The sequence below is a fragment of the uncultured Aliiroseovarius sp. genome, assembly GCF_947492455.1.
Lineage (GTDB): Bacteria > Pseudomonadota > Alphaproteobacteria > Rhodobacterales > Rhodobacteraceae > Aliiroseovarius.
In genome coordinates this window covers 279222-509907 of sequence record NZ_CANLNB010000004.1, presented here as the reverse complement: position 1 = coordinate 509907, position 230686 = coordinate 279222, and the positions used below count along the sequence as shown (strand labels likewise).

At 60.3% G+C, this 230686-nt stretch carries 213 protein-coding genes, 3 tRNA genes and 1 riboswitch (2 of these 217 only partly in view); of the genes, 99 read left to right on the top strand and 117 right to left on the bottom strand.

All coding sequences use genetic code 11. The annotated features are described in order from the left end of the window. The 6 genes from Q0677_RS12375 to Q0677_RS12350 form a co-directional block, all read right to left on the bottom strand. Positions 1-477, bottom strand: partial view of an AAA family ATPase gene (locus Q0677_RS12375; protein WP_298910213.1) — the 5' end (the start) only. It extends 1062 nt beyond the left edge of the window; the window shows 477 of its 1539 coding nt (coding positions 1-477); the start codon lies at positions 475-477; its stop codon lies beyond the left edge, outside the window. Positions 478-552: 75 nt separating this feature from the next. Next, entirely contained in the window at positions 553-1203 is a 651-nt protein-coding gene (locus tag Q0677_RS12370; RefSeq protein ID WP_298910211.1) for an acyl-homoserine-lactone synthase, read from the bottom strand. Positions 1204-1291: 88 nt separating this feature from the next. Continuing rightward, a complete protein-coding gene (locus tag Q0677_RS12365; protein WP_298910210.1) occupies positions 1292-2005 on the bottom strand; it encodes a LuxR family transcriptional regulator in 714 nt (237 codons plus the stop codon). Beyond that, positions 1950-2207 carry a hypothetical protein gene (locus Q0677_RS12360; RefSeq protein ID WP_298910209.1) on the bottom strand — a complete coding sequence of 86 codons (258 nt, stop codon included), beginning with the start codon at positions 2205-2207 and terminating at the stop codon, positions 1950-1952. The genes Q0677_RS12365 and Q0677_RS12360 overlap by 56 nt, the downstream gene beginning before the upstream one ends. A gap of 193 nt (positions 2208-2400) precedes the next feature. Beyond that, positions 2401-3690, bottom strand: coding sequence for a crotonyl-CoA carboxylase/reductase (gene ccrA / locus Q0677_RS12355; protein ID WP_133489448.1), 1290 nt, complete (start codon positions 3688-3690; stop codon positions 2401-2403). A 173-nt stretch (positions 3691-3863) separates the two neighbouring features. After that, positions 3864-5306 (bottom strand): 1-acyl-sn-glycerol-3-phosphate acyltransferase, encoded by a 1443-nt coding sequence (locus Q0677_RS12350; RefSeq protein ID WP_298910206.1) that lies wholly within the window; start codon positions 5304-5306, stop codon positions 3864-3866. 196 nt (positions 5307-5502) lie between these two features. Between Q0677_RS12350 and Q0677_RS12345 the strand changes: the two genes are divergently transcribed. Beyond that, the gene (locus tag Q0677_RS12345; protein ID WP_282182811.1) at positions 5503-7467 is read left to right on the top strand and encodes a protein meaA; all 1965 of its coding nucleotides are present in this window, start codon (positions 5503-5505) and stop codon (positions 7465-7467) included. Between the two features lie 128 nt (positions 7468-7595). Continuing rightward, a complete protein-coding gene (locus Q0677_RS12340; protein WP_298910204.1) occupies positions 7596-8228 on the top strand; it encodes a hypothetical protein in 633 nt (210 codons plus the stop codon). A gap of 42 nt (positions 8229-8270) precedes the next feature. On the opposite strand, the gene Q0677_RS12335 is transcribed toward Q0677_RS12340, so the two are convergent. After that, positions 8271-8795, bottom strand: a complete 525-nt coding sequence (locus Q0677_RS12335) for a DUF4329 domain-containing protein (protein ID WP_298910203.1) — start codon at positions 8793-8795, stop codon at positions 8271-8273. Between the two features lie 46 nt (positions 8796-8841). Between Q0677_RS12335 and deoD the strand changes: the two genes are divergently transcribed. Beyond that, on the top strand, positions 8842-9546 hold the full coding sequence (gene deoD / locus Q0677_RS12330) for a purine-nucleoside phosphorylase (protein ID WP_298910202.1): 705 nt from the start codon (positions 8842-8844) through the stop codon (positions 9544-9546). 51 nt (positions 9547-9597) lie between these two features. Here deoD and creD read toward each other — a convergent pair whose 3' ends face one another. Continuing rightward, a complete protein-coding gene (gene creD / locus Q0677_RS12325; RefSeq protein ID WP_298910200.1) occupies positions 9598-11031 on the bottom strand; it encodes a cell envelope integrity protein CreD in 1434 nt (477 codons plus the stop codon). Positions 11032-11099: 68 nt separating this feature from the next. Beyond that, positions 11100-11963, bottom strand: coding sequence for a DUF1989 domain-containing protein (locus tag Q0677_RS12320; protein ID WP_298910198.1), 864 nt, complete (start codon positions 11961-11963; stop codon positions 11100-11102). Positions 11964-12059: 96 nt separating this feature from the next. Between Q0677_RS12320 and Q0677_RS12315 the strand changes: the two genes are divergently transcribed. Both Q0677_RS12315 and Q0677_RS12310 read left to right on the top strand, forming a co-directional pair. Further along, complete coding sequence (locus tag Q0677_RS12315) at positions 12060-12566, top strand: DUF2478 domain-containing protein (protein WP_298910197.1); 507 nt, start codon at positions 12060-12062, stop codon at positions 12564-12566. Positions 12567-12685: 119 nt separating this feature from the next. Next, entirely contained in the window at positions 12686-13903 is a 1218-nt protein-coding gene (locus tag Q0677_RS12310) for an FAD-binding oxidoreductase (protein ID WP_298910195.1), read from the top strand. On the opposite strand, the gene trpA is transcribed toward Q0677_RS12310, so the two are convergent. Then, the gene (gene trpA / locus Q0677_RS12305; RefSeq protein WP_298910193.1) at positions 13904-14695 is read right to left on the bottom strand and encodes a tryptophan synthase subunit alpha; all 792 of its coding nucleotides are present in this window, start codon (positions 14693-14695) and stop codon (positions 13904-13906) included. Positions 14696-14754: 59 nt separating this feature from the next. Further along, positions 14755-15171: a VOC family protein gene (locus Q0677_RS12300; protein ID WP_298910192.1), complete on the bottom strand. Its 417-nt coding sequence runs from the start codon at positions 15169-15171 to the stop codon at positions 14755-14757. A 100-nt stretch (positions 15172-15271) separates the two neighbouring features. On the opposite strand from Q0677_RS12300, the gene ychF reads away from it, so the two are divergent. The 4 genes from ychF (at position 15272) to Q0677_RS12280 (ending at position 20111) form a co-directional block, all read left to right on the top strand. Further along, the gene (gene ychF, locus Q0677_RS12295; RefSeq protein WP_298910191.1) at positions 15272-16369 is read left to right on the top strand and encodes a redox-regulated ATPase YchF; all 1098 of its coding nucleotides are present in this window, start codon (positions 15272-15274) and stop codon (positions 16367-16369) included. Between the two features lie 199 nt (positions 16370-16568). Further along, a complete protein-coding gene (locus tag Q0677_RS12290; protein ID WP_298910189.1) occupies positions 16569-17909 on the top strand; it encodes an NAD(P)-dependent oxidoreductase in 1341 nt (446 codons plus the stop codon). Beyond that, positions 17909-19213 (top strand): NAD-dependent dihydropyrimidine dehydrogenase subunit PreA, encoded by a 1305-nt coding sequence (gene preA, locus Q0677_RS12285; RefSeq protein ID WP_298910187.1) that lies wholly within the window; start codon positions 17909-17911, stop codon positions 19211-19213. The genes Q0677_RS12290 and preA overlap by 1 nt, the downstream gene beginning before the upstream one ends. Then, entirely contained in the window at positions 19161-20111 is a 951-nt protein-coding gene (locus Q0677_RS12280; protein WP_298910185.1) for a DMT family transporter, read from the top strand. Before preA ends, Q0677_RS12280 begins: the two co-directional genes overlap by 53 nt. Here the strand turns inward: Q0677_RS12280 and Q0677_RS12275 are convergent. Both Q0677_RS12275 and Q0677_RS12270 read right to left on the bottom strand, forming a co-directional pair. Continuing rightward, the gene (locus Q0677_RS12275; protein ID WP_298910184.1) at positions 20092-20718 is read right to left on the bottom strand and encodes a TetR family transcriptional regulator C-terminal domain-containing protein; all 627 of its coding nucleotides are present in this window, start codon (positions 20716-20718) and stop codon (positions 20092-20094) included. The genes Q0677_RS12280 and Q0677_RS12275 overlap by 20 nt on opposite strands. Beyond that, a complete protein-coding gene (locus tag Q0677_RS12270) occupies positions 20718-21350 on the bottom strand; it encodes a TetR family transcriptional regulator C-terminal domain-containing protein (protein ID WP_298910182.1) in 633 nt (210 codons plus the stop codon). Before Q0677_RS12270 ends, Q0677_RS12275 begins: the two co-directional genes overlap by 1 nt. A gap of 205 nt (positions 21351-21555) precedes the next feature. On the opposite strand from Q0677_RS12270, the gene Q0677_RS12265 reads away from it, so the two are divergent. From Q0677_RS12265 to Q0677_RS12240, 6 genes are all read left to right on the top strand, one after another. Next, the gene (locus tag Q0677_RS12265) at positions 21556-22803 is read left to right on the top strand and encodes a Zn-dependent hydrolase (protein ID WP_298910180.1); all 1248 of its coding nucleotides are present in this window, start codon (positions 21556-21558) and stop codon (positions 22801-22803) included. Between the two features lie 62 nt (positions 22804-22865). After that, positions 22866-24320, top strand: a complete 1455-nt coding sequence (gene hydA, locus Q0677_RS12260) for a dihydropyrimidinase (RefSeq protein ID WP_298910178.1) — start codon at positions 22866-22868, stop codon at positions 24318-24320. A gap of 1 nt (position 24321) precedes the next feature. Beyond that, positions 24322-25104: an ABC transporter ATP-binding protein gene (locus Q0677_RS12255; RefSeq protein ID WP_298910176.1), complete on the top strand. Its 783-nt coding sequence runs from the start codon at positions 24322-24324 to the stop codon at positions 25102-25104. Continuing rightward, positions 25097-26032 carry an ABC transporter permease gene (locus Q0677_RS12250; protein WP_298910174.1) on the top strand — a complete coding sequence of 312 codons (936 nt, stop codon included), beginning with the start codon at positions 25097-25099 and terminating at the stop codon, positions 26030-26032. Before Q0677_RS12255 ends, Q0677_RS12250 begins: the two co-directional genes overlap by 8 nt. Next, positions 26029-26874 (top strand): ABC transporter permease, encoded by an 846-nt coding sequence (locus Q0677_RS12245; RefSeq protein WP_298910172.1) that lies wholly within the window; start codon positions 26029-26031, stop codon positions 26872-26874. The genes Q0677_RS12250 and Q0677_RS12245 overlap by 4 nt, the downstream gene beginning before the upstream one ends. A gap of 52 nt (positions 26875-26926) precedes the next feature. Next, a complete protein-coding gene (locus tag Q0677_RS12240; protein ID WP_298910170.1) occupies positions 26927-27916 on the top strand; it encodes an ABC transporter substrate-binding protein in 990 nt (329 codons plus the stop codon). A gap of 73 nt (positions 27917-27989) precedes the next feature. Here Q0677_RS12240 and Q0677_RS12235 read toward each other — a convergent pair. Continuing rightward, a tRNA-Leu gene (locus Q0677_RS12235) sits at positions 27990-28076 on the bottom strand. A gap of 47 nt (positions 28077-28123) precedes the next feature. Then, positions 28124-28597: an Lrp/AsnC family transcriptional regulator gene (locus tag Q0677_RS12230; RefSeq protein ID WP_298910169.1), complete on the bottom strand. Its 474-nt coding sequence runs from the start codon at positions 28595-28597 to the stop codon at positions 28124-28126. Positions 28598-28702: 105 nt separating this feature from the next. On the opposite strand from Q0677_RS12230, the gene putA reads away from it, so the two are divergent. Together putA and Q0677_RS12220 are read left to right on the top strand one after the other, a co-directional pair. Next, the gene (gene putA, locus Q0677_RS12225; protein ID WP_298910167.1) at positions 28703-32146 is read left to right on the top strand and encodes a bifunctional proline dehydrogenase/L-glutamate gamma-semialdehyde dehydrogenase PutA; all 3444 of its coding nucleotides are present in this window, start codon (positions 28703-28705) and stop codon (positions 32144-32146) included. Between the two features lie 47 nt (positions 32147-32193). Then, positions 32194-32943, top strand: coding sequence for a rhomboid family intramembrane serine protease (locus tag Q0677_RS12220; protein ID WP_298910165.1), 750 nt, complete (start codon positions 32194-32196; stop codon positions 32941-32943). Between the two features lie 75 nt (positions 32944-33018). On the opposite strand, the gene Q0677_RS12215 is transcribed toward Q0677_RS12220, so the two are convergent. The 3 genes from Q0677_RS12215 to Q0677_RS12205 all read right to left on the bottom strand — a co-directional run bounded on the left by Q0677_RS12215 (position 33019) and on the right by Q0677_RS12205 (position 35060). Next, positions 33019-33216 carry a hypothetical protein gene (locus Q0677_RS12215; RefSeq protein WP_298910162.1) on the bottom strand — a complete coding sequence of 66 codons (198 nt, stop codon included), beginning with the start codon at positions 33214-33216 and terminating at the stop codon, positions 33019-33021. An 81-nt stretch (positions 33217-33297) separates the two neighbouring features. Then, a complete protein-coding gene (locus Q0677_RS12210; protein WP_298910159.1) occupies positions 33298-34083 on the bottom strand; it encodes an inositol monophosphatase family protein in 786 nt (261 codons plus the stop codon). Between the two features lie 71 nt (positions 34084-34154). Then, positions 34155-35060, bottom strand: coding sequence for a LysR family transcriptional regulator (locus Q0677_RS12205; protein ID WP_298910157.1), 906 nt, complete (start codon positions 35058-35060; stop codon positions 34155-34157). A 98-nt stretch (positions 35061-35158) separates the two neighbouring features. Here Q0677_RS12205 and metF point away from each other — a divergent pair, with 98 nt between their 5' ends. Both metF and Q0677_RS12195 read left to right on the top strand, forming a co-directional pair. Beyond that, on the top strand, positions 35159-36025 hold the full coding sequence (gene metF / locus Q0677_RS12200) for a methylenetetrahydrofolate reductase [NAD(P)H] (RefSeq protein ID WP_298910155.1): 867 nt from the start codon (positions 35159-35161) through the stop codon (positions 36023-36025). 106 nt (positions 36026-36131) lie between these two features. Then, positions 36132-36611 (top strand): PaaI family thioesterase, encoded by a 480-nt coding sequence (locus Q0677_RS12195; RefSeq protein ID WP_298910152.1) that lies wholly within the window; start codon positions 36132-36134, stop codon positions 36609-36611. Here the strand turns inward: Q0677_RS12195 and Q0677_RS12190 are convergent. Beyond that, entirely contained in the window at positions 36608-37747 is a 1140-nt protein-coding gene (locus Q0677_RS12190) for a type III PLP-dependent enzyme (protein ID WP_298910149.1), read from the bottom strand. The two genes, Q0677_RS12195 and Q0677_RS12190, sit on opposite strands and share 4 nt — an antisense overlap. A gap of 123 nt (positions 37748-37870) precedes the next feature. Here Q0677_RS12190 and Q0677_RS12185 point away from each other — a divergent pair, with 123 nt between their 5' ends. Continuing rightward, complete coding sequence (locus Q0677_RS12185) at positions 37871-38302, top strand: Lrp/AsnC family transcriptional regulator (RefSeq protein WP_133489416.1); 432 nt, start codon at positions 37871-37873, stop codon at positions 38300-38302. A 43-nt stretch (positions 38303-38345) separates the two neighbouring features. After that, positions 38346-39992: an alpha-D-glucose phosphate-specific phosphoglucomutase gene (locus Q0677_RS12180; RefSeq protein WP_298910142.1), complete on the top strand. Its 1647-nt coding sequence runs from the start codon at positions 38346-38348 to the stop codon at positions 39990-39992. A 75-nt stretch (positions 39993-40067) separates the two neighbouring features. Here the strand turns inward: Q0677_RS12180 and Q0677_RS12175 are convergent, their stop codons facing one another. Continuing rightward, positions 40068-40406, bottom strand: a complete 339-nt coding sequence (locus Q0677_RS12175; protein ID WP_133489414.1) for a hypothetical protein — start codon at positions 40404-40406, stop codon at positions 40068-40070. 268 nt (positions 40407-40674) lie between these two features. Here Q0677_RS12175 and Q0677_RS12170 point away from each other — a divergent pair, with 268 nt between their 5' ends. Continuing rightward, positions 40675-43800 carry a valine--tRNA ligase gene (locus tag Q0677_RS12170; protein WP_298910473.1) on the top strand — a complete coding sequence of 1042 codons (3126 nt, stop codon included), beginning with the start codon at positions 40675-40677 and terminating at the stop codon, positions 43798-43800. Between the two features lie 85 nt (positions 43801-43885). Then, a complete protein-coding gene (locus Q0677_RS12165) occupies positions 43886-44998 on the top strand; it encodes a pyridoxal phosphate-dependent aminotransferase (protein ID WP_298910138.1) in 1113 nt (370 codons plus the stop codon). A gap of 143 nt (positions 44999-45141) precedes the next feature. Here Q0677_RS12165 and Q0677_RS12160 read toward each other — a convergent pair whose 3' ends face one another. Then, a complete protein-coding gene (locus tag Q0677_RS12160; protein WP_298910135.1) occupies positions 45142-46341 on the bottom strand; it encodes an aminotransferase class V-fold PLP-dependent enzyme in 1200 nt (399 codons plus the stop codon). 156 nt (positions 46342-46497) lie between these two features. On the opposite strand from Q0677_RS12160, the gene Q0677_RS12155 reads away from it, so the two are divergent. From Q0677_RS12155 to Q0677_RS12145, 3 genes are read left to right on the top strand one after another with little or no spacing between them, the layout of a single operon-like run. After that, complete coding sequence (locus Q0677_RS12155; RefSeq protein WP_298910133.1) at positions 46498-47181, top strand: tyrosine-protein phosphatase; 684 nt, start codon at positions 46498-46500, stop codon at positions 47179-47181. Continuing rightward, entirely contained in the window at positions 47181-49070 is a 1890-nt protein-coding gene (locus tag Q0677_RS12150; RefSeq protein WP_298910130.1) for an ABC transporter ATP-binding protein, read from the top strand. Before Q0677_RS12155 ends, Q0677_RS12150 begins: the two co-directional genes overlap by 1 nt. Positions 49071-49094: 24 nt before the next feature. Beyond that, positions 49095-49829, top strand: coding sequence for a folate-binding protein (locus tag Q0677_RS12145; RefSeq protein WP_298910128.1), 735 nt, complete (start codon positions 49095-49097; stop codon positions 49827-49829). A gap of 73 nt (positions 49830-49902) precedes the next feature. On the opposite strand, the gene Q0677_RS12140 is transcribed toward Q0677_RS12145, so the two are convergent. Continuing rightward, positions 49903-50448: a pseudouridine synthase gene (locus Q0677_RS12140; protein ID WP_298910126.1), complete on the bottom strand. Its 546-nt coding sequence runs from the start codon at positions 50446-50448 to the stop codon at positions 49903-49905. A gap of 63 nt (positions 50449-50511) precedes the next feature. After that, on the bottom strand, positions 50512-51075 hold the full coding sequence (gene efp, locus Q0677_RS12135) for an elongation factor P (RefSeq protein WP_298910124.1): 564 nt from the start codon (positions 51073-51075) through the stop codon (positions 50512-50514). Positions 51076-51288: 213 nt separating this feature from the next. On the opposite strand from efp, the gene Q0677_RS12130 reads away from it, so the two are divergent. Both Q0677_RS12130 and Q0677_RS12125 read left to right on the top strand, forming a co-directional pair. Then, positions 51289-51606, top strand: a complete 318-nt coding sequence (locus Q0677_RS12130; protein WP_108856960.1) for a DUF6280 family protein — start codon at positions 51289-51291, stop codon at positions 51604-51606. A gap of 120 nt (positions 51607-51726) precedes the next feature. After that, positions 51727-53172 carry a cobyric acid synthase gene (locus tag Q0677_RS12125; RefSeq protein WP_298910121.1) on the top strand — a complete coding sequence of 482 codons (1446 nt, stop codon included), beginning with the start codon at positions 51727-51729 and terminating at the stop codon, positions 53170-53172. Positions 53173-53277: 105 nt separating this feature from the next. On the opposite strand, the gene Q0677_RS12120 is transcribed toward Q0677_RS12125, so the two are convergent. The 3 genes from Q0677_RS12120 to Q0677_RS12110 all read right to left on the bottom strand — a co-directional run bounded on the left by Q0677_RS12120 (position 53278) and on the right by Q0677_RS12110 (position 56635). Continuing rightward, positions 53278-54384: a hypothetical protein gene (locus tag Q0677_RS12120; protein WP_298910118.1), complete on the bottom strand. Its 1107-nt coding sequence runs from the start codon at positions 54382-54384 to the stop codon at positions 53278-53280. A gap of 152 nt (positions 54385-54536) precedes the next feature. Continuing rightward, complete coding sequence (locus Q0677_RS12115; protein WP_298910115.1) at positions 54537-55937, bottom strand: TolC family outer membrane protein; 1401 nt, start codon at positions 55935-55937, stop codon at positions 54537-54539. A gap of 44 nt (positions 55938-55981) precedes the next feature. After that, the gene (locus Q0677_RS12110) at positions 55982-56635 is read right to left on the bottom strand and encodes a protein-L-isoaspartate O-methyltransferase (RefSeq protein WP_282182775.1); all 654 of its coding nucleotides are present in this window, start codon (positions 56633-56635) and stop codon (positions 55982-55984) included. Between the two features lie 200 nt (positions 56636-56835). Here Q0677_RS12110 and Q0677_RS12105 point away from each other — a divergent pair. From Q0677_RS12105 to Q0677_RS12075, 7 genes are all read left to right on the top strand, one after another. Further along, positions 56836-56909 (top strand) — tRNA-Cys (locus tag Q0677_RS12105). 555 nt (positions 56910-57464) lie between these two features. Further along, positions 57465-58643 carry a site-specific integrase gene (locus Q0677_RS12100; RefSeq protein WP_298910110.1) on the top strand — a complete coding sequence of 393 codons (1179 nt, stop codon included), beginning with the start codon at positions 57465-57467 and terminating at the stop codon, positions 58641-58643. Further along, positions 58640-59257, top strand: coding sequence for a hypothetical protein (locus tag Q0677_RS12095; RefSeq protein WP_298910107.1), 618 nt, complete (start codon positions 58640-58642; stop codon positions 59255-59257). Before Q0677_RS12100 ends, Q0677_RS12095 begins: the two co-directional genes overlap by 4 nt. A 77-nt stretch (positions 59258-59334) precedes the next feature. Continuing rightward, positions 59335-59526, top strand: a complete 192-nt coding sequence (locus tag Q0677_RS12090; protein WP_298910104.1) for an AlpA family transcriptional regulator — start codon at positions 59335-59337, stop codon at positions 59524-59526. A gap of 97 nt (positions 59527-59623) precedes the next feature. Then, positions 59624-59995, top strand: a complete 372-nt coding sequence (locus Q0677_RS12085) for a hypothetical protein (RefSeq protein ID WP_298910101.1) — start codon at positions 59624-59626, stop codon at positions 59993-59995. 128 nt (positions 59996-60123) lie between these two features. Further along, entirely contained in the window at positions 60124-61494 is a 1371-nt protein-coding gene (locus Q0677_RS12080; protein WP_298910098.1) for a hypothetical protein, read from the top strand. A 1009-nt stretch (positions 61495-62503) separates the two neighbouring features. After that, the gene (locus Q0677_RS12075; RefSeq protein ID WP_298910095.1) at positions 62504-63607 is read left to right on the top strand and encodes a hypothetical protein; all 1104 of its coding nucleotides are present in this window, start codon (positions 62504-62506) and stop codon (positions 63605-63607) included. Positions 63608-63865: 258 nt separating this feature from the next. On the opposite strand, the gene Q0677_RS12070 is transcribed toward Q0677_RS12075, so the two are convergent. From Q0677_RS12070 to Q0677_RS12055, 4 genes are all read right to left on the bottom strand, one after another. Beyond that, a complete protein-coding gene (locus tag Q0677_RS12070; RefSeq protein ID WP_298910092.1) occupies positions 63866-64777 on the bottom strand; it encodes a hypothetical protein in 912 nt (303 codons plus the stop codon). Between the two features lie 6 nt (positions 64778-64783). Further along, positions 64784-65896 (bottom strand): DNA cytosine methyltransferase, encoded by a 1113-nt coding sequence (locus Q0677_RS12065; RefSeq protein WP_298910089.1) that lies wholly within the window; start codon positions 65894-65896, stop codon positions 64784-64786. Next, positions 65893-66345: a hypothetical protein gene (locus Q0677_RS12060; RefSeq protein ID WP_298910086.1), complete on the bottom strand. Its 453-nt coding sequence runs from the start codon at positions 66343-66345 to the stop codon at positions 65893-65895. The genes Q0677_RS12065 and Q0677_RS12060 overlap by 4 nt, the downstream gene beginning before the upstream one ends. Before the next feature lie 543 nt (positions 66346-66888). Then, positions 66889-66975: transfer RNA gene (locus Q0677_RS12055), tRNA-Leu, on the bottom strand. Between the two features lie 124 nt (positions 66976-67099). On the opposite strand from Q0677_RS12055, the gene lipB reads away from it, so the two are divergent. From lipB to Q0677_RS12040, 3 genes are all read left to right on the top strand, one after another. Continuing rightward, positions 67100-67783 (top strand): lipoyl(octanoyl) transferase LipB, encoded by a 684-nt coding sequence (lipB, locus tag Q0677_RS12050; RefSeq protein WP_298910083.1) that lies wholly within the window; start codon positions 67100-67102, stop codon positions 67781-67783. Positions 67784-67897: 114 nt separating this feature from the next. Next, a complete protein-coding gene (locus tag Q0677_RS12045; protein ID WP_298910080.1) occupies positions 67898-68377 on the top strand; it encodes a cytochrome C in 480 nt (159 codons plus the stop codon). Positions 68378-68572: 195 nt separating this feature from the next. Further along, positions 68573-70246, top strand: coding sequence for a cytochrome c oxidase subunit 1 (locus tag Q0677_RS12040; protein ID WP_298910077.1), 1674 nt, complete (start codon positions 68573-68575; stop codon positions 70244-70246). 61 nt (positions 70247-70307) lie between these two features. Here Q0677_RS12040 and Q0677_RS12035 read toward each other — a convergent pair whose 3' ends face one another. Further along, positions 70308-70658, bottom strand: a complete 351-nt coding sequence (locus Q0677_RS12035; protein ID WP_298910074.1) for a hypothetical protein — start codon at positions 70656-70658, stop codon at positions 70308-70310. A gap of 139 nt (positions 70659-70797) precedes the next feature. Between Q0677_RS12035 and Q0677_RS12030 the strand changes: the two genes are divergently transcribed. Beyond that, a complete protein-coding gene (locus tag Q0677_RS12030; protein ID WP_282181419.1) occupies positions 70798-71301 on the top strand; it encodes a DUF2244 domain-containing protein in 504 nt (167 codons plus the stop codon). Between the two features lie 50 nt (positions 71302-71351). Here Q0677_RS12030 and Q0677_RS12025 read toward each other — a convergent pair whose 3' ends face one another. Then, positions 71352-71810, bottom strand: coding sequence for a GatB/YqeY domain-containing protein (locus Q0677_RS12025; RefSeq protein ID WP_298910470.1), 459 nt, complete (start codon positions 71808-71810; stop codon positions 71352-71354). 188 nt (positions 71811-71998) lie between these two features. Here Q0677_RS12025 and carA point away from each other — a divergent pair, with 188 nt between their 5' ends. Further along, the gene (gene carA / locus Q0677_RS12020) at positions 71999-73171 is read left to right on the top strand and encodes a glutamine-hydrolyzing carbamoyl-phosphate synthase small subunit (RefSeq protein ID WP_298910069.1); all 1173 of its coding nucleotides are present in this window, start codon (positions 71999-72001) and stop codon (positions 73169-73171) included. Positions 73172-73299: 128 nt separating this feature from the next. Then, a complete protein-coding gene (locus Q0677_RS12015) occupies positions 73300-75297 on the top strand; it encodes a glycosyltransferase family 2 protein (RefSeq protein WP_298910066.1) in 1998 nt (665 codons plus the stop codon). Here the strand turns inward: Q0677_RS12015 and Q0677_RS12010 are convergent. Then, positions 75269-75913 carry a GntR family transcriptional regulator gene (locus Q0677_RS12010; RefSeq protein WP_298910064.1) on the bottom strand — a complete coding sequence of 215 codons (645 nt, stop codon included), beginning with the start codon at positions 75911-75913 and terminating at the stop codon, positions 75269-75271. The two genes, Q0677_RS12015 and Q0677_RS12010, sit on opposite strands and share 29 nt — an antisense overlap. Positions 75914-76062: 149 nt before the next feature. Here Q0677_RS12010 and Q0677_RS12005 point away from each other — a divergent pair, with 149 nt between their 5' ends. From Q0677_RS12005 to Q0677_RS11995, 3 genes are all read left to right on the top strand, one after another. Continuing rightward, positions 76063-76710 (top strand): pyrimidine 5'-nucleotidase, encoded by a 648-nt coding sequence (locus Q0677_RS12005; protein WP_298910063.1) that lies wholly within the window; start codon positions 76063-76065, stop codon positions 76708-76710. 14 nt (positions 76711-76724) lie between these two features. Next, on the top strand, positions 76725-77924 hold the full coding sequence (locus tag Q0677_RS12000; protein ID WP_298910060.1) for an FAD-dependent monooxygenase: 1200 nt from the start codon (positions 76725-76727) through the stop codon (positions 77922-77924). Between the two features lie 98 nt (positions 77925-78022). Next, positions 78023-78223 carry a hypothetical protein gene (locus Q0677_RS11995; RefSeq protein ID WP_298910057.1) on the top strand — a complete coding sequence of 67 codons (201 nt, stop codon included), beginning with the start codon at positions 78023-78025 and terminating at the stop codon, positions 78221-78223. A 61-nt stretch (positions 78224-78284) separates the two neighbouring features. Here the strand turns inward: Q0677_RS11995 and Q0677_RS11990 are convergent, their stop codons facing one another. From Q0677_RS11990 to Q0677_RS11980, 3 genes are read right to left on the bottom strand one after another with little or no spacing between them, the layout of a single operon-like run. Continuing rightward, the gene (locus tag Q0677_RS11990) at positions 78285-79412 is read right to left on the bottom strand and encodes an aminotransferase class V-fold PLP-dependent enzyme (RefSeq protein WP_298910054.1); all 1128 of its coding nucleotides are present in this window, start codon (positions 79410-79412) and stop codon (positions 78285-78287) included. Positions 79413-79472: 60 nt separating this feature from the next. Continuing rightward, a complete protein-coding gene (locus Q0677_RS11985; RefSeq protein WP_298910052.1) occupies positions 79473-79928 on the bottom strand; it encodes an Lrp/AsnC family transcriptional regulator in 456 nt (151 codons plus the stop codon). Further along, positions 79925-80380, bottom strand: a complete 456-nt coding sequence (locus Q0677_RS11980; protein WP_298910049.1) for an Lrp/AsnC family transcriptional regulator — start codon at positions 80378-80380, stop codon at positions 79925-79927. Before Q0677_RS11980 ends, Q0677_RS11985 begins: the two co-directional genes overlap by 4 nt. 139 nt (positions 80381-80519) lie before the next feature. On the opposite strand from Q0677_RS11980, the gene ilvC reads away from it, so the two are divergent. The 3 genes from ilvC to Q0677_RS11965 all read left to right on the top strand — a co-directional run bounded on the left by ilvC (position 80520) and on the right by Q0677_RS11965 (position 83157). After that, on the top strand, positions 80520-81542 hold the full coding sequence (ilvC, locus tag Q0677_RS11975; RefSeq protein ID WP_298910047.1) for a ketol-acid reductoisomerase: 1023 nt from the start codon (positions 80520-80522) through the stop codon (positions 81540-81542). Positions 81543-81649: 107 nt separating this feature from the next. Then, complete coding sequence (locus Q0677_RS11970; RefSeq protein ID WP_298910044.1) at positions 81650-82552, top strand: DMT family transporter; 903 nt, start codon at positions 81650-81652, stop codon at positions 82550-82552. Positions 82553-82614: 62 nt separating this feature from the next. Then, positions 82615-83157 (top strand): hypothetical protein, encoded by a 543-nt coding sequence (locus tag Q0677_RS11965; protein ID WP_298910041.1) that lies wholly within the window; start codon positions 82615-82617, stop codon positions 83155-83157. A gap of 9 nt (positions 83158-83166) precedes the next feature. Here Q0677_RS11965 and glmM read toward each other — a convergent pair whose 3' ends face one another. The 8 genes from glmM to Q0677_RS11925 form a co-directional block, all read right to left on the bottom strand. Beyond that, complete coding sequence (gene glmM, locus Q0677_RS11960; RefSeq protein ID WP_298910038.1) at positions 83167-84510, bottom strand: phosphoglucosamine mutase; 1344 nt, start codon at positions 84508-84510, stop codon at positions 83167-83169. Between the two features lie 15 nt (positions 84511-84525). Continuing rightward, entirely contained in the window at positions 84526-85530 is a 1005-nt protein-coding gene (gene folP, locus Q0677_RS11955; protein ID WP_298910035.1) for a dihydropteroate synthase, read from the bottom strand. After that, complete coding sequence (locus Q0677_RS11950; RefSeq protein ID WP_298910032.1) at positions 85527-86426, bottom strand: dihydroneopterin aldolase; 900 nt, start codon at positions 86424-86426, stop codon at positions 85527-85529. The genes folP and Q0677_RS11950 overlap by 4 nt, the downstream gene beginning before the upstream one ends. Before the next feature lie 90 nt (positions 86427-86516). Then, a complete protein-coding gene (locus Q0677_RS11945; protein ID WP_298910030.1) occupies positions 86517-87167 on the bottom strand; it encodes a cell wall hydrolase in 651 nt (216 codons plus the stop codon). 73 nt (positions 87168-87240) lie between these two features. Next, a complete protein-coding gene (locus tag Q0677_RS11940) occupies positions 87241-89799 on the bottom strand; it encodes a putative PEP-binding protein (RefSeq protein WP_298910028.1) in 2559 nt (852 codons plus the stop codon). Positions 89800-89896: 97 nt separating this feature from the next. Next, positions 89897-92122: a glycine--tRNA ligase subunit beta gene (gene glyS / locus Q0677_RS11935; protein WP_298910026.1), complete on the bottom strand. Its 2226-nt coding sequence runs from the start codon at positions 92120-92122 to the stop codon at positions 89897-89899. A gap of 5 nt (positions 92123-92127) precedes the next feature. Beyond that, on the bottom strand, positions 92128-92595 hold the full coding sequence (locus tag Q0677_RS11930; RefSeq protein WP_282181435.1) for a DUF6446 family protein: 468 nt from the start codon (positions 92593-92595) through the stop codon (positions 92128-92130). After that, positions 92592-93536: a glycine--tRNA ligase subunit alpha gene (locus tag Q0677_RS11925; RefSeq protein WP_133485901.1), complete on the bottom strand. Its 945-nt coding sequence runs from the start codon at positions 93534-93536 to the stop codon at positions 92592-92594. Before Q0677_RS11925 ends, Q0677_RS11930 begins: the two co-directional genes overlap by 4 nt. 214 nt (positions 93537-93750) lie before the next feature. Here Q0677_RS11925 and Q0677_RS11920 point away from each other — a divergent pair, with 214 nt between their 5' ends. Continuing rightward, entirely contained in the window at positions 93751-95583 is a 1833-nt protein-coding gene (locus Q0677_RS11920) for a serine protease (RefSeq protein WP_298910023.1), read from the top strand. Between the two features lie 67 nt (positions 95584-95650). On the opposite strand, the gene Q0677_RS11915 is transcribed toward Q0677_RS11920, so the two are convergent. The 4 genes from Q0677_RS11915 to metZ form a co-directional block, all read right to left on the bottom strand. Next, a complete protein-coding gene (locus tag Q0677_RS11915) occupies positions 95651-97099 on the bottom strand; it encodes a TrkH family potassium uptake protein (RefSeq protein ID WP_298910020.1) in 1449 nt (482 codons plus the stop codon). Positions 97100-97157: 58 nt separating this feature from the next. After that, on the bottom strand, positions 97158-97385 hold the full coding sequence (locus tag Q0677_RS11910; protein ID WP_298910017.1) for a DUF1127 domain-containing protein: 228 nt from the start codon (positions 97383-97385) through the stop codon (positions 97158-97160). A 105-nt stretch (positions 97386-97490) separates the two neighbouring features. Beyond that, positions 97491-98597, bottom strand: a complete 1107-nt coding sequence (folE2, locus tag Q0677_RS11905) for a GTP cyclohydrolase FolE2 (protein ID WP_298910015.1) — start codon at positions 98595-98597, stop codon at positions 97491-97493. Between the two features lie 85 nt (positions 98598-98682). Continuing rightward, complete coding sequence (gene metZ / locus Q0677_RS11900) at positions 98683-99861, bottom strand: O-succinylhomoserine sulfhydrylase (protein WP_298910014.1); 1179 nt, start codon at positions 99859-99861, stop codon at positions 98683-98685. Between the two features lie 65 nt (positions 99862-99926). Continuing rightward, positions 99927-100005: riboswitch (SAM riboswitch) on the bottom strand. Positions 100006-100127: 122 nt separating this feature from the next. Between metZ and Q0677_RS11895 the strand changes: the two genes are divergently transcribed. After that, positions 100128-100829 (top strand): glutathione S-transferase N-terminal domain-containing protein, encoded by a 702-nt coding sequence (locus Q0677_RS11895; RefSeq protein ID WP_298910012.1) that lies wholly within the window; start codon positions 100128-100130, stop codon positions 100827-100829. 18 nt (positions 100830-100847) lie between these two features. On the opposite strand, the gene Q0677_RS11890 is transcribed toward Q0677_RS11895, so the two are convergent. The 5 genes from Q0677_RS11890 to Q0677_RS11870 all read right to left on the bottom strand — a co-directional run bounded on the left by Q0677_RS11890 (position 100848) and on the right by Q0677_RS11870 (position 106100). After that, entirely contained in the window at positions 100848-101450 is a 603-nt protein-coding gene (locus tag Q0677_RS11890) for an inner membrane-spanning protein YciB (protein ID WP_298910010.1), read from the bottom strand. 10 nt (positions 101451-101460) lie between these two features. Beyond that, entirely contained in the window at positions 101461-102363 is a 903-nt protein-coding gene (locus tag Q0677_RS11885) for an EamA family transporter (protein ID WP_298910007.1), read from the bottom strand. Positions 102364-102369: 6 nt separating this feature from the next. Next, the gene (ftsY, locus tag Q0677_RS11880) at positions 102370-103575 is read right to left on the bottom strand and encodes a signal recognition particle-docking protein FtsY (protein WP_298910005.1); all 1206 of its coding nucleotides are present in this window, start codon (positions 103573-103575) and stop codon (positions 102370-102372) included. A gap of 66 nt (positions 103576-103641) precedes the next feature. Further along, the gene (locus Q0677_RS11875) at positions 103642-104289 is read right to left on the bottom strand and encodes a lysoplasmalogenase (RefSeq protein ID WP_298910003.1); all 648 of its coding nucleotides are present in this window, start codon (positions 104287-104289) and stop codon (positions 103642-103644) included. 125 nt (positions 104290-104414) lie between these two features. Continuing rightward, entirely contained in the window at positions 104415-106100 is a 1686-nt protein-coding gene (locus Q0677_RS11870; RefSeq protein WP_298910000.1) for an NAD(P)H-dependent oxidoreductase subunit E, read from the bottom strand. 275 nt (positions 106101-106375) lie between these two features. Between Q0677_RS11870 and Q0677_RS11865 the strand changes: the two genes are divergently transcribed. From Q0677_RS11865 to dtd, 9 genes are read left to right on the top strand one after another with little or no spacing between them, the layout of a single operon-like run. Next, positions 106376-106552 carry a hypothetical protein gene (locus tag Q0677_RS11865; protein WP_298909999.1) on the top strand — a complete coding sequence of 59 codons (177 nt, stop codon included), beginning with the start codon at positions 106376-106378 and terminating at the stop codon, positions 106550-106552. Then, the gene (locus Q0677_RS11860) at positions 106552-107436 is read left to right on the top strand and encodes a 5-bromo-4-chloroindolyl phosphate hydrolysis family protein (protein ID WP_298909997.1); all 885 of its coding nucleotides are present in this window, start codon (positions 106552-106554) and stop codon (positions 107434-107436) included. The genes Q0677_RS11865 and Q0677_RS11860 overlap by 1 nt, the downstream gene beginning before the upstream one ends. A 17-nt stretch (positions 107437-107453) precedes the next feature. After that, positions 107454-108647, top strand: coding sequence for a toxic anion resistance protein (locus tag Q0677_RS11855; RefSeq protein WP_298909995.1), 1194 nt, complete (start codon positions 107454-107456; stop codon positions 108645-108647). A gap of 28 nt (positions 108648-108675) precedes the next feature. After that, positions 108676-109641, top strand: coding sequence for a DUF2927 domain-containing protein (locus tag Q0677_RS11850; RefSeq protein WP_298909993.1), 966 nt, complete (start codon positions 108676-108678; stop codon positions 109639-109641). Between the two features lie 28 nt (positions 109642-109669). Next, positions 109670-110785: an SPFH domain-containing protein gene (locus Q0677_RS11845; protein WP_298909990.1), complete on the top strand. Its 1116-nt coding sequence runs from the start codon at positions 109670-109672 to the stop codon at positions 110783-110785. Positions 110786-110788: 3 nt separating this feature from the next. Continuing rightward, positions 110789-111316, top strand: a complete 528-nt coding sequence (locus Q0677_RS11840; protein WP_298909987.1) for a cytochrome b/b6 domain-containing protein — start codon at positions 110789-110791, stop codon at positions 111314-111316. A gap of 9 nt (positions 111317-111325) precedes the next feature. Continuing rightward, positions 111326-112441, top strand: a complete 1116-nt coding sequence (locus Q0677_RS11835; RefSeq protein ID WP_298909984.1) for a TFIIB-type zinc finger domain-containing protein — start codon at positions 111326-111328, stop codon at positions 112439-112441. A gap of 10 nt (positions 112442-112451) precedes the next feature. After that, complete coding sequence (locus tag Q0677_RS11830; protein ID WP_298909981.1) at positions 112452-113132, top strand: nitroreductase; 681 nt, start codon at positions 112452-112454, stop codon at positions 113130-113132. Continuing rightward, the gene (gene dtd, locus Q0677_RS11825) at positions 113129-113566 is read left to right on the top strand and encodes a D-aminoacyl-tRNA deacylase (RefSeq protein WP_298909979.1); all 438 of its coding nucleotides are present in this window, start codon (positions 113129-113131) and stop codon (positions 113564-113566) included. Before Q0677_RS11830 ends, dtd begins: the two co-directional genes overlap by 4 nt. Positions 113567-113660: 94 nt before the next feature. Here dtd and Q0677_RS11820 read toward each other — a convergent pair whose 3' ends face one another. From Q0677_RS11820 to Q0677_RS11785, 8 genes are all read right to left on the bottom strand, one after another. Continuing rightward, positions 113661-114593 carry a glyoxylate/hydroxypyruvate reductase A gene (locus Q0677_RS11820; protein ID WP_298909977.1) on the bottom strand — a complete coding sequence of 311 codons (933 nt, stop codon included), beginning with the start codon at positions 114591-114593 and terminating at the stop codon, positions 113661-113663. Then, entirely contained in the window at positions 114593-115738 is a 1146-nt protein-coding gene (rodA, locus tag Q0677_RS11815) for a rod shape-determining protein RodA (protein WP_298909974.1), read from the bottom strand. The genes Q0677_RS11820 and rodA overlap by 1 nt, the downstream gene beginning before the upstream one ends. Beyond that, a complete protein-coding gene (gene mrdA, locus Q0677_RS11810; protein ID WP_298909972.1) occupies positions 115735-117690 on the bottom strand; it encodes a penicillin-binding protein 2 in 1956 nt (651 codons plus the stop codon). The genes rodA and mrdA overlap by 4 nt, the downstream gene beginning before the upstream one ends. After that, positions 117687-118226 (bottom strand): rod shape-determining protein MreD, encoded by a 540-nt coding sequence (locus Q0677_RS11805; protein WP_298909971.1) that lies wholly within the window; start codon positions 118224-118226, stop codon positions 117687-117689. The genes mrdA and Q0677_RS11805 overlap by 4 nt, the downstream gene beginning before the upstream one ends. Next, positions 118223-119140 (bottom strand): rod shape-determining protein MreC, encoded by a 918-nt coding sequence (gene mreC / locus Q0677_RS11800; RefSeq protein WP_298909970.1) that lies wholly within the window; start codon positions 119138-119140, stop codon positions 118223-118225. The genes Q0677_RS11805 and mreC overlap by 4 nt, the downstream gene beginning before the upstream one ends. A gap of 51 nt (positions 119141-119191) precedes the next feature. Continuing rightward, positions 119192-120229 carry a rod shape-determining protein gene (locus Q0677_RS11795; protein ID WP_298909968.1) on the bottom strand — a complete coding sequence of 346 codons (1038 nt, stop codon included), beginning with the start codon at positions 120227-120229 and terminating at the stop codon, positions 119192-119194. Positions 120230-120476: 247 nt separating this feature from the next. Continuing rightward, positions 120477-122015, bottom strand: a complete 1539-nt coding sequence (locus Q0677_RS11790) for a 2-isopropylmalate synthase (protein WP_298909966.1) — start codon at positions 122013-122015, stop codon at positions 120477-120479. Between the two features lie 261 nt (positions 122016-122276). Continuing rightward, entirely contained in the window at positions 122277-123767 is a 1491-nt protein-coding gene (locus Q0677_RS11785; RefSeq protein WP_298909963.1) for a 2-isopropylmalate synthase, read from the bottom strand. Between the two features lie 183 nt (positions 123768-123950). Here Q0677_RS11785 and Q0677_RS11780 point away from each other — a divergent pair, with 183 nt between their 5' ends. Further along, positions 123951-125612: an NAD+ synthase gene (locus Q0677_RS11780; protein WP_298909960.1), complete on the top strand. Its 1662-nt coding sequence runs from the start codon at positions 123951-123953 to the stop codon at positions 125610-125612. Between the two features lie 19 nt (positions 125613-125631). Here the strand turns inward: Q0677_RS11780 and Q0677_RS11775 are convergent, their stop codons facing one another. Next, positions 125632-126564 (bottom strand): MBL fold metallo-hydrolase, encoded by a 933-nt coding sequence (locus Q0677_RS11775; RefSeq protein ID WP_298909957.1) that lies wholly within the window; start codon positions 126562-126564, stop codon positions 125632-125634. Between the two features lie 91 nt (positions 126565-126655). Between Q0677_RS11775 and Q0677_RS11770 the strand changes: the two genes are divergently transcribed. Beyond that, positions 126656-127084 carry a DUF1801 domain-containing protein gene (locus Q0677_RS11770; protein WP_298909954.1) on the top strand — a complete coding sequence of 143 codons (429 nt, stop codon included), beginning with the start codon at positions 126656-126658 and terminating at the stop codon, positions 127082-127084. 5 nt (positions 127085-127089) lie between these two features. Here the strand turns inward: Q0677_RS11770 and Q0677_RS11765 are convergent, their stop codons facing one another. Then, entirely contained in the window at positions 127090-127485 is a 396-nt protein-coding gene (locus tag Q0677_RS11765) for a metallopeptidase family protein (RefSeq protein ID WP_298909952.1), read from the bottom strand. A gap of 60 nt (positions 127486-127545) precedes the next feature. On the opposite strand from Q0677_RS11765, the gene gltX reads away from it, so the two are divergent. The 3 genes from gltX to Q0677_RS11750 all read left to right on the top strand — a co-directional run bounded on the left by gltX (position 127546) and on the right by Q0677_RS11750 (position 131062). Continuing rightward, positions 127546-128871 (top strand): glutamate--tRNA ligase, encoded by a 1326-nt coding sequence (gene gltX, locus Q0677_RS11760; protein ID WP_298909950.1) that lies wholly within the window; start codon positions 127546-127548, stop codon positions 128869-128871. Positions 128872-128908: 37 nt separating this feature from the next. After that, complete coding sequence (locus tag Q0677_RS11755) at positions 128909-129559, top strand: DUF4386 family protein (protein WP_298909947.1); 651 nt, start codon at positions 128909-128911, stop codon at positions 129557-129559. A 102-nt stretch (positions 129560-129661) separates the two neighbouring features. Then, positions 129662-131062, top strand: coding sequence for an MATE family efflux transporter (locus Q0677_RS11750; protein ID WP_298909944.1), 1401 nt, complete (start codon positions 129662-129664; stop codon positions 131060-131062). Here the strand turns inward: Q0677_RS11750 and Q0677_RS11745 are convergent. After that, positions 130991-131611, bottom strand: coding sequence for a gamma-glutamylcyclotransferase family protein (locus tag Q0677_RS11745; protein WP_298909941.1), 621 nt, complete (start codon positions 131609-131611; stop codon positions 130991-130993). The two genes, Q0677_RS11750 and Q0677_RS11745, sit on opposite strands and share 72 nt — an antisense overlap. Before the next feature lie 95 nt (positions 131612-131706). Between Q0677_RS11745 and gcvH the strand changes: the two genes are divergently transcribed. Continuing rightward, a complete protein-coding gene (gene gcvH / locus Q0677_RS11740) occupies positions 131707-132066 on the top strand; it encodes a glycine cleavage system protein GcvH (protein WP_282181467.1) in 360 nt (119 codons plus the stop codon). Positions 132067-132126: 60 nt separating this feature from the next. Here gcvH and Q0677_RS11735 read toward each other — a convergent pair whose 3' ends face one another. Genes Q0677_RS11735 through ctlX form a run of 3 tightly spaced genes read right to left on the bottom strand, consistent with a single transcriptional unit; the run spans position 132127 to position 135067 of the window. Further along, entirely contained in the window at positions 132127-133176 is a 1050-nt protein-coding gene (locus tag Q0677_RS11735) for an ornithine cyclodeaminase (protein ID WP_298909936.1), read from the bottom strand. Positions 133177-133184: 8 nt separating this feature from the next. Further along, entirely contained in the window at positions 133185-134114 is a 930-nt protein-coding gene (rocF, locus tag Q0677_RS11730) for an arginase (protein ID WP_298909933.1), read from the bottom strand. Next, entirely contained in the window at positions 134111-135067 is a 957-nt protein-coding gene (gene ctlX, locus Q0677_RS11725; protein ID WP_298909930.1) for a citrulline utilization hydrolase CtlX, read from the bottom strand. The genes rocF and ctlX overlap by 4 nt, the downstream gene beginning before the upstream one ends. A 127-nt stretch (positions 135068-135194) precedes the next feature. On the opposite strand from ctlX, the gene Q0677_RS11720 reads away from it, so the two are divergent. Next, positions 135195-135620 carry an Lrp/AsnC family transcriptional regulator gene (locus Q0677_RS11720; RefSeq protein ID WP_298909928.1) on the top strand — a complete coding sequence of 142 codons (426 nt, stop codon included), beginning with the start codon at positions 135195-135197 and terminating at the stop codon, positions 135618-135620. 60 nt (positions 135621-135680) lie between these two features. Continuing rightward, positions 135681-136121 carry a thioredoxin TrxC gene (gene trxC / locus Q0677_RS11715; RefSeq protein WP_298909926.1) on the top strand — a complete coding sequence of 147 codons (441 nt, stop codon included), beginning with the start codon at positions 135681-135683 and terminating at the stop codon, positions 136119-136121. Positions 136122-136235: 114 nt separating this feature from the next. Here the strand turns inward: trxC and Q0677_RS11710 are convergent, their stop codons facing one another. The 4 genes from Q0677_RS11710 to Q0677_RS11695 all read right to left on the bottom strand — a co-directional run bounded on the left by Q0677_RS11710 (position 136236) and on the right by Q0677_RS11695 (position 141527). Further along, the gene (locus tag Q0677_RS11710; RefSeq protein WP_298909924.1) at positions 136236-138740 is read right to left on the bottom strand and encodes an FAD-dependent oxidoreductase; all 2505 of its coding nucleotides are present in this window, start codon (positions 138738-138740) and stop codon (positions 136236-136238) included. A 109-nt stretch (positions 138741-138849) separates the two neighbouring features. Next, the gene (locus Q0677_RS11705; RefSeq protein WP_298909922.1) at positions 138850-139506 is read right to left on the bottom strand and encodes a hypothetical protein; all 657 of its coding nucleotides are present in this window, start codon (positions 139504-139506) and stop codon (positions 138850-138852) included. A gap of 1 nt (position 139507) precedes the next feature. After that, positions 139508-140080, bottom strand: a complete 573-nt coding sequence (locus tag Q0677_RS11700) for a hypothetical protein (RefSeq protein ID WP_298909919.1) — start codon at positions 140078-140080, stop codon at positions 139508-139510. A gap of 460 nt (positions 140081-140540) precedes the next feature. After that, positions 140541-141527, bottom strand: a complete 987-nt coding sequence (locus tag Q0677_RS11695) for a D-glycerate dehydrogenase (protein ID WP_298909916.1) — start codon at positions 141525-141527, stop codon at positions 140541-140543. 185 nt (positions 141528-141712) lie between these two features. On the opposite strand from Q0677_RS11695, the gene Q0677_RS11690 reads away from it, so the two are divergent. Both Q0677_RS11690 and Q0677_RS11685 read left to right on the top strand, forming a co-directional pair. Beyond that, the gene (locus tag Q0677_RS11690; RefSeq protein WP_298910467.1) at positions 141713-142195 is read left to right on the top strand and encodes an SH3 domain-containing protein; all 483 of its coding nucleotides are present in this window, start codon (positions 141713-141715) and stop codon (positions 142193-142195) included. A gap of 45 nt (positions 142196-142240) precedes the next feature. Beyond that, entirely contained in the window at positions 142241-143152 is a 912-nt protein-coding gene (locus Q0677_RS11685; RefSeq protein ID WP_298909913.1) for a cation diffusion facilitator family transporter, read from the top strand. On the opposite strand, the gene Q0677_RS11680 is transcribed toward Q0677_RS11685, so the two are convergent. The 6 genes from Q0677_RS11680 to Q0677_RS11655 all read right to left on the bottom strand — a co-directional run bounded on the left by Q0677_RS11680 (position 143149) and on the right by Q0677_RS11655 (position 149368). Next, on the bottom strand, positions 143149-145167 hold the full coding sequence (locus tag Q0677_RS11680) for a M3 family metallopeptidase (protein WP_298909910.1): 2019 nt from the start codon (positions 145165-145167) through the stop codon (positions 143149-143151). The genes Q0677_RS11685 and Q0677_RS11680 overlap by 4 nt on opposite strands. Positions 145168-145220: 53 nt before the next feature. Further along, positions 145221-145730, bottom strand: coding sequence for a hypothetical protein (locus tag Q0677_RS11675; protein ID WP_298909907.1), 510 nt, complete (start codon positions 145728-145730; stop codon positions 145221-145223). Positions 145731-145781: 51 nt separating this feature from the next. Then, on the bottom strand, positions 145782-146813 hold the full coding sequence (gene moeB / locus Q0677_RS11670; protein WP_298909906.1) for a molybdopterin-synthase adenylyltransferase MoeB: 1032 nt from the start codon (positions 146811-146813) through the stop codon (positions 145782-145784). Position 146814: 1 nt separating this feature from the next. Continuing rightward, complete coding sequence (gene dut, locus Q0677_RS11665; RefSeq protein WP_298909903.1) at positions 146815-147279, bottom strand: dUTP diphosphatase; 465 nt, start codon at positions 147277-147279, stop codon at positions 146815-146817. A 49-nt stretch (positions 147280-147328) separates the two neighbouring features. Continuing rightward, complete coding sequence (gene coaBC / locus Q0677_RS11660) at positions 147329-148528, bottom strand: bifunctional phosphopantothenoylcysteine decarboxylase/phosphopantothenate--cysteine ligase CoaBC (RefSeq protein ID WP_298909901.1); 1200 nt, start codon at positions 148526-148528, stop codon at positions 147329-147331. Between the two features lie 66 nt (positions 148529-148594). Continuing rightward, positions 148595-149368: a ChaN family lipoprotein gene (locus Q0677_RS11655; protein WP_298909899.1), complete on the bottom strand. Its 774-nt coding sequence runs from the start codon at positions 149366-149368 to the stop codon at positions 148595-148597. Positions 149369-149450: 82 nt separating this feature from the next. Between Q0677_RS11655 and cobU the strand changes: the two genes are divergently transcribed. The 4 genes from cobU to Q0677_RS11635 all read left to right on the top strand — a co-directional run bounded on the left by cobU (position 149451) and on the right by Q0677_RS11635 (position 153095). Continuing rightward, a complete protein-coding gene (gene cobU, locus Q0677_RS11650; RefSeq protein WP_298909897.1) occupies positions 149451-149993 on the top strand; it encodes a bifunctional adenosylcobinamide kinase/adenosylcobinamide-phosphate guanylyltransferase in 543 nt (180 codons plus the stop codon). Beyond that, a complete protein-coding gene (locus tag Q0677_RS11645) occupies positions 149990-150574 on the top strand; it encodes a histidine phosphatase family protein (protein ID WP_298909896.1) in 585 nt (194 codons plus the stop codon). The genes cobU and Q0677_RS11645 overlap by 4 nt, the downstream gene beginning before the upstream one ends. 57 nt (positions 150575-150631) lie before the next feature. Beyond that, positions 150632-151510 carry a glutathione S-transferase gene (locus Q0677_RS11640; protein WP_298909894.1) on the top strand — a complete coding sequence of 293 codons (879 nt, stop codon included), beginning with the start codon at positions 150632-150634 and terminating at the stop codon, positions 151508-151510. A gap of 73 nt (positions 151511-151583) precedes the next feature. Then, entirely contained in the window at positions 151584-153095 is a 1512-nt protein-coding gene (locus Q0677_RS11635) for a YifB family Mg chelatase-like AAA ATPase (protein WP_298909891.1), read from the top strand. On the opposite strand, the gene Q0677_RS11630 is transcribed toward Q0677_RS11635, so the two are convergent. The 4 genes from Q0677_RS11630 to rsmI form a co-directional block, all read right to left on the bottom strand. Beyond that, positions 153083-153997, bottom strand: coding sequence for an alpha/beta hydrolase (locus Q0677_RS11630; protein ID WP_298909889.1), 915 nt, complete (start codon positions 153995-153997; stop codon positions 153083-153085). The two genes, Q0677_RS11635 and Q0677_RS11630, sit on opposite strands and share 13 nt — an antisense overlap. Continuing rightward, positions 153994-154935: a glutathione synthase gene (gene gshB, locus Q0677_RS11625; protein WP_298909886.1), complete on the bottom strand. Its 942-nt coding sequence runs from the start codon at positions 154933-154935 to the stop codon at positions 153994-153996. The genes Q0677_RS11630 and gshB overlap by 4 nt, the downstream gene beginning before the upstream one ends. Positions 154936-155011: 76 nt before the next feature. Continuing rightward, positions 155012-155365 (bottom strand): YraN family protein, encoded by a 354-nt coding sequence (locus Q0677_RS11620; RefSeq protein WP_298909883.1) that lies wholly within the window; start codon positions 155363-155365, stop codon positions 155012-155014. Beyond that, positions 155362-156177 carry a 16S rRNA (cytidine(1402)-2'-O)-methyltransferase gene (rsmI, locus tag Q0677_RS11615; protein WP_298909881.1) on the bottom strand — a complete coding sequence of 272 codons (816 nt, stop codon included), beginning with the start codon at positions 156175-156177 and terminating at the stop codon, positions 155362-155364. Before rsmI ends, Q0677_RS11620 begins: the two co-directional genes overlap by 4 nt. 121 nt (positions 156178-156298) lie before the next feature. Between rsmI and Q0677_RS11610 the strand changes: the two genes are divergently transcribed. Genes Q0677_RS11610 through murJ form a run of 3 tightly spaced genes read left to right on the top strand, consistent with a single transcriptional unit; the run spans position 156299 to position 161791 of the window. Then, positions 156299-157471 (top strand): penicillin-binding protein activator, encoded by a 1173-nt coding sequence (locus tag Q0677_RS11610; RefSeq protein WP_298909879.1) that lies wholly within the window; start codon positions 156299-156301, stop codon positions 157469-157471. A 25-nt stretch (positions 157472-157496) separates the two neighbouring features. Continuing rightward, positions 157497-160241: a [protein-PII] uridylyltransferase gene (locus tag Q0677_RS11605; protein ID WP_298910465.1), complete on the top strand. Its 2745-nt coding sequence runs from the start codon at positions 157497-157499 to the stop codon at positions 160239-160241. Further along, positions 160241-161791: a murein biosynthesis integral membrane protein MurJ gene (gene murJ / locus Q0677_RS11600; protein ID WP_298909877.1), complete on the top strand. Its 1551-nt coding sequence runs from the start codon at positions 160241-160243 to the stop codon at positions 161789-161791. Before Q0677_RS11605 ends, murJ begins: the two co-directional genes overlap by 1 nt. 62 nt (positions 161792-161853) lie before the next feature. On the opposite strand, the gene Q0677_RS11595 is transcribed toward murJ, so the two are convergent. Continuing rightward, positions 161854-162540: a rhomboid family intramembrane serine protease gene (locus tag Q0677_RS11595; protein WP_298909875.1), complete on the bottom strand. Its 687-nt coding sequence runs from the start codon at positions 162538-162540 to the stop codon at positions 161854-161856. A gap of 98 nt (positions 162541-162638) precedes the next feature. On the opposite strand from Q0677_RS11595, the gene trpS reads away from it, so the two are divergent. From trpS to Q0677_RS11580, 3 genes are all read left to right on the top strand, one after another. Continuing rightward, positions 162639-163664, top strand: coding sequence for a tryptophan--tRNA ligase (gene trpS, locus Q0677_RS11590; protein WP_133485768.1), 1026 nt, complete (start codon positions 162639-162641; stop codon positions 163662-163664). Positions 163665-163846: 182 nt separating this feature from the next. Beyond that, positions 163847-164491 (top strand): CDGSH iron-sulfur domain-containing protein, encoded by a 645-nt coding sequence (locus Q0677_RS11585; protein ID WP_298909873.1) that lies wholly within the window; start codon positions 163847-163849, stop codon positions 164489-164491. Beyond that, positions 164488-165141 carry a TIGR02453 family protein gene (locus Q0677_RS11580; protein ID WP_298909871.1) on the top strand — a complete coding sequence of 218 codons (654 nt, stop codon included), beginning with the start codon at positions 164488-164490 and terminating at the stop codon, positions 165139-165141. Before Q0677_RS11585 ends, Q0677_RS11580 begins: the two co-directional genes overlap by 4 nt. On the opposite strand, the gene hisG is transcribed toward Q0677_RS11580, so the two are convergent. Genes hisG through hisS form a run of 3 tightly spaced genes read right to left on the bottom strand, consistent with a single transcriptional unit; the run spans position 165138 to position 168410 of the window. Next, positions 165138-165836, bottom strand: coding sequence for an ATP phosphoribosyltransferase (gene hisG, locus Q0677_RS11575; protein WP_298909869.1), 699 nt, complete (start codon positions 165834-165836; stop codon positions 165138-165140). The genes Q0677_RS11580 and hisG overlap by 4 nt on opposite strands. Continuing rightward, complete coding sequence (locus Q0677_RS11570; protein ID WP_298909867.1) at positions 165833-166930, bottom strand: ATP phosphoribosyltransferase regulatory subunit; 1098 nt, start codon at positions 166928-166930, stop codon at positions 165833-165835. Before Q0677_RS11570 ends, hisG begins: the two co-directional genes overlap by 4 nt. Then, positions 166923-168410 carry a histidine--tRNA ligase gene (hisS, locus tag Q0677_RS11565; protein WP_298909865.1) on the bottom strand — a complete coding sequence of 496 codons (1488 nt, stop codon included), beginning with the start codon at positions 168408-168410 and terminating at the stop codon, positions 166923-166925. Before hisS ends, Q0677_RS11570 begins: the two co-directional genes overlap by 8 nt. Before the next feature lie 159 nt (positions 168411-168569). Here hisS and Q0677_RS11560 point away from each other — a divergent pair, with 159 nt between their 5' ends. Continuing rightward, complete coding sequence (locus Q0677_RS11560; RefSeq protein WP_298910462.1) at positions 168570-168764, top strand: SlyX family protein; 195 nt, start codon at positions 168570-168572, stop codon at positions 168762-168764. Between the two features lie 230 nt (positions 168765-168994). Here the strand turns inward: Q0677_RS11560 and dnaE are convergent, their stop codons facing one another. Beyond that, the gene (gene dnaE / locus Q0677_RS11555) at positions 168995-172510 is read right to left on the bottom strand and encodes a DNA polymerase III subunit alpha (RefSeq protein ID WP_298909863.1); all 3516 of its coding nucleotides are present in this window, start codon (positions 172508-172510) and stop codon (positions 168995-168997) included. Between the two features lie 197 nt (positions 172511-172707). Between dnaE and xdhA the strand changes: the two genes are divergently transcribed. The 11 genes from xdhA (at position 172708) to Q0677_RS11500 (ending at position 185476) form a co-directional block, all read left to right on the top strand. Beyond that, complete coding sequence (gene xdhA / locus Q0677_RS11550; protein ID WP_298909861.1) at positions 172708-174069, top strand: xanthine dehydrogenase small subunit; 1362 nt, start codon at positions 172708-172710, stop codon at positions 174067-174069. Then, positions 174066-176342 carry a xanthine dehydrogenase molybdopterin binding subunit gene (gene xdhB, locus Q0677_RS11545; RefSeq protein WP_298909859.1) on the top strand — a complete coding sequence of 759 codons (2277 nt, stop codon included), beginning with the start codon at positions 174066-174068 and terminating at the stop codon, positions 176340-176342. The genes xdhA and xdhB overlap by 4 nt, the downstream gene beginning before the upstream one ends. Continuing rightward, positions 176332-177306, top strand: coding sequence for a xanthine dehydrogenase accessory protein XdhC (xdhC, locus tag Q0677_RS11540; RefSeq protein ID WP_298909857.1), 975 nt, complete (start codon positions 176332-176334; stop codon positions 177304-177306). Before xdhB ends, xdhC begins: the two co-directional genes overlap by 11 nt. A 7-nt stretch (positions 177307-177313) precedes the next feature. Then, complete coding sequence (locus tag Q0677_RS11535; RefSeq protein WP_298909854.1) at positions 177314-178813, top strand: ABC transporter ATP-binding protein; 1500 nt, start codon at positions 177314-177316, stop codon at positions 178811-178813. Further along, positions 178810-179910, top strand: coding sequence for an ABC transporter permease (locus Q0677_RS11530; protein WP_298909852.1), 1101 nt, complete (start codon positions 178810-178812; stop codon positions 179908-179910). The genes Q0677_RS11535 and Q0677_RS11530 overlap by 4 nt, the downstream gene beginning before the upstream one ends. Continuing rightward, positions 179910-180833: an ABC transporter permease gene (locus tag Q0677_RS11525; protein WP_298909850.1), complete on the top strand. Its 924-nt coding sequence runs from the start codon at positions 179910-179912 to the stop codon at positions 180831-180833. Before Q0677_RS11530 ends, Q0677_RS11525 begins: the two co-directional genes overlap by 1 nt. 15 nt (positions 180834-180848) lie before the next feature. Continuing rightward, positions 180849-181628, top strand: coding sequence for an ion transporter (locus Q0677_RS11520; RefSeq protein ID WP_298909848.1), 780 nt, complete (start codon positions 180849-180851; stop codon positions 181626-181628). Position 181629: 1 nt separating this feature from the next. Continuing rightward, a complete protein-coding gene (locus Q0677_RS11515) occupies positions 181630-182715 on the top strand; it encodes a BMP family ABC transporter substrate-binding protein (protein ID WP_298909845.1) in 1086 nt (361 codons plus the stop codon). Between the two features lie 123 nt (positions 182716-182838). Continuing rightward, the gene (locus tag Q0677_RS11510; protein WP_298909842.1) at positions 182839-183375 is read left to right on the top strand and encodes an EF-hand domain-containing protein; all 537 of its coding nucleotides are present in this window, start codon (positions 182839-182841) and stop codon (positions 183373-183375) included. Between the two features lie 99 nt (positions 183376-183474). Further along, entirely contained in the window at positions 183475-184410 is a 936-nt protein-coding gene (locus tag Q0677_RS11505) for an aldo/keto reductase (RefSeq protein ID WP_298909841.1), read from the top strand. After that, positions 184403-185476, top strand: coding sequence for an FAD-binding oxidoreductase (locus Q0677_RS11500; protein ID WP_298909840.1), 1074 nt, complete (start codon positions 184403-184405; stop codon positions 185474-185476). The genes Q0677_RS11505 and Q0677_RS11500 overlap by 8 nt, the downstream gene beginning before the upstream one ends. A gap of 82 nt (positions 185477-185558) precedes the next feature. Here Q0677_RS11500 and Q0677_RS11495 read toward each other — a convergent pair whose 3' ends face one another. The 4 genes from Q0677_RS11495 to Q0677_RS11480 form a co-directional block, all read right to left on the bottom strand. Then, positions 185559-186482: a histone deacetylase family protein gene (locus Q0677_RS11495; RefSeq protein WP_282181513.1), complete on the bottom strand. Its 924-nt coding sequence runs from the start codon at positions 186480-186482 to the stop codon at positions 185559-185561. Positions 186483-186506: 24 nt separating this feature from the next. Further along, complete coding sequence (locus tag Q0677_RS11490; protein ID WP_298909838.1) at positions 186507-189188, bottom strand: bifunctional acetate--CoA ligase family protein/GNAT family N-acetyltransferase; 2682 nt, start codon at positions 189186-189188, stop codon at positions 186507-186509. Between the two features lie 90 nt (positions 189189-189278). Beyond that, positions 189279-189680 (bottom strand): Cu(I)-responsive transcriptional regulator, encoded by a 402-nt coding sequence (gene cueR / locus Q0677_RS11485; protein ID WP_298909837.1) that lies wholly within the window; start codon positions 189678-189680, stop codon positions 189279-189281. Continuing rightward, positions 189677-192139, bottom strand: coding sequence for a heavy metal translocating P-type ATPase (locus Q0677_RS11480; protein ID WP_298909835.1), 2463 nt, complete (start codon positions 192137-192139; stop codon positions 189677-189679). Before Q0677_RS11480 ends, cueR begins: the two co-directional genes overlap by 4 nt. A 133-nt stretch (positions 192140-192272) precedes the next feature. On the opposite strand from Q0677_RS11480, the gene Q0677_RS11475 reads away from it, so the two are divergent. Then, entirely contained in the window at positions 192273-192464 is a 192-nt protein-coding gene (locus tag Q0677_RS11475; RefSeq protein WP_298909834.1) for a heavy-metal-associated domain-containing protein, read from the top strand. A gap of 28 nt (positions 192465-192492) precedes the next feature. Here the strand turns inward: Q0677_RS11475 and oppF are convergent, their stop codons facing one another. The 5 genes from oppF to Q0677_RS11450 form a co-directional block, all read right to left on the bottom strand. Further along, complete coding sequence (gene oppF, locus Q0677_RS11470) at positions 192493-193473, bottom strand: murein tripeptide/oligopeptide ABC transporter ATP binding protein OppF (RefSeq protein WP_298910459.1); 981 nt, start codon at positions 193471-193473, stop codon at positions 192493-192495. Positions 193474-193475: 2 nt separating this feature from the next. After that, the gene (locus tag Q0677_RS11465; RefSeq protein WP_298909833.1) at positions 193476-194450 is read right to left on the bottom strand and encodes an oligopeptide/dipeptide ABC transporter ATP-binding protein; all 975 of its coding nucleotides are present in this window, start codon (positions 194448-194450) and stop codon (positions 193476-193478) included. Between the two features lie 14 nt (positions 194451-194464). Then, positions 194465-195346: an ABC transporter permease subunit gene (locus Q0677_RS11460; RefSeq protein ID WP_282181783.1), complete on the bottom strand. Its 882-nt coding sequence runs from the start codon at positions 195344-195346 to the stop codon at positions 194465-194467. 70 nt (positions 195347-195416) lie between these two features. Beyond that, on the bottom strand, positions 195417-196340 hold the full coding sequence (gene oppB / locus Q0677_RS11455) for an oligopeptide ABC transporter permease OppB (RefSeq protein WP_282181518.1): 924 nt from the start codon (positions 196338-196340) through the stop codon (positions 195417-195419). A 187-nt stretch (positions 196341-196527) separates the two neighbouring features. After that, entirely contained in the window at positions 196528-198153 is a 1626-nt protein-coding gene (locus tag Q0677_RS11450) for a peptide ABC transporter substrate-binding protein (RefSeq protein ID WP_298909831.1), read from the bottom strand. A 303-nt stretch (positions 198154-198456) separates the two neighbouring features. Here Q0677_RS11450 and deoC point away from each other — a divergent pair, with 303 nt between their 5' ends. Next, positions 198457-199509: a deoxyribose-phosphate aldolase gene (gene deoC / locus Q0677_RS11445; RefSeq protein WP_298909829.1), complete on the top strand. Its 1053-nt coding sequence runs from the start codon at positions 198457-198459 to the stop codon at positions 199507-199509. A 10-nt stretch (positions 199510-199519) separates the two neighbouring features. After that, positions 199520-201871: an aldehyde dehydrogenase family protein gene (locus tag Q0677_RS11440; protein ID WP_298909827.1), complete on the top strand. Its 2352-nt coding sequence runs from the start codon at positions 199520-199522 to the stop codon at positions 201869-201871. 72 nt (positions 201872-201943) lie between these two features. On the opposite strand, the gene Q0677_RS11435 is transcribed toward Q0677_RS11440, so the two are convergent. The 7 genes from Q0677_RS11435 to Q0677_RS11405 all read right to left on the bottom strand — a co-directional run bounded on the left by Q0677_RS11435 (position 201944) and on the right by Q0677_RS11405 (position 209199). After that, complete coding sequence (locus Q0677_RS11435) at positions 201944-202624, bottom strand: DUF1523 family protein (protein WP_298909825.1); 681 nt, start codon at positions 202622-202624, stop codon at positions 201944-201946. An 8-nt stretch (positions 202625-202632) separates the two neighbouring features. Further along, positions 202633-202899, bottom strand: coding sequence for a hypothetical protein (locus tag Q0677_RS11430; protein WP_298909823.1), 267 nt, complete (start codon positions 202897-202899; stop codon positions 202633-202635). A 2-nt stretch (positions 202900-202901) separates the two neighbouring features. After that, entirely contained in the window at positions 202902-204263 is a 1362-nt protein-coding gene (locus tag Q0677_RS11425) for a DUF6638 family protein (protein WP_298909822.1), read from the bottom strand. After that, positions 204260-204898: a hypothetical protein gene (locus Q0677_RS11420; protein ID WP_298909821.1), complete on the bottom strand. Its 639-nt coding sequence runs from the start codon at positions 204896-204898 to the stop codon at positions 204260-204262. The genes Q0677_RS11425 and Q0677_RS11420 overlap by 4 nt, the downstream gene beginning before the upstream one ends. Continuing rightward, positions 204899-206830 carry an ATP-binding protein gene (locus Q0677_RS11415; protein ID WP_298909819.1) on the bottom strand — a complete coding sequence of 644 codons (1932 nt, stop codon included), beginning with the start codon at positions 206828-206830 and terminating at the stop codon, positions 204899-204901. Positions 206831-206844: 14 nt separating this feature from the next. Beyond that, the gene (locus tag Q0677_RS11410) at positions 206845-208014 is read right to left on the bottom strand and encodes a hypothetical protein (protein ID WP_298909817.1); all 1170 of its coding nucleotides are present in this window, start codon (positions 208012-208014) and stop codon (positions 206845-206847) included. Positions 208015-208122: 108 nt separating this feature from the next. Next, positions 208123-209199, bottom strand: coding sequence for a hypothetical protein (locus Q0677_RS11405; RefSeq protein ID WP_298909816.1), 1077 nt, complete (start codon positions 209197-209199; stop codon positions 208123-208125). 202 nt (positions 209200-209401) lie between these two features. Here Q0677_RS11405 and Q0677_RS11400 point away from each other — a divergent pair, with 202 nt between their 5' ends. Beyond that, positions 209402-210682 (top strand): acetylornithine deacetylase/succinyl-diaminopimelate desuccinylase family protein, encoded by a 1281-nt coding sequence (locus tag Q0677_RS11400; RefSeq protein WP_298909814.1) that lies wholly within the window; start codon positions 209402-209404, stop codon positions 210680-210682. 77 nt (positions 210683-210759) lie between these two features. On the opposite strand, the gene Q0677_RS11395 is transcribed toward Q0677_RS11400, so the two are convergent. Then, on the bottom strand, positions 210760-213282 hold the full coding sequence (locus Q0677_RS11395; protein WP_298909812.1) for an FtsX-like permease family protein: 2523 nt from the start codon (positions 213280-213282) through the stop codon (positions 210760-210762). Next, a complete protein-coding gene (locus Q0677_RS11390; RefSeq protein WP_298909810.1) occupies positions 213279-213947 on the bottom strand; it encodes an ABC transporter ATP-binding protein in 669 nt (222 codons plus the stop codon). The genes Q0677_RS11395 and Q0677_RS11390 overlap by 4 nt, the downstream gene beginning before the upstream one ends. 78 nt (positions 213948-214025) lie before the next feature. On the opposite strand from Q0677_RS11390, the gene Q0677_RS11385 reads away from it, so the two are divergent. Then, positions 214026-214628: an arylesterase gene (locus Q0677_RS11385; RefSeq protein WP_298909809.1), complete on the top strand. Its 603-nt coding sequence runs from the start codon at positions 214026-214028 to the stop codon at positions 214626-214628. 174 nt (positions 214629-214802) lie between these two features. Next, positions 214803-215408 (top strand): response regulator transcription factor, encoded by a 606-nt coding sequence (locus Q0677_RS11380; RefSeq protein ID WP_298909807.1) that lies wholly within the window; start codon positions 214803-214805, stop codon positions 215406-215408. Between the two features lie 5 nt (positions 215409-215413). Here Q0677_RS11380 and ccoS read toward each other — a convergent pair whose 3' ends face one another. The 8 genes from ccoS to ccoN all read right to left on the bottom strand — a co-directional run bounded on the left by ccoS (position 215414) and on the right by ccoN (position 223515). After that, the gene (gene ccoS / locus Q0677_RS11375; protein ID WP_298909805.1) at positions 215414-215575 is read right to left on the bottom strand and encodes a cbb3-type cytochrome oxidase assembly protein CcoS; all 162 of its coding nucleotides are present in this window, start codon (positions 215573-215575) and stop codon (positions 215414-215416) included. A 4-nt stretch (positions 215576-215579) separates the two neighbouring features. Further along, complete coding sequence (locus tag Q0677_RS11370; RefSeq protein ID WP_298909804.1) at positions 215580-217775, bottom strand: heavy metal translocating P-type ATPase; 2196 nt, start codon at positions 217773-217775, stop codon at positions 215580-215582. 33 nt (positions 217776-217808) lie between these two features. After that, positions 217809-218294, bottom strand: a complete 486-nt coding sequence (locus Q0677_RS11365; protein WP_298909802.1) for a FixH family protein — start codon at positions 218292-218294, stop codon at positions 217809-217811. A 3-nt stretch (positions 218295-218297) separates the two neighbouring features. After that, on the bottom strand, positions 218298-219710 hold the full coding sequence (gene ccoG / locus Q0677_RS11360) for a cytochrome c oxidase accessory protein CcoG (RefSeq protein WP_298909801.1): 1413 nt from the start codon (positions 219708-219710) through the stop codon (positions 218298-218300). A gap of 357 nt (positions 219711-220067) precedes the next feature. Then, a complete protein-coding gene (gene ccoP, locus Q0677_RS11355; protein ID WP_298909800.1) occupies positions 220068-220940 on the bottom strand; it encodes a cytochrome-c oxidase, cbb3-type subunit III in 873 nt (290 codons plus the stop codon). A 35-nt stretch (positions 220941-220975) separates the two neighbouring features. Further along, the gene (locus tag Q0677_RS11350; RefSeq protein WP_133485681.1) at positions 220976-221152 is read right to left on the bottom strand and encodes a cbb3-type cytochrome c oxidase subunit 3; all 177 of its coding nucleotides are present in this window, start codon (positions 221150-221152) and stop codon (positions 220976-220978) included. A 12-nt stretch (positions 221153-221164) separates the two neighbouring features. Further along, positions 221165-221899, bottom strand: coding sequence for a cytochrome-c oxidase, cbb3-type subunit II (ccoO, locus tag Q0677_RS11345; protein WP_133485679.1), 735 nt, complete (start codon positions 221897-221899; stop codon positions 221165-221167). 14 nt (positions 221900-221913) lie between these two features. Beyond that, positions 221914-223515: a cytochrome-c oxidase, cbb3-type subunit I gene (gene ccoN, locus Q0677_RS11340; RefSeq protein ID WP_298909795.1), complete on the bottom strand. Its 1602-nt coding sequence runs from the start codon at positions 223513-223515 to the stop codon at positions 221914-221916. 213 nt (positions 223516-223728) lie between these two features. On the opposite strand from ccoN, the gene Q0677_RS11335 reads away from it, so the two are divergent. Further along, positions 223729-224568: a universal stress protein gene (locus tag Q0677_RS11335; RefSeq protein WP_298909793.1), complete on the top strand. Its 840-nt coding sequence runs from the start codon at positions 223729-223731 to the stop codon at positions 224566-224568. Positions 224569-224585: 17 nt separating this feature from the next. On the opposite strand, the gene fnrL is transcribed toward Q0677_RS11335, so the two are convergent. Continuing rightward, positions 224586-225326: a transcriptional regulator FnrL gene (gene fnrL, locus Q0677_RS11330; protein ID WP_133485672.1), complete on the bottom strand. Its 741-nt coding sequence runs from the start codon at positions 225324-225326 to the stop codon at positions 224586-224588. A gap of 78 nt (positions 225327-225404) precedes the next feature. Between fnrL and hemN the strand changes: the two genes are divergently transcribed. After that, a complete protein-coding gene (gene hemN / locus Q0677_RS11325) occupies positions 225405-226760 on the top strand; it encodes an oxygen-independent coproporphyrinogen III oxidase (RefSeq protein WP_298909791.1) in 1356 nt (451 codons plus the stop codon). A 38-nt stretch (positions 226761-226798) separates the two neighbouring features. Here the strand turns inward: hemN and Q0677_RS11320 are convergent, their stop codons facing one another. The 3 genes from Q0677_RS11320 to Q0677_RS11310 all read right to left on the bottom strand — a co-directional run bounded on the left by Q0677_RS11320 (position 226799) and on the right by Q0677_RS11310 (position 229764). Next, positions 226799-227557: an alpha/beta hydrolase gene (locus Q0677_RS11320; protein ID WP_298909789.1), complete on the bottom strand. Its 759-nt coding sequence runs from the start codon at positions 227555-227557 to the stop codon at positions 226799-226801. A gap of 70 nt (positions 227558-227627) precedes the next feature. Next, positions 227628-228761 (bottom strand): hypothetical protein, encoded by a 1134-nt coding sequence (locus tag Q0677_RS11315; RefSeq protein WP_298909787.1) that lies wholly within the window; start codon positions 228759-228761, stop codon positions 227628-227630. A 106-nt stretch (positions 228762-228867) separates the two neighbouring features. Next, positions 228868-229764 (bottom strand): LysR family transcriptional regulator, encoded by an 897-nt coding sequence (locus tag Q0677_RS11310; protein WP_298909785.1) that lies wholly within the window; start codon positions 229762-229764, stop codon positions 228868-228870. Between the two features lie 83 nt (positions 229765-229847). On the opposite strand from Q0677_RS11310, the gene Q0677_RS11305 reads away from it, so the two are divergent. Next, positions 229848-230282, top strand: a complete 435-nt coding sequence (locus tag Q0677_RS11305; RefSeq protein ID WP_298909783.1) for a PACE efflux transporter — start codon at positions 229848-229850, stop codon at positions 230280-230282. Between the two features lie 126 nt (positions 230283-230408). On the opposite strand, the gene groL is transcribed toward Q0677_RS11305, so the two are convergent. Beyond that, positions 230409-230686 carry the 3' end of a chaperonin GroEL gene (gene groL, locus Q0677_RS11300; protein ID WP_298909781.1) on the bottom strand. It continues 1372 nt past the right edge of the window, so the window shows 278 of its 1650 coding nt (coding positions 1373-1650); its start codon lies beyond the right edge, outside the window — the gene reads right to left on this strand; its stop codon occupies positions 230409-230411.

Genomic DNA, 230686 nt, shown 5'->3' with positions numbered 1-230686 from the left:
CTGATAGAAGGAGAAGGCACGATCCAGCGCCTCGTCCGTCAGTCCCTCGATCTCGGGTCGGTCGCCGTTCCCGGCCAGCCATTCCGCGATCTTTTCGTATTCGGGGTCGTAGACGGGCGTGTAAAGGATGCGGTGAATGGTCGTCGCCGGCACACCCCGGTTGCGCAGCACGCTGGCTGCCTTGTTGGTCGGGGCCAGAATGGCCAGAGTACGGCGTTCCTTGCGGCGCTTGCCCTCCCAATCGCCCGAGATCACCTCGACCCCCGCATCTTCCAGCGCGCGGTAGAGTTCGGCCAGCAGCAGCGTCTTGCCGGATCCGGCCTTGCCGATCACAGCCATTACCTGCGACTTGCCATCCGCCACTGGTGTTAGAAGCGCATCGTCCAGATTGACGCCCGACAGGCGCAGCATATCAGAGACGCGGTCATGCGCTTCGGCTTGGTCGTCCGAGAAGGTAACAGGGGATCGTTCGGTCATGCCGCGACCCTATCGCGCGCGCATGGGCAGCACCAGCGCCCGAAGACGCTGGTCGCCGATTTTCTTGAGGATTGATCAGGCGCTACGCGGCATAATTTGCGGCGCAGGCGCACGGTTGACCGTCGACAGTGAATACCGCAGCCAGCCTTGGCTGACCTCGCGCGATACGCCGACCTTCTTCAAGGTGGGTTCAAACGCGCTTTCATCCATCGACCAGAGGCCAACACCGATACGGTCGCGACCCTCACCGGCCATGCCGATCACCTCGGGCTCGAGGCCCATCAGACGATAGATACGTTCCATGCGGGGGTCGAACACGCCAACATAGTGTTCCAGCTTGAACGTATCCATGATCTCGCCCGCACCCAGCGCCAAAGCCGCAGATGCACGACGATCTGCGCTTGGGGACAGGCAGAAGCGGGTGCATTCCCAGATCAGCGGGCTTTCGATATGGACGCCGTCGGTCAGATGGCTGAAGTGGTCATTCACCATTGTTTGCCCGACCGTGGGTAGAAAGCGCATGGACCCGCCGTGACGGCCATCGGCCTGTTCCCAGATCACGTAAAGCGGGTTCATGTCGTCGTACTCGTCGCGCTCATATCCCTTCTCGTCGACCGAAACGTCCCAGCCAAGACGGTGCGAGAATTGTTTAGCCCGATCCTGAAACATGGTTTCAGCCAGCAGAGGGAATTTCGAAAGATCATTGCCATAGAGGTAACGCAGCATGAGTGGAGCTCCTTTGTCCGTGTGGTTAATAGGACAATGGTCGCTTCTTAGTTAACGTATGGCAAATACATCGTGAGGTAGAATGTGTTTAAATTATGATGATCCCGGCCGAAAGTGCGCGCGCGACCGCGTGAGTTGTATTCATCGCGCCCAATTTATGCCGCGAACTTTCGATGTAAACGCGCAGCGTATGTTCCGAGATATTTAGCTCGGCCGCGGCCTGTGCGCGGCTCATTCCGCGGGCAAGGCAGCTCATCGATGCCAGCTCGCGCGGGGACAGCGCGGGCGTGCTTCCGTCCTCTCCCCACTGCTCGAATTCCAGCGCCTTCTTGTTGAACTCATGCCCCAAAATCATCAGATCTCGGGCGTTGTCATCGATGAATTGCGCCCAATCTTCGTCGCTAAGAGAAGCGTTCAGCGTGAACAACGCGAACTGCCCGTTTGGCCCGCGAATAGGAATTGTGTAGCCCTGATTTCCCAGCCCGTGATCCAGCGCGTCCTGCCACATTTCGCGCGCAGCTTTGGACGACCAGTCGAGCTCTTTCCAAGAGACCGGCGTAAACCTTTGAAAACAGCCAAAAATAACGGGGTCCATCCGCAGATAGTCTTTTTCGAGATAGCGGTCGACCCATTCAGCCGAATAGGTCCCTGCCCCGTAACGTTCCCCGACAGAGTTTACCCAATGGTAAACCGTATGCTCGACTTTGTAGTGATCCCGCAGCGATTCAAGGACCGCTTGCAGGTCTTCAAGCGTGGCCGCCGCTTGCAAGGTAGAGAGAAGGTCTTCGAGCCGGTTCGTCATAGGTTCGCGCGATCTCCTTTGACTCGCGAGACGTGTTTGAAATCTCGGTCAAAGCAATGAGTCGTGCATCATCAAGCTGTTCTGCCGTCACGCTCAGACCGTTTTTCTCAGCATAGGCCATGAGGTCGGTAAGTACATCAACAATCCATTTGTCAGACACGGCAAAACCCTCGAACAGTGGTGCTTTTTTCAAGTTTAGCATGTGTATTTGCCACTTCTAACTCGCGGAATAAAACTCCCCATAAATAGCGAGGTCGCGAAAGGCTAAAAAAACACCTTCCGTAGCGGAAACCCCACAGCTTCGCCCGTTTGGCAGGGTGATTCGCGAATCGGAATCAAATGCCCGCCGCCTTTGATAAGGCAGCGGGCTGGCGTAATTGGGTGGAAATTGCGGCTTATTTAGGGCCGGCTTCCAGAGCGTCTTCGAAGGTCCGCAGGCCGGTTTTCGGCGACTGAACCAGCACCGACATGTTGCCCGGCTTGTGTTCGTTCTTGTACATTTTCATGTGCGCGTCCGGGATTTCAGCCCACGGGAACACTTCCGACATGTAGGGGTCGATGCGGCGCTCGATCATCAGCTTGTTGGCAGCAGCGGCCTGCTTCAGGTGCGCGAAGTGCGAGCCCTGCAGACGCTTCTGGTGCATCCAGGTGTAGCGAACGTCGAAGGTACAGTTGAAGCCGGTGGTGCCGGCGCAGATGACAACCATGCCGCCCTTCTTACAGACCAGGTTCGAGACCGGGAAGGTCGACTCACCGGGGTGTTCGAACACGATGTCCACGTTGTTGCCTTTGCCGGTGATGTCCCAGATGGCCTTACCAAAGCGGCGGGCTTCCTTGAACCACACGTCATATTCCGGCGTGTTCACGGTGGGCAGTTGGCCCCAGCAGCTGAAGTCCTTGCGGTTGATCACGCCCTTGGCGCCCAGACCCATCACGAAGTCACGCTTGCTTTCGTCCGAGATCACACCGATGGCGTTACCACCAGCAGCGTTGATCAGCTGGATTGCGTAGGACCCCAGGCCGCCCGAAGCACCCCAAACCAGAACGTTCTGACCGGGCTTCAGTTCATGCGGGTGGTGGCCGAACAGCATGCGGTAAGCAGTGGCCAGCGTCAGCGTGTAGCAGGCGCTTTCTTCCCAGGTCAGGTGCTTGGGACGGTGCAGCAGCTGCTGTGCCTGAACGCGGGTGAACTGAGCGAACGAGCCATCGGGGGTCTCATAGCCCCAGATACGCTGGCTGGACGAATACATCGGGTCGCCGCCGTTACATTCTTCGTCGTCACCGTCATCTTGGTTACAGTGGATGACAACTTCGTCGCCCACTTTCCAGTTCTTCACCTTGTCGCCTACGGCCCACACGATGCCCGAGGCATCCGAACCTGCGATGTGATAGTCCTGCTTGTGCACGTCGAACATGCTGACCGGAACGCCCAGACCAGCCCAGATGCCGTTGTAGTTCACACCAGCGGCCATCACCAGAACCAGCACTTCGTGGCTGTCCAGCTTGGGGGTATCTACGACCTCGACCTGCATGGCCTTGTTCGGTTCACCCTGACGGTCACGGCGGATTGCCCATGCATACATCTGCGCGGGAACGTGGCCCAGCGGGGGCATTTCACCGATCTCGTAAAGATCTTTCTTCGGAGCATCATATTCGGCGATGCCAGTTTGTGTGTCCAAAGCCATGGCGGCCTCCTGTTTTCGCGTGTTCTCTGATTCTATTGCCGCAGTGCAGAATTGCGGCTGCTAGTGCAGCATTACTTTTCTAAAAGTAAGATTGCAACACCAATTGGCAATTTTTTGTAATTTTATGTCGCGCCCAATTTGACCCTAACGTCAAGCAACGCGACCCGCACGCATTATAGCACAGAGGCGTCTGCGACCTCGGCTGGGGTCAGGTCCGAGATATGGATGGGCGCCAATTCCGGGCTGAGATGCGCGATTGAGTTCGCATAGTACGCCAAGATCAGCCGGTCGGGGCGATGAACGTGGAATTTGGCCGCGTCGCCCTTGCCCTCTTCGACAATGATCTTGCGCAGTAACAGCTCTCGCAACCCTACTTCTGCGGCATAGGACATGTCGCCGCGCGGGATGTGAACATGCGCGCCGTCAGTCTCCATCGTCGAAACCAGCGTATCGAAGCGCGCCACGATCTCGGCGCGGGTCTGACCCTCACCTTCCAGCAATATGGCCGAAACCACGGGCACCGGAAGCACAGGCACCACGTCACGGATCCGCGCCATCAGCGTGTTGCCCAGCGGTTCCAACATGTCTTCCGGCGGGTTCCCGTCCAGAAAATCGACCAGCGACACCGGCTCACCAAAGGACACCGACGCATAGCCAAAGCGGAAAAACCGCCCCGTGATCCGCTGCCACAGATGCCGCCCCACATGGCGCGCCACATATTTGAACCGCAGCCCAAAACGTCGGGTACCCTTGATATCCGCAGACACCAGCACGCGGTCTTCCAGCACCCGGTCATAGTTCATCGCCACCGGGATGAAGACTACGTTGCGGCTTTCGCCCGGTACGAAGTCCTGCACAATATAGCTAAGCAGCCCCAGCTTAGGTGCGCCGACCTCGCCATTCAGGCTTAGCCCGCCTTCCGGGAACATAGCTTGCGTCACGCCCCCGTCCGTCGCCATGCGCACGTAGCGCGACAGTACTTTGCGATAGAGGTTGTTGCGGCTTTTGCGGCGGATGAAATACGCCCCCATCGATCGGATCAGCATACGCAAGGGCCAGACCCGTGCCCATTCCCCAACCGCATAAGACAGGTGCGAGCGTTCGGCGGCCAACCAGGTGACCAACACATAGTCCATGTTGGAGCGGTGGTTCATCACGAAGATCACAGTGGCGTCGGGGTCGATCTCGCCCAGCCGCGCCTCGTCAAAGGCCCCAAGGCGCACACGATAGAAGGCGCGCGACAGAAGTTTTGCCAACCGAATCCCAAAGCCGAAATAAGCGGTGGCCGAAAACCGCGGCACAATCTCGCGGGCGTAACGCTGGGCTTTTTCAAAGGCCACCTGTTCCGGGATGCCCGCCTTGCGCGCATGGTCGACAATCGCTTTGGCTACTTCCGGATCGTAGGACAGGCGCTGCACCATGTCATAGCGCCGCGCCAGTTTGAACGGCTCGATCGGGCGCTCCAACCGTTCGTTCAGCTTGGCAACTGCGCGTTCCAGCCGTTTTCGAAAAAACCAACGGACGGACGGGAATAGGAAATGCGACGCGAAGGTCACCGTGGCAAAGGCCAGGATCAACACAAGCAACCACAGAGGAAGTTCCACAACGCGCGTCATGCTCAAGCCTTCTCACCATTTTTCGGAAAGGTAAAGAAGGAGCGATACCGATCAAACGGGCATCCACACTACAACTGACGATGGCGCCGCCCGGCGCGCGCCACCCCACGTAACTTTATTCCCTTCATTTTACCCCTTGCGTAATTTTCTTGCGCAACTAAAAATGCTGCAGCGCAACATAAGGTGAGTCTCTGCCATGTCCTCGAATACCATCCGCCCCTGGCTTTTCCGCACCTATGCCGGTCACTCGACCGCAAAGGCCTCGAACGAACTGTACCGCACCAATCTGGCCAAAGGTCAGACCGGTCTGTCGGTCGCGTTCGATCTGCCGACCCAGACGGGCTATGACAGCGACCACAAACTGTCGCGCGGCGAAGTGGGCAAGGTGGGCGTGCCGCTCAGCCATCTGGGCGATATGCGCACACTGTTCAACGACATCCCGCTTGAGCAGATGAACACCTCGATGACGATCAACGCTACGGCCCCTTGGCTGCTGTCGCTTTATATTGCGGCCGCCGAGGAACAGGGCGCGGATATCTCGAAGCTGCAGGGCACCGTTCAGAACGACATCATCAAAGAGTATCTGTCGCGCGGCACATATGTATGTCCGCCGAAGCCGTCGCTGCGCATGATCACCGACGTTGCTGCCTATACGCGCGAACACCTGCCGAAATGGAACCCGATGAACGTGTGTTCCTATCACCTGCAGGAAGCCGGTGCGACGCCAGAGGAGGAGCTGGCGTTCGCACTGGCCACAGCCATTGCCGTTCTGGATGACCTGAAAGAAAAAGTGCCCGCCGAGGCGTTCCCGGCCATGGTTGGCCGTATCTCGTTCTTTGTGAACGCCGGCATCCGTTTTGTAACCGAAATGTGCAAAATGCGTGCCTTTGTCGAGCTGTGGGACGAAATCACCCGCGAGCGTTACGGCGTGGAAGACCCGAAATTCCGCCGCTTCCGTTATGGCGTTCAGGTGAACTCGCTTGGTCTGACCGAGCAGCAGCCGGAAAACAACGTCTACCGCATCCTGATCGAGATGCTGGCGGTGACGCTGTCGAAAAACGCCCGCGCCCGTGCAGTACAGCTGCCCGCGTGGAACGAAGCGCTTGGCCTGCCGCGTCCGTGGGACCAGCAGTGGTCGCTGCGCATGCAACAGATTCTGGCCTACGAGACCGACCTGTTGGAGTTCGACGACCTCTTTGACGAAAACCCCGCCGTGGAACGCAAAGTGGCCGAGCTGAAAGACGGCGCACGCGCCGAGCTTGCCCAGATCGACGGCATGGGCGGCGCGGTTGCGGCCATTGAATACATGAAGTCGCGTCTGGTGGAATCCAACGCCGCCCGCATCGGCAAGATCGAAGTTGGCGACACCACTGTGGTCGGTGTGAACAAATGGACCGAGGCCGCCGAAAGCCCGCTGACCGCAGGTGACGGCGCCATCATGGTGGCCGACAAAGAGGCCGAAGCCGATCAGATCGCGCGTCTGGAACAGTGGCGTGCGGACCGCGACGACGCCGCCGTTCAAGAGGCTCTGAACAACCTGCGCGCCGCCGCCAAGTCGGGCGAGAACATCATGCCCTCGTCGATCGCCGCTGCCAAAGCGGGCGTGACCACCGGCGAATGGGGCGAAGTGATGCGCCAGACCTTTGGCCAGTATCGCGCACCGACCGGCGTGTCGAAGAACCCCTCGAACCGCACCGAAGGGCTGGACGAGATCCGTTCGCGCGTCGACGCCGTGTCGGACGCCTTGGGCCGCCGCCTGACCTTCCTGGTCGGCAAGCCGGGGCTGGACGGACACTCGAACGGTGCCGAACAGATCGCCGCCCGCGCGCGCGATTGTGGCATGGACATCACCTATGAAGGCATCCGCCTGACCCCGGAAGAGTTGGTGGCATCGGCACAGGAAACCAAGGCGCACGTGGTCGGCTTGTCGATCCTGTCGGGCAGCCACATCCCGCTTCTGGAAGAGCTGATGGAGCGCATGAAAGACGCTGGTCTGGGTCACGTTCCCGTGGTCGCTGGCGGCATCATCCCGGACGAAGACGCCGAGCGTCTGCGCGCCATGGGTGTTGCCAAGGTCTATACGCCGAAGGACTTCGAGCTGAACACGATCATGGAAGACATCGTGACGCTGGTGGCCCCCAAAGACATCGCTGCAGAGTAAGACGCGCGTTCACTCGCATTGGAAACAATTGACGCGATTTTGCACCATTCGGTGCAGAATTCGGCCTCATTTCGCGGGTAAATCTCGTGAAAGTAGTGCGTCGTGTGCAACCAAAGGCGAGTGTCCATATGAAACAGCTTCTTCTGTCAGCAGCACTGGGCCTGTTCGCCCTTCAGTCACCCGCGCTGGCGGGTGACCCGATCTTGGTTAGCTCGAAAGCCGGGTCATTCAATTATTATAAGCCGACTCCGAATGATCACCTGAGTGACATTGAAAAGCAGGCCTATGACATTCTGATGCGCGAGCGCAAAAGGCACGGATTATCGACAATCCCGCTGTCGTCCAGCCTGACCCTGGTCGCCGGTCGTCATGTCGAAGATTTCACCCGAAACATCGCACCGCGCGGCGGCCCCATCCCGGGCACGAACACGCACAGTTGGAGCGACAGACCCTACTATTCCAATCACCGCGCCCCGAAAGCCATGTGGGATGCGCCCAAACGCCTGCGCACACGCTACCGCAAGAACGGCTACGAAATCACCGCGTGGGGCTATAGCGACCCCGAGGTTGTGATCCGGGGCTTCCTGAATTCGCCCAATCACCGCAAGGTCATCCTGAACGAAGGCATGTGGCGGCGAAAGACGTGGCGCTCGGTCGGGATTGGCTTTGGCCGCGCCAAGGTGCAGGGACAGTACCGGACGTTCTGGTCGATCTGGTTTGGGGATGCGAAAGACCCGGCAGGCAAGCCCCAGCGCAACTAGGCTTGGGCGTCATGTCTGATCCGGTGCGCGCGCTGAGTGTCCTCAGACGCCCCCATCTTCCAGCTTCTTGACCAACGCCTCATAGCTATAGCTTTGAGCGATATGCCCCATGTCGCCGGGTAGAAAATCTTCGTCCATCGGCAGGCATCCGATCCCGCAAATCTGCGTGGTCACCATGTCTTCCGTGTCGATATACCAAAGCCGCCCGCCCGGCGTGGCGACCCAGCCATCGATCCCCTCGTCCTCGTCGCCTTCCATATCCTCGCCCGACGGCACCTCGTTCGCGTAGTCGGTCGAGAACGCGCCGTGGGTGTGATACGAGGCCAAGATGACCTCAAGATTTTCAGGATCCTCGGGCAGACAGGCATCGCGCTTTCCCGGCGTTGGGCGTGACGCCGCAAGGGTGCCGTCGGCGTCATAGCCGATATATCCGCAATACTCGCGGTTCCAGCGGATGGACCTTGGCTGAAGCTCGGCGAAGACCTCTTTCACCAGCGTCAACTCGGCTGCCTCTTGCGCATGGGTCAGACTTGGCACGATAAAGAATGGTAATACGATCCAGCGCACGGGGTACTCCTTTGCCTGCGACCCTTACTGATTATAGGAGCCGACCATGACCGTCCATATCGGGGCCGAACCGGGCCAAATCGCTGAAACCGTTCTGATGCCGGGCGATCCCTATCGCGCCCGCTGGGCCGCCGAGACCTTCCTTGAAGGGGCCAAGCTGGTCAACGAAGTGCGCGGGATGCTGGGCTTTACCGGCACCTACAAAGGCAACCGCGTGACCATTCAGGGATCGGGCATGGGTATGCCCTCGATCTCGATCTACGCGAACGAGCTGATCCGGGATTACGGCGCGAAAACGTTGATCCGCATCGGGTCCTGCGGGGGCATGCAGCCGCATGTGAAAGTCCGCGACGTGGTGATTGCGATGACCTGCACCACCGTGGGCACGCCGTCGAATACCATTTTTCGCGAACTGAACTATTCGCCCTGCGCGGATTACGGCCTGCTTGAAGCTGCCGTTGCCGCTGCACGCGGACGTGATGTGGGCGTGCATGTGGGCGGGATCTATTCGTCCGACACGTTCTATGACGAACGCCCTGACCTGAACAAAGAGATGACCCGCCACGGTATTCTGGGGGTCGAGATGGAAGCTGCCGAGCTTTACATGCTGGCCAACCGCTATGGCGTGCGGGCGCTGGGGATCATGACCGTATCCGACCACCTGCAAACCGGCGAGGCGCTGCCCTCGGACCAACGCGAAAAGACCTTTGGCGACATGGTCGAAATCGCGCTTGAAGCGGCCTTCGCCTGATCCACCCCTACCCCAAAAGAAAAGAGGCGCCTCGCGGCGCCTCTTGTCGTTTTAGCTCTCCCGCTTGGGTTCGGCGGGCGGCGGGGCCACCTGCTTTTCCGCCTTCTTGGCCGCGCGCCGGGCAAACAGCCCCGGCCCCGGCCCTTCCTCGCCGTACCATTCCTCGTTCCGTGTGGCGTACATGGTCGCGCCGATCGCCACGAAGGCCAGCGTGGCCCCGGCCAGAAGCGCGTAGTCGGTGGAATAGAGGATCAGGTAGAGCACTGCATAGAGCAGCACCAGCATCCCACCCAAGACCCATGTGCGGGATCCAAGCTTCAGGGCGAACTTTCCGAACATTAAGAGCAATAGGATCAAAGCCGCTGCCGATCCGACATAGGCCGGGGTAAAGCCCACTTGCTCGGCATAGGCCAACATCAGCAGGGTGAACACCGCCTGAGACAAGCCGATCAGCAGGTATTGCACCGGGTGCACCGGCTTTCTGCTTTGCATATCCATCAGCAGCACCGTCAGGAAAGTCAGCGACACGAACAGAATTCCATAGCGCGCCGCGCGCCAGGCTTTTTGATAGAAATCATTGGGTTGATAGAAGCTGACGCCGAATGCGGTGCTTCTGCGCGCGGTTTGCTCGTAGTCCTGTCGCGAGATCTGCGGTAGGCTGCGCGCCAGATGCGGGATGGTCCACTTTGCTTGGAAACCGGTTTCGGAAATCTCGGACCCATCGGGCAGGAATGCCCCACCAAAGCTGGGGTCGGGCCAGTCGCTGTTCATCTCGACCGTCGAGATCCGCCCCACTGGGGCCACGCGCAGCTGGGCGGCTCCATTCAGCCCAAGCACAAGATCAAACGTCTTTTGCGCTTTACCGCCCGGAAGGAAGGCGATCAGGCCAGCCGCCTCGCCCAACGGTTCCATCAATATTTCTTCCCCGCCCGAGGTCAGCCGCGCTTCGCCACGAAGCGCACGGTTCGAACTGACCGAAAGACGCAGGCTTGCTTCCTCCCAGACGGCGAACTCGTCCTCGTCCAACTGCGCCTCAACCCGATCAAATGGGAACTCGGTCGCGATGTTGGCCTGCGCCTTATAGACCGGCACCTGAAAGATACCGCGATGGCGCATCTGGGTTTCTGTCGTGAACTGAACGTCGAACACATCCGGATAGACATGGAGCGGCTCGCGGGTCTCGATCCGCTCAACCTCGACCAGTTTTTGCAGGTTTTCACCCGTTTCCTTGTCGCGCATGACAAGGCCCGTCGCTTCGTCGATCACATTGTGCAGCTCGGTCACGGTAACGCGCGCCTTCACGGGGATCACGACTTTCGGGCCGGAAATGGTCTGCTCGCCGCCCCATTCCTGCCCGACCGACCGGATCGTGTCTTCGGAATAGTGACGCCGGGAGTTCACGATGTCCGACACCATCATCAGGGGGATGAACATCACAAGGCACAAAACGCCTACAATTATGAAACGCCAGCCGAGGGATCGCATGGCACACTCCTTATACAATACACCTCTACACTATGGGTTGAGGTGCGATATGCAAGTTGGGGATTTCCTTAGCGCCCGTGGCATTGGTCATAGCCGTTTACGGGCGGAGACTGCCAATCCCCCAGCGCGCCGTCTTGTGGAGCAAACACTTCAACCAGAAGCGGATAACAGGCCGCACTGTCCGAGCTATGCTCGTCCGAGCAGTCCCCGCCGGGACAGGCGCTGAGCGCGCCCAGAAGGTTAACTTCTGCAAAGAATTCAAGGTAGTCGCCGGGGCGCACCGGGCTGGCTTTCATGAAATACTGGCCGGTATCGCGAGTGAACCCGGTGCACATAAAGACGTTCAACACGTCATGGACATGCGGCTGTGCCTCGTCCAGCGAACAGCCCAGATGGTCGGCCAAGGCGCGGGTTAGGTTGGAATGGCAGCAGTGGTGATACTGCCCGCCGGACAAAAGGTTGTTCGTGTAGGGGTCACAGCGCGTGCCGATCACATCGTGGACGGAACCGCCAAACTCATCGAACCCATACCAATCCAGCGTGTCGTCGATAATGGTCGCCATCGGGCGCATGGCGGGAAAGCTGGTCCACATCCGATCCGACACGGACAGGTGGGTGCCATGCAGGGCGCGGGTTTTACCTGAATAAAATCGCTCATTCAGGTCATCCGCGTTCCACAGGTTCAAATCCCCCACCTGCGGTCCCTCGACCGAGGAGATGCGGAAGAACTGCCCTGCAGGCACGCTGAATGTGCGTGCATCGCGGGCAGGAACCAGAACCTCGTCCACCTTCTGCGCCGTCGCACGCGCGGCTCGGTACAGCTCCAAATCAGGCGCCTGCAGACTGTCGACCGGGTAACAGATGACGGGCTTCACCGCCTTGCGGGCATCGGCATCTGCGGGGGCGACGTGCGCGGGGATCTGGGGTTTCATGAGGCTCTCCGATTGTCTGATCGCATGAAGACATGCGTTCCGCGCAATTGACAAGCCCCCTCAGGATTGCCAAGTCAGACCCAAAGGGAGCAGCCGATGAAACTTGCATATGTAATTGCGCCCGGTCGGGGCACGACGAACCTTCTGCTGGCAGGCGTGGCCGAGGCATTGGGTGACAAAGGTCTGAAGCTGTGCGGCACTGTGCAGCTGGACACCGAACGGGCCGAGGAACATCACTGCGATATGGACGTGTTGGTACTGCCCGACGGGCCGAAAATCCGCATCAGCCAGTATCTTGGCGCCAATGCACGCGGCTGCAAGCTGAACCCTGAAGCTTTGGAAACCGCGGTCGGCCAAACAGAAGAACGGCTGCGCGACGGTGCAGACCTGCTGATCGTCAATAAGTTCGGCAAGCAAGAGGCAGAGGGGCGCGGCTTTCGCGAGGCTGTCGGTCAAGCCCTCGCGCAAGACATCCCAGCGATCATCGGGCTAAGCGAAGGCGTGCGCGAGGCGTTCATGGACTTCGTAGGCGAGGCGGAAGAGATCACACCCGAGCATGACGCGGTGATGGCGTGGGCGCTGTCCGCCACCAACCGTCAGTGACCTGACGTTTCTAGAAAAAATTCCTATCACAAGATCTTCCCAGATGTCCGACCCGGCGCTAACGTGCCCCTGACGCGTGGCACGCCGCGCCGACCTCACCACATCGACAGGAGCCTTCCGTGAGCCAACGGTCTTTTCGCACGCAACCCGACCACAGTACCTATGACGTCGTGATCGTCGGGGGCGCCATCATGGGATCGTCGGTCGCGTGGTGGTTGTCGCAAAATGCTGATTTCGACGGGCGTGTACTGGTGATCGAACGCGATCCCAGCTTTGCGCAATGCTCGACCGCCCATACAAATTCCTGCATTCGGCAACAGTTTTCCGAAGCACTGAACGTGAAGATTTCACAATTCACACTTCAGTTCATTAAAGACCTGCGCACCAACATGGGCGGGGATGAGCGGATCGAAAACATCGCCGTGCAGGATTTTGGCTATCTCTATCTGGCGGATACCGAAGCGCGCGCCGAGGAACTGAAGACCGCGCAGGCCATGCAGGCGGCGCTTGGCGCTGGCACCCGCATCCTGACCCGTGACGACCTGGCCGAGGCCTATCCGTTCTACGATCTGGAAGACATCATTCTGGGCAGCCACGGAGCGGTCGATGAAGGCTATTGGGACGGAGGTGCTCTGTTCGATTGGTTCCGCCGCAAAGCCATCGAGGCGGGCGTGGAATACCTGTCGGGCGAGGTCACGGGCATTCAGACCGACGGTGCTCGCGCCACCTCGGTCACGCTATCCGACGGCACGCAAATCGGATGCGGCCATCTTGTCAACGCCGCCGGGCCTCGTGCTGCGTTCCTGTCGAAAATGGCTGGGCTGGACGTCCCGATCGAGCCGCGCAAACGCTTCACTTGGGTGTTCACTGCGGCCAACCCGCTGGACCGGCCCCTGCCCCTGACTGTCGATCCCAGCGGCATCCATGTTCGTCAGGACGGGCCGGAAACCTATATGGTTGGCGCAGCCCCCCATGACGACATCGCCGTCGCGCCCGACGATTTCCATATGGATCATAGCATCTGGGAGACCCATGTCTGGCCGCATGTCGCCACCCGCATCCCCCAGTTCGAGGCGCTGAAGATCGTCACCGAATGGGCGGGCCATTATGCCTATAACACGCTCGATCAGAATGCCATTCTGGGTCCACACCCCGAGATGGAAAACTTCCACTTTATCAATGGGTTCTCAGGGCATGGGTTGCAGCAAGCGCCTGCGATGGGACGCGGGTTGGCCGAGCTGATCGTCCATGGCAGCTACCGCAGCATGGATCTATCACTCTTTGGGTATGAGCGGATAGTCACCGGCATCCCCTTTGGCGAGAGTGCCGTGATCTAATCAGCCGCGGTGCGCGCCGTCGGCCAGAGACTTCACGAAGTCCAGAATATCGGCCACAGGCTCGCCCGCGCCGATCTTCGACACGATGGCCGATCCGACCACGGTGCCGTCTGCCACGCTGGCAATCGCCTCGGCCTTTTCGGGGGTGTTCACGCCGAAGCCGACGATTACGGGAATATCGGTCGCGGATTTGATGCGGGCCACTTCCGGGCCAACATTGCCCGCCTGCGCCTCGGCAGAGCCAGTCACGCCGGTCACCGACACGTAGTATACAAAGCCCGAGGTATTCTGCAGCACTTTGGGCAGTCGTTTGTCATCGGTGGTCGGGGTCGCCAGACGAATGAAGTTCAGACCCGCCTTCTGCGCCGGGATGCACAGCTCGTCATCTTCTTCCGGCGGCAGGTCCACGACGATCAACCCGTCAACGCCGGCCGCTTTGGCGTCGACCAGAAACTGATCTACGCCACGGTTATAGATCGGATTGTAATAGCCCATCAGCACGATCGGCGTGGTGTCGTCTTCCTTGCGGAACGCGGCGGCCATATCCAGCGTCTTTTGCAAGGTCATGCCACCTTCCAGCGCGCGCTGACCGGCCAGCTGAATGGTCGGGCCATCTGCCATCGGATCGGTGAAGGGCACGCCCAGCTCGATCACGTCCACGCCCGCCGCAGGCAAACCTTTCATCACCTCAAGCGAGGTTTCCACATCGGGATCACCGCCCATGATGTAGGCAACAAAGGCTTTCTGGCCTTTTTCCTTAAGCGCGGCAAATTTGGCGTCGATGCGAGTCATGCGTGATCCCCTTCTTGGTCCTGCCCGGTTTGCCCAAGCGGGACAGGAAAATCAATGGCTCACTGATAATCACTGTCCGCCATAATCATCCAGCGCACACCAAATCTGTCGGTCAACGTCCCGAAAAGTGACGTCCAGAACATCGGCGATAGAGGCATCCGCACCTCGCCGCCCTCGGACAAGGCGTCGAACACGCGGCGGGTTTCGTCATCGCCTGCCAAGGACACGCAGACATTGCAGCCTGCCATCGCGGGCGTCTCGCCGGATGGATCGTCACTGGCAAACAGCCAGCCATCCCCGATGGCCAGCCCAGCGTGCATTACCGCATCATCCGGCACGCCGGGCATTTGGGCACGGTCAGCTTCGGGCATATCCTTGAACGACATGATCTCGGGCGCGGTTCCGAAAACCTCGCCATAGCGGGTCATGGCAGCGCGGGCTTGGTCTTTGAAAAACACATAGGGAATAGGTTGCATACGTCATCCTCCTCCAATTCATGCCTTCCCACTCCACCACGCTTGCGCCCAGCCTGTCAAAGCCCTAGAACGCGCGAGTATTTCAACGACGGAGGCCGTGATGGGTTTCAAGATGGGTATCGTGGGTCTGCCGAATGTGGGCAAATCGACCCTGTTCAACGCACTGACCAAAACGGCTGCCGCGCAGGCCGCCAACTTCCCCTTCTGCACCATTGAACCCAATACGGGCGAAGTGAACGTGCCGGACCCGCGTCTGGACAAACTGGCCGCGATTGCAAAGTCGAAAGAGATCATTCCCGCCCGCATGACCTTTGTGGACATTGCCGGTCTGGTGAAGGGTGCCTCAAAAGGCGAAGGTCTGGGCAACCAGTTTCTGGCCAACATCCGCGAAACCGACGCAATCGCCCACGTGCTGCGCTGCTTTGACGACGGCGACGTGACCCACGTTGATGGCCGCGTGAACCCGGTCGAAGACGCCGAAGTGATCGAGACCGAGCTGATGCTGGCTGATCTGGAAAGCATCGAGAAACGCCGCGCCGGTCTGGTGCGCAAACTGAAGGGCAACGACAAGGACGCCCAGCAGCAGGACCGCCTTCTCGCCGCCGCGCAAGAAGTGCTGGAAAACGGCCAGCCTGCCCGCACCGTCGAGGTGGATGAGGAAGACAAGAAAGCGTGGAAGATGCTGCAGCTTCTGACCACCAAGAAGATCCTTTATGTCTGCAACGTCGACGAAAGCGACGCGGCCACCGGCAACGCGTATTCGAAAGCGGTCGAAGAAATGGCCGCGGCACAGGGTGCCGCATCTGTGGTGATTTCCGCCAAGATCGAAGAAGAAATCAGCCAGCTGGAAGAAGAGGAACAAGAGATGTTCCTGGAAGAGCTGGGCCTGACCGAGGCCGGACTGGATCGCCTGATCCGCGCCGGTTACGAGCTGCTGCATCTGGAAACCTACTTCACCGTCGGCCCGAAAGAAGCCCGCGCCTGGACCATCCGCGAGGGCACCATGGCCCCGCAGGCGGCTGGTGTGATTCACGGCGATTTCGAGCGTGGTTTCATCCGGGCCGAGACCATCGCCTATGACGATTACGTCGAGCTGGGCGGCGAAGGCCCTGCGAAAGAAGCGGGCAAAATGCGCGCCGAGGGCAAGGGCTATATGGTCAAGGATGGCGACGTTCTGCACTTCCTGTTCAACGCCTGATCTGACTTAAAAATCAATCAGCTAAAGCCGCGACCGCCCGTCGCGGCTTTTTTCATTTTCAGGATGGGCGCCGTGTCTGCACCCCGTGTTTTCGTGCGGATGTGTTATCCCTCGCGAACAGAAATTAATTTTACCATCTGGTAAAACTTTTGATTCTATGCCCTACTGATTGCACCAAAGCCAATCCAAGGAACCAGCTATGGCACATATCAACAGGGAAAACGGCGTTGCAGCCGGGCGGTTAGACCCGACGCAAGTTGCCGACAACTTTACCGACCTTCACCCGGAATATGACGGGCACGAGGCACTGGTCGCAGCGGATCGCTGCTATTTCTGTCACGACGCACCGTGCATGACCGCCTGCCCGACCTCGATCGACATTCCGCTTTTCATTCGTCAAATCGCCACCGGCACGCCCGAGGCCGCGGCGAAGACCATCCTCAACCAGAACATCCTCGGCGGCATGTGCGCCCGCGTCTGCCCGACCGAGACCTTGTGCGAAGAGGTTTGCGTGCGCGAAACCGCAGAAGGCAAACCCGTCGAGATCGGACGCCTGCAGCGCTATGCCACCGACACGCTGATGGCATCGAACACGCATCCGTTCGCTCGCGCGGACAAGACCGGCAAATCGGTTGCCGTTGTGGGCGCAGGTCCCGCAGGCCTGTCCTGCGCGCATCGTCTGGCCATGCTGGGCCATGATGTCGTGGTGTTCGAAGCCCGCGCCAAAGGGGGCGGTCTGAACGAGTTCGGCATCGCCGCCTACAAGTCCACCAACGACTTCGCCCAGCGCGAGCTGGACTGGCTACTGTCCATCGGCGGGATCGAGATCCGTTATGGCCAGTCGCTTGGAGATGGGATCGCGCTGGATGCGCTGCAAAGCGACTTTGACGCGGTCTTTCTTGGCATGGGGCTTTCGGCCGTCAATGCGCTGGGAATGGATGGTGAGGACAAGGACAACATCTCGGACGCCGTTGATTTTATTGCCGACCTGCGTCAGGCATCCGACCTGACCGCCCTCCCCGTCGGGCGCCGTGTCGTCGTCATCGGCGGTGGTATGACCGCAATTGATGCTGGTGTGCAAGCCAAGCTGTTGGGGGCGGAGGACGTCACCATTGTCTATCGTCGCGGACAAGAGGCGATGGCAGCGTCATCCTTCGAACAGGAACTTGCACAGCAAAAGGGTGTGACCCTGATCTGTAACGCAACCCCCGTGGGCGTCGAAGGCAACGGGTCACTGACCGGCGTCACCTTCGCCTACACTGAAACGCAAAACGGCAAGCTGGTCACGCTGGACGAGACCTTCACCCTGCCCGCCGATCAGCTGTTCAAAGCCATCGGTCAAAAGCTGGGCGATACGCCTGACGCGCTGTCACTGGACGGCGGCAAGATCAAGGTCGATGACGCACAGCGCACGAGTGCTGGCGGCGTCTGGGCCGGGGGCGATTGTGCCTCGGGCGGGGATGACCTGACCGTCACCGCCGTTGCCGAAGGTCGCGATGCGGCCATGGATATTCACGCTACATTGATGGGAGCAAGCTAATGGCTGATCTGACATCAAACTTTCTTGGAATTTCGTCTCCCAACCCGTTCTGGCTGGCTTCGGCCCCGCCGACTGACAAGGAATACAACGTCCGCCGCGCGTTCGAGGCCGGTTGGGGCGGCGTGGTTTGGAAAACCTTGGGCTCCGAAGGTCCGCCCGTCGTCAACGTGAACGGCCCGCGCTATGGCGCCATTCACGGCGCGGATCGTCGCCTTCTGGGTCTGAACAATATCGAGCTGATCACGGATCGCCCGCTCTCGGTGAACCTCGAAGAAATGACCCGCGTGAAAAAGGACTATCCCGACCGCGCGCTGATCGCCTCGGTCATGGTGCCGTGCGAGGAAGAGGCGTGGAAGGAAATCATTCCGCGCATCGCAGAAACTGGCTGTGATGGGTTCGAGCTGAACTTCGGTTGTCCGCATGGCATGGCCGAACGCGGCATGGGGTCGGCAGTCGGTCAGGTGCCCGAATATATCGAGATGGTCACCCGCTGGTGTAAAGCCGCGACCGACCTGCCGGTGATTGTGAAGCTGACACCGAACATCACCAACATCCTGCACCCGGCGCAGGCCGCCAAGGATGGCGGCGCGGATGCGGTCAGCCTGATCAACACGATCAACTCGATCACCTCGGTCAATCTGGACGCGATGTCGCCCGAGCCCATGATCGACGGCAAAGGCACGCATGGCGGCTATTGCGGTCCGGCGGTGAAGCCCATCGCCCTGAACATGGTGGCCGAGATCGCCCGCAACCCCGGCACGCATGGTCTGCCCATCTCGGGCATTGGCGGTGTGACCACATGGCGCGATGCGGCAGAGTTCTTGGCGCTTGGTGCGGGCAACGTGCAAGTCTGTACCGCCGCCATGACCTATGGCTTCAAAGTGGTGCAAGAGATGATCTCGGGCCTGAGCCAATGGATGGACGAACAGGGATATAGCTCGATTGACGAGGTCATCGGACGTGCTGTTCCGAACGTCACCGACTGGCAGTATCTGAACCTGAACCACGTCACCAAGGCGCGGATCAGCCAAGAGGACTGCATCAAATGTGGCCGTTGCTTTGCCGCTTGCGAAGACACCTCGCATCAGGCAATCACCATGTCCGAAGACCGTGTCTTTGATGTGAAAGACGACGAATGCGTTGCGTGCAACCTGTGCGTCAATGTCTGCCCCGTCGAAGGCTGTATCACGATGGAAACCATTGCGCCCGGCGCCATGGATGAACGGACCGGAAAGCCTGTTGCGGATGAGTATGCAAACTGGACAACCCACCCCAACAACCCCAGCGCAACCGCTGCGGAGTAAGCACCCCTCGGCCCTGCCGCCTGCGTGGCAGGGCCATTTGGCGATGCTCAGCTTTTCGATGCTGGTATCGCTGTCCTTCACCTTTGGACATATCGTGGCCCGCGACATGGCCCCGGCGGCGCTGAGCACCGTGCGCTTTGCGCTGGCCGCGCTCTTGCTGATGATCGTCGCGAAGGTAATGCGGGTGCCAATTGCCCCGGTATTCCACCGCTTCTGGCGGTTTGGCCTAATGGGCGGGCTGATGGCTGTCTATTTCATCACCATGTTCGAGGCGCTGCGCGTCACATCCGCCGTCTCGACCGCCGCTGTCTTTACCTTAACGCCCCTGATGGCTGCTGGGTTCGGCTATGTCATCGCACGCCAATACGCCAGCCGTTGGACCCTGATTGCCCTGACCATCGGAGCCATTGGCGCGATCTGGGTGATCTTCCGCGCTGATCTGAACGCGCTTCTTCGGTTCGAGATCGGCTTTGGTGAGGCTCTGTTCACCATTGGTGCCTTCGCCCATGCAATGGTCCCCGCCCTCGCCCGCAAGTTGGCCCATGATGTGAAACCCGTCCAGACCTCGATCGGAACCATTCTTGGGGCGCTCGTCGTCACGGCCATCTACGGGGCGCCAGACCTGATAGCAACCGACTATGCTGCCCTGCGCCCCGCCGTCTGGCTGGTGATCATCTATCTGGCGGTTGCCGCAACAGCCGGATCCTTCTTCCTGCTGCAATACGCGGCCCAACGTCTGCCCGCGGGCAAGGTCATGGCCTATACCTATTTGGTGCCCAGCTGGGTCGTGCTGTGGGATCTGCTGCTGCATGACAAAACCCAGCCTCTGATGCTGCTTCTGGGGGTGGGTGCGACGCTTCTGGCCCTGCTGATGCTGCTTAGGGCCGAAGCGTCCTGATCAGCATGTCCTTGATGAAGGCTTCCGCATCCTCGAACCGCGAGGCCGAGCGCTCGGGCCCCAACACGGACCGCACCTGCACATCGAAATCGGCATAGTGCTGCGTCATCGCCCAGATTGAAAAGATCAGGTGGTGCGGGTCCAGCGGCGCCAGTTTTCCAGCATCCATCCAGCCCTGAATGATCGCGGCTTTTTCATCGACCAGAGCCTTCAGATCCGTCGGTAGTACCTCGCCTAAACGTGGGGCGCCGTGCAGGATTTCGGTCGCAAACAGACGGCTTTCGCGCGGCATGTTGCGCGACATCTGAACCTTGCGCGAGACATAGGTCAGGATCTCGTCCAACGGGTCACCGTCCGCCGTCAGGTCATGCAGAGGCTGCACCCATTTTTCCAGCAGGCTTTCCAACAGCTCGGCATAGATCTCGTCCTTGCCGGCAAAATAATAAACCACGTTCTGCTTGGACAGCCCGGCAGCCTTGGCGACCTGCTCTAACGTCGCACCACGCAACCCTTTTTCGGAAAACACGTCCAAAGCAGCCTCAAAAATCGCCTGCCGCTTCTCCATCTGATTGCGCGTCTTGCGCGCTGTGGTCCCCGCCCGCGCCATTACGCGCCACCGGGCTTTTCAACGCCACGCAGAAGCAGGTCTTTCACTGCCGTCTTCGTCTCGTCCCACTGGCGGTTTGTCAGCTCGACGCCCTCGTTCAGCGTGGTGATCTGATGGGTAAAATCCGCATAGTGCTGGGTGGTCGCCCAGATCGCATAGAGCAGATGACGCGCGCTGATCTGGCGGATCTGCCCGCGTGCGATCCACGCCTCGATCACCACGATCCGATCCTCGGTCCAGGATCGCAATTCGTCTTCCAAATAGTCCTGCACAATCGGTGCACGCTGAATAATCTCATTGGCCCAGACCTTCGAGCCATAAGGCCGCGTCCGCGCCAGATCGAGCTTCGTGTCGATATAGTCGCCCAGCGCCTGAATTGGGTCATTGTCGACAGTGATGCTGTCCGCCGCCGCGCGCCAGATGTCAAAGATCTCGCCCACCACGCGACGATAGAGCAGTTCCTTGGTCTCGAAATAGTAAACCACGTTCGATTTCGGAATGCCTGCCTGCGCCGCGATCCGGCTGATCGACGCGCCTGCGTATCCGAACTCGGCGAACACGCGTTCTGCGGCGGAAAGAATCCGCCCGGTAACTTCCTGCCGATTACGGCTTTGAATGCCTTTTGTCGCCATACTTACGTCAACACTTCACACCTTAATTCTGCGTAACTTTCGCGCAGTGCTTTCCCTTTTCGCACGAGATTTCCTCAGAAAACAGAACAATTCGCACGATCGGTCAGAAAAATGTTGACCGATCGTGCAGAAATCATCCAGCCTGAGGACAAGACGGAATCTAAATTCCGCATACACATTCATGTGTACCCAAAGGGAGATGAATATGACCAACAGGAAAAACCTGCGCATCGATCCGGATCGGCTGTGGGACAGTCTGATGGAGATGGCCAAGATCGGCCCCGGCATCGCAGGCGGCAACAATCGCCAGACATTGACCGACGAAGACGCCGAAGGCCGCGCGCTGTTCCAGACGTGGTGCGAAGCGGCAGGAATGACGATGGGCGTGGATACGATGGGCAACATGTTTGCCACCCGCCCCGGCGAAGACCCCAATGCCCTGCCCGTCTATATGGGCTCGCATCTGGATACGCAGCCCACCGGCGGCAAGTATGACGGCGTTTTGGGCGTGCTGGGCGGGCTGGAAGCCGTCCGCACGATGAATGACCTGAACGTCAAAACCAAGCACCCGATTGTCATCGCCAACTGGACCAACGAAGAAGGCACCCGCTTTGCACCGGCCATGCTGGCTTCGGGCGTATTTGCGGGCAAGCACACGCAAGACTGGGCTTACGATCGCGAAGATGCCGAGGGCAAGAAGTTCGGAGACGAACTGAAGCGCATCGGCTGGATCGGTGACGAAGAGGTCGGCGCGCGTAAGATGCACGCAATGTTCGAACTGCACATCGAACAAGGCCCCATTCTGGAGGCCGAGGGCAAAGACATCGGCGTCGTCACCCACGGCCAAGGCCTGAACTGGCTGGAAGTGACCATCACGGGCAAGGAAAGCCACACCGGCTCGACCCCCATGCATATGCGCATCAACGCGGGCCGTGGCTTGGCGCTGATCACCGAGCTGGTCCACGAGATCGCCATGAAGCACCAGCCCAACGCGGTGGGGGCGATTGGCCATATCGACGTCTATCCGAACTCGCGCAATATCATCCCCGGCAAGGTCGTCTGCACCGTCGATTTCCGCTCGCACCTGCAAGAGGTGATCGACGCAATGATCGCCGAGTTTGACGAACGCGCACCGAAGCTCTGCGCCGATATCGGAGTTGAGATGAGCTGGGAAATGGTCGGCACATTCGACCCGCCCGCCTTTGACGAGACCTGCGTGAAAGCTGTGCGCGATGCGGCGGAAGAGCTGGGCTATAGCCACATGGACATCGTCTCGGGCGCGGGCCACGACGCCTGCTGGATCAACGACGTCGCACCCACCGCAATGATCATGTGCCCCTGCGTGGACGGCCTGTCCCACAACGAAGCCGAGGAGATCTCCAAAGATTGGGCCGCGGCCGGAACCGACGTGCTGCTGCATGCCGTGTTGGAGACCGCACAAATCATAGACTGATCAAACACATCCCCCGGACTGAACAAAAACAAACACAGCCGGGCGCAACAGGGAGTTGTCGGATGACCAAAGTAATCAAAGGCGGCACTGTCGTCACAGCAGACCTCACCTACAAAGCAGACGTCCTGATCGAGAACGGCAAGATCATCGAGATCGGGCCGGACCTGAAGGGTGACGAGACCCTCGACGCCACGGGCTGTTATGTCATGCCCGGCGGGATCGACCCGCATGTGCACCTCGAGATGCCTTTCATGGGCACGTACTCGTCGGACGATTTCGAAAGCGGTACGCGCGCCGGTCTGGCGGGCGGCACTACGATGGTGGTTGATTTCTGCCTGCCCAACCAAGGTGAAAGCCTGCTGGACGCGCTGAAGCGCTGGGACAACAAATCGACCCGCGCAAACTGTGATTACTCGTTCCACATGGCCGTGACCTGGTGGGGCGAGCAGGTGTTCAACGACATGCAGACCGTCGTGCAGGAGCGCGGCATCAACACGTTCAAGCACTTCCTGGCCTATAAGGGCGCACTGATGGTGAATGATGACGAGCTTTATTCGTCCTTCACGCGTCTGGCCGAACTTGGCGCCACCCCGATGGTCCACGCCGAAAACGGCGACGTGATTGCCGAGCTATCGGCCAAGCTGCTGGCCGAAGGCAATACCGGCCCTGAGGCACACGCCTATTCCCGCCCCTCTCAGGTCGAAGGCGAAGCCACCAACCGCGCGATCATGATCGCCGACATGGCAGGCGCGCCGCTTTATGTGGTGCATGTGTCCTGCGAGGAAGCGCATGAAGCCATCCGCCGCGCCCGCATGCAGGGCAAGCGCGTGTGGGGCGAGCCGCTGATTCAGCACCTGACGCTGGATGAAAGCGAGTATTTCAACAAAGATTGGGACCACGCCGCGCGGCGCGTCATGTCGCCCCCCTTCCGCAACCAGAAACACCAAGACAGCCTGTGGGCGGGTCTGCAATCGGGCTCGCTGTCCGTCGTGGCCACCGACCACTGCGCCTTCACGACCGAGCAAAAACGCTATGGCGTGGGTGATTTCACCCAGATCCCGAACGGGACCGGCGGGCTTGAGGATCGGATGCCGATGCTCTGGACCCATGGCGTTGCCACGGGCCGTCTGACGATGAACGAGTTCGTCGCTGTGACCTCGACCAACATCGCGAAGATCCTGAACTGCTATCCGCGCAAAGGGGCCGTTTTGGTCGGCGCCGATGCGGACCTTGTGGTTTGGGATCCCGAGAAATCCAAGACCATCACCGCAGGCACGCAGCAATCGGCCATCGACTATAACGTCTTTGAAGGGCACGAGGTCAAAGGCCTGCCGCGCTTCACCCTGACACGCGGTCAGGTGGCTGTGCATGACGGAGAGATCCGTACGCAGGAAGGCCACGGACAGTTTGTGGCCCGCGAGCCGAACGCGACGGTCAACACCGCGCTGTCGAAGTGGAAAGAGCTGACGGCGCCGCAACCCGTGCAGCGCACCGGCATTCCGGCGACGGGGGTCTGACGTGACGCGAGAGACGGCAATCAAGGCAGAGAATCTCTCTCTGACCTTTCAGACCAATGACGGGCCGGTGCATGCGTTGAAGGACGTGTCGCTGGACATCAAGAAGGGTGATTTTGTCAGCTTCATTGGCCCCTCGGGCTGTGGCAAAACCACCTTCCTGCGCTGCATGGCGGATTTGGAGACACCAACGGCGGGCGACATCACAGTAAACGGAGTCTCGCCGCACGAGGCCCGCCGTTCGCGCGCCTATGGCTATGTCTTCCAGCACGCGGGGCTGTACCCGTGGCGCACCATCGGGCGCAATGTGCGCCTGCCGCTGGAAATCATGGGCTATCCGAAGGCCGAGCAAGACGAGCGGATCAAGCGCGTGCTTGAGCTGGTCGATCTGGCCGGGTTCGAGAAGAAGTTCCCGTGGCAGTTATCCGGTGGCATGCAGCAACGGGCGTCCATCGCCCGCGCGCTGGCCTTTGACGCGGACATTCTGCTGATGGATGAACCCTTCGGCGCGTTGGACGAGATCGTGCGCGATCACCTGAACGAGCAGCTTTTGAAGCTCTGGGCCAAGACGCAGAAGACGATCTGCTTCGTCACCCACTCGATCCCCGAGGCCGTGTACCTGTCGACCAAGATCGTCGTCATGTCCCCGCGTCCGGGCCGGATTTCCGACGTGATTGAGTGCCCCCTGCCCGCCGAACGTCCGCTGGATATTCGCGACACGCAAGAGTTTCTGGACGTCGCCCACCGGGTCCGCGAGGGGCTGCGCGCGGGGCATTCCTATGACTAGAACGCTGTTTCCTGTCCTGACGGTGCTGTTCGGCATTCTGGTGATCTGGTTTCTGGCGGTGGCACCGATGAACATCCGCGTGACGCTCGATCAGGCGGCGCGCGCTGGTGGCGACGTCGTCCCCGCCGGGGCCGTCGAACGGCGCGAAGCTTCGACCCTGTCGCTTTTGCTGAACAACCGCAGCCACATTGCAGGCGGCTATGATCTTGACCGCCCGCGCCTGCCGACCCCAACACAGGTTGGCCAAGAACTGTGGAAGACCACGGGCGCGATGGTCCTGAAGGGCCGCACATGGTCAAAACGGTCGCTGATTTATCACGGCTGGGTCACGCTGCAATCGACCTTCTGGGGCTTCCTTCTGGGCACTTCGGTCGGCATCCTAGGGGCTGTTTTGGTGGTAAAATCCCGCGTGCTTGAGATGTCTCTGGTCCCGTGGGCAATCATCTCGCAAGCGGTACCCATCGTGGCGCTGGCACCGATGATCATCGTGCTATCCTCGCAAATCGGGATCGAGGGGCGCGGCTTTCCGAAGGCGCTTATTTCGTCTTATCTGTGTTTCTTCCCGGTCATGGTCGGCATGATCAAAGGGCTGCGCGCCCCCAATGCTGAACAGCTGGACCTTCTGAAAACCTACTCGGCTTCGGGCCAGCAGCAGTTCCTGAAACTGCGCGTGCCCGCCTCCCTGCCCTATCTGTTCACCTCTCTGAAGATCGGCATCGCAGCGGCCCTTGTGGGGGCCATCGTGGGCGAACTGCCGACAGGGGCCATCAGTGGGCTGGGCGCGCGGATCCTGATCGGGGATCAGTTCGGCACACCCTTGGCGATCTGGGCGGCGCTGTTTGCCGCGGCCATTCTGGCGGGCGTTCTGGTCACGCTTATTGACCGGATTCAGCACGTTCTCTTGAATAAAATGGGGATGCGCACATGAGCTGGATGATCCTTGCCCTTGTCTTCTGGGTGTTCGCTTGGGGCACTAACATCGCCCTCGTCCGCTCGCGCCTGTCCGACACGACCGCGGTGAAATACACCGTGCCGATCCTGTTCGGCCTAACCATCGTTGTCCTGTGGGAGGCTGTCGTGCACTCCTTCGCCATCTCGCCTGCAATCCTGCCCGCACCTTCGGCCGTGGCAGACCGGTTCATCAACTCGACCGGTATGCTGTGGGAGGACTTCGTTCAGACCGTTCTGAAAGGCGCGTTGCGCGGCTATATTTTCGGAGTGCTCGCGGCCTTCGTCGTCGCGATCCTGATCGACCGCTCACCCTTCCTGACACGCGGGCTTCTGCCCATTGGGAACTTCGTGGCAGCCCTCCCCATTGTCGGCGTGGCGCCCATTCTGGTCAGCTGGTTCGGCTTTGATTGGCAGTCCAAAGCCGCCGTGGTCGTCGTGATGGTGTTCTTCCCGGTGCTGGTGAACACCGTACAAGGCCTGCGCGAGACCGACGCGATGCTGCGCGACCTGATGAAGACCTATGCCGCAGGCTACGTCAAAACGCTGCTCAAACTGCGCATCCCTGCCGCCATGCCCTTTATCTTCAACGGGCTGAAAGTGGCCGCGACGCTTGCCCTGATCGGGGCAATTGTGGCTGAATACTTTGGATCACCCACCCGTGGGATGGGGTTCCGAATTTCAACTGGTGTCGGCAGCCTGTCGATTGATCTGGTCTGGGCCGAGATCGTCGTCGCCGCCCTTGCGGGCACTGCCTTTTACGGCATCGTCGCATTTATCGAGAAAAAGGTGACCTTCTGGCACCCATCACAACGAGGCTGAGCAAATCAGCCCGCAAAACCAAACTAAAAAAGCATTCAACAAGGAGAGAGACATGAAACTTAAATCACTGATTGGCGCAGCTGCCCTTGCCGTCAGCGCCAGCGCGGCATCCGCGGCAGACGACGTCACGCTTCAGCTGAAATGGGTCACGCAGGGCCAGTTCGCGGGCTACTATGTGGCGCTCGAAAACGGCTATTACGCTGATGAAGACCTGAACGTCACCATCCTGCCCGGCGGCCCAGACATCGCCCCCACACAGGTGATTGCAGGCGGCAGCGCAGATGTGGTCGTCGAATGGATGCCAGCCGCCTTGGCTGCACGTGAAAAAGGCCTTCCGCTGGTGAACATTGCCCAGCCCTTCGCCTCGTCCGGCATGATGCTGACCTGCTGGGGCGACGTGGGCATTTCTTCGCCCGCTGATCTGGCCAACCGCACCCTTGGCGTCTGGTTTTTCGGCAACGAATTCCCCTTCATGAACTGGATGGGCAAGCTGGGTCTGTCGACCGACGGCAAAAGCGAAACCGGGGTGGAAGTGCTGAAGCAGGCCTTCAACGTGGACGCCCTGTTGCAGCGCCAAGCCGACTGTATTTCGACCATGACCTATAACGAATACTGGCAGGTGATTGACTCTGGCGTCAGCCCGGACGAGCTGGTCACCTTCAAGTATGAAGACCAAGGCGTCGCGACGCTGGAAGACGGTCTGTATGTGCTGGAAGACAACCTGTCGGACGCCGCCTTCTCCGACAAGATGGTGCGTTTCGTACGCGCCTCGATGAAGGGTTGGAAATGGGCCGAGGAAAACGCCGAGGCTGCTGCCCAGATCATCCTGGACTATGACGAAACCGGCGCCCAGACCGAAACCCACCAGATCCGCATGATCGGTGAAATCGGCAAGCTGACCGCAGGGTCGGACGGTTCGCTGGACGTCGCAGCTTATGAGCGCACCGTGGCCACCCTGCTGGGCGGCGGCTCGGATCCAGTGATCACTAAAGCACCTGAGGGCGCATGGACCAGCGCCATCACCGATGCTGCGCTGAATTAAGCCACTGACATACAAAAGAAAACGGCGCGCCATTTCGGTGCGCCGTTTGCGTTTCTAAAGCTTGTCAAAAGCTTGGTACCCGCGGCCGGACTCGAACCGGCACGGCCTATCCGGCCTAGAGATTTTAAGTCTCCTGTGTCTACCATTCCACCACGCGGGCATAGCCCCCTTTGCCTATCCCTAAAGTCAGGCAGGGGCAACGGCGGATCACACTGACGTGCCATCTTCCTTCACGGCTTGCATCGCCACATGGGTCGAGCTTTGCGCCACATTCGGCAAAGAGCTGATCTTCTCCCCCAGAACCCGGCGATAGTCACGCATATCTTGCGTGCGCACCTTCAAGAGATAATCAAAATGCGCGGCGAGCATATAGCATTCCTCGACCTCGGGAATAGCGGCGACCCCGTCGTTGAACGCCTTCAAAGCAGCCTCGCGCGTATCCGAGAGCTTCACCTCGACAAAGGCGACGTGATCGCGGCCCATTCGGATCGGGTCGATCTGCGCGCGGTATCCGGTGATCACGCCGGTCTTCTCAAGCTTTTTCAAGCGCGCTTGGGTGGGCGATTTTGACAGCCCGATCTTCCCCGCCAATTCAGTGATCGAGATCCGGCCGTCCGTCGACAGAATATCCAGAATCAAACGATCGAAGCGATCAAACTCGGCTTTCCATTCGTCCTGCATTTTTCGACCCTTTCAGACTCAAACATCACCTTGTAGCACTATTTCAGTCATTTTGGCTAGTCACTTTGGGATATGATAGTCACAACGACAAGTAAGGAGATCCGCATGACCACTGATCTGCGCACATTGATTGATGACCTCGCCTATACGGATGAAGAGCGCCATATCGCCGGCCTTGTGGACGCGGCCAATCTGTCTGACGCGGATCGCGCGCGGATTGCGACCAGCGGAGCGAAACTGGTGCGCGGCATCCGCGAAAGCTCGGATCCCGGGTTGATGGAGGTCTTTCTGGCCGAGTACGGGCTGTCCACCGACGAAGGCATCGCGCTGATGTGTCTGGCCGAAGCCCTGCTGCGCGTGCCGGATGCCGAGACCATCGACGCGCTGATCGAAGACAAGATCGCGCCGTCCGATTGGGGCAAACACCTTGGGCGCTCGTCGTCGTCATTGGTGAACGCCTCGACCTGGGCGCTTTTGCTGACCGGCAAGGTTTTAGAAGACCGCGAGCCGGGCATCGCCGGTGCCCTGCGGGGGGCCGTGAAACGTCTGGGCGAGCCCGTCATCCGGACCGCCGTTGGCCGCGCCATGAAGGAAATGGGCAGCCAATTCGTGCTGGGTGAAACCATCGGGGCCGCGATGAAACGCGGATCCAAGATGGAGGAAAAAGGCTTTACCTATTCCTACGACATGCTGGGCGAAGCGGCCCTGACAGACAGCGACGCACGGCGCTATCAGATGGCCTATGCCAAGGCGATTTCCGAGATCGCGGGCGCCTGCACCTCGGACGACATCCGGTCTAACCCCGGTATCTCGGTCAAACTGTCCGCGCTTTTTGCACGCTATGAACGTGCCCAGCACAAGCGTGTGATGGAGGTGCTGGTCCCCCGCGTCTCCGCCCTTGCACAGCTGGCGAAGTCGGCAGGCATGGGCTTCAACATCGACGCCGAGGAAGCCGACCGCCTGCAGATTTCTCTGGACGTGATCGAGAAGGTACTGGAAGACCCGGCGCTGGCCGGATGGGATGGATTTGGTGTCGTGGTACAGGCCTATGGCCACCGGGCCGGAGCCGTGATCGACTGGCTGCACGAAACCGCCACCCGTCTGAACCGCAAGATCATGGTCCGTCTTGTGAAAGGCGCCTATTGGGACAGCGAGATCAAGCGCGCGCAGGTCGAGGGGCTGGACGGCTTCCCGGTATTCACCCGCAAAGTCGCCACCGACGTCAGCTACATTGCCAACGCCAAGAAACTGCTTGGCCTGACCGACCGCATCTATCCGCAGTTCGCCACCCATAACGCCCACACCGCGGCGGCCATTCTGGACATAGCTCAAACCTCGGGCATCGACACGGCGGCCTATGAATTCCAGCGCCTGCACGGCATGGGCGAGCGTCTGCACCAGATCATCATGGATGCGAACCAGACCCGCTGCCGCATCTACGCCCCAGTCGGTGCGCATCGCGACCTGCTGGCCTATTTGGTGCGTCGCCTGCTGGAAAACGGCGCGAACAGTTCCTTCGTGAACCAGATCGTCGACGAAAGCGTCACCCCGGAAGAGGTCGCCGCCTGCCCGTTTGATGCCCTCGCTATTGAAGCGCCGCACGTGCCGACCGGTCCGGAACTTTTCGGTGCACGCAAGAACTCGATGGGTCTGGACCTGACCTATGACCCGCATCTGGATCAGATCGAGGCCGCGCGCGGAGCGTTCGCGGGCACCGATTTCTCGGCTGCACCGCTGATCGCGGGCACGCCAAAGGGCGGTCCGGTGATCACCGTCAAGAACCCCTCGACCCACACGCCCATTGGCCAAATCACATGGGCCAGCGCAAAGGATGTGGACACCGCATTGACCGCGGCCAAACCGTGGGACGCCAGCCCGTCTGAACGCGCTAAGGTCCTGAACCGCGCGGCGGATCTGTATGAAGAAAACCTCGGCCTGTTCTTCGCGCTTTTGTCGCGCGAGGCGGGGAAAATCTGGCTGGATTGCATGGGGGAACTGCGTGAAGCCGTTGATTTCCTGCGCTATTACGCCAGCCGCGTCGACAATCACTCCCGTGCGCCGGTAGGGCTGTTCACCTGCATCTCGCCGTGGAACTTCCCACTGGCCATCTTTACCGGCCAGATCGCGGGCGCGCTGGCTGTGGGCAATGGTGTGTTGGCGAAACCCGCCGAACAGACCGGGTTGATCGCCCATGAGGCGGTGAAACTGCTACATAAGGCGGGCGTCCCCACGGACGTCCTGCAGCTTCTGCCGGGCGACGGCGTGACCGTCGGCGCGGCCCTGACCTCGGACGCGCGGATTGGGGGCGTGGCCTTCACCGGCTCGACCGAAACCGCGCAGATCATCCGCCGTGCTATGGCCGCGAACATGGCGCCGTCTGCTCCGCTGATCGCGGAAACCGGCGGCCTGAACGCGATGATCGTCGACAGTACTGCCCTGCCCGAGCAAGCCGTGCGCGACATCGTCGCCTCGAGCTTCCAATCGGCAGGCCAGCGCTGCTCGGCCCTGCGCTGCCTCTACGTGCAAGAGGACGTGGCCGACGCCATGACCGAAATGCTGATCGGCGCGATGAACGAGTTGAAACAGGATGACCCGTGGCATCTGCATACGGACCTTGGCCCGGTGATTGATGACGAGGCCTTCCAAGGCATCAAGACCTATGTGGACGCCGCCCGCGCCGAGGGTCGCATCGCCCACGAGCTGACCGCGCCCGAAGGCGGGTATTTCATCGCTCCGACCCTGATCCGCGTGAACGGGATCGAAGAGATGAAGCGCGAGATCTTCGGCCCGGTTCTGCATATCGCCACCTTCAAAGCGGACCAACTGGATCAGGTGATCGACACGATCAACGCCACTGGATACGGCCTTACCTTCGGGCTGCACACCCGCATCGACGACCGCGTTCAGCATGTCTGTGACCGGATGCACGTGGGCAACGCCTATGTGAACCGGAACCAGATCGGCGCGATTGTTGGCTCGCAACCCTTTGGCGGCGAGGGCCTGTCTGGCACCGGCCCGAAGGCGGGTGGCCCGATGTATATGGATCGGTTCTGCCAACCTGCGCAGGCCGAGCGCCATGAGGATGACGGCGCGCCTGCGCCCGACGCAGACAAGCTGTCCAATTTAATTGCCCAAGCGCAGAGCAACGTGACTCTCTCGTCCTCGCGCTTGCCCGGACCGACCGGAGAGCTCAACCAGCTCTCGGTCCATCCGCGCGAACCGTTCCTGTGCATGGGACCGGGATCGGCAGCGGCTCAGGCGCAGAAAAGCGCGATTGAAGCGCTTGGCGGCACCGCTGTTTTGGCCCCCAACTTGGCGCCGGACACACTTGAGGCGATCGAAGGGATCGGTGGCGTGATCTACTGGGGCGCGGACGACATCGCCCGCCAGATCGTGACCATGCTGGCCAAGCGTCCGGGGACAATCCTGCCTCTGATCACCGGTGCGCCAACCGCGGAAACGGTGACCCACGAACGCCACCTCTGCGTCGACACGACGGCGTCCGGCGGCAATGCCGAGCTTCTGATGCTGGCCCAGACCAAGGCCTGATCGGCCTATGACTTGACCCGGTGACGTGCATCGGGTCAAGTCAGCCCATGTTCCCCATTCGCGATCACAACCCGTCCGAACGAGTCCCCTTGGTCACCTATGCTCTGCTGGCGGTGAACACGTTGGTTTTTCTCTATATGTGGCCGCTCTATGACACCGCGGCGGCGACGCAGGTCTTCATCGATTTCGGCATGATCCCCGCCCGCGTGTTACATGGTTTTGGGCTGGAAACGCTCATCACCTCGATGTTCCTGCATGGTGGTTTCATGCATTTCGCGGGCAATATGCTGTTTCTATGGATCTTCGGGGACAATCTGGAGGACATGTTGGGCCATGTGGTTTTCCTGTTGTTTTATCTGGCAACCGGGATTGCTGCGGCCCTTCTGCAGTTCGCTACTGACCCCGGCAGCACTGTACCCATGATCGGTGCGTCAGGTGCAATCGCCGGCGTGATGGGGGGGTATCTGCTGCTGTTTCCGAAGGCCAAGGTCGATGTGCTGTTCATCATCGTAATTATCTTCAAAATCATCCCCGTCCCGGCTTGGGCCGCCCTATTGGTCTGGTTCGGATTGCAGCTGTTCAACGGCGTTTCCACCCTTGGGGTCGAAGGAGGCGGCGTCGCGCACTGGGCCCATGCCGGGGGCTTTATTGCCGGGTTTGCCTTTATCCTGCCGCTCTGGCTGCGGCTTGGCGCACAGCGCTTCTGGTCGCGCACAGATGGTCACCCCGATCATCCCGAGGCGAAATATAAGCTAACCCGGACCAGCATTCCCCGGACCGGACGACGCAAGCATTGAAGGGAAAGCGAATGCGGCCAGCACGGCACGCCCAGCCAGCCTGCGCTTAACGAAGTGAGAAAACGCGCGTGAGACTTAGTTCGGGCCGACCGACTGGTTCGAAAGAACTTCGCTGATTTTATTTGCAAGGCTCGGGACGCTTGAACTGACGGTAAACCCGGCGAACAGACCGATCATCAGAACGGCAGCAGTCAGCGCGACCCAATCCACGGTCACAGCACCATCTTCGCAACGCGCAAAGCGCGCGAAATTCGACTTTTTGAGCGGCATCATAAACATGATCTACTCTATTTGCTAAGTTTGCGGCACAAATATGTCAGGTTGAATTCTTTTCCAACCTAGACCACCCTTAGCTTATAGGTTTTTCACCAAATTGTCGAATTTCTCAAAGATTGGCTCGTTGGCAGCAACAATGCTTCCGCTATCTAGGATTGTTTCACCTTCTATCGGCTCAACCATCCCGCCTGCTTCTTTAACGATCAGCAAACCGGCAGCGATGTCCCATGCATTCAGGCTGCGTTCCCAGTACCCGTCATAACGACCGGCGGCCACATAGGCCAAATCCAGAGCGGCAGAGCCAAAGCGGCGCACACCGGCACAGGACGGCAGAATGCGGGCCAGATCTTGCAGCGTTTCCGGCAGATCAGCGCGGCCACCGAAGGGTAAGCCCGTTGCAAAGATGCATTCGATCAGACGCGAACGGCCCGAGACACGCAGACGGCTTTGGTTCAGCCATGCGCCCTCGCCTTTTTCGGCATAGAACATCTCGTCCTTGGCGGCGTCATAAATCACACCGGCGACAATCTCGCCCTTATGTTCCAGCGCAATCGAGATTGCCCAGTGCGGCAGGCCGTGCAGGAAGTTGGTGGTGCCATCCAGCGGATCGACAATCCAGCGACGGGTCGGGTCTTTGCCCTCGGCCGCGCCGCCTTCTTCAGCCAGCCAGCCATAGTTCGGGCGGGCTTCCATCAGCTCTTCGCGGATGATCTTTTCAGCGGCAATGTCTGCCTTCGACACGAAGTCGCCAGCACCCTTCATCGAGACCTGCAGATTCTCGACCTCGCGGAAGTCCTTCACAAGGCTACGGCCAGCCTTGCGGGCTGCCTTGATCATCACGTTCAGATTTGCACTGCCTTGCATGGAAAGGACTCCTGATGTTTCAAACGGCGCGTATACGCCTGTACGCCTTGTTTGCCAAGCCTGAAAGGACGTCAACCGCGCTGAAGTTTCACCGGTTCTGAGCGGCACAGCCGGATCATATGCGCCATGAAGGGCACCATCGTATCTTCGTCCCGCGTGGCGGCATACATCTGCTTGCGCAGACCACCTTCCGTCAGGCGTTTTGTGACGAAATCCGGGTTGCGTTTTGCATCGGTCAGAACCCAGTCCGGCAACACGGCAACCCCCCGCCCCGCAGCGACCAGCATCAGGATGACCTCGGTCATTTCGACCTGCCTGATTCCGCGCGGCTCGACCCGTTCGGGCGTCAAAAGCCCAGTGAATACATCAATTTTCGAGCGCTCCACGGGATAGGTCAGCAAAAACTCCTGCTCGAAATCCTCGGCGACGACGAAATCCTCGTCCGCCAGACGATGCCCGGCTGCCGCGACAAACCGCGGCTCATATGCAAACAGCGGCGAGAAGGTAATGCCCGCCACATCCACCGGATCGGATGAAATGACGAAATCCACTTCCTCGCGCCGTAAAGCTTCGATGGCGTCAAAGGCAAGGCGTTGGCGGATATCCAGATCCACGTCTGGCCACGCGTGTCGTAGCTTATCGAGCACCGGAAACAGCCAATCGAAACAGGCGTGGCATTCAATCGCGATGTGCAACCGGCCCGAACGGCCAGACTTCAGCGCGCGAAATTCTTCTTCCAGGCGGTCAATTTCCGGCAACACTTGTTCGGCCAGACGCAAGAGCTTCATCCCCGCAGGGCTCAGACGCATGGGCTTGGTCCGCCGGTGGAACAGCTCCATCCCGACCTGTTCCTCCAGCCCTTTGATCTGGTGGCTCAGCGCGGATTGCGTGATGTGCAGAATGTCCGCCGCCCGTGCCAAAGAGCCCGCATGGTGGATGGCGCGCACGGTGCGCAGATGGCGGAACTCGATGTACATGCACGAACCTCATGTTCTTTGTGAGAATTATGAATTTGTCTCACAACACATCATGGGGCACAAGAGGGCAACTTCGCAAAACAGCCGCCGAGGAAGCCATGACCACGCCTAATATCTCGTTCGAGTTCTTCCCCCCGCAATCGCTGGACGCTTCGTTCCGCCTGTGGGAAACCGTGCGCCAACTGGCCCCTCTGGATCCCAATTTTGTCTCGGTCACGTACGGCGCTGGCGGAACCACGCGTGAACTGACCCATGATGCGGTTGGCACGATCCACAAGCATTACGGCCTGAACGTCGCGGCGCACCTGACCTGTGTCGAGGCCTCGCGCGAAGAGACATTGGCGATTGCGAAAAGCTATGCGGACGTTGGCGTGAAGGAAATTGTGGCCCTGCGTGGGGATGCCCCAAAAGGCGCGGATCGCTTCACCGCCCGCGAAGATGGCTTTGCGAACTCGATCGAGCTGATCGAGGCCTTGGCCAACACCGGAGACTTCCACATCCGCGTGGGCGCTTATCCTGACCCCCACCCCGAAGCCGCCGATCTGGACGCTGACGTCGCATGGCTGAAGCGCAAGGTAGATGCGGGCGCAGGTTCGGCTATCACGCAGTTCTTCTTCGAGGCGGACACGTTCTTCCGCTTCCGCGACAAATGCGAAAAGGCCGGGATCGATGTGCCGATCATTCCGGGCATCCTGCCCATCGAAAACTGGAAAGGCGTGCGCAAATTCGCCGAGCGTTGCGGCACTGCAATCCCCAGCTGGCTGGATGATGCGTTCCAGAAGGCCGAACGTGACGACCGCACCGACCTTCTGGCCACCGCGCTTTGCACCGAGCTGTGCTCGGATCTGATCGACGGTGGCGTGGAAGACCTGCATTTCTACACGCTGAACAAACCCAGCCTGACCCGCGATGTGGCCCACGCACTGGGCGTCACGCCGCAAGTCAATCTGGCGAAAGTTGCCTGACCAAGGCCACGCCACGACGTCACAAACCTTGTGACCCTGCGTAAGTCTTGCATGAACACACTCACCACCTAGCCTTTCCGAACACTGCTTCGGAAAGGCCTTTTTCATGCTGCACGCAACCTCGTTCGATCAACTGCCAACGCTTGACGTCACCGCCTCGATGTCGGGGCTGGAGTTTATGCAAGGCGTCCTGAATGGCACCGTGCCCGGACCGCCCATCGGAGTGACGCTAAACTACCACCTACATGCGGTCGAAGATGGAAAGGTCACCTTCCACGGCACCCCCGAATTCGAGCACTGTAACCCGATGGGCACCGTGCATGGCGGCTGGTACGGCACGCTTCTGGACAGCGCGATGGCCTGCGCGGTGATGACCCGTGTCCCGAAGGGATCAGTCTACACCACATTGGAATACAAGGTGAATATCCTGCGCCCCATCCCGCGTGGCATGTTGATCGAGGCCACGGCACAGGTTCAACACGCCGGGCGCTCGACCGGGATTTCCAATGGCGAGATCCGGGGCGTCGAGGATGGCAAACTTTATGCCACCGGCTCGACCACCTGTATCATCATGAAGGTTGCTTAAAACGCCAGCGACTGCACCGTCACGGTTTCAATCGCGCCATAGCCATTGAACCGCGTGACGGTCGCAAAACTGTAGGCGCCCATGCCTGCAATCAGAAGATAATCCTCTTCCGCCAGATCCTCGGGAAGCGCCAGCGGGTCCGGCAATTGGTCGATGGAATCGCAGGTCGGCCCAAACACAACGCGTTTTTCCAACGCGCCTTGGTGCGCTTCGCCGTTGGCGCGCACGGTTTTCAGACGGTCCGGCACGCCAATGGACGGCGCTTCCGACAATGCGCCATAGATCCCGTCATTTAGATAGACAGCGCCATCTTCGCGGATGGCTTTGACGCAGGTGGCCAGACTGAAGGCCTCGGCCACCATGGCGCGACCCGGCTCGCACACCAGTTCCGGAGCGTCGTCGCCAAACTCGACCACAACAACCGCGTGGATAGCGTGGAAGATCGCTTCAAGGTCCGGGGCGACACCGCGGTTCGCGGCAAACCCGCCGCCCACATTCAGGCGATGCAAGCGGATGCCCGCACGTTTCGCGACGTCTGCACATTGCGACACATAGGCGACCCACGCCGAAGGATCGGCGCATTGCGTGCCGGGGTGGAAGGTCATCGACGGCGTAAAGCCCGCCGCCTGCGCATGCTGAAGCAGCGCGACCGCCTGATCGGGATCCGCGCCGAACTTTGCCCCGAAATTATAGGCCGCGCCGTCAACCGGAAGCGCCAAACGGACAGAGATCTCAACACCTTGCGGCGGAACCTGCGCGATCAGCTTGTCCAGTTCGCGTGCGCTGTCCACGGAATAGGATTGCACGTTCAGCGCCACGGCCTGTGCGATCTCGGCACGGGAGCGCACCGGGTTGTTATAATGCATTTCAACATCGCGAGAGACCGCACGCAGCGCCAACATCTCGGCCGGGCTGGCCACATCGAAGGCCTGTAGGCCGGCGGTCACGAGGTTCTCCAACACCATCGGCGCATCGTTGGCTTTGACCGCATAGGTCACCAACCCATCAAACCCCGCAATAAAGCGGCGCGCGGTGGATTGCAGCACGGCGGGCGCGAAATACATGACCGGCTGCATCGGGCGCTCGGTCTTGAGGTGGGACAAGGGGGTCAGCCAAATCGAGGGTTGTCTGCTCATGGTCTTATTTCCGGGATCCTGTTGACGCTAACTTTAGAATCTCAATCCGTGCCGTCGATTTCCAGTGGCACTCCGGACGAAATGCCGGTTAAATGTCGTCAGATTGATAGAAAGACCTGACACATGGACGACACAGACCGCGAACTTCTGGCGCAGCTTGAAAGCAACGCCCGCCTGCCGGTGGCAACTTTGGCGCGGCGTTTGGGGCTGGCGCGCTCGACCGTGCAGGCACGGATCGAACGCCTTGAAGAGAAAGGCATTATCGCGGGCTATGCGCTTCGACTGGGGGACGCAGCGCGCGGGGATCGCATCCGCGCAACCGTGTTGATTTCAATCGAACCACGCTCGACCCCAGCAGTTCTGGCCCGCCTGAAAACCCTGACGCAGGTCGAAGCCGCCCACACGGCCTCGGGCCGCTGGGATATGGTGCTGCAACTGGCGGCACCCTCCACCGCGTTGCTGGACGAGGTCTTGGACGCGATTGGCGAGATCGACGGGGTGAAAGGCTCGGAAAGTCTGATCCACCTCTCGACGCGGATCGACCGGCTGGGCTAAGATTGTCGCGATATAGTTAATTCCCTTTTCAAGGACCAAGTTCTTGCAGCCTAAAGACGTTCACACCATTGAAACTGCTCCGATCGCGGGGCAAAAACCGGGGACATCAGGGCTGCGCAAGAAGGTCGCTGTGTTTTCCGAACCCGGCTATCTGGAGACCTACACGCAAGCGATTTTCAACGCGATTACGCCTGCCGGAAAGACGTTTGTTTTGGGCGGCGACGGGCGCTTTTTCAACAGCGACGCCATCGCCACGATCCTGCGCATGGCCGCCGCGAATGGCGTGGCGAAAATCATCGTTGGGCAGAACGGCATTCTATCGACCCCTGCGGTCAGCCACCTAATCCGGAAGCGGGGTGCCGATGGCGGGTTTATCCTATCGGCCAGCCATAATCCGGGTGGACCGAACGGCGATTTTGGTCTGAAATACAACACCGAAAATGGCGGGCCAGCGCCGGAAGCGATCACGGATAAGATCGTGGCTTGTGCTGAAGATATCTCAAGCTACCGGATCATGGGGGATCTACCCAAAACGCTGAATACCCTCAGCGATCTGGGCACGTACACAGCTGGCGGCATGGAGATCGAGGTCGTCGATCCGGTCGCAGATTACGCGACGCTGATGGAAGAGCTGTTCGATTTCAACGCCATCCGCAAGATGATCAGCGCGGGCTTCACCCTGCGCTTTGACGCGATGCACGCGGTCACCGGGCCATATGCCACCGAAATTCTGGAACATCGCCTTGGGGCCGCGCCCGGCTCGGTCGTGAATGCCATCCCGTTGGAAGATTTCGGCGGCGGACATCCGGACCCCAACCCCGTGTGGGCGAAGGTGCTGTACGATCATATGCACGGGCCGGATGCGCCGGATTTCGGCGCGGCCTCAGACGGAGATGGCGACCGGAACATGATTGTGGGCCGCGGCATTTATGTGGCGCCGTCCGACAGTCTGGCGGTGCTGGCGGCCAATGCGCATCTTGCCCCCGGCTACGCGCACGGGATTGCGGGTGTGGCACGCTCGATGCCCACCTCGGCGGCGTCGGACCGCGTGGCGGAAAAGCTGGGGATCGAGGCCTTCCAGACCCCCACCGGTTGGAAGTTTTTCGGCAACCTACTGGATGCTGGCCGCGCCACGCTCTGCGGCGAAGAAAGCGCAGGTACTGGATCGGACCATGTCCGCGAAAAGGATGGGCTGTGGGCGGTGCTCTTGTGGCTAAACATCTTAGCGGTGCGCGGCGAAAGCGTGGCCGATATTCTGCTGGATCACTGGCAGACCTATGGTCGGGACTACTATTCCCGCCATGATTACGAAGGGCTGGACACCGACGCTGCGAATGCCGTCATGGCCGACCTGAAGGAACGGCTACCCACCCTGCCCGGCCAGGCCGCAGCCGGGCTGGCCGTAAGTGCCGCCGAGGATTTCGCCTATACCGATCCAATCGACGGCTCGGTCGCCACCGGGCAAGGCCTCATCCTGACCTATGAAGGCGGCGCACGCGCCATGCTGCGTCTGTCAGGCACCGGGACCGAAGGCGCGACGTTGCGGGTTTATCTCGAGCAATACGCCGCGCCAGATGGCGACCTGACCCGCGACACGCAAGAGGCGCTGTCAGAGGTCATTGCCGCCACCTCGCAGATCGCCAAGATCGAAAAGATGCTGGGCCGCACCGGGCCGGATGTTGTCAGCTAAACACAAGTACAGCGGACAGGCATAAAAGCAAAACGCCCAGCGCTTGACCGGGCGTTTGTCAATTCTCGGAGTAGGTTAGCCCGTCACTTCCGTGCAGGTTCCGCGTCCCCAGCCCGACTTGGCACCCGAGGCAGAGAAGTCATAGTGTCCGTCTTTCAGGTTCACATTGTAGTGCAGCGTATAGCTGTAGTCGTCGCTGAACATCAGATACGTCACCGAATCCAGACCGGGATAGACACTGGCCGTCTTCTTTTCGCCACCCATCATCAGATATCCATCCTTGCCACCGTCAATCGCCACCAAGGTCACGGCCATTTCAGGTAGATTTCCGTTCGGAACCTCGCAATTGAAGGTCTGTTCCTGTGCCAGAGCCATAGTGGGGGTGAACGCCAAAAGAAGGAGTGCTTTTTTCATATGTGTATTCGCCTGTTGATCCGGGTTTCCGTCAGACAGCATAGATTGATCCGTCGCGTGGCCCGAACTGCTACGGGTTGAATATGGCATCAATTTGTCAAAACCCCATCCAACCCTTTCATTCGTTAACCATTTCCGGATAACCCCCGATCTCCCGGTCAATCCAGTCAATTTCACCATTCCCCGACCCCTTGGGCGCAGGCGGGGTTTCCCTTTGCCGCCCACTTGGGTAAACGGTCTTTGATTTATGAGATTTGGGACGACCACCATGGCCATGGACAAGACCTTCGACGCAGCCTCTGCCGAAGCACGCATCTATCAGACCTGGGAAGAGGCTGGCGCCTTCAAAGCCGGCGCAAATGCCAAACCCGGCGCCGACAGCTTCACCATCATGATCCCGCCGCCCAACGTGACGGGCGCGCTGCACCTTGGCCACGCGTTCAACAACACGCTGCAGGACATCCTGATCCGCTGGCACCGTATGCGGGGCTTTGACACGCTGTGGCAGCCCGGTCAGGACCACGCAGGCATCGCCACCCAGCTTCAGGTCGAAAAGATGCTGGCCGAAACCCAGCAGCCCGGTCGCCGTGATCTGGGCCGCGAGAAGTTTCTCGAGAAGGTCTGGGAATGGAAGGGCGAATACGGCTCGACCATCATCGAACAGCTGAAGCGTCTGGGCTCGACCTGCGACTGGTCCCGCAACGCCTTCACCATGGCCGGTGCTCCGGGCGATCCGCGTACGGGTCACGAGAACTCTGCCAACTTCCACGATGCCGTTCTGAAGGTCTTCGTCGATATGTACGACAAAGGCCTGATCTATCGCGGCAAGCGTCTGGTCAACTGGGACCCGCATTTCGAAACCGCAATCTCGGATCTTGAGGTCGAGAATATCGAGACCCCGGGCCACATGTGGCACTTCAAATACCCGTTGGCCGGTGGTGCGACCTATACCTATGTCGAGAAGGACGAAGACGGGAATATCACGCTGGAAGAAGAGCGCGACTATATCTCGATCGCAACGACCCGACCGGAAACCATGCTGGGCGACGGCGCTGTTGCCGTGCACCCCGATGACGAACGCTATGCGCCCATCGTGGGCAAGCTCTGTGAAATCCCTGTTGGTCCGAAAGAGCATCGCCGCCTGATCCCCATCATCACCGATGAATACCCGGACATGAATTTCGGGTCTGGTGCCGTGAAGATCACCGGCGCGCATGACTTCAACGACTATCAGGTTGCCAAGCGCGGCGGCATCCCGATGTATTCGCTGATGGACACACGCGGCGCGATGCGGGCCGATGGCCTGCCCTATGCGGACGAAGCGGCGACCGCCCAGCGCATTGCGAACGGCGAAGAAACCTTTGACGAGGCGAAGATCGCCGCGATGAACCTTGTCCCGGATGAATTCCGCGGGCTGGACCGGTTCGAGGCCCGTAAGCTGGTAGTCGATCAGATCACCGCAGAAGGTCTCGCCGTGATGATCACCAAAACCGTCGAGGTCGACGGTGAAGAGGTCACCGGCACCGTGCCTTACGTCGAAAACAAGCCGATCATGCAGCCCTTCGGCGACCGCTCGAAAGTCGTCATTGAGCCGATGCTGACCGACCAATGGTTCGTGGACGCTGAGAAGATCGCCGGCCCCGCGCTGGACGCGGTGCGCAACGGCGACGTGAAAATTCTGCCTGAAAGCGGCGAGAAAACCTTCTATCACTGGCTGGAAAACATCGAGCCGTGGTGTATCTCGCGTCAGTTGTGGTGGGGCCATCAGGTGCCCGTTTGGTACGGCCTTGATCTGTCCGGCCAAGGTTTCAAGGACGACGAGAACGATAACGAACTTGACCTGGTCGAAATGGGCCGTCTGCTTCTGGACCAAGACCTTCTGCCGGGTCACGAGCACAGCCACTGTGCCCATGACTTCGACGCGGTCGCGCCGAAGTTTGACGAGGTTCTGGTCATGCTGCCCGCGCCGCTCAACCACGCTCGTGTGGTCGAAGTGGCCACCCGTGCCGAAGCCATTCACATGCTGGCTGAAAGCCTTGCAGCCTATGAGACATCGCAGGATCCCACCAAGCTGGTCTACCCGGTCTGGCGTGACCCCGACGTGCTCGACACATGGTTCTCGTCTGGCCTGTGGCCCTTTGGCACGCTGGGCTGGCCTCAGGACACGGACGAGCTTAACCGCTTCTTCCCAGGTGACGTGCTGATCACAGGTCAGGACATTCTGTTCTTCTGGGTCGCGCGTATGATGATGATGTCTCAGGCTGTCTGCCACAAAAACCCGTTCCACACGGTCTATCTGCACGGGTTGGTCCGTGACGAGAAGGGCAAGAAAATGTCCAAGACCACGGGCAATGTGATCGATCCGCTCGAGATCATTGACGAATACGGTGCGGACGCGTTGCGGTTTACCAACACCGCTATGGCATCCATCGGCGGCGTGTTGAAAATGTCCAAGGATCGCGTGGCTGGTTACCGGAATTTCGGCACCAAACTTTGGAATGCTGCACGTTTCGCCGAAATGAACGACTGTAAACCGGTCGCGGATTTCGATCCGAAAAGCCCGACGCAGACGGTGAACCGCTGGATAATCTCGGAAACCGCGAAGATCCGCGAAGATGTGGACGCCGCGCTGACCGCCTATCGTTTCAACGACGCCGCACACGGGCTTTATGCATATGTCTGGGGCAAGGTGTGCGACTGGTATGTCGAGTTCTCGAAGCCGCTTCTGAACTCGGATGACGCGGCTGTAGTCGCCGAGACCCGCGCGACCATGGCATGGGTCATCGACCAGTGCCTGATCATGCTGCACCCGATCATGCCGTTCGTGACCGAAGAGCTGTGGGGCCAGATCGCCGAGCGCCCGAAGATGCTGATCCACGCCGATTGGCCGGAATATGGCGCCGAGCTGACGGACGAAGACGCCGCGCGCGAAATGAACTGGGTGATCTCGCTGATCGAAAACATCCGTTCTGCCCGTTCGCAGATGCACGTCCCCGCAGGTCTGAAAATCCCGGTGATCCAGCAGGAACTGGACGCGGCTGGACGCACTGCCTTGGAAAATAACCAAGCGCTGGTGATGCGTATGGCGCGTGTGGATTCGATCACAGAAATGGCCGAGCTGCCCAAGGGCTGCATCACGGTCGCCGTGGCAGGTGGCATCTTCGCCCTGCCTCTGGCCGAGATCATCGACGTGGACGAAGAAATCGCGCGGCTTGAGAAGACGCTGGGCAAGCTGGCCAAGGAACTGGGTGGTCTGCGCGGCCGTCTGAAGAACCCGAAATTCGCAGAAAACGCCCCGGCTGAGGTTCTGGCCGAGACCAAGGCGAACCTCGCCGCCCGGGAAGAGGAAGAGGCGACGTTGAACGCCGCACTCGATCGTCTGAAAGAAATCTAATGGACTGGCCGGGGCAACCCGGCCTTTTCTTTTGGCGCGTCATTTCAACCTTGCCCGTCTGCCTGCGCCCTGCTCTAACAAAAGCATGACCAAGACCCATGCCCGCCTGACCCCGCTTGCCGACAGCCTTCCTGCAACCGTACCCTTCGTCGGTCCCGAAACGCAGGAACGCGCCCGCGGGCGTGTGTTTGCGGCACGGCTGGGCGCGAATGAGAACACGTTTGGCCCCTCCCCGCGCGCGATTGCTGCGATGCAAGCCGCAGCAGGTGATGTCTGGATGTATGGCGACCCGGAAAACTACGACCTGCGTCATGCGCTGGCCGACCACCACGGCATCGCACCGGAAAGCATTCTGGTGGGCGAAGGGATCGACGGGATCCTTGGCTATCTGGTGCGACTACTCATTGGACCGGGCGACACGGTCGTGACGTCGCAAGGGGCCTATCCGACCTTCAACTACCACGTCGCGGGCTTTGGGGGCGTGCTGGAAACAGTTCCCTATAAGGACGATCACGAAGACCCCGTGGCGCTGATCGCCAAGGCGGTCGAGGTCGGTGCCAAGCTGGTTTACATCGCCAACCCGGACAACCCGATGGGAACCTGGCATGATGCCGAGACCATTCAGCGCATGATCGACGCGGTGCCCGAGGGCTGCCTACTGGTGCTGGACGAGGCCTATATCGAATTTGCTCCGGAAGGCACCGCGCCTGCGCTGAACACAGACGATCCGCGCGTGATCCGTATGCGCACATTCTCGAAAGCGTACGGGATGGCGGGCGCGCGGGTTGGCTATGCGATTGGACAGGCCGACCTGATCACCGCCTTCAACAAGATCCGCAACCATTTCGGCATGTGCCGGATGTCTCAGGCAGGCGCGTTGGCCGCTTTGAAGGATCAGGAGTATCTTTCGCAGGTGGTCGCGAATGTGGCCGAAGCCCGCGCCCGAATTGACCAGATCGCGCGCGCGGGCGGGCTAACCACCCTGCCCTCAGCCACCAATTTCGTAGCCGTGGATTGCGGACAGGATGCGGCGTTCGCCAAGGCGGTCTTGGATCAGCTCATTGCGCTGGACGTCTTCGTCCGCATGCCCTTTGCCGCCCCGCAAAACCGCTGCATCCGCATTTCGGCAGGCCGGCCCGAGGAGTTGGACACCTTCGCCGCCGCCCTCCCCAAAGCGCTCGCATCCGCCAGAAAATAGCCCGACCCTCCCACTTTCCTCTTGCCCACAATACCTTGGGGGAGAGGGATCTTCCAAAGGAAGATCGCTCGGGGGCAAAGCCCCATCAGGCTCACAACGTGAGCCAACAAATACCATGTAGCACAAGGTGCGTTCCCGGCACGTTAGACTTCGGCGATCACCTGCGCCGCAGCGTCCAGCGCGCCCGCACCATGCGGGATGCCCAGCGCGGTCAGGCCCGACTGAATGGCGGACAGCGCGCCCATCACCATCGGCGCGTTCACATGCCCCATATGGCCCAAACGGAAAAATCCGTCGCCGTGGGGGTCTTCGGGCGTGGACATACCAAGGCCAATACCCAGTGTGACGCCCATGTTCTGCTCGGTCCAGTTGCGCAGCGCGGTGCCGTGTGGCGCACCGACATGCAGCGAGGTCACAGCGGTCGAGCGATGCGCGGGATCGGTCACGTTCATCTGCAACGGGCCATCCGCCCCCCACGCGTCAAACGCCGCCCAGATCGCGCGGGCCAGATGGGTGTGACGCGCCCATACAGCCTCCATCCCGCCTTCATCTGCAATCATCGCCAAAGATTCCCGCAGGTCATAGAGGTGATGTGTCGGGGCGGTACCACCGAAATACTGATAGAAGAGCTCCGGATTGGCGCGCGGTTCCCAATCCCAATAGCGCGACACGCGGGGATTGGCGGCACGGGCGGTCGCGGCCTTATCATTAAAGAACACAAACCCCATGCCCGGCGGCACCATCAGCCCCTTTTGCGAGGCCGCGATGGCGACATCCACGCCCCACTCGTCCATCTCGAACCGGTCACAGCCCATCGAGGCGATACAATCCACCATCAACAGTGCTGGGTGGCCCGCAGCATCCATCGCCGCGCGCACTGCCGCCACGTCGTTCCGGATCGACGTCGACGTATCCACATGGGTCAGCAGAACCGCCTTCAACGCATGTGCAGTGTCGGCGCGCAAAAGCGCCTCAACACGGGTGGGATCAACGGGGGTTTTCAAACCGAACTCCTCGATCACCGGATCGATACCCAGCCCGCTCGCCATTTCACTCCAACCATGTCCGAACCGCCCGGTGCATAGCGACAACACCTTGTCGCCGGGCGCCAGCGTGTTGGACAGCGCCGCTTCCCACGCACCGTGGCCATTGGCGATATAGATCACCGCGTGATGCCGGGTGCGGGCGACCGATTTCAGCCCGCCAATCAGCCCCGGCATCATGTCCACGACCTCGCCCGCATAGATGTTCGGGGCCGCGCGATGCATGGCTTGCAGCACGCGGTCCGGCATGACCGAGGGGCCGGGAATGGCCAGATAGGAACGACCGTGGGATAGGGACATGGGGGGCTCTTTCACTTCTCAGACCTCAAGCGGTAATGCGCCATCCCAATTGCGTCAACGCCGTAGTCAGGGCCACCTTCTTGTTTGTGGCGCGCGGACAAGCTACATCCCGTAGGTACCCTTTTGGGCGGAAACTCAGATCTGGACCGAAACCGCATGTTCAAGAGCTTGTATGCCAAGATCAAACGACGCGAACGTGCGTGGAAGAACGGGTTCGGGATGGACATCTCGACGCCCGAAGCACGGCGTGCAGCACGGCTGCGCAGCAACATCATCGACCATTCCTTCGTGCGCCGGGTTCTGCCCAATCGCTATCAGCTGTCGCCCGATGCGTGGCGGTCGAACCAGCCCGATCCGGTGCATTTTCCGGCGCTGAAAGCGGCCGGGATCAAGACCGTGATCAACCTGCGGGGCGAGAGCAAATTCTCGCACTATCTGTTCGAGGTCGAAGCCTGCCGCGACTATGGCATGACGTTGATCGATCACCAGATGACCGCCTACGCTGCGATGGAGCGTGAGGTTTATTTGGAGTTGCTGAACATCATGGAACGCGCCGAAAAGCCGTTTCTGATCCACTGCAAATCCGGCGCAGATCGCACCGGCATCGCGTCGGCGCTTTATCTGTTGGACCAATGTGGCGCGGCGGTTGACGACGCGCGCGCGCAGCTGTCCTTGAAATACGCCCACCAACGCTGGTCGAAAGCGGGTATTCTAACTGCGATGATCAATGCCTATGCCGATCACTACAAGAACGACCCGATCTCGATCCGGGATTGGCTGACACAGCACTATGACCCCGAGGCAATCACCCAAGCCTTTCAGGCGAAACGGAAAAAGTAATGAGTTCTGACACTGCCCGCACCGACCAGAAAGAGATGATCCGATGGCTGTGGAAGGGCTATATGCGCGCCTATCGCCTGCCTTTGGTGCTGGCGATGCTGTTGATGCTGACCGAAGGGCTGGCGCTGGGTGGCCTAAGCTACATGATCAAGCCGATGTTTGATGTGGCGTTCTCGTCCGGGTCGACCCAAGCCATCGTCGTCGTCGCCCTGATCGTCGCGGGCATCTTCGTCACCCGCGCGTTCGCTGCCTTCGGACACCGTGTGTTGATGGTCCATGTGGGCCAACGCGTGGCCGCGAAACTGCAATCGGACATGGTGGCGCATATGCTGACATTGGACAGCAGCTATTTCCGCGACAACTCGCCCGGCACGCTGATGGAGCGCGTGCGCGGAGATGCGCAGGCCATTGCCACCATCTGGGAGGTCGTGCTGGCCGCCGTCGCTCGCGACGTCGTATCCCTGTTGGCCCTTCTGGGGGTTGCCATGTCGATCGACTGGCTGTGGGTCGTTGTGGCCGTGGCGGCTGCGCCCGTCCTGACCTACCCAATGGGCATCCTGCAAAAGCGCGTGCGCAAGACGACGACAGACAGCCGGGGAGCTGCCGCCCAAATCTCGACCCGGTTGGACGAGATCTTCCACGGCATCAACTCGATCAAACTGTCGGGGACTGAGAAGCATGAACAATCCCGCGTCGATCGCGAGATTGACGTCTTCGCCAAGACCCACCTACAGAGCCAGGCCAACCAGGGCGCCATCGTGGCCCTGATCGACATCATCGCCGCGATCGGCTTCTTCGGCGTGCTGGTCTATGGCGGGTTGCAGATCAATGCGGGCGTAAAAACCGTGGGCGAATTCATGAGCTTCTTCACTGCAATGGCGCTGGTCTTTGATCCGCTGCGCAATCTGGGCAAAGTGTCCGGCGGGTGGCAGGCGGCGATGGCCAGCATGATGCGGATCCGCGACGTCTTCGCCCAGCGCCCGTCGATCCTGTCCCCGGCCAAACCCGCCGCCCTGCCCGCCAAGGCCGCGCAGGCGGATATCGTGCTGGACAACGTGAATTTTGCCTATGGCGACACGCCTATCCTGCGTGGTGCGAGCTTCACCGCTGAGGCGGGCAAAACCACCGCTCTGGTGGGGGCCTCCGGCGCGGGCAAAAGCACCGTGTTTAACCTGCTAACGCGTTTGGCGGATGCCAAGACAGGCGTGGTCAAGATCGGCGGCGCGGACGTGACCGCCTTGCCGCTGGATCAGCTGCGCGGGCTGTTCTCGGTGGTTAGCCAAGAGGCACTGCTGTTTGACGAAACGCTGCGCGACAACATCCTGATGGGGCGCGAAGACGTAGACGACGCAATGATGAAACACGCGCTGGACACGGCGCATGTGGCGGACTTCCTGCCACGGCTGGAGCACGGGCTGGACAGCCCTGCTGGGCCGCGTGGCTCGAACCTGTCGGGCGGACAGCGCCAGCGGGTTGCTATTGCACGCGCGGTGCTGCGCGATGCGCCGGTCTTGCTGTTGGACGAGGCGACCTCGGCGCTCGACACGAAATCCGAGAAGCTGGTACAGCAGGCGCTGGACACCCTGTCCAAGGGCCGCACGACGCTGGTCATCGCGCACCGCCTGTCTACCGTGCGCGATGCCGACAAGATCGTCGTGATGGATCAGGGCCGCGTGGTGGATCAGGGCACCCATGACGAGTTACTAGAGCGCGGTGGCCTTTATGCGCAGCTCTATAATCTTCAGTTTCAGGATGGCGGTGGCGACGCGCCGGACAGCACATCCACACACAAAGACAAGGTCTATCTGCCCAAGGAAGCCAAGGAACCACCCCGCTGGTCGTTCCGCGGCATTCTATCGGGCAGCTTGTGGCGCAAGCGCAAGGACTGACCCTTGGACACACAGGAGAGCAACATGACAGACCGCACTGTGTTGAAGGTCTCGGGCGCAGATCGGGAAAGCTTTCTGCAGGGGCTGGTGTCGAATGACGTGAAGGGGCTGAAGGATGGATTGGTCTATGCCGCGCTGCTAACCCCGCAGGGCAAGTATTTGGCGGATTTCCTGCTGGTCCCGGCAAAGGACGCCATTCTGATCGACGTGGCCACGGATCTGGCACGCTCGCTGGCGCAGCGCCTGACGATGTACAAGCTGCGCGCAGATGTCGTGATCGAGGCGACGGACATCATGCCCGCCCGCGGGCTGGGTGAGGCACCCGAAGGCGCCTTTGCTGATCCGCGTCATGCGGAACTGGGATGGCGCGCCTATGACGGGCGTGAGAGCGACACGAGCGTCGACTGGGACGCCATTCGCGTGGCCCATTGCATCCCGGAAACTGGGATCGAGCTGACGGGCGACAGCTATTTGCTGGAAGCCGGGTTCGAGCGGTTGAACGGCGTGGATTTCCGCAAGGGCTGCTATGTCGGTCAGGAAGTGACCGCGCGCATGAAGCACAAGACCGAGTTGAAGAAGGGTTTGGCCACCGTGTCTGTCGACGGTGAAGCCCCTGTTGGCATGGCGATTACACGGGATGGGAAGCCCGTTGGAACGCTGTTCACCCAATCAGATGGTCAGGCGATTGCCTATTTGCGGTTTGATCGGGCAGGACCGGGCATGCAGGCCGGGGACGCAGTGGTCAGCTGGGAGGGGTAAGGGGCGCTGCCCCCGCATGATTTTCCTGCGGAAATTCATGCCCCCCGAGGTATTTACAACAAGAAAATAAGGCTTAGGCGTAGCGCCATTTGCCGTGGCCGATCCCGTCCAGCGTATAGGCGCCGACGCCATAGCGGATCAGGCGCAGGGTCGGGTGGCCGACGGCTGCGGTCATGCGGCGGACTTGGCGGTTCTTGCCCTCGGTGATTTTCAGTTCGATCCAGCAATCAGGCACGGATTTACGCATGCGGATGGGCGGATTGCGCTGCCAGAGACCGGCAGGTTCGTCGATGCGGTGCGCTTTGGCCGGGCGGGTGCGTCCGTCCTTTAGGTTGACACCATCGCGCAGCGCCTGAAGGGCGGCCTCGTCTGGAATGCCTTCCACTTGCACCCAGTATGTTTTCGCAAGCTTATGCTTCGGGTTTGCAAGCCTCGCCTGAAGCTTTCCGTCATCCGTCAGCACCAAAAGCCCTTCGCTGTCGCGATCAAGACGCCCCGCCGCGTAGACGCCCGGCAGGTCAATATAGTCCGATAGGGTCTGGCGGTCGCTACCCTCGTTGCCGCGATCGGTGAACTGCGACAGCACATTAAAGGGCTTGTTGAAGAGGATCGTGGTCATCTGGGCCTCAAACACAAAGGGCAGAGCCTGCGCCCTGCCCTCTTTGGGGTATTCACAAGTCGCTTAGGCGCGCTCGGAATACTCCATGGTTTCGGTGTTGACCACGATGGCTTCACCCTGTGCCACGAAGGGCGGAACCGAAATGCGTACGCCATTGTCCAGAACGGCGGGCTTGAAGCTGTTGGCAGCCGTCTGACCTTTGACGACCGGCTCGGTCTCTTCGATGGTGCAGGTGACCTTTTGCGGCAGGGTCGCGTTCAGGGCCTCGGTCTCGTAGAACTCGACCACGATGGTCATGCCATCTTGCAGGAAGGGGCGACGCTCGCCCAGCAGGTCGGCCGGGATCTGGTTCTGCTCATAGGTCTCGGTGTCCATGAAGATCAGCATGCCGTCATCTTCATAAAGGAACTGCTGGTCTTTCTGCTCTAGACGCACACGCTCGACCTTGTCTGCCGAGCGGAAGCGTTCGTTCAGCTTCGAGCCGTTGCGCAGGTTCTTCAGCTCGACCTGAGCGAAAGCGCCGCCTTTACCGGGCTTTACGTGGTCGACCTTTACCGCAGCCCACAGGCCATCATTGTGCTCCAGCACGTTGCCGGGGCGAATTTCGTTTCCGTTGATCTTGGGCATATCCTGAAACCTTCACAAAAGGTTGAAATTTCTTGGCCCGATCCTATATCTTGCAGGCTTGTCTCTGGCAAGCACGAGCGAAACGGCCAAATGTAACAGCTATGCGACAGGCGCATGGCTGCCATGTGATCCAGGGGATACCGAATCACGCGGAAAAAGCCATATTGGCCGCTACGCCAGAAACCGCAAGAGCAAGAATAAAAAAGGACGACCATGCTGGACTCCGTAGACGGTACCGCTTTCAATAACGAACAAGGCAACCGCGCGCGCAAGCTTTTCGCTGCTGTCGTGCTGGCTGCGTTGGACGACGCCATTGCTGATGACAAGAAATACGGCAACGGCCCCGATCAGATCGCCCGCTGGGCCCGGTCGCGCGATGGGCGCGAAGTGTTGAGCTGTGCAGGCATCGACCCGAACGAGCGTGTCGTGAGCGGCCTGATGGACTTTGTGTCCAAAGGCATCCGCACCTCGGTCGCACTGAGCCGCGAAGAAAGCGAGCGTCGTAACGCCGCCACCGCGGAAGCTGCATAAGCGCGATCACAGAATACTCCTTGAAATGCGCGTCCCGTTTGGGGCGCGTTTTTCGTTTCAGCCCTTCCTGATGTCGGAACAGGGCTGGAGCGCGCTTGGAAAAGCGCCTAAGTCTTGGCCATGACCAAGGCAATTATGATCCAGGGCGCAGGCTCGAATGTTGGGAAATCCCTGCTGGTGGCGGGGATTGCGCGGGTGGCTGTGAAGCGGGGGCTGAACGTGGCCCCCTTCAAGCCGCAGAATATGTCGAACAATGCAGCTGTTACCGTCGATGGGGGCGAAATCGGACGCGCACAAGCCTTGCAGGCGCGGGCCTGTGGGCTGGATCCAATTGTCGATATGAACCCGGTTCTCTTGAAGCCCGAGACCGATACGGGGGCGCAGGTCATCGTGCAGGGCAAGCGCTTTGCCACCATGAAGGCGCGCGACTATGGCAAGGCCAAGTCCCAGCTGATGCCGCGCGTGTTGGAAAGTTTCCACAGACTGGGCGCGGGCCGCGATCTGGTGCTGGTTGAAGGTGCAGGCAGCCCGGCCGAGGTCAACCTGCGCAAGGGCGACATCGCCAATATGGGCTTTGCCGAGGCCGCGGACCTACCCGTGGTTCTGGCGGGCGATATTGACCGCGGTGGCGTGATCGCGCAGTTGGTCGGCACCCATGCGGTGCTGCCCGACGAAGACCGCGCGCGGATCAAAGCCTTTCTGGTGAACAAGTTTCGCGGCGACCCAACCCTTTTCGCCGATGGCGCGGCTGAAATCGCGCGCCTGACCGGCTGGCATGATCTGGGCACCTTGCCATGGTTCGCGGATGCCTGGCGCCTACCTGCCGAGGACGTGATGGACATTGCCACCCGCAAAGGAGGCGCGTTCAAAATCGCCGTGCCGCGCCTGAACCGGATCGCGAATTTCGACGATCTGGACCCCTTGGTGAATGAACCGGACGTGACCGTCGAGATCATCGAGCCCGGACGTCCCCTACCCGGTGACGCCGATCTGGTTCTGATTCCTGGCTCGAAATCCACCATCGCCGATCTGGCAGATTTCCGGGCGCAAGGCTGGGACATCGACCTGACCGCTCACATCCGGCGCGGCGGGCACGTTCTGGGCATTTGCGGCGGCTATCAGATGCTAGGGACCGAGATCATCGACGCGGACGGCATCGAAGGCCCCGCAGGTCGCGTGCCCGGGCTGGGGCATTTGGATGTGGTGACGCATCTGGAACCCCGCAAGACACTGGCGCTGACCCAGGCTACCCACCTGCCGTCTGGTCAAGCGGTTGAAGGGTACGAGATCCATTTGGGCCGTACGGAGGGCCCGGGGTGCGATGCCGCATGGCTGTCGGTTGGGGACCGCCCGGAAGGCGCCAGCAGCGCGGATGGGCGCATTCAGGGCTGTTACCTGCACGGGCTGTTTGCAGCAGACGGGTTCCGGCGCCAGTTCCTGAACGGGCTGGGCGCGCAGACCTCGGACGTCAGCTTTGACGCACAGATCGAGACCAGCCTAGACTCACTGGCCGATCATCTGGAAACACATCTGGATATTGATGCCTTGTTGGACTTAGCCTGCTAAGCCTTAGAGCATTCCGCCCTTAACGCGAGACACGAATACCCTGCCACGCCTCCGGCGTTCTTGGGGCATTCGCGCCACTCTGCCTCTCGAAAAGGGCGGGAAGCTTCAGTCGAACTTCTCCAAGGACAGCGCACGGGTCACTTCGCGGCGCACCATGCGACGGACAGCTTGTGTGATTTTCACACCCATTTCGCCCTTCAGCTCTTCGCGCACAATCCGCGAGACAATTTCCTGCAGATGCTCTTCGTCGATGAAATCGCTGTCATCTTCGACAATTTCGGAGACAGGAGCCTCGTCCATGGCGGCGGTCAAAACCTGGGTACCGAGGACGTCTTCAACAGGCTCATCCGCCAGAACCTCGACCTCGGCCAGAATGGGTTGGTCCTCAACCTCGCCTTCCGCTGGGATGTCACTGTCGGTAAGAACCGGCTCTTCCTCGACAATCTCAAGTTCCTCGACTGCGGTAGTGTCCTGATCAATCTCGACCTGATCAGAGGCCTGCTCCAGCACCTCATCAACCTCTGCTACGGCTTCAATCTCTGGCACCTCTTCCGCCTCTGGCGCGGCGACCAACTCGGGTTCGGCCCCGGCAGCCTCGTCAACAACAGGTGCCTCTGCCCCGGTTGCGGCCATCTCAGCTTCACCTGCGAGCGGTTCTTCCTCAGCCATGACCTCGGGTTCAGCGGCCTCTTCGGTAGCCACCTTTGGCGCCTCTTCGTCGGGCGGCGTATGCGCAGCCACGCTGGTTACGCGTTGATGCAGAAAGGCCACCTGTGCGGTTTCCGCCAAAGCATCGCTGTCCCAATTGTCTTCGAAATCAACCTGCGTATCCGCAGGAGGCATCGACATATCAGACATGCTTTGGAAGCCGGGCTCAGCCATGTTCGTGTCAAAGGTCAAAACAAGCGGCCCGTCATCTGCATCCTTGGCCGCATCCGCTGGTTCGGCGGGCGTGGGTGTGTCCTGTTCCAGCGATTCCACGGGAATATCGCGCCCCGTAGCGGGATGCGCGGTTTCGGGATGCGCGGGATCTTGGACGGTTTTTTCAGGATCGCCACCGAACACACGGAAGGCGGGCGTCAGGATCAGCTTGTCATCCGCAGCTGTGGATGCGGGCGCCTCGTCTTTCTGATTGGGATCACCCGCGGCGATGAGACGCCGGATCGAGGACAGAACATCTTCAATTTCTGCGTTCGAGACCGGATCCGACATATGGCACTTCCTGTTCAGCTACGACACACCGCGAGAATCCCGGCGTGTTTCATGTCAGACTAGCCAGTTCAACCCGGCCAGACAACAGCCACAAGTAGAAGCCCGCCGCGGCGATGCAAATCGCACACGCTGCGCAAGCCCCGGAAAGTGCTTTATTTCTTGCCCAGCGCCTCGAGCACAAGATCCAGACGCTCGCCCTGTGGGCTGACGCGGTGAATCGGTGCCGATTTGACCGCGTTGTAATAGGCCTCGGGGTCGAAAGCGACGACGCCCAGGTTCAGATGCTCGGCCGTCAGAAGACCCATCGACGCCAGAAGCGAATAGACCGCAAGGTATTGATTCGACTGAGCCGTGATACGGGCGGCTTCTGCATCCAGCAGCTCTTGCTCGGCGTTCAGCACGTCCAGCGTAGTGCGCGAGCCCAGCGATGCCTCTTCCCGTGCGCCGCGCAGGGCCACACGGCTGGCGCGGATCTGTCGGTCGGTGGCTTCAAGCGAGGCCGACGCGATGGCCAGTTGTGCCCATGCGTTTGCGACGCCCTGATCAACGGCAATGCGTGCCTGACGCAGACCAGCTTTCGCCGCGTCGATCTGCGCAATGGCCTTACGATATTCAGCGGATTTCAGACCACCGGAATAGATGTCCCCCTGCAGAGCGATGCCAACGGAGGTGTTGGTGCTGTCCGCGCTGGATCCCGCCGACGTCCGGTCCATCCAAGTCGCGCTGGCAGAGCCCACCAGCGACGGTTTCATCGAGGCTTTGGAAATCTCGGCGGCCAGCTCGGTCACGCGCACATTGTGTTGCGCGGCAAGCAGATCGGGATGACGGTCACGTGCAATCGCCTTCGCCGCCTCCAGCGTTTTAGCGGTCATCGGAACGCGCGGCGGGGCCGGCAATGTGCCCGGGTAGTGCCCGGTTGCAGCACGGTATTCTTCACGCGCAATCGCAAGGCTACCTTGCGCCGAAGCCTCGCCCGAGCGTGCAGCCGCAAGGCGCGCCTGCGCCAGTGCGACGTCTGTCTGGGTCACTTCACCCACTTCGAAACGGTCATTCGCCGCACGCAGTTCCTGCGTCAGAACACGCACCGAGTTGGCTTGAAGCTGGGCGTTTTCACTTGCCGAGCGCACATCCAAAAATGCACGAACCGCGCGCAGAAGCACGTTCTGCTCGACTCCGACAAGGCTATCGCGCGTTGCAAGCACGGCTTCTTTCTGGGCTTCAACCGCCATCTTGCCACGGCCAAAGTTGAACAGCAGAACCGAGGCCGTCAGCGTCGCCGAAGTACGCGAATAATCGTCATTCGGCACAAGCGTAGTCGGATCAATCCAGTTGTGCTGGATCGCGTAGCTAAGCACTGGGCGCAGTCTGGATTGCGCAATCGCGACGTCCTCGTCCGCGGCGCGCAGCACGGCTTGGTTCTGCTCCAGAAGACCGCTGTTTTTGTAGGCCGAGGCCATCGCATCCGAGAGGCTTTCCGCATAAGCCGCCGGCGTAGCAACAAGCGCACAAGCCACGGCCAGCCCTGTCAGCTTCGATTTAAACCCAATACGCATATTACTCTCCTGCGTCTTAATAAAATACGGGCGTGCCGCCGTTCTTAAAGCGCAAATTCCTGTGGCGCTTCAAATCCAGCCACAACGGGGGCACCGGCGTTGAAATTCGGCCGCCAGACCATCTCCCCATCAATCTTATACCCGATTTTTACAGTTCCCAACATCCCTTCGGCAAAGATGCAGGCAATACGCCCCCCATCCTTGAGCTGTTCCAACAAGCTTGCGGGTACGGTTTCCACGGCGCCTTCCACCATGATCACGTCATAGGGACCGTGTTTTTCGTTGCCCTCGGCAAGGGGGCCTGCGACGACAGCCACGTTGTCCACGCCCTGAGCCGACAGAATGCCCTGCGCTTCGTTGGCGCGGTCTTCCGTATCTTCTACAGCGATGACGAAATCGGCCAGACGCGCCAGAATGGCGGCGCTGTAGCCCAAGCCGCAGCCCAAATCCAACACCAGCTCGGTCGGCTGTACGTTCAGCGCATCCAGCATCTTGGCCAGCGTGCGCGGTTCAAGCATCACACGCCCGTCATCCAGATCAATGTTTTCACCGACATAAGCAGCCTCGCGCTTGCCATCTGGCACATATTCCTCACGCGCGACGGTCAACATCGCATCAATGATCGGGAATTTGGTAACATCCGAAGGACGCACCTGCGTGTCGACCATCATGGTACGGCGTGCGGCGAAATCAGTCATGGCGGGCCTATGGTTCTGGGATCTTTGTTTTCTTCTGCCACAGTTAGGCCGATGGCCGCAATCCTGCAAGGTGGTGCGACCTTATTGAGCACCGGATCCGGCGTTTTCTGAAAGCTGTGCCGGAAAATCACACATCCAAGCGCGAAACCGGGCTGGACATCCCCCCAAGACCCGCGCTAGAGAACCCCCACACCACGGATGGCGAGTTGGCGGAGTGGTGACGCAGCGGATTGCAAATCCGTGTACACCGGTTCGATTCCGGTACTCGCCTCCATATTTTTCCGACTCAAAGACTTAGCGAACTGACTTTCGGGTGTGGCACAAATTGGTGCACACACCCATGAAACTTTCAGACTATCAAAGCCCCTCCCGACAGGCCGTTCTTACCTTCGGTGCCCCCCCAGGCAAAGCAACACGGACGTCGTTCTTCGCTGTGAGCCACGCAGGCCCGCGTCCAATCAGGACACGCCGCTGGCGCCATGTCAGGTTCTGGGATTTCGGCAGGCGCGCCCTTTCGAGCGAACCAATCGCTGTTCTTATGGCGTTTCAGAGAAGTCATTCTGATCGCCATGCGCCGCGCCCCTCGTAGCGGGCTGGCCATCACCCTCTGAAATCAATCAACCATTTATAACTTCAGGGGAAACCAGTCGCTGTGGTGCGGTCGGCGCGCCTTGAAATGTAGCCTCCCTGTATTTCCGCGTGTTTCTCGCAGTTTTCCACTCCAGAATAATCACATAATTATAGATGATTACGCGTAGATCACTGTTTCAATTTGTCTCCGAGTGTTTCACTGTATCCCAAAGATGAAGGTGGATAGGAAGGTGGATTGATGCCAGTTCTAAACAAACTGACGGCGCTGAAGGTCAAAACCGCTTCCCCGGGTAAATACAATGACGGAGGCGGGCTATGGCTTCACAAACGCGCCGATGGTGGAGGGCAATGGTTCCTCCGCATTCAAATACATGGACGACGACGTGAGATGGGATTGGGATCCCTGTCTGAAGTTGGCCTAAAGGAAGCCCGTGAGAATGCTGAGCATTGGAGGCAGATTGCCCGAAAGGGGAAAGACCCCATCAAGGAGAGACAGCGCATTTTACGGGAAGCCGCGAAGGCAGATCACACCTTGGAAACAGTTGCCAAGGAGGCATACGAGGCTCGAAAAGCGGAGTTGAAAAACGACGGAAAATCCGGGCGCTGGTTCTCTCCACTTGCCCTTCACGTCTTACCCAAACTGGGTAAAGTACCAATTGAGGAAATCGACCAACAGGACATAAAAAACACGCTGGCACCGATTTGGCATTCAAAGGGCGAAACCGCCCAGAAAGCCATGAGCAGGCTAGGCATTGTCATGCAATACGGCGCGGCAATGGGCCTCGATGTTGACATACAGGCTACGACAAAAGCCAAAGCGCTACTGGGGAAATCCAAACAGAAGCGAGAACACATTCCTGCGATGTCGTGGCACAAAGTGCCTGAGTTCTATGAAAGCCTTGATGAGGGCACAATTACTCACCTTGCTTTGCGTCTTCTCATTCTGACGGCGGTGCGCTCCACTCCAATCAGGTTTTGCCATGTAGACGAGCTTGAGGGAGACACATGGGTCATCCCGGCAGAGCGGATGAAAATGGCAAAAGAATTCCGTGTACCCCTATCCACCGAAGCCAGATCAGTGGTGGACAAGGCCATACCATTCGCTCGCAACGGCTTTCTGTTCCCCAGTGTTCGAAAAGGCGTCATTTCTGATGCTACCATGTCTCAACTCATGAAGAGACGAGGCCTGAAAGCCCGTCCGCACGGGTTCCGGTCCAGCTTTCGTACATGGTGTGCAGAAGCGACCGACACGCCACGCGACATTGCTGAGATGGCGTTGGCTCATACGGTCGGTGGCAAAGTAGAACTGTCATACCGTCGCACCGACTATTTGGAAAAACGGCGTATTCTCATGGAACGCTGGTCGCAACATGTAACCGGTCATAGCTCAGAAATACTGCAATTGGTGGCACCGTGAACTCTAAACCAACGAATATCACCACATCGAAAGAAATCATCGCGCAGGACGCCATGTCTAAGAAGGAGCGGCTAACAATTACTATACCCGCTTATCCAACTGGAGGATTGGAAGCAGCGAGATCTGAAATCACAAAATTGGGCGAAAACCGCGCCCCACGCTCATTCAAACAAGCAAAGCAGCTATTAAATGAACTTCCAAACATGTCTGGTGGAGACCTATCAAAACGCGACTTCTTCGAGCGCGCTCAAAAAGCGATACATGCAGCAGAACAGGCCATCTCAAAAGTTCCAAAGGAAGACTACGGGATAATAGCCGACGCGTTAGATCAAGCCTTCCTCGCGGGCAGCTTGTTGACCGAAGATTTTTTGAGAGAAACCCACATATTAGATGTCGAGAGAGAAGCAAGTCAAAAGAAAGCGCGCCAAAGAGGCGGAGAAAGCAAGCGAGGGCATATGCAGCCCACAACCAAACAAGTTTTGAAGGAGATGGATGAGAAGATTGCTAGAGGATTGAGCGTGTCGGAGGCCGCACACTTTGCTCATCGAAATGGTTATGGAACGAGCGCAGACGCCAACAGAAACGCCTACAGAAAGCACAGAATGTCTAAATAGTCGGAGATATTGTCTCCATTTCTCCAGCACCAATCTGTTTGTTGGTCTCAACGAAACATTGAGACACGGAACTAAACATGCAGAACCAATCAACTTACAAATCGGCCAAAGAAATACTGGCCCAATACCCAATGAGCCGTACTACTTTGTATCGCCTCATTCAGAAGGGTGATTTTCCGCCACCCGTCAAATTTGGAAGCCGCTCCTATTGGAAGCGCGATGAAGTCGACAACGCCGTAAAAGCAATTGAAGACAAGCGTTTCAGCTAAGAAGCCCGCCCCAGCAGAAACCGGGAACGGGCTGTCATAAAGTTAGCATATGAACAGTATCACTTACCGGCTCCGAGCGCAAACCGAGAGCAGCATAATGTTCGATACTTACATCCAGATTACCTGCGTTGATGCGTTGCAACCGAACCATTGCAACTCGTTGCAATTCGTTGACTCCAATCGCCGAGAAAACATCCCGGCTTCGCCATGTGAAACCAAGGACAACTACGTCGGTGAAATCGTTCGGCGAGGGCGGTTCCGGGTTATCTCCGGGAAGAACAAGCTTCATTGGATCATTCAGAAGCAACGAACCTCGGCCAAAAGCAAGCAAGGGATAACTTGGTCTGGTGTGAGTTATCCTTGGGACCGGAACGCCCTCATTGCGGCTTGGAAAGCAAAGACGAAACTTACGGTGCCCGATGAGATCATGGCGATGCCGGTACGCTTCTCTCTGACCGCTAAAACCTAACCGATCACGATTTCCATGAGGCCGACAGCAAGTTGCAACCAGTTGCAAAACTGGCGGAGCTAGCTGCTTCTGCCGCCACTAGAAAACTCTGCCTAGCGCAAGCTGTGCCCTGCCGAGAGACGTATAAGATGACCAGTGACCACGGACTTCACTACAACAGCACGAACAACATTTCTTGGCGCGTGGAGAAGCAAGCGCTGCATCGGGTATATGCGAAGCAAGCTAGCAAGCTGAAATCTGGGCGGGCAGCGGGCAAGCGTCGCCACACCCTGCAACGCGATTTCTTCCGCAACCCGAAGGTAAAACAAGCCGCCATTCTCATGGCGACCAAGGGGAAGATTGGCCGCGAACTAACCTATACTCTGGCCCGGCAGGTGAACCCCTACACGGCCAAAGAATACGTGGTGGCCACATACCCGATGCACAAGGGCGGAGGCGGCACCCGTACCATCTGCATCCCGCCGCCGGTGCTGTCGGCAACGCTCAAAATCATCAAATCCGCATTGGACGTCGAGTTTGTCCGGTACCCTTCGCTGTATGGGGTCAAAGACTACGGCCGCGACAAGGCCGCAGAGCACATCCAACGTCTGCAACGTGAAGGCTATGAATATCTCTGGCAGACCGATATCAAAGACTGCTTCGATAGCTTCAACTTGGACGCCCTCTATGGCCTACCGCTGCCCAATAGGGTCATCTCCAACATTCTAGACACCCGTAGCACCCGTTTTTCGTTCCAAGCATTCCCTTCAAAACACGAAGCCAAGAAAGGGGCTTCGCCGGAAACGCCCAGCGCGGCAACGCCGGTAGACTGCATGGTGCAAGGCCATAGCGATATTGGTTCTGTTACCGTAGATATTGTTTGCAACACCAAAGGACCACTGGGCCTTATGCAAGGCTCCCCGGCTTCCAGTGCCGTATTGGCATGGCACCTGAATGAACTTCTCAAGACGCTGCCCCCAGTTGATGATGTTCAGGTGATCGTGTGCTTCGACAATCTTCTGATTGCCAGCCGCACCGAAGACGGCAGCCGGGCGATTAGGAACTCCTTGACCGATAGCTTGGGTCGGTGCTCTTTCGGTCCTCTGACGTTGCACGAACCTACATCCGCAGACGCGGACGGAGGTATAGAGTTCCTAGGATACAATCACCCTTCTGGCGGTTCTACCATCGGCATCGGGCACAATGCCCGTGAGCGCCTGATGCGCCATCTCAAGTCTCTTGAGGACGAGTTTGAAAAGGATAAGTTCGCCAACCCGGAGATGGAGACCTTCGAGATGTGGAATTCCCTCCTCGACTTTGCTTCAGGGTATTCCAAAGCGACCGACATTGAGGCGGAAATGGCCGAGTTCGTTGAAGCATCGTCATGGATACCGGCGATTTCAGGCGATCCTGTTTTGATGCACATGCACTGGCGTCTGTTTGCTCCGAGAACCACATCCGAAGAGACCTTTTTCGAGGCAGTACGAGACACAAAGCGGCGGCGTAAAATGAAGAGTTAGCAATCGGTTACTGTTTACCGCACCTGCCACCTTGGTATGGTTCCCCATGAAGAGAGACGAGCTTTTGAACACGATAGAAACCCTTGCTGCTGAGCAGCCCATGACCTCCATGCTGGAGCATTCCTTGCGTATCGGAGCGGGCTTCGGCTGTGCGTGGTATTGCAGCCAAAAAGAGCACTGGCTGCGCTGGCTGACTGAGTATGATACCCCCGGCGTTTATGGTCGCAAGCCGAACTCTGGCCGATCCTGCCAGTTTATCTACAATCAGCTACAGTGCCCTCCGATGGTGTTCTGGCTGGGGGAGGCCCTTGGGGTGTCCGACGCCCGCCTTACGGCGGCCTACGCGGCGGCTACGTGCGTTCGCCCCCACCATGCATGTCAGACCGCCGCAATTCGCCGGGAAATTCCGTGGCATGTAGTCGAGGTCCGTATCCAGCAGTTGTCAGAGGGAGGTGCAACCCGTTGCAATGGTCTGAAAAGATCGACCAGTGCGCCCAGCGCACAATTGCAACGGGTTGCAGCGCCTTTGATAACCGTCTGAAATACGCTCTGGGCTGAGACCGGCCCCAATTCGGGTTGCAACGAGTTGCAAAGTTTGGCCGAACTGACGAGGAGAAATTTAACATGACGATCTGGGCTGCATTCGCTTACATGCTCATCGGGGCATGGTTCTGGAAGACAATCATCCTACGGGATGTCTCGGCATCCGATGTCGCTAGATGTCGCACCGAAAGCGACCTTATCGAGGTTTGCTATAACCAAGCCACAATGCAAGCCGGAGAACGCGCACTTACGCTTACCCACCTGATCTGCAAGGGGGTATTCATCCTGACATGGCCCCTGTGGTTGTTGGTCGGCTTCATCCTCGCGAGGGTGCTCTAGGAAAAGTCCGGCGTCAGAACGCGGAACAAATGCGGCCAAGCACTGACGAAACAACAAGAAACCCGCACAGCAAAGCCTAAGCGGTTGTAAAGGTTAATTTTCAGATCAACTATTATTGGTCAAATAAATGCCATTTTCTCCTGATGGTTACATTGAAAAGCATTCCAAAGGACAGATCATAGTGTTAACCAATCTTCTGATGATAAATTTCCTGCTAGTACCAATTGCGATCGCAGGTATTCTCTATCCGTTTAAACCATTCAAGACACGTATCAGGGCGGCCAAAACCCTTGGGATACTTTTATTGTCATTTATCATTCTCGCTTTTCAGGGTCCGCCCGCAGACAAAGTTGCAACCGTTGCTGATCAAACCGAAGTCGACACGGGAACAAAACCATCCCAGTCCGCGACAAATTCGGCACCCGCATCAACCACACCTACCCCAATAGCCGAAGAAGAAAAGGCATCTGATAGGGAAGCCGCTCGACTAGCTCAAATCGACGAAGACATTCGCGACATCTACCGCGCATTCGAGACCGGAAACAGATCAGTAGTTGAGAGGATTTTTTCAAAACTTCGCCGACAAGGTGTTGACGTCGAAGAACACGCAATTGAGCTTGAAAACCGTGCTCTAGCTTCAGTCCGGCCACTTCCTGCATCTGATTACGACGGAAATATCCGTGGCTACAAGTTGCTTGTCGCGATACGCCCTGAGAACAACACCTACGCAAATAAGGTGGTTGAGTATGAACGCCGAAGACAGAACGCACGACAAGCTGTTGTGAGACGCCTAGCAGCAAAGGAAGACAAGGTTGAGGGATTAACGTTTTACACGCACCCCAATTCTCCAAGGTATCTCAATTCCCGTTCAACAGTTTATCTGTACGTTGGTCGCAAAGGAGAGGGCCAGCCGTGGCTTCGCATGAAAACTATCTACACCGCCTCAAATTGGCTTTTTGTTGAGCGCGTGACTGCTTGGCATGACGGAATAAAAGAACCATTCATTTCGGGTGTGTTTGAGCGAGACAACAATGCGAAAATTTGGGAATGGCGCGACGACATCCCGTCGGGCTATCAAATAGAGGTGCTTAGGTCTCTGGCAAATGCCAAAGAAGCAATTCTTCGGTTTGAAGGTAGCCAGTATCGCAAGGATATCACGTTGTCCGCAGGGGACAAAAAGGCTCTTCGAGAAGTGCTAATGGCTTACGACGTCATGAGGTTGGGTGAATGATATTAGGTCAAAACGCCAATTAGAGTGCTGCCTGACGCCCACACCAATGCGACAGTTTCGGTCGATTTGATACGGGAAGGTAGCTTAGCGCCACCCGTTGCAATGGTCTGAATAGTTCGATCAGTTCGCCCAGTTCGAAATTGCAACGGGTTGCAACGCCTTTGACAATCGTTTGAAATACGCTCAGAGAAGAAACCTAATCCAGTTCCGTTGAACTAGACAGTTACTTGCGCCTAACCACCACCCTAAAACACATCACTACCAATCATAATCTACTGATCGCATGTGAGCTTCCAACATCTCAACTTGTTCATGAAGCTGCTTTAATTCCTCAAAGTTTGAAGCTGTAACGCTAAACTCCGCCCCATCAGTGTAAACCACATGGTAAACAAACTCGCGCTGTTCGCCACCTAACTTGCTCCAATCGATACTTGAGCTTAAGAACTCGGTTACCTCACGCGTCGATTGAAAAACTAAGGGGCCAGTTCTGGTCAGTACATACAAGTGAACTTCCTGTGGCATTGCGGCGAGCGAACTGGCCACTTTCGCTTGGAACGAGCGGAAAGACTTCCCTCCAACGATTTCCCGAAGACCGTTGAAAGCATTCTGCTTCACTTCACTTGAAAGAGAGGCCTCTAAGCGATTGACTAGATCAAGCTTTTGATCTTCGGGAAGACCATCCGGATAGTCAATCTGCAAATCCAGCTCAGCAAATGCACGTACAATGTTCGATTTACTTATGTAAAAAAGTTCTACTTCGCGGGATCGAACATAGTCGCGTGCGGGCCCTGTGAACTCACCACAGGCCGCAATCGCAAGCATCCTTGCAGTTGGGTAAGTCGCACGCATAGGAAGAAGCTTATTGGTATCATCCCGGGCCTTGTCTTTGGAGTGTCTCGCGCCACGCCTCCAGAAGCATTCTATAAATGCTACAGGGACCCCTTTCACCTCGGGCGTTCCTCCAAGTTCAAGCACATAATCGTAGTCGACAGCGTTACCTTCGCTGTCAGGCCAAAGGATCTTCCCACCACGACAGTTTCGATCAACGTACCTATTGTCTATGAAGAGATCGAGGCTTTCGGCAACCTCTGCTAGTAGAGGCAAAACAACATGTTCTTCCCACCAATCTCCAATTATTTGCCCAAGTTTGTGTCCCGCAGATGCAACCATACCAATCTACCAATCCATGACTTCTTTTATGTGTTGACCAAGCGCTCGAGCAAGAAGGGGAGGAACCGCATTGCCCACTTGGTCGTCCTGAGTAACCCACTTTGCTTTCCGTGTGAGATTTCCAAAAAACTGATAGTCATCATCAAAACTCTGAAGACGTGCAGCCTCTCGAACTGTAGTTCCTCTTGGAACTTTAGGGTGAAGCAAATCAGTGCGGTGGTTACATGTTACCGTTCGCGCCGGGAAATCGCTGTGGATTTTATAAACGTTGATCTTCTTTGTGCGCAGGTGGTCGGGGACTTGCGAGTTGTCACCACCCTCTGGAATTGCAGCATACCTTTCTATGATGCGCTCAGAATGTGAAGTGGCTCTATGGTTGAAAATCGTGCCCGGAATACGTGAGCCGCGACGCTCTTCTTGATATGCATTGTGATAGTCCCCGGAGTGCGTTAGCAACTCTTCTCCCTGCCCTTGCTCAATATATGGTAGGTCGCTTAAAGCGTCCCAAGAAGTTACATGAGTTGGAAGATTTTCTTGGAACAAGGTTCCTTGGCACGTCGAAGAAAAGTGGCTTGGACGTGGAAAACCGATCTGCTTTCCGTCTCGTGATCCAACCAAGATGAAACGTAGGCGTTTTTGCGGAACACCATAGTCAGCAGAATTCAAGACACGGTACTCGCAACTGTATCCAATTCTCTCAAACGCCGCGACAATGGCCCTAACGACTTCGCCTTTTTGCATCGTAAGAATGCCTGAGACATTTTCAAAGACAAAGGCTTTTGGCTTTAAGCCATTCACGACCCTAACGAATTCAAGAAACATCTTGTTTCTAGGATCATCAACCATCCTACGCCCAGCAAGACTGAAACCTTGGCAAGGCGGCCCACCCACAACAAGGTCCAACTCCCCGTTGCTCAATCCCGTTCGCTCAAGGATTTCTTCTACAGGGAGTTTAGCAATATCACGGCAGATTGACGGCACATTTGGATGGTTATGGGTGAACGTCTTACACGCCATTTCATCAAAATCATTTGCAAGCAATGTGCTGTAGCCTGCTTTTCGCAATCCTTCAGTGAAGCCGCCCGCGCCACTAAACAGATCGATAGTTTTCGCGTTCAAGCTAACAACTCCTCGGATACTGCTTTGGGAATGCGTTTAAACCCACCCATGAGAAACGCCCCCCATTTTTTGTTTTCTTCTCTGATTACACCTTGCTTTATCAGTAGCGGTTTGAGCGGCACTGGTGAGAACTCAACTATGTTTCTGAACTTCACCAATCCCTCGACCTCAGACGCAGAATAGAGTTCTCTTGGAAGGCGTCTGCGTGGGGTTACGTAGCCGTCAATATTTGCTTTGGCGACCACTGAACCCCCGTTCACTCCTTGGCCACCTACATAAAAAAACAATAAACCGCCTTGAGCAATCGCATGCCGATTGTTTGTGTGCTTATAGACAGGCCAAAGACCTTGGCCTAGCCTCGATCGTACGATCTCAAATGCGGTCGTTTTATGACCAGCGTCTGAATATCCGTCTTGCGTCACTGCTATGAAAAAGTTGTCGTTTTCCAACCTGTATCGTCTTCTTCTTCTCAAGCTTTCAAGCTTAGCGCTAGAGCTGTGAACCGCAATTATGACATATATTTGCGCATGCGAGCCCAAACACACTCGGGCACTATATGTAGTTAAGCTCCAGCACGATTGGAAGAATAAAACTGCTTCAATCAGTGCGCCTGATACACGTTCCAAAAGGGTCCCAAAAGTTGGAAAATTTCATATTTGCACGACGCTAGTCGCGTCATCAAACAGGAGCAGAAGGTTTCATACGAACTTGCCCTGACATTTGCATCGTCCTTTGCTTCCAAAATTACCAAGCAAAGCGTCTACCAATCTAGGGGCACTTCAATGCCCCCGTAAGCCTCTCAACTCACAACAGAGCATGAAGGCACTGAGGCCGTCCGCCGTTTGTAAGATTGGTATGATCTCTCCCCCTCCCACACCGAGTTTGGGTGAGCAACCTAGTTACAGCCATCACGAAAGGGTGGTTTCAGGGGTGGGTTACATCTGAGCCAACCAACATATCCCATTGATGCAAAACAAATATCTAAGGTGTTTTGGTGCGGTCGGCGGGACTCGAACCCGCACGAGTGTTACCTCACAGCGACCTCAACGCTGCGCGTCTACCAATTCCGCCACGACCGCATGTCAGGCTAGGTGACGCGCTTCATAGCGAAGGGGTGGGTTATTGTGAAGACCAAAACCGACGCGCGAAAAGAATTTCCGCGTGCTTTTTGACAAGCAGCCTTTCAGGTGCCAAATGACGGTCATGGACAACGCTTTGGATATGCCCCCCGTCACGTGGGAAGTCGCCACCGATCTGGTAGATTACGAGACCGCCGTCGCCCGTATGGAAGCCCATGCCGACGCCATGGCGCGCGGCGAAGCCGGAGAGCTTATCTGGCTGTTAGAGCACCCGCCCCTTTATACTGCGGGCACCTCGGCCAATCCGAAGGATCTGGTCGCGCCGGATCGCTTCCCTGTCTATGAAAGCAAGCGCGGCGGGCAGTATACCTATCACGGCCCCGGACAGCGTGTGGCCTATGTCATGCTGGATGTCGGCAAGCGCGGGCGCGATGTGCGTGCCTTTGTGGCCGCACTGGAAGAGTGGGTCATCAAGACCCTTGCCGAGTTCAACGTGACCGGCGAACGGCGCGAAGGCCGCGTGGGTGTCTGGGTCGTGCGCGATGACAAGCCGCTGACCGCGTTGGGACAGCCGCCTGAAGACAAGATCGCCGCCATTGGCGTGCGCCTGCGCAAATGGATCAGCTTCCACGGCATCTCGATCAATGTGGAACCGGATCTCGAGCATTTCTCGGGCATCGTGCCCTGTGGGATCTCGGAACACGGCGTCACCAGCCTTGTGGATCTGGGACTTCCGGTCACGATGGATGATCTGGATGTGGCCCTGCGTCGTATATTTGATGACGTGTTTGGCGCCGATCAGCGCTAATTTGCGTCTTTTCGCGCCTGCGACATAGGTACCACTTCCATTTGGTACCAAATTGACGCAGGTTCCCCCGGAATTCGCGTCATCTGGCGCATGTGATCAAGCAAGAGGACTATTATGAAAACGATTCTCTCATCCGCAGCCATGATCATCGCTCTGTCCGGCACTGCGTTTGCCGAAGGCGATGCCGCAGCAGGCGAAAAAGACTTCAAAAAGTGCAAATCCTGCCACACCATCGTTGATGACGCAGGTGAAGTGATCTTCAAAGGCGGCAAAACCGGCCCGAACCTGTACGGCGTTGTTGGCCGTCAGGCTGGCACCGTTGAAGGCTTCAAATACGGCAACTCGATCGTAGATGCCGGTGCTGCTGGCCTGGTGTGGGATGCTGACAGCTTGGCCGCCTACATCAAAGACCCCAAGGGTTACCTGAAAGAGGTTACCGGCGACAGCAAAGCCAAGTCGAAGATGACCTTCAAATGGGGCAAGCCTGAAAACATCATCGCCTATCTGGCCACCTTCTCGGCTGAGATGCCGGCAGAAGAAGCCGCTGAGGGCGAAGCTGCCGAAGCTGAAGCCGAATCGACGACCACCAACTAAGAAACCCGACCAACAGGTCGCGTTATTGCGCTAACGGTGCGTCCCGCATGGAATTTATGTCCGCGGGACGCATTTTTTTTGGCATTTCGTTGCATTGCAGCGTTGCCCCTGACCCGTCCTGCATATTAAACACGTTAAAAAGCCGGGCAGGGTGACTCCCTGCCCTGTCCTCGTTAACCCCAAAGGGAGGGATATATGGCGGACGCAGCCATCCACGACCATGACCACCACGATGATCGTGGTTTCTTCACCCGGTGGTTCATGTCGACCAACCACAAGGACATCGGTATTCTGTACCTGTTCCTTGCTGGTCTGACTGGTTTCATCTCGGTCAGCTTCACCGTTTACATGCGCCTCGAGCTTATGGAGCCCGGCGTGCAATACATGTGCCTTGAGGGCGCACGTTTCATCGCCGATGCCTCGGCAGAATGTACGCCTAACGGCCACCTCTGGAACGTGATGATCACCTATCACGGCGTCCTGATGATGTTCTTCGTCGTCATTCCGGCCCTGTTCGGTGGTTTCGGCAACTACTTCATGCCGCTGCAGATTGGTGCACCGGACATGGCGTTCCCGCGCATGAACAACCTGTCGTTCTGGCTGTATGCCACGGGTGTTGCACTTGGCGTTGCCTCGCTGCTGGCACCGGGTGGTAACGACCAGCTGGGGTCGGGCGTTGGTTGGGTTCTGTACCCGCCGCTGTCCACGACCGAGGGCGGATACTCGATGGATCTGGCAATCTTCGCCGTTCACGTCTCGGGTGCGTCGTCGATCCTGGGTGCGATCAACATCATCACCACGTTCCTGAACATGCGTGCCCCCGGCATGACCCTGTTCAAAGTGCCTCTGTTTGCGTGGTCGATCTTCGTGACCGCATGGCTGATCCTTCTGTCGCTGCCGGTTCTGGCAGGCGCCATCACCATGCTGCTGATCGACCGTAACTTCGGTGGGACCTTCTTTGACCCGTCGGGCGGTGGCGACCCGATCCTGTACCAGCACATCCTGTGGTTCTTCGGCCACCCGGAAGTGTACATCGTGATCCTGCCCGGCTTCGGCCTGATCAGCCACGTCATCGGCACCTTCGCCCGCAAACCGATCTTCGGCTACCTGCCGATGGTTTGGGCGCTGATCGCCATCGGCGTTATCGGCTTCGTTGTGTGGGCACACCACATGTACACCGTTGGCATGTCGCTGCAGCAGCAGTCCTACTTCATGCTGGCCACGATGGTCATCGCGGTTCCGACCGGCGTTAAGATCTTCTCGTGGATTGCAACGATGTGGGGCGGCTCGATCGAGTTCAAGACACCGATGCTGTTCGCTTTCGGCTTCCTGTTCCTGTTCACCATCGGTGGTGTGACCGGGGTTGTGCTGTCGCAGGCTGGCGTCGACCGTCTGTATCACGACACCTACTATGTTGTGGCGCACTTCCACTACACCATGTCCATGGGCGCGGCCTTCTGTATCTTCGCAGGCATCTACTTCTGGTTCGCCAAGATGTCGGGCCGTCAGTACCCCGAGCTGGCAGGTAAGATTCACTTCTGGATGTTCTTCATCGGCGTGAACGTGACCTTCTTCCCGCAGCACTTCCTGGGCCGTCAGGGCATGCCGCGTCGTTACATCGACTATCCGGAAGCTTTCGCCTACTGGAACAAGATCAGCTCGATCGGTGCTATGATCTCGTTCGCGTCGTTCCTGCTGTTCATCGGCATCGTGTTCTACACCCTGCTGGCTGGCCGTCGTGAAAACCGCGCCAACTACTGGAACGAATATGCGGATACGCTGGAATGGACCCTGCCCAGCCCGCCGCCGGAGCACACCTTTGAAATCCTGCCGAAGCAGGAAGAGTGGGACAAAGGCCACTCGCACTAAGGTGAGACTGAATATGGAAAAGGCCCGGATCTTCCGGGCCTTTTTCTTTTGGTCGGAAGGGTCAGGGCAAGTCCAACCGGAACCGTTCCTGCCCCCAGCCATCCGCACTGGTTCGCGCCCGGATCCAGACCGTCGTCACGCCTTCGGGCACATCGACGCCCGATAAGCTGCGGGTAAAGGGCTGTTCATTCACATGCGGATGCGCCAGCACGCGGGTGCCCAACACCTCGCCCGCCTCGGTCTCGACCCGCCAGCCATCAGCATAGTCATCCCAGCCGGCCTCTTCATGGGTCAGGGTGACGCTGATGCTCCACCCCGCGCCACTTGCCCGCGCTGTCGCGCCGTCAATCACCGCATCATGAGCCCACACAGGCCCGGCCATCAAAAGTAGCCCCAGTATATATGTGCGCATCGCGACCTCCTGTCTTGGCCACAAGACTGCGCCCATCGCGGCGAAAACACCAATCACATGGCAGCGAGCGTGCCCTGCCCCCCTTGCCAAGCCCGCACGCGATTTGCGAAAATTCACCCGTTCAGAAAGAGGTTCCCCGATGCCCTATGAGTGGGTTCAGCCCGACGGCCCAGACGCCCCCAAAGCCGAGCTACACCTGTGGCCCTACCGGTCCCTGCCCCGGCGCGGGTTTGTGTGGATCATGGCGATGGGATTCGGGCTGATGCTGCTGCCCCTTTTAGGGGTGATTGGAACGATGGCGCTATGGGGGCTTCTGCCCTTCGGGCTGGCCGCCCTAGGTGCGCTGTGGTTCTTCATCGAGAAAAGCTACAAGGATGGTGAAATCCTTGAGGAGCTGTGCATCTGGCCCGACCACATGACCCTGACCCGCCACGGCCCACGCGGCGACCTGCAGGAATGGGACGCGAACCCCTATTGGGTCTCTGTACACCTGCACAAGTCGGGCGGGCCCATCCCGGATTATGTGACCCTGAAAGGTAATGGACGAGAGGTCGAACTGGGCGCCTTCCTGTCCGAGGATGAGCGCCCCCTGCTACATGAAGAGCTGTCGGAAAAGCTAATGCAGCTAAAGTCGCACCAATAAAAAATGCGAGGCCACGGCCCCGCATTCTTTCTCGTCGTATCTTAGGTGGTTCAGCCCAGCTTGGCCTTCACCATCGGGCCGACCTTGCCGAAATCCATCTGGCCGGTGAATTTGGCTTTCAACGCGCCCATCACCTTGCCCATGTCACGGATGCTCTCTGCGCCAACTTCAGCGATGGCTGCGGCCACGGCGGCCTCGGCCTCGTCTTCCGACAGCTGCTTGGGCAGGAAATCCTCGATCACTTTGATCTCGCCCAGTTCCTTCTCGGCCAGCTCCAGACGTCCGCCCTCTTCATAGGCACGCGCGCTTTCCTGGCGCTGTTTGACCATCTTGCCCAGAATGGCCAGCACGTCGGCGTCCGACACCTGAGTGTCCTCGCCTTTTCCCCGCAGGGCGATGTCCTGATCCTTGATCGCGGCATTGATCAGCCGCAGCGTCGTCAACCGCTCGGCGTCTTTGTTTTTCATGGCCGTTTTCAGGGCGTCATTCACCCGGCTGCGCATGTCCATGGGTCCATCCATAATCTGTGGCATTCACAAAGACGGGTGTTTACCCAAAAGCCGCAGGGCAATCAACCAATCTGTCAGGCGCTAACAACGTAAAAATTAACAGCCGTGCCTTTTCAGCACAAAGCGGCCTTGACCCGCCCCGACCGCGACACTAGGTTCGCGCCAATTTGTCGATCGGGAGTCGCCCAATGTCCGCTGCCACCGCCCCTTCTCAGGAAAATGCCAAACCCACCGCCTGTCTTGTCCTTGCTGACGGCACGATCTTCTACGGTCAGGGGTTCGGAGCCACCGGTATTACTACTGCCGAGCTGTGCTTCAACACCGCCATGACCGGGTATCAAGAGATCATGACCGATCCGTCCTATGCCGGACAGGTTGTCACCTTCACCTTCCCCCATGTGGGCAATGTGGGTGTGAACCCGGAAGATGACGAGACCACGAACCCGGTTGCTGCCGGGATGGTCGTCAAGTGGGATCCGACCGAGCCCTCGAACTGGCGTTCGACCGAACGTCTGGTGGATTGGCTGGCCAAGACCGGTCGCATCGGCATCGGGGGCATTGATACGCGCCGCCTGACCCGAGCGATCCGCCAGCAAGGTGCGCCGCATGTGGCCATCGCCCATGACCCGGACGGAAACTTCGATATCGAACTTCTGATCGCCGAAGCCCGCGGCTTCTCGGGCCTTGAAGGTCTGGATCTGGCGAAAGAGGTCACCTGCGCCCAAAGCTATAAATGGGACGAGATGCGTTGGGCGTGGCCGGATGGCTACCCCAAGCAGGACAAGCCGCGCCACAAGGTCGTCGCACTGGACTTCGGTGCCAAGCGCAACATCCTGCGCTGCTTGGCATCGGCCGGCTGTGACGTCACCGTCCTGCCCGCCACCGCGACCGCAGAAGAAGTACTGGCCCACAATCCCGACGGCGTCTTCCTGTCGAACGGTCCCGGCGACCCAGCGGCCACCGGCGAATACGCCGTGCCGATGATCAAGACCATTCTGGACACCACGGACCTGCCCGTCTTCGGCATCTGCCTTGGTCACCAGATGCTGGCGCTGGCCCTTGGCGCACGCACGATCAAGATGAACCACGGCCACCACGGTGCAAACCACCCGGTCAAAGACAACGACACCGGCAAGGTCGAGATCACCTCGATGAACCACGGGTTCGCCGTTGACGCAGCCAGCCTGCCTGAAGGTGTGATCGAGACCCACGTGTCGCTGTTTGACGGCTCGAACTGCGGGATCCGCATGGAAACCCGTCCGGTCTTCTCGGTGCAGTATCACCCCGAAGCCAGCCCGGGCCCGATGGACAGCTATTACCTGTTCGAGCGGTTCTCGGACGCGATGGACGCACGCGCCTGATCTAGGGCGTCACGCCCCACACGGCCGCGACAAAATTGCACTTATCAAACGTGATGGCGGGTTGGTTAACCCGCCATTAACCATTCTGGACCCAAGCTCGTCTGGTCTGACAGTTGAACGAGCATAAAATGCCATCTCCAGATTTACGTATCATCCACACGAATGATGCGGCTTCGGTTCAGGCAGGGATCGAAGAACACCGCGCATTCGGATCGCACGCGGCCCGACCGGTCGCCCCAGCGCAGCCAATCCCCACGCCCGCGCGCCGCAAGCCTTTGGGCCAAGTGCTGGTGGAAATGGGCGCGCTGTCCCCCGAAAACTTGTCGATGGCCGTCGCCTTGATGGCGCGCGAGGATGCGCGCTTTGGTGACATCCTTTTGGCCAATGACTGGGTCAGCCGATCGGACCTCTATTCCGCCTTGGCGCATCAATATAAGTGCGAGATCGCGGACCTGACAGCGCAGCGCCCCGACGTGCGCCTGATCGACCAGATCGGGGCCGAATTCTGCATTCGGAACGGCATCGTCCCGTGGAAACGCGCGGGTGGGGCGACCATCGTGATCTGCGCGCGCCCCGACCAGTTCGAAAGCCTGTCGAAGAACTTCCCCGCCTCGTGGGGAAAATGCTATCTGGCCATCGCGCCCGAGGAAGACATCCACGCGGCCCTTGTCGACCTACGCCATCGCAGCCTTGCCCAGCGCGCGGAAAGCCGCGTCGCCGCAGAGGACAGCTGCCGCACGTGGAGCCAAACCGCGGTGATGCGGTTCGGGTTGTCCTTGGTGCTGGCGATCAGCGCGGTCTTCGTGGTCTCAAGCTTCGCCGGGTTCGCCGTGCTGGTCGGTTGGGCCGTGCTGACGCTGATCCTGAATTCGTCCTTGAAAGCCATCGCCGCGTGGCAGTTCTGGCGCGCGCGACACGATGATGACGCCCCTGACCTCTCGCAATCGCCGCACGGGTTTCTGAAACTGCCCACCGTATCCATCCTTGTCCCGCTCTATAAAGAACGCGAGATTGCCGGGCGGTTGGTGAAGCGACTGGAGCGCCTGTCTTATCCACGCGAGCTTTTGGATATCTGTCTGGTGGTCGAGGAAGACGACAGCCTGACCCAACAAACCCTCGCCCGATCTGATCTACCCCGCTGGATGCGTCAGATCGTGGTGCCGCGCGGCGTCGTGAAAACCAAACCCCGCGCGATGAACTTCGCGCTGGATTTCTGCAAGGGCTCGATCATCGGCGTCTACGATGCTGAAGACGCCCCCGCCCCCGATCAGATCCACAAGGTCGTGCGTCGGTTCTCGGAACGCGGGCCCGAGGTCGCCTGCCTGCAAGGCAAGCTGGATTTCTATAACGCCCGCACCAATTGGCTGAGCCGCTGTTTCACTGTGGAGTACGCAACGTGGTGGGGGCTGGTCCTGCCGGGGGTCGAGCGCATGGGATTTGCCATTCCGCTGGGCGGCACCACCCTGTTCTTCCGCCGCAATGCGCTTGAGGAACTCGGCGGGTGGGACGCCCATAACGTGACCGAGGACGCGGATCTGGGTATCCGTCTGGCGCGCCGTGGATACCGGACCGAGCTGATTGACACTGTGACCGAGGAAGAAGCCAACTGCCGTGTTTGGCCGTGGATCAAGCAACGGTCGCGCTGGATCAAGGGCTACGCGATGACCTATGGCGTGCATATGCGCAACCCACGTCAACTGCGCCGCGAACTTGGCTGGTGGAAGTTCACGGGTTTCCAGATCCTGTTTCTGGGTGCGTTGTCACAGTTCCTGCTGGCCCCGATCCTGTGGACCTTCTGGGCCTTCCCGCTGGGCCTGCCCCACCCCCTACGCGGGGTTGCGCCGCACAACTTGTTGGTCGTGCTGGGCACGGTGTTCATGGCGGCCGAGCTGTTGACGATCACCGTTGGCGTGCAGGCGGTCAGCAACCCGAAGCATCGCTGGCTCAGATATTGGGTGCCCACCCTGCACTTCTATTATCCGCTGGCCTCCTTGGCCGCGATGAAAGGGTTTCTCGAGATCATGACCAAGCCGTTCTACTGGGACAAAACCCAGCACGGGAAGTTCGATCAGCAAACGGCAACGGACGAGGCGCCGCTTAGTCCCCCAGCGACGAATCCAGCTTGATCCGCGTCTCGAACGCCCGCGAGATGTGCTTTCTGAGCGCCGCACGGGCCGCATCCTGATCACGCACCTCGATGGCCGAGACGATCGCGTCATGCTCGGAAATCGCATCCTCGCTGCGTCCTTCAGCGGCTAGCGACGTGGTCGCCAACAGCGCCATCGAGCGATGGACCAGATCCAACTGTTGCACCAGATAGCGGTTATGCGAGGCCAGATGCAGCTGCTTGTGGAAGCGACGGTTGGCACGTGACAGGGCAGACGGGTTGCCCAGCAATTGACGGTCTTCCTCGACCATTTCACGCAGCACGCGGATTTCTTCGGGGGCGGCGTGTTGAGCGGCCAAGTATGCGGCCAGACCTTCCAGCTCGGCCCGCACCACGTAAAGCTCGGCCAATTGGCTGTGGTCCAGTGACGCCACGATCAGGCTGCGCCCGTCGCGAGTCAAAAGCGACTGCGTCTCGAGCCTCTGCAGCGCCTCGCGGATCGGGGTCCGGGACACGCCAAACCGCTCGGCCAGCTCGTTTTCGACCAGCCGATCGCCGGGCTTATACGTGCCCGTGTCAATCGCATCGAGGATCATCTCATACGCGTCGCGCTGTCCCTGTTTACCCTCAGCCACCATTCTGTCCTTCCGGCCTTTATTGATCCGCACAGATAAGCATGCTGCCATGAACATGGCAAACACCAAGCACGCGTCGCGACGTCGCAGAGCCTGTTTTCGTCGAATAAGACCTTTAACCTGCCCCGGCGGCGGTCTATTTTCCCACCATGGTCGCCGATCTGTTCTCTCACGTCAGTCACTGGGTTTTTGACTTGGACAACACGCTGTACCCGCCGCGGGTCCGGCTGTTTGACCAGATCGAAGTACGTATGACCAATTGGGTGATGGAAGAGCTTGGCGTCGATCGGGCCGAGGCGGATCGCCTGCGCCAGAAATACTGGCGCGAGCATGGCACCACTCTGGCCGGTTTGATGCGCGAACATGGGGTGGATCCCGGCCCCTATCTGCATGACGTGCACGACATTTCCTTCGATGCGCTGGAACCCGACCACGATCTGGCCAGCCACATCACCAACCTACCGGGGCGCAAGATTGTCTACACCAACGGTTCGGCCCCCTATGCCGAACAGGTGCTGGCCGCGCGGGGGCTATCTGGGCTGTTTGACGCGATCTATGGCGTCGAGCACGCCGATTTCCATCCAAAGCCCGACCGCGCCGCCTTTGATGCCGTCTTTGCGCGCGACGGCGTGAAGCCCGATGTCGCCGCCATGTTCGAGGACGACCCGCGCAATCTGGCCGTGCCGCACGAGCTGGGCATGAAAACCGTCCATGTCGCGCCGACGCCCGAGCCCGCCGATCACATTCACCACCACACCGACGACCTGACCGCGTTTCTGGAGCGGCTGGTGAAGTAACCAAAGGACACACCATGACCGAACATCGTGCTGACATTTTCATCTCGGGCGGCGGGATCGCCGGTCAGGTGTCCGCCGCCGCCTTTGCCGCAACCGGCTTCAGCGTGGTCATGGCTGATCCCTTCGTACCAGTTACGACTGCGAACGAGGAAAAATCCGACCTCCGCTCGACCGCCTTCCTCCGCCCCGCCCGCCAGCTGTTCGACCGCGTAGGCCTTTGGCCGCATCTGAAAGACCACGCCAAGCCGTTGGACCAATTGGCGGTGATCGACACGACGGGCTGGCCGCCGGAAATCCGCGACCGCCGCGTATTCCGCTCGGACGATATGGGCGACGAACCCTTTGGCTGGAACCTGATGAACTGGGTCGTCCGACGCGAGATCTGGGCCTATCTACAAAACCAGCCGCTGATCACACCGCTTTACGGAACGGGCTTTCGCTCGATGGTGCAGCGCACTGGCGAGATCATCGTCACCCTGACAAACGGAGACCGCATCCGCGCCCGAATGGGGATCGCGGCGGATGGCAAGTTCTCGCCCTTGCGCGAAGCGGCAGGAATCACCGTCTCCACCACGCGCTATGGGCAGAAGTCGCTGGCCTTCACGGTCACGCATGACCTAACGCACGGCAACATCTCGACCGAAATCTATAACGAGGGCGGGCCCTTCACCATCGTGCCACTGCCAAACATGGACGGCAAACCTGCCTCGGCCATCGTGTGGATGAATAAAGGTCCGCGCGCAGTCGAGCTTATGAATATGGGCGTGCCCGAATTTGAAGACGTGATGTTCCAGCGCTCGACCGGGCTGTTGGGACGGATGCATCTTCAGGGCAATCGCTCGGTCTGGCCGATTATCACGCAGACCGCGGACCAGCTGATCTCGGGCCGCGTGGCCGTCGTGGCCGAGGCCGCCCACGCCCTGCCCCCCATCGGCGCGCAGGGTCTGAATACGTCGCTGAACGACGTCATTGCCCTGCTGGAACTGGCCGAGGCCAATCCAAGCGCCCTTGGCGATCCTGCGATGATGAAAGCCTATGACGCCGCCCGCGCGCCTGACATTGCCCGCCGCGCCCGCGCCATTGATCTGTTCAACCGTGTCACGCGCTCCGGGGATGGCGTGATGCAAACAGTGCGTCTTTTGGGCCTGAAAGCGGTGCATGACGTGGCCCCCATGCGCAAGCGCGTAATGCGGGCTGGCCTTGGTCCCGCCTGACCGTGCTGCGGCACGCCGCCACATGGCAGGATTGTCGCATACCGCTTCCTGAACACATGCAGGATACACGCCTCGCAACGTGAACAGGAGACTTTATCATGGCAACCGAAGTAACCCCGGAACAGCAAGCCAAAGACGCCCGCGCCGAAAGGATTGCGTTCATGATCATTGGCGCAATCATCGCTGCCCTCGTGGCGGGCTTTCTTCTGAAAGGCATTGTGGGCGTGGGGCTTGTCGCCCTCTCGACCGTCCCGGTAATTTATCTGCTGCTGGTCACCATGGCAGGCGGCAAAGCGTAAGCGCGCAGGCCCAACCGGCAAAAACAAAACGGCGCGCAGGATCTGCGCGCCGTTTTGGATTCTACAGAACTTTCTTCAACGCGTCCTCAAGCCGGGCCACGCTGGCATCGACATCATAAAGCTTGTCCAGCCCGAAGAGGCCCAAGCGGAAGGACGAATAGTCGTCGCCCTCGTCCACCATCAACGGCACACCCGCCGCGATCTGGACACCTTCGGCAGCAAAGGCTTTGCCCGCCTTGATGTCCGGGTTCGCGGTATAGGACACGACCACGCCGGGGGCTTCAAATCCTTCGGCGGCCACGGATTTGATGCCGTTCTCCGCCAGCAATGCACGGACACGGCGTCCTTGCTCCCACTGCGCGTCGCGCAGCTTTTCAAACCCGTAGTCCTTGGTTTCCAACATGGTATCACGGAAAGCCCGCAGCGCGTCGGTGGGCATCGTCGCGTGATAGGCATGCCCGCCGCCCTCGTAGGCCTCCATGATCGACAGCCACTTGCCCAGATCCACCGCGAACGAGGTCGAGGTCGCGGCTTTCGCCATGTCCCGCGCGCTGTCGTTCATCATCACGATCCCGGCAGACGGCTGCGCCGACCAGCCCTTTTGCGGGGCCGAGATCAGCACATCCACGCCAGTCGCCTTCATGTCGACCCACGCACAGCCCGAGGCGATGCAATCCAGAACGAAGATCCCGCCCACGCCATGTACGGCCTCGGCCACGGCGGCGATATAGTCATCGGGCAAGATCATCCCCGAGGCAGTTTCCACATGCGGGGCGAACACGACGTCTGGCTTCTCTTCCTTGATCTTCGCGACGACCTCGTCAATCGGAGCGGGGGCGAACGGCGCATCCGGGGCATTGCCCACGCGGCGCGCTTTCATCACGGTTTCCGCGGACGGGATCGCCCCCATCTCGAAAATCTGGCTCCAGCGGAAGGAAAAGAACCCGTTGCGAATGACCATCACCCGCTTCCCGGTTGCGAACTGGCGCGCGACAGCCTCCATCGCGTAGGTTCCACCACCGGGAACAAGGGCCACGGCATCAGCGTTGTAGACCTCTTTCAGCGTGGTTGAGATGTCGGTCATCACGCCCTGAAAGGCTTTGGACATGTGGTTCAGAGATCGGTCAGTGAACACGACCGAGAATTCGAGCATCCCATCAGGATCAATGTCGGGCAGAAGTGCGGGCATATAGGGTCTCCTTCACTGTACCGGACCACCGTGACCCAGATCGCGGGCACAGGGAAGAGGTCAAATCGGCCCAGGGCGCCGTTCTTCGGACAAAAGCACGTTGGCCTCGACATCCCCCACGCCCGGCATGGTCATGATCCGACGGCGCAACACGCGCTCGAAGTCTGCGATGTCGCGGGCCACAACGCGCAGGCGATAGTCATAGAGGCCCAGCACGTGTTCGACTGTCTGCACCTCGGGGATCGCAGATACAGCGCGTTCGAAATCGTCCAGACTGACACGCCCCTTGGTGGCGAGCTTTACACCCAGAAACACGGTCACGCCGAACCCCAGTGCCTCGCGGTCCAGATCAAGCCGCCGTCCGGCAATCACACCAAGATCGGTCAGGCGCTTGATACGGCGCCACGCGGCGGGTTGGCTTAGCCCGACTTCGCGCCCAAGGGCACCAGCGGATTGTGTGGCATCCTCGGCCAGCAGGCGCAGCAGGGTCAGATCAATCTCGTCAAACTCGGTCATAGCGGCAGGCTTTCATCCGATTTGATTCGCGCCACATGCATCAAGGCCTCGATGTCGGCGATATGCGGCAGCGCCAGAATTTGGTCGCGGTAGATGCCTTGATAATGCGGCATGTCGCGGGCGATGACGGACAGGCGCACATCGACGCGCCCGACGAAGGTCTGGATCTCGATCACTTCCCGAATGGCGCGGGCCGCTTCAATGAAATCATCAAAAGCGCGGGGCTGGGTCTTGTCGAGCGTCACCCGCAGGCTGACCTCGACCTCATAGCCCAACGCGCGCCAATTGATCACCGCGCGCGGGCCCCGCAGGATTTTCTGATCGCGCAGCCGTTCGACGCGACGCGATAGGCGTGCTGCTGACAAACCCACCCGGTCTGCCAACTCGGACCCGCCGAGAGTCGGGTCCGCCTGCATTTGTCTTAGAATGCGTCTGTCAAGATCATCGAGCATGATTTCTTCACTATTACATCATCTAGTGAATAGCTACCCCCAACTATTCGCACTAAATGCCCGTTATTCATCTCGAATGCAGCGCAGTCATGCCTATGATGCGACCTGAAAGAACAACCCATGCAACGGAGCACCCGATATGCGCGTTTACTACGATCGCGATTGCGACATTAACCTGATCAAAGACAAAAAAGTTGCCATCCTGGGCTATGGCTCGCAAGGCCACGCTCACGCGCTGAACCTGCGCGACTCGGGCGCCAAGAACCTTGTTGTTGCCCTGCGCGAAGGCTCGGCCTCGGCCAAGAAAGCTGAAGCTGAAGGTCTGGAAGTCATGGGCATCGCCGAAGCCGCTGCTTGGTGTGACGTCATCATGTTCACCATGCCCGACGAACTGCAGGCTGAAACCTACAAGAAATACGTTCACGACAACATCAAGCCGGGCGCAGCGATTGCATTCGCTCACGGCCTGAACGTTCACTTCGGCCTGATCGAGCCGAAAGAAGGCGTTGACGTGATCATGATGGCCCCCAAAGGCCCGGGTCACACCGTACGCGGCGAATACGTCAAAGGCGGCGGCGTTCCCTGCCTAGTGGCTGTTGACACCGACTCGACCGGCAAAGCGCTGGAAATCGGCCTGTCCTACTGCTCGGCCATCGGTGGCGGCCGCTCGGGCATCATCGAAACCAACTTCCGCGAAGAGTGTGAAACCGACCTATTCGGCGAGCAGGCTGTTCTGTGCGGCGGTATCGTCGAGCTGATCCGTTGCGGTTTCGAGACCCTGGTTGAAGCCGGCTACGCACCGGAAATGGCTTACTTCGAGTGTCTGCACGAAACCAAGCTGATCGTTGACCTGATCTATGAAGGCGGCATCGCCAACATGGATTACTCGATCTCGAACACTGCAGAATACGGCCAGTACGTCACCGGCCCGCGCATCCTGCCCTACGAAGCCACCAAGAAAGCCATGAAAGAATCGCTGGAAGACATCCAGACCGGTAAATTCGTGCGTGACTTCATGCTGGAGAACGCTGTTGGTCAGCCGACCATCAAAGCTGCCCGCCGTCACAACGACGAGCACCAGATCGAGGTTGTCGGCAAGAAACTGCGCGACATGATGCCTTGGATCTCGGCCGGCAAGCTGGTTGACCAAGAAAAGAACTAAGACCTGAACACGGTCACGCGGTGGGTTGATTTCCATCGCAACAAAAGATCAAGTGGGGCGTCCGACACCGGGCGCCCTTTCTTCTTTGCGCATCACTGCGAGGTTCCATGACCGACAATCCTACCACCCGCGACTGGGCGGGCGTCATTGCCCTTGGTCTGATCTGGGGCGGCACCTTCATGGTCGTGGCTATCGCGCTTGAAGGGTACGGCCCGGTGACAGTCGCCACGTCGCGCACCACTTTGGGCGCTGTAGCGTTGCTGGGGTTGGTCATGGCAACGGGGCGCAGCATGCCAAAATGGGACGCCACATTGTGGTGGATCATCTCGATCGTTGGCATTCTGTCCACCGCGTTGCCTTTCGTGCTGCTGAGCTGGGGGCAACAATACGTCCCGTCGGCCTTTGCTGGTCTCTCTATGGCCTCGATCCCGTTGATGGTGTTGCCCTTGGCGCACTTCTTCTCGGACGAACCTCTGAACATGCGCAAATTCATCGGGGTCACCTTAGGGTTCTGCGGTGCTTTGGTTCTGATCGGACCGGGGCTGGCGCAGCTTGGGCAAGGGACAGAACCCCTGGCGCAACTGGCCTGTATCGGGGCCGCGCTATGCTATTCCATCGCGTCGATCCTAACGCGCCGCTGCCCGCCGATTGATCCGCTGGTATTGGCGGCGCTGACACTTGTTGTTGGATCGGTTGTCCTGTTCCCAATCATGCTGATGACCGAAGGATGGCCGGCATGGGAAGGCACCCGCTCGGGGCTGGCAATCGTCGCCTTGGGGCTTTTACCGACAGCGCTGGCAACACTTCTGCGCGTCGCGATCATCATCAGTGCAGGCTCGGTGTTCATGACACTGGTCAACTACCAAGTGCCCGCGTGGTCGATGGTCTTCGGCGCGTGGATCCTGTCCGAGGCGCTTCCGCTACGCTTCTTCGCGGCGCTCGCCCTGATCATGAGCGGGTTGGCAATCAGCCAATGGTACAGCCTGCGGAAGATGTTGGCGGGGCGCTGAACGCGCCGCGGATTTCGTGAATTTCGGCAATCGTGATACCCTGCCTAATGGGGAGGATTGTCATGGAACGAAGAACGCTTATTACACATGCAAGCGCAGCTGCTATTTGCGCGCCCAACCTGCTGCTTGCCAGTGAACGCGACCGTGATCGCCGCATTCAGGCAGCCCGCATTCACCTTATCCGCAACGGCAGCCGCATCCTGCCCATCATGCTTCTTGCGATGACGGCTGCAGGTCCACTTGGCTGGAATTTGAGGAAAAGCTATCCCCAATTTCCCGTCGCATCCGCTCTGCTCGGAGCGCTGGGGCTGAACGCTCTGCGGACAATGCTGCCCGACCGTCTGGCCGGAGCTGTGCCGTGGGGGGATGTCTTTCTGTATCAAAACATACTGACAATACGTCCGATCAAAGACGCACCACTTCCGAAGAAATGCGCCGTCACACATGACGATGTAGAGTGGCAGATCAGACAACGTGCCAAGAAGATCGTGCTAAATAACGTCCCCGGCCTTGATGCCTTGTTCAGGACACGGGTTGGCCGCGCCTATGCGACGCAGGCCGAGCTGATCGTCTTCCTTCGCCCCACGCTCATCCAAGAGCCATAGGGGGCGGGCTTAGGTGACGGCCTCGACCTCGGCGACGATGCCGTCGACGACCTGCGACAGAAGGGCGTCATCTTCGCACTCCGCCATCACGCGGATCAGGGGTTCCGTGCCGGACTTGCGGATCAGAAGCCGCCCTTTGCCGTTCAGCCTGCCTTCCGCATCCGCGATGGCGGCCTTCACGCTGTCGGCCTCTAGCGGGGTTTGGCCCAAGGTGTAACGCACGTTTTTCAGCATCTGCGGCACGGTCTCGAAGACCTGACACAGTTCAGACGCAGGCTTGCCGGTTTCGACCATGCAGGCCAAGAACTGAAGCCCCGCCAACAGACCGTCGCCCGTGGTCGCGTAATCCGTCATCACGATGTGACCGGACTGTTCGCCGCCCAGATTGTAGCCGCCCGCCCGCATCGCCTCGACCACGTGGCGGTCGCCCACCTTGGTGCGCAGAAGCTCCAGCCCTTGCGCGGCCATGTGACGTTCCAACCCCAGGTTCGACATCACCGTCGCGACCAGCTTGCCGCCGCTGAGGCGCCCTTCGGACGCCCAATGCGTCGCGAACAGCGCCATCAGCTGATCGCCATCCGCCACCTGACCCTTCTCGTCGATGATCATGATGCGATCCGCGTCGCCGTCCAGACAGATGCCCAGATCCGCGCCGTGTTCTACCACAGTGCGCGCCGCCAAAGCAGTGTCGGTCGAACCGCAGCCTTTGTTGATATTCGTCCCATCGGGCGAGACCCCCACGGGGATGATCTCGGCCCCCAGTTCCCACAGGGCGTCAGGCGCCGCGCGATAGGCCGCGCCATTGGCGCAGTCGATCACGACCTTCATGCCGTTCAGACGTTTGTGCTGCGGGAAGGTGGTTTTCAGATACTCGGTATAGCGCTGACGGGCTTCCTCGATCCGCTTGGCGCGGCCGATGTTCTGCGGCTGCACGGGGTCGACGCCATCGTGCACCATGCGCTCGATCTCGGCTTCGGCCTCGTCCGACAATTTGAAGCCGTCGGGGCCAAAGAACTTGATGCCATTATCATGGAACGGATTGTGCGAGGCCGAGATCATGATGCCCAGATCCGCCCGCATCGAATGGGTTGCGCGCCCGACGGCCGGTGTTGGTACCGGCCCCAGAAGCAGCACGTTCATCCCGGTCGAGGTCAGACCCGCCGTCAGCGCGTTTTCCAGCATATAGCCCGACAGGCGGGTGTCCTTGCCGATCACCACCCGGTGCCCGTTGGAATGGTCGCGGCGGAAGTGGCGCCCCGCAGCGGCCCCCAGCTTCAACGCCATCTCTGCTGTCATGGGCCAGGAATTTGCCAGCCCACGCACTCCGTCGGTTCCGAAGAGTTTTTCGACCATACTGCCGCCTTGTTCTTACTTTTTCTCGGTCATGGCTGCGTGAAGGCGCAATGCCTGCCGTGTTTCAAATGTGTCATGGACCCGCAAAATCTGCATGCCCTGCGCGATGCCATGCATCGCGACGGCCACGGATCCGGCAACCCTGTCGCGGGCCACCCCGGCCTGTCCGATGGTGCCGATGAAACGCTTGCGCGACACACCCAGCAGCACTGGAAGACCCAGATCATGTAGCAGCGACAGATTACGCAGCAAAGTCACATTGTGTTCCAGAGTCTTACCGAATCCGATGCCCGGATCGGTGATAATCCGCTCACGTTTGATGCCTTTACCCTCGGCAAAGCTAATGCGCTCTTCCAAATAGTCCATCACGTCGAACAACACATCGTCATAGCGCGGATCGTTCTGCATGTCCTCGGGCCGGCCCTGCGAATGCATCAAGCAGACGGGCGCGTCACGTTCGGCCACAAGGTCGGCAAGCTCGGGATCGAAGGTGAAGGCGGACACATCATTCACAATATCCGCGCCTGCATCCAACGCGGCCTCGGCCACGCGGGCTTTGCGCGTATCGATCGAGATCGGGGTGGTCACGCCCGCTGCACGGATCGCTTCAATCACCGGCGCGGTACGCTGGATTTCTTCCTGAATGGCCACCTCTTCCGCGCCGGGACGGGTGCTTTCCCCGCCAATGTCCAGAATGTCGGTATCGCCAGCCATCTGGCGGGCGCGGGTGACGGCGGCTTCGATCGTGTCCAACTCGCCCCCGTCCGAAAAGCTGTCCGGCGTCACGTTCAGAATGCCCATCAGACGCGGCTGGTCCAAGGTCAGGCCGCACAGCGTCGGACGCGGGGCGCTGAGGCGTTGAATCGCGGCGTCATCCAGATCGGCCAGATCGACCGTCTGCACTTCCCCCCCGCGCTGGCGCTCTAAGACCTGATCGAACCAAAGGCTGTCGCTGCCGCACAAAGATTGACCCGAGAACGGACGGCCCGTGCGGGCAATGGGCTGAATGCGTTGGCTCATGACAGATCCTCCAACATGACAGAATGCGAGTCGATGCCCGGCGTGTCCGGGGCGTCGCAGCCCACCCAAAGGATCTGGCAAGCCTGCACTTGTTCGGAGAACCACAGGGTCAGATCGGGAAGAGAGATCGCGACGGGCGCATCCACCGCGTCCAGCACCATCTTGGACGGCGCCCAGACGCTAAGCTGTCCGTTCTTCAGCCCCCAATCCAACTCGGTCCGCGTGCCGACCGGAACAGCACGCGGGTCAATGGTCGCCAGCTGCCATGCCGCCTGATCCGCCTGAAGCAGCACGATGTTGCGCGCGGCCCAGCTGTCTTGCACCAGCGGCAGCTCCGCATCGACGATCAGGATGGTCGGCGCGCCGTCTTCCTCGAATTGATCAAGGAAGGTCGGCAGCCCCTCGTCATTCAAGGCGTTCGAGGACAGGAAGACCAGAATGGGCGCCGGGGCGTCCTGAGCCTCGACCTCGGCGTCACCACTATTACGGTCGCGGACGATCTCGACCCCCAGCTTACCGGGACCACGGTCCAGCTTCTCAATCCGCACGAACACGCGCTGGGGCTGCGGGGCCAGCAGCAGACGCTGCGCGATCCGTTCGGCCAGAGTTTCCAGAAGGTTCAGGCGCTCGGCCTCAAGCTCGGCCATGATCGCTTCGGTGATCGTGTCATAGGACAGGATGTCGTCCACATCGTCCGTGTCGGCCCCGCCGTGCTCGGCAACCTCGACTACCACGCTGAAGCTAAGGCGCTGGGTCACGCCACGTTCGGCCTGAAAAGCGCCGATTTCCACGTCGACCACATGGTCGCGCACGGAAATACGGTCGGCAGGCGTGTCCCCTGCCATGGCGCGCGCACGTGCTTCTAAATCAGAAAATGCCAAGCTTGCCTCGGTCATCGCATGTCCCCTTTAAACTTGGCAGGACCATGCCCCGAACGCGCCCCGAAACGCCAGCCCAAAGCGACGGATCGGCGCGATCAGACGTCTTTAGCCGGGCATCTTATAGAAGCGATGCACCCCGATCGAGGCGGTTTTCTGGAACACCCGCGACCAGCGCGGGGAGACGGCCTTGGTGTGGTAATGCGTGGCACCCAGCGTCAGGTCACGCGGCGCACCATCAATCATAGCACGCGCAATACGGCCCAGACGGTCATGGGCGGTTTTTTCGTGGATGACCTCGTCACGCCCGTCGCAGGTATAGGTGAACTGGCAGGCAAACTTCCGGCCCGTGCCTTGGTTGACCACTCCACAAATCGTGTTCGGAAAGCGTGCGTCGTCAACACGGTTCAGGATCACCTCGGCCACAGCGAACTGGCCATAGATGCTTTCTCCACGGGCTTCGAAATACAGAGCTTCGGTCAGACAGGTCCATTCGGCATCCTGTTTCGGCGCGGGCTGCGCGGACAACCACGCGACCGAGCGCTCAAAACTGTCCGAACCGGATTTGCGCATCTTCGGCAGCACCGAAATCGCGTTCAGCTTCGCGCTTCCCATTGCGCCAAGGCCCGAATGCTCTTGCAAAAGAGCCGCACCGAAGGGCGAGGCCGACGGATCAGAATCCGATGCGAAGGCAGGCACAAGTGCGCCCGCCGCCACCGCGACAACAGCCAGAAGCTGAGATTTCCAAGTAATACGCATCACACAACACGTCCCTGACGATTTCGCCGGGTCACATAGGGGTTTGTTGTCGTTACGTCTAGTCCTGTGCGATTTACGTTACATTTGGTTTCGGAGATGTGATCGCCAAATGGGCCGCCGCCAAGCGGGCCACGGGCACCCGGAAAGGCGAACACGAGACATAGTCAAACCCTGCGTCGCGGCAGAAGCGGATGCTTTCGGGGTTGCCGCCATGTTCGCCACAGATGGACAGGGTCAGGTCGGTGTTCTCGGTCCGGCCACGGTTCGCGCCGATTTCCAGAAGCTCACCAACACCATCTGCATCCAACATGTGGAACGGGTCTTCCTCATACACGCCCTGAGACACGTATTCGCCCATAAAACGCCCCGCATCGTCACGCGACAAACCATAGGTCATCTGGGTCAAGTCATTGGTTCCAAAGGACATAAAAGCCGCGTGCTGGGCAATTTCACCCGCCCGCAGGGCTGCGCGCGGCGTTTCCACCATCACGCCCAATCGATAGGTGAAGTCGGCACCGGTCTCGATCCGCACAGCCGCAGCCACCGCATCGACACGGGCCTTCACGATCTCGACCTCGCGTTTGGCGGACACCAGCGGGATCATCACCTCGGGCACCACTGGCGCCCCGGATTTCGAGGCTTCGACGGTCGCCTCAAAGATCGCTCGCGCCTGCATGTCATAGATTTCTGGCACCGTGACACCAAGCCGCACCCCGCGCATACCCAACATCGGGTTGAATTCACGCAGACCAGCCACGCGGCGCTCGACATCTTTCAAAGGTAGGTCCAGCGCCTCGGCCAGTTCGCGCAGGCCTTCGCGGCCATGCGGTAGGAACTCGTGCAGGGGCGGGTCGAACAGGCGGATGCAGACCGGCTGGCCCTGCATAATCTCAAAGAGCTCGGTAAAGTCAGCGCGCTGCATGGGAAGCAAACGGTCCAGCGCCGCGCGTCGGTCATCGGTGTGATCGGCAAAGATCATCTCGCGCATGGCCAGAAGGCGGTCATCGTCGATGAACATGTGTTCGGTCCGGCACAGCCCGATCCCTTCGGCAGCAAACATCCGTGCGTTGCGTGCATCCGGAGGCGTGTCGGCATTGGCGCGCACGCCGATGTCGCGCAGCTCGTCCGCCCATGTCATCAAGGTCTGAAAGCTTTCACCCAGTTCGGGCGGCAGCATGTCGACAGCACCAACCAGCGCTTCGCCCGCGCTGCCGTCAATCGAGATCACGTCGCCCTCGCGTAGCGTACGCCCATCCGAATTAACCAACTCGCCTTTGCGCTTGTTCAAGGTCAAGTCCCCAGCACCCACAACGCAGGGCAAGCCAAGACCACGCGCGATAACGGCGGCGTGGCTGGTGATCCCGCCGCGAATGGTCAGAATACCCTTGGCCGCATGCATCCCGCGAATGTCTTCAGGGCTGGTTTCACGGCGCACCAGAATGCAGTTTTCACCCTGCGACGCCAATGTCTGCGCCGCGCGGGCATTAAACACAATCTTGCCGGTTGCCGCCCCCGGGCTGGCCGCGATGCCGCTGGCAAAGTGGTCACGAGTACCTTCTGGGTCGATCTGACTGTGCAGAAGCTCGGCCAGAGCGCGGGGCGGAATGCGCAACACGGCTTCGGAACGCGTGATGATCTCGTCCTTGGCCAAGCCAACTGCGATGCGGACATTGGCCCGTTCCGAGCGCGGCACGCGCACGGCGTCCAGAATGAACAGCTCTTCGTTTTCGATGGTGAATTCGATCTCCATCTCTTCACGCAGGCGGACGCGGCAAAACTCGCCATAACGTACGAGATCCGCAAAGTTCTGCGGCAGCACCTCTTCGATGGATCGACCACGCGGGTCCTTGGTCAGATACATGACATCGCGGTCTTCCGCGTCTGTCAGAGCATCGCGCCCTTGGCTTTTGCACAGGTAGCGACCACGGATTTCACGGTGTCCGGTGGTGCCGTTCACGAACTGGATCACGCCCGAGCCGCAGATCCCCTGCCCGACACCCAGCACCATTTGCTGCACGACAAGTCCAAGCCCAGCATCCGCAGGCGCACCTTTGGCCTGACGCAACAGTCGCGCCGTCGTGCCTTCCCATGCGCGTGCCATCGAGCGCAGGATTTCCTTCAGCTGAACCTTGGGATCTTGCGGGAAGTATTCGTCGGTCTCTTCTTCATAAAGCTCCAGCGCCTCGCGCAACGTGTCGGCGGTCGGCGTGTCCAAGGCGTCAAACTCATCCGGGTCCAGACGTCCGACATGCACGGCATAGGATTGGATAAACCGCAGATACAGCGCGTTGGCGGCGGTTTCCCCGTGGCTTTCGATCAGGTGGGCATGGACCTTGTCGTTCATCCCGATGTTCAGAATGGCCCCCGGCCCGCCCCAATCAGGATCCTCGGATGACGGACGCACCGACACCAGCGGATCAGGGCCAAACAGCTCCATCATCGCGTCCAGATCGGGCAACTCTCCGGCCGAAACGCCATGCACCGCGTCAAAATCAAGCGCCACCGTGCGCGGCACCGGCATATCCAAGCGGATCAGCCGTTGCAGGCACTTCGCCCGCCCCCCGTGCCGAGAGGTTTCAATCTCGGCCGTCGGGGTGATTTCCGTGAAACCCAAGTCTTGATTTTTCTGCACCGCAGCACCGCCTTTCACCCGTCACCATAGCGCGGATGCAGCGTCACACAAGGGCAACATGCGTGTTCGTATGGCGGAAGGGGCGTTGCCCCGTCTCTTAGCCTTCGATGCGGGACAAATCGGCCACGCCGCCGCAGATCATGCGGATGCGCGACAACAGGTTCAGGCGGTTGCGCCGGATCACCTGATTGTCCGCGTTGATCTGCACGGCCTCAAAGAACGCATCAATAGGTGCGCGCAAGGCGGCCATCGCAGTCATCGCGGCGGCGAAGTCTTCAGTCTCCATCGCCGGCGTGATCGCAGCCTCGGCCGCATCCAGCGCAGCAAAGAGCGCCTTTTCGCTGTCATCCTCGGCGAATTTCACATCTGCACCGTACGAGTACTCGACACCGTCTTTTTCCTCGGCCTGCGCCAGAATGTTCGACGCGCGTTTCACCCCTTGGATCAGGTTCTCGCCATCTTCGGTCGACAGGAAGGTCGCCAATGCCTCGGCCCGCTTGACCAGAAGCGTCAGGTCGTCATTGCCGGGCATGGCAAGGCAGGCGTCGATCACGTCATGGCGGATGCCCTTGTCGCGCAGATAGACTTTCAAGCGATCGTGGAAGAACGACAGCAAATCGCGCGCGACAGCCGGCAGGCTGTCCTTCACTTCGCTCAAGTGCTTGGACAGATCACCATCGAAGTGGTCCAGAATGGTGCGAATGGCGGCGCCAAACACGCCGTGATCCGCGATCTCGTTGTCCAGATCACGCAGCAGGGCCGCACGAGATTCTCCGTCTTCGTTCAGAGCGATCTCGTGGCGCAAAAGTTGCGCGTCAAACAGCTTGTCCAGCTCAACCCGCAGGTTGTTGTCCAGCACCAGACGAATGACGCCAAGCGCAGCGCGGCGCAGCGCGAACGGGTCTTTCGACCCGGTCGGCTTTTCGTCAATCGCCCAGAAGCCGGTCAGCGTATCCAGCTTGTCGGCCATCGCCACCGCAACTGAGACGGGCGCCGAGGGCACATCATCAGACGGGCCAAGCGGCGAGTAGTGTTCAAGTGCTGCATCAGCAACTTCAATCGAATAGCCCGCAGGCGCGGCATAGTACTTGCCCATCAGGCCCTGTAGTTCCGGGAACTCATAGACCATTTCCGACGACAGATCGGCCTTGGCCCAACGGGCGGCTTTTTCGACCAGACCTGCGTCAGCATTCACCGACGGGGCCAGCGCCCGCGCCATGGCGGCGATGCGGTCGATCCGGTCGGCCTGCGTGCCCAGCTTGTTGTGGAAGGTCACGTTGGCAAGGCTGTCCAGCCACGGCTGACCACCCGCTTCAGCCACGCGAATGTCGTTTTCCCAGAAGAACTTGGCGTCTGCCAGACGGGCGAACAGCACTTTCTGGTTCCCGGCCAGAATGGTCGCGCCGTGGTCCGCGGTTTCGCGGTTGGCAACGGTGATGAACTTCTCGATCCGGTCCGTTTTCGGGTTCTTGACCGAGAAGAACTTCTGGTGCTCGCGCATACTGGTTTGCAGCACTTCGGGCGGCAGGTGGATGAAGTCCTCGGCGATGTCGCCCATCAGGACAATGGGCCATTCGACCAGACCGGCGACCTCGGCCAGCAGGCCTTTGTCTTCCACGATCTCCATCCCTTGGGCGAAGGCAGCGCTTTGCGCGTCTGCCCAGATGTGATCGGCACGCTCGGCGGGCGACAGGATCACCTTGGCGGCTTTCAGCTTGGCCTCGTAATCGGCAAAGCCAGTCACAGCGAAACGACCCGGCGCCATGAAGCGGTGGCCCTCGGTCGTGTCACCCGAGGTGATCCCGTCCACGTCCAGCGGCACCACGGTGGCGCCAGCCTCTTCCGACAGGATGCACAGGATCGAGTGCAGCGGACGCACCCAGCGCAAGCTGCCGGAACCCCAGCGCATCGACTTGGGCCACGGGAAGTTGCGGATGGCGTTTTCAAGAACCTCGGCGATGATCTCGGCTGCGGGGCGACCTTTCTTTTCGATGGTGGCAAAATAGACCGCACCCTTGGGGGTCTCACGCTCTTCAAGCTGATCGCGGGTGACGCCTGCTCCGCGCAGGAAGCCCTCGATCGCCTTGTCCGGCGCACCCACTTTCGGACCCTTGCGTTCTTCACGCGTGTCCGGCGATTGGGCCAGCAGGCCTTCGACAGCCAACGTCAGGCGGCGTGGCGTCGACAGCGCAGCAGCACCGGCATAGGTCAGGCCAGCCTCGACCAGACCGTCTGTCACCAGCTTTTTCAGATCCTCAGCCGCGCGCGTTTGCATACGGGCCGGGATTTCTTCGGAAAAGAGTTCAATCAGCAGGTCAGGCATGGTGCTTACTCTTGATATTTTTCGTTCAACTGATGCCAGGCAAAGCCCCGGCCGTCAGGATAGATGGCGACGACGCGGTCGACCCCATCTTTGATGTTACGTTCGCCCAGAAAGGCCAAGGCGTTGCCCTGTTCGATATCTGCGCCGATCTGGACTGCGTCAAAGCAGTCGAACCAACCGGGTGCGGTCAGGGGCGTGGCCTCTTCATAGGGCACGAAGGTTTCGGTCAACATGGCCAAGCTCATCGTCGTGGTGAAACAGCCGCGATAGCGCAATGGCGAGCTGTCGGCGTCGATGCCTTGGAAGCTGTCATACAGCACGATTTCAGGCTGGCCGGTGACCAGATTGGTCATGCGGATCCCGTCCTCGGCCGAGACCTCGTCATAGAAGGCGTAAAGCTGGATCCAGTAGATCAAGCCGCCAGAGATCAGGGCGGTTATCACGATGAAGCTCCCAAGCAGGCGACCACTCACGCCGCGTCCCCTTCCGGTGTCCAACCCGCAGCAGCGGTCTGCACGAAGGCATCCGCACACAGCTTTGCCAGCGCACGCACACGCCCAATATAGGCCTGACGTTCAGTGACCGAGATCACGCCGCGCGCGTCCAGAAGGTTGAACAGGTGCGAGGCCTTGATGCACTGGTCATAGGCCGGGTGCGCCATGATGATACGCTTGCCAGTCTTGGGGTCGTCATAGGCCTGATCAAGGATCATCCGGCACTCTTCCTCGGCTTCCTCGAAATGGCGCAGAAGCACATCGGTGTTGGCCGTGTCAAAGTTCCAGCGCGCGTATTCTTCTTCGGTCTGCTTGAACACGTCACCATAGGTCAGCGCAATCGGCGCATCGGGCGCGTTGAACGGCATGTCCATCACGTGATCGACGCCCAGCACATACATGGCCAGACGTTCCAGACCATATGTCAGCTCTCCAGACACAGGTTTACAGTCATGGCCGCCGACCTGCTGGAAATAGGTGAACTGGCTGACTTCCATCCCGTCGCACCAGACCTCCCAGCCCAGACCCCACGCGCCCAGCGTCGGGCTTTCCCAGTCGTCTTCCACAAAACGGATGTCGTGCAGCTCCATGTCGATGCCGATGGCTTCGAGCGAGCCAAGATACAGCTCTTGCAGGTTGGGCGGGCTGGGTTTGATCAGCACTTGGTACTGATAGTAGTGCTGCAGGCGGTTTGGGTTTTCACCATAGCGGCCATCGGTCGGACGACGCGAGGGCTGCACATAGGCGGCGGCCCACGGCTGCGAACCAAGCGAGCGCAACGTGGTGGCCGGGTGGAACGTCCCTGCGCCGACCTCCATGTCATAAGGCTGCATCACGGCGCAGCCCTTTTCGGCCCAGTAGTTCTGAAGCCGCAGGATGATTTCCTGAAAGCATTGCGGTTTGGTCTTGGTCGTGGCCATGGCGCTGCCCTGAACTGGTTTGTACAAAGTCTGCCACTCAATAGGCGCTGGGGGGTACAGGGTCAACGCGGGAAACGGGCGCAAGGGTTGGGTTTTCCTGCCCTAACGCAGCAGAAATTTCCGAAAGGCGGCGCGGCGATATTGACCTTCGCTGGCACCGATGTGTTACTTGCGCGAAATTCAGCCTAATTTGCCCTTAGGGCGACGAGGATCCATGACCAGTAAATTTGCAATTGCCTTGGCCACCGGCCTTCTTCCCTTCGTGACTTCAGTCTCCGCCACCAGCGCCCTTGCGTTGCTTTCGGCAGGACCAGCCGTGGCACAGCAAGCCACAAGCGGTCAGGCGGTGCGGTGGATTCAAGTGGAAGCCCAACCGACGCTGGGCGAGGCCGAAGCCCGCGCCCGCGCCTATGCAAGCCGTCTGGACGGCGTCAGCGGGTTTCGCGTCGGAGGCAATTGGTATGCCATCGTTTTAGGACCGTACACCGAACGCGCCGCCGAAGTGCAGCTGCGCAACCTGAAAAACGCGGGCCTGATCCCGCAAGACAGCTTCATCGCGCTACCCAATAAGTTCCGCCAGCAGTACTGGCCTGTCGGCGCAAGCGCCCTGACCGCAGCCCCGATCGAGGCGCCAGCCGTCGAAACGCCCCCCGAGCCGCAAACCGAAACCGTCGCCGTGGTTCCTGCAACTCCTAGCGAACCCGTGATCGTCATTCAGGACGAAACCAAGCGCGAAGCGCAGGCAAGCGAGCGGGCTTTGGACCGCGATGCACGCAAGGCGTTGCAGGTCGCGCTGCAGTGGGAAGGCTACTACACCTCGGCCATTGACGGCGCGTTTGGCGCGGGCACCCGCCGCTCGATGGCGGCATGGCAGACGGATAAGGGCTATGACCCGACCGGCGTTCTGACCACCCGCCAGCGCGCGGTGCTTCTGGGCAGCTATCAATCTGTTCTGGATGCGCTTGGCATGGCCCCGTTCGAGGACCAGAACGCAGGCATCGCGATGGCGATCCCCGCTGGCATGGTCGCGTTTGACCGCTACGAAGCCCCCTTCGTGCATTTCAAAACCAAGGGCGACAGCGATGTCCAACTGGTGATGATCAGCCAGACCGGCGATCAGAACACGCTCTATGGTCTCTATGACATCCTGCAAACGCTTGAGATCGTCCCGACCGAGGGCCCGCGCGAGCGAGGCAAGAGCGGGTTCACCATCGAGGGGGCAGACGACAAGATCTCGTCCTTCACGCAGGTCAAGCTGGCGGACGGCACCGTGAAGGGCTTCACGCTGGTCTGGCCCAAAGGCGATGAAAAGCGCCGCGATCTGGCCCTGCGGGACATGCGGGCAAGCTTTGCGTCGTTGGGCGCACAGGCGCTGGCCGATGACGCCGGATTGGATGACGCCACGCAAAGCCTTGATCTGCTGTCCGGCTTGGACATCCGCACGCCGGAACGCTCGCGCTCGGGCTTCTATGTGGATGGTGCCGGGCGCATCCTGACCACGACCGAGGCCGTTGGGTCCTGCACCCGCATCTCGATCAACGACGAGTTTGACGCCAACGTCGTGGCCACGGACGACACGCTGGGTCTGGCGCTGCTGGAACCCGCCACTGCGCAGGCGCCGATCTCGTTCGCATCCTTCCTGACCGCTGAACCACGCCTAAAATCGGACGTAGCCGTCGCGGGCTTCTCGTATGAGGGTCGCCTCAGCGCGCCCAGCCTGACCTTCGGTACCCTGTCCGAGCTGACCGGCCTGAATGGCCAGGCTGAGCTGTCCCGCCTGACCCTTGCCGCCCTGCCGGGCGATGCAGGCGGCCCGGTTCTGGACGCGGGCGGTTCCGTAATGGGGATGCTGCTGCCCGCCGGTGGCACCACAGGCCGCACCCTGCCCGCCGACACCAGCTTCGCGATGGACGCAGGCACCGTCGCCGCCTTCCTGGCCGCAAACGGTGTGACCACCAGCACCACCGACAGCGTCACCTCGGTCGATCCGGTCGAGCTGAACACCAAGGCCGCTGACATGACGGTTCTGGTCAGCTGCTGGAACTGATCCTCAGCGCATAGAATGCAGAAAGGCCCGGGCAGATCGCCGCGGGCCTTTTTTGATTAGAGGGGCATCACCCCCGCCAGAAGGTCACGGTAAAAAGGACGAATACGGCCAGAAGCTCCAACCGGCCGACCAGCATGGCGGCGATCAGGATCCATTTGGCGGTATCGTTCAGCCCCGCAAAATTGCCCGCTGGCCCGATTTGATCCCCCAAGCCGGGACCAATATTGGCCAAAGCGGCCGCCGCGCCGGACATGGAGGTAGTAAAGTCTAGCCCCGTCAAACCCAGAGCGACAGCGGTCACGCCCAAGGTGACAACGAAGAACACGAAGAACCCCATGACCGAGGACAGGACCTCTTCATCCACGCGGCGTCCACCGAACCGTGGCGTGAAGATCCCGTGGGGCGAGTGGATCGATTGGATTTGCGCCTTGATTGACGAGAGCAGCAGTTGATAGCGGAAGATCTTGATCGAACACGCGGTCGAGCCAGCGCAGCCACCAATCAGGCCCACGAAGAAGAACAAGACCACAGGGAAGCCGCCCCACAACATATAATCCTGCGATGCATAGCCCGTCCCCGTCAGGATCGATGTCAGGTTGAACAGCGTTTTGCGCAGGGATTGCTCGCTTAGCTGCCCATCTGCCAGCCAGCGCCACAGCACCATGATGGCGACCACGACGACCAACGTCATGAAGAACCCGCGCACCTGCGGGTCATGCAACAGCGGACGCGCGGTGCCTTGCAGGATTTGTACGTAGCGCACGAAGGGCAGCGCGGCCAGCAGCATGAACACCACGGCCGCATATTCCGGCCCCGCCCCAAACGCCCCAAACGAGGCGTCATAATTGGCATAGCCACCCGTCGCGATGGTTGTCATCGCATGGGTGACAGCATCGAAAATGCTCATCCCCAGCGCAAAATAGGCCAGTGCGCACAGCGCGGTCAGGGTGAAGTAGATGACCGAGATGCGCGAGGAAATCTCGGTCGCGCGGGGCAGGATCTTGCCGAAGGTGTCAAAGCCCTCGGACCGGAAGATCTGCATTCCGCCGACGCGCAGTTCGGGCAGGAACACCATCGCCACAACAATGATACCGATGCCGCCGAACCACTGCAAAAGCCCACGCCAGAACAAAAGCCCCTTGGGCAGGTCATCCAGCCCGGACAACACGGTTGATCCGGTGGTGGTCAGGCCGGACATCGCCTCGAAAAACGCGTCCACGGGGCGGGCGTCCAGTTCGCCCAGTGCGAAGGGGAGTGCGCCAAAGATCGGCAACGCCACCCAAACACCGGTGGTCAGAAGGAAGGTTTGCTGGATCGTCAGGCCTTTGCCCACGCCATTCGCAGTGGACAGCGCCATCGACCCGCCAATCAGCATCGTCACGACGGCGCTTTGCAAAAACACCTGCCAATCGGGGTTGTTGTCCGCCAAGTCGATCCCGACCGGGATCAGCATCGTCGCGCCCAGAACGGCGACAAGAAGCCCGATAACATAGATGACAGGTCGCAAATCCAACATGAGCGCAGGGTTGGCCCCCTACGCCCATAGTGTCAAGCACCGTCAGTGCCGTCTTTGCTTAGACGTACATCAAATCCTGAAAAACGTGGCGCACAATGTCTTCGCGTTTCAGGCCGCGCTCGGCCAGTTGTTCGTCTGTCATCGCGTTAAAAGCTTCAATCCGCTTCATGCGCGACGAATTTTCAGCAGCGACGATCATTGCGCGACCGAGTGCCGCGAAGAACGCACGGATCGGTGCGAACAGCGAAAACGCTGGTGTGTGGATATTTGTCGTGTGCGTAGCCATTGGAAACCTCTTGTCAAAGCCGTTGGTTTCCTCCCTGACATCAGGTTAGGTCAGTATTGGTGACTTAACCATTGCTAAATCCGCAATCCTGTTATGCGCTAACAGCTAGCCGACGTGAAACAGGGTCGAGAACAGCTTGGGATCCAGGCTTTCGGCCTCGAACGTGTCGCCCTCAATTAGGATCGAGACAGCGTCGTGGCTGTGCAGGCTTTCCTGATGGCTGGCGACGATGCGGAAATCTCCGATCCGGTCGTCCTGCTGAAGCTGCTCGCAGAACAGGCGCGCTGCGTCTTCGACGAAGATCGGGTTCGCGGCGTTCAGCTCGGCAAAGGCCTGTTCGTCTTCGCGCTTCACCATCACCTGCGTTTCCGTGGGCACCGCAACGCGGCACAGGTCAATCAGATCCTCGAACCACAACGTACCCGTAGGCTGGTGGATCTTCTCGACCGAAATCCGCGCGACCGAGCGCTGCGAATGCGGCGTCGCCAACTGCCCGCGCATTTGGCGGGCGTGTTCGGACAGTTCCAGCGAACAGGGGCAGGTCGAGCTGTAGACATAGTCCAGATGCAGGAACTTGCGGCGCTTGCCGCGATGTTCGACCAGCTCTAGCGCAATGTCGTAATACTGATAGCCGGACAGACCTGATCGCAGGCTTTCCACCCGCGCCGGATAGGAAAAGCGCATCTCGATCCGGGCATCCAAGCTTTCCAGATCGGTCTTGTAGTCGTCCAGCGCGGCTTCGATCACATCAAAGCTAAAGGTCTTCTCGGCGTGGCCATAGAAGCTGCGCATGATGCGCGACATGTTGATGCCCTTCTTGCCAGCTTCAAGGCTGACCGTCCCGGTGACCGAGGTTTCCAGCGTCACGTCCGATCCATCGCGAGTGTGATAACGGATCGGCAGGCGGAAATTGGAAATCCCCACATGCTGAATATGCCGTTTGGCACCTTGGATAAGGCTGGCCGGACCGTTTTGCAGATCGGGCATCGACGCCTTGTAATCCGCATCCGGCGTAAAGCCGTCCGGGTAGGTGCGGCTGAGCTCGGGGTAGTTCGGAAGCTCGGCCGAAGGCAGAAGCCGTGCAATCGCAGGGTCCAGCGCAGCAACTTCAACCGGGTCCGCTTTCGCAGCCCAGTTGCGCAGAACCTCAAGGGCATCTTGCGCCTGCGCGGTATCCACCGCGTCCCCGCTTTTGCGCTTCATCTGGTTCATGGCGAACCCCTATCCTGCCATCGCACGTCTCTATCATATGCTTTTGACACATAAACGCCAAACGCGATGGACGAAATGCGACAGATCAGACCGCGTCCAAGCCGTTCAGAAGATCGGTGATCAGATCATCGACGTCCTCAAGCCCAATCGACAGGCGCACCAGACCATCCGAAATGCCCAGCGTATCTTTCTGCTCTTGCGGCAGGCGCTGGTGCGTTGTGGTGGCCGGATGGGTCGCGATGGATTTCGCGTCTGCGAAGTTGTTCGAGATCGTGAAGATCTCAAGCGCGTTCAGGAAGCGGAAGCAAGCGTCCTTGCCGCCGTCCACCTCGATCGCCAGTACCGTCCCGCCCGAGGGCGCTTGTTGGATCGCGATGTCATATTGCGGGTGCGACGGGTGGGTCGGATAGCTGATGCGCGACAGCTTGGGATGGCCCTGCAGCGCATCCGCCACTTTCAGCGCGCCGTCCGCCTGCGCGCGCACGCGCAAATCCAACGTCTCCAGCGCTTTCAGATGGGTCCACGCGGCAAAGGGGTTGATCGCCCCGCCGGTGTGCTTGACATAGGTCTCGATCGGGCCGCGGATCAGCTCGCGCGAGCCGCAGATCGCGCCGCCCAGCATCCGGCCTTGGCCGTCTACGTGCTTGGTCGTGGAATAGACCACAAGGTCGGCGCCCAGCTTGGACGCATAGGAAAACACGGGCGTCGGCATCGCGTTATCCGCCACAACCAGTGCACCATTGGCATGCGCGACCTTCACCACATGCGCCAAGTCAATCACTTCAAGCGTCGGGTTCGAGATGGTTTCCAAAAACACCAGCTTGGTATCGGGACGGATTGCATCCTCCCACGCCTGATTGTCGGTACCGTCAACCAGCGTGATTTCCACACCGAACCGGCCCAGAATGTCTTCGAGCACATAAAGGCACGATCCAAACAACGCGCGCGAGGATACGACGTGGTCGCCTGCCTGCGTCAGTGCCATCAACGCGCCGTTCACCGCCGCCATGCCCGAGGCACAGGCAAACGCGTCTTCTGTGCCTTCCATCGCCGCAATGCGGTCTTCGAACATGCGATTGGTGGGGTTGCCGTAGCGCGCATAGATGAACTCGTCCGGGCCGCTTTCGATAAAGCGCTGCTCGGCGGCTTCCGCGGTCGGATAGACGAAGGCCTGCGTCATGAACATGGCCTCGGACAGCTCGTTATACTGGCTGCGGCGTACGCCTCCGTGTACGGCTTCGGTCCGTTTACCCCATTTTGTCATCGCGCGTTCCTTTCGCACAAAAAAACCCCCACCGCTGCGAGCGTCGGGGGATTGCGGCACGGGATGTCCCGCCTACCCTGACCTCTTTAGCGGAATGTTTAACGAGGCCCGCAATCCGGTGGACAAATCGCCTCGGACATCGCCATATCGCCTGTAAACTAAGGCGTCAAGAGCGACGAAAGATTGGCTCGCCATATCGTGAAAGCTGCATACTTGTCATTTCCGGGCGGACTGCCATGTTCAGTGGGACCCAAAAAGGAAACACGATGTCCAATCCCATTGAACTTTACTATTGGCCGACGCCGAACGGCTGGAAAATCTCGATTGCCTTGGAAGAGATGGGCCTGCCATATGAGGTAAAGCTGATCAACATTGGCGCGGGCGACCAGTTTGCGCCCGAGTTTCTTGAGATCGCACCGAACAACCGCATGCCCGCGATTGTCGACCCAGACGGTCCGGATGGCGCGCCTATTTCGGTGTTTGAAAGCGGCGCTATCCTGCAATATCTCGCCCGCAAAACCGGTCAGTTCTATGGTGAAACCGAGCGTGACCGTGTGGCCGTCGAAGAATGGCTGATGTGGCAGATGGGCGGTCTGGGACCGATGGCCGGTCAGGCGCATCACTTCCTGAAATACGCCCCCGCAATGGATCCGCCGCAGGATCTGCCCTATGCGAAGGATCGTTATCGGGCCGAAGTTGCGCGACTTTATGGCGTCATGGACCGTCGTCTGGCGGGCAACCGCTATCTGGCTGGGGACTTCTTTTCCATTGCGGACATGGCGTGCTGGGGCTGGGCGTCGCTTTGGGAAGGCCAGCAGCAGGATCTGGACGACAAACCGCATTTGGCGCGGTGGCTCGAGGAGGTCGGCGCACGCCCCGCCGTTCAGCGCGGACGTGCGGTGGCAGCTGAAAAGCGTAGCAACTTGCAGGATGACCGCAAGGCGCAGGATCTTCTATTCAAGCGATAAGCCCGGCAAGGGACGGGCTTAGGAGGCTTCCTCGTCCGTCCCGAACCGCTTGAACAGCCCCGCTTGTGACATGAAGAACCCGAAGGTCGCTGCGGGCAGGCCGAAGGTTTTGAAGTTCACCCAAGCGTCGGTGGACATCATGCGCCAGATCGCCTCGTTCGCGACGGCGAGCAGCAGGAAAAAGATCGCCAGCCGCTTGGTCAGCAACATCCAGCCCTGTCTTTCAAGCGGCAGGGCTTTGTCCATCACCGCTTCCAGATAGCTTTCGCCACGCATCAGGCCAAAGCCCAGAAGACCTGCAAACAGCAGATAGATCATCGTCGGTTTCATCTTGAAGAACCGCTCGTCATTGAACCAGATCGACAACCCGCCAAACCCGATCACCAAGACCAGCGTGACGATCTGCATTTTCGACAGGTGCCCGGTCAGTTTCCACATCGCCAGCGTGGCCGCGACCAACACCGGAATGAACATCGCGGTGACGGCGACAAAGCCCGAATATTCGGTCCCAGCGACCATGAAGGTCTGATCCTTCAGGAAGGTGTAGGCGGCGAAGAACAGGATGATGGGTCCGTATTCCAACGCGCCACGCAGGGCGGGATTTACCTGTTTTTCGCTCATGGGAACTCCTTCATCCGCCCATTTCGACTAGCACGGCGCCGGCCGCGATCAAAGCCATCATCACCAACCTCCGCGGCCCGACCTTTTCACCTAGCACGATCCAGCCGATCAGCGCTGCGAACACGGTCGAGGTTTCGCGCAACACCGCCGCCTCGCCCACGCCACCCAACCGTGTGGCCAACATGATCGAGCCGAAGCTGAAATACGCCACGAACGCGCCCAAAACACCGCGCCCCATCAATGGAGCAAGCGCGGGACGCTCGGCCATGTTCTTCCATCTAAGGGCTGCAATCACCGGCATGAAGAACCCGTCGATAAAAAAGAACCACGCAAGGAAGGTAAACGGGTCCGCCGTCGCGCGGATGCCATAGGCGTCATAGGTGGTGTAGGCGGCCACGAATCCACCGGTCAGAACGGCCATAGCAAGCGCCGGTTTCAATTGCGCGCGGCCAAGCGGCCAATGGCGCAGGTTATAGGCCGCCAGCGCGAAAATCCCGGCGACAAGGGTCAGAACGCCCACCCATTGCATCCCGGTGAAGCTTTCGCCGAACAGAAACCCAGCTCCAATGACTGTAAACAGTGGCCCTGTGCCGCGCACCACCGGATAGACCACCGTGTAAGAGCCCAGCACATAGGTATAGCTCTGCGCCAGCTTGTAGCCTACATGGATAAGGAACACGATTGCGAAGATCGGCCACATGTGCGGCTCGGGCCAGGGCACTACGAACAGCGCGAACGGGGCCGCGATCACGCCATAGCTGAAGTCGATGGCCCCACGTGACAGCCACGGATCATGCCGCCCTTTTTGAAGCGCGCCAAAGAGCGCGTGCAGGAAGGCCGCGAACAGGGCGAGCGCCAGTGCAAGGTCATGCCCGGCGGGCGTACCTTCAAGCGAGGTGAGCCAAGCGCTCATGACCCGTTAATCCGTGATGCCGATCAGGGCGCGGGCAAACTCTTCGGGGTCGAACGGGGCCAGATCGTCGATCTGCTCGCCCACACCGATGGCGTGGATCGGCAGGGCAAATTTGTCCGCCAGTGCCACCAGCACACCACCTTTCGCGGTGCCGTCCAGCTTGGTCATCACAAGGCCCGACACATCGGCAAGGTCTTGGAACGTCCCGACCTGAGACAGTGCGTTCTGACCTGTCGTCGCATCCAGAACCAAGAGCGTGTTGTGCGGCGCGGTTTCGTCCTTTTTCTTGATGACACGAACGATCTTGGCCAGTTCCTCCATCAGGTCCGAGCGGTTTTGCAATCGCCCGGCCGTGTCGATCATCAGCAGGTCCGCACCATCGGCCTCGGCCTGTGTCATCGCGTCGAACGCCAGCGACGCCGGGTCCGAGCCTTCGGGCGCGGTCAAGACCGGCACGCCTGCGCGGTCGCCCCAGACCTGAAGCTGCTCGACCGCAGCGGCGCGGAAGGTGTCGCCCGCGGCGATCACGACCTTTTTGCCGGCCGCAGTGAACTGGCTGGCCAGCTTGCCGATGGTGGTCGTCTTGCCCGCCCCATTCACGCCAACGATCAGCACGACTTGAGGGCGCTTGGGATAGATTGGCAGAGGAACCGCGACGGGCTCCATAATCCGGGTGACTTCATCGGCCAGTACGGATTTGATCTCGTCCACCGACAGCTTCTTGCCGAAATGACGTTCCGAGATGTTCGCCGTCACGCGCATTGCGGTATCGACGCCCATATCCGAGGTGATCATCAGATCCTCAAGGCTTTCCAGCATGTCGTCGTCAACCGTGCGGCGCACAACCTTCTGCGCCTCGCGACGTCCGAACATACGGCCCAGAAGGCCGGGTTTAGCGGCTTCTTCGGGAGCGGATTCAACAATTTTCTCAACGGGTTGAGGCGCTGGTTCCGGTTCCGGCGAAACTTCGGCAGGCGTTTCAGAAACGGCAACAGGCTCGGGCTCGGGCTCGGGCTCGGGCTCGGGCTCGGGCTCGGGAGTTGCTTCCTCGACTGGCGCTTGTACGTCAACGGGCGCGGGTTCTGGCGCCTCAGCCTCTGCGGCCTCGACCAGCTCTTCCTCGCCGCCATGCTCGACGATCGCCTCAAGCCCTTCTTCAAGCTTCGACGACGATTTGAACAACCGGTCCTTCAGTTTCGAGAAGAATGCCATCTAAGCGCCCTCATAGTCCCTTTCCTTCCAAGTAAGCCACATTGGGGGCGGATGGAAGGGGGCAGGCTAACTGATCGCGGGCGCGGGCAGCCCACCCAGAAGGATCAACACCTGCCCGGCGATATAGAAGCCCCAGATCGCATAACCCGCTTTCAGCCGGTGGTGATAGGTGTCGGACATCCGAAACAGGCTGATCGCCAGAATGACGTCCGAGATGATGAACAGTCCGGCACCAATAACCGTCCACCCAAAAGGCAGCGCCAGCGCGCACAATCCCATCACACCGATGATGATCACATAGATCCGCACCGGCCATTGCAGGTGTCCCGTATGGGTCGCCAACCAAAGCTCGGTCGAGACCATCAGGCCGACCAGCACCAGCGCGGGGATGGGCGCGGTGGTGAACGCGTCATAGATGGGGGCGCCGGACAGGCCCAGAAAATGCAGAATATAGAGCAGATGCGCCAAAGCGAAGGCAGAGAGGCCGTACAGGAACGGCCCATCCCCGTCCCGCGACAGCCCGAAATCGCCCAGCGCGGACAGGAATAGCCCAGCAACCAGATAGGCAGAGCCTCCGCCCCAATAGGCCGCCAGCGAGAACACCAAAAGCGGGATCGTCTTGATGATCGAGCGGGGCCATGTGGGCGCGCGCGAGGTCAGCGGGAAATAGGCCAGCGAAATCAGCAGGCCGAGGATGAGGGGCAATTGGGCCATGTCTTTGCGTAGTCCAAATGGGTTAACCGCGCGTTGACCACCGCCAACACGCGCCCAGCCAACCCGCGCGCAACACGCGGGTCAAGCTTGACGTAACCGTAGTTGGAAAATCAAACTTCGCCAGATCAAACTTCGTCAGGGAAGTGCTTCATGGTCAGACGGATCGGGTTCGGCGCCGCCTGCCCCAGACCACAGATCGACGCGTCAACCATCGTCTGGCTCAGCTCTTCCAGCAGATCCTGATCCCACTTGTCCGCCTGCATCAGCTTCACAGCTTTCTCGCAACCAACGCGGCACGGGGTGCACTGACCGCAGCTTTCATCCTCGAAGAAGCGCAGCATGTTCAGCGCGGCCTCTTTGGCGCTATCCTTATCGGACAGAACCACCACCGCGGCCGAGCCAATGAAGGTGCCATGCGGCTGCAGCGTGTCGAAATCCAGCGGAATGTCGGCCATCGACGCGGGCAACAGGCCCGAGGACGGGCCGCCCGGTTGATAGGCTTTGAAGCTGTGACCGTCGGCCATGCCACCAGCGGCCTCGATAATGTCGGTGATGGTCGAGCCTGCGGGCAGCAGATGCACACCCGGATTGGCCACGCGACCGGATACGGAATAGGACCGCAGACCTTTGCGGCCATTCTTCTCGACCGAGGTCAGAATCTCCGGCCCCTCACGTAAGATGCGGGCGACCCAAAGCAGGGTCTCGACATTATGGACCAGCGTCGGGCGGTTGAAGATGCCGACCTGCGCCACGAAGGGCGGGCGGTGACGCGGTTCGCCGCGTTTGCCTTCGATCGATTCAATCATCGCGCTTTCTTCGCCGCAGATGTAAGCACCCGCACCACGGCGTAGGTCAATAAAGCCGGGGGCGACGATGCCCGCATCTTCCAGCGCTGCAATCTCGCGGCGCAGGATCTCCAGCACGGCGGGGTATTCGTCGCGCATGTAGATAAAGCAGGTCTCGGCCTCGACCGCCCAAGCGGCGATCAGCATGCCTTCCAGCATCAGATGCGGGGTGCGTTCAAGGTAATAGCGGTCTTTGAACGTGCCCGGCTCGCCCTCGTCACCGTTGACGGCAAGGTAACGCGGACCTGCATTGGCGCGCACGAAACCCCATTTGGTGCCCGACGGGAAACCGGCGCCGCCAAGGCCACGCAAACCGGCGTTCAGCACAGTTTCCTGAACGTCTTTCCAATCGCCCCCATCGCGCAGCTCGGCCAGTTTGGCATACCCACCTTCGGCCTGATAGGCGGCCAGATCCTGATAGTCAGGAATGTGCGCGTGGGTGTCGTCTGAATGGATCGTAGCTACGGTCTTGTCAAACGTGGCGTGATCAATGTGGTTGTGGCCCAGCTCCAAAACCGGAGCCGTATCGCAACGGCCCATGCAGGGCGCACGCACGACGCGGACCTCGGATGCGTCCAGCCCATCCTCAAGCGCTTTTTGCAGTGCTTCGGCACCGGCTAGCTCGCAGGACAGGGAATCACAGACGCGAATGGTCAGCGCAGGCGGAGGCGTCTCGCCTTCTTTCACCACATCGAAATGGGCGTAGAAGCTGGCAACCTCGTAAATCTCGGCCTGACCGGTACCCATTTCCTGCGCCAACGCGCGGATGTGGTCCGCCGACAAATGGCCATATTCGTCCTGAATCAGGTGCAAAAACTCGATCAGCAGGTCGCGGCGACGCGGACGGTCGCCCAGCAACGCCTGTACACGCTCAAGCGCGTCCATGTTCAGCTGACGGCCCTTGGGCGTCCGACGCCCTTTGCCCTTGCCCGATTTCCAGATGCCTTTTTTGTCGTCCAGCGCCATGATGTTCCCCTTAAAGCACACGCGTATCATAGCTGTCTCCCGGCGCGCCGCGCCATTCAAAAACGACATACGCATGACGGATTGCGTAGAGCCGTGAGTTCACGCTGATTTGCATGTCCAGCCGCTCACACGCCGAAACGCAAAGCGCCTCTTGCGTTCCTCCATGCCGCACGTCCAATCCGACTGCGTCATTTCCCGCCAAGGGGGAGTGTTCAGAACCATTCCCCCTTGTTTATCACCCCACCGGGCTTATTCTTCTTCCTGATACAAAACACATGGAACGTGTTGATCTGAAAGGCCGCACGGCGCGTATCTGCGTCCCGGCTTTGTTGGGTGTTGATGCGCCGTTTCTGGAAGGGGGCCCAAACGTGTCGGAAAATGGATTGCAGAAAACTGCATTCTTCATGCTGCTCGCGCTGATCCTCTATGTTTCGATCATGGGGGGCGCATAATGGCACAACGATATGGGGGCGAGTTCAGCCCCGGTGGTCAGCCCAAGACACCGCCACCCACCCGTCGACCGTTTGACGGGCAAGAGCCAGCCCGCAGCGCCGGGCGTGTGAACTTCTTATTCCTTGCCCCCCTGCCCCTTGCGATCCGCGCGTTTTTTCAACCGCCGACTGAGATGGCCCTGACCCTCGTGGCCTTCGGCATCCTGATTGGATCGGCCTGGCTAACCCGCGATGGCGTGATGGCCCATCAGGCCTATGACGCCCGCAAAATCGCCCGCCGCCCTGCGATCCCGCGCAAGCTGTTTGGCGCGGCCTTGATGGGGGCGGGTCTGGCGCTTGTGGGTTTTGCGGGCGGCTCGATCCTGAACGCGGCGATCTTTGGCGCACTTGGCACTGGTCTGCATCTGGCGGCCTTTGGCCCCGATCCCTTGCGCAATAAGGGCGCCGAGGGTGTGGACGAGTTTCAGACCGACCGCGTGGCCCGCGCCGTGGGCGAAGCTGAGAAGCACCTGAACGCCATGCGCGAGGCCGTGTCCCGCATCCGCGACCGCCGTGTCGAGGCGCGCTTGGACCAATTCATCGCCACCGCCCGCGACATGTTCCGCACGGTCGAGGATGACCCGCGTGACCTGACCTCGGCCCGGAAATATTTGGGCGTGTACCTTTTGGGCGCGCGCGACGCGACGACCAAATTTGTCGACATCCACCTGCGCGACCCGCATGGCGGCGCATTGGCGGATTACGAAACCCTGCTGGATGATCTCGAGGCGAATTTCGCAGCGAAGACCAAACAGTTCTTGAAGGATGATCGCAGCGATCTTGATGTCGAAATCGAGGTTCTGCGCGAACGGCTGGCACGCGAAGGTGTGCGCAGCGAAGATTAAGTGACGAGGACAATGTGATGACCCAGACGACCCGCGAACAGGCGCAAGCCGCCCTGAAAGAGATTGAGGACACCACCGCCGTGATCCTGCCCGAGCCCTCGACCGCTCTGGTTCCTCTGGCCGAGGCAGACGAACCCACCAGCGCCGAAATCCAGAAGCGCATGGACGAGATCGACATGACGAACACGCAGTCGATCATCGAATTCGGCTCGGCTGCACAGTCGGAACTTCAGGTCATCAGCCAAGACATGCTGCAAGGCGTGCGCAACAAGGATGTTGGCCCGGCGGGTGACAGCCTGCGCAATATCGTCACCACGATCCGTGGCTTCTCGATCAGTGAATTGGACATGCGCCGCAAGCGCAGCTGGTGGGAAAAACTGCTGGGCCGCATGGCGCCCGCCGCCAAGTTCATGGCGCGGTATGAGGATGTTCAGGGCCAGATCGACAAGATCACCGACAACCTGCTGAACCACGAACACGTGCTGCTGAAAGACATCAAGTCGCTCGACAAGCTCTATGAAAAGACGCTCGATTTCTATGACGAGCTGGCGCTCTATATCGCCGCCGGCGAAGCCAAACTGGCCGAGCTGGACGACACCGTAATCCCCGCCAAAGAAGCCGAAGTCGCCGCTGCCCCGGAAGAGGATGGCGTGATCAAAGCACAGGAACTGCGTGACCTGCGCGCCGCGCGGGATGATCTGGAACGCCGGGTTCATGACCTGAAACTGACCCGTCAGGTGACCATGCAGTCGCTGCCCTCGATCCGTCTGGTGCAGGAAAACGACAAATCGCTGGTGACCAAGATCAACTCGACCTTGGTGAACACCGTGCCGCTGTGGGAAACCCAGCTGGCGCAAGCCGTGACCATCCAGCGCTCGGCAGAAGCCGCTGCCGCGGTGAAGGACGCGACCGACCTGACCAACGAGCTTCTGACTGCTAACGCCGAAAACCTGCAAGAGGCCAACCGCATGGTCCGTCAGGAAATGGAGCGCGGCGTCTTCGACATCGAAGCGGTGAAATCGGCCAACGCCACCCTGATCGCGACGATCGAGGAAAGCCTGGCCATCGCCGACGAAGGCAAAGCCAAACGCGCCGCTGCCGAAGAAGAACTGGTGAAAATGGAAGCCGAGCTGAAAGAGACTCTGGCTGCCGCCAAGGCACGCGGCACCGCATCGGGCCATAATCTGGCCGAAAGCGTGTCGGACAGCTAAGAAGGGCAAAAACCCGAAAGGCAAACAGGTGAGCAGAACCGCGTTTCACAAGATCACAGGGGCCGTTATTGCGATGACGGCCCTGACTGCTATGGCGGGGTGTACGCTGCAGACGCAAGCCTCGGCACCACCCAAGCCTGTTGAAACCCTTCCACAATTAACGGTTGGGCATACGAAAGACAGCAGCGCCTATCTGCGCAACTACTACGCCAAGATACAGGCCAGCCGTCTGGTGCATGACCAGCTGCGCCGTGACGGCGGCGGACCGGACACCCCCTTCACTGACGCGATGCTGGCGCGGAATTTTGAACGCATCGCCTTCAACAGCGAATACAGCAAGGTAGGCGATCGCCGGATCACGCAGGAACACGCAGTTAGGCTGACACGCTGGACCCGCCCCGTGCGCTTTGGGCTGAGCTTCGGGGACGCGGTGCCAGAAGATCAGCGCGAGATCGACCGGCAGGTCTTTGCGCCCTATGTGGCCCGCTTGGCTCGCCTTACGGGCCACCCGATCAGCGCCGCCTCGGGTGCCGTTCCGCTGGGTGTAAACTTCACCGTCTTAGTCCTGACCGAAACCGAACGCCGCGCCAGTTCCGCCGCGCTGCGCCGTGCCGTGCCGGGCATCAGTGACGCCGACCTTTCTCAGATCGCCAATCTGAATCGCGACACGCAATGCGTGGTCTTTGCCGGGGACCGCGATGACGACAATAAGATCGAGCGCGCCGTCGCGGTGATCCGGGCCGAACTGCCCGACCTGATGCGTGCGGCCTGCATCCACGAGGAATTGGCGCAAGGCCTTGGCCTGCCCAATGACAGCCCTCTGGCCCGCCCCTCGATCTTCAACGATTCCGACGAGTTCGGGCTTCTGACCTCGCATGACGAACTGCTGTTGCAGATGCTCTATGATAAGCGCCTAAAGCCCGGCATGACCGCTGATGAGGCGCGCCCGACCTTTACCAAAATTGCAGCCGAACTTATGGGCGGCTCTGCGTGACCCGATTGCCCCCCAGGAGGATTTAACCATGGGTATTCTTGATTTTCTGACCGGAGAATTCATTGACGTCATTCACTGGGTGGATGACACGCGCGACACGATGGTCTGGCGTTTTGAGCGCGAAGATCACGAGATCAAGTACGGCGCGAAGCTGACCGTGCGCGAAGGACAGGCTGCGGTGTTCGTGCATGAAGGCCAACTGGCGGATGTGTTCACGCCCGGTCTTTACATGTTGGAAACCAACAACATGCCGATCCTGACGACGCTGAACCACTGGGATCACGGCTTCAAATCGCCCTTCAAGTCCGAGATCTATTACGTCAACACGACACGCTTCAACGATCTGAAATGGGGCACCAAGAACCCGATCATGTTGCGCGATCCCGAATTCGGCCCGACCCGAATTCGCGCCTATGGCACCTACTCGGTCCGCGTGACAGATCCGGCGAAGTTCCTTGTGGAAATCGTTGGCACGGATGGCGAATTCACCATGGACGAGATCAGCTTTCAGATCCGCAACATTATCGTGCAAGCCTTCAGCCGCGTGATCGCAGGCGCTGGCATTCCGGTTCTGGACATGGCCGCCAACACCGCCGATCTGGGCAAGATTATCGCCGCCGAGATCACCGGCATTGTGGCCGAGTATGGCTTGTCGATCCCCGAGTTTTATATCGAGAATATTTCGCTTCCCCCCGCGGTCGAGGCAGTGATGGACAAACGCACCTCGATGGGCATCGCGGGCAATCTGGACAACTACATGAAGTTCAACGCAGCCGAGGCGATGGGGGCCGAGAATTCGGCCATGGCATCGTCGATGGGTGCTGGTATGGGGGCCGCGATGGGCATGGGCATGGCAGGCCAGATGCAATCCGGCCCTTGGGGCGCCGCACCCGCTGCCCCGGCTGCACGCGCACAAACACCGCCGCCTCCGCCGCCCGTGGAGCATGTCTGGCACGTGGCCGAGAACGGCGAAACCAAAGGGCCGTTTTCCAAGGCCGCAATGGGCCGCATGGCCACCGCCGGCAGCCTGACCCGCGACAGCCATGTCTGGACCCCCGGCCAAGACGGCTGGATGCGGGCCGAAGATGTGGCCGAGCTGGCCCAGCTTTTCACCATCCTGCCGCCGCCCCCGCCGGGTGCCTGATCTGTGAATCGTCGCACGACTATCAAATGGCTGCACTGGCTGGCCTTCGGGTTGATCCTGTATTTCTTCCTTGTCGAACCCGAGGAAATACGCGGCAATCCGGGGCTTGGTCTGGCCACGCATTCGGGCATGGGCATCCTTCTGGCACTGGTGGCCGCGATCTGGCTTGGCATGTACCTGTCAAAAGGGTTGGCAGGCCGAGCCGGGCCAAAGCTGCCCGGCTGGGGCAAGCAGGTCCACGCGCTGTCGCACAAGGCGCTTCAAATCGGTCTACCGGTGACGGTCGCCACCGGCGCCTTCGCGGGTCTTGCCGCGCCGTTCGCCATTCGGGCATTCGGTCTGGTGCAAATCAACCCGGGCAACGCGCCCAAAGGACTGCATAATATCGCCGAAGAAATTCACGAGATCGCGTTTGACGCCTTCTTCATCCTGATGCTCGCCCATGCGGGGTTTCACATTTGGCGGCATTTCGGCTTGAAGGATAACGCGCTGCGCATCATGGTCCCGAAAGTGCTGCACAAATATCTCTGAGGACTCCGGATGGCCTATCCGCGCGAAGACACTCAATCGCCCATCGAGGAACATCGCTTTCCCTGCGACCAATGCGGCGCAGATCTGCGGTTTGACCCCGAGCACAATCAGCTGACCTGTGACCATTGCGGCTTCAAGGCGCCGATCGAGGATCGCCAACCCGCCCAGCCCGTCATTCGCGAACTGGACCTGAAGCGCGCGCTGTCCGCTGATCTTCCGGATCACGAGATGGAAGAAACGCGGGTGGTGAGCTGCCCCAACTGTGCCGCGCAATTCGAGTTCGATAGCGCGACCCATGCCGCCGAATGCCCGTTCTGTGCCACACCGGTCGTCACGGATACCGGCACGCATCGGCATATCAAACCCAAAGGTCTCGCCCCGTTTGAGATCGAGGAACGCGAGGCCCACAAAGCCATGAGCGATTGGCTGGGGCGTCTGTGGTTCGCGCCGAACGGGTTGCAGGAATACGCCCGCAAGGGGCGCAAGATGACCGGTATTTATGTGCCCTATTGGACCTTCGATGCGGACACCAAGACGCGCTACACCGGCCAGCGCGGGACCGAGCACGAGCGCACCCGCACCGTCATGGTGAACGGCGAGCGGGAGGAGCGCACAACCAAGCATGTCCGCTGGACCTCGGTCTCGGGCCGGGTGGCGCGGTTCTTTGATGATGTGCTGGTGCTGGCCTCGAAAGGCCTGCCGAAGAAATACACCGACGCGCTGGAGCCGTGGGATCTGTCGCGTTTGGAGCCGTATCGTCCCGAGTTTCTGGCGGGCTTCCGCGCCGAGGGCTACACCGTCGAGCTGGACGAGGGCTTTACCGAAGCGCGCGACTATATGAACCGCGTCATCCTGCGCGATGTGAAGTTCGATATCGGCGGGGATCGCCAGCGCGTCACCTCGATGGACACGGACATGTCCGATCTGACCTTCAAGCACATCCTGCTGCCGGTCTGGCTGGCCGCCTATAAGTATCGCGGCAAGACCTATCGGTTCGTTGTGAATGGACAGAACGGACGGGTTCAGGGGGAACGCCCCTACTCGGTCTGGAAGATCACCTTCGCGGTGATTTTGGGGCTGATCGCGGCGGGCGTGATCGGCTATCTGTCGGCGCAAAGCCAATAGAGGGCAGCGAATGACCCCCGATCAACTCGACGCGCTCCTCAGCGCCCGCCACTCCTGCCGCGCCTTCCGCCCGGACCCGATCCCCGCGCCGGTAATTGACCAGATCCTTCGCGCGGCCCAGAAGGTGCCAAGCTGGTGCAATGCGCAACCTTGGCAGGTTGAGGTCACCACCGCGGCTGAGACCGACCGGTTGCGTGGCGCCTTCTATGAGCACGCTGTGAACACCGCGCAGTCGCCAGATGTAGACTGGCCCAGCGCCTATACCGGCCTGCACCAGCGCCGCCGCAAGACCTGTGGCCTGCAGCTTTATAAAAGCGTGGGGGTGACGCCCGGGGATCGTGCTGCATCCGGCCAGCAGATGCTGGAAAACTTCCGCTTCTTCGGCGCGCCGCATATTGCACTGATCACCGCGCCCGCCGAGCTTGGCCCCTATGCCTATCTGGATTGCGGGGGCTTCGTGACCGGGTTTTGTCTGGCTGCCACCGCCCAAGGTGTCGCGACAATCCCACAAGCCGCCGTCGCCGCCTTCGCGCCCTTCCTGCGCGACTGGTTTAATCTGCCGGAAGATCGCGTGATTCTGTGCGGCATTGCCTTTGGGCGCAGCGACGAGGAGCACCCCGCCAACAGCTTCCGCACCGAACGGGCAGATCTGGGCGAATGGGTGCATTGGCACGGAAAGGACAGTGAATGAGAGCTTTGATCCAACGCGTCAGCGAGGCTGCGGTTCGTGTCGACGGCGAGGCTATCGGCGAAATCGGCCCCGGCCTTCTGATTCTGGTCTGTGCGATGGAAGGCGACGTCGAGGCGAATGCCGACACGCTGGCGGCCAAGATCTCGAAACTGCGGATTTTCAAGGATGACGCGGACAAGATGAACCGCTCGCTTCTGGATACCGGCGGGGCGGCGCTTGTGGTCAGCCAGTTCACGCTGGCCGCCGACACCTCGCGCGGGAACCGTCCGGGGTTCTCAACGGCGGCCCGTCCAGACGAGGGCGAGCGGCTGTATGATTATTTTGCGGACCAGCTGCGCGGGCATGGGATAGAGGTCGCGCAGGGGCGTTTTGGGGCAGACATGAAAGTGTCGCTGGTGAATGACGGGCCGGTTACGATCTGGATGGAGTTCTAGGGCTAAGGTGGCTCACGTTGTGAGCCTGTAGGGGCGTTGCCCCTCTGCGCTGCGCGCATTCACCCCAAGGTATTTGTGGCAAGAGGAAGAGGGCCTAGTAGCCCGCTTTTTTATCGACCAGATGCAGGAATGGTTCTTTCGCCTCGCCACGGCGGATATTTTCCGCGATCACTTTTGCCGCTGTATCTGGGCGTGTGTCCGAGGCGATATGCGGTGTGACCGTCACCTTCGGATGGGTCCAATAGGGATCGTCATTCGGCAGGGGTTCGATGCGGAACACATCTAGCGTTGCATGGGCAATGTGACCACGATCCAGCGCGTCCAGCAGAGCGGCATCGTCAATCAGCGGGCCACGGCCCGGATTGATGATCACGGCACCTTCGGGCAGCATCGCGATCCGTTCAGCATTCAGCACATTCTCGGTCGCTTTGGTGGCGGGCAGCAGCAGGACCAAAATGTCTGAATTGCGCAGTACCTGCTCCAATCCCTCATCACCATGCAGACAGGTGACGCCGTCGATGGACTTGACCCCACGACTCCAGCCGGACACGGGGAAGTTCAGATCGGTCAGCGCCTTGGCACAGACGCGCCCCAGCTCTCCCAACCCCAGAATGCCGACGCGTCGATCGCGGGCCAGAGGTGGGGCAAGACGCCCCCAGGCAGGGGTGGTGTTGTGGATATCCTGATCCATCTCCAGATGGTGACGCAGCACGTGGCCCACGACCCATTCGGTCATGCCTTCGCTTAGACCCTGATCCACCATGCGCGCATAAGGTTGGGTCAGTGTCGGATTGTAGACGATCCGTTCGACCCCGGCCCACAGACCCAGCACCGCTTTGGCGCGGGTGAAAGGCGTGAAATCCTGAAGCGCGCTGTTGGGATCATAGACGATGTAATCCACTTGATCGGCCGGCAGATCGCAGGACAGCGTCGCCTCGATCTGAATTTCGTCAAGCGCTTTGCTGATCTCGCGGTGATAGACATCCCAGCGTTTGGGATTACCGGCATACAGGACGTTGATGGGCATCACTTTTGTCTCGCTCTGTGCACATGTGCGCTTTGGACCAAACCGAAACCAACCAGCAAAATCAACATGGCAGATCCACCATAACTGACCATCGGCAACGGCACCCCGACCACCGGGGCAAGGCCCATCACCATGGACATGTTCACGGCAAAGAACAAGAAGAAGGTGACGGAAATTCCAAGGATCAGAAGCGAACTGAAACGGTCCTTGTTTTGGAACGCCGAGACAGCACAGAAGATCAGGATCAGCACGTAGAGCGTAAGCAGGGACGCGCCCCCCAGAAAGCCGAACTCCTCGGCCAGCGTGGTGAAGATGAAGTCGGTGTGTTTTTCCGGCAGGAAGTTCAGGCGCGACTGTGTGCCTTGCATGAAGCCCCGCCCGGTCCAGCCGCCGGACCCTAGCGCGATCTTGGATTGGGTGATGTGATAGCCCGCCCCCAAAGGGTCCGAAGACGGATCAAGAAACGTGTCGATCCGGCGGTACTGATAGTTCTTCAGAAGCTGCCATTCCGTCCCGCGCGACAGGAAAACCGAGGTTACCAGCCCAACGCCCGAGGCAATCACCGCCCCGAAATACCACAGGCTGACGCCTGCCAGAAACATGATCACGCCGCCGCCCGTCACCAGAAGGATCGAAGTGCCGAGGTCCGGCTGGCGCAGTACCAGAAAGGTCGGCAGCATGATCAGGATCACGGGGACAAGCACCCAAAGCGGGCGCGAGACCTTCTTGATATCCAGCCAGTCGTAATAGGCCGCCAGCATCATCACCAAAGTGATCTTCATCAGTTCTGACGGTTGCAAGCGCATGAAGCCAAGGTCGATCCAGCGCTGTGCGCCCATCCCGACGGATCCCATGACCTCGACCAGCACCAACAGGACAAGCGACAGCAGATACCCCACCCCAGCCATGTTGCGCCAGAACCAGATCGGTATCATCGCGATGACAAACATCAGGAACATGCCTAAGGCAAAACGCTTCATCTGCGCCATCGCCCACGGGTCCATCTTGCCACCCGCAACCGAAAACAGCATCAGGAAGCCGACGCTGGCCACCGCGATCAGCAGCAGCACCAGCGACCAGTTCAGATAGAGCACCTTGCGCAGTCCGGTCGGAACGGTTTTGACGTTATACTCAAGATAACTCATGCCCGACCCTCGGCAGCTTTGACGCGTTCGTCATGCGGCATCTCGAGCATCTCTTCGATGTCGCGTTGGCGGGTTTGGATCGTGCCGCGCTGGTTCGCTGGATAGGCTTCCAGCGGGGGCTTGCCTTGATAGAACGCCTGCAGCATCACATCGCGTGCGATGGGCGCCGCTGCCGTCGATCCGCCGCCGCCATGTTCCACCACGACGGTCACCGCATAGCGCGGGTTGTCATGGGGCGCATAGCAGACAAACAGCGCGTGGTCGCGCCGTTCCCACGGCAGGTCCTCGTTGCGGAATACCCCGCGCGCGCGTTCGGCGGCGGTAATGTTGCGGACCTGACTGGTGCCGGTTTTCCCTGCCATGCGCAGGTCGTCCCCCACGATCTTGGACCGTCCTGCCGTGCCACGTCGGGCGTTCACAACCTCGTACATCCCCTCGCGGATGGCATTCAGATTGCTGGTGCTGATCTCAAGCGGACCGTCATTGCGCACCGGCGTCTCGACCCCATTGACCGAGCGCACCAGCCGCGGAGAAATCGCCTGCCCCGTTGCCAGCCGCGCAGTCATCACCGTCAGTTGCAAGGGCGAGGCCAGAACGAAGCCCTGCCCGATGCCCGCGTTCAGACTGTCCCCGATCACCCAATCTGCGCCCCGCGCTTCGCGCTTCCACGCCTTGGTCGGGATCAGCCCCTGCGCAATGGCGGACAGAGGCAGATCGTGACGTTCGCCCAGCCCCAGCTTGCGGGCCATCTCGGCGATCTTTTCGATCCCGACGCGTTGAGCGATGTCGTAGTAATAGATGTCACAGCTTTCGCGCAGGCTTTTGGCCAGATCGACCGGCCCGTGCCCACCGCGTTTCCAGCAGTGGAACCGGCGTTTGTGCACTTCGACATGCCCCCAACACTTAACGGTTTCACCGGGGTCGATCACGCCTTCTTCAAGCGCGGCCAAGGCGGTGACCATCTTGAAGGTCGATCCGGGCGGATATGTGCCCTGCGCGGGCTTTGCCGCCAACGGGCGGTATTTGTCGTTCAGAAGCGCGCTGTAGTCCTTGCTGGAAATCCCGCGCACGAATTTGTTGGGATCAAACGTGGGCGCCGAGCCGATGGCCAGCACATCCCCCGTCTGGGTATCCATCACGACAGCGGCGGCACTTTCGCCCGCAAGACGCGCTTGGACATAGGCTTGCAGGTCGGCGTCCACGGTCAGCTGAATGTTGTCGCCCGCGCGGCCTTCCTCGCGGCCCAGCTCGCGCATTTCGCGGCCCACGGCGTTCACCTCGACCTCGCGCGTGCCCGCGGATCCGCGCAGATCCAGCTCCATCTTCGCTTCCACACCGCTTTTGCCGATTTGGAAACGCGGGATTTGCAGAAGGGGATCAGGGTCTTCAAGCTTGGACAGGTCATAGTCCGACACGGGACCCACATAGCCAATAACATGGGCGAAATCATCGGCGCGCGGATAGCTGCGCGACAGGCCAACCTCGGCCGTGATGCCGGGCAGAGCGGGGGCGTTCACGGCGACCTCGGCCACGTCTTCCCACGCGACGCGGTCAGCCACAGTAACTGGCACGAAGGCGCTACGTCGGCGCATTTCATCCAAGGTGCGTTTTATGTCCGCATCATCAAGCCAAACAATCTTGCGCAGACGGTTCAGCACCGCTTCGGGGTCGTCCGCATCCTCGCGCACGATGACGATGCGATAGTTTTGTTCATTTCCCGCGATCAACACGCCGTTGCGGTCATAGATCAGCCCCCGCGCCGGCGGCAGAAGCGAGAACTTCACGCGGTTTTCTTCCGCCAGATCGCGGTATTCATCGGCCTGTTCGACCTGCATATACCGCATCCGCCCCACCAGCATCGCCGCGAACGAGACCTGAAGCCCGCCAAGGAACAGACCCCGACGAGTGATCTTGCGGGCGCTTGCCTCGGTATCTTGAGGGGACCGCTTCATGCTGCTTGGCTCCGCACTGGATCGTCGCCGGGCTGCATCTTGTTCACACCCAAGATAAAGACCGAGGTGAAGACCACCGCCGGATAGACCGCGACAGTGCTGACGAACTGCAAAAGCGCGCGGCCAAAAGGGATCTGGTCGACAAAGAAAATCGCCAGAAAAATCCGCTCGGCCAGCAGCATCGCCAGCAGAACGGCGGCGACGACGCCCCATTCGACCACAAAGGACTGCTCGCGCAGGCCGGGTTCGCGCCGACGCAGAACTTCAAGCCCGATGACCGCCATCAAGGCGCCCACGGCGGGGATGTCTTGGTACAGAAGGTCGGTTAGGAAGATCAGCGCAGCGACCAAAAGGATGGGGACATAGTCGGGACGGCGCAGCATCCATGCGACCACGACGGCCATGAAGATGTCAGGACCGGGGAAGCGCCCGGCGCTAAGGTCCAGCGGCAGCATTTTCACGAACAGAAGTCCCGCCGAGATCGCGACAAGCAGCCCCCAGAAGGCCCAGCGCAGAAGCGTGACGCGGTCGGTCATTCGCCCTGCCCTCCGTCCTCGGGGGCGGCATCGACCGGTTCGGGGGGCACGGCGGGGCTGGCGACGATCAGGCTACCTTCGCCCTCGACCATTTCACCGGGGTGGCTGCGCAATACGCGCAGGAACTGAAGCCGTTCATAGTCCGCGGCCAGCCGGACGCGCAGGCGCCGGTCGGTGCCCATTGCCACATGCCCGACCAAAAGCCCTGCAGGGAACACGCCCCCGTCACCCGAGGACACCACGCGGTCGCCCGGGCGGACCTTTTCAGGGCTTTCCAGAAACTCGATTGGCGGCGCGGCCGAGTTATCGCCCACCAGCAGCGCATCTTGGCCCGAGGGCTGGACTGTGATGGGAATGCGGCTGTTGCTGTCGGTCAGCAGGATCACGCGGCTGGTGCTTTTGCCCACACCCGCAATCCGGCCCACCAGCCCCAGACCATCAGTCGCCGCCCAGCCATCGACCAGCCCGTCACGGGTGCCGATGTTCAGTAGCACCGACTGCCGGAAGGGCGAGCCGCTGTCAGCCAGCACAACGCCGGTCACATAGGAAAGCTGCGCATCCAAACGCACGTTGTTCAGGTTCAGAAGCTGGGCGTTTTCCTGCTCCAACTGAAGGGCGGCTTCTTTCCACGCCTTCATCTGCTGCAACTCGCGGCGCAGTTCCTGGTTCTGCTCGTAGATGCGTTGGTAAGACTGGAAGTCCTCGACCATCCCGACCAGCTTGGTCACCGGCACCATCGCCCAGTCAAAGCTTGGCACCACCGTGTCGATCAGATTGGCGCGGAAGCGTTCGACCCGCGGGCTGTCAATCCGCCAGACCAGAAAGACCAGAAACAGGCACAGCATCAGCAGGCCGACAAAAAGCCTGCGCAGCGGACGGCCGTATTCCTCGGTCTGGTTCGGTTTGCGTGCCAATCTGGCCTCCGGTTACCCGACGGGCGCGCCCCACCGGCGGGGCAGACCCGATCAGCTGTCGTAGTCGATGACGTGGCGCAGCTGCTTTTCAAACTCCAACGCCTTGCCGGTTCCCAGCGCCACGCAGTTCAGGCTTTCATCTGCGACCGAAATCGACAAGCCGGTTTGTTCGCGCAGGGCAAGATCCAGCTCACCCAGCAGCGCGCCACCACCTGTCAGCATAACGCCACGGTCCACGATGTCCGCCGCCAGATCGGGCGGCGTGGCTTCCAGCGCAGTCATCACGGCTTCGCAGATCTGCTGCACTGGTTCGGCCAGCGCCTCGGCGACTTGCGCTTGGTTGATCTCGGTCTCTTTCGGGACGCCGTTCAACAGGTCACGCCCGCGGATCACAAGCGAGGTGCCACGACCGTCATCGGGCATCCGTGCGGTGCCGATGGTGGTCTTAATACGTTCCGCGGTGGCTTCCCCCACCAGTATATTTTGCTGGCGGCGCAGATAGCTGATGATCGCATCATCCATCCGGTCCCCACCCACGCGCACCGAGCGCGCGTAGACGATGTCGCCCAGCGACAGAACCGCCACTTCGGTCGTCCCGCCGCCGATGTCCACGACCATGTTGCCGGTCGGATCGGTGATCGGCATACCCGCCCCGATGGCGGCGGCGATGGGCTCGGCCACCAGACCGGCGCGGCGTGCGCCTGCGGACATGACCGACTGGCGAATGGCACGCTTTTCAACCGGGGTCGCGCCGTGCGGGACGCAGACGATGATTTTCGGTTTCGAGAAGGTCGTGCGCTTATGCACTTTGCGGATGAAGTGCTTGATCATTTCTTCCGCGCTATCGAAGTCCGCAATGACGCCTTCACGCATCGGGCGGATCGCTTCGATCGAGCCGGGGGTGCGGCCCAGCATCAGCTTGGCGTCTTCACCGACCGCCAGAACTTTCTTCACACCATCTTTGACGTGATAGGCCACAACCGAGGGCTCGTTCAGAATGACGCCCTTGCCCTTTACGTAGACCAGCGTATTCGCGGTCCCAAGGTCAATCGCCATGTCCGACGAAAACAATCTCGAAAACCCTGCCATTTGGATGCCTATCCCGTTCCTATCCCCTTTGAGCCCGCGACTCCCATAGGGTGCAGACCGGTGGATATATAAGCCTCTAAGCCCTGCGGTGAAAGCCCTAATACAAACGGGCGAGCGGCTTATCGCCAAGGACGGGAGAAATCGAACAATTGGTGAAAGATCGCCCAAATTATCGGCGCTCGACTTTCACTTTTCGAACCAAACGCAAAAATGCGGGCAAATTGCTTTGCCCGCACCTTGTTTCAGATCAGACGCCCTCGGGCTTGGTCTTTTCGCGACGCGTGATCAGGTTGTTCAGCGCGTTCACGTAAGCCCGAACCGATGCCAGGATCGTATCAGTGTGCGAAGACTGGCCGGTCACGATCTTGCCGTTCTCTTCCATCCGCACCGAGACCGTCGCCTGCGCGTCGGTGCCTTCAGTCACGGCATGCACTTGGTACAGCTGCAGACGTGCCTCGTGCGGGAAGATCATCTTCACGCAGTTGAACGCGGCATCCACGGGTCCGTCCCCTTCCGAGCTAACCTTATGCTCGACCCCGTTTACGGTCATGGTCAGATCGGCGGTGTTCTTTTCCTCGGTGCCCGCAACCACGCGCAGCGATTTCACCTGCAGCTGGTCATTGGCGTCATCGGTGCCGTCGGTCATCAGGGCGACGATATCCTCGTCGAACACCTCTTTCTTGGTGTCGGCCAGTTCCTTGAAGCGCACGAAGACGTCCTTCAACTGGTTGTCACCTACATCAAAGCCCAGATCGTTCAACTTCGCTTTCAACGCAGCCCGGCCCGAGTGCTTGCCCAGCGGCAAAGACGTCCCGGCCAGACCGATGTCTTCGGGGCGCATGATCTCGAAGTTTTCCGGGTTCTTCAGCATGCCGTCTTGGTGGATGCCGCTTTCATGGGCGAACGCGTTCTTACCAACGATGGCCTTGTTGTACTGAACCGCAAAGCCCGACACCTGCGCCACGCGACGCGAGATGTTCATGATCTTGGTGGTGTCGATGCTGGTCGAGTACGGCATGATGTCGTTGCGCACTTTCAGGGCCATGACGACCTCTTCCAATGCGGTGTTGCCAGCACGTTCGCCCAAGCCGTTGATGGTGCATTCGATCTGACGCGCACCGGCCTCGACCGCCGCCAAGGCGTTGGCCGTCGCCATGCCCAAGTCGTTGTGACAGTGGGTGGCGAAGACGATCTCGTCGGCACCGGGCACGCGTTCGATCAGCATGCGGATCAGGTCTGCGCTTTCGCGCGGGGCGGTATAGCCCACCGTATCGGGAATGTTGATCGTGGTGGCACCCGCCTTGATCGCGATCTCGATCACGCGGCACAGATAGTCATGTTCCGTCCGCGTCGCGTCCATCGGTGACCACTGCACGTTGTCCACCAAGTTGCGTGCATGGCTGACCGTTTCGTGGATCAGGTCGGCCATTTCGTCCTGGGTCAGGTTCGGAATGGCGCGGTGCAGGGGCGAGGTGCCGATGAAGGTGTGAATGCGCGGCTTGGCAGCCTTGCGAACAGCTTCCGCACAGCGGTCGATGTCTTTGAAGTTCGCGCGGCTCAGGCCACAGATCATCGAATTCTTGGAACGCTCAGCAATTTCGGACACAGCGGCAAAATCGCCTTCCGACGCAATCGGGAAGCCAGCCTCGATGATGTCCACGCCCATCTCGTCCAGCATCTCGGCGATCTCGAGCTTTTCGTCATGGGTCATGGTCGCGCCGGGGCTTTGTTCACCGTCACGCAAAGTGGTGTCGAAAATCAACACGTGATCCGAGGGATTGGTCATTGTCTTAGTCTCTTTAGATATAAGTTCTTAGCCTTAGTGGCCCACAAGGTTCGGGCCGGTTCGTGGCGCGGTTGGCGGTACCCCTGAGCGGTCGCGCCAAAACGGCACGCTCAGAGGCGGCTAAGCAGTAGCAGAAGGCCCAGTGCGGGGCGGAAAACGATATGGGTCTGCGTGTTCATGGGCGCAAATATACGTCGGTTTCCGTCGAGTTAAAGTCCTTTTTTCAGGAAAATCACCCGACGGGGGCCAATCTGGCGCGTGTTATTCGCTATCAGTCGCCCCTGCGGTCGAGGCCGCGCCCGCCGCTTCTGCCGCCGCCGCCGCCGCGTCGCTGTCCAATGCAGGGGCCGGAGCCGTCTCGATTGCACCGGCGATCAGGCCGTCTTCCCAGACGCCTTCCTCTTGGCTGCCATCAGCGCGCGTCACGACACCCTGACCGTGCCGTTTTCCGCCCTTAAAGCCGCCTTCATAGCGGTCACCGCCGGGATAGATCGCAACACCCTGCCCGTCGAACACGCCCGCGGCCCAATCGCCGTCATAGCTGAATCCATCTGCTGTGGTGTAGACACCGCGCCCTTCGCGTGCGCCATTCACGAACCCGCCCTCGTAAACTGACCCATCCGCCAGTTTCGAAACACCTTGTCCGTGGAACTTGCCCGCCTGCCAGCCACCGGTATAGCTGGCACCATCGGCGGTCTCCAACGTGCCTTCGCCGTCAAACAGCGCATCCTTGAATGTGCCTTCATAGCGCGCACCATCGGCAAGCAGCGCCACGCCGTTGCCTTCGATCACGCCGCCTTTCCAGTCGCCTTCAAAGCTGCCGCCATCGGGATAGGTGATCATGCCTAAGCCATCTGGGAGACCCGCGCGGAACTGGCCTTTGTAGACGGACCCGTCGGGATAGGTCACGTTCCCATCCCCCTCGATCACACCAGCGACCCAGCCGCCTTCATAGCGATAGCCATCTGCGCCGACGAAAACACCCTGGCCGTGGCGCTGATCCGCGTCAAAACCGCCCTCGTAGCGATCCCCGTTGGCATAGTCGACCGTCCCGGCCCCTTGACGAGACCCGGCTTGAAACTGGCCTGAATAGACATCGCCATTGGCCTGCGTCAGCACGCCGTCTCCGTCCATTTGGCCCTGCGTCCAGTTTCCCTCGTACATCATGCCATCGGGCTGGGTCAGCTTGCCCGCACCGTCGCGCTCTCCGCCGCGCATACCGCCTTCGTAGACCGAGCCGTCCGGATAGGTCGATTTGCCCCGACCTTCCTTTACGCCCGCGACCCAATCGCCTTCATAGACATAGCCGGACGGGCTTTGCAGCCGCCCCTGCCCGTGATGCATCGCGTTGCGAAATCCACCTTCGTACTGCAGGCCGTTGGCATACAGCGCCATGCCCGAGCCGTTGATCTTGCCGTCCACCCAGTCGCCTTCAAAGCTGGCGCCATCGGCAAAAGTGATCTTGCCAAAGCCTTCCGGCTTGCCCTTCGCGAAACTGCCTTCATAGAGCGACCCATTGGGGAAGCGCGCAACGCCCTGACCGACGATCTCGCCCTCAATGAACTCGCCGGTATATTCATAGCCCGACGGCAGGGTCAGCGTGCCCATTCCGTGCTGCAACCCGTCCTTGAACGTCCCCTCGTAGACCGATCCGTCTTCGTATTGTTTGGTATCGACCTGCGCCAAAGCCACCGTGGGCAACACAAGCGCCAAAGCGACCATGCTGCGAAATCCGATCAGGGGGCTTTGCATCTCGAAACCTCGTTCAATTTCTTTGACTTGTTCTTGGACGGCCGAAGCCCATTCGGGCACAGACTATGCCGTCCAAAAAGCGTAGACAACGCTTTTCCCGCACCACCCCTTTATCCTGCGGGCAAACCTGCTACATCTGTGCCGAACCATCCCCCCGCATTGCCGGGAAGAAGGACAAGCGCGATGAGTGACAATTTCCGCCTGACACTGGCACAACTGAACCCAACCGTGGGGGCGATTGCAGGCAACTGCGACAAGGCCCGCGAGGCATGGAATGTGGCAAAAGTGGCTGACAGCGATATGCTGGCCCTGCCCGAGGCTTTCGTGACCGGCTATCAGACGCAGGACTTGGTGATGCGCCCGCAGTTCTTCCGCGACGCGATGGACGCGGTCGAGGCGCTGGCGAAAGATTGCGCGGACGGCCCCGCGATGGGCATCGGTGCGCCGTACCACGATGGCAAAGACCTCTATAACGCCTATTACATTCTGAAGGGCGGCAAGATCGCCACGCGGATCCTGAAGCAACGCTTGCCGAACGAGACCGTGTTTGACGAGGAACGTCACTTTACCTCGGCCGCCCCGCAAGGTCCGTATTCCATGGGTCCGATCCGCATCGGTACGCCCATCTGCGAAGACGCTTGGCATGCCGAGGACGTCTGCGAAACGCTTGCTGAAAGCGGGGCCGAGTTTCTGCTGATCCCCAACGGCTCGCCCTACTACCGCAACAAGTTCGACGTGCGCCTGAACCACATGGTGGGCCGTGTGGTCGAAACCGGTCTGCCACTGGTCTATCTGAACATGGTCGGCGGGCAGGATGATCAGGTGTTCGACGGCGGCACCTTCGCGCTGAACCCCGGCGGAGAGATGGCCCTGAAGATGAGCGCCTTTGACGAGGACATTCAGCACATCGACCTGACCCGCACGGATGACGGCTGGCGCATCACGCCCGGCCCCATCGCTACGCATGGCGACGAATGGGAACAGGACTACCGCGCGATGGTGGAAAGCCTGCGCGACTACATGGGCAAGACCGGGTTCAAAAAGGTTCTGCTGGGTCTGTCCGGCGGGATCGACAGTGCGATTGTCGCCACCATCGCCGCCGACGCTTTGGGTCCGGAGAACGTGCGCTGCGTGATGCTGCCGTCCGAATACACCTCGCAGGGATCGCTTGACGACGCCAAGGACATCGCAAACCGCCTTGGCTGCACCTATGATTTCGTACCGATCAAGGAAGGCCGTGACGCGATTACCAACACGCTCGCCCCGTTCTTTGAAGGCTTGGAACCCGACATCACCGAAGAAAACATCCAGTCCCGTCTGCGCGGGCTGCTGCTGATGGCGTTGTCCAACAAGACCGGCGCGATGCTTCTGACCACCGGCAACAAGTCCGAGGTCGCCGTGGGCTATGCCACGATCTATGGCGACATGTCGGGTGGCTATAACCCGATCAAGGACCTCTATAAGACGCGCGTGTTCGAGCAATGCCGCTGGCGCAACGCCAATCACCGCGACTGGATGAAAGGCCCGGAAGGCGAGGTCATCCCGGTCTCGATCATCGACAAGCCGCCCTCTGCCGAGCTGCGCCCGGACCAGAAGGACGAAGACAGCCTGCCGCCCTATGACGTGCTGGACGCGATCCTTGAGGGGATTATTGACGACGAGAAATCCGTGGCCGAGCTGGTTGCAGAAGGTTTCGACAAGGCGACGGTCAAAAAGGTCGAGCACCTGATTTACATCAGCGAATACAAACGCTTCCAGTCCGCGCCGGGCACCCGCCTGACCATGCGCAGCTTCTGGCTGGACCGTCGTTATCCTATTGTGAACCGCTGGCGGGACATGAGCTGACCTGCCCCGCCCTTGCGCGTTATCCCATCAATAGCTGATAGCTGTGTGGCACATACTGAAACCCGGCGTCTCGGGCTTCGACATAGCCGACGGCCGGGAATGGCATGTGATAGCCGATGAAGGGCATCTTCTCGGCCGCCAGCATGCCCAGAAGGGATTTGCGCGTGGCGGCAGCGGCGGCTTTGTCGCGGTCGAACTTTACTTCCCACTCGGGATAGCCCAACGACCAAACATAGTGGTTGGCGAAATCTGCTGCGATCAGCAGCGATTGTCCGTCGCTGTCCAAGCGGAATGCCATGTGACCGGGCGTGTGGCCAAAGGCCTCGACGGCCTCGATCCCCGACAGAACGGCGTCGCCCGGGTTCAGCATGGTCATCTGTTCGGCCAATGGGGCGACCTTGGCATTGAACCCGTCATTGCCCGCCGCGGCCCAGTGATCGAACTCAACCGCACCGGTGACATAGCGCGCATTCGGGAAGGTCGCGCCCGCGTCGCCCATCAGACCACCAATGTGGTCGCCGTGCATGTGGGTGATGACGACGATATCGACATCCTCGGGGGTGTAGCCCGCGGCCGTCACCGCTGCGCGGATCCCCTCGGGGTTCAAGCCGGTATCAAACAGCACCAGATCCACACCCGTATTCACCAAGGTTGGCGTAAAGAAGAACTGTGCAGCATCGCTGGGAATATTCGCCTGCGCGCTGGCTTGGGCAAACTCGTCCGCGCTGACATTCATGCCGAAAATATTCTGCGGATCCGGCACCGTGCGCGCGCCCGCCAGCAGCGTCGTCACCTCGAACGACCCCAGTTTGAAACGACGCGCATCAATGGTTTGCGCCCCCAGTTGCGGAGCCATTGCGCGTGCTTGCGAGGCCAGCCCAAGGGCCGGAGCCGCCGCCCCGAGCGCCATAAAATGACGGCGTGACAGCATGGGAATTGGGAATTCGGACATCTGTATCTCCCTTAATTTTGTTGGCTTGGTGATTAGAGAGTATACTCGGAACACGCCCCCTTGGATCATTCGTCACAGGAATGTGAGACCCATGCCCCAGAACAAAACCGCCCCAACAGATCAGACCGTGCAGACGTTCATCGCCGCCGTCGAACCCGAAGCAAAACGCAACGACGCGCGCGTGCTCGACCAACTGTTTCGCGAGGTGACCGGGTTTCAGCCCGTCATGTGGGGACCGTCGATCATCGGCTATGGGCAGTACCACTATGTCTATGATAGCGGGCGGCAGGGCGATTTTCTGGCCACCGGGTTTTCACCGCGCAAGGCCCGCCATTCAATCTATATCATGCCGGGCTATGCGGATTTCGGGGACATTTTGGCGCGTCTTGGAAAGCACAAGATGGGCAAATCCTGCCTGTATGTGAACAAACTGGCGGATATTGATCTGAACGTGCTGGCCGAGCTAATCCGTGCGGGATTGGCAGACCTAAACCAGAAATGGCCCGTCCAACCGACCTAAGCGCGCTATTCCCACCACTGGTCGATCATGGCGATGTCTTCATCCGACCACCCGAAGTGATGCGCGAATTCATGCACGACGATATGGTTCACCAGCTCGGCCAAAGTGACATCGTGACGGATCGCCAATTCGTTCAGAATGGCGCGTCTGAACAGCCAGATCGCATCCATCGCAAGTGGCTGATCGCTGACGGATTTCTCGGTCATGGGGATGCCGACATACAGCCCGGTCAGCGTATAGGGATCACCGATATCATTGTCCGCCAGCACGCTGGCATCCGGCATCTCGGCCACGTGGATGCCAACATCCAAGGCGGGCTCAGCAAAGGGGTCGGGCAGATGGGCACGCGCTTCTAGCGCCAGTTGCTCGATCTGCGCCAGACTGGGTGCAGACGTTTCCATGGGAATATTATGGACAAATCCGGGCCAATATGAAAGAGGGACGGCCAAGGAGATCAACCCATGACCACCACCCGTTTCGCCCCCTCGCCCACCGGCTATATCCACGTGGGCAACCTGCGCACCGCGCTGTTCAACTATCTGATCGCTGCCAAATCGGGTGGCCAGTTCATCCTGCGTTTGGATGACACGGACCCGGAACGCTCGAAGCAGGAATATGCCGACGCGATCATGGAAGATCTGGAGTGGCTGGGTCTGACTTGGGACCGCGTTGAAAAACAGTCCGACCGTCTGGACCGCTACGAAGCCGCAGCGCAGGAACTGCGTGACATGGGCCGTTTCTATGAGTGTTTCGAGACCCCGACCGAGCTGGACCTGAAGCGCAAGAAGCAGCTGAACATGGGCAAGCCGCCGGTCTATGACCGCTCGGCGCTGGCCCTGTCGGACGACGAGAAAGCCACCCTGCGCGAAGAACGCGGTCAGGGCCATTGGCGTTTCAAACTGGATCACGAACGGATCAACTGGACCGACGGCATTCTGGGCGACATCTCGATCGATGCAGCATCCGTGTCGGACCCGGTGCTGATCCGCGGTGATGGGCAGTTCCTGTACACGCTGGCGTCCGTCTGTGATGACATCGACTTTGGCATCACAGACGTGGTGCGCGGATCGGATCACGTGACCAACACCGGCACGCAGATCCAGATCATTCAGGCCCTTGGCGGCGCAGTGCCCAGCTTTGCCCACCACTCGCTTTTGACCGGCCCGCAGGGCGAGGCGCTGTCCAAGCGCCTTGGCACGCTGGCCATCCGCGACCTGCGCGAGCAAGGCGTGCAGCCGATGGCGCTGCTCAGCCTGCTGGCGCGTTTGGGATCGTCGCAGCCGGTTGAGCTGCGCAGCTCTCTGGACGAGATCGTCGAAGGCTTCGACCTGTCGACCTTCGGTGCGGCCCCGACCAAGTTCGACGTCCAAGACCTGTTCCCGCTGACCGCTCGCCATCTGGCATCCCTGCCGGTCGAAGCGGTGGCCGACAAGCTGGACGCCATCGGCGTGCCTGAAGACATGGCCGAGGCCTTCTGGTCCGTCGCCCGCGAAAACATCACCACGCTGGGTGATCTGGAAGGCTGGTGGATCCTGTGCCGCGACGGTGCCGAACCGCTGATCGACGACGAAGACCGCGACTTTATCGCCGAAGCCATGACCCTTCTGCCCGATGCACCCTACGACGCCGACAGCTGGTCGAACTGGACCTCTGCCGTGAAAGAGGCCACCGGGCGCAAAGGCAAAGGCCTGTTCATGCCGCTGCGCAAAGCCGTCACCGGTATGGAACGCGGCCCGGACATGTCCTCGCTGATGCCGCTGTTGCAAGTGGTGCGCGCCAAAGGCTAACCTCACCGCAGATTGATATATTTGAGGTGAGAGTATTATGACCGGATATCGCACTGCTGGTGCCATCGGCGGGATTGTCTGCGCCGCTACGTATCTTTTCGGCATCGTGATCATGGTCGCGGTGCTGGAGCCTGCAGGCTTTGGCACACAAGCCTCAACACCGGAAGAGTTGCTTGCGTTCTTGAGCGCCCAGCAGTCAACGCTGTCGGTCTGGTATCTGGTTATCTACGTTGTGAACGCGGTGGCGCTGGCCGCGCTGGTCATCGCATTGCGCGCGCTGTTGCACCCGCATGCGCCGGTCCTGTCTGATCTGTCCCTTGGCTTTGGCCTGATCTGGGCCACGTTGGTCATGGGCGCAGGCATGATCGCGAATGTTGGCCTGGCCGAGACTTTGTCGCACACGGGCTCCGCCGAACAGGCCGCCCAACTTTGGCACATGGTCACCACGATCGAGAACGGCCTTGGCGGCGGAAACGAGATTGCAGGATCCGTCTGGGTCATCGCTGTCGGGCTGGCGGCGTGGACCTCGGGCATCCTGCCACGCCTGCTGAATGCATTTGGCTTTGTCATCGGAGGCTGCGGGCTGTTGACCATCCTACCGCCGCTCGAAGCCTTTGGCATGGTCTTCGGATTGGGCTTCATCCTGTGGTTTGCGTGGGTCGGCGTGGTCCTTCTGCGCCGCGCCTGACCCGCTCCCACATCCCCGCACAGACCCTGTGCGCCCCACCCTCTGGCGCTAACCGTCGTTCTACGTCATGCTGGCGGGTAGCGAACAGGTAAGGTGACGATCATGGCCGAGGCTCAGGCGAAGTTTCTTGAAGGCAATCTGCTTCGGCACATCACGGTGATGTCGCTGACATCCTCGATCGGGTTGATGGCCATTTTTCTTGTCGATCTGGTCGACATGATCTTCATCTCGATGCTGGGCCGGGACGAGTTGGCTGCGGCGGTCGGCTATGCCGGTGCGTTGCTCTTCTTCACCTCGTCCTTCGGGATCGGCATGTCCATCGCAGCCGGTGCTCTGGTGGCGCGGGCTTTGGGCGAGGGTGATCCTCAGACCGCCCGCCGCAGGGCCGCCACGGCGCTGTTCTATGGCATGATCATTGGAGCCGTTTTCGCGGCCATCGTCTGGTATTACACCCCCACTCTGGTCGCGCTTCTGGGCGCCTCGGGGGACACGCTGGCACTTGCCACGTCATACTTGCGGATCATTCTGCCCAGTCTGCCCATCCTGATTGCCGGCATGGTCGGCGGCGCGATCTTGCGTGCGCACGGGGACGCCCGCCGCGCCATGATGGCGACCATCGGCGCGGGCGTGGTGAATGCGATCCTCGATCCGATCCTGATCTTCGGCCTCAATTTGGACCTGACCGGCGCTGCGCTGGCATCGGTCGCGGCCCGCCTGACGGTCGCCGTCATGTCGATCTATCCGATTTTCAAATTCTACGGCGGCTTGGATCGCCCCACGCGGGCCGAGTTTCGTGTGGACTTCCCCGCCATCGCGACCATCGCCCTGCCTGCCATCCTGACCCAGTTCGCGACCCCCGTGGGGCAGGCCTATGTTACGCGATCCATGGCCGAGTTCGGCGAGGACGCCGTCGCGGGCATGGCCATCATTGGCCGCCTGACTCCGGTCGCTTTCGGGACCATCTTTGCCCTCTCCGGCGCCATCGGCCCCATCGTGGGCCAGAACTTCGGCGCAGGAAAACTGGACCGCGTGCGCGGATCGATCCGCGACGGATTGTTGTTCGTGCTGGTCGTGGTACTGGTGGTCACCGGCATCCTGTATCTAGCGCGCGGTGCCATCGCGGATCTGTTCAACGCAGAAGGTCTTAGCCGAGAGCTAGTCTTCCTCTTTTGCGGCCCGCTGGCGCTGGCGTGGTATTTTAACGGCGTGATCTTCGTCACCAATGCCAGCTTCAACAATCTGGGCCACCCGTTCTATTCGACATGGGTGAACTGGGGCCGCCAGACGTTGGGCACCATCCCTCTGGTCATCCTTGGAGCCGCCTATTGGGGTGCGCCGGGCGTGCTGATCGGACAAGCGGCGGGCGGGCTGATCTTTGCAGCCGTGGCGATGGCCCTGTCGGCCCGCGTGCTGCGCAAGGCCGAGGCCGGACTATGCCCCGGCACCGCGCATCCGTACCAGCGACAGACCCGTCTCATTTCGCTCTTTCACAACCGCCGATAAGCGCGAGAGGCCTTCGTCGACCAGTGCGGTCTCTTCGGCGCTTAACACCTGCGCGCGCGGGTAAATCGGGTCCGCGCGGTCGTTCAGGATGGGGGCGTTCCAGCCCTCGGTCGTCTCGAAGAAATGAGTGACGCCGTCCAACCCGAATTCGCGAAAATAGCCCTGCACGACCACATCGAGATAGCTCAGCAAGACCGGATTGTCGTCTGTCGGCGCGTGATGTTCCCCCGGAGCAATCGCATAGATCGCCACATCCAGATCGCCGCCGTCATGGCGGATCTCAGACCCCAAAGTCACCCGCGCATAGGCGCGTTCACGTTCATCCAACGCCGCCCAATCCGCACCGGGGACCGAGGCGATCATCCCCTCTATATAATCCGCGCTGTCCGGCACCGCCGTCAGGTAACACAGCGCCCGATGCGGAGACCGCCGCCACGCGCGATGCCACCCCGTCACCCGCGCCGCACGCGGGTTGTCATAGCAGTGCGTCTGCCGGTTCACCAATGAACCGTAGCCAAAGAAATGAGGATCATTCACCGGGGTCGTCATAGCCGCAGACTGCACCCGCATGCAGCGGGATACAAGCTCTTGCCGAGGCGCACAGGCAGAGATACGGTCAGGTGAAAACCTTCAGGAGAAACGGAATGTACTACACCGAAGAGCACGAGTGGCTGCGCGAAGAAGATGGCGTTTACGTCGTGGGCATCACCACCCACGCTGCCGAGCAGCTGGGCGACGTTGTTTTTCTGGAACTGCCGGAAGCAGGCGACACGGTCTCGAAAGATGACGAGATCGTGGTGATCGAAAGCGTGAAAGCCGCGTCCGACATCCTGAGCCCACTGGATGGCGAGATCACGGAAGTGAACGAGGCCATGGTGGACGAGCCCGGTAAGGTCAACGACGACCCCGAGGGCGACGCGTGGCTGTTCAAGATCAAGGCGTCTGACACCGGCCCGCTGGACGACTATATGGACGAAGCAGCGTATAAGAGCTTCATCGCCTGATCGGCGTGCTATGAACAAGAAGGGGCGCGGACCAGACCGGTACGCGCCCCTTTTTCGATGTCAGTCCTTCGACCGTTCGAGCATCCCGAACAAGTCGCGTGGGTCATCCGGGTCCGCCAGCATATCTAGCCGGGTGAAATAAGCCGTGCCCTCGATCGCTTTCGAGATATAGCGCAAGGCCGAGAAGTCCTCGATCGCGAAGCCGACACTGTCAAATAGCGTGATCTGCTTATCTGACGTGCGCCCCTTCGCTTGACCGGTGATCACCTGCCACATCTCGGTAATCGGGTGGCCTTGGTCCAGCTGCTGAATCTCGCCCTCGACCCAGGTCTGTTCCGGGTACTCCACGAAAATATCCGAGCGCAGCAGGATATCGCGATGCAGTTCCGTCTTGCCCGGGCAGTCGCCGCCGATGGCGTTGATATGCACGCCCTCGCCGATCATGTTATCGGTCAGGATCGTCGCATATTGTTTGTCGGCCGTGCAGGTGGTGATGATCTGCGCGCCTTCCATGCTTTCCTCGCCCGATGTGCAAGAAACGACATTCAAACCTTTGCCTGCCAGATTGCGTGCCGCCTTTTCAGTGGCCGTCGGGTCGATGTCGTAAAGCCGCACAGTGTCGATCCCGCAGATCGCCTTGAAGGCCAGACACTGGAATTCCGACTGCGCGCCATTGCCGATCATTGCCATCGTGGTCGACCCTTTGGGCGCCAGATGCTTCGCCACCATCGCGCTGGTCGCGGCGGTGCGCAGGGCGGTCAACACAGTCATCTCGGTCAGCAGCTTCGGATAGCCAGTATCGACATCTGCGAGCAGCCCAAACGCCGTCACCGTCTGCAGCCCTTCTTTGGTGTTCTTAGGGTGACCGTTGACGTATTTGAACCCATACATCTCGCCATCCGAGGTCGGCATCAGCTCGATCACGCCCACATCCGAGTGGCTGGCGACGCGGGGTGTTTTGTCAAAGAGCTCCCAGCGTTTGAAATCGGCTTCGATCTCGTCGGCCAGATCGCGCAGGACGGTTTCGATCCCGATGTGGTGGACCAAGCCCATCATGTGCTCGACCGAGACGAAGGGGACATAGGCAAGTTCGGAAGGAAGAGGGGGCATTCTGGGCCTCAATAGCTGGTGGTGAAACGGTCAAGGACACGGCGGCCAAACAGGCTTGCCGTCAGGTCGACCATCAGGCGCGCGGTGCGGCCACGTTCGTCAAGGAAAGGGTTCAGCTCGACCAGATCGAGCGAGGTGACAAGGCCGCTGTCATGCAACATCTCCATGATCAGATGCGCCTCCCGGAAGGTGGCGCCGCCGGGGACAGTGGTGCCGACGGCAGGCGCGATGTCGGGTTCGATGAAGTCCACATCGAGACTGACATGCAGCAGCCCATCCGCCTGCGCGACCTCGTCCAGAAACGGGCGCAGAATCCGCGCCACGCCATGTTCGTCAATCGCGCGCATGTCATGGGCCTGCACGCCTGAGCTTTGCAGAAGGTCACGCTCTTCGCGATCCACGGACCGCAGCCCTATCATGCACAGTTTTGTGGGGTCCAACGTGGCGGGCAACGGCTTGCCCAGCAGATCCGGAAACCCGTCCAGCCCGCAGGCAAAGGCCATCGGCATGCCATGAATATTCCCACTGTGCGAGCTGGCCGGCGTGTTGAAATCCGAATGCGCATCCAGCCACAGCACGTATTGCGGGCGCCCCATCTTTGCCGCCGCGGCAACGTGGCCTGTCACGGTTCCCAGTGCCAGTGCGTGATCGCCTCCCATATAGATTGGCAGCACGTTCCCTTGCGCCTGCTCGAACGCATGGGCGTGCAGGCTGCGCGTCCACCCGGCCACTTCGGGCAGGAACTTCAGGTGGGTGTGTTCGGTCTCGACCGCCCCCACATCATCGCGCGCGGCATCGCCCAGATCGGTCACGTTATGACCCAATGCAGCCAATTCCTCGGCCAACCCAGCAGTGCGATAGGCGGCGGGGCCCATGATGCAGCCGCGACGACCCGCGCCTTCCTCCATCGGAACGCCCAAAAGGTTGATATCGGTCATGCGGCTTCTCCTTCGGGCTTTGCTGCGGGACGGGGGCTGAGGTGAATACCGGCGATGGTGCAGCGCACCGACCCGCCAGCCATTTCAAGGGTCGGGATAGTTAGCGGCAGGATTTTCAGATGCGCTTCGATGCGCCATTTCTGCTCGGGCTCAAGGGCGGCCAGTGCGCGTGCCGACATGGCCAAGACGCGGCCCTCTTTGCCCTGCAGCTCGATGGCATTCCCGGCGAACTCAGCAATCTGTTTTTGCGACAAAGCGATCACATCGCGCCCACCGCGCGCCAGTCGTTCGCGCACTTCTTCGCGTCGGTGCGCGTCCAGAATGGTGTCCAACCCGATCAGCGCCACATCCGTCCCGATGCACATCAAAACGTTGGTGTGATAGATCGGCAGACCGTCCGCATCATGGGCATCAAACACCATCGGCTCATAGTTGAAATGGGTGCAGAAGCGCTCCATCAGCACCTCGCTGGTGCGTTTCGAGCGCGCGGCATAGGCGACGCGTTCCACGTGATCCAACACCATCGCACCGGTGCCTTCCAGAAACAGGCCGTCCTGCTCGAGCCCCGAATAGTCGATGATATCCTGCACACGATAGCGCGTCTTTAGCATCTCGAGCACGTCCTGACGCCGCTCGATCCGGCGGTTTTGCGAGTACATCGGATAGACCGCCACATGCCCGCCGGGATGGGTCGAAAACCAATTGTTGGGAAACACAGCATCCGGGCGATCCTCGCGCGGGTCTTCGAACAGGTTCACCTCGATCCCTTCGCCGCGCAGGGCGTCCACCATGCCCGACACCTCGTCATGGGCGCGCTTGGCAAGCTCTTGCGCCGTGCCATTTACAGGTGCGGTTTGAAACCCGTTATCCTGCGCCGTTTCCGCGTTGGGCTGGAAATGGTGCGGGCGGATCATGATGACGGCACTGGGGGCCTGAAGCGATGTCTGGGGCATTGTGGATCTGTTCGCCTTGGAGACTATGAACAGATTAACAATGTCAGTATTTCAGTAAGTACTTCATTAGTGCACAGTTGTTAACTGACTTTTTGACATATTGATAATTAAGATATAACTATTTGCCATGCAAATCTTTGATGACCTCGACCGAGAACTGATTGCCATCCTGCGCGAAGACGGGCGGGCGCCGATCTCGAAGCTGGCAACGATCCTTGGCGTGTCGCGCGCCACGGTGCAGTCGCGTCTGGATCGGCTTCTGGACAGTGGCGCGGTGCTGGGATTCACCATCCGAGCACGGGAAGATCACGGGCCGGACGGCGTACACGCGATCATGATGATCGAGGTGTCGGGGCGGTCCACCACCGCTGTGATCAAGCGCTTGCGCGGACTACCCCAGCTACGATCACTGCATTCAACAAATGGAAAATGGGATCTGGTCGCGCAGCTGACCGCGGACAGCCTGACCGATTTTGACCGCGTTCTACGCGAGGTCCGCGTGGTCGAGGGCATCACCAACAGCGAAACCAGCATTCTGCTTAGCACCGTTTGATCTTGACCTGACCGCAGGCAGAACACATATGCGATTTACGGAATATAAATGGAGCCCGTCATGTCGAACGCTTTGAAAATGACCTGTCTGGAGTGCAGCGCTGTGAACCGTGTGCCGAAAGACAAACTGTCGGCGGGTCCGAAATGCGGCACCTGTGGGACCAAGCTGAATGACGGTAAAGTCCGTCAACTTGACCCGGCCACGCTTGCCAAAGCCCAGCGCAATGACGACACGCCGCTTCTGGTGGATTTCTGGGCACCGTGGTGCGGACCCTGCAGGATGATGGCCCCGGCGTTCGAGCAAGCCGCGCGTTCGATTGCACCCAATGCCCGCTTTGCCAAGATCAACACCGAGGACCACCCGAATGTCTCGCGCAAGTTCGGCATTCGCGGCATCCCGGCGCTGATCCTGTTTCAAGGCGGCAAGGAAATCGCCCGTCAAGCGGGTGCGGTCCCTGCCCCGGCAATCGAACAATTCGTGCGGTCGAAAGCACGGCTTTAACACCTCACCTCGCCGAGACCGGCCCCAAAAGCAGGCGCGTGCTGGTCTTCACCAAGGCATACAAAAAGAAAAAGGCCCCGCAATCGCAGGGCCTTTTGTCTGTTTCTGAATCGATCAGCCGTTGACGCGGATCGTTTCGTTTTTCGGGTCATAGGGGCTGTCGACCGTGACCTCGGCGTCGTAAAGCGCGCCCATGATCTTGACCTTCAGCTTCTGGCCCGGCACTGCCAGTTCCGGCGGCAGGTATCCCATGCCGATCGACTTCTCGAACGCGACCGAATAGCCGCCCGAGGTCAGACGGCCCACTTTCTTGCCATCCAGGAACAGCGCCTCGCGGCCCCACGGATCCGCATCGTCCGGCCCGTCGATCAGAAGGGTGCAGCACTTCACGCGGACACCGGTTGCCAGCATGGCCTCTTTGCCGTGGAAGTCCTTTTCCAGATCTATGAAGCGCGGCAGGTCGGCTTCAGCCGGGGTCGCGTCGCGGCCCAGCTCGGTGCCGAATGCGCGGTAGGATTTCTCCTGACGCAGCCAGTTTTGCGCACGCGCGCCGACCAGCTTCATGCCGTGCTTCTCGCCTGCGTTGGTCAGCAGATCCCACAGATAGTTCTGCATCTCGATCGGGTGGTGCAGTTCCCAACCCAGTTCGCCGGTATAGGCCACACGGATCGCGTTCACTGGGCACATGCCCAGTTCGATCTGCTTGGCCGACAGCCACGGGAACGCTTTGTTGGTCAGCGCGTTTTCCGGGTCGGCATCGACGATGATCTCTTTCAGAACGTCACGCGACTTCGGACCGGCGATGGCAAAAACGCCCCACTGGGTGGTTACGTCCTGGATTTCGATGTAGCCGAACTCCTCCATCTTGTCCTCGGCCGCCTTACGCAAGAAGTCGGCGTCGTACTCGGTCCATGCACCGGCAGAAACAAGGTAGTAGTTGTTCTCGCCATTGCGCACGATGGTGTATTCGGTGCGGGTGGTGCCTGCCGAGGTCAGAGCGTAGGTCAGGTTGATCCGGCCAACGCGCGGCAGTTTGTTACAGGTGAACCAGTCCAGGAACGCGGTCGCACCGGGGCCTTTGACGACGTGCTTGGTGAACGCGGTTGCGTCGATCAGGCCAACGCCTTCACGTACGGCTTTCGCTTCGTCGACAGCGTACTGCCACCAGCCACCACGGCGGAACGAACGTGCTTCTTCATCGAAGTTCGACGGCGCGTCGATGGGGCCATAATAGTTCGGACGTTCCCAACCGTTCACCCAGCCAAACTGAGCGCCTTTTTCTTTCTGGCGGTCATAAGCGGGCGAGGTGCGCAGCGGACGACATGCTGGGCGTTCTTCATCCGGGTGGTGCAGGATGTAGACGTGCTCGTAGCATTCTTCGTTCTTACGCGCTGCGAACTCGGTGGTCATCCAGTTCGACGAGTAACGCTTGGGGTCCAGCGACGCCATGTCGATCTCGGCTTCGCCATCGACCATCATCTGCGCGAGGTAATAGCCGGTGCCGCCAGCAGCGGTGATCCCGAAGCTGAAACCTTCCGCCAGCCACATGTTGCGCAGACCCGATGCCGGACCCACCAGCGGGTTGCCGTCGGGGGTGTAGCAGATCGGGCCGTTGAAATCGTCTTTCAGACCCGATTCAGCACAGGACGGCACGCGCTCGGCCATTGCCATGTACTGGTCGGCAATACGGTCCAGATCCAGCGGGAACAGGTCGGCGCGGAAGCTGTCGGGCACGCCATGCTCGAACTGTGCGGGTGCGCCGCGTTCGTAAATACCAAGGATCCAGCCGCCACGCTCTTCGCGGGCATAGGATTCGTTGTCGGCGTCGCGCACAACGGGGTGTTCGGGGTTGCCGGCTTCACGCCATTTGACCAGCTCGGGGTCTTTGTCCATGACGATGAAGGTGTGCTCGACCGGGATGGCGGGCATTTTGATGCCCAGCATCTTGGCGGTGCGCTGTGCGTGGTTGCCCGAGGCAGTCACGACGTGCTCGGCGGTGATGACGACCTGTTCGTCAGACGGAATCAGGTTGCCGCCTTTTTCCACCATCTTGGTGCAGGTGACTTCCCAGTGGGTGCCGGTCCAGTTGAAGGCGTCGGCTTGCAGCTTGCGCACGATTTCCACGCCGCGCTGACGGGCGCCTTTAGCCATCGCCTGCGTTACGTCTGCCGGGTTAATATAGCCGTCTTCGGTGTGATACAGCGCACCCTTCAGGTCCGAGGTTTCGATCAGCGGCCAGCGCTCTTTGATCTGATCTGGGGTCAGGAATTCATAGTTGATGCCAACGGTGTCCGCGGTCGAGGCGTACAGCTGGTATTCATCCATACGCTCGTCGGTCTGCGCCATACGCAGGTTGCCCACAACGGCGAAGCCCGCGTTCAAGCCGGTCTCTTCTTCCAGCGTTTTGTAGAACTTGACCGAGTAGTCGTGGATGTGGGTCGTCGCATAGGACATGTTGAACAGCGGCAAAAGACCGGCAGCGTGCCAGGTCGAGCCCGAGGTCAGCTCGTCACGCTCGATCAGCATCACATCATCCCAGCCGGCTTTGGCCAGGTGATAGGCGATCGACGTACCGACGGCACCACCGCCGACGACAAGCGCTTTTACATTGGTTTTCATGGGGCGACTCCCTTGGGAAAAATCTGTTGCATCATAGATGCCGAAAGGCAGCGGTCAGGTCCGAACCTGCCCGACCTTACACAGAATGAAAACGACATAGGTGGCGGATTCAACGCCCTAACGCGTCAGACAACTGGTCTACGGGGATCACGGGCGTGATCAGCGCCTCAAGCTCTTTGCGGCGGGGATGGTCGGGAACGAACAGCGTCATGCACATATAGTCTTCGACCAAAGCGGCCTGCGCTTCGAAGTTGTAGGACAGAAAAGCGCCCGCCTCGCGACCCGGCCAATAATACGGATCGCCTTCCTGAAATCCTTCTGCCCCGGATTTGGACGGCGTATAGCCCGTGCGGTCGCGGTTCTGCCATTGCCAGACATGCACCAGTTCGTGCGCCATCAGAAGCACGTGGGGCATGGGCAGGCTATTGGGCCAGCCCGCGAACATATCGTCACGATAAAGCGCACGTTTCAGATAGATGTGATTCCACAGGGCAAAGCCCGGCGGAAACTCCCATTCCCGGTCCGGCTGAGGCACGCGGTCGCACACGGTTTTTGGAATGTCGCGGGGCGCGGTTTTTGGTGCGTCTTCGGGAATCGGCTCGGGCCTTGGCAGGGGCAGAAGGCCGATCCCTGCCCGCACGCGGACCTTGCTGGTGTCCAGAGTGTCTCCGAACAGGGTCTGCGACATCTGGACCTCGTTCTCGGACAGGGGACGCGAACAGGCAACCAAGCAGATCAGCGCAACAAGAGCGGCATGTTTCAGCATGCTATTGCCCCTCGGATCGGGGCTTCAAGGCCTTCCGGCGTTCCGCGCGCACCTGCGCCCCCACATAGATCAGCCCGACCACCAACCCGATCAATCCCGCCAGATAAGATGTATCATGCAGCATCGCCGCGCGCCCGTATCCGATGGGATCCTTGGCCGCGGCGGGCACCGGGATATGGTCCATCGGCGGCTCAAACGCCAAGCTGACCAATCCCAGCGCAAGGGCAATCACGACCACCAATACTGCCGCCCGCAGAAACACGCGCCGCGCCTGTTTGGGCGACGGGATCCCCAGCGACATGACCGCAATCGGAATGCCGATCACCAGCCCCATCCACCAGCTGGCCTGCCAGCCGACATAGGCAGCCCCCACCCGGCTTTGCAAAAGCTCGGGAATGCGGAACTGCGGGAACTTCAGCGCATAGAAATAGTCCGGTCCGACCGTAAAGCTGATCTGGTTGTGCACGATGCCATAGACCCCAGCCAGCACGCAGGCGAAGCCTACCATCACGGGAAGGGCCAGCAGGCGACGCATGCTGGCCGTTAAGCAGACGAGGGCAGCTTGTTTGCGCATGTTAACCTTCCTTAACCCTGTTGCTCAAAAAATGTGTTCTAGCACCCTTTATCGTCCTCGGGATGGCTCTGACATCGACAACTCTTGCCAACGATTTCGCAAATAAATGCCCCAAAGAATCCAGATAGGGGGGAACGCTGACAGCACTACCAAAAACATAGTGCCATACCGGCTTCTCCTGAGTGTCAAAATACCCGTGATCAAAATCGCACCTGCCCAAAGAGCGACCCAAAGTAAGTAAGGCGGCCATTCCGAAAGCGGCGTGAAGACAATCACGGGCAAGGCGAAGAACAAAACAAGCGCTGCGCAAAACACGGCCGAATAACCCAGGACATAGCCCCAGAAATGAGAACGTGTCACGTACGAACACTTAGCATCACGATCACTTTTCGACTTCGCCATTACTAATGCGACGATCAGGAAAATCGGCGCGGCATAGTAAAGAGCGATTAGGTGCAAGTCACAGCATCCCCGGCACAACTTGATCAGGCGGACGGTGGCCGTCGGCGAAGGTCTTGATGTTGATCAGAACCTTCTCACCCATCTCGATGCGCCCTTCGACCGTGGCCGACCCCATATGCGGCAAAGCCACCACATTGGGCAGGTCCCGCAGACGGGGGTTAATTTCGTTGCCGTGCTCGTAGACATCCAAACCGGCGCCGGCGATCTCGCCCGCGCGCAGCATTCGGGTCAGCGCGTTTTCGTCAATTACTTCCCCGCGCGAGGTGTTCACGATCACTGCATCAGGCTTCAGAAGCTTCAGACGGCGGGCGTTCATCAGATGGAATGTCGACGGTGTGTGCGGACAGTTGATGGAAATCACATCCATCCGCGCCACCATCTGGTCAAGGCTTTCCCAATAGGTGGCCTCGTACTGCTCTTCGATCTGCGCGTGTAGACGGCGGCGGTTATGATAATGGACCTGCATCCCAAAGGCGCGCGCCCGCGCGGCGACGGCCTGACCGATCCGGCCCATGCCCAAGATACCGACGCGGCGGCCTTGAATGCGGCGGCCCAGCATGGCGGTGGGCGACCAGCCCTCCCATTCGCCAGACGCCATCATGCGGATGCCTTCCGGGAAGCGGCGGGTGACGGCAAGAATCAGCGCGATGGCCATGTCCGCCGTGTCATCGGCAGATACGCCCGGTGTGTTGGATACCAGAATGCCACGCTGACGGGCCGATCCGACATCAATATGGTCCACGCCCGCGCCATAGTTGGCGATCAATCGAAGGCGTTCACCGGCGCCCGCCAACATATTGGCATCAATCCGGTCATTGATGGTCGGTACCAGCACGTCGCAACGCTTCATCGCGTCAGCAAGCTCGGCTTGGCTCATCGGTTTGTCATCGTCCCGAAGTTCAACGTCGAACAACTCCATCATCCGGGTCTCGACAACCTCGGGCAACCGTCGCGTCACGACAACACTTAGACGTTCAGCACTCATGCGAGCCCTCCCTGCGGGTTTTCTTTTGCGCGTGTCCCTGACAAAGTGACAAGGAACGAGGCAAGGTACAAGCTCTCTCCGGATCGCAGACGAAATAAAATTGCGCGGGCGGTGTTGGGCAGCAGGAGATCAGTGTGAGTTTTCGATTTGGCATCCGTTTTGCAGCATCCATATGCGCTGCTGTTCTGGCCGCTCAGATAAGCCATGCGCAGACCGATCCAATCCCAGAAGCCAAGGTGGAACGCGGCGCAGTCACCAACCTGCCGATTCCCCGTTTTGTGTCTTTGAAAGGGTCCGAAGGCAATGTACGCCGCGGCCCATCCCTGAGGCATCGCATTGACTGGGTGTACAAAAAACGCGGGATGCCGCTGCGTGTCATCGGCGAATACGAGCACTGGCGTCAGGTGCAGGATCGCGACGGTGTTGGCGGTTGGGTCCACTACTCGCTTTTGTCCGGCGCACGTACCGCAATTGTCGATCAAGACCTGACGCCACTCTACAGCCGCGCGGACCCGGATAGCCAGATCAATGCCTATCTCGAGGCGGGCGTAATCGCTCGGATCGAAAGCTGCGGGCCTGTCTGGTGCCGGCTGAAAGCCGATGGGATTCGCGGTTGGACCACCAAAGATACGATCTGGGGCGTTGGCCCCGATGAAGAGATCAAGTAGCGCACGCAACTTGCGCCCCCCGCCCGCGTGGGCTAGCCCAGACATATGAATAAACCTGACGACACCAAACTGAACCTCTCGGCGGGTGCCGCTTCCGCGCTTGTCGCTGTCACGCTTGTGGCGTTGAAGCTATGGGCGCTTGGCGAAACTCAAGCGCTGTCTGTGGCCGCATCGCTGGCAGACAGTGCAATGGATCTGATGGTGTCGCTGGGGGCGCTTGCCGCGATCTGGTACGCCTCACGCCCCGCGGACGAGGATCACGCCTTTGGCCATTCCTCGGCCGAGGATCTGGCCGCACTTGGGCAAAGCCTGTTCATTCTGGTCTCCGCCGGAATCATCGCGTGGGCCGCCGTGGCACGCCTGTTGTCAGGAGAGCCCGCTCCAATCATGGCCCATGAAAGCGGTATCTTCGTCATGGTCGTCTCGATCGTGCTGACGCTGGCCTTGGTCCTGTGGCAACGCCATGTCGCCACGCGCACCGGCTCTGCCGTCGTGAAGGCCGACAGCCTGCACTATCTGGGCGACCTCATCCCCAATATCGGCGCGATCCTGTCGCTCTGGGCCGCCGCCTGGTTCGGGATGGAGCAGATCGACAGCGTCGTCGCCATCGGCGCCGCGATCATGCTGGCCGTGGGTGCCCTGCGCATTTTCAAAACCGCGTGGGACGCCTTGATGGATCGCGCCGCCGATCCCGCCGTGATTGCGGGGGTCGAGGCCATCGCCCGCAACCACCCCGGCATCCACGGCTTTCACGATCTAAAGACTCGCCGGGCAGGCTCGATCACCTTTATCAACCTGCATATCGAGCTGGACGGCGCACAAACGCTGGACGAGGCGCACGCGATCGGCGCCAGCCTCCGACGCGCCATTCTGCGCGCTTACCCGAATACGGATGTGCTGATCCACAAGGATCCTGTGGGGGTCGAAACGCATCCCGACGACCCCCAAAAAGGTTAAGTCAACCCGCGCCCTTTCAGAAGCGGCTCGACCCCGGGCAAACGGCCCCGGAACGCGGTGTACAGGTCTGCCGCATCCACGGACCCGCCTTTCGACAGGATATGCTCTTCCAGTTTCGCGGCCATTGACGGATCGAAGGCGTCTCCGGTCTCGGTGAAGGCGTCGAAAGCGTCGGCATCCATGACCTCGGACCACATGTAGCTGTAGTACCCCGACGAATATCCGTCGCCCGCAAAGACATGGGCGAAATGCGGGGTGGCGTGGCGCATGCGAATGGCAGCGGGCATGCCGATGCGGTCGAGCGTCGCCGCCTGCGCCGCCATCGGATCGGCCGGGGCCGCGCCGTCGTGGAAGTCCAGATCAACAATGGCCGAGGACAGGAACTCGACCGTCTGAAACCCGGTGTCATGGGTCGATGCCGCCAGCAGCTTGTCCAGCAGCGACTTCGGCATCGCCTCACCGGTCTTGGCATGGGTGGCGAACTTGCCCAGCACCTCGGGCACCTCCAGCCAGTGCTCATAAAGCTGGCTGGGCAGCTCAACGAAATCGCGGGCCACGGACGTGCCCGAGATCGACGGATAGGTCACATCAGACAGCATCTGGTGCAGCGCGTGGCCAAATTCATGGAACAGGGTCCGCGCATCGTCCCAAGACAGAAGGCCGGGCTGGCCGTCCTCGGGCTTAGCGAAGTTACACACGTTGACCACGATGGGACGGATGTCGCCCGCCAGTTTCTGCTGGCTGCGCATCGCCGAGCACCACGCGCCGGAGCGTTTCGATCCACGGGCAAAATAGTCACCCACGAAGACCGCGATATGCTGGCCACCCCGCGTCACTTCCCAAGCGCGGGCGTCGGGGTGATAGAGCGTCACGTCCAAGGACGCGAACTCCAGCCCGAACAGGCGGTTCGCGGTGTCAAACGACGCTTCAATCATCCGGTCGAGCTGCAAGAACGGCTTGATCTCGGCCTCGTCCAGATCATGCTCGGCCTCGCGCCGACGTTCCGCATAGAAATGCCAATCCCACGGCTCCAGATCGCCATTATGACCGCCCGCGTGCAGCATCTCGGTCATGCGAGCGGCGTCTTTGTTCGCCGCATCCCGCGCTGGTTCCCAAACCTGCATCAGCAGTTCGCGCACCCGGTCAGGCGTGCCCGCCATCTCGGTCTCAAGCTTGAAGGCGGCGAAGCTGTCATAGCCCAACAGACGCGCGCGCTCTTCACGTAATTGCAGCGTCTCGGCGGCAATCGCACGGTTATCCGTGTCGCCGCCATTGGCACCTCGGGCGGTGTACGCTTCATAGGCCTTCTGCCGCAGATCACGGCGGGTCGAATGCTGCAAAAACGGCGTGATGACCGAGCGCGAGAGCGTCACCGCGGGCCCGTCCACACCCTTCTCGGCCCCAGCCGCGCGGGCGGCGTCGAGCACGAAATCGGGCAGCCCCTCCAAGTCACCTTCGCCCAAGGGCATGAACCAGCTGCGTTCATCTGCCAGAAGGTTCTGGGTGAACTCGGTCCCCAATGTGGCAAGACGCTCCAACACCTCTTTCAACCGTTCCCGATCCCCGCCTTCAAGCAACGCACCGGACCGCACGAACCGACGGCGGGTCAGCATCAGAACGCGGGATTGTTCATCGGTCAGCCCCAAGCCATCGCGCGATTGCCATAGCGTCTCGATCCGCTTAAACAGATCCGCGTTCATCGTCACCTCAGACGAAAACGCTGCCAACAAGGGCGAGAACGTGCGCTGCAATTCCTCGCGCGCGGGGCTGCTGTCAGCGCCCGCCACGTTGTAAAACACGCCCAACACGCGGTCGAGCAGCGCGTCGGAAAGCTCTAAGGCCTCGATCGTATTGGCAAATGTCGGCGCGTCTTTGGTGTCCGTGATCGCCGCAATGGCCGCGCGAGTGTCGTCCAGCGCAGCATGGAAAGCCGGTTCGAAATCGGAATCCGTGATCAGGTCAAACGGCGGCAGCTCAAAGGGCGTGTCCCAAGCGGACAGAAGCGGGTTGGTCATGGGGATCTCCTTTGAGGGAAAGCTAGGGGGCGTGAGGGGGGAATGGAAGGGGGCTATTTCTGCGCGTCCTCAAACAACCGCAGTAGCCGAGAAATCTGACCCATTTCTTCCGCGTTCAGAATGTGCTGAGACAGATTGGTTTCAAGCTCGAAAAGAGTCTCGTAGTCCTCGTCGTTCAATATCTGTTTCTGCTTCAACGCTTTTTCTGCAACGTTGCGAACGTTCTTTGAGGCAGTGTGAAAATCGAATCCCAGAGCGTCTTGAAAGCCGTCAAAAAACGTCTGCGCCTCTTTCTCGCCGCGTTGCTTTGGCAAGTCCTTGGCAGTGTGCGAATACCAGTTTCGAACCTCTGTGAGCACTTGAGAACAACGCGCGTCCGGTGCATCGTCAAAAACATCCAAATAGAATGAAGACGGCATTACAATCTGATCGAGGACCTCTTGGGTGACGTGCCCATTCTCTATCTCTAGTGCGTCAATTGCCCAAGAGCGATAGAACTCCAAACCAGCCAGAAGTGCGCTCAATTCTTGCCGGAGACTGTCGCGATCTGTTTTCCTGGTCATCACGGTTTCCAACTGGTTAGGACGAAACAGATTGGATGATACCTGAACCCATCACCCACAGGCCTCACACCCCTCGCGCCGCTTGGTCTTGATCACCCGCGTCTCCGCATACATCGCATCATAGATCAGCATCCGGCCACGCAGGCCCTCGCCCGCGCCGATGATCTCTTTCACGGCTTCCGTCGCCATGATGCCACCGATGATGGCAGGCAGCGGGCCGACGACGCCGGCTTCTGAACAGGACGGGGCCAAACCGGCGGCCGGGGCCTCGGGGAAGATGCATTGATAGCAAGGCGCGCCGCGCGCGGGATCGAAGGTCGAGACTTGCCCCTCCCACTGGCTAAGCGCGCCGCCGATGACGGGTTTGCCCAGCTTGGCGGCGACGCGGTTGACCAGATAGCGCGTCTCGAAATTGTCCGAGCCTTCGAGGATCAGGTCATAGTCCGACAGCAAATCCTCGGCGATATCCTCCGTCAGGCGGCGATTATACGGGCGGACCTCGATGGCGGGGTTTTGGGCCTTCATCGCGGCTTCGGCTGAAAAGACCTTGGGCACGCCAATGTCGGCGTCACGGTGGATTACCTGCCGCTGCAGGTTCGAATTGTCGACCACGTCATCGTCAATCACGCCTATGGTGCCGACGCCAGCGGCTGCCAGATACAACAGCACCGGCGAACCAAGCCCCCCTGCGCCGATGACCAGCAACTTGGCCTCTTTCAGCGCCACCTGCCCCGGCCCACCAATTTCGCGCAAGACGATGTGGCGGGCGTAGCGTTCCAACTCGGTATCCGTGAAGGGGCCGTCATCCGTGTCTGCCGCCGGCGCCTCTGGCACGCGAGACTTCAGCCACGCTAGCCCACGCCCATACAGCGCAGCCAGCCCGATCATCGCAAAGAACACGGCCCAGATGGTGAAGTTGCCGCCCAGACTGGCGGCGATGGGATTGCCAGCAGGCAGAACCGCGAAGCTCAGCAAAACGACCACCGCGACAAGCCCCGTCAGATACCAGCGCTGCGCCTTCGAGAACCGCATATAGGCGCCGCCCAACCAGATCAGCGCCAATGTCAGAAGGACCCACGCCATCTTAGCCGCGCCCCGTTGACCCGAACCCACCGGCCCCGCGCGAGGTATCACCCAGCGCGTCCACCTGAACATAGTCGGCCTGCACCACAGGTGCGATCACCGCCTGCGCGATGCGCTCGCCGTGGCCAACGGTGAAGGGCTCAGCGCCCAGATTGATCAAGATCACCCCAAGCGGCCCGCGATAGTCACTGTCGATTGTCCCCGGCGCATTGGCCAGCGTCACACCATGTTTGGCCGCCAACCCGGACCGCGGACGGATCTGCATTTCAAACCCATCTGGGATTTCAACACGCAATCCAGTCGGCACAATCCGCCGCTCCATCGGCGCCAAAACCCATCCCGCAGCACGATCCGCTTCGGGCAGATTGGCGCGCAAATCCGCACCCGCCGCCCCGGCAGTCTCATAGGACGGAAGCGCCACGGCCGCATCCGCGCCCTCTTCCCGAAGAACTTTGATCTGTGGCATCGGCCCCCTCATTTTCTTGTCATAAATACCTCCGCCGGAGGCATTGAATCTATTCCGCCAGCGCCTCGGCAATCCGCGCGGCCAGCTGACGGGCGACATCGTCCTTGCCCATACGCGGCCAGACATCGACGCCAGTCTCGGAAATCAGAGTCACCGCATTTTCAGACCCACCCATAATCCCAGTTTCCGGGCTGACATCGTTGGCAACAATCCAGTCACAGCCTTTGCGTTCACGCTTGGACGTGGCGTTGGCCATCACGTCGTCGGTCTCGGCGGCAAACCCCACAACCAATGGCGGGCGGCCCTTCTTCATCTGGCTGACGGTTGCAAGGATGTCGGGGTTCTCGGCAAACTTCAGCACCGGCAGACTGCCCTTGCCGTCCTTCTTGATCTTGCTGTCCGAGGCCGAGGCCACACGCCAGTCCGCCACGGCGGCCGCAAAGACAGCGGCATCGGCGGGCAGCGCCTTTTTCACAGCCTTCAGCATCTCTTGCGCCGATTGCACCTTCACCACCTTTACCCCCTCAGGCGGCGGCACGTCAGCAGGCCCAGTAACAAAGGTCACATCTGCCCCAAGTGCGGCCAAAGCGCGGCCCAGCGCAGTACCCTGCGCCCCGGATGATCGGTTGGCGATATAGCGCACAGGATCAATCGGCTCATGCGTCGGCCCCGAGGTCACAAGCACATGCTTGCCCTTCAAGGGACCGTCCATCAAAGCGGCTTCAACAGCGGATACGATCTCCAACGGCTCGGACATCCGGCCCGGACCGAACTCGCCACAGGCCATCGCGCCTTCGTTCGGGCCGACGAACAGAACGCCGTCGCCTTTCAGAGTTTCTACGTTGCGCTGACAGGCCGGGTGTTCCCACATGCGCACGTTCATCGCGGGCGCGACCAGCACGCGCTTGTCCGTCGCCATTAAAAGGGTCGAGGCCAGATCATTCGCCAGCCCCCCGGCCATCTTGCCCAAAAGGTCTGCCGTGGCCGGCGCGACGACCACCAAGTCGGCAGCACGGGATAGCTCGATGTGGCCCATCTCGGCCTCGTCGGTCAGGTCAAACAGATCAATGTAAACCTTGTTCGCCGCCAGCCCGGACGCCGACAACGGCGTCACGAATTCCTGCCCGGCTTTGGTGATCACGGGTGTGACCTCGGCCCCGCGTTCACGCAGGCGCCGGATTAGGTCCAAGGATTTGAAGGCCGCGATGCCGCCGCCGATGATCAGAAGGATGTGTTTGCCAGCCAGCATGGGGATCCCCTTTGAAGTACAATCAAACAGTTACGGGACCGCAGCCTGCCTTTCAATGGGCAGCTTCTATTTGAACTGCGCACATGGGTCAGGGCGATCCGGCGCGGGCGCATCCAGAACGATGTCAAACCCACCCTCTGGCGGCACGCCATCCTCGCCCTGCCCGACCGAAATCACGCGCAATTCTGGCGCAACCCGCGCCAGATAGGACGGCACACCCCAGTCCTTGCGGGCGTGGCCGTTTCCGGTGATGACCGCGACTGGGCCGCCCGTATCCGCCATCGCCTGCACCACACCGGTAGCCAACGTCGCATCACGCAGGCGCTGCACCTCGATCATGCCTCCCATCATCTCGCGCGGCATGGCTTCGCAATGGGCCTGAAACTGCAGTTCGATCCGTTGCGCCTGCTGGTCCTCAGGCAGCGCGTCGGTCAGCCCATAGGCCGCCGCATCCCCTTGAAAATGCGTCGCGACACCATCCGCATAGGTCGCACGCGCCACCTCGCGGGGAACGGCGCCGCCGATGATTGGGCCGTCATGCGCCTTAAAAATCGGCAGATACATGTGGAAATCCGGCCAGCCGGTCTCGGCCCAGCGCTCCGCGAACGCGGCGGGATCTGCGGCCAAGGCGTCGGCGTCCTCCTGCCCCAACATCTCGATCACAAGCGCGGCGGGGGCCACATCACGCACAATCTGTGCCTGCGTCGCGTGATGGGCCGGGTTGTCATGCACCTCGCCCAGATTGACGACATCCGCCGCCTTCAGACGCGACATATCCTCCGCGGTCTGCGCCAAGGCGGGCGTGGCAAACAGGGTCAGGGCAATCAGCAACTGTTTCATGCAGTCAGGCTAGGGTGCAGTCCCGCCGCCCTCAAGCGCTTTCGCCTTGACGCACCCTGTGTCGCAATGCCACGTCAGATGGATGAGCATGACACTTCCCCCCTTAACCCTCGTGCTGGGCGGCGCGGCATCCGGCAAGTCGGATTATGCCGAGCAGCTGGTCACGGCCACAGGTCGCCCGATGCTGTATATCGCAACGGCGCAGTCCTTTGACACCGAGATGGACGACAAAATCGCGCGACACCAAGCCCGGCGCGGGGACGGTTGGCGCACGATCGAAACGCCTTTGGAAGCGACTGTCGCCCTCGATTGTGCGCACGCGACCGAAGTGGTTTTGTTCGACTGCGCGACCATGTGGCTGTCGAACCAGTTGTTTGCGGAAACCGATCTGGGCGCGGCGGAAACCACTCTGTTCAAGTCCATTTCCGACTGCGCGGCCCCGGTGGTCGTCGTTTCGAACGAAGTCGGCGCAGGGATTGTCCCGGAAAACGCCTTGGCACGGAGGTTCCGGCAGGCGCAGGGCGAATTGAATCAGCGCATCGCCCAACGTGCCGATCTGGTAGTCACGGTAATGGCCGGCCTGCCCTTGGCGTTGAAAGGCACCCTGCCTGAAGGTGCGCCATGACCGCGCCCGTCACATGGTGGTGGGTGCGTCACGGCCCGACCCATGCCAAGAACATGGTGGGTTGGCGGGATCTGCCCGCTGACCTATCGGACGCGGACGCCTTGGCGCGGCTGTCTGCTCACCTACCGGATGAGGCGACGGTGATTTCATCCGATCTGATCCGCGCCTCGGCCACAGCAGACGCCATCGGGGGTGAACGGCCCCGCCTGCCCCATCACCCCGACCTGCGTGAATTTCACTTTGGCGATTGGGACGGGCTGGGCTGGCAAGAGGTCTCGTCCCGCGACCCGGACCTGTCGCGCGCGTTCTGGGAAACACCGGGGGATCACGTTGCACCGGGTGGCGAAAGCTGGAACCAACTGGCCGCGCGTGTGTCGGGCGTGGTGGACGGGCTGAATGCCGCAGGCCACCGGCACATCATCGCAGTGGCCCATTTTGGCGTGATCCTGACCCAGATTGCACGGGCGGGAAGCATGACGGCCTATGACGCACTTGGCCACAAGATCGACAACCTGTCGGTCACACAGTTGCACTGGGACGGCGCCGCGTGGTCGGTCGAGGCAATCAATCACCTGCCGTGAAGAGGTCCGTCACAAATTGGAAATTGATCGCGCCACATCCTGCGCTAGGCTCATTGCATGACCTATGACCTTTACATTGGCGACCGCACATTCTCGAGCTGGTCGCTGCGCGGCTGGCTGATGTTCGAAGCGTTCAACATCCCGTATCGCGCCCATTTGGCCGGGCTTTATAGCGGCACATTGAAAAAAGATCTGGCCGAGCTGGCCCCGGCGCGATTTGTCCCCGTGATGAAGACGCCGGACGGCATCCCGGTGGGCGACACACTGGCGATGGCCGAGACTTTGGCCGAGCGTCACCCCGATGCTGGCCTCTGGCCCGCAGACCCCGCCGCCCGTGCGCTGGCACGTTGGCTGGTGGCCGAAATGCACTCGGGCTTTGGTGCGCTGCGCGGCGATTGCCCCATGCAGCTTTTGGGCGTGGTCGACGGGTTTGAGCCCTCCGCCGAGGTTCTGGCCGATCTCGCCCGCATCGAAGACCTATGGACCATCGCCCGCGCGAAATTCGGTCGTAACGACAGCCCGTGGCTGTTCGGAGATTACTCGCTGGCAGATGTATTCTATGCCCCCGTGGCCGCACGGATCGCCGGGTTTGGCTTGCCGGTTAGCGCGGAAGCGCAAGCCTATGCCGCCGCGCATTTGGCCGATCCTGCCTTCCGCCGCTGGCGCGCGATTGGGCTTTTGAAGTCCTATGATCCGGTGCCCTATATCGACGGGTTGCCCTTGTCGGACTGGCCCGGCCCCGCCCCCTTAACGGCCGACGCCTGTGACGGCCCATCGATCAACGACGCCTGTCCGTATTCCGGCGATCCGGTCACCGATTTCCTGTCGCTGAACGGACAGGTCTGGGGCTTCTGCAATCCGGGCTGCCGCGACAAGACAGTTAACGACCCAGAAGCGTGGCCCGCTTTCATGAACATGGTGGCACAGAAGGGTTAAGGCGCGTTAACCCTTTGCTAACCATGCCGGTCTAGCCTGCCTGAAACGGGGCAGGTTGGATCGCAGGGTAACAATGGTCGCACGCATCAGCACGGTGGCGTTCGAAGGCATCGACGCCAAGATAGTCGAGGTCGAATGCGCCCTCTCGCCCGGGTTGCCCAGCTTTGCCATCGTGGGCTTGCCGGACAAAGCGGTCTCGGAAGCGCGCGAACGGGTGCGCGCGGCGTTGGCCTCGATGTCGGTCGCCCTGCCTCCGCGCAAAATCACCATCAACATGTCGCCCGCCGATATGCCCAAGGAAGGCTCGCATTTCGACCTGCCCATCGCGCTGGCCCTGCTGGCCGAGGCAGGGTTGATCCCCCGCGAAGATTTGGCGGGCACGCTGGCGATCGGAGAGCTGTCTCTGGACGGATCGCTGATCCCCGTGCTGGGCGCCCTGCCTGCGGCCCTCGCCGCTGCCGAGCACGAGTTGGACCTGATCTGCCCCAAAGCCTGCGGGGCCGAGGCCGCGTGGATCGACGCCACCAAAGTGCTGGCCGCTGACAGTCTTGCAGGGGTGCTGCAGCATTTCACCGGACAATCGCCCATCATGCCCGCATCCGCTGGGCAGGTTACCACGCAAGCCACCCTAAAAGACTTCGCCGAGGTGAAAGGCCAAGAGCGTGCCAAGCGTGCGCTCGAGATCGCCGCCGCCGGACGTCACCACCTTTTGATGGTCGGCCCGCCCGGGTCTGGCAAATCCATGCTGGCCGCCCGCCTGCCCGGCATCCTGCCGCCCTTGTCCGCACGCGAGGCATTGGAAACCTCGATGATCCATTCAGTGTCTGGGCTTCTGGATGCAGGCGGCATTTCACAAACCCGCCCCTTCCGCGCGCCGCATCACACCGCCTCGATGGCCGCCATCGTCGGCGGTGGGCGCGGCGCAAAACCGGGCGAGATTAGTCTGGCCCATAACGGTGTTCTCTTCATGGACGAGTTCCCCGAGTTCAACCGCCAGACACTGGAAACCCTGCGCCAGCCCTTGGAAACCGGTGACGTGACCGTGGCACGGGCGAATGCCCATCTGCGCTATCCCAGCCGTTTCCTTCTGGTGGCCGCCGCCAACCCCTGCAAATGCGGATACCTGACCGACGCCGCCCGCGCCTGTAACCGCGCGCCCAATTGCGGCGCGGATTACATGGGCAAGATTTCTGGGCCATTGCTGGATCGCTTTGACCTGCGGCTCGAAGTGCCTCCGGTCAGCTTTCAGGACCTCGATTTGCCCGCGACAGGAGAGACATCCGCAACAATCGCCGCCCGTGTGGCCGAGGCCCGCGCGCGCCAAACCGAGCGCTATGCGGATCAGCCCGAGGTCACGACAAACTGTGACATCGAAGGCGATCTTCTGACGCAGGTCGCCACCCCCGACCCCGACGGGCGCGAGATCTTGAACAAGGCCGCAGATCGCTTCGGGCTGTCTGCACGCGGATATCATCGTGTGCTGCGCGTGGCGCGGACGATTGCAGATCTGGATGGGGCGGACGGCGTCGGGCGCAGCCATGTGGCCGAGGCGTTGGGGTATCGTCTGGTCGGTCAGACCGCGTGATCTGCAAGCGCTTGCTCGATGGCCGCCGCGATGCGGCGCACCGAGTGATTGGCCTCGGGCAGTCTTCCCGCAAACATCTGCCAGACATGCGGCAGACCGTCGGCTTCGTGCAGGTCGACAGACACGCCGTGATCTTCCAGCACCTGCGCCATGCGGCGGGCATCATCCAAGAAAATCTCGGACCGGCTGGCAGTGATCAGGACCGGCGTCGCCCCAGTAAACTCGGCAAAAAGCGGGCTGGCGAGCGGGTGGAGGGGATCAGCGCCGTCGAGGTAATACCGGGCCAGATCTTCCATCCGTTCAGCAGGCAAAACCACTTCGGTCGCATCGTTGTCTTTGATCGACGCGCCGCTGGTGGACATGTCCGTGAGCGGCGACAAGGCGACCGTCAATGCGGGCATAGGCAGCCCCATCGCTACGATTTGCGACAGTAACACCAGCGCCAGACCACCCCCGGCACTGTCTCCGCCCAGGATGATGGGGCGATCGGGATGCGCAGCGATCACATCGCGATAGGCGGCAAGCGCATCCTCTGGGGCGGCTGGAAATGGGTGTTCCGGGGCCAGACGATAGACCGGCAAAAGCGCCCGCACATTGGACGCATGCGCGATGCGGCCAACCATGTTGCGCACGGTTCTGGGCGAGCCGAAGAAATAGCCGCCACCGTGGAAGTACAACAGGATCGGCGCGTCAACGGCCACGCCCGGATCAATTTCCATCACCGGGCGCGTCATGTGGTCATGCCAATCATACCGCAGACCGCGCGGAGGAGGCAGCGTCAGGCGCGTCACCCTTTCGAACCTTCTGCGCACGCGATGCACCGTATGGGGCGTGGCGCGGGTTAGCGCCGGACGTTCCGTCAGGCGCAGCCACAGGTTCAGAGGGCGGCGCAGCCAGCTCATGCGCGGCGGGCTTCGATGGCCTGCCAGATCTTTTCGGCCACGTTTGTGCCGTCGAACCGTTCAAGCTCCTGAATGCCGGTGGGCGAGGTCACGTTGATCTCGGTCAGATAGTCGCCAATCACGTCGATGCCGACGAAAATCTGGCCTTTCTCGCGCAGAAGCGGGCCGATGGCAGCGCAGATTTCAAGGTCACGCTCGGTCAGGCCGATCTTCTCAGGCCGTCCGCCCACATGCATGTTCGAGCGGGTTTCGCCAGCAGCAGGCACACGGTTGATGGCACCCACAGGCTCGCCATCCACAAGGATCACACGCTTGTCGCCGTTCGAGACGTCGGGCAGGAATTTCTGCGCGATCAGCGGCTCGCGATTGATGCCCGCGAACAGCTCGTGCAGCGAGGCAAGGTTGCGGTCGTTCTCGTCCAGCCGGAACACACCCGCGCCGCCATTGCCGTAGAGCGGCTTCAGGATGATGTCGCCATGCTCGTGCTTGAACGATTTTAGCGTTTCAAAATCACGCGCGATCATGGTGGGTGGCGTCAGGTCGGGGAACTCCAGAACCAGCAGCTTTTCAGGATAGTTGCGCACCCAGAACGGATCATTCACAACCAGCGTGTCCGGGTGGATCATGTCCAAAATATGGGTCGTGGTGATATAGCCCATGTCAAAGGGCGGATCCTGCCGCAGCCAAACCACATCCATCTCGGACAGGTCCACGTCTTGCAATTCGCCCAGCGTGAAGTGATTGCCCTGTTCGCGGCGTACGGTCAGGGGCCAGCCGCGCGCAATGACGCGCCCTTCGCGGTACGACAGCTGGTCAGGCGTGTAATAGAACAGGCTGTGCCCCCGCGCCTGCGCCTCTTCCGCAATGCGAAAAGAGCTGTCGGCATTGATGTCGACATGGTCGATCGGGTCCATTTGGATGGCAACTTTAAGCGACATGTGGGGCTCCGTCTGAATTCAGTCCCCCATAAATGGGGCAGAGCATCCCGTGACGCAATGGGGTCATCCTCCCAATTCAGTAGCCCAGCGCATTTTCAAGGATTTGAACTTCGCCCGTCCCGTTCACCAAGGCCACATCGAAACGGCTGGGTGTCAGGTCACCTTTGGGTTCACCACACAGAAATTCAGCAGCCGTTTGGTAAAGGCGTTTGATCTGGGCCTTCGACAGCGCCTCGGCCGCCCGCAGGAAATCACGTGATTTCTTTACTTCGACAAAGATCACTTCGTCGCGGTCGCGCACAATCAGGTCAATCTCGCCCCGTTTGCCGCGCCAACGGCGAAACGCAACCTGCCGCCCGCCCTCCTGATAAGCGCGCGCCACCGCGTCTTCAGCGGCAATTCCTGACAGATAAGACACCATCCCGCTCATGTGTCGCGCCCCATCGCCAGTGCGGCTTGATAGACTTTACGACGTGGCAAACCTGTCGCCTGCGTCACCATCGCAACCGCATCTTTCATGCTCATGTCTTTCAAGGCCGTCGCCAACATCTGGTCCAGATCCACTTCTTCTCCGCCCGCTTCCGCCGGCCCCAACACAAGGGCAATTTCGCCCTTCAAGGTCATATCCGCGATCTGGTCGCATAGCTCTTGCACCGTTCCGCGCCGAATCTCTTCGAATTTCTTGGTCAGCTCGCGACAAATGGCGGCGTGGCGGGACTTTGCTTCAGTGGAGCACAGATCCTCTAACAGCCGGTTAATGCGTTTCGGGCTTTCGTAGATGATCAACGTGGCAGGAATAGACAGCAACTCGGCCAGCCATTTCTGACGCGCCCCTTTGGCCGTGGGGGCAAATCCTGCAAAGCAGAACCGGTCCGAAGGCAGGCCCGACAAGCTGAGCGCGGTGATGGCCGCAGTCGCCCCCGGAAGTGCCGTCACGAAACCGCCGTCTTGCGCGACATCCCGCGCAAGGGCAAAGCCGGGATCCGCCACCAACGGACTGCCCGCTTCACTGGCATAGGCCACCGATTTGCCCTGCCCAATCAGCTTCATAATCCCATCGCGACCGGCCTGTCCCGAGTGGTCGTGATAGGCAATCACCTTGCGGTCCCCCAGCGCAATTCCGTGAATTTCCAACAACTTACGCGTGGTCCGCGTATCCTCGGCCGCAATCACATCAACCGAGGCCAACACATCCAGCGCACGCAGCGTAATATCACGTGCATTTCCGATCGGTGTCGCCACCAGATAAAGTCCGGGATCAAGGGGAGTAATCAGGGGTTTCACACTGGACCTGTCTGTTCTGAGAGTTATTATGTAGCCGTCTGTCGGGGTGCGATCTGCCTCGCCCGGGAAAGGATATTGTATGTTTGCCGTTTTCGCACGTACCCGCAAGTCGCTGGGTGCTCTTACTGTTGCTGCGTCGCTTTCCGCCCTTGTCGCCTGTACTCCTACGGGATCGCAGATTGGGCAGAATATCAACACCTCGAAACCCGTGCCCGTTGCCCTTCTGGTGCCGTCAGGATCGGGATCCGAGAATGACGAGAACTTGGCGCGGTCTCTGGAAAACGCTGCCCGTCTGGCCATGTCCGAGTTGTCTGGCGTCACGATTGACCTGCGCGTCTACAGCACGGCAGGCGACGCGAATCAGGCCGCATCGATGGCGACCAAGGCGGTGAATGACGGCGCCAAGGTCATCCTTGGCCCGGTCTTCGCCCAGAACGCCAATGCGGCAGGCGTTGCCGTCGCCCGTCGCAACGTGAATGTGCTGAGTTTTTCAAACAACCCCAACATAGCGGGCGGCAACGTCTTCATTTTGGGCAACACGTTCCAAAACACCGCTAACCGCCTGACGCGCTATGCCACGCGCCAAGGCAAAGGCAACATCTTGATCGTAAACGGACAAGATCAGGCCGAAGCCCAAGGCAGCGCTGCCATTCAAACCGCCATCCAGAACTCGGGGGCAACGCTGGCGGGCACGTCCTCGTTCGAGCTTTCGCAGAACGGCATTGTGAACGCCCTTCCCGGGATCAGCGAACAAGTCCGCGAGTCGGGCGCGCAATCGATCTTCCTGACCTCGGGCACATCCGGGGCACTGCCGTTCCTGGCGGGTCTGCTGCCCGAGAACGGCGTCGATCCCGCAACGATCCAGTATATCGGCCTGCAACGCTGGGATATTCCCGCAAACGCGATGTCCCTGCCTGGTCTGCAAGGCGGCTGGTTCGCCATTCCGGACCCGGCGCTGAGCAGCCGCTTCTCGGGCCGCTATCAGGCCAAATATAGCGCCACGCCGCATCCGATTGCCGGGCTGGCCTATGATGGCATTGCGGCCATCGGCGCACTGGTCAAGGCAGGCAAGGCGAACGCGTTGACCACCACCGCTCTGACCCAGCCGCAGGGCTTCGTCGGCGTCAACGGCATCTTCCGCCTGCGCGGCGATGGTACGAACGAACGCGGTCTGGCGATTGCTCAGATCCAGAACGGATCAGTGGTCATTATCGACCCCGCACCCAGAAGCTTCGCCGGTGCCGGATTCTAAGCGCGACCGGCCCGAGCCGGAACAAATGGCGGGGCGCCTCATTTGCCCCGCCGAAGACATCCTTGATGAAAAGGCGCTGTGGCAGCGGCTTGAAATGGCGTTTGAGGACGCCAGGGATGCCTCGGCCGTCCGTAAGCTGACGGTCGACGAGCTGCGCGCCACGCTTAAATCAGGCCGCGCCAGTATCGCCGAAGCTCTGGCGAAAGCCCCGCTTGATGCCCATCCGGCCACTGCTGCCTATAGCTTTTTGACCGATTGCGTGGTGCGCTGCGTGCACCGTGTTGCGACCGAGCGCCTGCACCCCCTGCCCCTTCCCACAACGGCCGAACGGATCGCCGTAATTGCTGTGGGTGGTTATGGGCGCGGTGAAATGGCACCGCAGTCGGATGTGGATCTGCTGTTCCTGACCCCCTACAAGATTACGCCTTGGGCAGAAAGCGTCATTGAAAGCATGCTCTACATGCTGTGGGATCTGCGCCTGAAAGTGGGCCATGCCTCGCGCACGATTGATGATTGCCTGCGCTTGGGGCGCGAGGACTATACGATCCGCACCGCGCTTTTGGAACAACGCCCGGTTTGCGGTGACGCCGAACTGGCGCAGGAACTGGATGATCGCCTGTGGAAAGATCTGTTCAACGGCACACTGGCCGAGTTCATCGAGGCCAAACTGGCCGAGCGCGACACGCGCCATGAAAAACAAGGCCAACGTTATGTGGTTGAGCCAAACGTAAAAGAGGGCAAAGGCGGTTTGCGCGACCTGCAGACGCTCTTCTGGGTGGCCAAGTATCAGCACCGCGTGGCGCATCAGTCAGACCTTGTGTCGAAAGGCGTGTTCACCGAAGAAGAGTTCGAGACATTCCGTGACGCGGAAAGCTTCTTGTGGGCAGTGCGCTGCCAGTTGCACTTGCTGACCAAACGCCCCTCAGACCAGTTGACCTTTGACCTGCAGGTCGAAGTCGCGGACCGGCTTGGGTTTAAGGACACCGAAGGTCGTCGCGCGGTCGAACACTTCATGCAGGTCTATTTCCGTCACGCCACGCAGGTGGGCGACCTGACCCGGATCGTGCTGACGGCGCTGGAAGCGCAGCACCTGAAGAAAGAGCCGCGCCTGATGCGGCTTTTGAAACGTCGGCGTAAGTTGAAACATGGTTTTGTCGTACAACAGGGGCGTCTGGATGTCCCGGACGAGGCCGCGTTCCTATCCGACAAGCTGAACCTTCTGCGCATCTTCGAAGAAGGCCTGCGCACGGGCATGTTGATCCACCCGCATGCGATGCGTCTGGTCTCGCACAATTTGCATCTGATCGACGACGAGGTGCGCGAGGACAAGGAAGCCATCCGCATCTTCCTTGATCTGCTGTTGAAACACGGCAACCCCGAACGTGCGCTGCGCCGGATGAACGAGCTGGGCGTCCTGTCCGCCTTCATCCCGGAATTCGAGCCCATCGTGGCGATGATGCAGTTCAACATGTACCATTCGTACACGGTGGACGAACACACGATTCAGGTGATTTCGAACTTCGCGCAGATTGAACGGCACGAGCTGGAAGACGAGCTGCCGATCAGCTCGGAAATCATCAACAAGGGCGTTAATCGCAAGACCCTGATGGTGGCGATGCTGTTGCATGACATCGGCAAGGGGCGGCCGCAGGATCACTCGGTTCTGGGCGCCAAGATCGCCCGTAAGGTGGCACCGCGACTTGGTCTAACGCCGAAGGAATGCGAGACTGTCGAATGGCTGGTGCGCTATCACCTTTTGATGTCGGATATGGCGCAGAAGCGCGATATCTCGGACCCGCGCACGGTGCAGGATTTTGCCAAGGCGGTGCGGTCCGTCCGGCGACTGGACCTGTTGACGGTTCTGACCGTCTGTGACATTCGCGGCGTCGGGCCGGATACGTGGAACAACTGGAAAGCCACGCTGATCCGCACGCTCTACAACCAGACGCGCCGGGTACTGGAAGACGGGACCGAGGCGTTGAATCGCGAAAGCCGCGGGGACGAAAGCAAGCGCGCACTGCGGAAAGAGCTGTCCGACTGGAAACCCAAGGAGCTGAAGACCGAAACCGCGCGGCACTATGATGCCTATTGGCAGGGCTTGCATGTCTCGGCCCACGCGGTCTTTGCCCGACTTCTGCGCGATATTCAGGACAACGAAGTGCGGATCGAGCTAGAGCCCGATCTGGATCGCGACGTCACCCGTGTCTATTTCGTGCTGGCCGACCACCCCGGCATTTTCTCGCGTCTCGCGGGCGCGCTGACTTCGGTCGGGGCCAACATCGTGGACGCGCGGACGTATACCTCGAAAGACGGCTATGCGACGGCATGTTTCTGGGTGCAGGACGCCGATGGCAGCCCCTTCGACGTGGCCAAGCAGAAACGCCTGACCCAGATGACCCACAAGATCCTAAAGGGCGAGGTCGTCGCGCGCGATGCCATCGCAGGCCGCGACAAGATCAAGAAACGCGAACGCGCCTTCAAGGTGCCCACCACGATCACCTTCGACAATGAAGGGTCGGAAATCTACACGATTATCGAGGTCGACACCCGTGACCGCCCCGGTCTGCTCTATGACCTGACGCGCACACTGGCTGATGCGAATGTCTATATCGCCTCTGCCGTGATCGCGACTTATGGCGAGCAGGTGGTGGACAGCTTCTACGTCAAAGACATGTTCGGGCTGAAATACTATGCCGAACACAAGCAAGATCTGCTTGCACGCAAGCTGCGCACGGCGATCGAAAAGGGCGTGGAAAGGGCGACGGCGTAATGGCGTCACGATTGGCCAGAGGTTTCATGACCGTTGGCGGCTGGACCATGGCCAGCCGCATCTTGGGCTTCGTCCGCGACATCATGATCGGCGCGTTTCTAGGATCCAGCGCGGTGGCCGAGGCCTTCCTAATCGCCTTCTCGCTGCCAAACATGTTCCGTCGCTTCTTTGCGGAAGGCACGCTGAACGTCGCCTTCGTGCCGATGTTCGCCAAGAAACATGAAGGCGGGCCTGCCGAACACAAAGCCGCGCTGGAATTCGCGCGCGATGCCTTTGCCGGGCTTGCCTTTATTCTGGTCATCTTCTCGATCATCGCGCAAATCTTCATGCCCGCGCTGGTCTACGCCATGGCATCCGGCTTTACCGAGGACAATCGCTTCGACCTTGCCGTCACCTATGGACGGATCGCCTTCCCCTATATCCTGTTCATCTCGCTGGCCGCCCTTCTGTCCGGTGTTCTAAACGCCACCGGACGCTTCATGGCCGCCGCCGCCGCTCCGGTGCTTCTGAACGTGATCTTCATCGCAGCGATGCTGATCGCCGACTTGATGGGCGGCGACATTGGCTTGGCGATGACATGGACCGTGCCCATCGCCGGGATTGCACAAGTCGTGCTGGTCTGGATCGCCGCCAGCCGCGCTGGATACCGCCTGATCCCGCGCATCCCCCGCATGACACCCGAGCTGAAACGGCTCGCCATCATCGCCGCCCCAGCCGCGCTTGCCGGAGGTGTCACCCAGATCAACCTTCTGGTGGGCCGTCAGGTCGCAAGCTTCTTCGAAGGTGCGGTAGCGTGGCTCTACTATGCCGATCGCCTCTACCAGCTCCCCTTGGGCGTGGTCGGCATCGCCATCGGCATCGTGCTGCTACCGGAACTGTCACGCAACCTGCGCGCAGGCGACACGGCCGCCAGCCGAGACGCCCTTAGCCGCGCGGGCGAAATGTCGCTGGCCCTGACCATCCCCGCCGCCGTCGCCCTGATGGTGATCCCGATCCCGTTGATCGAGGTGCTTTTCCAACGCGGCGCCTTTACGCTCGACGATACGAAATGGACCGCACTTGCCACGGCCATCTACGGCGCGGGCCTACCCGCCTTTGTGCTGCAAAAAGTGCTGTCCTCGGTGTATTTCGCCCGCGAAAACACCCGTGCCCCCTTCCATTTCGCCCTTGTGGGTATGGTGGTGAACGCGGGCATCGCCATCGGACTGAGTTACCATCTGGGCTTCATCGCCGCCGCCATTGGCACAACGCTGGCGGGCTGGACCATCACCACGCTAACATGGATCGGTGCTGTCCGTATGGGTGCGGAAACCCGCTTTGATGCTCGCTTCTGGTCCCGCCTCTGGCGCATCGTCGCGGCCAGCGCAATCATGGGTGCTGCCCTCATCGCGGCAACCTTCGTCATGGCTCCGCTCTTCGCCATCGCAGGCGTAAAAATCGCAGCACTAGGCGTGCTTGTTCTGGGCGGGATCGCGATCTACGGGCTGGCAGGCCACATGCTCGGCGCGTTCCACATGGCCGAAATCAAATCCGCCTTCCGCCGTGGATAACGCGCCTATCGCATTTTCTTGTCATAAATATCTCGGGGTCCGGGGCTGGCCCCGGTCCGACTTCATCGCTGACGCAACCGCTGCACCACGCGCGACCAGCCACCCGGGCTGACAAGAAAGCTCAGACCAAAGCCCGCGACAAAACCCGACACCTCGCTGACCCAGTTCAGACCAGCTCCGAACAGCAGGCTAAAGATCAGCTGAATGCCCAGCAGAAACGCGATGATCCGGAAGGCGGACAGCTGATTGCCGCCGGTCGCGCCCAGTTCGGCCCACAGGATGAACGTATAGGCTCCGATCAGGCCATAGACGGCCGGATAGCCACCGAACAACACCACATTCGTGTCCCACACCAGCCAATAGGCCAGCGCCCCCACGATGGCCGATCCGAAATAAACCACCAGAAAAGCGAAGGCTGAAAAGACCTCACCCACCATCTTGCCCAACGCCAGAAGGAAAACGAGCACGAACAGCAGGTGGGTGAAGCTCAGGTGCAGGAACGGATAGGTGAAGAAGCGCGCCACATCCTTAAGGGGATAGCGCCCATTTTCGACCATCCACGCAAACAGCGGCTCGCGGAAGCCCCAAGTCTCGATCATGGAAATGCGCCAGCCAGCAGCCTCTGGCCCGCCAACCAGGCCGGAGTTTCCCGCAACGAACACAAGTTCGATCCCGATCAGGAAAACGGCCAGCGCAATCACCACCGGCGGCAGGGGATTGACGGGGCTTTGATCATGCGGATGGGTCACGGGCTGCTCCTTTGCCCGCGTTTGTCCGGGCTTTCCTTGACGCTGTCTGCCCAGCTAGGTAATCGACATGGGCACAGAATTCCAGACGGAGTACACACATGACCAATCACACGCCGCGCGTATTTTCGGGGATCAAACCCTCGGGCGGGCTGACGCTGGGCAACTATCTTGGCGCCATCAAGCGTTTCGTGGACATGCAGGCACAGGATTTCGAAACCATTTATTGCGTCGTCGACCTGCATGCCATCACCGTCTGGCAAGACCCGAAAGAACTGACAGATGCCACCCGCGAAGTGGCCGCGGGCTTCTTGGCCTCGGGCATTGATCCCAGCCAGTCGATCCTGTTCAACCAAAGCCAGGTTCCGGCACATGCGGAACTGGCATGGCTCTTCAACTGCGTGGCGCGCGTGGGCTGGATGAACCGCATGACCCAGTTCAAGGACAAGGCCGGTAAGAACGCCGAGCAAAGCTCGCTTGGGCTGTATGCTTACCCTTCGCTGATGGCTGCTGACATCCTGCTGTATCATGCGACCCACGTCCCCGTGGGCGAGGATCAGAAGCAGCATGTCGAGCTAACCCGAGACATCGCCGCGAAGTTCAACCACGACTTCAAGGCGGAAGGCTTCTTCCCCCAGCCCGAGCCGATCATCGAAGGCCCGGCAACCCGCGTGATGAACCTGCGTGACGGCACCAAGAAGATGTCGAAATCGGGCGAAAGCGATATGGAACGCATCAACATGACCGATGATGCAGACAAGATCGCCAAGAAGTTCAAAAAGGCGAAGACCGATCCCGAGCCTCTGCCCGAGACCCTGGACGGGTTGAAGGACCGCCCCGAGGCGAAGAACCTTGTCGACATTTATGCGGGTCTGTCGGGTCTGACGAACGAGCAGGTGATCACGGAATATGCAGGCGCTGGCTGGGGCAAGTTCAAGCCCGCGCTGGCGGATCTGGCGGTTGAGAAGCTGGCGCCGATCTCGGAAGAGATGTCGCGCCTGATGAACGACAAGGCCGAGATCGACCGTATTCTGGGCGAAGGGGCCGACAAGGCCGAGGCGATTGCGCAGCCCATTCTGGATCAAGCCTATGACATCACAGGCTTCCTGCGCTCGCGCACGCGCTAAGCGGTTTCGGTGGCTCACTACGTGAGCCTGAGGAGGGGCGCTGCCCCTCGCCCCGTTGGGGCTCACCCCGAGATATTTATGACAAGAAAATGCGAGGCGCTGGGAAACCGGCGCCTTTTTTCGTGATTTTGTGATTTCGTAGGGCTGGGCTAGGCTGAACTCAGTCAGCCAAGGAGCCAGCTATGACACGTAAACAGTATACGGGTGAAGACATCACGGTCACCTTTGACCTGAAGCGCTGCATTCATGCGCGCAATTGCTTTCTTCAACTGCCCGAAGTGTTTGACCCGTCGAAGCGCCCATGGGTGCAGCCCGACAATGCAAGTGCCGAGGAAGTGGCGGCGATGATCCAGACCTGTCCTTCGGGCGCCTTGGCGTTTCGACGCAAATCAGGCGTCGAAGAACGTGCGCCGAAGATTAACCGGTTGGCGGTGCTGGAGAACGGACCCTTGGTATTGGCCGGTGATGTGTGTGTCGAGGGCGGCGACCGCGAAACCCGCGTGGCGCTGTGTCGGTGCGGGTTGTCGAAGAACAAACCCTATTGCGACTACAGCCATGTGGACGGCGGGTTCGAAGCGACGGGCGAACCCGCACCCAAAACGCCACCTGCCAGTGACAACGTAGGCGGGCCTGCCGAGATCTCGCGTCGCCCGGATGGGCCGTTGGTGGTGGATGGTAATCTTGAGCTGTGCTCTGGCACTGGGCGACGTATTGGCACCTTGGGCAAAGCATTTCTATGTCGCTGCGGACACTCGAAGAACAAGCCGTTCTGTGATGGCAGCCACAAGGCCGCCGGGTTCACGGACCCGGCCGACCCAGTGTCATGATCTGGTTCAGCGATGGAACCCTGTCGTTTCTTCGCGACCTGTCAGAGAACAACAACCGCGACTGGTTCACCGAGAACAAGCCCCGCTATGAGGCGCATATCAAAGAGGCCGCCGCGCAGTTTGCGGACACGCTGACCCAGAGACTTGCGGCGAGTTATGCGACTGACGTGACCGCGCGGATTTTTCGGATGCATCGCGACCTGCGGTTTTCCAAGGACAAGACGCCCTATAACACGCACGTCCATATCGGCTTTGCAGACGCGCAGACCGGGGCCAGTTGGATGATCGGATTGCAGACCGATCACCTTGTGGTGGGCTACGGAATATTCGCTTTCGAGCGCGAGGCGCTGGATCACTGGCGCGAGACCGTGGCCGGACCGCAGGGCGAGGTTCTGCAAGTACTGCATGCGAAAGCGGAATCCGATGGATTGCGGATTTCCGAGCCCGAGTTGAAACGCGTCCCGATGTCGTGGGAGGCAGATCATCCGCATGGCGATCTGCTGCGGCGCAAGGGGATCGTGTGGTGGAACGATCACGTCCCGCAGGCCGAGATCATGGGGCCGGACGGACCGGCCATGATCGCAATCGAACTGCGTGCAATGGAGCCATTGCGCAACTGGATGCAGCTTGCGCTGGATCCGCAGGTTTAGGACTGCAGGCCCAGCTTTTCCGTCAGCGTTTTCAAGGTGGCGCGGGTCGCCTCGTTCCAGTCGGCATTGCGCGACTTGAACAGGGTTGCTTGAGATTTATGGACGGGCTTGCCGGCCAGAATCTTAAGGTGGTTCGCGCGCAAGGTCTCGCCGGTCGAGGTAATGTCGGCCACGGCCTCGGCGGTTTCATTCTTGACGGTGCCTTCGGTCGCGCCTTGGCTGTCCACCAACTGATAATCCGCCACACCGTGATCGCGCAGGTGATCGCGGATCAGGCGGTGGAATTTGGTGGCGATGCGCAGGCGGAACCCGTGCTGGGCGCGGAAGGCGGCGGCAGCGGCGTCCAGATCGTCCAGCGTGTTCACATCGACCCAGCATTTGGGCACGGCGATGATCAGGTCTGCATGGCCAAAGCCCATGAGCGCCAGTTCTGACACTTTGTCCTGCCAACTGCCCAGCTTTTCACGCACAAGGTCCGATCCGGTCACACCCAGATGGATGCGGCCCGCGGCCAGTTCACGCGGAATTTCCCCTGCCGAAAGCAAGACCAGCTCGATCCCATCGATTCCGTTGACTGCAGCTGCATATTCACGATCCGACCCGGTGCGGGCCAGCTCCACGCCACGCGCGCCGAACCAGTCAAAGGTCTTCTCCATCAGACGGCCCTTCGAGGGCACACCAATCTTCAGGGTCATTTTGCACCCCCAGCGGTCAGTTCCAACACGATTTCAGGGCGGATGACGCCGCCGACGGCGGGGATTTCATGCCCTTTGGCGCGGCCCAGCACGCGGGTCAGCGCATCATAGCGCCCGCCCGTGGCCACCGGGGGCAAATCGGGGCGGGTTTCAGCGTAAAAGCCAAAGACGAACCCGTCATAATATTCCATCGAGGTGCGGCCATAGCTGCCTTCGAAATCCAGATTATCCACGTCCACGCCGCGCTGATAGAGCGCCTCGGCCCGGGCTTCCAACCGGTCCACCGCGTCCGCAATGGCAGGCATGTCAACGGCGATGTCGCGCAGACGCGACAGCACGTTCACCGTGGTTTCGCGCAACCCCAGAAGATCGTCCAGCAGCTCGACCTCTTGCACCGAGATCGGTGCGGCGGCGGCGTCTTCACGCAGGGCCTCGATGCGCTCCGCAATCTCGGCCGCCGAGCGCAGGCCGATCTGTGGGCCAGCATCCTGCATGGGATCATCCTTGGCCAGCATCGCCGCGCGCCCTTCCGGCAGCGGCGCGCGTCCGGCGAACCGGTCCAGCAGCGCGCGGAAACGACGGGGGCGCCAGATGTGGCGCAGCAGGGCGGCCTTGCGGCGACCCGTGGTTTTCAACCCACGCACAGCGGCCAAAAGCAGGCCCATATCGCCCGTGGCCGCCCGCAGCGGCAGGGGCGAGAGCGCGTCTTGGATATAGGCAAAGACCTCGGCATCTGCTTCGATGGGGGCGTCGCGGTCGAAGACCTCGTAGCCGACTTGGAAGTATTCCGAGGCGCGGTGGGTGGATTCTTCCTGCGCGCGGAAAACCTCGCCCATATAGGTGTAACGGGCGGGCTCTGCGCCGTCGGCCATGTGCATCTGCACGACCGGCACAGTGAAGTCGGGGCGCAGCATTGCCTCGCCCCGGATTGGGTCCTGGGTCACGAAAGCGCGGCCCCGAATGTCTTCGCCATAGAGGTCCAAAAGCGTGCCTGCGGGTTGCAGGATGTCGGCCTCGACAGCCGTCGCGCCCTTGGCTTCGAAGACCCCCATCAAGCGGGCGGCTTCGGCCCGGATTTGTGCCTTATCAACCATCGGAACCCTCGATGATGTCACGCACGCGCGCGACCATGTCGGCGCGGTCGCATTCGAACTGACTGGGGCGTTCTTTCCATTCCTCAAGCGTTGCGCTTTCGGCGATCTTAGCGCCCAGCACCAGATCCTTGATCTGCACCTTGCCCGCGTCGAACTCGTCCGAGCCCGCAATGACAGCCACAGGCGAGTTGCGCTTGTCGGCATATTTCAACTGGTTGCCGAAGTTCTTGGGGTTGCCCAGATAGACCTCGGCCCGGATGCCTGCATTGCGCAAGTCCGACACCATCGACTGGTAATCCGCCAGGCGCGATTTATCCATCACGGTGACGACAACAGGGCCAACGGCCTTGCCGCCCATTCGACCCTTGGCGCGCAACGCAGCCAGCAGACGGTCAACACCAATCGAAACGCCGGTGGCCGGAACGGCCTGCCCGGTGAAGCGTTTGACCAGATCGTCGTAGCGGCCCCCGCCGGCAACGGACCCGAACTGGCGCGGACGGCCTTTTTCGTCTTGAATTTCGAAGGTCAGTTCAGCCTCGAACACCGGGCCGGTGTAGTAGCCCAGACCACGCACGACCGAGGGGTCGATCTCGATCCGGTCGGGACCATAGCCCTGTGCGGCCAGAAGATCGGCGATCTGTTCCAGCTCGGTAATGCCTTCCGCGCCAATGGCGCTTTCGCCCACGGCGGCACGCAGGTTGGTCAGCGTTTCCTCGGCGGTTGCACCCTTCGAGGTCAGGAAAGCCAGCACCGGCTCGGCCTGTTCTTCCGACAGGCCCACGCCGTCGATGTAAGCGCCGGACGCATCCAGACGCCCCTTACCCAACAGCTCGCGCACGCCGGACTCGCCGACCTTGTCGAACTTGTCGATGGTGCGCAGAACGGCGTCACGTTCGGGGCCTTCGCCCACGCCCATGACTTCCAGCACGCCATTCATAACCTTGCGGTTGTTCACCCGCACCAGATAGTCGCCGCGCGGGATGCCGACGGTTTCCAGCGTGTCGGCCAGCATGGCGCAGATTTCCGCATCCGCAGCCATCGAAGCCGTGCCCACGGTATCCGCATCGCATTGATAAAACTGGCGGAAACGTCCAGGGCCGGGCTTTTCATTGCGCCAGACCGGACCCATCGCATAGCGACGATAGGGCGTCGGTAGGTCGTTGCGATGCTGTGCATAGACGCGAGCCAAAGGCGCGGTCAGGTCATAGCGCAGGGCCATCCAGTCGCCATTGTCCTTCTCGTCAAACTCCTGCCACGCGAAGACGCCCTCGTTCGGGCGATCCACGTCGGGCAGGAACTTGCCCAGCGCCTCGACCGTTTCCACAGCCGAGCTTTCCAGCGCGTCAAAGCCATAGCGATGATACACCGCCGCAATCTGGTCGAGCATATGTTTACGCTCGTCCACTTCCGCTCCGAAATAGTCGCGAAATCCCTTCGGCGTGATTGCCTTGGGGCGGGGCTGTTTTTTCTGCTTGGCCATGTCTGGTCCCGGTTCACATTGGTGTCGCGGGCGGTCTAGCGGATGGGGGCGGTGGGGGCAAGGAAAGCCTGTGTTTCTTCACAATTTACCGCAGGTCTGTGGATTTCGCTGGGCGCGCGCGACCGGGCAGGCTATCACGCAGCCATGACCCAAGATCGCATCACCCAATTGGAAGAAACCATCGCCCACCTGACCCGTCAGGTTGAAGAGCTGAACGAGGTCGTCGCGCGGCAGGACACTGACCTGTCGAAAATGACCCATCGCGTGAAGGTGTTGATGGAGCGTGAGGCCCAGCGCGAAAGCGCTGGCACGGGTGGGGTCATCCTTGGAGACGAACGCCCGCCGCATTACTAGGGCTCCCGCCCCGAATTGCCCCTGGCGGGGCGCTCCGGGTTGGGGGTGGCCGCGCTGACGCGCGGCAGATATGAGGCCTCCGGCGGGGATATTTATGACAAGAAAAAGAGCTCAGCGCCTTTTCTTGTTATAAGTATCCTGGGGTTCGAAGGCTTCCCGGAAACTGTCCGGGGGACAGTTTCGCCTGAGAACGGGCGGAGCCCTAGCCGAAGGCGTGAGGGGCTAAGCCCCTAGACTTCTTCGACATCAATCACGTCATTTAGCGATTTCAGCGCACCTTTGACCTGCGGGTTCAGCGGGAAAGACTGGCCCAAGGTCATCTCGACCTCGCCGGGCAGGCTGGGGTCCATCAGGCAGACGGACACTTCTCCGGGGCGGGCATTGCGCGCCTTGGCCGCCGCATCCTGCAGAACCGAGGCCACCTGTGCCAGCGCCGAGGCGTTTTCGAGGTAGAGCTTCAAAGCCATGCCCCCCACATCCGACACCACATTGTCGATGGGCGAGATCGAACGGGCCAGAAGTTTTAGCTGATCGGCCTCCATCGTCGCCTCGACCGTCACCACCACGTTGGACCCGGTTTCCAGATAGTCGCGGCATTTCTCTAAGACGTCCGAGAAGATCGTGACCTCGTACTGGCCAGTCGGGTCAGTCAGTTGGGCGAAGGCGAAACGGTTGCCGCGCGCGGATTTACGTTCCTGCCGCCCGGCCACGGTGCCCGCGAGCTTCGCCACCATCGCGCCGCGTTCGGCTTTCTTTTCAAGCTCTTGCAGCGACAGAACCTGCTTGCGCTTCAGCGCGGCCATGTAGTCATCCAGCGGGTGACCGGACAGGTAGAAACCAATCGCTTTCTGCTCTTCCGCCAGCCTTTCGCTGGGCAGCCAGTCGCCCACGGGGGACAGGCGCGGTTCGGGCAGGTCGTCGCCTGCTTCGCCGAATAGAGACACCTGATTGGACGCGCGTTGTTCGTGGATCGCGGCCGAGTAGCTGACCAGACCATCGAGGCTGTCGAAGATACGGCGGCGGTTTTTGTCCAGCTGATCGAAGGCCCCGGCGCGGGCCAGCATCTCCATCGGGCGTTTGCCGACGCGTTTCAGATCGACCCGGCGGGCGACGTCAAAGAGCGTCGCGAAGGGCTTGTCGACACCGTCGACCTTACGGCCCTCGACCACCAATTTCATCGCTTCGATGCCCACATTTTTCAACGCGCCCAACCCATAGACGACTTTGCCGTCCTTCACGCTGAACGTCTCGAGCGAGCGGTTCACACAAGGCGGTACGATCTCGATATCCATGCCGCGCCGCACTTCGTTGGCGTAGACGGACAGCTTGTCGGTCAGGTGGATATCGCAGTTCATCACACCGGCCATGAACTCGACCGGGTGGTTGGCTTTCAGCCATGCGGTTTGATAGCTGACCACCGCATAGGCGGCGGCGTGGGATTTGTTGAAGCCGTAGTTGGCGAACTTTTCCAGAAGGTCGAAGACTTCCGAGGCTTTCTTGGCGGGCACACCGTTTTCAGCCGCGCCCTTTTCAAACTTCGGACGCTCGGCATCCATCGCCTCTTTAATCTTCTTACCCATCGCGCGGCGCAGCAGGTCAGCGCCACCAAGCGAATAGCCGGCCATGACCTGCGCGATCTGCATAACCTGTTCCTGATAAACGATAATCCCTTGGGTTTCCTCAAGAATATGGTCGATCAGGGGGTGAACAGACTCGATCTCGCGCTGGCCGTTCTTGACCTCGCAATAGGTCGGGATGTTCTCCATCGGGCCCGGGCGATACAGCGCCACCAGCGCCACGATATCCTCGATACAGTTGGGTTTCATGCGCCGGAGCGCGTCCATCATACCGGTCGATTCCACCTGGAACACGGCGACGGTTTTCGCTGCGGCGTAGAGCTTGTAGGTCGGTTCGTCATCCAGCGGGATGGCGTTGATTTCATTCACCGCGCCTTCGGGCGGATCATAGAGCGTATTGCCCCCCGGCCCGACATGCAGATCACGCCCCTGCCCGCGGATCAGGTCCACGGCGTTTTGAATGACGGTCAGGGTTTTCAGGCCCAGAAAGTCGAACTTCACAAGGCCGGCCTGTTCCACCCATTTCATGTTGAACTGGGTCGCAGGCATGTCCGAGCGCGGATCCTGATACAGCGGCACCAGCGCGTCCAGCGGCCGGTCTCCAATCACCACCCCCGCCGCGTGGGTCGAGGCGTTGCGCAGCAGGCCTTCGATCTGCTGTCCGTATTTCAGAAGACGGTCGACGACCTCTTCCGCGCGGGCTTCTTCGCGCAGGCGGGGTTCGTCTTTCAGGGCTTTCTCGATCGATACGGGCTTTACGCCCTCGACCGGGATCATCTTCGACAGGCGATCCACCTGCCCATACGGCATTTGCAGCACACGGCCCACGTCACGCACCGCGGCTTTCGACAAAAGCGCACCGAAGGTGATGATCTGGCCCACCTTGTCGCGGCCATATTTCTCTTGCACGTAGCGGATCACTTCCTCGCGCCGGTCCATGCAGAAGTCGATGTCGAAGTCCGGCATCGAGACACGTTCGGGGTTCAGGAAGCGTTCGAACAGCAGCGAATAGCGTAGGGGGTCAAGGTCGGTAATGGTCAGCGCATAGGCCACCAGACTGCCTGCACCCGAGCCACGGCCCGGCCCCACCGGAATGCCCTGATCCTTGCCCCATTTGATGAAGTCCGCAACGATCAGGAAGTAGCCGGGGAACCCCATGCCCTCGATGATATCCAGCTCAAAATCGAGGCGCTTTTGGTATTCCTCGACCGAAACCGCATGGGGGATCACGGCCAGGCGCGCTTGCAGGCCTTCGTTCGCTTGACGACGTAGTTCGACCACCTCGTCATCTGCGAATTTCGGCAGAATTGGGTCGCGGCGATAGGCCATAAAGGCGCAGCGCTTGGCGATTTCCACGGTGTTCTCAATCGCTTCGGGCAGATCCGCGAACAGCGTGATCATCTCTTCGGGCGATTTGAAATAGTGCTGGGGTGTCAGACGGCGGCGTCCGTCTTGCTGGTCCACATAGGCCCCTTCCTTGATGCAGATCAGCGCGTCATGGGCCTCGTACAGCTTCTGGGCAGGGAAGTAGACGTCATTGGTCGCGACCAGCGGAATGCCCATCGCATAGGCCATCTCGACAAAGCCGCGCTCGGTCAGACGTTCGGGTTCGGTTGGCTGACCGCCCTCGCCCGGATGGCGCTGAAGCTCGACATACAGACGGTCGCCATATGCCGTATGAAGGCGGCGCATCAGAGATTCGGCCTTGTCGCGCTGACCGTTTTGAAGGAACTGACCGACTGGACCTTCCGCCCCGCCGGTCAGGCAAATCACGCCCTCGGCATTGGCTTCCAGATCCTCCAACGTGACCTGCGGCAGCGCGCCGTGCTTGTCCACATAGAGGCAGGTATTCAGGCGCATCAGGCCCTCGTATCCCTCTTCCGTTTGGGCCAAAAGCACCACCGCAGCGGGGGATTTCGGGGCCTCGCCCGGCGCGGGCGGGTCATAGCAAACATCGACCTGACAGCCGATGATGGGCTGCACGCCCTCACCCGAAGCCGTCACGGAAAACTCCAATGCAGCGAACATGTTATTGGTATCCGTCATGGCGACGGCGGGCATGTCATGGGCCGCACACAGACCGGGCAGTTTCTTGACCGGAACCGCCCCTTCCAGAAGCGAGTACTGCGTGTGGGTGCGAAGGTGAATGAATCGGGGTTGGCTGCTCATCCGGGCAGGTTAAACCAGCGTCTGATCAGACGGAAGGGCGCCTGTCCCGCGTTGACAAGTTTTTGCCTCGGGGCTTGACCGATCACACTTTCCCGGCTTTGCTAAGGGCATAAAAACATACACCCGCGCGTTTTCTACGCCGCATCGAGGACGCGGATATCGGGGCCACCAACAGGGTAAGGCGGCAGGACGTTTCAATGAATATCACCTTTCTTCTGAACGGAGAGAGCGTGACCCTGCGCGATGTTGACCCCACGCAATCCACGCTGAATTGGCTACGCGACACACGTGGTCTGACCGGTACGAAAGAAGGCTGCAACGAAGGCGATTGCGGCGCTTGTACGGTTATGCTGCGGGATGCTGACGGCGCGCGCGCGGTGAATGCCTGCATCCTGTTTCTGGGACAGTTGGACGGGAAATCTGTCACGACGGTCGAGGCCTTGGCGGACGGCGACACCCTGCATCCCGTGCAAGAAGCATTGATCGACGAACACGGATCACAATGCGGATTTTGTACGCCGGGAATCGCGGTGTCGCTTGCCACGGCGCATCTGAACGGGGACCGGGCGCATGATGATGTGCTGGCGGGGAACCTGTGCCGTTGCACGGGCTATGCGCCGATTGTTCGCGCGGCTGAAAAGGCGGCCGAGGCCCCCGTGCCTGAAGGTTTCGCCGCTGCGCCCGCCCTGCCTGATACAGACGACACCCCCATGCGCCCCAAGACGGCGGACGCGTTGGCACAGGCGCTGATGGAACATCCACATGCCACACTGGTGGCCGGGGCGACGGATGTGGGGCTTTGGTCGACCAAAGCGCTGCGCGACATTCGCCCTGCGATCTTTTTGAACGGCGTCGAGGATCTGAAACAGGTCGAACTCACCGACACACATATCTATATTGGCGCGGGCGTCAGCATCGAGACGCTGCGTCATCTGATGCTCGATCATCACCCGCATTTCGCCGAGATGCTGCGCCGTTTTGCGTCCACTCAGGTGCGGAATGTCGCCACCATTGGCGGCAACATCGCCAACGGCTCGCCTATTGGGGACGGACCGCCGCCTTTGATTGCGCTGGACGCTGTGCTGCATTTGCGGCGCGGGGACGTCCGGCGGCAGGTCGCGCTCGAGGATTTCTTTGTCGACTATGGCAAACAGGACCGCCAGCCGGGCGAGTTTGTCGAGGCGATTTCCATCCCGCGCGGTCCTGACAATCTGCGCGTCTACAAGCTGTCGAAACGGTTCGATCAGGATATTTCCGCCGTACTGGGTGCGTTCAATATCGCGGTTCAGGACGGCAAAGTCGCCACCGCACGGATTGCCTTCGGCGGCATGGCGGGGACGCCGAAGCGGGCAACACATGTTGAAGATGCTTTGATTGGGCAGACGTGGAACTTGCCGACCATTGATGCCGCCGCGCAGGAATTCGCCAAGGACTACACCCCGATGACCGACATGCGCGCGTCTGCCGACTATCGCCTGCGCGCCTGCCAGAACATGCTGATCCGCTGCTTCCACGAAGGGTCTGGGGCCAAGACCTCGGTGTTGGAGGTGACATCATGAGCGCTGGAGCCCCCCTGCCCCACGACGCTGCCGCCCTGCATGTGGCAGGCGCTGCACGCTATGTGGATGACATCCCGATGCCTGCGAACTGTCTGCATCTGGCGTTCGGGCTCAGCGAGGTGGCGCGCGGTGTCATCACCCACGCAGACCTGACAAAAGTGCGCGAGGCCGACGGCGTCGTCGCCGTGCTGACCGCTGCGGATCTGCCCTTTGAAAATGACGTCTCGCCCTCGATCCATGACGAACCGCTTCTGGCGCAGGGCGAGGTCTTCTATCACGGCCAGCCGATCTTTCTGGTCGTCGCCACCAGCCATCTGGCTGCACGCAAGGCGGCGCGCTTGGGGCAGATCACCATCGACCCGCGCCCAGCGATCCTAAGCATCGACGACGCATTGGCCGCCGACAGCCGGTTCGAAAACGGACCGGTGGTCTGGTCGCGCGGCGACGCAAACACGGCGATGAACACTGCCCCCCACATCATCGAAGGCAGTTTCGAGATGGGCGGGCAAGAGCATTTCTATCTGGAAGGCCAAGCCGCGCTGGCGGTGCCGCAGGATGATGGCGACATGCTGGTCAACAGCTCGACCCAGCACCCCACGGAAATCCAGCACAAGGTGGCCCACGCGATCGGCGTCCCCATGCACGCGGTTCGGGTCGAGACGCGCCGGATGGGTGGCGGTTTTGGCGGCAAGGAAAGCCAAGGCAACGCGCTGGCGGTGGCCTGCGCTGTGGCCGCGCGCCAAACCGGACGGCCCTGCAAGATGCGCTATGACCGCGATGACGACATGGTCATTACCGGCAAGCGACACGACTTCCGCATCACCTATCGTGCGGGTGTTGATGACGCCGGGCAGCTGATTGCCCTCGACGTTACGCAACTGGCGCGCTGCGGCTGGGCGCAGGATTTGTCTTTGCCCGTCGCCGACCGCGCCATGCTGCACGCGGACAATGCCTATTTCCTGCCGGATGTGCGGATTGAAAGCCACCGGTTGAAGACACACACGGCCTCGGCCACCGCATTTCGCGGGTTTGGCGGGCCTCAGGGTGTGTTTGGGATTGAGCGGATCATGGACCACATCGCCCGCGCCCGCGGGTTGGACCCGATGGACGTGCGGCGGGTGAATTATTACCGCGACGGACAGACCACCCATTACGGGCAGGAAATTCAGGGCTTCCACATCCCCGCCATGACCGACGCGCTGTTGGAACGTGCGGATTTTGCCCAGAGGCGCGCCGAAGTTGCGACCTTCAACGCCGAAAATCCTTTGCTGAAAAAAGGCTTGGCCTTCTCGCCCGTCAAGTTCGGGATCAGCTTCACCCTGACCCACCTGAACCAAGCGGGCGCGCTGGTGCATGTGTATCAGGACGGCTCGATCCAGATGAACCACGGCGGGACCGAGATGGGGCAAGGCCTGTTCCAGAAGGTCGCGCAGGTGGCCGCGCGCAGTTTTGGCGTGCCAATGGAGCTGGTGAAGATCACTGCAACAGACACGGCGAAAGTCCCCAACACGTCGGCCACCGCAGCGTCATCGGGGTCGGACCTGAACGGGATGGCGGTTCAGAAAGCATGTCTAACCATACGCGACCGCATGGCCGAGCATTTGGCGCACATGTGGCAATGTACGCCTGCGGAAATCACATTCTCCGAAGGCCAAGTCCATGGTCCGTCTCAAAGCATCTCATTCCAGAACGCTGCAAAAACCTCCTATGAATCGCGCGTTAGCTTGTCAGCCACTGGCTTCTACAAAACGCCCGAAATCACGTGGGATCGTGTCAAAGGACAGGGGCGGCCGTTTTTCTATTTCGCTCACGGCGTTGCCCTGACCGAAGTGGTGATCGACACGCTGACAGGCGAAAACCGCGTGTTGCGGGCTGATATTCTGCATGATGCAGGCACTAGCCTGAACCCAGCCTTGGATATCGGGCAGGTCGAAGGCGGATACGTGCAGGGCGTCGGCTGGCTGACGACCGAGGAATTGGTCTGGGACAACAAGGGCGTTCTGCGCACCCATGCACCGTCGACGTATAAGATCCCCGCCTGCTCTGACCGGCCACGCGTCTTCAACGTCGACCTATGGGATCAGCCCAATCACGAAGACACGATTTTCCGCTCCAAGGCCGTGGGCGAGCCGCCGTTCATGCTGGGCATTTCCGCATGGCTGGCGCTGGCGGATGCCGTCGCGGCCTGTGGCGATAGGTTCCACGACATGAACGCGCCCGCGACAGCGGAAGAGGTTCTGTCCGCTGTGGAAAGGGTGCGCGATGGCGATTGATCTGCCCGAACTGGAGCGCACCATTCAAGCGCATGGCCCTGTGGCCCGCGTCGTGGTGGCCGACACCGCAGGATCCACCCCGCGTGAAGTTGGGGCGGCGATGCTGGTCTGGGCGGGCGGACAATCCGGCACAATCGGCGGCGGAGAACTGGAATATCGCGCAGCGAACGACGCGCGCGCGCAGCTTCAGCAGGGTCAGACGACTCGCATGGCCCGCCTGCCGCTTGGCCCCGCGCTGGGGCAATGCTGCGGTGGCGCCGTGACGCTTCTGACCGAAATCTATCGCGCCGAGGATGTCACCCGGCTTGCGGATACACCCATCCACGCGCGATCAACCACCGACGACGAAACCCCGCCACTTGCCGTCAGCCGTGCCCTTGCGAAGGCCCGCAATCAGGGCGTGATCCCGGAGCCCGCGCTCACGCAAGGCTGGATGATCGAACCCGTCACCCGTCCGCAGACCCCAGTCTGGATCTATGGCGCAGGCCATGTCGGACGCGCGCTGGTGCAGACCCTCGCGCCGCTGCCCGACCTTGCGATCACATGGGTCGACGTGGACCTGACGCGCTTTCCCGACGACATACCCGGCGGCGTCACTTGCTTGCCCGCCCCCGACCCGGCCAAGGCCGTCACGCTGGCCCCCGCCGACGCCCACCACCTTGTGCTGACCTATAGCCATGTGATGGACCTTGAGATCTGCCACGCGATTCTTTCGCATAGGTTTGCCAGCGCCGGGCTGATCGGATCCGCCACCAAATGGGCGCGTTTTAGAACGCGACTGACCGCTTTGGGGCATCGCCGCACAGAAATTGATCAAATCAACTGCCCAATCGGTGATCCGAGCTTGGGAAAACACCCGCAGGCCATTGCTCTGGGGGTTGGGACCGCGCTACTTAAGAGCGTCGCATATAACAATAAACTCGACAGGGGAGTGTTCAGTGACAGGGGACATGCGTCAAGGTGATGCGCTGATGACACTGGAGGGCCTGACCAAGGCCTATCCCGGCGTCTTAGCCAACGATCAGGTTTCGTTTTCGCTCTTACCCGGCGAAGTACACGCCCTTTTGGGGGAGAACGGCGCGGGGAAATCCACGCTGGTGAAAATGATCTACGGGCTGGTGAAACCAGACGCGGGTCAGATGACCCTGAATGGTGAAGCTTTCGCACCCGTGAACCCCGCCGCAGCCCGCGCCGCCGGTGTTGCGATGGTGTTCCAGCATTTCAGCCTGTTTGATGCGCTTTCGGTGGCTGAAAACATCGCCCTCGGCATGGATAACCCGCCCAGCACGCGTGAATTGGCCAGCCGCATTCGCGAAGTGAGCCAAGCCTACGGCCTGCCGCTGGACCCCGACCGGATCGTCGGTGATCTGTCCGCAGGCGAACGTCAACGGGTCGAGATCATTCGTTGCCTGCTTCAGAACCCCAAGCTTCTGATCATGGACGAACCGACCAGCGTTCTGACCCCGCAAGAGGTCGAGATCCTGTTCGAAACCCTGCGGAAACTGACCTCCGAAGGGACCTCGATCCTCTATATCTCGCACAAGCTGGAAGAAATCCGCGCGCTGTGCGAACACGCGACGATCCTGCGGCACGGCGTGGTTGTCGACACTTGCGACCCGCGCGAGAAATCCGCCCGTGAACTGGCCGAGCTGATGGTGGGCGACAAGCTGCACGTCCCCTCGCGCGATCCGGCGGAACCGGGTGCGGTCGCACTGTCGCTATCCGGCGTCTCGATGCCCTCGCCCAGTGAATTTGGCACCGATCTGCGCAATGTCTCGCTTGAGGTGCGCAAGGGTGAAGTCCTTGGCATCGGCGGCGTTGCGGGCAACGGGCAGGACGAGCTGTTGGCCGTCATGTCGGGCGAGGCCCGCGCGCAAGACGGGTCCATCACGCTTGCCGGAGAAGAGATCAACACGCTGTCCCCCGGCGCGCGCCGCGCGCGAGGATTGCTGACCGCGCCCGAAGAACGGCTGGGCCATTCGGCAGCGCCCGAGATGAGCTTGATCGAGAACGCGCTTCTGACCGGATCCGTCCGTGAAAAGCTGGTGGATCGCGGCTTCCTGCGTTGGAACAAGACTGAAAAATTCGCCCGTCGCATCATCGAAGCCTTCGACGTGCGCACCCCTAGCGCCGACAACGCGGCTGGATCACTATCGGGCGGCAACTTGCAGAAATTCGTCATTGGCCGCGAGGTGTTACAAAACCCCGATGTCTTGGTGGTGAACCAACCCACGTGGGGCGTGGATGCGGCGGCAGCGGCCTCGATCCGGCAATCGCTGCTGGATTTGGCGCATAAGGGCGCGGCCGTCATCGTGATCTCTCAGGATTTGGACGAGCTGATGGAAATTTCCGACCGCTTCACGGCGCTGAACGAAGGGCGCTTGGCCCGACCGGTGCCGACGCAAGGTCTGAGCGTCGAGGAAATTGGCCTGATGATGGGTGGCGCAGAAAGTGACGAGGTGGCCGCATGATCCGTTTGGAAAAACGCCCCCAGCCGTCCAAGGTCTGGGGCACGCTGACACCGGTTTTGGCCGTGATCGCCACGATGATCGCGGGCGGCATCCTGTTTTGGATGCTGGGCAAAGACCCGCTTGAAGCCATTCGCACGATCTTCTGGGATCCGCTGTTCCACGAGACCTTCGGACCCTATTCCCGCCCGCAGCTCTTGGTGAAAGCCGGACCCTTGATCCTGATCGCCATCGGCCTGTCCTTGGGCTTTCGCGCCGGGATCTGGAACATCGGGGCCGAGGGTCAATACATCATGGGCGCCATCTGCGGCGCCGCTGTCGGGCTGGCTTTCTATCCGTCTGAAAGCATCCTGATCTTCCCGGCAATGGTGCTGGCAGGGGCCATCGGTGGTTGGGCTTGGGCGATGATCCCCGGCGTGTTGAAGGTGAAGTTCGGCACCAACGAAATTTTGGTCAGCCTGATGCTGGTCTATGTGGCCGAGAACATTCTGGCCTCGGTCAGTCAGGGGCTTCTGAAGAATCCCGACGGCATGGGCTTCCCCGGCTCGCGCAACTTCCGCGACTTCCCAGCGGCCCACAACACCGACCTCATCGCAGGTACGGGCATGCACTGGGGTGTCGCTGCGGCGTTCATCGCGGTGATCCTTGCCTACATCCTGCTAACCCGTCACATGCTGGGCTTCCAAGTCCGCCTGACCGGCGAAGCGCCGCGCGCCGCGAAATTCGCGGGCGTGAACCCCACGCGGCTGATCCTGTTCTGCCTTGGCACCTCGGGCGCGTTGGCAGGGCTTGCAGGGCTGTTCGAGGTTTCCGGCCCGTCGGGTCAGGTCTCGATCGACTTTAACGCGGGCTATGGCTTTACCGCGATCATCGTGGCGTTCCTTGGTCGCCTGCACCCAATCGGTATTCTTCTGGCGGGGCTTCTGATGGCGCTGACCTATATCGGCGGCGAGCTGGCGCAGCTGATGCTGGGACTGCCCGGTGCCGCGATCCAGATGTTCCAAGGGATGCTGATGTTCTTCCTTCTGGCGATGGACATGCTGTCACACTATCGCGTGCGGTGGAAAACACCGGCGGCTGCGCAAGAAGGAGCGAACTAATGGATCTTGGACAGATTAACCCGCTTCTGCTTCTGGCCTCGCTCATGGTGGCCGCAACCCCCATCCTTCTGGCCGCAATCGGCGAGGCCGTGGTCGAGAAATCGGGCGTGTTGAACCTGGGCGTCGAGGGCATGATGATCACCGGCGCGGTGGTTGGGTTCGCCTTTGGCGTCAACACTGGCGCACCGTCGATTGGCTTTGTTGCAGCGGCTTTCGCGGGCGCTGCGCTGTCGATGCTCTTCGGCGTGCTGGTCCTGTATCTGAAATCGAACCAAGTGGCGACGGGTCTGGGCCTGACGCTGTTCGGGCTGGGCTTGTCCGCCCTGATCGGCAAGCCGTACGAGGGAATCAAAGCCCCCACGATGGCCAAGTGGGAAATCCCGCTTCTATCGGACATTCCGGTGCTGGGCCCGATCATGTTCCGTCACGACCCAATGGTCTATGTCAGCCTGATCATCGTCGCCCTGACATGGTACGTGCTGACACGCACCCGCGCTGGCCTGATCCTGCGCGGCGTCGGTGAAAACCACAACGCCGCCCACGCGCTTGGCTACAAGGTCATCCGTGTCCGCCTGATGGCGATTGCCTTTGGTGGCGCCTGCGCGGGGATGGGCGGGGCCTATATCAGCCTTGTCCGCGTGCCCCAATGGGTCGAAGGCATGACCGCAGGTGCCGGCTGGATCGCGCTGGCCATTGTGGTCTTCGCCAGCTGGCGTCCGTGGCGCGTGCTTCTCGGCGCATACCTCTTCGGCGGGATCTCGGTTTTGCAGTTGAACCTTCAGGCCGCCGGCGTCCCGATCCCGGTCGAGATCCTCGCCATGAGCCCCTATCTGATCACCATCCTTGTGCTGGTCGTGATTTCGCTACGCGGCAATCACGGGGCGCCGGGATCCTTGGGCCGTGAATTCCACGCCACCCATTAACCCGCAGGATCCCTGATGAACAAAGCCGACATTCACGACATTCTAGACGGGCATAAGTCCCTCGGAGGGGTGAATGTCGCGCGTGTGATGGATCTGTTGATCCTGCTGTCGGCAATTGCGATCGCGTTAGAGACCATGCCCGAACTTCCCGAGCATCTGCGCGGGCTTTTGTTCAAGTTCGAGGTGCTTCTGCTGGTCATCTTCGCGGCCGAGTATGTGCTACGGCTGGTCACCTCTCCACGCCCTGTCCGCTATGCGTTCAGCTTCTGGGGGCTGGTCGATTTTCTGGCCTTTGCCCCGGCCATCGCCCTACTGACCCCGCAATGGCAGGTGGTCCGCGCCTTCCGCCTGCTGCGTCTCGTCCGACTGCTGAAACTGTTTCGCGGGTCGCATGCGATGGAGCGCCTTGTTGTGGCCTTCCGTCAGGTCCGGGGCGAGCTTATGATCTTTGGCATCATCGCCGCACTTATGCTTTATGTTTCAGCGGTCGGAATTTATATCTTTGAACATGACGCACAGCCAGAAGTTTTCTCGTCCATTCCCAAAAGCCTGTGGTGGGCCGTCGCCAGCTTCACAACAGTGGGATACGGCGACATGTTCCCGATTACCGGGGGCGGACGGATCTTCACGACCTTCGTTCTGTTCATCGGTCTGGGCGTGATTGCCGTGCCCTCTGCCATTGTGACAACCGCGCTTCTGGAAAGCGAAACCAACATCCAGCGTCGCCTGCGCGAAGCCCGCGAAGACGCCGCTGATGAAACCAATAATTCTGCTCAAGACACCAAGGGAGATTAACATGCGTGTATTGAAATCACTTCTGGCTTCGGCGGCTTTGGCCACGGGTCTGGCCGGCGCGGCCATGGCCGAAGACAAGACCAAAGTCGGCTTTATCTATGTCGGCCCCGTGGGCGACGGGGGCTGGACTTATGAACACGACCAAGGCCGCAAAGCCGTTGAAGCCGCGTTCGGCGATAAGGTCGAAACCGTCTATGTCGAAAGCGTTTCGGAATCGAACGCCGAAGGTCCGATCACGCAGATGGCCCTGTCGGGTGCAGACTTGATCTTCACCACCTCGTTTGGCTTCATGGACGCCACTTTGGCCGTGGCCGAGAAGTTCCCGAACGTGAAGTTCGAGCACGCCACCGGCTATAAACAGTCGGACAACGTGTCGGTCTATTCGGCCCGTTTCTATGAAGGCCGCGCCGTTCAGGGTCACATTGCAGGCAAGATGACCAAGTCGAACATCATCGGCTACATCGCCTCGTTCCCGATCCCGGAAGTTATCCGTGGCATCAACTCGGCATACATCCACGCCAAAAAAGTGAACCCGGACGTCCAGTTCAAAATCATCTGGGCCTACACCTGGTTTGATCCGGCCAAAGAAGCCGACGCTGCCAAAGCTCTGATCGAGCAAGGCGCCGACGTGATCCTGCAGCACACCGACTCGACCGCGCCACAGGCCGCTGCCAAGGAAGCTGGCAACGTGGTCACCTTCGGTCAGGCCTCGGACATGAGCGAATACGCCCCCTTCCCGCGCGTCTCGTCGATCATCGACGACTGGGCACCCTACTATGTCGCCCGCACCAAAGCCGTGATGGACGGCACCTGGGAAAGCGTGTCGACCTGGGACGGTATTGGCGCTGGCATGGTTGGCATCGGCGAGATTTCGGATGCCGTACCTGCAGACGTGAAAGCCGAAGCAGAAGCCCTGCGTGACGCACTGGCCTCGGGCGAATACCACGCCTTCACTGGTCCGCTGAACAAGCAAGATGGCACCCCGTGGCTGGCAGACGGCGAAACCGCTGCTGACTATGGCGACGATGGTCTGGCTGGCATGAGCTTCTATGTCGAAGGCATCGAAGCCGAGATCCCGTCGAACTAATCGACCTCAACTGAACATCGAAATGCCCTGCCGAAAGGTGGGGCATTTTTTTGCCCAAAAGCGCGACGGAAACCCAATCATATTCCGTATTACGAATATAGGGACAACAAACGGAGCGTAACAATGCGCAAGACAACACCCATTCTGGCCACTGCGGCACTTGTAATTGCACTACCCGCACTGGCGCAAAACCAGCCCGGTGCCCATTTCATCGAGATGTGGGATCTGGACGAAAACGGCTCGGTCTCGATCGAGGAAGCCCGCGAGCGCCGTGGCGACATTTTCCACACTTTCGACGCCGATGATGACGGCGTCCTAAGCGCCGAGGACTATGTTCTGTTCGACGAAGCCCGCGAGGCTGACATGAAAGAGCACGGGATCGGCCAAGGCGGCGGTCAGGGCCACGGGCAAGGCAAAGGTCAGGGGCAAGGCAAGGGCCACGGTCAAGGTCAGGGTCAGGGCAAAGGGCAAGGCAAAGGTATGGGGCAAGGCATGGGCGAACACAGCGCCGCCATGTCGATGACCCGCGAAAACGCCGACCTTGATGGCGACGGGCAGGTCACCCGCGAAGAGTTCATCGCTGGCGTCGATCTGTGGTTCCCCAAGCAGGACCGCAACGGCGATGGTGTCATCTCGGCTGAGGATTTCGGACGGCAGTAAGCACGTCCCGTCACACTCTGAAAAGAGAGCCACCTAAAGTTCAGGCCCCGCATCACGCGGGGCCTTTTCCTTTGCAAAACCCCGTGGCAGTGTCGCGCCATGACCGACCTGATTTCCCTTGATGGCACCCCCGCCCCCCGCTTCGCTTTCGGCGCTATGCAGTTTGGCGAGAACGCAGATGATGCCGCCGCGCGCGCGATGTTTGACGCGTGTGTCGACGCGGGCATCACCCATTTCGACACGGCAAATCTGTATACGGGTGGCGCGTCCGAGAAGATCCTCGGGCGGCTGATTGTTCCTCTTCGCGAGCGTCTGATCATCGCCACCAAGATTGGCTACGACGCCCCCGACAATATCGCGGCCCTCCGATCGCAATTCGACACGTCCCGGGCGCGCATGGGGCTGGACGCGGTCGATATCCTTTATCTGCACCGCTTCAACCCGAACCTCGCGTTGGACACCCAAATCGAGCTGCTGGCCGAGCTGCAGTCGGCCGGGCAGACCCGCTATCTCGCGCTCTCCAACTTCGCCGCGTGGCAGGCAATGAAAGCGCACGCGATCGCGCAGCGGCTGGGCACCAAAATCGACGTGATCCAGCCGATGTTCAGCCTTGTGAAACGTCAGGCCGAGGTCGAGCTTTTGCCCATGTGCGCGTCCGAGGGCATTCTGGCCGCAACCTATTCCCCCTTGGGCGGCGGGCTTCTGACCGGGAAATACGCGACAGGCGGCACGGGCCGATTGTCCGAAGACCACCGTTATGCGGCGCGCTATGGGCTGGAATGGATGCACAAGGCCGGCGAAGCCCTGCCTCAGATTGCGCAGGATTTGGGCGTGCATCCGGCAACACTCGCCGTGGCGTGGGTGGCCAGCCATCCGGCACGGCCCGCGCCCATCCTGTCCGCCCGTTCACTAGAGCAATTGCAGCCGTCACTCGACGCGCTGTCCTTCACCATGACCACCGAGCTGCGCGACCGGCTGACCGCGCTCACACCCACGCCCGCGCCCGCGACAGACAGGATTGAAGAGAATGTATGATTTCGTTGTTATCGGCGGTGGCATCGCCGGGATCTCGGCTGGCGCACGGCTAGCGCAACTCGGCACCGTCTGCGTGCTCGAGGCCGAGGACGCGCTGGCCTATCACGCCTCTGGCCGGTCAGCTGCAATGTACGAGGCAACCTATGGCGCTCCCTCCGTGATCGCCCTGAACCTCGCATCGCGCGAATATCACGAAACCGCAAATGGTGGCGTTCTATCCCCGCGCGGGCTGATGATTGTCGGCGGCGAGGGACAGGACAAAGAGCTCGCCCACGATCTTGTGGTGATGAAGATGGATCCCCTCTCCATAGACGAGGCGCTAGATCTGTTTCCCATCCTCAATCCTGACGCCATGATCGGTGCGGGCTATCATGCTGACGGGTGGGACATCGACACGGACCGCCTATTGCAAAACTTCGCCCGCGACATTCGCGCGAATGGTCAGGTGCACACACGCGCGAAAGTCACCGGCATCACGCGCCTGTCCCACGGGTGGGAGGTCACAACCCCCAAGATGACGGTTCAGTGCAAAACACTGGTCAACGCAGCTGGCCCGTGGGTCGATCAGGTGGCCGCCATGGCCGGGATCAAGCCCATCGGCATTCAACCCTATCGCCGGTCCATGGCGCGAATTACCGCGCCCGAGGGCATGGATGTGTCAGGGTGGCCGATGGTGATGGGGGCGGGCGAAAGCTGGTATGCGAAACCGGACGCTGGCGCACTGATCGTATCCCCAGAGGAAGAAGACCCGATGGAGCCGCAAGACGCTTGGGCGGACGACATGGTACTGGCCGAGGGGCTGGCGCGCTACGAGGCGATGGTCACAAAACCCGTCACCCGGATGATCTCGAACTGGGCCGGGCTGCGCAGCTTCGCACCCGACCGCAATCTTGTTCTGGGCCCCGCACCCGAGGACCGCAGCTTCATCTGGTGCGCCGGGCAAGGGGGATACGGGTTCCAAACCTCGCCTGCCGCATCGCAACTTCTGGCCGACCTCGTCGCCGGGCGTACGCCCGAGATCGAGGCCACCACCGTAGCGAAGATCACCCCGGACCGGTTCACCTGACCGTCCCGGCCCTCACTCTTTCGCATTTTCTTGCCAGAAATATCCTGGGGTGAGGCCCGTCCGGGCCGAGGGGCAAAGCCCCTTATCCCAGCAGTACGTCCAGATGCTTCACGACGGATCGTGCCAGAACGTCTGGTTCGTACCCGCCTTCCAGCATCGACACGATCCGGCCCTCGGCGAACTCGTCCGCTACGGCCTTCAGCTCGCGCGTGACCCATTCGTAATCGGCGTCCGTTAACTGCACACTCGACATGTCATCGGCGACATGGGCGTCGAATCCTGCGGAAATAAACACAAATTCCGGTTTGAAGTCCCGCAGATGCGGGATCCAGTGGCCCGACACGGCCTCGCGGAACTCGGCGCTTCCAGCCCCTGCCGATAGGGGGATGTCGACCAGATTATCGGTCTCTTTCTCGTGCCCGGTGAAGGGGTAGAACGGGTGCTGGAAGCTTGAGCAGAACAACACGCGCGGTTCCGCCTTAAAGATCTCTTCCGTGCCGTTGCCGTGGTGGACGTCAAAATCAATGATCGCCACGCGGGACAGGCCATAAGCCTCAAGCGCATGGGCCGCAGCCACCGCGATATTGTTGAACAGGCAGAACCCCATCGCCTTGTCGCTTTCCGCGTGGTGGCCGGGCGGGCGGACCATGCAGAAGATCGGGTTGGCTTCCTTGGACATGACCAGATCGACGCCCATACAGCCCGACCCAGCCGAGCGTTCGGCGGCTTTCAGGGTGCCGGGGCTCATCACTGTGTCCCCGTCCACCTCGACGCTTTCCATCCCCTGACCCGGCGCCAGCGCATAGACGCGGTCCAGATAATCGCTGTCATGCACGCGCTCCAACTGCTCGCGCGTGACCAGCGGCGCATCGTGATGGCGCACCACATAGTCCATGCCCGACATGATCAGCTGGTTGTTGATCGCATCCAGCCGCGCCTTGCTTTCCGGGTGCAATGGCCCGGCGTCGTGGTCACGGCATTCGTTATGCGAAATGATGGATAGCATGTGGTCTCCTCCCCCTATCCCGTCTCAAAGCCAGCGTTCGACAATGACCACATCGCGGTCATCGGGGTCTGGCCGCTGGGTAAAGCCCAGCTCTTTCATCAGGCGCAACATCGGGTCGTTCTTCTTCAGAACCGTCCCTTCAATCACATCCAATCCATGATCCTGTGCGGCACTGAACAGCCCTTTCATCAGGCGCGTCCCAAGCCCCTGATGCTGGATCCGGTCCGACACGACGATGGCAAATTCACAGCTTTTCTGATCCGGGTTGATCACATAGCGCGCGACGCCCACCAGCACGTCCTGCCCGTCAATCTCGGCCATGGCGCACAAGGCCATCTCGCGGCGATAGTCGATGGCGGAAAACTGAGCCAGCATTTCCGGGCTAAGCTCATTCACTGAGCCCATAAAGCGCATCTGCCGCGCCTCGGGCGACAACTCGCGCACGAAGGATTGCAGATATTCAGCATCTTCCGGACGTACCGGGCGGATCACCAGAAGTGTGCCGTCCGACAGATACGCCTCGCGCGCAAGGTGGCGCGGATAGGGATGGATCGCCATGTGGTCATAGGGGCCGTCCTTTGCAGGGGCTCGCTGGACCGAAATGCGCGCATCCACCGCCAACACCCCGTCGGGGCTGACAAACAGAGGGTTGATGTCCAACTCGATCACCTCAGGCAGATAGCTCACGATGATCGAGACGCGCTTCAACACGTCGATCAGCGCATCGCGATCCACGGGCGCGGAATCTCGGAACCCCTCAAGGGCTTTCGACACGCGCGTTTTGTTGATCAAGCGTTCAGACAGAACCGCATTCAACGGCGGCAACGCAACGGCGCTGTCTTTCAGGACCTCGACCATCGTGCCCCCGGCGCCGAACAGAATTGTTGGGCCAAAGACCGGATCGCGGCTGGCACCGATGACCAGCTCGCGCGGGTCTTTCAGGCCCGCCATCGGTTCGACCGTGACGCCGGTGATCTGCGCATCTGGCCGTGCGGCTTTGGCGGATTTGACCAGCTCGTGAAACACCCGCGAGACCGAGGTCGCATGCGCCACATTCACCCGCACGCCGCCCACATTGGTCTTATGCGTGATATCGGGCGAGGCGATTTTCATCGCGACCGGATAGCCCACGGTTTCCGCGGCCACCAAAGCCTGCGAGGGGGTCGTCGCTTCGATTGTCATGTTCACCGGAATGTTGAACGCCTTCAGCAACGCCTTACTTTCCGTGTCCGACAGCATCTTGCGGCCATCCGACAAGGCCTGCGCGATGATCAGACGCGCGCCGTCCAGATCCAAGCCTTTCTCGAAGGCGCGTGCGCGGGGGACCTCTAGCGCCAGTTTGCGGTTGCGCCGGTATTGGACCAAATAGCTGAAACCCTCGACCGCGCGTTCGGGTGTTTGGAAATCCGGCACGCCGGCTTTGGACAGGATCGCACGGCCTTCTTCGACCGCCGGTTCGCCCAACCAGCAGGCCAGAACGGGTTTCTTGCGTCGTCGCGGCAACGCGTCCACGACGGCTTGTGCTGTCGCCACGGCATCGGTCATCGCCTGCGGGGTTAGCATCACCAGAACGCCGTCATTGTCCGGATCGGCAATCGCGGCCTTCACGGCGGCTGAATAGGTCTCGGGCCCGGCATCGCCCAGAATATCGACGGGGTTGGCGTGGCTCCAATACGGGGGCAAGACCTTGTCCAGCTTGGCTTTGGTGGCATCTGACAGCGGCGGCAGCGCGATGTCCAGATCACCAGCCCGGTCCGCGCCCAAGACGCCAGCGCCACCACCATTGGTGATGATGCACAGACGATTGCCGCCAACTTTGCGCGTGTTGGCGAGGATCTCGGCTGCGGCAAAAAGCTGGCCCAACGTGCCAACCCGCACCGCACCAGCGCGCTCCAACGCTGCGTCGAACACGTCGTCCGACCCGATCAGCGCCCCCGTATGCGTATGTGCCGCCTGCGAGCTGGTCGCGTGGCGGCCTGATTTCAGCACGATCACCGGCTTCAGACGCGATGCACGGCGCAAGGCGGACATGAAGTTCTGCGCGTCCTTGATGCCCTCGATATAGAGCAAAATGGCGTCGGTACGCGGATCCATGGCGAGGAAGTCCAGCACGTCCCCGAAGTCAATATTGGTCGAGTTGCCAAGGCTGACCATCGCCGAAAAGCCCGAATGGTGTGGACCGGCCCAGTCGGCAATCGCGGACACCAACGCACCGGATTGCGAGACGAAGGCCAGCCGTCCCTTTGGTGGGTCCGAGCGCAGAAAGCTCGCGTCCAACCCCAGCCACGGGCGCACCAGCCCGACGCAATTCGGACCCATGAACCGGATGTCAGCCTTGCGCGCGGCGGCCACGACCTGCGCTTCCAGATCCTTGCCGCGCCCGTCACCTTCTCCGAACCCTGCCGACAGGATGATGGCAGATTTCACGCCTGCCTCGGCGCAGTCGCGCATGATCCCCGGCACGGTGCGCGCAGGGGTGGCGATCACGGCCAGGTCGACCTCGTCCGGCAGGTCCGTCACTTTGCGATAGCAGGTCGCGTCACCGATGGCTTTGTGCTTGGGATTGATCGGATAAAGCGCTCCGTCAAAGCCGCCCGCCACCAGATTGCGCCACGCCATTGCCCCAACCGAGTTGCCGCTGGGGCTGGCGCCGAACACAGCGACCGAGGTGGGATCGAAAAGCGGGGTCAGAGGGCTTTTATCCATCAGACGAATCCTTTGCGAATGCGCGAACATACTCAGCGCAGCTTCGCCCATGGATAAACGCCACGACAAGCCGTTCGTCTTTGATGTGCCTCAATCTTTTCGCACAGAGGTCGCCTCGATCCCCTTCAGGATCGGGCAATCCGGACGGTCATCGCCCGCACAGGCCTGCACCAGATGCGACAGCGTATCGCGCATGGCGATCAGGTCCGCGATCTTCGCTTCGATCTCGTCCAGATGGGTGCGGGCGATGCGTTTGACATCGGCGCTAGCGCGGGACTGATCTTCGTAGAGCGCAAGAAGCGTGCGGCAATCCTCGATCGAGAAACCAAGCGCGCGGGCGCGGGCCAGAAAGGTCAGTTTGTGCAATTCCGTCTCGCCGAACACACGGTAGCCATTGGTGTTGCGGGTGGGTGTGACCAGCCTGATGTCCTCGTAATAGCGAATGGTTTTGGCGGGCAGGCCGGTCTGGGTGGCAGCGTCGGAAATGTTCATGCGGTCTCCTCCAGTGCGGGCTTGATGAACCGCAGGCGTAAGGCGTTGGTCAGCACCAGAACCGAGGACGCAGCCATCGCCCCTGCCCCCAGCATCGGCGACAAAAGCACGCCCCATGCCGGGTAAAGAATGCCCGCCGCGACGGGCACCAGCGCGACGTTATAGCCGAACGCCCAAAAAAGGTTCTGGCGGATGTTGGTCATGGTGCGGCGGCTGACCTGAAGCGCGTTCACCACTCCCGACAAAGCGCCCGAGGACAGGACCACGTCGGCGGCCTCGATCGCCACATCCGTGCCCGTGCCGATGGCGATGCCGACATCTGCTTGGGCCAAGGCGGGCGCATCGTTGATGCCGTCCCCGACAAAGGCGACCTTGCGACCTTCGGACTGCATGTCGGCAATCGTTTGCAGCTTCTCACCCGGAACAACACCCGCAACCACGCGGTCGATCTCTAACCGGTCAGCGATGGCAGCGGCGGTGGTCGGATCGTCGCCGGTGATCATCACCAACTCTTTGCCCATCGCCCGCAATGCTTCGAGCGCTTTTGGCGTGTCGGGCTTCACCGGATCGGCGACACCAATCAATGCAGCAAGCTGCCCGTCATAGGCGGCGAAGAACACGGTCTGACCGTCCGTGCGCATCGGGTCGGCCCGGTCAACGAGATCCGTCAAAGGCACACCCTCGCGGGCCATATACTGCTGCGAGCCGATCAGCAGGCGCTTGCCCTCGGCCTCGGCCGACAGGCCGAAGCCGGTTTCAGTTTGGACATTGCTGACGGTTGCTGGCGTGACGCCGCGGTCCACTGCGCCGGACAGAATGGCCTGTGCGAGCGGGTGTTCGCTTTGCGCCTCGGCCCCGGCGATCACAGCGAGAAGCGCATCGGCATCTCGCCCTGCTGCAACCTCGTAGGCCGTCAGCGCGGGACGCCCTTCCGTCAAAGTCCCGGTTTTGTCAAACGCCACCACATCCACCGACTGCAACGCTTGTAACGCATCCCCACGCCGGAACAGCACGCCCAACTGCGCCGCGCGCCCGGTACCGACCATGATTGAGGTCGGCGTGGCCAAGCCCATCGCGCAAGGGCAGGCGATGATCAGGACCGAAACACCCGCGACCAGCGCAAGTCCCAGCGCAGGATCGGGGCCAATCAGCAGCCAAACCGCGACGGTCAGGGCCGCGACAGCCATCACGACAGGCACGAAAACTGCCGTGATCTTGTCCACCAGCGCCTGAATGGGCAGCCGCGCGCCTTGGGCATCTTCGACCATGCGCACGATCTGGGACAGCATCGTGTCGGGGCCGACGGCAGTCACGCGGGCCTTCAGGGCGCCGGTGCCGTTCACCGTGCCGCCGGTCACCGCGCTGCCTTTGGTTTTCGCGACGGGTACCGGTTCGCCGGTGATCATGCTTTCATCGATAAGGCTCTCGCCGTGGGTCACTTCGGCGTCCAGCGGCACGCGTTCGCCGGGGCGGATCACGATGATCTCGCCGGTGATGACCTGCGCGACGGGGCGGGTGATCTGGCGGCCTTCGACCTCGATCGTGGCCTCGTCAGGCGCCAGCTCGACCAGCGTGCGGATCGCCTCGCCGGTGCGACCTTTGGCGCGGGCTTCCATCCAGCGGCCAACGAGGATTAGGGTGACGATGACGGCGGCGGCCTCGAAATACACGTTCACAGTGCCGGCGGGCAGGATGCCGGGAGTTAGGACCGACACCAGAGAATAAAGGTAAGCCGCCGAGGCACCCAGTGCGACCAGCGCGTTCATCTCGGGCGCGCCGCGCAGAAGCGCCGGAATACCTTTGGCAAAGAACAGACGACCGGGGCCGAATAGAACAATCGTCGTTAGGATCAGTTGGAACCAATGCGACACCCCCTGCCCGATGTTTTGCATGACCCAATGGTGGAACGGCGGATACAGATGCCCCCCCATCTCGATCACGAAGACCGGCAGGGTCAGGGCCGCGGCAAGCAGTGCTTTGTGCTTCAACACTCGTGCTTCGTCGGCCTTGTCGCGCGGCCCGGTCGTGCTGCTGTCGGCGCGCGGGGTCGTCGGGAAACCAGCCTTTGTGATCTTCGCAGACAGCGCTTCGGGCGTTACGGATCCAGTCAGGAAGGTTACGAACGCGCGCTCCGAGGCAAGGTTTACGCGGGCATCCAGCACGCCGGGCGTGGCTTTCAGCATCCGCTCGACCCGACCCACACAGGCCGCGCAGGACATCGACTGGACGTCCAGAACCACCGTGTCGCGCCGCGCCGGATAGCCCGCACGATCCAGCGCGGAGGCAAGGCCTTCAGTCGTGGCGGGGGCTGCGAAGGACACCTGCGCGGTTTCGGTGGCAAGGTTCACAGGGGCAGCCTCCACGCCTTTTACCGCGCCCAAGGCACGCTCGGCACGCCCCACGCAGGACGCGCAGGACAGGTTTTCCAGCTCGAGTGTGAGTGTTTTCAAGGCAGCCATGAGATTCTCCGATATGACAGAGTATAGATAGAGGTTCCAGTGACTGGAAGGTCAAGAAGCTCGAGAAATAAATGCCATATTGACCCGCGACCGGGACGCTGTATTCAGAATGCTGAACATGACAGGAGCCAACATGACCACTTTCCACGTCCCCGATATGAGCTGCGGCCACTGCAAAGCCTCGATCACCGAAGCGCTGGAAGGATTGGGCGAGGTTACGCTGAGCTTCGACATGGATGCCCGTGAGGTGCAGGTGGAAGGGTTGGAGGCTGCCGCCGTCATCGACGCGCTGGACGAAATCGGTTTTCCCGCCACCGCCAAATAAAAACCCCGGCGCTTGACCGGGGTTCTTCTTAGCGTTTGTGACAGGCCACCTGCTGGCCATTGCCGCGATCCGTCAGGGACGGCTTGGTCTCCGCGCATTCCGGCCCGGCAATCGGGCAACGGGTGCGGAACACACAGCCCGAGGGCGGGTTCAGTGGCGACGGCAGATCGGCGTCCAAGATCATCACCTCTTTCGAGGCTTCCGCCGTGGGATCCGGGATCGGCACCGCGGAAATCAGCGCTTCCGTGTAGGGATGGCCGGGCGAACGATACAGCTGCTCGGCCTCGCTGATTTCGACCACATTGCCCAGATACAGCACCATCACGCGGGTCGAGATGTGTTTCACAACCGACAGGTCATGCGCGATGAAGATCAGGCTCAGGCCCATCTCTTCCTGAATTTCCATCAGCAGGTTGATCACCTGCGCCTGAATGGACACGTCCAGCGCGGACACAGGTTCATCACAGATGATCAGTTGCGGCTTCACGATCAGCGCACGGGCAATCCCGATCCGCTGACACTGCCCGCCCGAGAACTCGTGCGGGTAGCGGTTGATCATGTTGGGCAGGATGCCGACGCGATCCAGCACCTCACGCACGCGGTCCTTGACCTCGGAAGGCGACAGGCCCGGGTGGTGGGTCTTCAGCGGCTCGGCCACGATCTGGCCGATCGTCATGCGCGGGTTCAGCGATGCCAGCGGATCCTGAAAGATCATCTGCATCTCTTTGCGGTGCTCGCGCATGTCGTGATGGTTGAGCTGCAACAGGTCATCGTCCAGCCACATCACGGTCCCAGCCTCGGCAGGGACCATGCGCATGATGGCGCGGGCCAGCGTGGACTTGCCACAGCCGCTTTCGCCCACGATGCCCAGCGTCTCGCCCGGCATCAGATCGAAATCGACCCCGTCAACGGCCTTCAGCGTGTCGGTCGGTGTCCAAGGCATCGCACCCTGACGCTTGATGTCGAACCAGACCTTCAGGTCACGGACGGAAAGCAAGGGGGATTGCATGTTCATGACAGCTCCTCCAGAGATTTCAGACAGGCCCGGCGACGCACCGCGCGGCCCGTGACACCATCCAGCGTCGGGCGTTGAACGGCGCATCGATCATCCGCAAAATCACAACGCGGCGAGAACGGGCACCCCTTGGGCATGTTCATCATGTTGGGCGGGCTGCCGGGAATGGTCGCCAGCGTATCGCTTTCGATATCCAGACGCGGCACGGCTTTCAAAAGGCCCATCGTGTAGGGATGGGTCGGCATCTCGAACAGGCCTTTGGTGGTGCCATATTCCATCTGCTGCCCACCATACATGACCAGCGTTTCACGACACGATCCTGCAATCACGCCAAGGTCGTGGGTGATTAGGATGATCGACATGTTGAAGTCCTTTTGCAGGTCTTCAAGCAGCTTCATGATCTGCGCCTGAACGGTCACGTCCAGCGCCGTCGTGGGTTCATCCGCCACCAGAATGTCGGGTTTGCACAGAAGCGACATGGCGATCATCACACGCTGCCGCATCCCGCCCGAGAACTCGTGCGGATACATGGTCACGCGCTTTTTCGCTTCGGGAATGCGCACGGCGTCCAGCATCTCGACTGCCTGTTTCACGGCCTCGCGCTTCGAGATACCTTTGTGGTGCGTCAGCACCTCGGCCATCTGATCGGACACCCGCAGGAATGGGTTCAGACAGGTCATCGGATCCTGAAAGATCATCGCAATACGCTCGGCGCGGATCTTGTTCAGCTGCGCCAGCGGCATGTTCAGGATCTCTTGCCCTTCAAGCTTCACCGAACCGGTCGCCTGACCGTTCTGGGCCAGCAGCCCCATGATCGCAAAGACGGTCTGGCTTTTGCCCGATCCGCTTTCGCCTACTACGCCAAGGGTTTCCCCGGCTTCCAGATCAAAGCTGATCTTGTCCACAGCGGTCACGGTGCCGTCGGGCGTATCGAATTTGACGCTCAGGTCACGGACTTCAAGTAGTGCCATAACTCACGCCCCCCTTAACGGTCTTTCGGGTCCAGCGCATCGCGCAGACCGTCACCGATGAAAAAGAAACAGAAGATGGTGACCACGAAGAAGAACAGCGGGAAGGCAAGATGCCATAGCGTCCCATAGTTCATGGTCTTGGTGCCTTCCGACAGAAGCGCACCCCAGCTGGTGAAGGGTTCCTGAACGCCAAGGCCAAGGAACGAGATGAAGCTTTCCGTCAGGATCATCTGCGGCACCAGAAGCGTCGCATAGACCACCACCACGCCCAGAAGGTTGGGCACAATGTGGCGGATGATGATGCGCCATGTAGGGACGCCGATGGCGATGGCCGCTTCCACGAACTCGCGGTTCTTGATGGACAGGGTTTGGCCGCGGACGATGCGGCTCATGTCCAGCCATGCGGTCAGGCCAATACCAACGAAAATCATGGTGATCGAGCGTCCGGCGACGACCAGAAGCAGGATCAGAACGAACATATACGGGATCGACATGAAGATATCGACCAGTCGCATCATGATGCTGTCCACGCGTCCGCCGATGAAGCCCGCGGTCGCGCCATAGATGGTACCAACGATCACCGCGACCAGTGCGCCGATCACGCCCACGGCCAGCGAGATGCGCGAGCCTTGGACCACGCGGTTATACAGGTCGCGTCCGTTCTCATCGAACCCGAAATAGTGCCCGTTCGAGATCGAGGGTTTCCCCGCGGTCGCGACGTTACCAAGCACGTCCCAGTCGATCGTCTCGATATCGTATTCACTGATGGCCTGCCCAAAGAGCGAGAAGAGCACGATCAGCGTCAGCACGACCACCGAGACCATCGCGGCACGGTTGGCCACGAAACGGCGGCGCGCATCCGCCCAAAGCGAGCGGCCTTTGACGTCTTCGGCCATCCGCTCGGCGATCTCGCGGGTTTTGGGTTGTTGGAAGGGTTGAGCAAGTCTGTCGTTCATTGTCCTACCCTCACAGACGGATCTTCGGGTCGATCCACGCGTAGAGGATATCAACCACCATGTTGAACAGGATCGTCATCGACCCCAACAGAATTGTCAGGCCCATCATGACCGCATAGTCCCGGTTAAAGGCCGAGTTCACGTAGAAGTAGCCAATGCCGCCGGTGCCGAAAATCGCGTCAATAATGAACGATCCGGTGACCATGCCCACAAAGGCCGGGCCAAGGTAGGAAATCACCGGCAGAAGGGACGGTTTCAGCGCGTGACGCCAGATGATGACATTGTCCGGCAGACCCTTTGCGCGGGCGGTGCGGATGAAGTTCGACCGCAGCACTTCCAGCATGGACGAGCGTGTCAGACGGGCAATCGACGCCATATAGCTGGTCGACAGCGCGATGACCGGCATGATGATGTGCTGCCATTGGCCGCCATTCCAGCCGCCGCCGGGCAGCCAGCCAAGCCAAAGGGTAAAGACCAAGATCAGGATCGGGGCCATAACGAAGTTCGGCAGCACCTGCGCGCCGATGGTTACGCCAACCGCGAAGTAATCCAGCCAGCTGTTCTGACGGATCGCGGCCGAGATGCCCAGCGCGCCGCCGATGATGATCGCGACCAAGAACGAGATGATCCCGTAGGTCAGCGTCACCGGGAAGCCCTGCGCGATGATGTCATTCACCGAACGGTCTTTGTATTTATAGCTCGGGCCAAAGTCGAACTGGGTCACGATGCCCACGACATAGTCCCAAAGCTGCTTATAGACAGGCTGATCCAGCCCGTATTTCGCCTCGATATTGGCGAGGACCTGCGCGGGCAAGGGACGTTCGGATGTGAACGGCCCGCCGGGCGCGGTCTGCATCAGCCAGAATGAAGCGACCAGAAGAATGATAAGTGTGGGGATCGCGACGGCGACCCTGCGTATGATGAAGTTAAGCATCTTTACCCCTAGGAGATGCGGCGTTGTCGGATCCAAGTATACACGAATGTGGCGGACCCTACGTAAAGCCGGATCAGGCGCCTATGACAGTTTGGTTAACGGTCTTCGTTGATCTGGATCAGAAACGCAGATGCGGGTGGGGCACCGCACGCGATGCGCGGTGCCCCTGTTTCAGATCAGATCCGGCTTATTTCGCGACCTTGTACAGGTCTTTCGAATACCAGTTCTGCTCTACGTTTTCGACGGGCCAGCTGCCGATCAGCTCGGGCTTGATCATGAAGCTACCAGCATAGTGGTAGATCGGGATGATCGGCATGTCGGCGGCGATGATTTCTTCAACCTTGGTGTAGTTCGGCTGAGGATTGTCCATCGTTTTAGCGTCTGCCAGCAGGCTGTCGACCATGTCGTTCGCGTACTTGGCGTCGTTATAGCCCGAGCCCGACTGGACCAGATCCAGGAAGGTCGAGGCTTCGTTATAGTCACCACACCAGCCAGCGCGCGCGATCTCATAGTTCTGCTCGCCGCGGGTGGTCAGGTAGGTCTTCCATTCCTGGTTTTCCAAGGTGACGTTCACGCCCAGGTTCTGCTTCCACATCTGGCTGACAGCCAGCGCCACTTTCTTGTGGGCTTCCGAGGTGTTGTAGAGCAGGGTCAGGTCGATCGGGTTGTCCTTACCGTAACCAGCTTCGGTCATCAGCTCGACAGCCTTGGCGTTACGTTCGTCCTGGCTCCAACCTGCATAGTCAACCGACGGCACTTCGAAGCCAGCGGTCGCACCGGGGGTGAAGGTATATGCTGCGGTTTGGCCGCCCTGCAGGACCTTCTCGGTGATGATGTCGCGGTTGATCGCATAGGACAGAGCGCGACGGACGCGGTCGTCTTTCAGGAACTCAGGCGTGCTGTCGGACACGTTGATCGTGTAGTAGTACGAGCACAGACGCGGGAAGGCGGTAGCCTCGTCCGGGTTCGACTCTTTCAGCGACGGATACTGACCTGCGGGGATCTCGGTGCGGTCCAGTTCGCCAGCCTGATAGCGGGTCAGAGCGACGTTTTCGTCGTTGATCACCAGCGAGGTGACTTTCTCGATGATGGTGTTGTCGTTGTCCCAGTACATCGGGTTGCGTTCACGCACCAGACGCTCGTTGGCGACGTGCTCGGTCAGCTTGTAGGCGCCGTTCACAACGATGTTCTCGGGCTTGATCCAGTCCGCACCGTGGGCTTCGATGGCCCATTGTGGGGTCGGGAAGGTCGAGGTGTGGGTGGTGGTCAGCGCGAAGTACGGCAGCGAGCTTCCCAGCGTGACTTCCAACGTGTGGTCGTCAATGGCTTTCACGCCCAGCTCTTCGACCGGCATGTCACCCGACATGACTTCGGCGGCATTCTTGATGCCCATGACTTCCATGTACCACTGGTATTCCGAGGCGGTGGCCGGATCGGCCAGACGACGCCACGCGTAAACAAAGTCGCCAGCGGTGACGGGCTTGCCGTCCGACCATTTGGCGTCGTCACGCAGTTTGAAAGTATAGACGGTCTTGTCGTCATTGGTGGTGTGGCTCAGCGCAACACCCGGGACCAGCTCGCCTGCGCGGTTTTGGTTGTACAGGCCTTCAAACAGGTCGCGTACGATTTCCGAACCGGAAACGTCTTCCACGATCTGCGGGTCAACCGAGGTATGCTCGTCCAGCACGCGATAGGTGAAGGTCTGGTCTTCGGCCAGCTTCTCTCCGGTTTTCGGGTGCATCATGTCTGCGAAGGCCGGGCCAGCAAGTGCAAGGGCCGAGCCCAGCAGGGCAGCTTTGATCGAGATATTCATAAAATTCTCCCTAGTCATTTATGCGGTGGGACAGGTTGATTTTGGTCTAGTTCGGACCGCGAAAGACTCAGTCCATCTTCTCCTGTCGATGGAGCATCCTAAGCGCAACGCAAAGCGGGAAACAACCATTTACGGCGCGGCAAGCCATCTACCCGACTCCCCCGCTTTTTCAGCGAAATTCATGTAGTCTTCCGTCATTATCACGGCAACCTTCGTCAAAACGTCGATTGTTTGCGTCACCACCCCTGACGTCACGGTGATTATTGCCATTCGCGGTCGCCCGTGCGACCATTTGGTAAAACTATGAACACATCAATTGCCCAAGGGGTGAATTCCGTGAAAAGCGAACCGCAGACAACCTCGGACGAGGGGCTGAAAGCGTCGTCTGACCAGCTGCCGCAACTGGCCTTGCCCCGCAATCCGGGGATGGATCTGGACATGAACTGGGTGCGGGCCGTGCAGGCCAATACATCCGCCATCGAACGCCGCTGTGCGACCCTGTCGGGACGGCGCAGCGTGAAGAAGGACTATCAGGCCGCGTGGCTGTTGAAGGCGATCACCATGATTGACCTGACCACCCTGTCGGGCGATGACACCGAGGGCCGCGTGCGCCGTCTGTGCGCCAAGGCAGCCCAGCCCGTCCGGCCCGAGATCATGTCGGCCCTTGGGATGGAGCCTGTGACCACGGGCGCTGTCTGCGTCTATCACGACATGATCGAAACCGCCGTATCGTCCCTGAAGTCGCTTGGCGTGACCATGCCGGTTGCTGCCGTATCGACCGGCTTCCCGGCTGGCCTTAGCCCTTACCACCTGCGGGTCGAGGAAATCCGCGAAAGCGTGCGCGCCGGGGCAGAAGAAATCGATATCGTGATTTCGCGCCGCCACGTGCTGACCGGCAACTGGCAAGCGCTCTATGACGAGATGCGCGACTTCCGCGAAGCCTGCGGTGAGGCCCACGTGAAAGCCATCCTTGCGACTGGCGAGCTTGGCTCTTTGCGCAACGTCGCGCGTGCCTCGCTTGTCTGCATGATGGCCGGCGCTGACTTTATCAAGACCTCGACCGGCAAAGAAAGCGTGAACGCCACCCTGCCCGTCAGTCTGGTCATGATCCGCGCCATTCGCGACTATTTTGACGCCACCGGATACAAGGTCGGCTACAAGCCCGCAGGCGGGATATCGAAAGCCAAGGACGCGATCACCTATCTGTCGCTGATCAAGGAAGAGCTGGGCGATGACTGGTTGGACCCACATTTGTTCCGCTTCGGTGCCAGCTCGCTTCTGGGTGACATTGAACGCCAGTTGGAACATCACGTGACCGGCCATTACTCGGCCACCTACCGCCATCCGATGGGATAAGGACAAAGACATGACCGTGAAAGAAAAATTCGACAGCATGGATTATGGCCCGGCCCCGGAAAGCGCGGGCGAAGCGCTGGAGTGGATCGCGGCGCGCGACGGCGCGTTTGGCCTCTATATCAATGGCGCGATGACCAAGCCGGGCGAGTTGTTCGACAGCCGCAACCCGGCGACGGGCGAGGTTCTGGCGCAGGTGACACAGGCCAGCGCAGATGATGTAGACGTGGCGGTGATTGCCGCGCGCAAGGCACAGAAAAGCTGGGCCGCGCTGCCCGGCCATGCCCGCGCAAAATACCTCTATGCGCTGGCACGTCTGGTGCAGAAGCACGCGCGCCTCTTTGCTGTGCTCGAGAGCATGGACAATGGCAAGCCGATCCGCGAAAGCCGCGACATCGACATTCCGCTGGTCGCGCGGCATTTCTATTACCACGCTGGCATGGCGCAGCTTCAGGACGCCGAACTGCCGGATCGCGAGGCACTGGGCGTCTGCGGCCAGATCATCCCATGGAACTTCCCACTTCTGATGCTGGCGTGGAAAATCGCGCCCGCGATTGCGATGGGGAACACGGTGGTGCTGAAGCCTGCGGAATACACCTCGCTGACCGCACTCCTGTTCGCGCAGATTTGTGACGAGGCCGGTCTGCCCAAAGGTGTCGTGAACATCGTGACCGGTGACGGGCGCGTGGGCGAAGCCATCGTGACGCATGAGGGCATCGACAAGATCGCCTTCACCGGTTCGACCAATGTAGGTCGCCAAATCCGCCGCGCGACCGCCGGATCGGGCAAGTCCCTGACGTTGGAACTGGGCGGCAAGTCGCCCTACATCGTCTTCGACGACGCGGATCTTGATTCAGCGGTCGAAGGGCTGGTCGATGCGATCTGGTTCAATCAGGGCCAAGTCTGCTGTGCAGGCTCGCGCCTGATCGTTCAGGAAGGCATCGCGGATCGGTTCTATGCCAAGCTGAAGGCCCGCATGGGCAAGCTGCGCATTGGTGATCCGTTGGACAAATCCATCGACGTGGGCGCCGTGGTCGACCCGATCCAGCACCAGCGGATCGCCGATATGGTGAATGCCGGTGCCAGCGAGGGCGAGCTTTACCAAGCCCCCTGCCCGCTTCCCGATCAGGGTTGCTTCTATCCGCCCACGCTGATCACCGGGCTGTCCTCGGCATCCACATTGATGCAGGAAGAGATCTTCGGCCCCGTACTGGCCGCGACCACCTTCCGCACCCCGGTTGAAGCGGTCGAAATTGCCAACAACACTCGTTACGGACTGGCGGCGTCTGTCTGGTCCGAGAACGTGAACCTGACGTTGGACATCGCCCCGAAACTGGTCGCTGGCGTGGTCTGGGTAAACGGCACCAACATGTTTGACGCCGCTGCCGGATTTGGAGGCGTGCGTGAAAGCGGCTTTGGGCGCGAAGGCGGATGGGAAGGGCTGCAGGCCTATACCAAGCCGCGCGGGAAATCGGTTGCGTTGAAGCCGATTGCCCCCGTATCCGCGCCGAAAGACGCCAAAGTCGACGCGCTGGACCGCACCGCCAAATTCTATATCGGCGGCAAGCAGGCACGCCCGGACGGAGGCTATAGCCAAGCAATCTGGTCGAAATCCGGCGCCCTTCTGGGCCATGTAGGCATCGCCAACCGCAAGGACATCCGCAACGCGGTCGAGGCCGCGACGGCAGCAAGCGGCTGGGCCAAGACCACCGGCCATGCCCGCGCGCAGATCCTCTATTACATCGGCGAAAACCTCTCGGCCCGTGCAGGTGAGTTCGCCGCCCGGATCGACGCCATGACGGGCGGACGCAGCGGCGCAAAAGAGGTCGACGCGGCCATCTCGCGTCTGTTCACCTATGCCGCATGGGCCGACAAGTTCGACGGCGCCGCCAAACCCGTGCCGATGCGCGGCGTGGCGCTGGCGATGAACGAACCGGTCGGCGTGATCGGTGGGTTCTGCCCGGACGAGGCGCCGCTGCTTGGACTGGTGTCCTTGATGGCACCAGCGATTGCGATGGGCAACCGCGTGGTGCTGGCAGCGTCACAACCCTTCCCGCTGGCGGCTACCGACTTCTATCAAGTGCTGGAAACCTCGGACGTCCCCGGCGGCGTGGTGAACATCGTCACCGGAGATCACGCCACGCTGGCCGCACCCTTGGCCGGTCACTTGGGCGTGGATGCGGTCTGGTCGCATTCGGGCGCCGACATCTCGGCCACGGTCGAGCTGGAAAGTGCGGGCAATCTGAAACGCAGCTGGGTCAACAACGCCCACGCGCGTGACTGGATGGGGGCCGCAGGTGAAGGCCGCGAGTTCCTAAGCCACGCGACCGAGGTCAAAACCGTCTGGGTGCCCTACGGCGAGTAACCCAGCCGATAAATCAAAAAGCGCCGCGTGAGGGTCCCTCGCGCGGCGCTTTTTTCATTCCAGCGGAAGCACTTACTTCTTCTTGCGCCACGTCCCCAGCCAACGGGATACGCGGCCCTTGGCCTCATCCGCGCGGGCATCTACGGCGTCCCACGCCTCGCTTGCGTCCTCAAGCGCGGGGTCGATCGAGCGTTGGCGGAACTGCACCCACAGCGCGCGCGCAAAGCCGACAGCCACAGCGAGGAACAGGAAGAACGCGATGTTAAACCACGGGATGATCGTCACGTCCGGCCCAGCCACGGGGCGAATGCCGACCGCGTTGGGGAAGACCGAGATCAGCTCGTTCCGCCAACCATAATGCGTGATCACCGCCCATTTGGGCTCCTCGGCGGTCGAGCGCAAATCGTCGACCTCGGTCTGCAAGCTGGCGGTATCGAACTTGAAATAGAACGGCCAAGACCAGCCGGTGTCTTCGTTGCGATAGACCATCACCTCTTCCGCATCCGTGCGGATGAAGCCCAGCAGGTAGGTCTTCTTTTTCACCGTCTGCACAAACTGCACATCACGGTTGATCAGGCCCGCGGATTGGTCATCCGGTTTCGACCAGAAAATCCGGGTCCAGTCGTCCAGATCCTGACGTTCCTGATAGGTGTTCACAACACGCACCACGTCATGTTGCGGCAGCGTGTAATGTAGCACGCCAAACAGGATCAGCGCGATTAGGCTGCGGATGATGATACGGAAACGGCGCATATTGAACCTCAGTTAATAAGTATAATCGACAGCAGCACCAGCAGCGCGGGCACCACATAAACCAGCAAAATCAGCTTCGGGCGGAAGCTTTTCTGATAGTCCTCCATCCCCTCGCGCAACCACGCTTCGCGGTCGCTTTCATTGCCGTTGGGATGTTCTTCGGCCCATTGCTCTTCGAGCTTCTCCAGACGGACCGAACGGGAATACAGGCTGACGAGCACATAGATGATGCTCAGCCCGATAAAGCCGAAAATGATCAGTCGTAGAAATCCCATCCCTATCTTCCTTTCACCGAACCCCAAGGGCCAACCATTTCAATCACTTGCTCGCGGGTGCGTTTGCGCGTTGTCGTCGGCACTTTCAGCGCGTCTTTGCGCCCGCCAAACAGCTTATCACGGGCACCGGCCTTATTAGCCATATAGTCACGATGCAGGAATTCTGCCACAAACTCGCGCTTTTCGTCCGGCCATGTGGCGTAGGAAGCATAGAAGAGTTCCTTGTGGCAGATGAACAGTTGGCGGAAGTCCATCGGGGCAAGCTCGGACAGCAATTGGTTTATAAGGTCGCGGTCCGGGTGATCAGGCCGCGCGCGCAGAGTGTAGAAATAGGCCGGGTGACGGCTGTCGATCCGGGGCCACTGCCCACCCGCTTCAGCCCAGCGCACCAGCGCGGCCAGTCCGTGGAAAGCCTGCGGCAGGTTACGCCCCATCCGCTGCGCCACGTGCCGCAAAGTGCGCGAGGACATGTCGCCCAGCTCCATCCCGGCCGAGGTCGCGGCGTCCACCAAAATGAACTCCATCTTCTGGCGCAGGATCCGTGCGCCCGACGCGCCGCGTTCTTTCACCAAAGGCTCGACTAGATCGTTCTTGCGCAGGAAGCTGGCGATGCGGTTGGGTTCGGTCGTGTCGATGACGGGCAGACGCGGGAAGCGCTCCATCCGGTCCTTGTCGCCCGAGACCACCACGCAAGGGCTTTCCACATCGCGGAAGATGTAGAGCCCGCCAAAATGCACGGTCCAGAAATTGCCCTGCTCAAATTCTTGCACGCCCAGATCGACAGGAACGCGCGTCACGTCCCCGGTTTCGCGGGCCAGTTCAATCATCTCGGCGATCAGATCGTCGTCATACCAGGCGTTTTCGGCGGTCTGGAAATGGTCGATCTTCTCGGCCAGTTCGCGGGCGTTTTTGACGTGGCTTTGGGTCGTGTCGGCCTCGATCAGGATCTTGCGAATGTCGAACAGCCGCGCGGGATCCGAAATGTCATAGACCGAGTTCATCAACTCGCCCGCCACCGCGTCATGGGCAGTTAGCGCGAACAGCTTCGCCTCGTTATCCGCAATGAACTGGCGAAGGATGCCGCGCGAGGTCGAGAACATGGCACCCAACAGCGGCGCCTTCTTTTGGTCCACCGTCAGAATGATAAACTGCCGGTTGCAGCCATTGGGGTTGAGGTAGAGCGGGTCTTTGAACTCTTCCCCGATCTCGGGCGAGAAGCCGGAAATATCGATGTGGAACTCTTTCAGCTTCGTCTGTTTGCCCGCCAGCCCCTTGAGCGCACGGTTATACCGCTCGATCAGCGCCGGGCTGTCGACCCGGATCAGATTGCCAAACATGAGGCCGCGTTGGATGAGGCGTTTCATGTTGCGCCTCCCATTTTTGCTCGTAGGAGTATTTCCAACGGCTGTTGGCCTTTCTCGTAGTCCCTTCTGAATTCATCATCTTCGCTTAGCGTATCGTACATAATGTCGCGTTTCTCTCTGAGAGACTGTTGTGCGACTTCCCTAGTCGCTTCGGAACCGTTTGGATTAATCGCCCTAAGGTAAGTCTGCAAAACAATCTTCAGCTCAAACTCAAGCTCGAAAACAGGAGCGACGAGATCCTTGAGTGTAGACCCCCAAATCACATCCGCTTCCAACAAAGCTGGGTACAGCTCCGCACGGACCTCAGTTACTTTGTCCCAACGCCTCTCGTAGACGGCGGCGGTTTCCGAAAAGCGTTTCTCGCTGTAGTCTGAAAACGCTTCTTTCCCTGCCATCGCTTCTTTTGTTTCCGCACTCCAAATTGCTGGGTGCCTAACTGTTGCAAGCGCGTCCCGATGCCTGAAGATGAGCATCAGGATTTTACGAGCTAGCTCGTGATCACTTTGCCATCTTTTCTCTTTCTTCCACGCATCGACCCCACGGTGCGCCGAATATGCGCCCCATACTGCTGCTGAGCCAGCAAGAAGCGTCCCGAACGCGACGATCACATCAGGGGTCTCAGGAAGAGTCCACATTCACTTCCCCTCCAAATACCGCTTCTTCGCCTCTTCCTGACGGCCGAAGTCGCGGACCATCGCCTCGATGGCGACCTCGTCGGATTTGTCGGCATAGCGGAATTCTGAATCGGCGTAGCGGTTAACCTCTTGGATCACCATGTCGGTGGTGATGGGCACGCGCAGCTCAGAAATCATGTCTTTCTTGGTGTCATAGTCTTTGACCAAGAACAGCTCGGGGTTTTCCATCCATTCGTCGGGCAGTTCAAAGTCCATCGCGCGGACTTTCACCGCGTCGGTGATGTTCTTGATCGAGCGGCCCGTGAAACGCGGGTCGGCCTCCTGAATGCCCTTCAGATAGGTGCCGATTTTGGCGATGTCATCCAGTTCTCCGATCTTGGCATGCACGCGGTCGAACACGTTCATCAGCCCCGATTCCTGCGGCTTGTTATGCGCCTCGAAACTGCGCGCGACGGCGGATTTGATTTCCTGCGCACCGTACAGATCATGCTTGCCCAGCGGGATGTCGTGGTTCTTACCCATGAGCAGATGCAGGATGTCGATATAGTCCTCGCGCGTTTGGGGACCGTCCACCAAGAAGCGCGCGCCGGCGCGTTGGCGCAGGGCGTCGTCCACATTCTCGGGGTAATTCGAGAACATGCCGAAGGTGCAATTGCCGCGCACCACGGTGTTGGCGCCCGCGAAGCTTTCCATCAGGACCGCCGTGACCTCTTGCTGGCCCGCACTGGATTGGCGATCCCCGCGCTTGCCCGCGATCTGGTCAATGTCATCCACGGTGCCAAAGCCGATCACATTGGGGTCGAGCACATTGTTGATGAAGGCCTTCGCGTTCTGGCCCGACTTGCCCTGATAGCTGTCGATATTGTCGATGCCGAAGTTCTGATAGCGGAACGGATAGCCCGCCACCGCGCAGTAGTCATTGATCAGCCCGGCCATCATCTGGATCAGCGTGGTTTTCCCGGTGCCCGGCTTGCCGTCGCCCATGAAGGTGAAGATGAAGCCGCCAAGTTCCGCGAACGGGTTCAGCTTGCGGTCGAAGTCATAGGCCATCAGCATCTTGGCCAGCTTCATCGCTTGGTACTTGGCGATGTGGTTACCCACGACCTCGTTCGGTTTCTTGAAGGTCATCGTGATCTTTGACCCGCGATGCGCGCGCGACGGCGTGAAGCCGGAAATGGTCAGATCATCGGCCTCGACACGGTAGTTGGCCGAGGTGAACGGACCAAGATGGCTAGCGGTTTGGGCGCGCAGGGCAACCTTCTCCATCAACTGTTCGACGAAGGCCAGAACGGTTGGGACCAGCTTGTCTTCCGAGGTCACGAAGGTGGCCAGTTCCTGATCCAGCTCCCACAGCGCCCCGTTCAGGGCAAGGGGCGCGTTGTCGGTCAGGATTTCCTCGACCGCGCCGACCTCGATCGGGGTTTCGCTGGCGTGGTCGGCCAGCAGGTACGAGGTCGCGTTGCCGAAGACGTACAGGACGATCAGCGCTTCGGCGGTCAGGAGTTCCGAGAAGGCAGTGGATTTGTCCGCGCCCAGACGCCCTTCAAGGTTTGCGCGACGCAGAGCGGCGAGTTCAGTCTGCTCCGCGAACCCCTCACCCACCGCCAGCGCAATCGCGATGGCGCGGCGCAGGGTGTGTAGGACGGTCGCCTGCATGGGAGAGACCAGCAGATCATCCCCGTCCGAGCTTTCGATCCGTTCGACCAGATGTACTCCTTCGGGCCGCGCGGTGGAGCGTGTCACCAGCCCCGGCGTGGTCGACCGGAACCGCCGCGCGCGCCCGATACCCGGGCTGCGTTCCGCCTTGGGCGCGTCCTTCGGCTTGGCGATCCGGGGCGTGTGATCAAACCCATCCAGATGCCCCGCAGCGGCCACGTAATGCGCGCGGATTTCTTCTTCGCGAAGCTCCATCAGGTCAGCGGGTAAAGACATCGAATACTCCTAAATCAACGGTAGGACAGAACCCGGCCACCCGGGCTGACAACAAATTTACGTACGTCGTGGAACCCGGCGGGGTTCTTTTCGGCCAGCACCTGAAAGGGGCGCTCGGGCATGATGATGGCGCGTTCCATGCTGGTCGCACCGATGGTCGAGCCCGCGCCCGCAAACGGGTCGAGCGCGAAGACCTGACGTTCGACCTTGCCGAACCAACCGGATTTCTCTTGCTTCACCGATGCGCTTTTCAGCTCCTCTACGGTCCAGGCCAGCGCCCAGTCTTCACCGGGCGGGCTTTTCGCCTGCTCCAACACCTCGCGCAGAGGGCCGGTCTGACGGGTGAAGGTGTGGCTGTACATCGGGCCGACATGGAAGCGGCGCAGGCGTTTAGGGTGCAGGTCGTCGAAATCCTTGTCGAACCCGGTGGCGATGGTCACCAGCTGAAGCCCCGCCATCGACTGCGCCATCAGATGCGACTGAACCTGAGGCCAACGGCGTTCGTCTTTGGGCAGCGCGGTACGGCCGGTGTCTTCCAGCTCCATCAGATAGATGGTGGGCAGGTTCACCTCGCTATCATAGACCGCCCAATGGGCCAGATAGACGCGGCGGGGATCGCGGCCCTCGCCCTTGTTGTGGCGCCAGATCACGTCGGGATGCATCTGCGGCCAGAACAGATCACCGCGCTGAAGCTCTTCGTAATAAAGCCGCTGCGACAGGGCGTATTGCAGCCGTTTCGGGACCGTCAGATCGCCGACGATCTGGCTAACCATCTGGCTTTTCAGGTCCTCGACCGAGGCCATGCCCTTCAGATGCGTGCCCGCCTGCGCGGCGTCCGAGGCCATCTGCAACAGCTCCGCATGGATCGGAAACCCGCTGTCGCGGCGATCAAAGGTTAGCGTCGCCCCGCCCAACCCATAGGCCGTTTCGGACATGTGATACTTGTTCGCCAGCGCCTTGAAGCTGAGACCCAGCTTGATCAGGTAGCGCGCGAGCACATCGACCTCGTCGCGGCTCAGCTTGCCCTCGACCTCCATCTGCCCCGCCACACGGGCCAAATGCGCGGTGATCTTCTCGAATTTCGAGAAGTACCGCCGCGTGATCTGCGTGTCCGTCAGTTCGGCATGGTCGCGCGGGGCGAAACCGGCCGAGGCACGTTCGGAGGTTTTGATGTCGTTCGTCATTACTTCCAATCAAACCGAAAAGGGTGGCGCCTGACCCTGGGTGGGTGCGAAGCGCCCTCCCGTGGGGAGGGTCGGGCGCTGCCCGGCGTGTCCGCCGGGCGAAAGACCTTAGCCCCCATACAGGTTCTTGTCGTGCTTCTCGACGATCTCGGCGAAGCGGCGGGCGAAGCGTTCGTCGGCTTTGGCTTTCTGCTCTAGCACGTCACGGGCAAAGACCATCTGGTCTTCGTGGGCTTCCATCATATCGGCCATGCGCTGGTTCGTCGCCGTGCCAATCGCGGCCATCGCGGCTTGGGCTTCCTTGTCGGTTTCGACGCCAATCTCGTTGATCCGGTGCGCCACATCCTGCTGCTGCGCGGTTTTCAACGACTTGGTCAGCGCATCATACAGCACCACGCGCTGCTTGGTGTCTGTCTGCAGCTTGTTGATCAACACCATCTGCGTCGCGGCTTGGTTTTGCAAGCTGTCGACCCATGTTTTGCCCTTCTCGATATAGCGCTCCAACGTCTGCGATTTGGCGAGCTTCACTTGCTCTTCCTGCACCATCTCGTTGTACTGGCTGTTTAGATCGGCCAGTTCAGTCTCAAGCTGCGTACGTTTGGCGGCGTCCTGTTCGTTGGCGATCTTGTTCTCAAGCTCGATGATCTTGGGGTCCATACCCAGAATCTCGGCGCGCAGGCTTTCCAGCTCGCCTACGGTCATTTCGCGCTCGTCCAGCGTGGTGGACAGGTTCGCGCCCACCTTTTCCTTCTGCTCGTTCAGCATCGCCAGTTGGCCTTCCAGAAGGTTCACGATGCTGTCGGACTGCGCGATCAGCTCTTGCAACTTATCGTCGATGGACGCCGTGCGCATCCGTTCCTGACGCATGCTTTCCGATTTCGCTTTCGAGAAGATGCCCACAAAGCTTTCCCAGCCCGTCTTCGACCGCATCTGGTCGAAATCGGTTGAAAAGCCCGAGGTCACGTCGTCCAGTCCCATGATCAGCTCGGCGATGTTGGCATTCATCGCTTTGGTGTGGGCGTGCACGTCGTCCAGCGTCGCGTTTTCAATGTCGATCGAGATATCTTCGCCGCTGGCCGCTTTCGCACGCGCGGTTTCGATCCGTGTGGTCAGTTCGGAAATTTTGGCCTGCGCCTCTTCAACTTGCGTCTGGCTTTCACGAATCTGCTTATCAAAACTGGACATGTGCCCTCCTTCTATCCACCAAATCTTCGGTCAGGTCTTGTTGCCCGCGCGAAAGATGTTAATCACTGTTACATTAGCATTTAGGTTGAGCTTACCGCGATTTAAAGACCCGCAACAGCGTTTTCCTTCGCGTTTTCGGCGAAATTCGACGGGGGGAAACTCTGCCATTGAGATGCGCGCGTGGGGGGCCTAGGGTCTTGGCATGACCGACAAAATCGACCCACTTCTGACCGAAATCGCGCGGCGTCAGGATGACCTGATCCGGCTGACCCAAGACCTGATCCGCATCCCGACACTGAACCCTCCGGGGCGCGAATATCGCACGATCTGCACCTATATCGCCGAACGCATGGGCGCGCAGGGCTGGACGGTCGAACTTATCCGCGCCGAGGGCACACCGGGGGACAGTGTGGACTATCCCCGCTGGAACGTGATTTGCCGCCACGAGGGCGAAACCCCGGGAGACTGTGTGCATTTCAACAGCCACCATGATGTGGTCGAGGTGGGTCACGGCTGGACCAAGGACCCGTTTGGCGGCGAATTGGAAGACGGCAAGGTCTATGGGCGCGGAGCATGCGATATGAAGGGCGGACTGGCGGCGTCGATCATCGCAGCCGAGGCGTTTGTGGCACTTTATCCCGACCATGCGGGTGCGGTGGAAATCAGCGCCACAGCCGACGAGGAATCCGGCGGCTATGGCGGTGTCGCCTATCTGGCCGAGAAGGGCTATTTCAACCCGGACCGCGTACAGCATGTGATCATCCCGGAACCCCTAAACAAAGACCGCATCTGTCTGGGCCATCGCGGGGTCTGGTGGGCTGAAATCGAAACCAAGGGGCGGATTGCCCACGGTTCCATGCCGTTCCTTGGCGACAGCGCCATTCGCCACATGGGCGCAGTGCTGGAGGAAATGGAACGCCACCTGTTCCCGCTTCTGGCCACCAAGCACACGGATATGCCCGTTGTGCCCGAAGGTGCGAAGCAATCGACGCTGAACATCAACTCGATCCACGGTGGCGAGCCAGAGCAAGACCCCGGCTTCACCGGCCTACCCGCGCCCTGTGTGGCCGACCGCTGCCGCATCGTGATCGACCGACGTTTTCTGATGGAAGAGGACATCACCGAGGTGAAGGCCGAGGTCAGCCGGATGCTGGAAGCGATCCGCGCCGAACGTCCCAATTTCGAGTACGAAATCCGCGACATGCACGAGGTCATCCCAACGATGACCGACAAGGACGCGCCTGTGGTGACCTCGACCGCGGCGGCGATCGAGAAGGTGCTGGGTGCGCAGCCGTCTTATGTGGTCAGCCCGGGCACCTATGACCAGAAGCATATCGACCGGATCGGTAAGCTGAAGAACTGCATCGCCTATGGGCCGGGCATTCTGGATTTGGCGCATCAGCCTGACGAATGGGTCGGTGTGCAGGACATGATCGATAGTGCGGGTGTGATGGCTTTGGTGTTGAAAGAGCTGCTGGGGTAAAGGGGGCGCTGCCCCCGCCTGACCGGACGATGTCCGCTCAGGCTCCCCCGGGATATATATGACAAGAAAATGCGGGGTTATTCACGGGCGCGCAGGACGCGGGCGGGTTTCGCGGATAGCGGGCGGTAGGCGAAGAAAAGACCCGCGAGGACGGTGGCGAGGACGCCGCCAGACACGATCGCAAGGGCATTGGGCAGGTCAAACGCGAAGCTTTCTTCCATGATGTAGTGGGTCACGGCCCAGCCAGCGATGCCGCCAGCGACCACGGCCACCAGACCAGCAGCGGCACCCAAAACGGCCGAACGGATGGCGAAGTTCACAAGGATGCCTGCGCGGGTTGCGCCGAGGGTCTTCAGGATCGCCGCCTCGTAGGTGCGGGCACGTTCCCCCGCAGCGGCGGCGCCCATGAGCACCACAAACCCGGTGACCAACGTGGCGAGCGCACCATAAGTGATGGCGGCAGACACCTGCCCCATCAGCCCCGTGATCTGGGTGATCGCATCACGGACCGAGATCAGGGTGATGTTCGGGTGGGCATTGCCGAGGTCTCGTAGGATTGCGGCCTCGCCTTCCTGCTTGGAATAAATCGTGGCGATATAGCTGTGCGGTGCCCCGGCCAACGCCGAGGGGTTCATGGTCAGGATAAAGCCCATGCCCGCTTGGCTGAAATCCACCTCGCGCAGTGATGTGATTTCACCGGTGATATCGCGGCCCAGAATGTTGATGGTCAACTGGTCTCCGATGCCGATCCCCATCTCGCGTGCTTCTTCGGCGGCGAAACTGATTTGGGGCGGGCCCTGGTAGTCTTCGGGCCACCATTCGCCCTCGACCACCGTCGTGCGGGTGGGCTGGGCAGAATAGGTCAACCCCCGATCACCCCGGATGACCCAGTGACCGCCGGCCACCTCGCGCGCGGGGCGGTCGTTGATCTGGGTGATCACGCCGCGTAGCATGGGGGCGGTGTCGATACGACTGACGAAGGGATCGCCGTCTAGGCGGGCTTTGACGGCGTCGATCTGGTCGGGCTGGATGTCTACGACAAAGAAGCTGGGGGCGACGTCCGGCAGGTCTCGCGAGATCGCTCCGCGCAGGTTGTTGTCGATCTGCCCGACGGCGGCCAGTACCGCCAGCCCAAGACCAAGCGATAGGACCACCGCCCCAGCCTCGCCCCCCGGGCCGCCGACAGCGGTGAAGGCCATGCGCAGTGTCGGCACACGACGCAAGATCTGGCGGTGGCCCAGCCAGCGGGCGGCGTATTTCACGGCGATGCCCGTCAGGACCAGCGTGGCGAAGGCACCGCCAAGGCCAATGAAGCTCCACATTGCCAAGGGCGCCATGCCCGAGAACCGCGCGGCCACCCAGACCAGCAGCGCCAGAATGGCGACGCAGAGCCCGATGAACAGCGGACGCGGCAGGCGGTTTGAACCAAGGGCCGCGTCGCGGAACAGATCCGCGGCTTTGACCTCTTCCGTGCGGGCGAGCGGCCAGAGGGTGAAGAGGAGCGCCGCAAGGACACCGTACAGCGCGGCCTCGGCCAGAGGGCGGGGATAGACGGTCAGCTCGGCCGACACGGGTAGCGATTGCGCGATGACGGGGACCAGAAGTGCCGGGATCAACGCACCAAGGATCACGCCCAGCGTAAGGCCCAGAAGGGTCAGGATGCCGATCTGAAGGAAATAGGTCAGGAAGATCACACGGCGTTCGGCGCCAAGCGCGCGCAGGATCGCGATGGTGCCGGTTTTTTCGTCCAGATAAGACCGGATCGCGGCGGAGATACCGACACCTCCGACGGCCAACCCAGCCAGTCCGACCAACACAAGAAACGCACCCAGACGGTCGATCAGGCGGCGCATCCCGGGCGCGCCGTCGCGGGCGTCTTGCCACCGCGCGCCGTTGGGCTCGAGATCCGGCATCAGCGCACCATAGGCGGGGCCGATACCGCCTTCCGGCAGGCGCAGGCGATAGTGGCTGTCAAACAGCGTGCCTTCGGAAAGCAGGCTAGATCCCTCCAGCGCCGAGCGCCGCAGGATCGAGCGTGGGCCAAGGCCGAACCCGCCGGTGGCGTTGTCCGGTTCGCTGACCAGCTCGGCCATCAGGACGAAGGGGATTTCGCCCAGCATCAGGCTGTCTCCGACCTGAAGCCCCAGACGGTCAATCAGCAGATCATCCATAACGATCCCCGGCTGCCCGTTCATACCGTCCAGCGCCGTCGCCATCGGCATGGGTGGATCCAATTTCGCCGTGCCATAGAGCGGATAGGCGTCATCGACGGCCTTCACCTGTGTCAAGGCGCGCTCCTCGCCCAGCACGATCATCGATCGGAAATCCGCGACAACGGATACATCTTCGGCCGCGTCAGTGATCATGGCCAACTCGGCCTCATCGGCAAAGCGATAGGTGAAGGAAATCGAGGCATCGCCCCCCAACAGCACCGCGCCTTGGCTGGAGAGCCCCGCGCGCAACGCCTCGCGCACCGAACCGACGGCGGCGATGGCGGCGACACCCAGGATCAGGCAGGCAAGGAAGATGCGGAAGCCCTTGATCCCGCCGCGCAGCTCGCGCCGGGTTAGGCGCCACGCCATTGCTACATTCTGGATCATGCAAGCCGCCCGTCTTGGATATGAACCACGCGGTCGCAGCGCTCGGCCAGTTCGGACGCGTGGGTGACAAGAATCAGGGTCGAGCCATGACGGTCGCGCAGGCCAAACAGAAGATCCATGATCGCCGCCCCGGTCGCCCCGTCCAGATTGCCGGTAGGTTCGTCGGCCAGCAGGATTTCGGGACGGGGGGCCGCGGCGCGGGCAAGCGCGACACGCTGCTGTTCGCCGCCAGACATCTGGCTGGGATAGTGATGCAGACGATGGGACAGGCCTACGGCTTCAAGCTCTTGCGTGGCGCGGTCGAACGCGTCGGATACGCCCGCCAGTTCCAAAGGGGTCGCGACGTTTTCCACTGCGGTCATTGTGGGGATCAGGTGGAAGGATTGAAACACCACCCCCATGTGGTCGCGCCGGAACCGCGCCAACCGGTCTTCATTCATCGCGCCAAGGTCTTGACCCAGCGCATGAACGGCCCCACCTGTGGCCTGATCCAACCCGCCCATCAGCATCAGAAGCGAGGATTTTCCCGAGCCGGACGGCCCGGTAAGCCCCACGGTCTCGCCGGTGGTCACATTTAGGTCAATGCCCTTGAGGATCTCGGTCCGGCCTGCATTATTGCCAAGCGTCAGGCGCACGTCGCGCAGGGAAAGAACCGGGGTCGTCATGGGGCGGACCTTCTTTAGGAGAATGGCATGATATCAGCTGCATATGGGGTTTTCGCCCGCGGTCTCAAGGGGCTTTTCGTGACAGTTTTCATGACCAGCGCCGCGCAAGCGGAAACCACCAAGATTTTGGCGCTGGGGGACAGCCTGACTGCGGGCTATGGCCTGCCGCAGGGTGAAGGCTTCGTTCCCCAACTGGAAGCCGCGCTGATCCAGCAAGGTCTGGACGTCCAAGTGGTCAATGCGGGCGTATCCGGGGACACCTCAGCCGGAGGAGCCGCGCGCCTTGGCTGGATCCTGACAGATGACATCGACGTCGCGATGGTTGCGCTTGGCGGCAACGACATGCTGCGCGGGATCTCGCCGGAAGAAACGCGGCGCAATCTTGCCTCGATCCTGACCGAGCTGCAGGACAAGGGCATCCCCACCCTGCTGATTGGCGTACTGGCCTCCTCCAATTTCGGCGAAGGCTATCGCGCTGATTTCGCGCAGGTTTTCCCGGATCTTGCGCAGGAATTCAGCGTCGATCTGTTCCCGAACTTCTTGGAAGGCATTGCCTCGGCCGGGTCATTTGCCGACGCGCGGCGCTTGTATCTTCAGGCAGACGGGTTGCACCCGAACCCGCAAGGCGTCGCCCTGATTGTGGACAAAATAGTCCCTTCTGTGGTATCCTTAGTGCGATAATTCACTGACTGCGCACGTGCTTGGCGCACGTAAATTCGCGGTTTTTCTGACGGGCGATCCGCATAACTCCTAATTTTCGAGACACCTATGCGGGTCTTGTTGGCATTGCCAGTACAGCGACCCGTTATGGCAGGTCGGGCCATTCTTGCCGCTGCCAAGGGGCGGAGCGCCGCTATGAAACTATTGTTTGCCACAGACGATCCTGCACTCCGGCGCACGGTGCTTGCTGCCGCAGGCATTTGCGACATTCCGACCCCATCCGGGTTTGACACCATGCAGCGCGCCTTGGACGCACTTGGAAAAGCGCCAGGGTATGATTGTGCCATCATCGACTATCGGCTTCCCGATCTCGGAGGTCTGAAGACCATCGAAAAACTGTGTCGGCGCGACAAACGTTTGGCGGTCGCACTGTTGCTGCCCGAGAAAGAAGTGGATCTGCTTAGGCAGGCGCTTCGCACGGGGGCGTGTGCGGGGGCGCCGGTCGAGATCTCGGAAACCGCGTTGGCCAGCATCCTGACCTTGATCGGCGAAGATCTTGGCCTGATGGTCTATCCCATCGCGCACAAGCCAAACCTTGATCGGGGCGAGACCGGTCTGTCGCGGCGCGAGATGCAGATTCTGGACAGCCTGTGCGCAGGCCGTCAGAACAAAGAAATCGCCCATATGTTTGGCATTCAGGAAGTCACCGTGAAGATGCATATGCGGTCGATCATCACCAAGCTGGGCGCGAAAAACCGCACCCATGCCGCGATGATCGCGCTGCGCAATGGGATTGTTTGACCCGCTTACTCTTCAGGCGGCTTGTCGTCCCACCGATCGCTGAGAATACGCTGACCATCCCCATCGGGATCGTCATATTGTTCCGTCTTCAAGGTCCAGAAGAACGCAGCCAGACCCAGCCCGCCAAGCAGCAGGGAAATCGGGATCAGGTAGACAAGGACGTTCATCGGCTTAGCCTTTCTTCAGACGCAAAGCGTTCAACGATACTGTCACCGACGAGGTCGACATGGCAAGGGCTGCTGCCAAAGGCGTCGCGAAGCCCATCAAGGCCACGGGAATGGCGATGGCGTTATAGCCCGCGGCGATCGCGAAGTTTTCCTTGATCCGGCGGGTGGCCGATTTGGACATGTCGATCGCGCCCGAGAGCGGCTCCATCGATTTGCCCAGCAGCACGATGTCCGAGACCACGCGAGCAGCTTCAAGCGCAGAAGCGGGCGAGATCGAGACGTGCGCTGCGGCCAGTGCCGCCGTGTCGTTCAGGCCGTCGCCAACCATCAGCACCTTGCGGCCCGACTTGCCCAAACGGGCTACGAACTCGGCCTTGTCTTCAGGCAGTGTGTCGGCCTGCCAATCCTCGATGCCCACGCGGCCAGCGATGTCGGCCACGGCGGCGGGTACGTCGCCTGAAATCAACGTGACGCCCATGCCTTTGGCTTTCAGGGCGGTGATCGCCTCTTCCACACCGGGGCGCAGCGCATCAGTGAAGGTGAAGGCCACAGGCTTGGCGCCCGAGATCGACAGATACGTCGCCGTCTGCCCCACCGCATTGGCCCCCAGCCATTCGGCGCGACCAAGGCGGACGGTTTTGCCGTTCCACTGCCCTTCGATGCCCTTGCCCGGAACCTCGGTCACTTGCGCCACTTCGGCGGGTTGCACGCCAGCGGCGCGGGCGGCTTGGGTCAGGGATTGCGCCAGCGGGTGGCTCGATCCTTCGGCCAGAGCCAACGCCACTTGCAGGTCGCGGTCCTTGTGACGGGTCAACGCATCCAGTGCGGGCTTGCCCTCGGTCAGGGTGCCGGTCTTGTCGAACACGACGTGATCAACCTCGGCTAGACGCTCCATCGCGGTGGCGGATTTCAACAGCATCCCTTGCTTGAACAACCGGCCTGAGGCTGCGGTGGTCACAGCGGGCACAGCAAGGCCCAACGCACAGGGACAGGTGATGATCAGCGTAGCCACGGCGATGTTCATCGACATGCGCCAGTCGCCGGAATACCAGAACCAGAACAGGAAGGCTGCGAAAGACAGAAGGTGCACGACCGGCGCATAGACGGCTGCAGCCTTGTCCGCGAGCGACGTATAGCGGTTGCGCGCCGTTTCCGCGATGGCGACCAGATCGGCCATCCGGTGCAGCGAGCTGTCACGCCCAGCAGCCGTCACGCGCACGGTCAGGGGGCCAGTCAAGTTGACTTCACCCGCCGACACGATGCTGTCCGGTGATGCAGCCACAGGCAGGCTTTCCCCAGTCAGAAGCGAGCGGTCCAATTCGCTTTCGCCGCCCGTGACGATGCCATCCACAGGCACACGCGATCCCGGCACGACGCGTACAATGTGACCCGGCTCCAACTCGGACACGGGCACTTGTTCATCGGCCTGGCCGTCCACCACCCGCAACGCGCGCGGGACTTCCAAGGCAGCCAGTTCTTCAGCGGCCGAACGCGCTACAGCGCGGGTGCGATAGTCCAGATAGCGGCCTGCCAGCAGGAAGAAGGTCAGCGACAGGGCGGCGTCGAAGTAAGCGTGTGCTCCCGAGTGCATCGTCTCGTAGATCGACATGCCCAGCGCCAGAAGGATCGCCAGCGAGATCGGCACGTCCATGTTCAGACGGCGCACCCGAAGGGCCGACCATGCGGACTTGAAGAACACCTGGCTTGAAAAGCCGACGGTCGGAATGGCGATGCCCGCACTGATCCAGTGGAACAGATCACGCGTGGCGTCCGTGGCGCCTGACCAGACCGCGACGCTCAGCAGCATCACGTTCATCATTGCAAAGCCCGACACGCCAAGACGCATCAGAAGGTCTTTGCCGTGCTTATCCGTGGCGGTTGCCTTTAGCTGCCCTGGGTCCAGTTCGTAGGCTTCAAACCCGATGCCGGTCAGATAGTCCGCCAGCGTCTGTGCCTCGACATCCTGATCCACATCCACGACGGCGCGCTTCAAGGTCAGGTTCACGCGTGCAGCGCGCACACCGTCCTGCTTGGCCAGACCACGTTCAACGCCAGCAATACAGGCCGCGCAATAAATCTGGGGCAGCGACAGCATGATCCGCTTCGCTTCCATTCCATTGCCGCGATAGCCCTTGCCCGCTTGCTCTTCCGCAAGGGGGGCAGCGTCACAGGCCGGACAGGCAGAGATCGGAGCAGCCATGATGTATTCCTTGTTCGCGCGTCAGATGAAAGCCTAGTTGGCCTTCAGATAGATCGGGATCCGCTGCTGAAAGCTGGTGCCGTCTTCCGCCACCGCATTCATCCGCAGGTTCCAGTTGCCCTCGCCCAGCTGGCCCACCTGCGCGACATAGGCGCCGGTCGAGCTTTGGGTGAACTCGGTCTCTTGATCTTCGTTCACATGGGTCGCCCGGCCCAGAAGGCCGTAAAGCGACGTGACGGTCACGGGGGCGCCGTTCACGTCCTTGATGTCCAGTACCAGTGTCTCGCCCTCGATCCGGGCAGCGACGTCCCAGCCAAGCCCCTCTTGAGCTTCACGCTGGGCGTCAAACTTCTGGCTGGCCACATACGAGTTCTTGGTCTCGAGCCCGGGGAATGTCCCCACGGCCGAATAGGCCATGAAAACATTCACTGCGATGATGATCGAGAAAGCCGTAACCACGATGGCCAGCACATGCTTGCCCGTCAGTTCGAACTCTTTCTTCTCGGTTTTCTCACCCATGGCTTAGCGCCCTCTTCCGTTAAAGACAGTGTCAAGGTGGGCACGGTCTCCGGTCACGCCATCCACGACCCAGATGCGCAGGTCAGTACGGTCCAGCTTGGCGGCTTCCGAACCCGGAGGCGCAACAACATAGACACGCTGTTTGGCCTCGGTATCCGGGGGAGCTACTAGCACAAGTTTGTCGGTGCCTTCCAGTTCTACCGTCAGCGGGCTGCCATCGGTCAGGGTGAAGTAATAGGGCCATTCTTCGCCGTGACGGTTGCGCACACCCACGTCATAGGTGTTGCGGATCGCACCGTCCGACAGCGTCACATAGGTGGGGTTGCGTACCGGACGAATGGTGACATCCACCTTGGGACGCGCAAACACGGCTACGGTCAAAGCAATCCCAACCAGCGCCCAAAGCGAGGTGTACAGGATGGTGCGCGGACGCAGCAGGTGCTTCATTACCGGGATCTTCTGGTTTCCGGCGCGCTCGTGCGTTTCGTCCTTTAGCGCAAGATAGTCGATCAGGCCGCGTTCCTTACCGACCTTCGCCATCATCTCGTCGCAAGCGTCGATGCACAGCGCACAGGTGATGCATTCCAGCTGCTGCCCGTCACGAATGTCGATCCCCATCGGGCAGACGTTCACGCAAGCATTACAGTCGATACAATCGCCCAGATCATCACGGTTCTTACCTTTGCCGCGCGGCTCGCCACGCCACTCGCGATAGGCGATTGTGATGGTATCTTCGTCCATCATGGCAGCCTGAATGCGCGGCCAGGGGCAGGCGTAGATACAGATTTGTTCCCGCGCGATGCCGCCGAAGAAGAAGGTGGTTAGGGTCAGCACCAGCACGGTCGAATACGCCAGAGGGTGCGCTTGGCCTGTTAGCAGGTCCATCAACAGTGTCGGGGCATCTGCAAAGTAGAACACCCACGCACCACCGGTTGCGACGGCGATCAGGATCCATGCGATGAATTTCACCAGACGCTTGCGGATTTTCTCGGCATTCCATTTCTGGCGGTGCAGGCGGATGCGTGCGTTGCGATCGCCTTCGACCCAGCGCTCCACAAGGATCATCAGGTCGGTCCAGACGGTCTGTGGGCAGGCATAGCCACACCACACACGCCCTGCGGCCGAAGTAAACAAGAACAGCCCAAGCCCCGCCATAATCAGCAGACCCGCGATGAAATAGAACTCATGCGGCCAGATCTCGATCCAGAAGAAGAAGAAGCGGCGGTTTGCCATATCCACAAGGATCGCCTGATCAGGCAGGTTCGGGCCACGATCCCAACGGATCCACGGGGCAAGATAGTAGATGCCAAGGGTGATCCCCATGATCCACCACTTGAGGCTACGGAAGGTGCCTTTCACCCGTTTGGGGAAGACTGGCTCGCGCGGGGCGTAAAGCTGTTCGGGGGCGTCAGACATGACTGTTTCTCGGATCCTGTGTTTCGCTTGAGGTTCCACTTAGGAACTATTCCAGATCTAAGCCTTGATGTGGATCAAGACTTTTCGCTGAAGGCTTTCACCGACTGCCTATCTAAGCCCCTGAGAAAGGACGAGTTTGCACAGTGTCGCAGTGCAAAAAGGTCGCAGGGGAAGGCAAACGAATTCGTTCGTCCGCATGGGATCTGATTCCCCTCCAACAAAAAAGAAACCCGGGCGCAATGCACCCGGGTTTCGAATTTTGTCGGCACCGACCTCGGAGAAACGCGCGAACAGGATCAGAGGTCGGTGCCTTCGACCGGGGAGTGAGGCCCCGGATCTCAGCTGTTGGCCAGTGGCTTATTCGCCGCCGCCCAACTGGTGGATGTAAGCCGATACAGCGTTGATCTGGCTGTCGGTCAGCTTGCCGCTCCAAGCGGGCATAACGCCGTAGGGGCCTTCCGAAACGATCCCAGCGATCGTGTCTTTGTCCTCGCCGAACAGCCAGATGGCGTCGGTCAGGTTCGGTGCACCCTGGGTACGGTCACCCGTGCCGTCTTCCATGTGGCAGGACGAACAGTTGTCCTCGAAGACTACGGCACCATCAGCAACCAACGACATGTCAGCCGCGTCTTTGGTGACCGGCGACAGCGACATGGTGTAGGCAACAACCTGTGCGATTTCTTCGTCGCTCAGATAGTCGTCACCGAAGGCTGGCATTTCCGAATAGCGGGTATCATCGTTGTCTTCCGAGCGGATACCGTAGGCAACCGTCATCTGAATGTCTTCCAACGAACCGCCCCAGAGCCAGTCATTGTCCAAGAGGTTGGGGTAGCCAACGTTGCCGGCTGCACCCGAACCGTGACACTGCGAACACCAGGTGGCGAAGGTCGCACGGCCCGACTGAATGGCGTAGTTGTGCAGATCCGAACCGGGGGTGAGCGTGGTCAGGTCAGCGGACGCCAGTTGGGCCTCCAGTTCGCTGTTCATGCCCTTGAAGCGGTCGATTTCTTCAGCAACTTCCGCACGGGTCGAGTACCCAAGGTAGCCAGCGGTGGCCCCTTTGATCAACGGCCATGCAGGATAGGCAATTGTGTACCAGATACCCCAGACGATCGTCAGGTAGAACACCCAGACCCACCAACGGGGCAGCGGGTTGTTGAACTCCTGAATGCCGTCCCACTCGTGACCCGTCGTATCGGGATCTTTCTTTTCAACAGGTTTTTTACTCATTGCCGCAACTCCTTTTGAGCTGAGCGCCCGGGAACTTAGTCCCGGTCACCGGCAGGTTTGTCTTCATGGCGGAACGGGATGTTCGCGATGTCCTTGTGGACCTTGTTCGATCCCGGGCGGAACGCAAACAGAGCTGCCCCGATGAAAAAGGCGAACATCGCGATCAGGAACCAGCTGTCAGCGAAGGCTCGCATAATGCTATAGGTATCCATCATCCCTACTCCTTACCGGCTTGCGTCAGGCGTGAAGGTCGAGAAGTCGACCAGAGTACCCAACATCTGCATATAGGCGATCAGAGCGTCCATTTCGGACACACCCGGCTTGCCATCGAAGTTGCGCGCCTGCGCTTTCGGATAGCGTGCCTGGAGCGCGTCGACGTCCGAATTGTCGCCATCCGGGTCAGCCTGGCTCAGCCAGTCTGCTTCCGCATTTGCGATCTGTTCGTCGGTGTAAGGTACACCTACGATCCGGTTCGTCTTCATCACATCCTGGATGTATTTCGGCTCGATCAGCTTATCCAAAAGGAAAGCGTATTTCGGCATCACCGATTCCGGCACGACCGACTGCGGATCAACAAGGTGATCCACATGCCATTCGTCCGAGTAGCGGCCACCGACGCGGGCAAGGTCAGGCCCCGTCCGCTTCGAGCCCCACTGGAACGGGTGGTCGTACTGGCTTTCAGCTGCAAGGCTGTAGTGGCCGTAACGCTCTACTTCGTCACGCATCGGGCGGATCATCTGCGAGTGACAGACATAGCAGCCCTCGCGGATATAGATGTTCCGGCCCTCAAGCTCGAGCGGCGAGTAGGGGCGCACGCCTTCCACATCCTCGATGGTGTTTTCGAGGTAGAAGAGCGGTGCGATCTCTACGATGCCACCCACGGTCACAACCAGAAGGCTACCGACCAGAAGAAGCGTTGCGTTCTTTTCAAGAACTACGTGTTTGTCGAGAATTCCCATTAGTCATTCCCTCCTTATTCGGCCGGAGCCGCAGCTGCGTCGCCTGCTGCTTCAGCAGCCGGTGCACGCTTCACGGTCATCCAGAGGTTGTAGCACATGATCAGAGCACCACCGAGGAACAGAACCCCGCCCAGGCCACGGACCACATACATCGGGAACTTCGCGGCAACGGTGTCAGCGAACGAGTTCACCAGGAAGCCTTGCGCATCAACTTCACGCCACATCAGGCCTTCCATGATACCGGTTACCCACATCGACGCGGCATAGAGAACGATGCCGATGGTGGCGAGCCAGAAGTGCCAGCTGACCAGTTTCAGGCTGTAAAGGCCTGCACGGTTCCACAGTTTGGGGACCAGGAAGTACAGCATCCCGAAGGTGATCATGCCGTTCCAGCCCAGAGCACCCGAGTGTACGTGACCAATGGTCCAGTCAGTGTAGTGCGACAGCGAGTTCACGGCGCGGATCGACATCATCGGACCTTCGAAGGTCGACATGCCATAGAAGCCGATGGACACAACCATCATACGGATTACCGGATCGGTGCGCAGTTTGTCCCATGCACCCGACAGGGTCATCAGACCGTTGATCATACCACCCCAGCTGGGCATCCACAGTACGATCGAGAACACCATACCAAGGGTCGAAGCCCAATCCGGCAGAGCGGTGTAGTGCAGGTGGTGCGGACCAGCCCAGATGTACAGGAAGATCAGAGCCCAGAAGTGGATGATCGACAGTTTGTACGAGAAGACCGGGCGCTCAGCCTGCTTCGGAACGAAGTAGTACATCATGCCCAGGAAGCCGGCGGTCAGGAAGAAGCCCACAGCGTTGTGGCCGTACCACCACTGGGTCATCGCATCTTGTACACCTGCGAACAGCTGTACCGATTTCGAACCGAAGATCGACACGGGAACAGCCAGGTTGTTCACAACGTGCAGCATGGCAACGGTGATGATGAAGGACAGGAAGAACCAGTTGGCAACGTAGATGTGCGGCTCTTTGCGCTTCATCAGCGTGCCCAGGAACACCAGCAGATAAGCCACCCAAACGATGGTCAGCCACAGGTCGGTGTACCATTCGGGTTCAGCGTATTCTTTACCGTGGGTAGCACCCAGCAGATAGCCGGTTGCGGCCAGCAGGATCACGATCTGATAGCCCCAGAACACGAACCACGCCAGATTGCCGCCCCAAAGGCGCGCACCCGAGGTACGCTGTACCACGTAGAACGAGCTGGTGATCAGTGCCGTACCACCAAACGCAAAAATCACTGCCGAGGTGTGCAGCGGGCGCAGGCGACCAAAGTTCAAATAACCCTCGGCCCAGGCAAAGTTCAGTTCAGGAAAGGCCAGCTGGAACGCGATGAACGTCCCGACCAAAAAGCCTACGACGCCCCAGAAGGCAGTCAAGGCAGCACCTACGCGAATAGGCCCATCCATATATCCGGTTTCAACGACCTTTTCGCCTCCAACGCCTCTCAGCGTGTAAACGAACAGGCCAGCCGCGATCAGAACTACCAGAATAGCGTGTACTTGGTAGGCTACGTCGCGGGCATAGCTAGCGGCGATTGCGGCCAATACTGTTATCAGCGCGAAAATCACCAGTTTGAGGTAATCCCACATTTTGCGTCCCTTCGTCATTGTCTTATGCCCACTTGACCCTAAATAGACTCGGGGCACCTATCGACTTTCGTCGGTTTGGACTTAACCCCAGTCCCTCGCCTTGATCCATGTCAAAACTTGCCGCACCCGGGCAGATTTCGGTGCTTGACCCATGTCAAAGCGTCACAGGTGAAGGCTTGGCACCCTTTTAGTGACATTCGCTGGAGGCCCGACATGGACTACAAAACGATTATGACAATCATATCAGACAACACGCTGTTCCGCCCTGCGCTGGACACGGCCCGCTGTCTGTCCGAGCGTTTCGACGCGCATCTTGACGCTTTGTGCCTTGGCATCGACCCTTCTCAGCAAGGGTTTTATTATGCTGGTGCCTCCGCAATGGTGGTGCAGGACAATCTGGCGCAGGTCCGCGAAGACATTGAGGCACTAGAGCAAGACATTCGGCAAATTCTAGCGTCAAACGTAATGCCTTGGTCGACCACAGCGCTGGCCACGCAATCCGTCACGCTGAACCACGTGGTGTCGCATCGCTCGAGATTTGCAGATCTTGTGATCCTGCCCCGCCCTTACGGCGAAGGCCGCGGCCACAGTGCCGAGGCGATCATCGAAAGTGCTATGTTTGACGGCGGCGTGCCGGTTCTTGTGCTGCCGGATGACGTGTCCATGACGCAGGCGCCGACCAATGTTGTGATCGCGTGGAATGAGAGCCCCGAATCGCTGCGGGCGATTCGCGCCGCCATGCCGTTCCTGAAAGCCGCCGAATCGATCTCGATCGCCGTCATCGACCCGCCGCAGCACGGGCCCGAGCGCTCGGATCCGGGCGGCGCACTCAGCCAAATGCTGGCGCGCCACGGCGTCCGGGCCGAAGTCTCGGTTCTGGCAAAAACCATGCCGCGCATCGCAGACATCCTGAACCGTCACGCCAGTGACAAGGCCGCGGACCTGATCGTGATGGGCGCCTATGGCCACTCGCGCTTCCGCGAATCCATTCTGGGCGGCGCGACACGGCATATGCTTGAAATTGCTGAGGTTCCGGTGCTGATGGCACACTAAGAACAGCGAGGCGGCGGTTAGAAAATGTGACCGCCGTCCACATCATCCCCGGTCTCGGACACCAGTCTTTGCAGGTCGGGGATTTGCACTTGGCGCTTACCCTGAAGAATGATCACCCCGGCCTTTTTCAGGGCCGAAATCTGGCGGCTGACCGTTTCCAGCGTCAGACCAAGATAGTCCGCCATCGCTTCGCGCGTCAGCGGCAAATCGAACTCCATCCCATCCTTGGGCAGACGCTTGTGCAGCGCAGCATCGCGGCGCGCGATGATCATCAGAAGGCTGGCAATCTTTTCACGTGCGGTTTTGCGGCCCAGAACCAGCATCCATTCCCGCGCGCTGTCCAGCTCGTCCAGCGTCATTTGCAACAACCGTCCACCGATCGACGGGGTCGAGCCCATCAGATCCTCAAACGGTTTCTTGCGGAAACAGCACAGGGTCAGGTCGGTGACGGCAACCACGTCAAAGGGCGCTTGCTCGCGTCCGGGCCGGCCAATGAAGTCCGACGGCAGCAGCAAGCCGACCATCTGGGTCCGCCCGTCTTCCATCGTCTGGCTCAGGGTTGCGATCCCGGTGACCACACTGGCCACGAACTCCATCGGGTCGCCCGCCCAGATGACAGGCTGGCCTGCTTCATAGGTGCGGTAGTATTTGATGTCGTCCAGATGCTCCAACTCATCCGGTTCGCAGCGTGAACACACGGCGCGGTGGCGAATCGGGCACGTCCCGCAATCCCTGGGGTTGAAACTGGTATCGTTCATGGTTTCCTGAACAAGAGAAGTATCTTGCTTTGATCCTGATCAAAGTATGCGGCGCGTTTGGTGTTACAGCGTATTCGAATGCAGACACTTACGCAACTCAAACGCCTCGGTCTTTTCGACGCGCGCGTGCCCCGCTACACCAGCTACCCGACCGCCCCGCATTTCAAGGCAGGCTTCGGCCCCGAAACGCTTGCCAAATGGATCAGCGCGATCCCGTCGGGCAACAAGGTTTCGCTTTATGTCCATATCCCGTTTTGCCGCCGTCTGTGCTGGTTCTGCGCCTGTCGTACGCAGGGCACATCGACCGCTGAACCCGTGGCCGCCTATGTGGACAGCCTGAAAGACGAGCTTGCAACGATCAAATCGCTGCTCGCCCCGGGGATCGAGATCGAGCATCTGCACTGGGGTGGCGGCACGCCTACGCTGCTTCAACCCGAGATGATCACCGATCTGACCGGTGCCATCCTGAACACGATGCCGCTTGCCGAAGGCGCACAGTTCTCGGTCGAGATTGATCCCTCCGAAGTCGACGACGCCCGTCTGGACGCGCTGGCTGCCGCTGGCATGAACCGTGCCTCGATCGGTGTGCAGGATTTCGATCCGATGATCCAAGAGGTCATTGGCCGTCCGCAAAGCTATGAAGTGACGAAAGAAGCTGTCGATGGGCTGCGCGCGCGTGGGATCGACAGTCTGAACATGGATATCCTCTATGGTCTGCCGCATCAGAACATCGCCCGGATCACGGATTCGGTTGAAAAGCTGATCAGCCTTGGCCCCGACCGCGTGGCCCTGTTCGGCTATGCCCACGTTCCGTGGATGGCGCGCCGCCAAACCCTGATCCCGACCGAGGCCTTGCCCTCGGCCGAAGAACGTTTGGATCTGTTCAACACCGCCCGCGACCTGTTCGTGGAAGCAGGCTATGACGAGATCGGCATCGACCACTTTGCCCTGCCCTCGGACGGGCTGGCAAAAGCGCATAAAGCCGGCACAATGAAGCGGAACTTCCAAGGCTATACCGAGGACGCATCCGAGGTGCTGATGGGTGTCGGTGCAAGCTCGATCGCGCGCTATCCGCAAGGTTACGTTCAGAACCAACCCGCCACCGCGAAATATCAGGCCGCCGCACGCGACGGAAAGCTGACCGCCGCCAAAGGCCACGCGTTCAAAGGCGACGACATCGCACGGGGCCGCGTGATCGAAGAGCTTCTGTGCTATTTCCGCGCCGATCTGGCCGCGCTGGCAAAAGAGCAATCACTTCCCATTGAGACCCTGCTGGACTGGGTCGATGGGCTGGAAGCTGCGATGCCCGGCACCACGGATCTGGTCGACAACGTCCTGACCATCCGTGACGATTCCCGCCCGCTTGCACGCATCATCGCGCGTCACTTCGACGCCTACGAGATGAATGAAAGCGGACATAGTCAGGCGGTGTAACCGCCGCCTGACCCTAATTCCGCGGGCGGCAAAACCCGTTACGGTGTTTTCTTGCGATAGCCTGCTTCGACTGCGATGCGGTCCAGTACATCCGCCAGAGTCAGCCCATGTTCGAACTTTCCATCGCGCAGGAAGCTTTCGACCTGCGTGATGACCAGCGGGTTCACCATCATGAACGTGTGGGTCACGGGAAGGGTGATGTGATCATCCATCCCCTCGACCCGCGTGCTTTCGACCGAGACCTTCCCGTCATCCGCTCCGTCAATCACCGCTGAATAGATTGGGTTCAACGACCGGTTCCCCGCGATCACACCCAGTTCAAACTGGGCGCGGCCCGTTTGGTTGGGCACCGAGTCCTGCCCTGTGCCCAGTTGCAACCCGGCAGGGCCGTTGATCCACTCGAACGGCTCGAGCTCGGCAAATTCATCCACCAGTTGCGAGCCCTGGTTGGGCGGGGCTAGCATCACGACGCGCCCTAGATTTTTAGGGTGATTATCGTCCAACCAGACGCGCACAAGGATGCCGCCCATCGAATGGGTTACGAAGTGCAACCGCTCGTCCCCACACGCTGCGACCGCAGGGGGGATGGCCGTATTTGCCAAAACAGGAATCTCGGCCTTGGTCGACGGGTAGCCAAGGTTGACGACCTTATACCCCTCGGCCTCTAGCGCCTCCTCCATCACCCACATGGACGAAGCGGATCGCGCAAGACCATGCAGCAGCACCACGCAATCCGCACGGGCGGGAAGCGCGCTGATGAACGACATCAGCAGGGCGATAACAGCGGTTACTCTCATGGCTTCAGGATACTCGTATCAACACAGGGGTTCGAGCCGATAGGCCAGACGCGTGCCCGATGGGCGCGGTTTAGCGCACCTCGGTATGGAAGCCCGGCGCGAACCAGCGGATGATCAACGCCCCTGCCCCGGCAATCGCCACGGCCAGCACGCCGATCCAGCCGATCACGGGGATCAGGGCCAGCAGCGTTACCGCCACTGCACCCACAGACGCCGCGATGGCGCGTTCGGACAAGGTTTCCGGCAGCGGGCGGCTGAGCGCGCTCATCACGCCGACGCCCAGAATATAGCTGCCAATCACATAGCCCGCGACGCCCAGCAGAACTGCCAGAACGATCGAGGCCGGAACCAACAGGATGCCATAGCCCGTCAAGGCGAACAGGAACAGCGACCCGGCCAGCGCCGAAATCGACAAAAAGCCCATCCACAAGGCACGCATCGGCGTCTCCAACGTGCGTTCACGTAGGTTCATCAGGAAACCCGGCGCCAGTGCTGCGATCAGGGTTGCCAGTGCGGTCAGGATCAGGATCGAGGTCACTTTGCCGCCCAGCCACGACATCCAGCCGCCGCTGGTGTCTACGGTCGCGCCACCTTCAGGATCCGCCGTCGGGTCAAATGCATCGGCGTCGTGACGCTCGATCCGATCCGCAGGCACGACATGGGCCGGGATCTCAATCGCCTCGGGGTCGTCCGCATAGAGATATAGCGTGCCCTCGATGCGGGCGTTCTCGCCAAAGCTAATGGTTTTCGTCGACAAGCTGGCATCGCCTGCGATGGTTTCGGTCAGAAGGATATGTTCTGCCGCGATCAGCGCGTCATCGCCGATCGAGGCCGTGATCTCGGCCCGCTGTGCACCAAGGCGCAGATCACCTGAGATGGGCGCCGTGACCAAAACCGTATCGCCCAAAAGCTGCGCGTCCCCGCCAACCGGGGCCGAGACATTTACGTTCATCCCCGCCGCATACAGGCTTTGCCCCACAGGGGCCGAAATCGAGACCGAGCGCCCCCCCGCATGGGCGCTGCCGCTTACAGGTGCGGAAACGACGATCGTGTTGCCCACAACAAAGGCGTCATCCACGGCGTCGCCTGACAGGGTGACGTTGTCCCCCGCGATGTAGGCGTCGTCGCCGAAGCGATAGACCTCATCCGCGAGGCTGGGGGTTGCGATCAGTGTGGCGCACAGAAGAAGGAATGAACGAAACATGGCTGTCCCTTGCCAATTGAATGATGTTATCAACCTTAACATAAGAGGTGTCACTGGATTTGTAAGAGAGGATCGTGAGAATTCCAATGGATTTCCAGACGGAACCTCAACCGCGCCACGCGTCCTGCGGTAGCGCCATCAGGCGATCACGCAACCAGCTGCCTGCGGCGCCCAATCCGCGGCGTTCCGTCCAGACCACATCCACACCGGCCAAATCGTCACTCTGCTGAAAACGGGTCGCCAGCCGGATCAGTTTCCCCTGCGCGATCTGGTTGTGGACAACGGCATAAGGAAGTTCGGCCCAGCCGAGGCCAGACAGCACCATCTCGACGATCAGGTTGGGGTTCTCAGCCTCCCACAGCATGGGGCTTTTCGCGGCAAGTACGGCCCCGTCCCGCCCCTGCGAACGACTGTGGAGCACAATCTGCCGATGCTCCCTCAGCGCACCCAAACCGACAGGCTGCGCCCCGGCAAGCGGGTGTTCGGGCGCACATACAATAATGTGCGCGGCATGTCCGACGCCGCGAAACTGGAACCCCAGCGGATAGCTTTCCTGTTCAGTCATCAGGCCCAGATCGGTACGGCCCGAGATCAAAAGCTCGGGCGTGTCATTCATCCCCGGGGACAGCAGTTCAAGCTCGACCGTCGGGAAGGTCTGGGCAAATTCAGCAAGCGCATCCAGAACCGGCGGCAGGCTCAATCCCTGTTCGATGGCCACGCTTAACCGGTGTTCGATCCCTTCGGACAGCGACCCGGCCTTGGCCATCAGCTCTTTCTGCCCCAAGGAAATTGCACGCGCATAAGGCAAGAGCGCCCGCCCCTCGTCCGTCAACACTGGCAAGCGTCCCGAGCGGTCGAACAGCGTTACGCCCGTGTCGATTTCAAGATTGGCAATCGCGGTGGAGACAGCAGATTGCACCTTCTCCATCCGCCGCGCCGCCGCCGAAAAAGACCCGAGTTCTGCAGCCAGCAAGAACGCCGTTAGACCATCTTGGGAAACCATGACCTATCTCATAATTAGATACATACGAACTTTCTTATCGCAGATTCTTTGATAGATGAAGGGTGAACAGGAAAGGGCACCCGATGGACACCCCCATGCGCACCGGCCGTGATCGGCTAAGGTACACGATCAGTTTCGAGCTGCTGTTGATGGCGCTTCTTGTCCCCGTGGGCGCGATCTATTTCGACAAGGCGCTGCACGAGATCGGCGCCTTGGGGCTAATTCTGTCGCTTAAGGCCATGGCGATAAATCTCGTCTATAACTGGGTCTTTGATCGGGTGGATGCGCGTGCGGGTCGGATATCATCGGATCGATCAGCCATCGGTCGGATCATGCATGCCACAGGGTTCGAACTGACCCTGCTGGTCACATCTCTTCCGATCTACATGTGGTGGCTGCAGCTTGGGCTGATCGAGGCCATTGCCACCGATCTGACCGTGACCACTTTCGTCGTCTTCTACACCTACCTCTTCACATTGGGGTATGATCGCTTGTTCCCAGTGCGTGTGACTGTCTGAACGCTCTAAACGCAACAAAGGCGCCCCGAAGGACGCCTTTGTTCTAGATCTTTAGGCTGTTTGGCTCTCGGTGATTTCTCTGTCGAGAAATCACCTGTCGCAACTGAATTCCTGACGGAATTCAGTTTACATCATGCCGCCCATGCCGCCCATACCGCCCATGTCGGGCATGCCGGCGCCAGCACCACCGTCTTTCGACGGCTTGTCTGCAACCATAGCTTCGGTGGTGATCAGCAGGCCAGCAACCGATGCCGCATCTTCCAGAGCAGTACGGGTTACTTTCGCCGGGTCGATCACGCCGAACGAGAACATGTCGCCATATTCTTCGGTCTGAGCGTTGAAGCCGAATGCGGTGTCGTCCGACTCGCGTACTTTGCCAGCAACCACAGCGCCGTCGACGCCTG

Coding starts and splice junctions, on each gene's coding strand:
- Q0677_RS12370 (WP_298910211.1), bottom strand. CDS start 1,203: ATGCTGCGTTACCTCTATGGCAATGATCTTTCGAAATTCCCTCTGCTG.
- Q0677_RS12365 (WP_298910210.1), bottom strand. CDS start 2,005: ATGACGAACCGGCTCGAAGACCTTCTCTCTACCTTGCAAGCGGCGGCC.
- Q0677_RS12360 (WP_298910209.1), bottom strand. CDS start 2,207: ATGCTAAACTTGAAAAAAGCACCACTGTTCGAGGGTTTTGCCGTGTCT.
- ccrA (WP_133489448.1), bottom strand. CDS start 3,690: ATGGCTTTGGACACACAAACTGGCATCGCCGAATATGATGCTCCGAAG.
- Q0677_RS12350 (WP_298910206.1), bottom strand. CDS start 5,306: ATGACGCGCGTTGTGGAACTTCCTCTGTGGTTGCTTGTGTTGATCCTG.
- Q0677_RS12345 (WP_282182811.1), top strand. CDS start 5,503: ATGTCCTCGAATACCATCCGCCCCTGGCTTTTCCGCACCTATGCCGGT.
- Q0677_RS12340 (WP_298910204.1), top strand. CDS start 7,596: ATGAAACAGCTTCTTCTGTCAGCAGCACTGGGCCTGTTCGCCCTTCAG.
- deoD (WP_298910202.1), top strand. CDS start 8,842: ATGACCGTCCATATCGGGGCCGAACCGGGCCAAATCGCTGAAACCGTT.
- creD (WP_298910200.1), bottom strand. CDS start 11,031: ATGCGATCCCTCGGCTGGCGTTTCATAATTGTAGGCGTTTTGTGCCTT.
- Q0677_RS12320 (WP_298910198.1), bottom strand. CDS start 11,963: ATGAAACCCCAGATCCCCGCGCACGTCGCCCCCGCAGATGCCGATGCC.
- Q0677_RS12315 (WP_298910197.1), top strand. CDS start 12,060: ATGAAACTTGCATATGTAATTGCGCCCGGTCGGGGCACGACGAACCTT.
- trpA (WP_298910193.1), bottom strand. CDS start 14,695: ATGACTCGCATCGACGCCAAATTTGCCGCGCTTAAGGAAAAAGGCCAG.
- Q0677_RS12300 (WP_298910192.1), bottom strand. CDS start 15,171: ATGCAACCTATTCCCTATGTGTTTTTCAAAGACCAAGCCCGCGCTGCC.
- ychF (WP_298910191.1), top strand. CDS start 15,272: ATGGGTTTCAAGATGGGTATCGTGGGTCTGCCGAATGTGGGCAAATCG.
- Q0677_RS12290 (WP_298910189.1), top strand. CDS start 16,569: ATGGCACATATCAACAGGGAAAACGGCGTTGCAGCCGGGCGGTTAGAC.
- preA (WP_298910187.1), top strand. CDS start 17,909: ATGGCTGATCTGACATCAAACTTTCTTGGAATTTCGTCTCCCAACCCG.
- Q0677_RS12280 (WP_298910185.1), top strand. CDS start 19,161: ATGCAAACTGGACAACCCACCCCAACAACCCCAGCGCAACCGCTGCGG.
- Q0677_RS12275 (WP_298910184.1), bottom strand. CDS start 20,718: ATGGCGCGGGCGGGGACCACAGCGCGCAAGACGCGCAATCAGATGGAG.
- Q0677_RS12270 (WP_298910182.1), bottom strand. CDS start 21,350: ATGGCGACAAAAGGCATTCAAAGCCGTAATCGGCAGGAAGTTACCGGG.
- Q0677_RS12265 (WP_298910180.1), top strand. CDS start 21,556: ATGACCAACAGGAAAAACCTGCGCATCGATCCGGATCGGCTGTGGGAC.
- hydA (WP_298910178.1), top strand. CDS start 22,866: ATGACCAAAGTAATCAAAGGCGGCACTGTCGTCACAGCAGACCTCACC.
- Q0677_RS12250 (WP_298910174.1), top strand. CDS start 25,097: ATGACTAGAACGCTGTTTCCTGTCCTGACGGTGCTGTTCGGCATTCTG.
- Q0677_RS12245 (WP_298910172.1), top strand. CDS start 26,029: ATGAGCTGGATGATCCTTGCCCTTGTCTTCTGGGTGTTCGCTTGGGGC.
- Q0677_RS12240 (WP_298910170.1), top strand. CDS start 26,927: ATGAAACTTAAATCACTGATTGGCGCAGCTGCCCTTGCCGTCAGCGCC.
- Q0677_RS12230 (WP_298910169.1), bottom strand. CDS start 28,597: ATGCAGGACGAATGGAAAGCCGAGTTTGATCGCTTCGATCGTTTGATT.
- putA (WP_298910167.1), top strand. CDS start 28,703: ATGACCACTGATCTGCGCACATTGATTGATGACCTCGCCTATACGGAT.
- Q0677_RS12220 (WP_298910165.1), top strand. CDS start 32,194: ATGTTCCCCATTCGCGATCACAACCCGTCCGAACGAGTCCCCTTGGTC.
- Q0677_RS12215 (WP_298910162.1), bottom strand. CDS start 33,216: ATGATGCCGCTCAAAAAGTCGAATTTCGCGCGCTTTGCGCGTTGCGAA.
- Q0677_RS12210 (WP_298910159.1), bottom strand. CDS start 34,083: ATGCAAGGCAGTGCAAATCTGAACGTGATGATCAAGGCAGCCCGCAAG.
- Q0677_RS12205 (WP_298910157.1), bottom strand. CDS start 35,060: ATGTACATCGAGTTCCGCCATCTGCGCACCGTGCGCGCCATCCACCAT.
- metF (WP_298910155.1), top strand. CDS start 35,159: ATGACCACGCCTAATATCTCGTTCGAGTTCTTCCCCCCGCAATCGCTG.
- Q0677_RS12195 (WP_298910152.1), top strand. CDS start 36,132: ATGCTGCACGCAACCTCGTTCGATCAACTGCCAACGCTTGACGTCACC.
- Q0677_RS12190 (WP_298910149.1), bottom strand. CDS start 37,747: ATGAGCAGACAACCCTCGATTTGGCTGACCCCCTTGTCCCACCTCAAG.
- Q0677_RS12185 (WP_133489416.1), top strand. CDS start 37,871: ATGGACGACACAGACCGCGAACTTCTGGCGCAGCTTGAAAGCAACGCC.
- Q0677_RS12175 (WP_133489414.1), bottom strand. CDS start 40,406: ATGAAAAAAGCACTCCTTCTTTTGGCGTTCACCCCCACTATGGCTCTG.
- Q0677_RS12170 (WP_298910473.1), top strand. CDS start 40,675: ATGGCCATGGACAAGACCTTCGACGCAGCCTCTGCCGAAGCACGCATC.
- Q0677_RS12165 (WP_298910138.1), top strand. CDS start 43,886: ATGACCAAGACCCATGCCCGCCTGACCCCGCTTGCCGACAGCCTTCCT.
- Q0677_RS12160 (WP_298910135.1), bottom strand. CDS start 46,341: ATGTCCCTATCCCACGGTCGTTCCTATCTGGCCATTCCCGGCCCCTCG.
- Q0677_RS12155 (WP_298910133.1), top strand. CDS start 46,498: ATGTTCAAGAGCTTGTATGCCAAGATCAAACGACGCGAACGTGCGTGG.
- Q0677_RS12150 (WP_298910130.1), top strand. CDS start 47,181: ATGAGTTCTGACACTGCCCGCACCGACCAGAAAGAGATGATCCGATGG.
- Q0677_RS12145 (WP_298910128.1), top strand. CDS start 49,095: ATGACAGACCGCACTGTGTTGAAGGTCTCGGGCGCAGATCGGGAAAGC.
- Q0677_RS12140 (WP_298910126.1), bottom strand. CDS start 50,448: ATGACCACGATCCTCTTCAACAAGCCCTTTAATGTGCTGTCGCAGTTC.
- efp (WP_298910124.1), bottom strand. CDS start 51,075: ATGCCCAAGATCAACGGAAACGAAATTCGCCCCGGCAACGTGCTGGAG.
- Q0677_RS12130 (WP_108856960.1), top strand. CDS start 51,289: ATGCTGGACTCCGTAGACGGTACCGCTTTCAATAACGAACAAGGCAAC.
- Q0677_RS12125 (WP_298910121.1), top strand. CDS start 51,727: ATGACCAAGGCAATTATGATCCAGGGCGCAGGCTCGAATGTTGGGAAA.
- Q0677_RS12120 (WP_298910118.1), bottom strand. CDS start 54,384: ATGTCGGATCCGGTCTCGAACGCAGAAATTGAAGATGTTCTGTCCTCG.
- Q0677_RS12115 (WP_298910115.1), bottom strand. CDS start 55,937: ATGCGTATTGGGTTTAAATCGAAGCTGACAGGGCTGGCCGTGGCTTGT.
- Q0677_RS12110 (WP_282182775.1), bottom strand. CDS start 56,635: ATGACTGATTTCGCCGCACGCCGTACCATGATGGTCGACACGCAGGTG.
- Q0677_RS12100 (WP_298910110.1), top strand. CDS start 57,465: ATGCCAGTTCTAAACAAACTGACGGCGCTGAAGGTCAAAACCGCTTCC.
- Q0677_RS12090 (WP_298910104.1), top strand. CDS start 59,335: ATGCAGAACCAATCAACTTACAAATCGGCCAAAGAAATACTGGCCCAA.
- Q0677_RS12085 (WP_298910101.1), top strand. CDS start 59,624: ATGTTCGATACTTACATCCAGATTACCTGCGTTGATGCGTTGCAACCG.
- Q0677_RS12080 (WP_298910098.1), top strand. CDS start 60,124: ATGACCAGTGACCACGGACTTCACTACAACAGCACGAACAACATTTCT.
- Q0677_RS12075 (WP_298910095.1), top strand. CDS start 62,504: ATGCCATTTTCTCCTGATGGTTACATTGAAAAGCATTCCAAAGGACAG.
- Q0677_RS12070 (WP_298910092.1), bottom strand. CDS start 64,777: ATGGTTGCATCTGCGGGACACAAACTTGGGCAAATAATTGGAGATTGG.
- lipB (WP_298910083.1), top strand. CDS start 67,100: ATGGACAACGCTTTGGATATGCCCCCCGTCACGTGGGAAGTCGCCACC.
- Q0677_RS12045 (WP_298910080.1), top strand. CDS start 67,898: ATGAAAACGATTCTCTCATCCGCAGCCATGATCATCGCTCTGTCCGGC.
- Q0677_RS12040 (WP_298910077.1), top strand. CDS start 68,573: ATGGCGGACGCAGCCATCCACGACCATGACCACCACGATGATCGTGGT.
- Q0677_RS12035 (WP_298910074.1), bottom strand. CDS start 70,658: ATGCGCACATATATACTGGGGCTACTTTTGATGGCCGGGCCTGTGTGG.
- Q0677_RS12030 (WP_282181419.1), top strand. CDS start 70,798: ATGCCCTATGAGTGGGTTCAGCCCGACGGCCCAGACGCCCCCAAAGCC.
- Q0677_RS12025 (WP_298910470.1), bottom strand. CDS start 71,810: ATGGACATGCGCAGCCGGGTGAATGACGCCCTGAAAACGGCCATGAAA.
- carA (WP_298910069.1), top strand. CDS start 71,999: ATGTCCGCTGCCACCGCCCCTTCTCAGGAAAATGCCAAACCCACCGCC.
- Q0677_RS12015 (WP_298910066.1), top strand. CDS start 73,300: ATGCCATCTCCAGATTTACGTATCATCCACACGAATGATGCGGCTTCG.
- Q0677_RS12005 (WP_298910063.1), top strand. CDS start 76,063: ATGGTCGCCGATCTGTTCTCTCACGTCAGTCACTGGGTTTTTGACTTG.
- Q0677_RS12000 (WP_298910060.1), top strand. CDS start 76,725: ATGACCGAACATCGTGCTGACATTTTCATCTCGGGCGGCGGGATCGCC.
- Q0677_RS11995 (WP_298910057.1), top strand. CDS start 78,023: ATGGCAACCGAAGTAACCCCGGAACAGCAAGCCAAAGACGCCCGCGCC.
- Q0677_RS11990 (WP_298910054.1), bottom strand. CDS start 79,412: ATGCCCGCACTTCTGCCCGACATTGATCCTGATGGGATGCTCGAATTC.
- Q0677_RS11985 (WP_298910052.1), bottom strand. CDS start 79,928: ATGACCGAGTTTGACGAGATTGATCTGACCCTGCTGCGCCTGCTGGCC.
- Q0677_RS11980 (WP_298910049.1), bottom strand. CDS start 80,380: ATGCTCGATGATCTTGACAGACGCATTCTAAGACAAATGCAGGCGGAC.
- ilvC (WP_298910047.1), top strand. CDS start 80,520: ATGCGCGTTTACTACGATCGCGATTGCGACATTAACCTGATCAAAGAC.
- Q0677_RS11970 (WP_298910044.1), top strand. CDS start 81,650: ATGACCGACAATCCTACCACCCGCGACTGGGCGGGCGTCATTGCCCTT.
- Q0677_RS11965 (WP_298910041.1), top strand. CDS start 82,615: ATGGAACGAAGAACGCTTATTACACATGCAAGCGCAGCTGCTATTTGC.
- glmM (WP_298910038.1), bottom strand. CDS start 84,510: ATGGTCGAAAAACTCTTCGGAACCGACGGAGTGCGTGGGCTGGCAAAT.
- folP (WP_298910035.1), bottom strand. CDS start 85,530: ATGAGCCAACGCATTCAGCCCATTGCCCGCACGGGCCGTCCGTTCTCG.
- Q0677_RS11950 (WP_298910032.1), bottom strand. CDS start 86,426: ATGACCGAGGCAAGCTTGGCATTTTCTGATTTAGAAGCACGTGCGCGC.
- Q0677_RS11945 (WP_298910030.1), bottom strand. CDS start 87,167: ATGCGTATTACTTGGAAATCTCAGCTTCTGGCTGTTGTCGCGGTGGCG.
- glyS (WP_298910026.1), bottom strand. CDS start 92,122: ATGCCTGACCTGCTGATTGAACTCTTTTCCGAAGAAATCCCGGCCCGT.
- Q0677_RS11925 (WP_133485901.1), bottom strand. CDS start 93,536: ATGGCCACGACCAAGACCAAACCGCAATGCTTTCAGGAAATCATCCTG.
- Q0677_RS11920 (WP_298910023.1), top strand. CDS start 93,751: ATGACCAGTAAATTTGCAATTGCCTTGGCCACCGGCCTTCTTCCCTTC.
- Q0677_RS11915 (WP_298910020.1), bottom strand. CDS start 97,099: ATGTTGGATTTGCGACCTGTCATCTATGTTATCGGGCTTCTTGTCGCC.
- Q0677_RS11910 (WP_298910017.1), bottom strand. CDS start 97,385: ATGGCTACGCACACGACAAATATCCACACACCAGCGTTTTCGCTGTTC.
- folE2 (WP_298910015.1), bottom strand. CDS start 98,597: ATGAACCAGATGAAGCGCAAAAGCGGGGACGCGGTGGATACCGCGCAG.
- metZ (WP_298910014.1), bottom strand. CDS start 99,861: ATGACAAAATGGGGTAAACGGACCGAAGCCGTACACGGAGGCGTACGC.
- Q0677_RS11895 (WP_298910012.1), top strand. CDS start 100,128: ATGTCCAATCCCATTGAACTTTACTATTGGCCGACGCCGAACGGCTGG.
- Q0677_RS11890 (WP_298910010.1), bottom strand. CDS start 101,450: ATGAGCGAAAAACAGGTAAATCCCGCCCTGCGTGGCGCGTTGGAATAC.
- Q0677_RS11885 (WP_298910007.1), bottom strand. CDS start 102,363: ATGAGCGCTTGGCTCACCTCGCTTGAAGGTACGCCCGCCGGGCATGAC.
- ftsY (WP_298910005.1), bottom strand. CDS start 103,575: ATGGCATTCTTCTCGAAACTGAAGGACCGGTTGTTCAAATCGTCGTCG.
- Q0677_RS11875 (WP_298910003.1), bottom strand. CDS start 104,289: ATGGCCCAATTGCCCCTCATCCTCGGCCTGCTGATTTCGCTGGCCTAT.
- Q0677_RS11870 (WP_298910000.1), bottom strand. CDS start 106,100: ATGGCGCTGGACGACAAAAAAGGCATCTGGAAATCGGGCAAGGGCAAA.
- Q0677_RS11865 (WP_298909999.1), top strand. CDS start 106,376: ATGGAACGTGTTGATCTGAAAGGCCGCACGGCGCGTATCTGCGTCCCG.
- Q0677_RS11860 (WP_298909997.1), top strand. CDS start 106,552: ATGGCACAACGATATGGGGGCGAGTTCAGCCCCGGTGGTCAGCCCAAG.
- Q0677_RS11855 (WP_298909995.1), top strand. CDS start 107,454: ATGACCCAGACGACCCGCGAACAGGCGCAAGCCGCCCTGAAAGAGATT.
- Q0677_RS11845 (WP_298909990.1), top strand. CDS start 109,670: ATGGGTATTCTTGATTTTCTGACCGGAGAATTCATTGACGTCATTCAC.
- Q0677_RS11835 (WP_298909984.1), top strand. CDS start 111,326: ATGGCCTATCCGCGCGAAGACACTCAATCGCCCATCGAGGAACATCGC.
- Q0677_RS11830 (WP_298909981.1), top strand. CDS start 112,452: ATGACCCCCGATCAACTCGACGCGCTCCTCAGCGCCCGCCACTCCTGC.
- dtd (WP_298909979.1), top strand. CDS start 113,129: ATGAGAGCTTTGATCCAACGCGTCAGCGAGGCTGCGGTTCGTGTCGAC.
- Q0677_RS11820 (WP_298909977.1), bottom strand. CDS start 114,593: ATGCCCATCAACGTCCTGTATGCCGGTAATCCCAAACGCTGGGATGTC.
- rodA (WP_298909974.1), bottom strand. CDS start 115,738: ATGAGTTATCTTGAGTATAACGTCAAAACCGTTCCGACCGGACTGCGC.
- mrdA (WP_298909972.1), bottom strand. CDS start 117,690: ATGAAGCGGTCCCCTCAAGATACCGAGGCAAGCGCCCGCAAGATCACT.
- Q0677_RS11805 (WP_298909971.1), bottom strand. CDS start 118,226: ATGACCGACCGCGTCACGCTTCTGCGCTGGGCCTTCTGGGGGCTGCTT.
- Q0677_RS11795 (WP_298909968.1), bottom strand. CDS start 120,229: ATGGCAGGGTTTTCGAGATTGTTTTCGTCGGACATGGCGATTGACCTT.
- Q0677_RS11790 (WP_298909966.1), bottom strand. CDS start 122,015: ATGACCAATCCCTCGGATCACGTGTTGATTTTCGACACCACTTTGCGT.
- Q0677_RS11785 (WP_298909963.1), bottom strand. CDS start 123,767: ATGCAAAGCCCCCTGATCGGATTTCGCAGCATGGTCGCTTTGGCGCTT.
- Q0677_RS11780 (WP_298909960.1), top strand. CDS start 123,951: ATGAGTGACAATTTCCGCCTGACACTGGCACAACTGAACCCAACCGTG.
- Q0677_RS11775 (WP_298909957.1), bottom strand. CDS start 126,564: ATGTCCGAATTCCCAATTCCCATGCTGTCACGCCGTCATTTTATGGCG.
- Q0677_RS11770 (WP_298909954.1), top strand. CDS start 126,656: ATGCCCCAGAACAAAACCGCCCCAACAGATCAGACCGTGCAGACGTTC.
- Q0677_RS11765 (WP_298909952.1), bottom strand. CDS start 127,485: ATGGAAACGTCTGCACCCAGTCTGGCGCAGATCGAGCAACTGGCGCTA.
- gltX (WP_298909950.1), top strand. CDS start 127,546: ATGACCACCACCCGTTTCGCCCCCTCGCCCACCGGCTATATCCACGTG.
- Q0677_RS11755 (WP_298909947.1), top strand. CDS start 128,909: ATGACCGGATATCGCACTGCTGGTGCCATCGGCGGGATTGTCTGCGCC.
- Q0677_RS11750 (WP_298909944.1), top strand. CDS start 129,662: ATGGCCGAGGCTCAGGCGAAGTTTCTTGAAGGCAATCTGCTTCGGCAC.
- Q0677_RS11745 (WP_298909941.1), bottom strand. CDS start 131,611: ATGACGACCCCGGTGAATGATCCTCATTTCTTTGGCTACGGTTCATTG.
- gcvH (WP_282181467.1), top strand. CDS start 131,707: ATGTACTACACCGAAGAGCACGAGTGGCTGCGCGAAGAAGATGGCGTT.
- Q0677_RS11735 (WP_298909936.1), bottom strand. CDS start 133,176: ATGCCCCCTCTTCCTTCCGAACTTGCCTATGTCCCCTTCGTCTCGGTC.
- rocF (WP_298909933.1), bottom strand. CDS start 134,114: ATGACCGATATCAACCTTTTGGGCGTTCCGATGGAGGAAGGCGCGGGT.
- ctlX (WP_298909930.1), bottom strand. CDS start 135,067: ATGCCCCAGACATCGCTTCAGGCCCCCAGTGCCGTCATCATGATCCGC.
- Q0677_RS11720 (WP_298909928.1), top strand. CDS start 135,195: ATGCAAATCTTTGATGACCTCGACCGAGAACTGATTGCCATCCTGCGC.
- trxC (WP_298909926.1), top strand. CDS start 135,681: ATGTCGAACGCTTTGAAAATGACCTGTCTGGAGTGCAGCGCTGTGAAC.
- Q0677_RS11710 (WP_298909924.1), bottom strand. CDS start 138,740: ATGAAAACCAATGTAAAAGCGCTTGTCGTCGGCGGTGGTGCCGTCGGT.
- Q0677_RS11705 (WP_298909922.1), bottom strand. CDS start 139,506: ATGCTGAAACATGCCGCTCTTGTTGCGCTGATCTGCTTGGTTGCCTGT.
- Q0677_RS11700 (WP_298909919.1), bottom strand. CDS start 140,080: ATGCGCAAACAAGCTGCCCTCGTCTGCTTAACGGCCAGCATGCGTCGC.
- Q0677_RS11695 (WP_298909916.1), bottom strand. CDS start 141,527: ATGAGTGCTGAACGTCTAAGTGTTGTCGTGACGCGACGGTTGCCCGAG.
- Q0677_RS11685 (WP_298909913.1), top strand. CDS start 142,241: ATGAATAAACCTGACGACACCAAACTGAACCTCTCGGCGGGTGCCGCT.
- Q0677_RS11680 (WP_298909910.1), bottom strand. CDS start 145,167: ATGACCAACCCGCTTCTGTCCGCTTGGGACACGCCCTTTGAGCTGCCG.
- Q0677_RS11675 (WP_298909907.1), bottom strand. CDS start 145,730: ATGACCAGGAAAACAGATCGCGACAGTCTCCGGCAAGAATTGAGCGCA.
- moeB (WP_298909906.1), bottom strand. CDS start 146,813: ATGGCGTGGGTCCTTCTGACATTGGCGCTGATCTGGTTGGGCGGCGCC.
- dut (WP_298909903.1), bottom strand. CDS start 147,279: ATGCCACAGATCAAAGTTCTTCGGGAAGAGGGCGCGGATGCGGCCGTG.
- coaBC (WP_298909901.1), bottom strand. CDS start 148,528: ATGCTGGCTGGCAAACACATCCTTCTGATCATCGGCGGCGGCATCGCG.
- Q0677_RS11655 (WP_298909899.1), bottom strand. CDS start 149,368: ATGAAACAGTTGCTGATTGCCCTGACCCTGTTTGCCACGCCCGCCTTG.
- cobU (WP_298909897.1), top strand. CDS start 149,451: ATGAGCATGACACTTCCCCCCTTAACCCTCGTGCTGGGCGGCGCGGCA.
- Q0677_RS11645 (WP_298909896.1), top strand. CDS start 149,990: ATGACCGCGCCCGTCACATGGTGGTGGGTGCGTCACGGCCCGACCCAT.
- Q0677_RS11640 (WP_298909894.1), top strand. CDS start 150,632: ATGACCTATGACCTTTACATTGGCGACCGCACATTCTCGAGCTGGTCG.
- Q0677_RS11635 (WP_298909891.1), top strand. CDS start 151,584: ATGGTCGCACGCATCAGCACGGTGGCGTTCGAAGGCATCGACGCCAAG.
- Q0677_RS11630 (WP_298909889.1), bottom strand. CDS start 153,997: ATGAGCTGGCTGCGCCGCCCTCTGAACCTGTGGCTGCGCCTGACGGAA.
- gshB (WP_298909886.1), bottom strand. CDS start 154,935: ATGTCGCTTAAAGTTGCCATCCAAATGGACCCGATCGACCATGTCGAC.
- Q0677_RS11620 (WP_298909883.1), bottom strand. CDS start 155,365: ATGAGCGGGATGGTGTCTTATCTGTCAGGAATTGCCGCTGAAGACGCG.
- Q0677_RS11610 (WP_298909879.1), top strand. CDS start 156,299: ATGTTTGCCGTTTTCGCACGTACCCGCAAGTCGCTGGGTGCTCTTACT.
- Q0677_RS11605 (WP_298910465.1), top strand. CDS start 157,497: ATGGCGGGGCGCCTCATTTGCCCCGCCGAAGACATCCTTGATGAAAAG.
- murJ (WP_298909877.1), top strand. CDS start 160,241: ATGGCGTCACGATTGGCCAGAGGTTTCATGACCGTTGGCGGCTGGACC.
- trpS (WP_133485768.1), top strand. CDS start 162,639: ATGACCAATCACACGCCGCGCGTATTTTCGGGGATCAAACCCTCGGGC.
- Q0677_RS11585 (WP_298909873.1), top strand. CDS start 163,847: ATGACACGTAAACAGTATACGGGTGAAGACATCACGGTCACCTTTGAC.
- Q0677_RS11580 (WP_298909871.1), top strand. CDS start 164,488: ATGATCTGGTTCAGCGATGGAACCCTGTCGTTTCTTCGCGACCTGTCA.
- hisG (WP_298909869.1), bottom strand. CDS start 165,836: ATGACCCTGAAGATTGGTGTGCCCTCGAAGGGCCGTCTGATGGAGAAG.
- Q0677_RS11570 (WP_298909867.1), bottom strand. CDS start 166,930: ATGGTTGATAAGGCACAAATCCGGGCCGAAGCCGCCCGCTTGATGGGG.
- hisS (WP_298909865.1), bottom strand. CDS start 168,410: ATGGCCAAGCAGAAAAAACAGCCCCGCCCCAAGGCAATCACGCCGAAG.
- dnaE (WP_298909863.1), bottom strand. CDS start 172,510: ATGAGCAGCCAACCCCGATTCATTCACCTTCGCACCCACACGCAGTAC.
- xdhA (WP_298909861.1), top strand. CDS start 172,708: ATGAATATCACCTTTCTTCTGAACGGAGAGAGCGTGACCCTGCGCGAT.
- xdhB (WP_298909859.1), top strand. CDS start 174,066: ATGAGCGCTGGAGCCCCCCTGCCCCACGACGCTGCCGCCCTGCATGTG.
- xdhC (WP_298909857.1), top strand. CDS start 176,332: ATGGCGATTGATCTGCCCGAACTGGAGCGCACCATTCAAGCGCATGGC.
- Q0677_RS11535 (WP_298909854.1), top strand. CDS start 177,314: ATGACACTGGAGGGCCTGACCAAGGCCTATCCCGGCGTCTTAGCCAAC.
- Q0677_RS11530 (WP_298909852.1), top strand. CDS start 178,810: ATGATCCGTTTGGAAAAACGCCCCCAGCCGTCCAAGGTCTGGGGCACG.
- Q0677_RS11525 (WP_298909850.1), top strand. CDS start 179,910: ATGGATCTTGGACAGATTAACCCGCTTCTGCTTCTGGCCTCGCTCATG.
- Q0677_RS11520 (WP_298909848.1), top strand. CDS start 180,849: ATGAACAAAGCCGACATTCACGACATTCTAGACGGGCATAAGTCCCTC.
- Q0677_RS11515 (WP_298909845.1), top strand. CDS start 181,630: ATGCGTGTATTGAAATCACTTCTGGCTTCGGCGGCTTTGGCCACGGGT.
- Q0677_RS11510 (WP_298909842.1), top strand. CDS start 182,839: ATGCGCAAGACAACACCCATTCTGGCCACTGCGGCACTTGTAATTGCA.
- Q0677_RS11505 (WP_298909841.1), top strand. CDS start 183,475: ATGACCGACCTGATTTCCCTTGATGGCACCCCCGCCCCCCGCTTCGCT.
- Q0677_RS11500 (WP_298909840.1), top strand. CDS start 184,403: ATGTATGATTTCGTTGTTATCGGCGGTGGCATCGCCGGGATCTCGGCT.
- Q0677_RS11495 (WP_282181513.1), bottom strand. CDS start 186,482: ATGCTATCCATCATTTCGCATAACGAATGCCGTGACCACGACGCCGGG.
- Q0677_RS11490 (WP_298909838.1), bottom strand. CDS start 189,188: ATGGATAAAAGCCCTCTGACCCCGCTTTTCGATCCCACCTCGGTCGCT.
- cueR (WP_298909837.1), bottom strand. CDS start 189,680: ATGAACATTTCCGACGCTGCCACCCAGACCGGCCTGCCCGCCAAAACC.
- Q0677_RS11480 (WP_298909835.1), bottom strand. CDS start 192,139: ATGGCTGCCTTGAAAACACTCACACTCGAGCTGGAAAACCTGTCCTGC.
- Q0677_RS11475 (WP_298909834.1), top strand. CDS start 192,273: ATGACCACTTTCCACGTCCCCGATATGAGCTGCGGCCACTGCAAAGCC.
- oppF (WP_298910459.1), bottom strand. CDS start 193,473: ATGCAATCCCCCTTGCTTTCCGTCCGTGACCTGAAGGTCTGGTTCGAC.
- Q0677_RS11465 (WP_298909833.1), bottom strand. CDS start 194,450: ATGGCACTACTTGAAGTCCGTGACCTGAGCGTCAAATTCGATACGCCC.
- Q0677_RS11460 (WP_282181783.1), bottom strand. CDS start 195,346: ATGGCCGAAGACGTCAAAGGCCGCTCGCTTTGGGCGGATGCGCGCCGC.
- oppB (WP_282181518.1), bottom strand. CDS start 196,340: ATGCTTAACTTCATCATACGCAGGGTCGCCGTCGCGATCCCCACACTT.
- Q0677_RS11450 (WP_298909831.1), bottom strand. CDS start 198,153: ATGAATATCTCGATCAAAGCTGCCCTGCTGGGCTCGGCCCTTGCACTT.
- deoC (WP_298909829.1), top strand. CDS start 198,457: ATGAACACATCAATTGCCCAAGGGGTGAATTCCGTGAAAAGCGAACCG.
- Q0677_RS11440 (WP_298909827.1), top strand. CDS start 199,520: ATGACCGTGAAAGAAAAATTCGACAGCATGGATTATGGCCCGGCCCCG.
- Q0677_RS11435 (WP_298909825.1), bottom strand. CDS start 202,624: ATGCGCCGTTTCCGTATCATCATCCGCAGCCTAATCGCGCTGATCCTG.
- Q0677_RS11430 (WP_298909823.1), bottom strand. CDS start 202,899: ATGGGATTTCTACGACTGATCATTTTCGGCTTTATCGGGCTGAGCATC.
- Q0677_RS11425 (WP_298909822.1), bottom strand. CDS start 204,263: ATGAAACGCCTCATCCAACGCGGCCTCATGTTTGGCAATCTGATCCGG.
- Q0677_RS11420 (WP_298909821.1), bottom strand. CDS start 204,898: ATGTGGACTCTTCCTGAGACCCCTGATGTGATCGTCGCGTTCGGGACG.
- Q0677_RS11415 (WP_298909819.1), bottom strand. CDS start 206,830: ATGTCTTTACCCGCTGACCTGATGGAGCTTCGCGAAGAAGAAATCCGC.
- Q0677_RS11410 (WP_298909817.1), bottom strand. CDS start 208,014: ATGACGAACGACATCAAAACCTCCGAACGTGCCTCGGCCGGTTTCGCC.
- Q0677_RS11405 (WP_298909816.1), bottom strand. CDS start 209,199: ATGTCCAGTTTTGATAAGCAGATTCGTGAAAGCCAGACGCAAGTTGAA.
- Q0677_RS11400 (WP_298909814.1), top strand. CDS start 209,402: ATGACCGACAAAATCGACCCACTTCTGACCGAAATCGCGCGGCGTCAG.
- Q0677_RS11395 (WP_298909812.1), bottom strand. CDS start 213,282: ATGATCCAGAATGTAGCAATGGCGTGGCGCCTAACCCGGCGCGAGCTG.
- Q0677_RS11390 (WP_298909810.1), bottom strand. CDS start 213,947: ATGACGACCCCGGTTCTTTCCCTGCGCGACGTGCGCCTGACGCTTGGC.
- Q0677_RS11380 (WP_298909807.1), top strand. CDS start 214,803: ATGAAACTATTGTTTGCCACAGACGATCCTGCACTCCGGCGCACGGTG.
- ccoS (WP_298909805.1), bottom strand. CDS start 215,575: ATGAACGTCCTTGTCTACCTGATCCCGATTTCCCTGCTGCTTGGCGGG.
- Q0677_RS11370 (WP_298909804.1), bottom strand. CDS start 217,775: ATGGCTGCTCCGATCTCTGCCTGTCCGGCCTGTGACGCTGCCCCCCTT.
- Q0677_RS11365 (WP_298909802.1), bottom strand. CDS start 218,294: ATGGGTGAGAAAACCGAGAAGAAAGAGTTCGAACTGACGGGCAAGCAT.
- ccoG (WP_298909801.1), bottom strand. CDS start 219,710: ATGTCTGACGCCCCCGAACAGCTTTACGCCCCGCGCGAGCCAGTCTTC.
- ccoP (WP_298909800.1), bottom strand. CDS start 220,940: ATGAGTAAAAAACCTGTTGAAAAGAAAGATCCCGATACGACGGGTCAC.
- Q0677_RS11350 (WP_133485681.1), bottom strand. CDS start 221,152: ATGGATACCTATAGCATTATGCGAGCCTTCGCTGACAGCTGGTTCCTG.
- ccoO (WP_133485679.1), bottom strand. CDS start 221,899: ATGGGAATTCTCGACAAACACGTAGTTCTTGAAAAGAACGCAACGCTT.
- ccoN (WP_298909795.1), bottom strand. CDS start 223,515: ATGTGGGATTACCTCAAACTGGTGATTTTCGCGCTGATAACAGTATTG.
- Q0677_RS11335 (WP_298909793.1), top strand. CDS start 223,729: ATGGACTACAAAACGATTATGACAATCATATCAGACAACACGCTGTTC.
- fnrL (WP_133485672.1), bottom strand. CDS start 225,326: ATGAACGATACCAGTTTCAACCCCAGGGATTGCGGGACGTGCCCGATT.
- hemN (WP_298909791.1), top strand. CDS start 225,405: ATGCAGACACTTACGCAACTCAAACGCCTCGGTCTTTTCGACGCGCGC.
- Q0677_RS11320 (WP_298909789.1), bottom strand. CDS start 227,557: ATGAGAGTAACCGCTGTTATCGCCCTGCTGATGTCGTTCATCAGCGCG.
- Q0677_RS11315 (WP_298909787.1), bottom strand. CDS start 228,761: ATGTTTCGTTCATTCCTTCTTCTGTGCGCCACACTGATCGCAACCCCC.
- Q0677_RS11310 (WP_298909785.1), bottom strand. CDS start 229,764: ATGGTTTCCCAAGATGGTCTAACGGCGTTCTTGCTGGCTGCAGAACTC.
- Q0677_RS11305 (WP_298909783.1), top strand. CDS start 229,848: ATGGACACCCCCATGCGCACCGGCCGTGATCGGCTAAGGTACACGATC.